The organism is Pseudonocardia sp. TRM90224 (assembly GCF_021245725.1).
Taxonomy (GTDB): Bacteria; Actinomycetota; Actinomycetes; order Mycobacteriales; family Pseudonocardiaceae; genus Pseudonocardia.
This window is the reverse complement of sequence record NZ_JAJGSX010000003.1, coordinates 567037-788275: the sequence shown is the minus strand read 5'-3', so window position 1 is coordinate 788275 and position 221239 is coordinate 567037. Positions and strand designations below refer to the sequence as shown.

General features: G+C 72.1%; 229 protein-coding genes, 1 tRNA gene, 1 pseudogene and 1 riboswitch (2 of these 232 running past the window's edge). Of the genes and pseudogenes, 97 read left to right on the top strand and 134 right to left on the bottom strand.

Annotated features, from left to right (window positions below; translation table 11 throughout):
• Positions 1–112 carry the start of a TOBE domain-containing protein gene (locus LL648_RS07930; protein WP_232661749.1) on the bottom strand. It extends 293 nt beyond the left edge of the window, so only the first 112 of its 405 coding nucleotides appear in the window; it begins with the start codon at positions 110–112; its stop codon lies off the left edge, out of view.
• 39 nt (positions 113–151) lie between these two features.
• Positions 152–490 carry a hypothetical protein gene (locus LL648_RS07925; protein WP_232661748.1) on the bottom strand — a complete coding sequence of 113 codons (339 nt, stop codon included), beginning with the start codon at positions 488–490 and terminating at the stop codon, positions 152–154.
• 159 nt (positions 491–649) lie between these two features.
• On the opposite strand from LL648_RS07925, the gene moaA reads away from it, so the two are divergent.
• Positions 650–1711, top strand: a complete 1062-nt coding sequence (gene moaA, locus LL648_RS07920) for a GTP 3',8-cyclase MoaA (RefSeq protein WP_232661747.1) — start codon at positions 650–652, stop codon at positions 1709–1711.
• 13 nt (positions 1712–1724) lie between these two features.
• On the top strand, positions 1725–1994 hold the full coding sequence (locus tag LL648_RS07915; RefSeq protein ID WP_232661746.1) for a MoaD/ThiS family protein: 270 nt from the start codon (positions 1725–1727) through the stop codon (positions 1992–1994).
• Between the two features lie 77 nt (positions 1995–2071).
• On the opposite strand, the gene LL648_RS07910 is transcribed toward LL648_RS07915, so the two are convergent.
• The gene (locus tag LL648_RS07910) at positions 2072–3256 is read right to left on the bottom strand and encodes an FAD-dependent monooxygenase (protein ID WP_232661745.1); all 1185 of its coding nucleotides are present in this window, start codon (positions 3254–3256) and stop codon (positions 2072–2074) included.
• A gap of 58 nt (positions 3257–3314) precedes the next feature.
• Between LL648_RS07910 and LL648_RS07905 the strand changes: the two genes are divergently transcribed.
• The gene (locus tag LL648_RS07905) at positions 3315–4007 is read left to right on the top strand and encodes a TetR/AcrR family transcriptional regulator (RefSeq protein WP_232661744.1); all 693 of its coding nucleotides are present in this window, start codon (positions 3315–3317) and stop codon (positions 4005–4007) included.
• A 77-nt stretch (positions 4008–4084) separates the two neighbouring features.
• Here LL648_RS07905 and LL648_RS45095 read toward each other — a convergent pair whose 3' ends face one another.
• Positions 4085–5227 carry a cytochrome P450 gene (locus LL648_RS45095; RefSeq protein ID WP_232661743.1) on the bottom strand — a complete coding sequence of 381 codons (1143 nt, stop codon included), beginning with the start codon at positions 5225–5227 and terminating at the stop codon, positions 4085–4087.
• Positions 5224–6219: a P1 family peptidase gene (locus tag LL648_RS07895; protein WP_232661742.1), complete on the bottom strand. Its 996-nt coding sequence runs from the start codon at positions 6217–6219 to the stop codon at positions 5224–5226. The genes LL648_RS45095 and LL648_RS07895 overlap by 4 nt, the downstream gene beginning before the upstream one ends.
• Before the next feature lie 86 nt (positions 6220–6305).
• Here LL648_RS07895 and LL648_RS07890 point away from each other — a divergent pair, with 86 nt between their 5' ends.
• From LL648_RS07890 to LL648_RS07870, 5 genes are read left to right on the top strand one after another with little or no spacing between them, the layout of a single operon-like run.
• Positions 6306–7007, top strand: coding sequence for a 2OG-Fe(II) oxygenase (locus LL648_RS07890; RefSeq protein WP_232661741.1), 702 nt, complete (start codon positions 6306–6308; stop codon positions 7005–7007).
• 38 nt (positions 7008–7045) lie between these two features.
• Entirely contained in the window at positions 7046–7627 is a 582-nt protein-coding gene (locus tag LL648_RS07885) for an RNA polymerase sigma factor (protein WP_232661740.1), read from the top strand.
• Positions 7624–8388, top strand: coding sequence for a methylated-DNA--[protein]-cysteine S-methyltransferase (locus tag LL648_RS07880; protein WP_232661739.1), 765 nt, complete (start codon positions 7624–7626; stop codon positions 8386–8388). Before LL648_RS07885 ends, LL648_RS07880 begins: the two co-directional genes overlap by 4 nt.
• On the top strand, positions 8385–8696 hold the full coding sequence (locus tag LL648_RS07875) for a hypothetical protein (protein ID WP_232661738.1): 312 nt from the start codon (positions 8385–8387) through the stop codon (positions 8694–8696). The genes LL648_RS07880 and LL648_RS07875 overlap by 4 nt, the downstream gene beginning before the upstream one ends.
• On the top strand, positions 8660–9382 hold the full coding sequence (locus tag LL648_RS07870; protein WP_232661737.1) for an alpha-ketoglutarate-dependent dioxygenase AlkB family protein: 723 nt from the start codon (positions 8660–8662) through the stop codon (positions 9380–9382). The genes LL648_RS07875 and LL648_RS07870 overlap by 37 nt, the downstream gene beginning before the upstream one ends.
• A gap of 83 nt (positions 9383–9465) precedes the next feature.
• Here the strand turns inward: LL648_RS07870 and LL648_RS07865 are convergent, their stop codons facing one another.
• The gene (locus LL648_RS07865; RefSeq protein ID WP_232661736.1) at positions 9466–10095 is read right to left on the bottom strand and encodes a TetR/AcrR family transcriptional regulator; all 630 of its coding nucleotides are present in this window, start codon (positions 10093–10095) and stop codon (positions 9466–9468) included.
• A 73-nt stretch (positions 10096–10168) separates the two neighbouring features.
• Here LL648_RS07865 and LL648_RS07860 point away from each other — a divergent pair, with 73 nt between their 5' ends.
• Together LL648_RS07860 and LL648_RS07855 are read left to right on the top strand one after the other, a co-directional pair.
• Positions 10169–11650, top strand: a complete 1482-nt coding sequence (locus tag LL648_RS07860) for an FAD-dependent monooxygenase (protein WP_232661735.1) — start codon at positions 10169–10171, stop codon at positions 11648–11650.
• A gap of 104 nt (positions 11651–11754) precedes the next feature.
• The gene (locus LL648_RS07855; protein ID WP_232661734.1) at positions 11755–12237 is read left to right on the top strand and encodes a methylated-DNA--[protein]-cysteine S-methyltransferase; all 483 of its coding nucleotides are present in this window, start codon (positions 11755–11757) and stop codon (positions 12235–12237) included.
• 24 nt (positions 12238–12261) lie between these two features.
• Here LL648_RS07855 and LL648_RS07850 read toward each other — a convergent pair whose 3' ends face one another.
• From LL648_RS07850 to mftF, 5 genes are all read right to left on the bottom strand, one after another.
• Positions 12262–13005: an SRPBCC family protein gene (locus tag LL648_RS07850; RefSeq protein ID WP_232661733.1), complete on the bottom strand. Its 744-nt coding sequence runs from the start codon at positions 13003–13005 to the stop codon at positions 12262–12264.
• A 70-nt stretch (positions 13006–13075) separates the two neighbouring features.
• A complete protein-coding gene (locus LL648_RS07845; RefSeq protein WP_232661732.1) occupies positions 13076–13927 on the bottom strand; it encodes an FAD binding domain-containing protein in 852 nt (283 codons plus the stop codon).
• Positions 13924–16404: a xanthine dehydrogenase family protein molybdopterin-binding subunit gene (locus LL648_RS07840; RefSeq protein ID WP_232661731.1), complete on the bottom strand. Its 2481-nt coding sequence runs from the start codon at positions 16402–16404 to the stop codon at positions 13924–13926. Before LL648_RS07840 ends, LL648_RS07845 begins: the two co-directional genes overlap by 4 nt.
• Before the next feature lie 2 nt (positions 16405–16406).
• Complete coding sequence (locus LL648_RS07835) at positions 16407–16925, bottom strand: (2Fe-2S)-binding protein (RefSeq protein WP_232661730.1); 519 nt, start codon at positions 16923–16925, stop codon at positions 16407–16409.
• 302 nt (positions 16926–17227) lie between these two features.
• The gene (gene mftF, locus LL648_RS07830) at positions 17228–18637 is read right to left on the bottom strand and encodes a mycofactocin biosynthesis glycosyltransferase MftF (protein ID WP_232661729.1); all 1410 of its coding nucleotides are present in this window, start codon (positions 18635–18637) and stop codon (positions 17228–17230) included.
• A 38-nt stretch (positions 18638–18675) separates the two neighbouring features.
• On the opposite strand from mftF, the gene LL648_RS07825 reads away from it, so the two are divergent.
• Positions 18676–19809, top strand: a complete 1134-nt coding sequence (locus LL648_RS07825; protein ID WP_308190258.1) for an alkaline phosphatase family protein — start codon at positions 18676–18678, stop codon at positions 19807–19809.
• 26 nt (positions 19810–19835) lie between these two features.
• On the opposite strand, the gene LL648_RS07820 is transcribed toward LL648_RS07825, so the two are convergent.
• Together LL648_RS07820 and LL648_RS07815 are read right to left on the bottom strand one after the other, a co-directional pair.
• On the bottom strand, positions 19836–20333 hold the full coding sequence (locus LL648_RS07820; RefSeq protein WP_232661728.1) for a hypothetical protein: 498 nt from the start codon (positions 20331–20333) through the stop codon (positions 19836–19838).
• A 148-nt stretch (positions 20334–20481) separates the two neighbouring features.
• Positions 20482–21180 carry a GntR family transcriptional regulator gene (locus tag LL648_RS07815; RefSeq protein ID WP_232661727.1) on the bottom strand — a complete coding sequence of 233 codons (699 nt, stop codon included), beginning with the start codon at positions 21178–21180 and terminating at the stop codon, positions 20482–20484.
• A gap of 121 nt (positions 21181–21301) precedes the next feature.
• Between LL648_RS07815 and LL648_RS07810 the strand changes: the two genes are divergently transcribed.
• Together LL648_RS07810 and LL648_RS07805 are read left to right on the top strand one after the other, a co-directional pair.
• Positions 21302–22609, top strand: coding sequence for an MFS transporter (locus LL648_RS07810; protein ID WP_232661726.1), 1308 nt, complete (start codon positions 21302–21304; stop codon positions 22607–22609).
• Positions 22610–22617: 8 nt separating this feature from the next.
• Positions 22618–22755 carry a hypothetical protein gene (locus tag LL648_RS07805; RefSeq protein WP_232661725.1) on the top strand — a complete coding sequence of 46 codons (138 nt, stop codon included), beginning with the start codon at positions 22618–22620 and terminating at the stop codon, positions 22753–22755.
• A gap of 84 nt (positions 22756–22839) precedes the next feature.
• On the opposite strand, the gene mftE is transcribed toward LL648_RS07805, so the two are convergent.
• From mftE to mftA, 6 genes are read right to left on the bottom strand one after another with little or no spacing between them, the layout of a single operon-like run.
• Complete coding sequence (gene mftE / locus LL648_RS07800; protein WP_232661724.1) at positions 22840–23547, bottom strand: mycofactocin biosynthesis peptidyl-dipeptidase MftE; 708 nt, start codon at positions 23545–23547, stop codon at positions 22840–22842.
• Positions 23544–25463, bottom strand: coding sequence for a mycofactocin system FadH/OYE family oxidoreductase 2 (locus tag LL648_RS07795; RefSeq protein ID WP_232661723.1), 1920 nt, complete (start codon positions 25461–25463; stop codon positions 23544–23546). Before LL648_RS07795 ends, mftE begins: the two co-directional genes overlap by 4 nt.
• Positions 25460–27358 carry a mycofactocin system FadH/OYE family oxidoreductase 1 gene (locus LL648_RS07790; protein WP_232661722.1) on the bottom strand — a complete coding sequence of 633 codons (1899 nt, stop codon included), beginning with the start codon at positions 27356–27358 and terminating at the stop codon, positions 25460–25462. The genes LL648_RS07795 and LL648_RS07790 overlap by 4 nt, the downstream gene beginning before the upstream one ends.
• A gap of 20 nt (positions 27359–27378) precedes the next feature.
• Positions 27379–28602 (bottom strand): mycofactocin radical SAM maturase, encoded by a 1224-nt coding sequence (gene mftC / locus LL648_RS07785; protein WP_232661721.1) that lies wholly within the window; start codon positions 28600–28602, stop codon positions 27379–27381.
• Complete coding sequence (gene mftB / locus LL648_RS07780; RefSeq protein WP_232661720.1) at positions 28599–28877, bottom strand: mycofactocin biosynthesis chaperone MftB; 279 nt, start codon at positions 28875–28877, stop codon at positions 28599–28601. The genes mftC and mftB overlap by 4 nt, the downstream gene beginning before the upstream one ends.
• Entirely contained in the window at positions 28867–28983 is a 117-nt protein-coding gene (gene mftA / locus LL648_RS07775; RefSeq protein WP_232661719.1) for a mycofactocin precursor MftA, read from the bottom strand. Before mftA ends, mftB begins: the two co-directional genes overlap by 11 nt.
• A gap of 111 nt (positions 28984–29094) precedes the next feature.
• Between mftA and LL648_RS07770 the strand changes: the two genes are divergently transcribed.
• Positions 29095–30210, top strand: coding sequence for a GNAT family N-acetyltransferase (locus LL648_RS07770; protein ID WP_232661718.1), 1116 nt, complete (start codon positions 29095–29097; stop codon positions 30208–30210).
• Between the two features lie 100 nt (positions 30211–30310).
• Complete coding sequence (locus tag LL648_RS07765) at positions 30311–32842, top strand: PEP/pyruvate-binding domain-containing protein (protein WP_232661717.1); 2532 nt, start codon at positions 30311–30313, stop codon at positions 32840–32842.
• A gap of 94 nt (positions 32843–32936) precedes the next feature.
• Here LL648_RS07765 and dgoD read toward each other — a convergent pair whose 3' ends face one another.
• Entirely contained in the window at positions 32937–34082 is a 1146-nt protein-coding gene (gene dgoD, locus LL648_RS07760; RefSeq protein WP_232661716.1) for a galactonate dehydratase, read from the bottom strand.
• A 28-nt stretch (positions 34083–34110) separates the two neighbouring features.
• On the opposite strand from dgoD, the gene LL648_RS07755 reads away from it, so the two are divergent.
• The 3 genes from LL648_RS07755 to LL648_RS07745 are packed head-to-tail and all read left to right on the top strand — an operon-like array spanning position 34111 to position 36281.
• Positions 34111–34758 (top strand): bifunctional 4-hydroxy-2-oxoglutarate aldolase/2-dehydro-3-deoxy-phosphogluconate aldolase, encoded by a 648-nt coding sequence (locus LL648_RS07755; protein WP_232661715.1) that lies wholly within the window; start codon positions 34111–34113, stop codon positions 34756–34758.
• Positions 34755–35699, top strand: a complete 945-nt coding sequence (locus LL648_RS07750; RefSeq protein ID WP_232661714.1) for a sugar kinase — start codon at positions 34755–34757, stop codon at positions 35697–35699. Before LL648_RS07755 ends, LL648_RS07750 begins: the two co-directional genes overlap by 4 nt.
• Positions 35700–35723: 24 nt before the next feature.
• A complete protein-coding gene (locus tag LL648_RS07745; protein WP_232661713.1) occupies positions 35724–36281 on the top strand; it encodes a hypothetical protein in 558 nt (185 codons plus the stop codon).
• Between the two features lie 8 nt (positions 36282–36289).
• Here the strand turns inward: LL648_RS07745 and LL648_RS07740 are convergent, their stop codons facing one another.
• Positions 36290–36499: a hypothetical protein gene (locus LL648_RS07740; RefSeq protein WP_232661712.1), complete on the bottom strand. Its 210-nt coding sequence runs from the start codon at positions 36497–36499 to the stop codon at positions 36290–36292.
• 5 nt (positions 36500–36504) lie between these two features.
• On the bottom strand, positions 36505–37101 hold the full coding sequence (locus LL648_RS07735) for a hypothetical protein (RefSeq protein ID WP_232661711.1): 597 nt from the start codon (positions 37099–37101) through the stop codon (positions 36505–36507).
• A 120-nt stretch (positions 37102–37221) separates the two neighbouring features.
• On the opposite strand from LL648_RS07735, the gene LL648_RS45090 reads away from it, so the two are divergent.
• The 3 genes from LL648_RS45090 to LL648_RS07720 all read left to right on the top strand — a co-directional run bounded on the left by LL648_RS45090 (position 37222) and on the right by LL648_RS07720 (position 43305).
• On the top strand, positions 37222–38430 hold the full coding sequence (locus tag LL648_RS45090; protein WP_232661710.1) for a sensor histidine kinase: 1209 nt from the start codon (positions 37222–37224) through the stop codon (positions 38428–38430).
• Positions 38427–39071: a response regulator gene (locus tag LL648_RS07725; RefSeq protein WP_232661709.1), complete on the top strand. Its 645-nt coding sequence runs from the start codon at positions 38427–38429 to the stop codon at positions 39069–39071. Before LL648_RS45090 ends, LL648_RS07725 begins: the two co-directional genes overlap by 4 nt.
• Before the next feature lie 319 nt (positions 39072–39390).
• Positions 39391–43305, top strand: a complete 3915-nt coding sequence (locus LL648_RS07720) for a hypothetical protein (RefSeq protein WP_232661708.1) — start codon at positions 39391–39393, stop codon at positions 43303–43305.
• A 28-nt stretch (positions 43306–43333) separates the two neighbouring features.
• On the opposite strand, the gene LL648_RS07715 is transcribed toward LL648_RS07720, so the two are convergent.
• From LL648_RS07715 to thiD, 5 genes are all read right to left on the bottom strand, one after another.
• Entirely contained in the window at positions 43334–43978 is a 645-nt protein-coding gene (locus LL648_RS07715) for an SDR family NAD(P)-dependent oxidoreductase (RefSeq protein WP_232661707.1), read from the bottom strand.
• Positions 43979–44243: 265 nt separating this feature from the next.
• The gene (locus LL648_RS07710) at positions 44244–45056 is read right to left on the bottom strand and encodes an FAD binding domain-containing protein (RefSeq protein WP_232661706.1); all 813 of its coding nucleotides are present in this window, start codon (positions 45054–45056) and stop codon (positions 44244–44246) included.
• Positions 45053–45553, bottom strand: a complete 501-nt coding sequence (locus tag LL648_RS07705; protein ID WP_232661705.1) for a (2Fe-2S)-binding protein — start codon at positions 45551–45553, stop codon at positions 45053–45055. Before LL648_RS07705 ends, LL648_RS07710 begins: the two co-directional genes overlap by 4 nt.
• Positions 45550–47808 (bottom strand): xanthine dehydrogenase family protein molybdopterin-binding subunit, encoded by a 2259-nt coding sequence (locus LL648_RS07700; protein ID WP_232661704.1) that lies wholly within the window; start codon positions 47806–47808, stop codon positions 45550–45552. Before LL648_RS07700 ends, LL648_RS07705 begins: the two co-directional genes overlap by 4 nt.
• A 58-nt stretch (positions 47809–47866) precedes the next feature.
• Positions 47867–48709 (bottom strand): bifunctional hydroxymethylpyrimidine kinase/phosphomethylpyrimidine kinase, encoded by an 843-nt coding sequence (gene thiD, locus LL648_RS07695; protein ID WP_232661703.1) that lies wholly within the window; start codon positions 48707–48709, stop codon positions 47867–47869.
• 79 nt (positions 48710–48788) lie between these two features.
• On the opposite strand from thiD, the gene LL648_RS07690 reads away from it, so the two are divergent.
• The gene (locus LL648_RS07690; RefSeq protein WP_232661702.1) at positions 48789–49226 is read left to right on the top strand and encodes a nitroreductase family deazaflavin-dependent oxidoreductase; all 438 of its coding nucleotides are present in this window, start codon (positions 48789–48791) and stop codon (positions 49224–49226) included.
• 164 nt (positions 49227–49390) lie between these two features.
• Positions 49391–49969, top strand: coding sequence for a Uma2 family endonuclease (locus tag LL648_RS07685; protein ID WP_232661701.1), 579 nt, complete (start codon positions 49391–49393; stop codon positions 49967–49969).
• A gap of 3 nt (positions 49970–49972) precedes the next feature.
• Here the strand turns inward: LL648_RS07685 and LL648_RS07680 are convergent, their stop codons facing one another.
• From LL648_RS07680 to LL648_RS43840, 3 genes are read right to left on the bottom strand one after another with little or no spacing between them, the layout of a single operon-like run.
• Entirely contained in the window at positions 49973–51901 is a 1929-nt protein-coding gene (locus tag LL648_RS07680; RefSeq protein ID WP_232661700.1) for an FtsX-like permease family protein, read from the bottom strand.
• Positions 51898–52617 (bottom strand): ABC transporter ATP-binding protein, encoded by a 720-nt coding sequence (locus LL648_RS07675; protein WP_232661699.1) that lies wholly within the window; start codon positions 52615–52617, stop codon positions 51898–51900. Before LL648_RS07675 ends, LL648_RS07680 begins: the two co-directional genes overlap by 4 nt.
• Complete coding sequence (locus LL648_RS43840) at positions 52614–52736, bottom strand: hypothetical protein (RefSeq protein WP_255684552.1); 123 nt, start codon at positions 52734–52736, stop codon at positions 52614–52616. The genes LL648_RS07675 and LL648_RS43840 overlap by 4 nt, the downstream gene beginning before the upstream one ends.
• Before the next feature lie 121 nt (positions 52737–52857).
• Here LL648_RS43840 and LL648_RS45085 point away from each other — a divergent pair, with 121 nt between their 5' ends.
• Both LL648_RS45085 and LL648_RS07665 read left to right on the top strand, forming a co-directional pair.
• Positions 52858–54045 (top strand): sensor histidine kinase, encoded by a 1188-nt coding sequence (locus LL648_RS45085; protein WP_232661698.1) that lies wholly within the window; start codon positions 52858–52860, stop codon positions 54043–54045.
• A complete protein-coding gene (locus LL648_RS07665) occupies positions 54042–54686 on the top strand; it encodes a response regulator (protein WP_232661697.1) in 645 nt (214 codons plus the stop codon). The genes LL648_RS45085 and LL648_RS07665 overlap by 4 nt, the downstream gene beginning before the upstream one ends.
• A gap of 134 nt (positions 54687–54820) precedes the next feature.
• On the opposite strand, the gene LL648_RS07660 is transcribed toward LL648_RS07665, so the two are convergent.
• Positions 54821–55732: a S1C family serine protease gene (locus tag LL648_RS07660; protein ID WP_232661696.1), complete on the bottom strand. Its 912-nt coding sequence runs from the start codon at positions 55730–55732 to the stop codon at positions 54821–54823.
• Positions 55733–55785: 53 nt separating this feature from the next.
• A complete protein-coding gene (locus LL648_RS07655) occupies positions 55786–56358 on the bottom strand; it encodes a peptide deformylase (RefSeq protein ID WP_232661695.1) in 573 nt (190 codons plus the stop codon).
• Positions 56359–56529: 171 nt separating this feature from the next.
• Between LL648_RS07655 and LL648_RS07650 the strand changes: the two genes are divergently transcribed.
• A complete protein-coding gene (locus LL648_RS07650) occupies positions 56530–56835 on the top strand; it encodes a DUF3263 domain-containing protein (RefSeq protein ID WP_374112008.1) in 306 nt (101 codons plus the stop codon).
• 112 nt (positions 56836–56947) lie between these two features.
• Positions 56948–57682, top strand: a complete 735-nt coding sequence (locus LL648_RS44820) for a LytR C-terminal domain-containing protein (RefSeq protein WP_305080779.1) — start codon at positions 56948–56950, stop codon at positions 57680–57682.
• An 83-nt stretch (positions 57683–57765) separates the two neighbouring features.
• Here LL648_RS44820 and LL648_RS07640 read toward each other — a convergent pair whose 3' ends face one another.
• The 4 genes from LL648_RS07640 to moeA all read right to left on the bottom strand — a co-directional run bounded on the left by LL648_RS07640 (position 57766) and on the right by moeA (position 63482).
• Entirely contained in the window at positions 57766–60012 is a 2247-nt protein-coding gene (locus LL648_RS07640; protein ID WP_232661694.1) for an AAA family ATPase, read from the bottom strand.
• 82 nt (positions 60013–60094) lie between these two features.
• Entirely contained in the window at positions 60095–61105 is a 1011-nt protein-coding gene (locus tag LL648_RS07635; RefSeq protein WP_232661693.1) for a CDP-alcohol phosphatidyltransferase family protein, read from the bottom strand.
• 5 nt (positions 61106–61110) lie between these two features.
• A complete protein-coding gene (locus LL648_RS07630) occupies positions 61111–61839 on the bottom strand; it encodes a phosphatidylserine decarboxylase (protein WP_232661692.1) in 729 nt (242 codons plus the stop codon).
• A 386-nt stretch (positions 61840–62225) separates the two neighbouring features.
• Positions 62226–63482, bottom strand: a complete 1257-nt coding sequence (gene moeA / locus LL648_RS07625; protein WP_232661691.1) for a molybdopterin molybdotransferase MoeA — start codon at positions 63480–63482, stop codon at positions 62226–62228.
• A 209-nt stretch (positions 63483–63691) separates the two neighbouring features.
• On the opposite strand from moeA, the gene groL reads away from it, so the two are divergent.
• The gene (groL, locus tag LL648_RS07620) at positions 63692–65320 is read left to right on the top strand and encodes a chaperonin GroEL (protein ID WP_232661869.1); all 1629 of its coding nucleotides are present in this window, start codon (positions 63692–63694) and stop codon (positions 65318–65320) included.
• 102 nt (positions 65321–65422) lie between these two features.
• Here the strand turns inward: groL and LL648_RS07615 are convergent, their stop codons facing one another.
• Complete coding sequence (locus LL648_RS07615; protein WP_232661690.1) at positions 65423–65725, bottom strand: hypothetical protein; 303 nt, start codon at positions 65723–65725, stop codon at positions 65423–65425.
• Positions 65726–65859: 134 nt separating this feature from the next.
• The gene (locus LL648_RS07610) at positions 65860–66825 is read right to left on the bottom strand and encodes a helix-turn-helix transcriptional regulator (RefSeq protein WP_232661689.1); all 966 of its coding nucleotides are present in this window, start codon (positions 66823–66825) and stop codon (positions 65860–65862) included.
• Positions 66826–66887: 62 nt separating this feature from the next.
• Here LL648_RS07610 and LL648_RS07605 point away from each other — a divergent pair, with 62 nt between their 5' ends.
• On the top strand, positions 66888–67499 hold the full coding sequence (locus LL648_RS07605) for a TIGR03086 family metal-binding protein (protein WP_232661688.1): 612 nt from the start codon (positions 66888–66890) through the stop codon (positions 67497–67499).
• Here the strand turns inward: LL648_RS07605 and LL648_RS07600 are convergent.
• A complete protein-coding gene (locus LL648_RS07600) occupies positions 67464–68090 on the bottom strand; it encodes a LysE family translocator (RefSeq protein WP_232661687.1) in 627 nt (208 codons plus the stop codon). The genes LL648_RS07605 and LL648_RS07600 overlap by 36 nt on opposite strands.
• A gap of 355 nt (positions 68091–68445) precedes the next feature.
• Between LL648_RS07600 and LL648_RS07595 the strand changes: the two genes are divergently transcribed.
• Positions 68446–69660 carry a low temperature requirement protein A gene (locus LL648_RS07595; protein WP_232661686.1) on the top strand — a complete coding sequence of 405 codons (1215 nt, stop codon included), beginning with the start codon at positions 68446–68448 and terminating at the stop codon, positions 69658–69660.
• Positions 69661–69681: 21 nt separating this feature from the next.
• Here LL648_RS07595 and LL648_RS07590 read toward each other — a convergent pair whose 3' ends face one another.
• The 9 genes from LL648_RS07590 to LL648_RS07550 all read right to left on the bottom strand — a co-directional run bounded on the left by LL648_RS07590 (position 69682) and on the right by LL648_RS07550 (position 78755).
• Positions 69682–69984, bottom strand: coding sequence for a PspC domain-containing protein (locus LL648_RS07590; protein ID WP_232661685.1), 303 nt, complete (start codon positions 69982–69984; stop codon positions 69682–69684).
• 104 nt (positions 69985–70088) lie between these two features.
• Positions 70089–71366 carry an ABC transporter substrate-binding protein gene (locus LL648_RS07585; RefSeq protein ID WP_232661684.1) on the bottom strand — a complete coding sequence of 426 codons (1278 nt, stop codon included), beginning with the start codon at positions 71364–71366 and terminating at the stop codon, positions 70089–70091.
• Positions 71350–72561, bottom strand: a complete 1212-nt coding sequence (locus tag LL648_RS07580; protein ID WP_232661683.1) for a branched-chain amino acid ABC transporter permease — start codon at positions 72559–72561, stop codon at positions 71350–71352. The genes LL648_RS07585 and LL648_RS07580 overlap by 17 nt, the downstream gene beginning before the upstream one ends.
• On the bottom strand, positions 72554–73429 hold the full coding sequence (locus LL648_RS07575; protein ID WP_232661682.1) for a branched-chain amino acid ABC transporter permease: 876 nt from the start codon (positions 73427–73429) through the stop codon (positions 72554–72556). Before LL648_RS07575 ends, LL648_RS07580 begins: the two co-directional genes overlap by 8 nt.
• Positions 73429–74271: an ABC transporter ATP-binding protein gene (locus LL648_RS07570; protein WP_232661681.1), complete on the bottom strand. Its 843-nt coding sequence runs from the start codon at positions 74269–74271 to the stop codon at positions 73429–73431. The genes LL648_RS07575 and LL648_RS07570 overlap by 1 nt, the downstream gene beginning before the upstream one ends.
• Positions 74268–75053, bottom strand: coding sequence for an ABC transporter ATP-binding protein (locus LL648_RS07565; RefSeq protein ID WP_441344302.1), 786 nt, complete (start codon positions 75051–75053; stop codon positions 74268–74270). The genes LL648_RS07570 and LL648_RS07565 overlap by 4 nt, the downstream gene beginning before the upstream one ends.
• Before the next feature lie 300 nt (positions 75054–75353).
• Positions 75354–75977 (bottom strand): response regulator, encoded by a 624-nt coding sequence (locus tag LL648_RS07560; protein ID WP_232661679.1) that lies wholly within the window; start codon positions 75975–75977, stop codon positions 75354–75356.
• Between the two features lie 24 nt (positions 75978–76001).
• Positions 76002–77183, bottom strand: a complete 1182-nt coding sequence (locus LL648_RS07555) for a GAF domain-containing sensor histidine kinase (RefSeq protein ID WP_232661678.1) — start codon at positions 77181–77183, stop codon at positions 76002–76004.
• A gap of 141 nt (positions 77184–77324) precedes the next feature.
• Complete coding sequence (locus LL648_RS07550) at positions 77325–78755, bottom strand: FAD-dependent monooxygenase (RefSeq protein WP_232661677.1); 1431 nt, start codon at positions 78753–78755, stop codon at positions 77325–77327.
• Positions 78756–78843: 88 nt separating this feature from the next.
• Between LL648_RS07550 and LL648_RS07545 the strand changes: the two genes are divergently transcribed.
• The 3 genes from LL648_RS07545 to LL648_RS07535 all read left to right on the top strand — a co-directional run bounded on the left by LL648_RS07545 (position 78844) and on the right by LL648_RS07535 (position 80880).
• The gene (locus LL648_RS07545) at positions 78844–79470 is read left to right on the top strand and encodes a TetR/AcrR family transcriptional regulator (protein ID WP_232661676.1); all 627 of its coding nucleotides are present in this window, start codon (positions 78844–78846) and stop codon (positions 79468–79470) included.
• Positions 79471–79560: 90 nt separating this feature from the next.
• Positions 79561–80145: an SRPBCC domain-containing protein gene (locus tag LL648_RS07540; protein ID WP_232661675.1), complete on the top strand. Its 585-nt coding sequence runs from the start codon at positions 79561–79563 to the stop codon at positions 80143–80145.
• Positions 80146–80184: 39 nt separating this feature from the next.
• Positions 80185–80880: a DUF998 domain-containing protein gene (locus LL648_RS07535; RefSeq protein ID WP_232661674.1), complete on the top strand. Its 696-nt coding sequence runs from the start codon at positions 80185–80187 to the stop codon at positions 80878–80880.
• 9 nt (positions 80881–80889) lie between these two features.
• On the opposite strand, the gene LL648_RS07530 is transcribed toward LL648_RS07535, so the two are convergent.
• Complete coding sequence (locus LL648_RS07530; RefSeq protein ID WP_232661673.1) at positions 80890–81069, bottom strand: hypothetical protein; 180 nt, start codon at positions 81067–81069, stop codon at positions 80890–80892.
• A 144-nt stretch (positions 81070–81213) separates the two neighbouring features.
• Positions 81214–82875, bottom strand: coding sequence for a DNA repair helicase XPB (locus LL648_RS07525; protein WP_232661672.1), 1662 nt, complete (start codon positions 82873–82875; stop codon positions 81214–81216).
• Positions 82876–83342: 467 nt separating this feature from the next.
• Here LL648_RS07525 and LL648_RS07520 point away from each other — a divergent pair, with 467 nt between their 5' ends.
• From LL648_RS07520 to LL648_RS07505, 4 genes are all read left to right on the top strand, one after another.
• A complete protein-coding gene (locus tag LL648_RS07520; protein ID WP_232661671.1) occupies positions 83343–87278 on the top strand; it encodes a sensor histidine kinase in 3936 nt (1311 codons plus the stop codon).
• A gap of 70 nt (positions 87279–87348) precedes the next feature.
• Positions 87349–87771, top strand: coding sequence for a roadblock/LC7 domain-containing protein (locus tag LL648_RS07515; protein ID WP_232661670.1), 423 nt, complete (start codon positions 87349–87351; stop codon positions 87769–87771).
• A gap of 109 nt (positions 87772–87880) precedes the next feature.
• Entirely contained in the window at positions 87881–88507 is a 627-nt protein-coding gene (locus LL648_RS07510) for a DUF742 domain-containing protein (protein WP_232661669.1), read from the top strand.
• Positions 88508–88514: 7 nt separating this feature from the next.
• On the top strand, positions 88515–89087 hold the full coding sequence (locus LL648_RS07505; protein ID WP_232661668.1) for a GTP-binding protein: 573 nt from the start codon (positions 88515–88517) through the stop codon (positions 89085–89087).
• Positions 89088–89153: 66 nt separating this feature from the next.
• Here the strand turns inward: LL648_RS07505 and LL648_RS07500 are convergent, their stop codons facing one another.
• Positions 89154–91382, bottom strand: a complete 2229-nt coding sequence (locus LL648_RS07500; protein WP_232661667.1) for a helicase-associated domain-containing protein — start codon at positions 91380–91382, stop codon at positions 89154–89156.
• Positions 91383–91461: 79 nt separating this feature from the next.
• On the opposite strand from LL648_RS07500, the gene LL648_RS07495 reads away from it, so the two are divergent.
• Both LL648_RS07495 and LL648_RS07490 read left to right on the top strand, forming a co-directional pair.
• Entirely contained in the window at positions 91462–91641 is a 180-nt protein-coding gene (locus LL648_RS07495) for a hypothetical protein (protein WP_232661666.1), read from the top strand.
• 14 nt (positions 91642–91655) lie between these two features.
• A complete protein-coding gene (locus tag LL648_RS07490) occupies positions 91656–92237 on the top strand; it encodes a nucleotidyltransferase family protein (RefSeq protein WP_255684886.1) in 582 nt (193 codons plus the stop codon).
• A 195-nt stretch (positions 92238–92432) separates the two neighbouring features.
• Here the strand turns inward: LL648_RS07490 and LL648_RS07485 are convergent, their stop codons facing one another.
• Positions 92433–93041, bottom strand: a complete 609-nt coding sequence (locus LL648_RS07485) for a LysM peptidoglycan-binding domain-containing protein (RefSeq protein ID WP_232661664.1) — start codon at positions 93039–93041, stop codon at positions 92433–92435.
• Between the two features lie 455 nt (positions 93042–93496).
• Here LL648_RS07485 and moaC point away from each other — a divergent pair, with 455 nt between their 5' ends.
• Genes moaC through LL648_RS07470 form a run of 3 tightly spaced genes read left to right on the top strand, consistent with a single transcriptional unit; the run spans position 93497 to position 94838 of the window.
• Positions 93497–93937, top strand: a complete 441-nt coding sequence (gene moaC, locus LL648_RS07480) for a cyclic pyranopterin monophosphate synthase MoaC (protein ID WP_232661868.1) — start codon at positions 93497–93499, stop codon at positions 93935–93937.
• A complete protein-coding gene (locus LL648_RS07475) occupies positions 93934–94410 on the top strand; it encodes a MogA/MoaB family molybdenum cofactor biosynthesis protein (protein ID WP_232661663.1) in 477 nt (158 codons plus the stop codon). The genes moaC and LL648_RS07475 overlap by 4 nt, the downstream gene beginning before the upstream one ends.
• A complete protein-coding gene (locus tag LL648_RS07470; protein ID WP_232661662.1) occupies positions 94407–94838 on the top strand; it encodes a molybdenum cofactor biosynthesis protein MoaE in 432 nt (143 codons plus the stop codon). The genes LL648_RS07475 and LL648_RS07470 overlap by 4 nt, the downstream gene beginning before the upstream one ends.
• 86 nt (positions 94839–94924) lie before the next feature.
• Here LL648_RS07470 and LL648_RS07465 read toward each other — a convergent pair whose 3' ends face one another.
• Both LL648_RS07465 and LL648_RS07460 read right to left on the bottom strand, forming a co-directional pair.
• On the bottom strand, positions 94925–95221 hold the full coding sequence (locus LL648_RS07465) for a transglycosylase family protein (RefSeq protein ID WP_305080778.1): 297 nt from the start codon (positions 95219–95221) through the stop codon (positions 94925–94927).
• A 350-nt stretch (positions 95222–95571) separates the two neighbouring features.
• A complete protein-coding gene (locus LL648_RS07460; RefSeq protein WP_232661661.1) occupies positions 95572–95724 on the bottom strand; it encodes a hypothetical protein in 153 nt (50 codons plus the stop codon).
• Between the two features lie 60 nt (positions 95725–95784).
• On the opposite strand from LL648_RS07460, the gene LL648_RS07455 reads away from it, so the two are divergent.
• The 3 genes from LL648_RS07455 to LL648_RS07445 are packed head-to-tail and all read left to right on the top strand — an operon-like array spanning position 95785 to position 98969.
• On the top strand, positions 95785–96687 hold the full coding sequence (locus LL648_RS07455; protein ID WP_374111999.1) for an AAA family ATPase: 903 nt from the start codon (positions 95785–95787) through the stop codon (positions 96685–96687).
• 7 nt (positions 96688–96694) lie between these two features.
• Positions 96695–97855, top strand: a complete 1161-nt coding sequence (locus tag LL648_RS07450; RefSeq protein ID WP_374111998.1) for a vWA domain-containing protein — start codon at positions 96695–96697, stop codon at positions 97853–97855.
• Positions 97848–98969, top strand: a complete 1122-nt coding sequence (locus LL648_RS07445; protein ID WP_232661660.1) for an XdhC family protein — start codon at positions 97848–97850, stop codon at positions 98967–98969. The genes LL648_RS07450 and LL648_RS07445 overlap by 8 nt, the downstream gene beginning before the upstream one ends.
• A 74-nt stretch (positions 98970–99043) precedes the next feature.
• Here the strand turns inward: LL648_RS07445 and LL648_RS07440 are convergent, their stop codons facing one another.
• Both LL648_RS07440 and LL648_RS07435 read right to left on the bottom strand, forming a co-directional pair.
• The gene (locus tag LL648_RS07440; RefSeq protein WP_232661659.1) at positions 99044–99799 is read right to left on the bottom strand and encodes a hypothetical protein; all 756 of its coding nucleotides are present in this window, start codon (positions 99797–99799) and stop codon (positions 99044–99046) included.
• A complete protein-coding gene (locus LL648_RS07435) occupies positions 99796–102090 on the bottom strand; it encodes a serine/threonine-protein kinase (RefSeq protein ID WP_232661658.1) in 2295 nt (764 codons plus the stop codon). The genes LL648_RS07440 and LL648_RS07435 overlap by 4 nt, the downstream gene beginning before the upstream one ends.
• A gap of 119 nt (positions 102091–102209) precedes the next feature.
• Between LL648_RS07435 and LL648_RS07430 the strand changes: the two genes are divergently transcribed.
• On the top strand, positions 102210–102821 hold the full coding sequence (locus LL648_RS07430) for a hypothetical protein (RefSeq protein ID WP_232661657.1): 612 nt from the start codon (positions 102210–102212) through the stop codon (positions 102819–102821).
• 66 nt (positions 102822–102887) lie between these two features.
• Here LL648_RS07430 and LL648_RS07425 read toward each other — a convergent pair whose 3' ends face one another.
• Positions 102888–103715: a Gmad2 immunoglobulin-like domain-containing protein gene (locus LL648_RS07425; RefSeq protein ID WP_232661656.1), complete on the bottom strand. Its 828-nt coding sequence runs from the start codon at positions 103713–103715 to the stop codon at positions 102888–102890.
• A gap of 101 nt (positions 103716–103816) precedes the next feature.
• Between LL648_RS07425 and LL648_RS07420 the strand changes: the two genes are divergently transcribed.
• The 3 genes from LL648_RS07420 to LL648_RS07410 are packed head-to-tail and all read left to right on the top strand — an operon-like array spanning position 103817 to position 106383.
• Positions 103817–104341: a gamma carbonic anhydrase family protein gene (locus tag LL648_RS07420; protein WP_232661655.1), complete on the top strand. Its 525-nt coding sequence runs from the start codon at positions 103817–103819 to the stop codon at positions 104339–104341.
• A gap of 39 nt (positions 104342–104380) precedes the next feature.
• Positions 104381–104878, top strand: a complete 498-nt coding sequence (locus tag LL648_RS07415) for a MarR family winged helix-turn-helix transcriptional regulator (RefSeq protein ID WP_232661654.1) — start codon at positions 104381–104383, stop codon at positions 104876–104878.
• Entirely contained in the window at positions 104875–106383 is a 1509-nt protein-coding gene (locus tag LL648_RS07410; protein ID WP_308190255.1) for an MFS transporter, read from the top strand. Before LL648_RS07415 ends, LL648_RS07410 begins: the two co-directional genes overlap by 4 nt.
• Before the next feature lie 187 nt (positions 106384–106570).
• On the opposite strand, the gene LL648_RS07405 is transcribed toward LL648_RS07410, so the two are convergent.
• Positions 106571–107176 (bottom strand): TetR/AcrR family transcriptional regulator, encoded by a 606-nt coding sequence (locus tag LL648_RS07405; protein WP_232661653.1) that lies wholly within the window; start codon positions 107174–107176, stop codon positions 106571–106573.
• Between the two features lie 73 nt (positions 107177–107249).
• On the opposite strand from LL648_RS07405, the gene LL648_RS07400 reads away from it, so the two are divergent.
• Positions 107250–107690 (top strand): hypothetical protein, encoded by a 441-nt coding sequence (locus LL648_RS07400; RefSeq protein WP_232661652.1) that lies wholly within the window; start codon positions 107250–107252, stop codon positions 107688–107690.
• A gap of 67 nt (positions 107691–107757) precedes the next feature.
• Here LL648_RS07400 and LL648_RS07395 read toward each other — a convergent pair whose 3' ends face one another.
• The 3 genes from LL648_RS07395 to thiO form a co-directional block, all read right to left on the bottom strand.
• Entirely contained in the window at positions 107758–108516 is a 759-nt protein-coding gene (locus LL648_RS07395) for a thiazole synthase (RefSeq protein ID WP_232661651.1), read from the bottom strand.
• Between the two features lie 2 nt (positions 108517–108518).
• Entirely contained in the window at positions 108519–108719 is a 201-nt protein-coding gene (gene thiS, locus LL648_RS07390) for a sulfur carrier protein ThiS (protein WP_232661650.1), read from the bottom strand.
• Positions 108720–108721: 2 nt separating this feature from the next.
• On the bottom strand, positions 108722–109855 hold the full coding sequence (gene thiO / locus LL648_RS07385; RefSeq protein WP_374111997.1) for a glycine oxidase ThiO: 1134 nt from the start codon (positions 109853–109855) through the stop codon (positions 108722–108724).
• A riboswitch (TPP riboswitch) is annotated at positions 109851–109956 on the bottom strand. Its footprint overlaps the gene before it by 5 nt.
• Positions 109957–109990: 34 nt before the next feature.
• Here thiO and thiE point away from each other — a divergent pair.
• A complete protein-coding gene (thiE, locus tag LL648_RS07380; RefSeq protein ID WP_232661648.1) occupies positions 109991–110656 on the top strand; it encodes a thiamine phosphate synthase in 666 nt (221 codons plus the stop codon).
• Between the two features lie 6 nt (positions 110657–110662).
• Here thiE and LL648_RS07375 read toward each other — a convergent pair whose 3' ends face one another.
• The 4 genes from LL648_RS07375 to LL648_RS07360 form a co-directional block, all read right to left on the bottom strand.
• Positions 110663–111907: a serpin family protein gene (locus LL648_RS07375; protein WP_232661647.1), complete on the bottom strand. Its 1245-nt coding sequence runs from the start codon at positions 111905–111907 to the stop codon at positions 110663–110665.
• Between the two features lie 144 nt (positions 111908–112051).
• Positions 112052–112747, bottom strand: coding sequence for a DUF6319 family protein (locus tag LL648_RS07370; RefSeq protein ID WP_232661646.1), 696 nt, complete (start codon positions 112745–112747; stop codon positions 112052–112054).
• A 66-nt stretch (positions 112748–112813) separates the two neighbouring features.
• Complete coding sequence (locus LL648_RS07365) at positions 112814–113590, bottom strand: hypothetical protein (protein WP_232661645.1); 777 nt, start codon at positions 113588–113590, stop codon at positions 112814–112816.
• Between the two features lie 72 nt (positions 113591–113662).
• Positions 113663–114349, bottom strand: a complete 687-nt coding sequence (locus LL648_RS07360) for a DUF3159 domain-containing protein (protein ID WP_232661644.1) — start codon at positions 114347–114349, stop codon at positions 113663–113665.
• Positions 114350–114456: 107 nt separating this feature from the next.
• Here LL648_RS07360 and LL648_RS07355 point away from each other — a divergent pair, with 107 nt between their 5' ends.
• A complete protein-coding gene (locus LL648_RS07355; RefSeq protein ID WP_374111996.1) occupies positions 114457–115242 on the top strand; it encodes an SGNH/GDSL hydrolase family protein in 786 nt (261 codons plus the stop codon).
• Between the two features lie 110 nt (positions 115243–115352).
• Here LL648_RS07355 and thpD read toward each other — a convergent pair whose 3' ends face one another.
• From thpD to ectA, 4 genes are read right to left on the bottom strand one after another with little or no spacing between them, the layout of a single operon-like run.
• Positions 115353–116246: an ectoine hydroxylase gene (gene thpD, locus LL648_RS07350; protein WP_232661643.1), complete on the bottom strand. Its 894-nt coding sequence runs from the start codon at positions 116244–116246 to the stop codon at positions 115353–115355.
• Positions 116243–116650: an ectoine synthase gene (locus LL648_RS07345; protein WP_232661642.1), complete on the bottom strand. Its 408-nt coding sequence runs from the start codon at positions 116648–116650 to the stop codon at positions 116243–116245. The genes thpD and LL648_RS07345 overlap by 4 nt, the downstream gene beginning before the upstream one ends.
• A complete protein-coding gene (gene ectB, locus LL648_RS07340) occupies positions 116647–117909 on the bottom strand; it encodes a diaminobutyrate--2-oxoglutarate transaminase (RefSeq protein ID WP_232661641.1) in 1263 nt (420 codons plus the stop codon). Before ectB ends, LL648_RS07345 begins: the two co-directional genes overlap by 4 nt.
• A 16-nt stretch (positions 117910–117925) precedes the next feature.
• Positions 117926–118447, bottom strand: coding sequence for a diaminobutyrate acetyltransferase (gene ectA / locus LL648_RS07335; RefSeq protein WP_232661640.1), 522 nt, complete (start codon positions 118445–118447; stop codon positions 117926–117928).
• Between the two features lie 217 nt (positions 118448–118664).
• Here ectA and LL648_RS07330 point away from each other — a divergent pair, with 217 nt between their 5' ends.
• The 4 genes and pseudogenes from LL648_RS07330 to LL648_RS07315 all read left to right on the top strand — a co-directional run bounded on the left by LL648_RS07330 (position 118665) and on the right by LL648_RS07315 (position 122631).
• The gene (locus LL648_RS07330) at positions 118665–119429 is read left to right on the top strand and encodes an SDR family NAD(P)-dependent oxidoreductase (RefSeq protein ID WP_232661639.1); all 765 of its coding nucleotides are present in this window, start codon (positions 118665–118667) and stop codon (positions 119427–119429) included.
• Between the two features lie 83 nt (positions 119430–119512).
• Positions 119513–120241: pseudogene (locus LL648_RS07325) on the top strand (enoyl-CoA hydratase/isomerase family protein); the annotation flags it as partial.
• 33 nt (positions 120242–120274) lie between these two features.
• Entirely contained in the window at positions 120275–121708 is a 1434-nt protein-coding gene (locus LL648_RS07320) for an amidase family protein (RefSeq protein ID WP_232661638.1), read from the top strand.
• Positions 121709–121791: 83 nt separating this feature from the next.
• Positions 121792–122631, top strand: a complete 840-nt coding sequence (locus LL648_RS07315; RefSeq protein WP_232661637.1) for an NAD-dependent protein deacetylase of SIR2 family — start codon at positions 121792–121794, stop codon at positions 122629–122631.
• On the opposite strand, the gene LL648_RS07310 is transcribed toward LL648_RS07315, so the two are convergent.
• Entirely contained in the window at positions 122573–123235 is a 663-nt protein-coding gene (locus tag LL648_RS07310; protein ID WP_232661636.1) for a TetR/AcrR family transcriptional regulator, read from the bottom strand. The two genes, LL648_RS07315 and LL648_RS07310, sit on opposite strands and share 59 nt — an antisense overlap.
• 90 nt (positions 123236–123325) lie before the next feature.
• On the opposite strand from LL648_RS07310, the gene LL648_RS07305 reads away from it, so the two are divergent.
• The gene (locus LL648_RS07305) at positions 123326–123970 is read left to right on the top strand and encodes a peroxiredoxin-like family protein (RefSeq protein ID WP_232661635.1); all 645 of its coding nucleotides are present in this window, start codon (positions 123326–123328) and stop codon (positions 123968–123970) included.
• Positions 123971–124088: 118 nt separating this feature from the next.
• Here LL648_RS07305 and LL648_RS07300 read toward each other — a convergent pair whose 3' ends face one another.
• The 3 genes from LL648_RS07300 to LL648_RS07290 are packed head-to-tail and all read right to left on the bottom strand — an operon-like array spanning position 124089 to position 126029.
• A complete protein-coding gene (locus LL648_RS07300; protein WP_232661634.1) occupies positions 124089–124790 on the bottom strand; it encodes a class I SAM-dependent methyltransferase in 702 nt (233 codons plus the stop codon).
• A 10-nt stretch (positions 124791–124800) separates the two neighbouring features.
• Positions 124801–125622 carry an SGNH/GDSL hydrolase family protein gene (locus LL648_RS07295; RefSeq protein WP_232661633.1) on the bottom strand — a complete coding sequence of 274 codons (822 nt, stop codon included), beginning with the start codon at positions 125620–125622 and terminating at the stop codon, positions 124801–124803.
• Positions 125619–126029, bottom strand: a complete 411-nt coding sequence (locus tag LL648_RS07290) for a nuclear transport factor 2 family protein (protein WP_232661632.1) — start codon at positions 126027–126029, stop codon at positions 125619–125621. Before LL648_RS07290 ends, LL648_RS07295 begins: the two co-directional genes overlap by 4 nt.
• 106 nt (positions 126030–126135) lie before the next feature.
• Here LL648_RS07290 and LL648_RS07285 point away from each other — a divergent pair, with 106 nt between their 5' ends.
• Together LL648_RS07285 and LL648_RS07280 are read left to right on the top strand one after the other, a co-directional pair.
• Positions 126136–128817, top strand: coding sequence for a helix-turn-helix transcriptional regulator (locus LL648_RS07285; RefSeq protein ID WP_232661631.1), 2682 nt, complete (start codon positions 126136–126138; stop codon positions 128815–128817).
• A 124-nt stretch (positions 128818–128941) separates the two neighbouring features.
• A complete protein-coding gene (locus LL648_RS07280; RefSeq protein WP_232661630.1) occupies positions 128942–129520 on the top strand; it encodes a L,D-transpeptidase in 579 nt (192 codons plus the stop codon).
• A 103-nt stretch (positions 129521–129623) separates the two neighbouring features.
• On the opposite strand, the gene LL648_RS07275 is transcribed toward LL648_RS07280, so the two are convergent.
• Positions 129624–130268 (bottom strand): TetR/AcrR family transcriptional regulator, encoded by a 645-nt coding sequence (locus LL648_RS07275; protein ID WP_232661629.1) that lies wholly within the window; start codon positions 130266–130268, stop codon positions 129624–129626.
• Positions 130269–130350: 82 nt separating this feature from the next.
• On the opposite strand from LL648_RS07275, the gene LL648_RS07270 reads away from it, so the two are divergent.
• The gene (locus tag LL648_RS07270) at positions 130351–131388 is read left to right on the top strand and encodes an NAD(P)-dependent alcohol dehydrogenase (protein WP_232661628.1); all 1038 of its coding nucleotides are present in this window, start codon (positions 130351–130353) and stop codon (positions 131386–131388) included.
• On the opposite strand, the gene LL648_RS07265 is transcribed toward LL648_RS07270, so the two are convergent.
• Positions 131375–132919 carry an MFS transporter gene (locus LL648_RS07265; RefSeq protein WP_232661627.1) on the bottom strand — a complete coding sequence of 515 codons (1545 nt, stop codon included), beginning with the start codon at positions 132917–132919 and terminating at the stop codon, positions 131375–131377. The genes LL648_RS07270 and LL648_RS07265 overlap by 14 nt on opposite strands.
• Positions 132920–133060: 141 nt before the next feature.
• Between LL648_RS07265 and LL648_RS07260 the strand changes: the two genes are divergently transcribed.
• Both LL648_RS07260 and LL648_RS07255 read left to right on the top strand, forming a co-directional pair.
• On the top strand, positions 133061–133963 hold the full coding sequence (locus tag LL648_RS07260; RefSeq protein ID WP_232661626.1) for a LysR family transcriptional regulator: 903 nt from the start codon (positions 133061–133063) through the stop codon (positions 133961–133963).
• Between the two features lie 51 nt (positions 133964–134014).
• Positions 134015–134704 (top strand): class I SAM-dependent methyltransferase, encoded by a 690-nt coding sequence (locus LL648_RS07255; protein ID WP_232661625.1) that lies wholly within the window; start codon positions 134015–134017, stop codon positions 134702–134704.
• Here LL648_RS07255 and LL648_RS07250 read toward each other — a convergent pair.
• From LL648_RS07250 to LL648_RS07240, 3 genes are all read right to left on the bottom strand, one after another.
• A complete protein-coding gene (locus LL648_RS07250; RefSeq protein WP_232661624.1) occupies positions 134671–135354 on the bottom strand; it encodes a DedA family protein in 684 nt (227 codons plus the stop codon). The genes LL648_RS07255 and LL648_RS07250 overlap by 34 nt on opposite strands.
• 408 nt (positions 135355–135762) lie before the next feature.
• Positions 135763–136128: a hypothetical protein gene (locus LL648_RS07245; RefSeq protein ID WP_232661623.1), complete on the bottom strand. Its 366-nt coding sequence runs from the start codon at positions 136126–136128 to the stop codon at positions 135763–135765.
• A gap of 129 nt (positions 136129–136257) precedes the next feature.
• On the bottom strand, positions 136258–137199 hold the full coding sequence (locus tag LL648_RS07240; RefSeq protein WP_232661622.1) for a GlxA family transcriptional regulator: 942 nt from the start codon (positions 137197–137199) through the stop codon (positions 136258–136260).
• 71 nt (positions 137200–137270) lie between these two features.
• Here LL648_RS07240 and LL648_RS07235 point away from each other — a divergent pair, with 71 nt between their 5' ends.
• Complete coding sequence (locus LL648_RS07235; protein WP_232661621.1) at positions 137271–138290, top strand: saccharopine dehydrogenase family protein; 1020 nt, start codon at positions 137271–137273, stop codon at positions 138288–138290.
• A 120-nt stretch (positions 138291–138410) separates the two neighbouring features.
• Here LL648_RS07235 and LL648_RS07230 read toward each other — a convergent pair whose 3' ends face one another.
• Positions 138411–141137, bottom strand: coding sequence for an ATP-binding protein (locus LL648_RS07230; protein ID WP_232661620.1), 2727 nt, complete (start codon positions 141135–141137; stop codon positions 138411–138413).
• Positions 141138–141266: 129 nt separating this feature from the next.
• Here LL648_RS07230 and LL648_RS07225 point away from each other — a divergent pair, with 129 nt between their 5' ends.
• The 4 genes from LL648_RS07225 to LL648_RS07210 are packed head-to-tail and all read left to right on the top strand — an operon-like array spanning position 141267 to position 143860.
• Entirely contained in the window at positions 141267–141950 is a 684-nt protein-coding gene (locus LL648_RS07225) for a DUF899 family protein (RefSeq protein ID WP_232661619.1), read from the top strand.
• A 49-nt stretch (positions 141951–141999) separates the two neighbouring features.
• Positions 142000–142329, top strand: a complete 330-nt coding sequence (locus tag LL648_RS07220) for an ArsR/SmtB family transcription factor (protein WP_232661618.1) — start codon at positions 142000–142002, stop codon at positions 142327–142329.
• A gap of 2 nt (positions 142330–142331) precedes the next feature.
• On the top strand, positions 142332–143051 hold the full coding sequence (locus tag LL648_RS07215; protein ID WP_232661617.1) for a cation diffusion facilitator family transporter: 720 nt from the start codon (positions 142332–142334) through the stop codon (positions 143049–143051).
• A gap of 38 nt (positions 143052–143089) precedes the next feature.
• Entirely contained in the window at positions 143090–143860 is a 771-nt protein-coding gene (locus LL648_RS07210) for a hypothetical protein (RefSeq protein WP_232661616.1), read from the top strand.
• Here LL648_RS07210 and LL648_RS07205 read toward each other — a convergent pair whose 3' ends face one another.
• Positions 143861–144229 (bottom strand): hypothetical protein, encoded by a 369-nt coding sequence (locus LL648_RS07205; protein ID WP_232661615.1) that lies wholly within the window; start codon positions 144227–144229, stop codon positions 143861–143863.
• A gap of 17 nt (positions 144230–144246) precedes the next feature.
• Entirely contained in the window at positions 144247–144576 is a 330-nt protein-coding gene (locus LL648_RS07200) for a hypothetical protein (protein WP_232661614.1), read from the bottom strand.
• Between the two features lie 131 nt (positions 144577–144707).
• On the opposite strand from LL648_RS07200, the gene LL648_RS07195 reads away from it, so the two are divergent.
• Both LL648_RS07195 and LL648_RS07190 read left to right on the top strand, forming a co-directional pair.
• The gene (locus LL648_RS07195; protein ID WP_232661613.1) at positions 144708–145442 is read left to right on the top strand and encodes a DinB family protein; all 735 of its coding nucleotides are present in this window, start codon (positions 144708–144710) and stop codon (positions 145440–145442) included.
• Positions 145443–145499: 57 nt separating this feature from the next.
• Positions 145500–146429, top strand: coding sequence for a LysR family transcriptional regulator (locus tag LL648_RS07190; protein ID WP_232661612.1), 930 nt, complete (start codon positions 145500–145502; stop codon positions 146427–146429).
• On the opposite strand, the gene LL648_RS07185 is transcribed toward LL648_RS07190, so the two are convergent.
• Positions 146375–147670, bottom strand: coding sequence for an amidohydrolase family protein (locus tag LL648_RS07185; protein WP_232661611.1), 1296 nt, complete (start codon positions 147668–147670; stop codon positions 146375–146377). The two genes, LL648_RS07190 and LL648_RS07185, sit on opposite strands and share 55 nt — an antisense overlap.
• A 131-nt stretch (positions 147671–147801) precedes the next feature.
• On the opposite strand from LL648_RS07185, the gene LL648_RS07180 reads away from it, so the two are divergent.
• The 4 genes from LL648_RS07180 to LL648_RS45080 all read left to right on the top strand — a co-directional run bounded on the left by LL648_RS07180 (position 147802) and on the right by LL648_RS45080 (position 150478).
• Complete coding sequence (locus LL648_RS07180) at positions 147802–148896, top strand: serine hydrolase domain-containing protein (protein ID WP_232661610.1); 1095 nt, start codon at positions 147802–147804, stop codon at positions 148894–148896.
• Between the two features lie 282 nt (positions 148897–149178).
• Positions 149179–149439 (top strand): hypothetical protein, encoded by a 261-nt coding sequence (locus tag LL648_RS07175; RefSeq protein ID WP_232661609.1) that lies wholly within the window; start codon positions 149179–149181, stop codon positions 149437–149439.
• A gap of 216 nt (positions 149440–149655) precedes the next feature.
• Positions 149656–150243, top strand: a complete 588-nt coding sequence (locus tag LL648_RS07170) for a type IV toxin-antitoxin system AbiEi family antitoxin domain-containing protein (RefSeq protein WP_232661608.1) — start codon at positions 149656–149658, stop codon at positions 150241–150243.
• A 1-nt stretch (position 150244) separates the two neighbouring features.
• Positions 150245–150478, top strand: coding sequence for a nucleotidyl transferase AbiEii/AbiGii toxin family protein (locus tag LL648_RS45080; protein WP_232661607.1), 234 nt, complete (start codon positions 150245–150247; stop codon positions 150476–150478).
• A gap of 125 nt (positions 150479–150603) precedes the next feature.
• On the opposite strand, the gene LL648_RS07160 is transcribed toward LL648_RS45080, so the two are convergent.
• Positions 150604–151641 (bottom strand): MDR family NADP-dependent oxidoreductase, encoded by a 1038-nt coding sequence (locus LL648_RS07160; RefSeq protein WP_232661606.1) that lies wholly within the window; start codon positions 151639–151641, stop codon positions 150604–150606.
• Between the two features lie 144 nt (positions 151642–151785).
• Entirely contained in the window at positions 151786–151986 is a 201-nt protein-coding gene (locus LL648_RS07155; RefSeq protein ID WP_232661883.1) for a hypothetical protein, read from the bottom strand.
• A gap of 1 nt (position 151987) precedes the next feature.
• On the opposite strand from LL648_RS07155, the gene LL648_RS07150 reads away from it, so the two are divergent.
• Complete coding sequence (locus LL648_RS07150) at positions 151988–152080, top strand: hypothetical protein (RefSeq protein WP_374111995.1); 93 nt, start codon at positions 151988–151990, stop codon at positions 152078–152080.
• A 25-nt stretch (positions 152081–152105) separates the two neighbouring features.
• On the opposite strand, the gene LL648_RS07145 is transcribed toward LL648_RS07150, so the two are convergent.
• The 7 genes from LL648_RS07145 to LL648_RS07115 form a co-directional block, all read right to left on the bottom strand.
• The gene (locus LL648_RS07145; protein WP_232661605.1) at positions 152106–153419 is read right to left on the bottom strand and encodes a PepSY-associated TM helix domain-containing protein; all 1314 of its coding nucleotides are present in this window, start codon (positions 153417–153419) and stop codon (positions 152106–152108) included.
• A gap of 225 nt (positions 153420–153644) precedes the next feature.
• The gene (locus tag LL648_RS07140; protein ID WP_232661604.1) at positions 153645–154376 is read right to left on the bottom strand and encodes a DUF5134 domain-containing protein; all 732 of its coding nucleotides are present in this window, start codon (positions 154374–154376) and stop codon (positions 153645–153647) included.
• Between the two features lie 317 nt (positions 154377–154693).
• Complete coding sequence (locus LL648_RS07135; protein ID WP_232661603.1) at positions 154694–155842, bottom strand: winged helix DNA-binding domain-containing protein; 1149 nt, start codon at positions 155840–155842, stop codon at positions 154694–154696.
• 124 nt (positions 155843–155966) lie between these two features.
• On the bottom strand, positions 155967–156506 hold the full coding sequence (locus LL648_RS07130) for a VOC family protein (protein WP_232661602.1): 540 nt from the start codon (positions 156504–156506) through the stop codon (positions 155967–155969).
• Positions 156507–156595: 89 nt separating this feature from the next.
• The gene (locus LL648_RS45075) at positions 156596–157261 is read right to left on the bottom strand and encodes a helix-turn-helix domain-containing protein (RefSeq protein WP_232661601.1); all 666 of its coding nucleotides are present in this window, start codon (positions 157259–157261) and stop codon (positions 156596–156598) included.
• Between the two features lie 66 nt (positions 157262–157327).
• Positions 157328–157576, bottom strand: coding sequence for a type I restriction-modification system subunit M N-terminal domain-containing protein (locus tag LL648_RS45070; protein WP_232661600.1), 249 nt, complete (start codon positions 157574–157576; stop codon positions 157328–157330).
• A 645-nt stretch (positions 157577–158221) separates the two neighbouring features.
• A tRNA-Thr gene (locus tag LL648_RS07115) sits at positions 158222–158296 on the bottom strand.
• 82 nt (positions 158297–158378) lie between these two features.
• Between LL648_RS07115 and yidD the strand changes: the two genes are divergently transcribed.
• The 4 genes from yidD to otsB all read left to right on the top strand — a co-directional run bounded on the left by yidD (position 158379) and on the right by otsB (position 162478).
• On the top strand, positions 158379–158759 hold the full coding sequence (yidD, locus tag LL648_RS45065; RefSeq protein ID WP_232661599.1) for a membrane protein insertion efficiency factor YidD: 381 nt from the start codon (positions 158379–158381) through the stop codon (positions 158757–158759).
• An 18-nt stretch (positions 158760–158777) separates the two neighbouring features.
• On the top strand, positions 158778–160181 hold the full coding sequence (locus tag LL648_RS07105) for a threonine/serine ThrE exporter family protein (protein WP_232661598.1): 1404 nt from the start codon (positions 158778–158780) through the stop codon (positions 160179–160181).
• Positions 160182–160281: 100 nt separating this feature from the next.
• Positions 160282–161718: an alpha,alpha-trehalose-phosphate synthase (UDP-forming) gene (locus LL648_RS07100; protein ID WP_232661597.1), complete on the top strand. Its 1437-nt coding sequence runs from the start codon at positions 160282–160284 to the stop codon at positions 161716–161718.
• A complete protein-coding gene (gene otsB / locus LL648_RS07095; RefSeq protein WP_232661596.1) occupies positions 161711–162478 on the top strand; it encodes a trehalose-phosphatase in 768 nt (255 codons plus the stop codon). The genes LL648_RS07100 and otsB overlap by 8 nt, the downstream gene beginning before the upstream one ends.
• Before the next feature lie 14 nt (positions 162479–162492).
• Here the strand turns inward: otsB and LL648_RS45060 are convergent, their stop codons facing one another.
• On the bottom strand, positions 162493–163140 hold the full coding sequence (locus tag LL648_RS45060) for a GNAT family N-acetyltransferase (RefSeq protein WP_232661595.1): 648 nt from the start codon (positions 163138–163140) through the stop codon (positions 162493–162495).
• A gap of 52 nt (positions 163141–163192) precedes the next feature.
• The gene (locus tag LL648_RS07085) at positions 163193–163567 is read right to left on the bottom strand and encodes a DUF3291 domain-containing protein (protein ID WP_232661594.1); all 375 of its coding nucleotides are present in this window, start codon (positions 163565–163567) and stop codon (positions 163193–163195) included.
• Between the two features lie 96 nt (positions 163568–163663).
• On the opposite strand from LL648_RS07085, the gene LL648_RS07080 reads away from it, so the two are divergent.
• Complete coding sequence (locus LL648_RS07080) at positions 163664–164263, top strand: TetR/AcrR family transcriptional regulator (protein ID WP_232661593.1); 600 nt, start codon at positions 163664–163666, stop codon at positions 164261–164263.
• A 15-nt stretch (positions 164264–164278) separates the two neighbouring features.
• Here LL648_RS07080 and LL648_RS07075 read toward each other — a convergent pair whose 3' ends face one another.
• The gene (locus LL648_RS07075; RefSeq protein WP_232661592.1) at positions 164279–165382 is read right to left on the bottom strand and encodes a LacI family DNA-binding transcriptional regulator; all 1104 of its coding nucleotides are present in this window, start codon (positions 165380–165382) and stop codon (positions 164279–164281) included.
• Between the two features lie 129 nt (positions 165383–165511).
• Between LL648_RS07075 and LL648_RS07070 the strand changes: the two genes are divergently transcribed.
• The 3 genes from LL648_RS07070 to LL648_RS07060 are packed head-to-tail and all read left to right on the top strand — an operon-like array spanning position 165512 to position 168137.
• Positions 165512–166444, top strand: a complete 933-nt coding sequence (locus tag LL648_RS07070) for a metal ABC transporter solute-binding protein, Zn/Mn family (RefSeq protein ID WP_232661591.1) — start codon at positions 165512–165514, stop codon at positions 166442–166444.
• A 5-nt stretch (positions 166445–166449) separates the two neighbouring features.
• A complete protein-coding gene (locus LL648_RS07065; protein ID WP_232661590.1) occupies positions 166450–167292 on the top strand; it encodes a metal ABC transporter ATP-binding protein in 843 nt (280 codons plus the stop codon).
• A complete protein-coding gene (locus tag LL648_RS07060; RefSeq protein WP_232661589.1) occupies positions 167289–168137 on the top strand; it encodes a metal ABC transporter permease in 849 nt (282 codons plus the stop codon). Before LL648_RS07065 ends, LL648_RS07060 begins: the two co-directional genes overlap by 4 nt.
• A gap of 96 nt (positions 168138–168233) precedes the next feature.
• Here the strand turns inward: LL648_RS07060 and rlmB are convergent, their stop codons facing one another.
• The gene (rlmB, locus tag LL648_RS07055) at positions 168234–169208 is read right to left on the bottom strand and encodes a 23S rRNA (guanosine(2251)-2'-O)-methyltransferase RlmB (protein WP_232661588.1); all 975 of its coding nucleotides are present in this window, start codon (positions 169206–169208) and stop codon (positions 168234–168236) included.
• 12 nt (positions 169209–169220) lie between these two features.
• Positions 169221–170612, bottom strand: coding sequence for a cysteine--tRNA ligase (gene cysS, locus LL648_RS07050; RefSeq protein ID WP_232661587.1), 1392 nt, complete (start codon positions 170610–170612; stop codon positions 169221–169223).
• 97 nt (positions 170613–170709) lie between these two features.
• Between cysS and LL648_RS07045 the strand changes: the two genes are divergently transcribed.
• On the top strand, positions 170710–171084 hold the full coding sequence (locus LL648_RS07045) for a VOC family protein (protein ID WP_232661586.1): 375 nt from the start codon (positions 170710–170712) through the stop codon (positions 171082–171084).
• 120 nt (positions 171085–171204) lie between these two features.
• Here LL648_RS07045 and ispF read toward each other — a convergent pair whose 3' ends face one another.
• From ispF to LL648_RS07030, 3 genes are read right to left on the bottom strand one after another with little or no spacing between them, the layout of a single operon-like run.
• A complete protein-coding gene (gene ispF / locus LL648_RS07040) occupies positions 171205–171669 on the bottom strand; it encodes a 2-C-methyl-D-erythritol 2,4-cyclodiphosphate synthase (RefSeq protein WP_232661585.1) in 465 nt (154 codons plus the stop codon).
• The gene (locus LL648_RS07035; RefSeq protein WP_232661584.1) at positions 171666–172340 is read right to left on the bottom strand and encodes a 2-C-methyl-D-erythritol 4-phosphate cytidylyltransferase; all 675 of its coding nucleotides are present in this window, start codon (positions 172338–172340) and stop codon (positions 171666–171668) included. Before LL648_RS07035 ends, ispF begins: the two co-directional genes overlap by 4 nt.
• Positions 172341–172374: 34 nt before the next feature.
• Complete coding sequence (locus tag LL648_RS07030) at positions 172375–172866, bottom strand: CarD family transcriptional regulator (protein ID WP_094921897.1); 492 nt, start codon at positions 172864–172866, stop codon at positions 172375–172377.
• Positions 172867–173162: 296 nt separating this feature from the next.
• Here LL648_RS07030 and LL648_RS07025 point away from each other — a divergent pair, with 296 nt between their 5' ends.
• Both LL648_RS07025 and radA read left to right on the top strand, forming a co-directional pair.
• On the top strand, positions 173163–173867 hold the full coding sequence (locus LL648_RS07025) for a hypothetical protein (protein WP_232661583.1): 705 nt from the start codon (positions 173163–173165) through the stop codon (positions 173865–173867).
• The gene (gene radA, locus LL648_RS07020; protein ID WP_232661582.1) at positions 173864–175222 is read left to right on the top strand and encodes a DNA repair protein RadA; all 1359 of its coding nucleotides are present in this window, start codon (positions 173864–173866) and stop codon (positions 175220–175222) included. The genes LL648_RS07025 and radA overlap by 4 nt, the downstream gene beginning before the upstream one ends.
• A 25-nt stretch (positions 175223–175247) precedes the next feature.
• Here radA and LL648_RS07015 read toward each other — a convergent pair whose 3' ends face one another.
• Positions 175248–176099, bottom strand: coding sequence for a hypothetical protein (locus tag LL648_RS07015; RefSeq protein WP_232661581.1), 852 nt, complete (start codon positions 176097–176099; stop codon positions 175248–175250).
• Between the two features lie 293 nt (positions 176100–176392).
• Between LL648_RS07015 and LL648_RS07010 the strand changes: the two genes are divergently transcribed.
• Both LL648_RS07010 and LL648_RS07005 read left to right on the top strand, forming a co-directional pair.
• Positions 176393–177259, top strand: coding sequence for an A/G-specific adenine glycosylase (locus LL648_RS07010; RefSeq protein ID WP_232661580.1), 867 nt, complete (start codon positions 176393–176395; stop codon positions 177257–177259).
• 7 nt (positions 177260–177266) lie between these two features.
• Positions 177267–177728: a 2'-5' RNA ligase family protein gene (locus tag LL648_RS07005; RefSeq protein WP_232661579.1), complete on the top strand. Its 462-nt coding sequence runs from the start codon at positions 177267–177269 to the stop codon at positions 177726–177728.
• On the opposite strand, the gene gabP is transcribed toward LL648_RS07005, so the two are convergent.
• Positions 177672–179093 carry a GABA permease gene (gabP, locus tag LL648_RS07000; protein ID WP_255684542.1) on the bottom strand — a complete coding sequence of 474 codons (1422 nt, stop codon included), beginning with the start codon at positions 179091–179093 and terminating at the stop codon, positions 177672–177674. The genes LL648_RS07005 and gabP overlap by 57 nt on opposite strands.
• A gap of 93 nt (positions 179094–179186) precedes the next feature.
• Positions 179187–179975, bottom strand: coding sequence for an alpha/beta fold hydrolase (locus tag LL648_RS06995; RefSeq protein ID WP_232661578.1), 789 nt, complete (start codon positions 179973–179975; stop codon positions 179187–179189).
• Between the two features lie 17 nt (positions 179976–179992).
• Between LL648_RS06995 and LL648_RS06990 the strand changes: the two genes are divergently transcribed.
• Positions 179993–180301 carry an antibiotic biosynthesis monooxygenase family protein gene (locus LL648_RS06990; protein WP_232661577.1) on the top strand — a complete coding sequence of 103 codons (309 nt, stop codon included), beginning with the start codon at positions 179993–179995 and terminating at the stop codon, positions 180299–180301.
• An 80-nt stretch (positions 180302–180381) separates the two neighbouring features.
• Here LL648_RS06990 and LL648_RS06985 read toward each other — a convergent pair whose 3' ends face one another.
• Complete coding sequence (locus LL648_RS06985; protein ID WP_232661576.1) at positions 180382–181266, bottom strand: alpha/beta fold hydrolase; 885 nt, start codon at positions 181264–181266, stop codon at positions 180382–180384.
• Positions 181267–181331: 65 nt separating this feature from the next.
• Between LL648_RS06985 and LL648_RS06980 the strand changes: the two genes are divergently transcribed.
• Positions 181332–182030 (top strand): helix-turn-helix transcriptional regulator, encoded by a 699-nt coding sequence (locus LL648_RS06980; RefSeq protein WP_232661575.1) that lies wholly within the window; start codon positions 181332–181334, stop codon positions 182028–182030.
• Positions 182031–182118: 88 nt separating this feature from the next.
• Complete coding sequence (locus LL648_RS06975) at positions 182119–183594, top strand: FAD-dependent monooxygenase (protein ID WP_232661574.1); 1476 nt, start codon at positions 182119–182121, stop codon at positions 183592–183594.
• 31 nt (positions 183595–183625) lie between these two features.
• On the opposite strand, the gene LL648_RS06970 is transcribed toward LL648_RS06975, so the two are convergent.
• The 5 genes from LL648_RS06970 to lysS all read right to left on the bottom strand — a co-directional run bounded on the left by LL648_RS06970 (position 183626) and on the right by lysS (position 190663).
• Positions 183626–184624, bottom strand: a complete 999-nt coding sequence (locus LL648_RS06970) for a YihY/virulence factor BrkB family protein (RefSeq protein WP_232661573.1) — start codon at positions 184622–184624, stop codon at positions 183626–183628.
• A gap of 502 nt (positions 184625–185126) precedes the next feature.
• On the bottom strand, positions 185127–187670 hold the full coding sequence (locus tag LL648_RS06965; protein WP_232661572.1) for an ATP-dependent Clp protease ATP-binding subunit: 2544 nt from the start codon (positions 187668–187670) through the stop codon (positions 185127–185129).
• Between the two features lie 166 nt (positions 187671–187836).
• Positions 187837–188649 carry a siderophore-interacting protein gene (locus LL648_RS06960; protein WP_232661571.1) on the bottom strand — a complete coding sequence of 271 codons (813 nt, stop codon included), beginning with the start codon at positions 188647–188649 and terminating at the stop codon, positions 187837–187839.
• 100 nt (positions 188650–188749) lie between these two features.
• On the bottom strand, positions 188750–189094 hold the full coding sequence (locus LL648_RS06955) for a histone-like nucleoid-structuring protein Lsr2 (protein WP_232661570.1): 345 nt from the start codon (positions 189092–189094) through the stop codon (positions 188750–188752).
• A gap of 114 nt (positions 189095–189208) precedes the next feature.
• On the bottom strand, positions 189209–190663 hold the full coding sequence (gene lysS / locus LL648_RS06950; RefSeq protein WP_232661861.1) for a lysine--tRNA ligase: 1455 nt from the start codon (positions 190661–190663) through the stop codon (positions 189209–189211).
• A 106-nt stretch (positions 190664–190769) separates the two neighbouring features.
• Here lysS and LL648_RS06945 point away from each other — a divergent pair, with 106 nt between their 5' ends.
• Complete coding sequence (locus tag LL648_RS06945) at positions 190770–191525, top strand: class I SAM-dependent methyltransferase (protein ID WP_232661569.1); 756 nt, start codon at positions 190770–190772, stop codon at positions 191523–191525.
• A 248-nt stretch (positions 191526–191773) separates the two neighbouring features.
• On the opposite strand, the gene LL648_RS06940 is transcribed toward LL648_RS06945, so the two are convergent.
• The 10 genes from LL648_RS06940 to ftsH form a co-directional block, all read right to left on the bottom strand.
• Positions 191774–192616, bottom strand: a complete 843-nt coding sequence (locus LL648_RS06940; RefSeq protein WP_232661568.1) for a type III pantothenate kinase — start codon at positions 192614–192616, stop codon at positions 191774–191776.
• 9 nt (positions 192617–192625) lie between these two features.
• Positions 192626–193507 carry a pantoate--beta-alanine ligase gene (gene panC, locus LL648_RS06935; protein WP_232661567.1) on the bottom strand — a complete coding sequence of 294 codons (882 nt, stop codon included), beginning with the start codon at positions 193505–193507 and terminating at the stop codon, positions 192626–192628.
• On the bottom strand, positions 193504–194397 hold the full coding sequence (locus LL648_RS06930) for a Rossmann-like and DUF2520 domain-containing protein (RefSeq protein WP_232661566.1): 894 nt from the start codon (positions 194395–194397) through the stop codon (positions 193504–193506). Before LL648_RS06930 ends, panC begins: the two co-directional genes overlap by 4 nt.
• Before the next feature lie 118 nt (positions 194398–194515).
• Entirely contained in the window at positions 194516–195847 is a 1332-nt protein-coding gene (locus tag LL648_RS06925; RefSeq protein WP_232661565.1) for a PrsW family intramembrane metalloprotease, read from the bottom strand.
• A 34-nt stretch (positions 195848–195881) separates the two neighbouring features.
• Positions 195882–196319 carry a DUF3180 domain-containing protein gene (locus LL648_RS06920; protein ID WP_232661564.1) on the bottom strand — a complete coding sequence of 146 codons (438 nt, stop codon included), beginning with the start codon at positions 196317–196319 and terminating at the stop codon, positions 195882–195884.
• A gap of 5 nt (positions 196320–196324) precedes the next feature.
• Positions 196325–196822, bottom strand: a complete 498-nt coding sequence (gene folK / locus LL648_RS06915) for a 2-amino-4-hydroxy-6-hydroxymethyldihydropteridine diphosphokinase (RefSeq protein WP_232661563.1) — start codon at positions 196820–196822, stop codon at positions 196325–196327.
• Complete coding sequence (gene folB / locus LL648_RS06910) at positions 196819–197193, bottom strand: dihydroneopterin aldolase (RefSeq protein WP_232661562.1); 375 nt, start codon at positions 197191–197193, stop codon at positions 196819–196821. The genes folK and folB overlap by 4 nt, the downstream gene beginning before the upstream one ends.
• A complete protein-coding gene (folP, locus tag LL648_RS06905) occupies positions 197190–198011 on the bottom strand; it encodes a dihydropteroate synthase (protein WP_232661860.1) in 822 nt (273 codons plus the stop codon). The genes folB and folP overlap by 4 nt, the downstream gene beginning before the upstream one ends.
• A 40-nt stretch (positions 198012–198051) precedes the next feature.
• Entirely contained in the window at positions 198052–198615 is a 564-nt protein-coding gene (gene folE, locus LL648_RS06900) for a GTP cyclohydrolase I FolE (protein ID WP_232661561.1), read from the bottom strand.
• A 47-nt stretch (positions 198616–198662) separates the two neighbouring features.
• A complete protein-coding gene (gene ftsH / locus LL648_RS06895) occupies positions 198663–201065 on the bottom strand; it encodes an ATP-dependent zinc metalloprotease FtsH (RefSeq protein ID WP_232661560.1) in 2403 nt (800 codons plus the stop codon).
• Between the two features lie 336 nt (positions 201066–201401).
• Here ftsH and LL648_RS06890 point away from each other — a divergent pair, with 336 nt between their 5' ends.
• On the top strand, positions 201402–202313 hold the full coding sequence (locus tag LL648_RS06890; RefSeq protein ID WP_232661559.1) for a trypsin-like peptidase domain-containing protein: 912 nt from the start codon (positions 201402–201404) through the stop codon (positions 202311–202313).
• A gap of 283 nt (positions 202314–202596) precedes the next feature.
• Here the strand turns inward: LL648_RS06890 and hpt are convergent, their stop codons facing one another.
• The 4 genes from hpt to dacB form a co-directional block, all read right to left on the bottom strand.
• Complete coding sequence (gene hpt / locus LL648_RS06885) at positions 202597–203160, bottom strand: hypoxanthine phosphoribosyltransferase (protein ID WP_232661558.1); 564 nt, start codon at positions 203158–203160, stop codon at positions 202597–202599.
• Complete coding sequence (gene tilS, locus LL648_RS06880; protein ID WP_374111994.1) at positions 203147–204148, bottom strand: tRNA lysidine(34) synthetase TilS; 1002 nt, start codon at positions 204146–204148, stop codon at positions 203147–203149. Before tilS ends, hpt begins: the two co-directional genes overlap by 14 nt.
• Before the next feature lie 2 nt (positions 204149–204150).
• Positions 204151–205227, bottom strand: coding sequence for a zinc-dependent metalloprotease (locus tag LL648_RS06875; protein ID WP_232661557.1), 1077 nt, complete (start codon positions 205225–205227; stop codon positions 204151–204153).
• Between the two features lie 102 nt (positions 205228–205329).
• The gene (gene dacB / locus LL648_RS06870) at positions 205330–206685 is read right to left on the bottom strand and encodes a D-alanyl-D-alanine carboxypeptidase/D-alanyl-D-alanine endopeptidase (protein ID WP_232661556.1); all 1356 of its coding nucleotides are present in this window, start codon (positions 206683–206685) and stop codon (positions 205330–205332) included.
• 222 nt (positions 206686–206907) lie between these two features.
• Here dacB and LL648_RS06865 point away from each other — a divergent pair, with 222 nt between their 5' ends.
• Entirely contained in the window at positions 206908–207399 is a 492-nt protein-coding gene (locus LL648_RS06865; RefSeq protein WP_232661555.1) for an inorganic diphosphatase, read from the top strand.
• A gap of 74 nt (positions 207400–207473) precedes the next feature.
• Here LL648_RS06865 and LL648_RS06860 read toward each other — a convergent pair whose 3' ends face one another.
• From LL648_RS06860 to LL648_RS06845, 4 genes are read right to left on the bottom strand one after another with little or no spacing between them, the layout of a single operon-like run.
• A complete protein-coding gene (locus LL648_RS06860) occupies positions 207474–209462 on the bottom strand; it encodes an MDR family MFS transporter (protein WP_232661554.1) in 1989 nt (662 codons plus the stop codon).
• A 2-nt stretch (positions 209463–209464) separates the two neighbouring features.
• Positions 209465–209947 carry a MarR family winged helix-turn-helix transcriptional regulator gene (locus LL648_RS06855; RefSeq protein WP_232661553.1) on the bottom strand — a complete coding sequence of 161 codons (483 nt, stop codon included), beginning with the start codon at positions 209945–209947 and terminating at the stop codon, positions 209465–209467.
• A 43-nt stretch (positions 209948–209990) separates the two neighbouring features.
• On the bottom strand, positions 209991–211205 hold the full coding sequence (locus LL648_RS06850; protein WP_232661552.1) for an acetyl-CoA C-acetyltransferase: 1215 nt from the start codon (positions 211203–211205) through the stop codon (positions 209991–209993).
• Between the two features lie 42 nt (positions 211206–211247).
• Entirely contained in the window at positions 211248–211700 is a 453-nt protein-coding gene (locus LL648_RS06845; protein ID WP_232661551.1) for a MaoC family dehydratase, read from the bottom strand.
• Between the two features lie 145 nt (positions 211701–211845).
• Between LL648_RS06845 and LL648_RS06840 the strand changes: the two genes are divergently transcribed.
• Positions 211846–212772 carry an ATP-binding protein gene (locus LL648_RS06840; RefSeq protein ID WP_232661550.1) on the top strand — a complete coding sequence of 309 codons (927 nt, stop codon included), beginning with the start codon at positions 211846–211848 and terminating at the stop codon, positions 212770–212772.
• Positions 212773–212862: 90 nt separating this feature from the next.
• Here LL648_RS06840 and LL648_RS06835 read toward each other — a convergent pair whose 3' ends face one another.
• Entirely contained in the window at positions 212863–213885 is a 1023-nt protein-coding gene (locus tag LL648_RS06835; RefSeq protein WP_232661549.1) for an NADP-dependent oxidoreductase, read from the bottom strand.
• Between the two features lie 79 nt (positions 213886–213964).
• Here LL648_RS06835 and LL648_RS06830 point away from each other — a divergent pair, with 79 nt between their 5' ends.
• Positions 213965–214756, top strand: coding sequence for a transglutaminase-like domain-containing protein (locus tag LL648_RS06830; RefSeq protein WP_232661548.1), 792 nt, complete (start codon positions 213965–213967; stop codon positions 214754–214756).
• Between the two features lie 87 nt (positions 214757–214843).
• Here the strand turns inward: LL648_RS06830 and LL648_RS06825 are convergent, their stop codons facing one another.
• From LL648_RS06825 to LL648_RS45055, 3 genes are read right to left on the bottom strand one after another with little or no spacing between them, the layout of a single operon-like run.
• A complete protein-coding gene (locus tag LL648_RS06825) occupies positions 214844–215713 on the bottom strand; it encodes an alpha/beta fold hydrolase (protein ID WP_232661547.1) in 870 nt (289 codons plus the stop codon).
• A 3-nt stretch (positions 215714–215716) separates the two neighbouring features.
• Positions 215717–216607 (bottom strand): aldose 1-epimerase family protein, encoded by an 891-nt coding sequence (locus LL648_RS06820; protein ID WP_232661858.1) that lies wholly within the window; start codon positions 216605–216607, stop codon positions 215717–215719.
• A gap of 25 nt (positions 216608–216632) precedes the next feature.
• Positions 216633–217946 carry an alpha/beta hydrolase gene (locus tag LL648_RS45055; protein ID WP_232661546.1) on the bottom strand — a complete coding sequence of 438 codons (1314 nt, stop codon included), beginning with the start codon at positions 217944–217946 and terminating at the stop codon, positions 216633–216635.
• A gap of 82 nt (positions 217947–218028) precedes the next feature.
• On the opposite strand from LL648_RS45055, the gene surE reads away from it, so the two are divergent.
• A complete protein-coding gene (gene surE / locus LL648_RS06810; protein WP_232661545.1) occupies positions 218029–218805 on the top strand; it encodes a 5'/3'-nucleotidase SurE in 777 nt (258 codons plus the stop codon).
• A 43-nt stretch (positions 218806–218848) separates the two neighbouring features.
• Positions 218849–219022, top strand: a complete 174-nt coding sequence (locus LL648_RS06805) for a hypothetical protein (protein WP_232661544.1) — start codon at positions 218849–218851, stop codon at positions 219020–219022.
• 47 nt (positions 219023–219069) lie between these two features.
• On the opposite strand, the gene LL648_RS06800 is transcribed toward LL648_RS06805, so the two are convergent.
• The 4 genes in view from LL648_RS06800 to LL648_RS06785 are tightly spaced (at most 52 nt apart) and all read right to left on the bottom strand, a layout consistent with a single transcriptional unit that may run on beyond the window.
• On the bottom strand, positions 219070–219477 hold the full coding sequence (locus LL648_RS06800; RefSeq protein WP_374111993.1) for an NUDIX hydrolase: 408 nt from the start codon (positions 219475–219477) through the stop codon (positions 219070–219072).
• 49 nt (positions 219478–219526) lie between these two features.
• Positions 219527–219916, bottom strand: a complete 390-nt coding sequence (locus LL648_RS06795; RefSeq protein ID WP_232661542.1) for a hypothetical protein — start codon at positions 219914–219916, stop codon at positions 219527–219529.
• 52 nt (positions 219917–219968) lie between these two features.
• Complete coding sequence (locus tag LL648_RS06790; RefSeq protein ID WP_232661541.1) at positions 219969–221123, bottom strand: acyl-CoA dehydrogenase family protein; 1155 nt, start codon at positions 221121–221123, stop codon at positions 219969–219971.
• Positions 221120–221239: the 3' portion of an acetyl-CoA carboxylase biotin carboxylase subunit gene (locus LL648_RS06785; RefSeq protein ID WP_232661540.1), read on the bottom strand. Its footprint extends 1863 nt past the window's final position; the window shows 120 of its 1983 coding nt (coding positions 1864–1983); its start codon lies off the right edge, out of view; its stop codon occupies positions 221120–221122. The genes LL648_RS06790 and LL648_RS06785 overlap by 4 nt, the downstream gene beginning before the upstream one ends.

The window sequence follows — 221239 nt, the reverse complement described above, 5'->3', positions numbered from 1 at the left end:
GGTTGGATGCGTCGTTCGTCACAGGCAGCGTGCCGGCGTCCACCCAGCGCCGGACGGTGTCGTCGCTGACGCCGAGCAACCGCGCTGCGTCGGAAATCCTGAAATGCGGCACAACGCGGATCCTAAGTCCGCGATTGCAATTTTGACCAGCTCACGTGACCTCAGCGACCACGCTCACCCCGGAGCCTTCTCGGGACTCCCACGCCCACGTCTCGTGCATCTCCAGGTTGCCGTCGGCGCGCTCGACGATCTGCGAGACACAACGCCCGCTCGCCGTCTCGCCGGCCGTGTCGATGTGGACGTATCGAAAGGTCAGCTCGGCGCCGAACCTGGTCCCGACCAGGTATCCGCGGGCGACCGCGCCGCCGGCGTACTCGGCCCAGATGGTGGCGCCGTCCTGGTGGTAGTGGAATCGCGTGGCCGCACCGACATCGCCGTCGGCGGTGTTCGAGACGCCCGCGAAGATCTTGCCGTCGAGAACCGGGTCCATGGGCGAATGGAACACGACTCGCCTTTCGGGCAGCTCGGCCAGGGCGGCCCCACTGCAGCTGCGGCGGGTTGCCCCGATCTTCGCCGCGGATGCGGACCTGCGGATTTCCGCAGTTCCCGGCCCGGGTTGGAGATCGTCGACGGCGGTTACGCTCGTGATGTGACGGCTACCGAGCTCGGTCTTCCCGCTGTGCGGCGGGGCGCCACCACCGACCCCGCCCGCCCGGCCGACCCCCGACTCGTCGACTCGTTCGGACGGGTCGCAACCGACCTGCGCGTATCGCTGACCGACCGCTGCAACCTGCGCTGCACGTACTGCATGCCGGCAGAGGGCCTCGACTGGATGCCCCGCGACGAGCAGCTCACCGACGACGAGCTGATGCGGCTGATCCGGATCGCGGTCCGCGACCTCGGCATCACGGAGCTGCGGTTCACCGGCGGCGAGCCGCTGCTGCGCAGGGGCCTCGAGGGCCTCGTCGCCGCCTCGGCTGCGCTGGAACCTCGCCCCGACATCTCGCTCACCACCAACGGCATCGGGCTCGCCCGCCGGGCGGCATCCCTCGCTGAGGCGGGGGTGAACCGGCTCAACGTCTCGATGGACACGCTGCGCCCGGAGCGGTTCGCCACCATCACCCGCCGCGACCGGCTCTCCGACGTGCTCGACGGCCTGGCCGCGGCCCGCGAGGCCGGACTGGACCCCGTCAAGATCAACAGTGTGCTGCTGCGCGGCGTGAACGACGACGAGGCGGCCGACCTGCTGCGCTTCGCCGTCGAGAACCGCTACGAGCTGCGGTTCATCGAGCAGATGCCGCTCGACGCACAGCACGGCTGGGAACGCTCGGAGATGATCACGGCCGGCGAGATCATGCAGTCGCTGCAGCGGGAGTTCACGCTCACGCCCGACCCGACCGAGCGCGGCGGCGCGCCCGCCGAGCGCTGGGTCGTCGACGGCGGGCCGTCGGTCGTCGGTGTCATCGCCTCGGTCACGCGCCCGTTCTGCGGCGCTTGCGACCGCACGCGGCTCACCGCCGACGGACAGATCCGCTCGTGCCTCTTCGCGCGGACGGAGACCGACCTGCGCGCCATGCTGCGCGACGGGGCCGACGACGGCGCGATCGCCGACGCGTGGCGGCAGGCCATGTGGGCGAAGCTCGCCGGCCACGGCATCGACGACCCCGGCTTCCTGCAACCCGACCGTCCGATGAGCGCCATCGGCGGATGAGGACGATGAACGCATGAGCACCACCACGACCACGCTCGTGACCGTCCGGTACTTCGCCGCGGCCCGCGCCGCCGCGGGTGTCGAGAGCGAACCGGTCGAGCTGGCCGCGGAGAGCACGGTCGACGACCTGCTCGACGCCCTGCGCGCCCGGCACGAGCCCGCGTTCGCGCGGGTGCTGCAGCGCTGCAGCTTCCTCCTCGACGAGGTCGCCGTCCGCGACCGCACGACCGTGCTCCCCCACGCCGCGACCGTCGACGTCCTGCCCCCGTTCGCCGGCGGCTGACCCCAAATCTCCCCACCGTTTTGCCTATCTGCACGCCGTTTGGGTGTGCAGGTTGGCAAAACGGTGGGGAAGTTCGGTCAGGTGGTGGCGAGGTCGTAGTCCGGTAGGTCGATCGTGCTGCTGACCCGGTGCCCTTCCTTGATCATCGCCGCCATCAGGAGCGGCACGTTCAGCAGGCGGTTGCGCAGGGTGATGCCGAGGCGGGTGCGCGGGGCGAGGAGCGACGCCGTGCTCTTGCCGCCCTTCTGGCATTCGCGGGCGTAGCCGCGAACGGTGCGCTCGTACCGCTCGAAGGCGCCGCGGTGGTCGCCCCTTGCGGCCGCGAGCTCGCCGGCCAGCACGTACGCCGAGACGACGGCGGTGCCGGTGCCCATCCCGCCGACCGTCGCGCCGCACGCCGCGTCCCCGATCAGCCCGATCCGGCCGCTCGACCAGTGGTCGACGTCCACCCTGCTGATCGAGTCGAAGTAGAGGTCGGACGCCTCGTCGAGGTGCTCCAGCAAGGCGGGCACCTTCCAGCCGACCTCGGCGTAGGTGCTGGCGATGATCCGCTTCTGCTGTTCGTCGTCGTGCCGGTCGTACTCCAGCCGCTTCGACGCGAAGACGACCAGCGCGTCCGCCCGTCCCGGCTCGCGGGGGTCGCCGCCGAGCGCGGCCATCCGCCCGGGGACGTTGTACATCAACGCCTCGGCACCGGCGCCGAAGACGTTGGGGACATCCCATCCCGCAACGTAGTAGCCGAGGTGGGTGACCTCCTGCGCCTCCGCCGGGAACGCCAGCCGGCGCACGGCGGAATGCATGCCGTCGGCGCCGATCACGAGGTCGAAGGTGCGGGGTTCGCCGCGGTCGAACGTCACGTCGACGCCGCTGCCGGTCTCGTCGAGCGCAACGACCGTGTCGCCGAAGACGTACTCGACGTCGTCCCGGCTGCGCTCCTGCAGCACCCTCGTGAGATCGGCGCGGCGCACCTCGATCTCCCCGCCGCCGACCTCACCGGGCAGCAGCAGGAGCGTGCGGTCGTGTTCGTCGACGACGCGGATCGGGCTGCCGCCGGTCTGCAGCGCCCGCAGCTCGTCCACAACGCCGAGGTGCTCCAGCGCAGCGAGGTGCGTCGGGCCGCGGAAGTCGACCGCGTAGCCGCCGGCCCGCAGCGCCGGCGCGATCTCGACGACCGTCACCGCGAAGCCCGCCCGCGCGAGGAAGCAGGCCAGCGCCGGGCCGGCGACGCTCGCCCCGGAGATCAAGACGTTCGGACGGCGCATGTTCGAACCCCCTTCTGTGTCCGCCGGAAACTGTTGCGTGTATGGTAGACACAGTTCCGTGACGGAGGCAACGGGCATCGCGGACGCGCTCTGGGGCGGACGCTCGCGGCCCACCAGAGGACCGAAGCCGGCGATGAGCGTCGAGCGCATCGCCATCACGGCAGTCGCCGTCGCCGACGCGGAAGGGCTCGACGCCGTCTCCATGCAGCGGGTGGCCGGCGAGCTCGGGTTCACCAAGATGGCGCTCTACCGCTACGTCCGCGGCAAGGACGAGCTCGTCGCGATCATGACCGATCTGGCGATCGGCGAGGCCCCGCAGCTGGACGTGACCGCCGGCTGGCGGCGGCAGCTGGAACAGCTCGCCCACGCGCTCTTCGCCGTCTTCCGCCGCCACCCGTGGCTGCTCGTCACGACGGTCGGGCAGCGTGTGCTGGGACCGCGCGAGCTGGGCTGGACGGAGTGCGCGCTGGCCGCCCTCACCACCACCGGGCTCACCGGGGCGGAACGCCTCGACAGCGTCGCCGTGCTGGCCGGCCACGTCCGCGTGATCGCGGAGCAGAGCCGCGACGGCGACACCCCCGAAGCCGCCATGGGCGACGGGCTCACGTCCGTGATGCGCGAGCACGGTGACCGCTTTCCGGCGCTCGCCGCGGCGCTCGCCGACACCACGGCCCGCGGCGGCCAGGACAACGCCCTCGACTTCGGCCTCCACCGCATCCTCGACGGCGTCGAAGCCCACATGGCCCGCTGACCCCGAACTTCCCCACCGTTTTGCCAACTTGCACGCCCGCAGGGCCGTGCAGATTGGCAAAACGGTGGGGAAGTTGGTTACGGGGTCCAGGTGGCGTGGAGTGTGGGTGGTTTGCGGAACACCAGGCCCGCCGGCGGGGGGACGTCCGCGGCCGCCAGCCCGGGCAGCTCGGTCAGCAGCACCCGGGTGCCGATCACCGTCTCCAGCCGGGCGAGGTCCATCGCCGGGCAGAAGTGCGGGCCGTGCGCGAACGCGAGGTGCTGGCGGGCGTTGGGTCGGTGCAGGTCGAAGGTGTCGGGGTCGGGGAACGTCGCGGGGTCGCGGTTCGCGCCCGCGATCGAGACGGTCACCGGGTCGCCGCGGCGGATCGACGCGCCGGCCAGCTCGACGTCGGCCGTCGCGTACCGGTCGACGACGGCGGCGGCCGGTTCCAGCCGCAGCGACTCCTCGACTGCAGCGGTCAGCAGGTTCGGATCGGCCTGGACGGTGGCCAGCTGGTCGGGCCGGGCGAGCAGGTGCCGCAGCAGGTTGACGATCATGCCCTCGGTCGTCTCGATGCCGCCGAAGAGCAGGATCGCGGCGTTGGAGACGGTCTCGTCCCGACCCAGCCCGCCCGCCACGGCATCGGCGAGCAGCGACCGGCCGTCGATCCCGGCGTGCACCCGCTCGGCGAGCGCGGCGAACGCGTCGGCGGCCTCCGGCGGCACCTCCCCGCCGGCGGTGACGTCGGAAACCGCGGCGACGAACGTCCCGTACCAGCGCAGCAGCGTCGCCGGCTCCACGCCGTGCATGCCCAGGATGTCCGCGACGACCTGCACGGCGAGCGGCCCCGCGAACGCGCTGCGCAGCTCGGCGCGACCGGCCGCGCGGAAGCCCGCGACCAGCTCCTCGGCGTGCTCGGCGATCGGCCCGGAGAACCGGGCGGCCACCTCGGCCGGGCGGAACGGGCCCACGAACGGCTTGCGCACGCGGGTGTGCGCCGGACCGTCCAGCGAGAGCATGCTCGGCCCGACCACCTGCGCGGTGGAGAAGCGCGGGTCGTCGACGGTGAACGTCGCGGGATCGCGCAACACGCGCAGCGCGAGCTCGCGGCTGGTCACGAGCCAGGCGTCGAGCGCAGGCAGCCAGGCGACGGGCTCGGTCGCGCGCAACGCAGCCAGCGCCGGGTGCGGGTCGCCCGCGAGCTCCTCGCGCGTGATCGTCTGCGCCGCGGGGGTCACGAGCGCGCCGCATCGCGGTAGGCGATCCACGTGCCCGCCGGCGTGGTCACCGTCGACGCCGCGAGCAGCGCGTGCACGATGGCGCGCGTCATGACGTCCGCCGCGACGGCCTGCAGCTCCACCAGCTCCACGATGTCGGGCACCGGCCGCGCCGCCGTGGAGAGCCCGAACGCGGTGTCGCCGTCCATCGCCGTGTGAGCCGGCGAGATCGCCCTGGCCAGCCCGTCGTGTGCCATCCCGGCCAGCCGGGCGCAACCCGCCTTGTCGAGCGTGACGTCGGTGGCCACGACGGCGAGCGTGGTCGCCGTGCCCAACGTCGGTGGGGGTGCGACGAGCTTCGCCTTGAGCACCTCCGGGTCGATGTCCAGCACCGGGAACTCGCCGGGGAGGCCGACCCGGGCGCCGTAGGGCTCGCCGGTGTCGAGGTCGGCGGCCGACCCGCGCGCGTTGAGCACAACCAGTGCGGCGACGGTGGCGCCGCTGTCGAGCACCGCGCTCGCCGACCCGATGCCGCCCTTCAGCCCGCCGACGGCGGCACCGGTGCCGGCCCCGACCACACCTTGCTCAACGGGTCCGCCGCGGGCCGCGGCGAGTGCGGCGACGCCGGTGGCGGCCACCGGGCGGGCCCCGAACGAGCCGCCGCGGCCGAGGTCGAACACCACCGCCGCCGGCACGATCGGCACCACCCCGCCCGGCACCGCGACGCCGACACCCTCGGCCTCCAGCGCGGCCATCACGCCGTCGGCCGCCGCGAGCCCGTACGCGCTGCCGCCGCTGAACACGAGCGCGTGCACCCGTTGCACGGTGTTGCGCGGGTCGAGCAGGTCGGTCTCGCGGGTGCCGGGGGCGGCGCCGCGGACGTCCACGCCTCCGACCGCACCGCCCTCCGGCGCGCGCACGACGGTGGTGCCGCTCAGCCCGTCCGTGATCGCGGCATGGCCGACGAGCAGCCCGGGAACGTCGGTCAGCGCGTTGTGCGGTCCGGCTTTCATACGATCATCCTGCCTCTCCCGAGGGCGGCGGCGCGGTGTCCGATTCCCGCCAGCATGCCTCCTGGTCGCGCGCGATGGTGGATGTCATGAGCACCGTTACGTTCCCTCGACTGGACTGGCCGGCCCTGCAGGAGCGGCTCGACGCCGACGGCGTCGCGACCACGGAACCGCTGCTCACCCCAGAGCAGTGCGCCGACGTCGTGGCGATGTACGACGAGGACGAGCGATTCCGCAGCACCGTCGTCATGGCGCGGCACGCGTTCGGCGAGGGCAGCTACCGGTACTTCGCCGATCCGCTCCCGCCGCTGGTGCAGGCGCTGCGCGAGCAGCTCTACCCGCACATGGCCGCGATCGCGAACCGGTGGGCGGAGCGTCTCGGCGAGCCGACGTTCCCAGAGCGCCTCGACGACCTGCTCGCCGAGTGCGCCGAGCTCGGCCAGTACCGCCCCACTCCGCTGGTGCTGCGCTACGGCGAGGGCGGCTACAACTGCCTCCATCAGGACGTCTACGGCGACCTGACGTTCCCGCTGCAGTTCCTGGTGATGCTGAGCCGGCCCGACGAGGACTTCACCGGTGGCGAGAGCGTCTTCGTCGAGCAGCGCCCGCGGCAGCAGTCGCGGCCCGTGGTGCTGCGCCCGCAGCAGGGCGAGGCGGTGATCTTCCCGGTGCGCAACCGGCCCGTCCGCGGCTCCCGCGGCGACCACCGCGTGCAGATGCGGCACGGCGTCAGCGCTGTCCGGTCGGGCAACCGGCACGTACTGGGGATCATCTTCCACAACGCCCGCTGAGCTGCAACGGAACGTCTCGGGATGGGGTTTCAGAGGTCATGGTCGACGACATCGACGGCGGGCTGCGGACGGCACTCGTCGCCGACCTCGACGTGGGGTTCGCGGACGTCGTCCGCGCGCACGAACGCACGCTCTACTCGGTGGCGTTGCAGCTGACACACCGTCCGGCCGACGCGGAGGACCTCGCGGCCGACACGCTGCTGCGCGCCTACCGGGCGCTGCGCGGGTACGACGCGCAGCGGGTGATGGCGTTGCGGGTGCGGCCGTGGCTGCTCACGATCCTGCGCAACACCGCACGCAACGCGGCGCGGGACGCGAGCAGGCGCCCGGCGCCGCCGCCGGGATTCGAGACGGCGGAGGAACCGAGCGCGCAACCCAGCGTCGAGGAGCAGGCGGAGCACGGCGAGGCACAACGGGTGCTGGGGGCCGCGTTGCGGCAGCTCCCGGACGTCCAGCGGCTCGCCGTGACGCTGCGGCACGTCGTCGACCTGCCGATCTCCGAGGTGGCCGAGGTGCTCGGCTGCCCAGAGGGCACGGCGAAGTCCCACATCTCGCGCGGGTTGCAACGATTGCGGTCCGTCCTACCCGCCGCGGAGCCTTCGGGAAGGGGTGTCCGATGACGGATCCGATCGAATCTTCGATGGTGTCGTCGCTCATGGGTTTGGCCGCGCAGCTGGGCGGGCTCGCCGAGCGCGTGTTCGCGAGCTGGACGGCGGCGCCGAGCCGGGCGGGTGCGGTGTTCGTGGCGTTCACCGACGTCGGGGTGGGTTTCGTGCGCACGGCCGAGTCGGTCGGCGACGACCCCGCACGGTTCCTCGACGCCTATCGCGCCAGGTTCGGCCGCCCGCTGCGGGAAGCCGGCAAGCCGCCGCGCGGGCTGCTGCCCGCGCTGCGCGGCACCGGCCGGCCGCCGGAGCTCGACCTGCGCGGCCTCACCGCGTTCGAGCAGGCCGTGCTCGCCGCGACGGCACGCGTCCCGGCCGGGCAGACCAGGCCGTACGGGTGGGTCGCGCGGGAGGCCGGCAACCCCGGCGCCGTGCGCGCGGCGGCGTCGGTGCTGGCGCGCAACCCGGTGCCGTTGCTGGTGCCGTGCCACCGGGTCGTCAGGGCCGACGGGCAGGTCGGCGAATACCTGTTCGGCGGCGAGCGCAAGAAGCAGCTGCTGCGGGCGGAGTCGGTGAACCTCGACGAGGTCGCCGCGTTCGCGCGCGCGGGCGTGCACTTCATCGGCAGCGACACCACGGGTGTGGTGTGCTTCCCGACGTGCCACAACGCCCGGCGGATCACCCCGGCGCACCGGCACGGGTTCCGGACGCTCGCGACGGCCGTCCGCGACGGCTACCGGCCCTGCAAGCGCTGCCGGCCGGGGGTGGCGGCGTGAACGCCGAGCTCGCGACGGTCCTGCGGCGGGTCGAGGCGCTGCAACCCGGGGTGGTTGCTGTCGGGCACGGGCGCGACCCGCGCTCCGTCGCGCAGGCCGAAGCGTTCGCCGAGGCATGGCCGGGCGAGATCGGCGACGTGGTCTCGTGGCCGGCGCAGGCGGCGTCGTGGCTGCGGCCCGCGACCCGGCTGGCCGCGGCAGGTGACGTCTGGGTCGTCGCGGACGCGACGGGCGGGTGGCGCGGGATGCTGCCCCGGCTCGTGGAGACGTCGTGGCGGGCCGACCGGACGGTGGTGTTCCTGCCGTGAGCGGCGGCGCGCTCATCCCGCGGGCCCGGCGGACGCTCTCCCCCGGCGCCGTGCACCTGCCCGACTGGCTCGACCTCGCTGAGCAGCGCAGGCTCGTCGAGGCCTGCCGGGAGTGGGCGCGGGAGGGCCCGGGGATCCGCGCGGCGAAGCTGCCGAACGGCGGGCAGATGTCGGTGCGCTCCTTCTGCCTCGGCTGGCACTGGTACCCGTACCGGTACTCGCGCACCCGCGACGACCAGGACGGATCACCCGTCGCGCCGTTCCCGGAGTGGCTGGGCGCGCTCGGCAGGCGGGCCGTCGGCGACGCGTACGGCGACCCGGCGCGGGCGGCCGCGTACCGGCCGGACATCGCGCTGGTCAACCACTACACGGCCGACGCGCGGATGGGCCTGCACCAGGACAAGGACGAGGTGTCGCTCGACCCGGTCGTGTCGTTCTCCATCGGCGCGCCGTGCGTGTTCCGCCTCGGCAACACGCAGACGCGCGGCAAGCCGTGGACCGACGTCGAGCTGCACTCCGGCGACCTGGTCGTCTTCGGCGACGAGAGCCGGCTCGCCTACCACGGCGTCCCGAAGCTCCTGCCCGCCGACGACACGCCCGACACCGGCCTGGCCGACGGCCGCCTCAACATCACCCTCCGGGTCTCCGGCTTCACGACAGGCGAGTCGCGCGTTCCGGAGCGGTGAGTCGTCACTTCTGGCACGGTGAGTCGTCACTTCTGGCACGGTGAGTTGCCACTTCCGGAGCGGTGAGTTGCGCGTTCCGGACGTCAGAACCCCGAGCCGGACGCCCCATCGCCCAGCAGCGCGAACGCGTCGGCGGCCTCCGCGGCGGCCTCGTCGTGCACGTCGGCGGCCGGCCGACCGTCGGCCAGCCGCGCCCAGTTGGCCCTGGCCAGCGCCAGGTGCACGGCGATCACCTGCACGGCCAGCAGCCGCGGTCGCGCGGCGGAAGCGCCGGGCACGGCCTCCGCGAACGCCGCCGCAAGCGACCCGACGTCCTGCAACCCGATGTCGGCGACCCTGCTCGCGAGGCTCGGCGTCTCGAAAACCAGACGGTGGAACGCGAGCACCGCCGGCTCGTCGCAGAGCCCGGTGACCGGCTCGCGCCGCGCCAGCCCTTCCCGGAAGTGCCGGTGCAGCGCCGCCAGCGGCCGCTCGCCGCCGGCCCGGGCGCGCACCACCCGCGCGTGCTCGCCGATGTGGTCGGCGAACCGGTGCACGACCAGGTCCTCCTTGGTCGGGAAGTAGCGGAAGAGCGTCGGCTTCGACACCTCGACGGAAGCGGCGACGTCGGCCGTCGAGACCTGCTCGAAGCCTCGCGCCAGGAACATCGAGATGGCGGCATCGGCGATCGCCTGCCGTGTCCGTTCCTTCTTGCGCTCCCGCAGACTCTCCACTGGACGAGACTATCACCAGGACAAATTTGTGACTGAGTTGCATTTGTGGCTGAGTTGTAGTTCCATCGTCGTCATGACCACCGTCTTGATCGTGGGCTCCGGCCCGACCGGACTGACGCTCGCCTGCGACCTCGCCCGCCGCGGCGTCGCCGTGCGGATCATCGAGAAAACGCCCGCGTTCCCGCGCTCGTCGCGGGCGAAGGGCCCCAACCAGCGCAGCCTCGAGGTGTTGGACGACCTCGGCATCGCGGACCGGATCGTCGCCGCGGGGCGGTCCGGGATCGTGATGCGCAAGTACTGGAACGGGCAGCACACCGGCGACACCGACCCCTTCGCCGGCATCATCACGACCCCCGACGTCCCCTTCGACCGCACGTACCTGATCGCGCAGTGGGAGCTGGAGGCGATCATGCGCGAGCGGCTCGCCGGGTACGGGGTGTCGGTCGAGCTGGGCGTCGAGTTGACCGGCTTCACCCAGCACGACGGCGGCGTGACGGCCGAGATCGCGGGCGGCGACCGGATCGAGGCCGCCTACCTGGTCGGCTGCGACGGCGCGCACTCCACGGTCCGCAAGCTCACCGGCAGCTCGCTCACCGGCACGACCAACGAGGAACAGGCGATGGTCTGCGGCGACGTCGACATCGACGGCCTCGACCGCGAGGTCTGGCACCAGTGGTTCGACGAGACCGGCGGCGTGATGCTCTGCCCGATCCCCAACACGGCCGCGTCCTGGTGGTTCCAGGCGGGCCCGGAGCGCGACGCCGCCGGCTTGCCCGTCCCGCCGTCGCTCGAGAGCTTCCAGCGGCTGTTCGACCGGCATGCACGGATGCCGGGGATCACGATCACCGACGCGACGCTGCTCTCGACCTACCGCGTCAACGTGCGGATGGTCGCCGAGTACCGCTTCGGCAGGGTGTTCCTCGCGGGCGACGCCGCGCACGTGCACCCCATTGCCGGCGGGCTCGGCATGAACACCGGCATCCAGGACGCGTTCAACCTGGGCTGGAAGCTCGGGATGGTGGCGAGCGGACAGGCCTCCGACAAGCTGCTCGACACGTACGAGGAGGAGCGGCTGCCCGTCGCGGCGCACACGCTGGACATCACGTCCGGGCGGCTGCGGGCGGCGCTGGAGTCGGTGCGAACGCCCGGCGGCGGGCTGGAGGTGGTGGTCACGAAGGACACCAGCAACCTCGGCGTCGCGTACGGGTGGAGCTCGCTCTCGCACCACGACGGCGACGGCGTGCTGGAGGCGGGCGACCGGGCCCCCGACGCGCCCTGCCATGACGCCGCGGGCGCGCCGGTGCGGCTGTTCGAGGTCTTCGCGGGCCCGCACTTCACGGTGCTGGCGTTCGGTGCCGCGGTAGCGATCGACGACGAGCGCGTCCGGACGTGCGTCATCGGCGAGGGCGGCCTCGTCGACGACGGCGGCCACGCCCGGCGCGCGTACGGGATCACGGGCGACGCGCTGGTGCTGGTGCGGCCCGACAACCACATCGCGCTGATCACCTCGACGCCGGCCGAGATCACCGGCTACCTCGACGCACTAGCGGCCTGAAGTTCCCCACCGTTTTGCCTACCTACACACCCCAGAAGGGGTGCAGGTTGGCAAAACGGTGGGGAAGTTGCAACGGGGGGTGGGGCGGTGGGGTTCTGCTGGGCATGGATACCCGCGTACAGCTGGACACCCCGCTCGGCCCGATGGGGCTCGCGGCGTCGGCACTCGGGCTGGTCCGCTGCTCGTTCCGGGCGGCGGCCAGGCCGGCGCCGGTCGATCCGCAGGCCCGCCGCTGGCTCGACGTCGCCGACGAGGAGCTGACGGCCTACTTCGCCGGCGAGCTGACCACGTTCACGGTGCCGGTCGACCTGCGCAGGCTCGACCCGCTGCACCGCCTGATCCTCGACGGGCCGCGCAGCGTCCCGTACGGGACGACCACCACGTACGGCGAGCTGGCCGCGGCCGTCGGGCTCACCGAGGACGGCCCGCGCCAGGTCGGCGTCGCGATGGCGCGCAACCCCGTGCTCGTCGTCGTGCCGTGCCACCGCGTGCTCGGCGCGGGCGGCACGCTGACCGGCTACTCGGGCGGCCTGCCGCGCAAGCGCACGCTCCTCGACATGGAGTCGAAGGTCCCCGCGCTCTGGTAGGCGGGGACCTTCGACCCGCACGGCTCAGCTGGAGCGGCCGCGGCGGACGAGCAGGATGATCAGCAGGAGCAGCGCGCCGCCGAGGACCGGCGCGAGGCGCTTGAGCACCGGGGCGCCGGCGGTGTCGAGCAGGTCGATCGCGTCGATCTCGCTCTTCATCGGCGCGCTGACGGTCGGGCTCGGCTTCGCCGGGCTGATCGGCTTGACCTGCGCGGTCGTCGCACCTGGCGAGACCCCGTTGGACGAAGGCGTCGAGGAGGGCGAACCCGACGTCTCGGCGGGCGCCTCCTCGGCCGCGGGTGCCGCCTCCGCGCTCGCCGGCGCCTCGGTCAGCTTCGACGCGACACACGACGAGAACTGGCCGATGATCTTGTCGGCGACATCGGAGATCACCCCGCGGCCGAACTGCGCGGGTCGGCCGGTGATCGTCATGTCGGTGACCATCGTCACCGTCGTCTTGTCGGGGCCGTCGGCCACCATCGTGCCGGTGACGGTCGCGCTGGCGGTGCCGTTGCCGCGCGAGTCGCGCCCGTTGGCCTCGATCACCACGCGGTGGGCGTCGTCGTCGCGGTCGACGTAGGTGCCCTTGCCCTTGTACGTGAGCGAGATGGGGCCGAGCTTGACCTTGACGGTTCCTTCGAAGGTGTTGCCCTCGTACGAGGTCAACGTCGCGCCGGGGAAGCAGGGAGCAACCGTCTCAGGGGTGTTCAGTGCCTCCCATGCCTTCTCGATCGGCGCTTCGATGCTGAACTGGTTCTCCAACTGCATGAGATCGATCTCCTAACGGCGCGGACGCCTGCCCGGTGCACGGGCAGGCGTCCGCTACGGGAACTCCTCGTCAGCCGGCGGCGGCCATAACCGCACGTCCGGTGAGCACCTTGGCCAGATGCTCACGGTAGTCCGAGGCGGCGTCGGCGTCACTCGGTGCTGCTGTCCCCTCTGTCGCGTGTTCCGCGGCGGCCCGCACGGCATCGGCCGTGGCAGGCTGCCCGACGAGGGCCTGCTCGACGCCCCGGGCGCGGATCGGCGTCGCGCCCATGTTCGTCAGCCCGACCCGCGCCTCGGCGATCGTGCCGCCGTCGACCCGGATCGCCGCGGCCACCGCGCACATCGACCACGCCTGCGCGGTGCGGTTGAACTTCTCGTAGTGGCTGCCCCATCCCGTGTAGCGGGGGAAGCTGATCTGGGTGAGGATCTCCGTCTCCCCGATCACCGTGGTGAACAGGCCCTCGAAGAACTCCGACGCCGGCACCGTGCGGGTGCCACCGGGTCCCGCGATCGTCAGCTCGGCGTCGAGCGCGAGCGCGACGGCGCCGAGGTCACCGGCGGGATCGGCGTGCGCGAGCGAGCCGCCGAGCGTGCCCCGGTGGCGCACCTGGCCGTCGGCGACGGTCTCGGTGGCCTGCGCGAGCAGCGTGACGTGTTCCTTGACGAGGTCGTCGCGGAGGACGTCGTAGTACGTCGTCATCGCACCGATCGTCACGCGGTCGCCGTCCTCGCGGATGCCGCGCAGCTCCGCGATCCCGCCGAGGTCGACCAGCAGCGTCGGCGCAGCGAGCCGCAGCCGCAGCACCGGGATGAGGCTGTGCCCGCCCGCGAGGATCTTGGCGTCCTCACCGCCCTGCTCCAGCGCGGCGACGGCGTCGGCGACCGAAGCCGGCTTGACGTAGTCGAACTTGGACGGGATCACTGGACCTCTCCTTGCGGGTTGTTCGGGTCGATCGAGCCGAGGCCCGCCCCTGGTGAGTGGGTGTCGATGGGCGTCTCCTGCGTCGAGCGGCCCTTCGCGTCCTGGATGGCCCGCCACACGCGCTGAGACGTGCACGGCATCTCGACCTCCGCGACGCCGAGGTGGCGCAGCGCGTCGATCACGCCGTTCACGATGGCCGGGGTCGAGGCGATCGTGCCGGCCTCGCCGACACCCTTGACGCCGAGCGGGTTGGACGTCGACGGCGTGCTGACCGCGCGGGTGTCGAAGCTGGGCAGGTCGGCGGCCGAGGGCAGCGTGTAGTCGACGAACGTGCCGTTGACCAGCGTGCCCTGGTCGTCGTAGTTGGCCTCCTCGAACAGGGCCTGCGCGATGCCCTGCGCGAGCCCGCCGTGCACCTGGCCCTCGACGATCAGCGGGTTGATCACCGTGCCGATGTCGTCGACGCAGACGTACTTGCGCAGCTCGACGCGCCCGGTCTCGGTGTCGATCTCGACGGCGGCGAGGTGCGTGCCGTGCGGGAACGAGAAGTTCTCCGGGTCGTAGACGGCGTCGGAGTCGAGCGACGGCTCCATGCCCTCCGGGTAGTCGTGCGCCATGAACGCGGCGAAGGCGATCTCCTGGATGGCCTTGCCCTTGTCGGTGCCCCGCACGCTGAAGGTGCCGTTGGAGAACTCGATGTCGTCCTCGGACGCCTCCAGCAGGTGTGCCGCGATCTTCTTCGCCTTGGCGACGACCTTCTCCGCGGCCTTGACCAGCGCGATGCCACCGACGGCGAGCGAGCGCGACCCGTAGGTGTCCAGGCCCTTCGGCGCGACCTGGGTGTCGCCGTGCAGGATCTCGACGTCCTCGAACGGCACACCGAGCTGGTCGGCGACGATCTGGCTGAACGCCGTCTCGAGCCCCTGGCCGTGCGGCGACGTGCCGGTGATCACCTCGACCTTGCCGGTGGCCAGCATCCTGATGCCGGCCGCCTCCCAGCCACCCGCGCCGTAGGAGAGCGAGCCGAGCACCCGCGAGGGCGCGAGACCGCACATCTCCGTGAACGTCGAGATGCCGATGCCCAGCTGGACCGGGTCACCGCTGGCGCGGCGCTGCTCCTGCTCGCGACGCAGCCCCGCGTAGTCGAACAGCTCCATGGCCTGCTGGGTGGCCTGCTCGTAGTTGCCGGTGTCGTAGGTGAGCCCGCACACCGTGGTGAACGGGAACTCCTCGTGCTTGATCCAGTTCTGTTCGCGCAGCTCCATCGGGTCGCGGCCGAGCTCGACGGCGAGCTCGTCCATGATCCGCTCGATGGCGAACGTGGCCTCCGGGCGGCCGGCGCCGCGGTAGGCGTCGGTCAGCGTCTTCGTGGTGAAGACGTTGGTGCAGGTGAACTTGTAGGCAGGGATCTTGTAGATCGCGTTGAACATGAACGCGCCGAGGATCGGCACGCCCGGCCCGACCAGGCCGAGATAGGCACCCATGTCGGCGAGCAGCTTGACGTCCAGGCCGGTGACCGTGCCGTCCTTCTTGGCGGTGATCGTGATGTCCTGGATCTGGTCGCGGCCGTGGTGCGCGGCCAGCAACGACTCCGAGCGCGTCTCGGTCCACTTCACCGGGCGGCGCAGCTTCTGCGCCAGCACGACGCAGAGCATCTCCTCCGGCAGCACGCCGACCTTGCCGCCGAAGCCACCGCCCACGTCGGGCGCGACCACCCGCAGCTTGCTCTCCGGGACGCCGAGCACGACGGTGGTCATCGTGCGCAGGATGTGCGGGATCTGCGTCGCCGAGTAGATGGTCATCTGCTCGCCGGTGGGGTCGACGACGCAGGCGCGCGGCTCCATGAACGCCGGGATCAGCCGCTGCTGGCGGAACCGGCGCCGGACGACGATCGAGTCGGCGTCGGACTCGGCCGCCGAGATCGCGTCGTCGACGCTGCCGCCGGTGCCGGCGCCCGCCGAGTCGAAGACCCAGGTGGCGCTCTGGTTGGTGCCGAGGTCGGGGTGGACGAGCGTGGCACCATCCGCCGCGGCCGCCTCCATGTCGAGCACAGGCTCCAGCGGGTTGTAGTCGACCTCGACCAGGTCGGCGGCGTCGCGCGCGTGTGCGGCGGATCGGGCCACGACGACCGCGACGCCCTCGCCGGCGAAGTGCACGGTGCTCGACGCCAGCACCGGGCGCTGCGGCGACTTCTGGTCGGGCGTGATCGGCCAGGCGTTGGGCAACCCGACGGCTTCGACACCCAGGTCGGCCGCTGTGTAGACGCCGATGACGCCGGGCGCGGACTCGGCCGCCGACTTGTCGATCCCGGTGATCTTCGCGTGCGCCAGTGGCGAGCGGACGACGAAGATGTGCAGGGTGCCCTGCGGGGTGATCGCGTCGGTGTAGCGGCTGCGGCCCGTGATCAGGCGCGCGTCCTCCTTGCGCGTGCGGGCCTTGCCGATCTCGTTCGTGGTGGGTTCGGCGGTGGCGGTCATCTCTACTCGCCACCTCCGGCGACCCCGACGGGGGTCTCCGTGTCGGCCGGCGCGCCGGGCTTCATCTTCTGCGCTGCGCCCTGCACCGCGCGGACGATGTTCTGGTAGCCGGTGCAGCGGCAGAGGTTGCCCTCGATGCCTTCGCGCACCTCGCGCTCGTCGGGGTCGGGGTTGTCCCCGAGCAGGTCGATCGCCTGCATGATCATCCCCGGCGTGCAGTAGCCGCACTGCAGCGCGTGGAACTCGTTGAACGCCTCCTGCACGGGGTGCAGCTGCCCGTCCCGCGCGATGCCCTCGATGGTCGTCACCTCGGCGCCGTCGGCCTGCACCGCCAGCACCGTGCACGACTTCACGCTCTGCCCGTTCAGGTGGACGGTGCAGGCACCGCAGTTGCTGGTGTCGCAGCCGACGAGCGTGCCGGTCTTGCCGAGACGTTCCCTCAGGTGGTGGACAAGCAATGTGCGGGGCTCGACGTCGTCGGTGTAGTTCACACCGTCGACGGTGACCCGGACCTCTGCCATGTGAGTCTCTCCTCTGGCGCGACATCGATGTCGGACTGCGTAGGGCGGACTCTGCGGACCCCCGGACGCATGCTCCGGTGCCGCACACGCCGTTGTGTGGCGGCGAGCACATCACACCTCTGTTGATCGGGGCGTGCAAGACACCCGCCGCAAGCGGCCTTCCCGCAGGTACCGGCCGCGCAGCATGATCATCGGCAGCTCCCGCATCAGCGGCGGGAACACGCGAACTGTGCCGCAGGCGCGGCGTTCCGACGGGCGGCGCTCTACCCGTTCGGACTAGCCCTGAGGGACGGTCCCGATCATCATCCGCGGACCGGGCGGAGCGGCTCGACGGTGCGGTGGCGCACCGCTCCCCACCACAACCCGCTGCCGTAGGCGAGATCGTCCAGCCGCCGGGCGAGGAGGTACCCGGGCAGGCCGGGGCGGACGCGCGGATCGCGGTTGCGGTGGCGCCACCAGTCGACGACGCCGGCCGCGACCGCGACCACCGCGACGTGCCGACGGGCGCGTCGCGACACGAGGCAGGCCGCCGCGGCGAGCGGCCAGTAGTGCCGGGTGACGGCGTCGGCGGTCTGGAAGGCGGCGCCGACGGCCCCGAACGCCGTCATGCGGGCCGCGGTGGCGTGCGGGCGGGGGAGCATCGTGAGCTTGCCCGCGAGTCGCTGCGCGGCGAACGCCGTCACGGCCGCCGCCGGGACCGGCCGGCCGGCCAGCAACAACGCGCCGACGGCCGCCGACCACGGGCTCAGCACCATCGGCGGCACGGCGCCGTGGTGGCGCAGAGCGAGCGGCGCGGCACCCGTCCCGTAGTAGGCCTTGCGCAGCCACCAGGCGCGCAGCGTCGTGCGGTGATCGTGCGCGACACGTGCGGTGGGCTCGTAGCGCATCCGCCAGCCGGCTTCGTGCAGCCGCAGCTCGAGGTCGACGTCCTCGGCGACGTGCATCCGCTCGTCGAACCCCGCCCCGACGGCGGCGCGGCGCACGAGCAGCGCGGCGCTCGGCACGTACGCCACCCAGGACCGCGGGACGACGATCGCGCGGTCGGGGCCGAGGTCGAGCGACGAGCGAACCGCCTCGTAGGTCGCGAGCCAGCCCTCGATCGGCGCCAGCGCGACGATCCGCGGCGCCGCCAGCGCGACGGCGGGGTCGACGAACGCCGCGAGCAGCGGCTCCAGCCAACCCTTCTCGGGGACGACGTCGGAGTCGAGGAACGCAACAAGATCCGTGGTGGCCGTCGCCAGCCCGGCGTTGCGGGCCGCGGCCGGCCCACGCGGGTGGTCGTGCCGGACGAGCGTGGCACCGTGCCGCTCGGCGACCGCGCGGATCGCGGCAGGATCGGCCGAGCCGTCGTCGACGACGACCAGCGCGCCGACGCCCGGTTCGATCGCGGCGAGCAGCCTGCGCAGGCCGTCCGTCCGGTCCTTCACCGGCACCACGACCGTCACGTCGGCCGGGCCGGCGAGCGCCGGGACGCCGTCCGGATGGGCGACGCCGGCGTCGAGCAGCTTGCGGGCCAGCTCGGCCGACGTCGCGTCGGTGACCGTGAAGCGGCCGCCATCGGCCAACAGGGCCCGCGCCGGCTCCGCCAGCCGCATCATCCGTGGCGGGGCGCCGCCGAGCAGCACCGTGCCGCCGTCGAGCGTGGTGGTCTTGGGATCGAGCGCCACGGCGAACCCGGCCGGGAGCGCCGTCTCGGCGGGTGGGGCGATCACGCGAGCAGCCTATGCCGCCGATCTGGCAGGCTCGGTCCGTGCTGGACGAGATGCTGGTTCCGCGGTACGGACAGGCGGCGTTGTCCGACCTCCTCCCGGCGGTGCTGGCGGCGCTGGGCGAACCGGGACACAGCATGGGCCTGCCGCCCGTGCGGGCCGCAGCGGTGCTGCTGATCGACGGGCTCGGCCACGAGCTGCTGCGGCAGTACGCCGCCGACGCGCCCTTCCTCGCCGGGCTGCCGGACTCGGGCCCGCTGACCGTCGGGTTCCCCTCGACGACCCCGATCAGCCTCGCGTCGCTCGGTACCGGGATGCCGCCGGGGGCGCACGGGATGCTCGGCCTCTCCTTCCGGATCGGCGACCGCCTGCTGGACACGCTCAAGTGGACGCCACTGGGCGGATCGACCGACCTGCGCGACGAGCTCGTGCCGGAGGAGGTGCAGCCGTCCGCCACGGCGTTGGAACGCGCCCAGGCCGCCGGCATCGAGGTCACGGTCGTCTCGAAGAAGGAGTTCGGGGGATCGGGCCTGACGCGGGCGGTGCTGCGCGGTGGCCGGTACCGCGGGACCTACGCGCTCGGCGATCTGGCCGCGGGCGTCATCTCCGCCGTCACCGGGCCGGGGCGGCGGCTCTGCTACGGCTACCACGCCGACCTCGACGGGCTCGGCCACCTGCACGGCCCCGGCACGCTGCCGTGGCGGATGCAGCTCGCGCAGGTGGACCGGCTGGCGTCGCTGATCGCGGAGCACCTGCCGACCGACACCGTGCTGGTCATCACCGGCGACCACGGCATGGTCTCCGCCGACCTGACCTTCGACGTCGACACCCACGACGACCTGCAACGCGACGTCCTGCTCGTCGGCGGCGACCCGCGGGCCCGGCACGTCTACACGCGCGACGGCGCCGTCGACGAGGTGCTGGCGACGTGGCGCGCGGTGCTGGGCGAGAACGCCTGGGTCGTTTCGGGCGAGGAGGCCGTCGCCAACGGCTGGTTCGGGCCGGTCGCGGTGCCGATGCGCAGCCGGATCGGCGACGTCGTCGTGGCCGCACGAGGCGGCACGAAGATCATCCGCCCGGGCGCGGAGCCGTTCATCTCCTGGATGAACGGGCAGCACGGCTCGCTGACGTCGGCGGAACAGCTGGTGCCGCTCCTCGTCGTGCACGGGGGCTGAGCGGCGAGTCGGGGCGGCTCTGCGCGCTACTCGGGGCGGACGCGCAGCACGGCCGCGGTCGCGTCGGCGGCGACGACGTCGACCACGACGCGGTTGAGCGTGGCGTTGCCGCCGGGCGGCATCGTGACCGAGAAGGTGCCAGGCCCCGTGGCCGACGGACCGACGATGCTCAACGTGCCCGAAGTGCCGACATGCCCGCCGGAGAAGGTGCCGCTGAGCTCGACCTCGGCGGCGCTCACCGCGGAGACGGTCGCCTTCTTGAGCGACGGGCCGGGGAGCGGGACGACAACGCCGACGACCACGCGCACCTCACACGTGCCGTCCACGCACGACTTCACGTTCTCGCCGTCCGCAGCCGGTGGCAGCGCGACCGGGGTCGGGGACGGGGTCGGGGTTGTCGTCGGGGCCGTCGTCGTCAGGACGACAGGCGGTGGCGGTGGACCCGGCTGCGTCGGCTGCGCCCCGCACGCAGCCGCTCCGACCACCAGCAGGACGGCAACCCCTAGGCATCTCGTTCGGCTCATGCCCGCGGACGGTAGGAAGGCGGGCCGGGAGACCTCCCGGGCCTCGCCCGCCGGTCCGGGAGGGTAGGAAAGCCACTTTCCTGCCCTGTGAGGGCAGGAAAGTGGCTTTGCTGCCCTTGTGTGCTCACCCGCAGGGCCCGACTCGCGGTCAGGCGGTGGGGTCCGGGTGGAGGAGGGAGAGCACGATGCGTTCGGCGTCGAGGAGGTAGCGCTGCAGCCCCGCCTGCGCCCCGTCGCGGTCGCCGGCCGCCAGCAGCGCCAGGAGCTGGTGGTTCGCCCCGACGAACGGGGCGTGCAGACCCTTGTGGTCGGTGGTGAGCAGGAACGCGAGCCGCAGCTCGGCCAGCACCTGCTCGAACATCGCCGTGACGTGGTCGCTGCCGCAGCCGGCCATCATCACGCGGTGGAAGTCGATGTTGGCGGTGCCGGCGGCGTCCCAGTCGTCCTCGGCAGCGGCGGTCGCACCCGCCTCGACCCGCTCACCCAGCGCCGCGACGCAATCCGGGTCGCGCAGCGCGGCGTCGATGCCGAGCGGCTGGACGAGTCGCCGTGTCGCGTACAGCTCGCGCACCTCCGCGGCGCTGACCTCGCGCACGTAGACGCCGCGGTGCAGCGCGTGCTCGACGAGCCGCTTGTGCGCTAGCAACCGGAACGCCTCCCGCACGGTATTGCGCGAGATCGAGAAGGCCGTGGCGATGGCCCCCTCGCGCAGCTGCGTGCCGGGCCGCAGCTTGCCGTCGGCGATCTGGCGCCGCAGGGTCTCCGCGGCGTACTCCGCCGTGCTCGCCCGCTTGGGCAGAGCCGGGAGGTCGGAGAGCGCGTCTTCGTCAGGTTCGGCCGAGACCACGTGGAGAGCGTACCGTCCCCACGTTGCCGAGTTCGCTCACTCAACTGCTCTCTTGTGAGATTGCTCAACAATCCGTACCGTTCGGGAACCCCTTCCGGGAACGGACGCTGAGGAGCGACCCATGCCTGCAGCCACGCCCGTACGTCGTGTCGTCATCGCGAGCCTCGTCGGGACCTCGCTGGAGTGGTACGACTTCTTCGTCTTCGGCACCGCCGCGGCGGTCGCGTTCAACACGCTGTTCTTCCCCGAGTTCGACCCGCTCGTCGGGACGCTCCTCGCGTTCATGACGGCCGCGGTCGGGTTCGTCGCCCGGCCGCTCGGCGGGATCGTCTTCGGCCACTACGGCGACCGGATCGGCCGCAAGAACGTCCTGGTCACGACGTTGCTCCTGATGGGGATCACGACGTTCGCGATCGGGCTCGTCCCGACGTACGGGTCGATCGGGATCTGGGCGCCCCTGCTGCTGGTGGCGCTGCGCTTCCTCCAAGGCATCGGCCTCGGCGGCGAGTGGGGCGGCGCCGTGCTCATGACGCTGGAGACCGGCGACGACCGCAAGCGCGGCCTCAACGCCAGCTGGCCGCAGATCGGCGTGCCGATCGGCCTGCTGCTCGCCAACGGCGTGCTCTGGCTGATGCAGGCCGTCACCGACGACGCGGCGTTCCTCAGCTGGGGATGGCGGGTCCCGTTCCTGCTCAGCGGCGTTCTCGTGCTGGTGGGGCTGTGGATCAGGCTCTCGATCGCGGAGAGCCCGCTGTTCGCCGAGGTCGAGCAGCAGGCCGAGACGGTGCGCACTCCGATCGTCGACGTGGTGCGCTACTACTGGCGCGAGCTGCTGCTGGCGCTGGGCGCCCGCATCGGCGTCGACGTGGCGTTCTACGTGTTCATCCTGTTCATCACGACCTACGTCACGAAGCAGCTGGGCCTGCCGAGCTCGCTCGCGCTCGGCGCCGTGCTGATCGCCGCGGCCGTGCAGATCGTGCTCATCCCGGTGGCCGGTGCGCTCTCGGACCGCTACGGGCGGCGTCCCGTCTACATCATCGGCGCGGTCGGTGCGGCCGTCTGGACATTCATGTTCTTCCTGCTGCTCGACACGCGGGAGTTCGGGATGATGGTGCTCGCGACCGTGGTCGCGCTGGTGTTCCACGCGCTGATGTACGGCCCGCAGGCGTCGTTCATCGCGGAGATGTTCCCGACGAAGGTCCGCTACAGCGGCGCGTCCATGGGCTACCAGCTCGCCGGCATCTTCGGCGGAGCGCTCGCACCGATCATCGCAACGGCCCTGCTCGGCGCGACCGGCTCGGCCCTGCTGATCTCGGTGTACGTCGCGGCGATGCTGGCGCTGGCGGTCGTCTGCGTCGTGATCGCCAAGGAGACGTCCCGGGTCGACCTCGCCGCGGCGGACGCGGCGTACCTCACCAGGACGACCTGAGCGCCGTCGTGGAGACGCTCTGGATCGTCCTCGGAGCGCTGGCGGGCGTCGCGGTGGCGGCCGCGATCGTCCTGCTCACGACGGGCCGCGCGCTCGCCGGCGCGCAGCGGAGGATCGAGCAGGCACGCCGGGGGCGAAGGGGCTGAGCAGGAGGGCAGGAAAGCCACTTTCAGGCCCCCACAGGGCAGGAAAGTGGCTTTCCTGCCCTCCCCCGGACCACCGGCGGTCGGCTAGACGAGCCGGCCCTCGTCGTCCGAGGTCCAGCGGGCGATGCGTTTCTTGAGCGTCCCGGCCAGCGCGGCCAGGAGCCGCTCGCCGTCCTCCGCCGTCGCGCCGCGGGGGTCGCCGAGCACGCCGTTGGGGCTGGCTGCCGCCACCCCGCCGCCCATCAGCGTCGGCAGCAGCTCGCGCAGCGGGGTCGTGTTGCCCACTTCCAGCGCCGACATCCGGACCAGCCCGGCGTCCAGCGCGAGCATCATCGACGTCTCCGTGCGGCCGGCGTGCGCGTCGCCGTCGGGCACGGCGCAGCCGAACCACGCGGCGTCGCGGCCCTCGTACCGCAGCTGCGCGACCGCCTCGGGCACCGTCGGGAGGTTGCCGCCGTGCCCGTTGACGAACAGGATCCGCGACGCCCACGCGCTCGCCGAGCGTCCCAGCTCGACCATCAGGCTCCGCAGCGCCTCGTGGCCGATCGACAGGGTTCCGGGGAAGCCCTCGTGCTCCCCGGACGCCCCGTAGGCGACGGGCGGCGCGAGCAGCATCGCAGGGTCATCCCCGACGGCCGCGCGGGCGACGGCCGCGGCGATCCGGGCGTCGGTGTCGAGCGGGAGGTGCGGGCCGTGCTGCTCGAGCGATCCGACCGGGATGACGACGGTGCGCGGCGCCGGGCCGTCCAGCTCCGTCCACGTGGACTCGCCGAGGCGGACAGCGCGCATCATCGGACCGCCGTCCCCGCCGCGAAGCCCTCGCGGATCGCGGCGTCGGCACGTCGGGGCGCCACGCAGTCGCCCACCCGCCGCACGGGCACCCCGCTGTCGCGCAGCTCGTGCCACAGCTCGTCGGCCGGCTCGGGCGGCACCGCGCACACGACCCAGTCGTGCCGGACGCGGGCAGTCGAACCGACGGTGTGGTGCAGCACGTCCAGCATGATTCCTGCCGGGCCGCCGCTACTACCGACGATCACCCGATCGGTCCTGAACCGGATGCCCGCGGCGAACGCCCGCCGGTGGAACAGCTCCACGTCGAGCGTCAGCCCCAGATCCTGCGCGACGACCATCGCCGGCGTCATGAGCTCCACGGCGCAGCCGCGCGCGGCGAGCAGCTCCGCGACGGACGATCCCTGGTGGAAGCCCAGCTCGTCGTACACCAGCACCGAGCCTGCCGGCTTCGCCGTCCCGTCCAGCACATCGCGCACGTCGACCACCCCCGGATGAGTGCCTGCCCATCCCGGACGCGACGGCCGGGAGCCGGTGGCGAGCATGACGACATCGGGCCGTTCCCGCCGAATGAAGTAACTTGAGGCAACAACACCCGTGCGGACCTCCACTCCACTCCGATCGCAGGCCTCCTGCAACATCCGGGTGATTTCCGCCAGCTCGGCGCGGCCCGGCGCGGTGGCCGCCAGCGCGAGCTGGCCACCCGTCCACCGCTCCTTCTCGATCAGCACGACGCGGTGGCCGCGCTCCGCCGCGGCCGCCGCGGCCTGCAGTCCCGCGGGTCCGCCGCCGATCACGAGCACGTTCCGCGACGTCACCGGCGCAGCCAGCACGATGCCTTCCCGCCCGGCCAGCGGGTTGACGACGCAGCCGAGGCTCCGGTTGAGCCCGACCCGTCCGGCGCATTCCTGGTTGCACGCCACGCAGCGCCGCGTCGGCTTCCCGCCGGCGAGCGCGGGCTCGGCGATCTGCCCGCGCACGATCCCGACCAGGTCGCAGTGCCCGTCGGCGATCGCCCGCCCGGCGGCGTCCAGATCGGTGAACCGCCCGACCCCGACCACCGGGATCCGCACGGCCTGCCGGATCGCCGACGCGACCGGCAAGGCGTAGCCGGCGGGCACCGACATGGGCGGCTCGACCATCCGCAACGTCGCCGTCGCGACCCCGATCGTCGTGTTGACGTAATCGATGTTCCCCGCGCGGTCCAGCAGCCTGGCCGTCTCGACGGCCTCGGCGAGCGCGACACCGCCGGGCAGGCCCTCGTCGCCGCAGAGCCGCACTCCGACGGCGCGGTCGGGCCCCACCGCGGCCCGGACGGCAGCCGCCACCTCCGCGACGATCCGGACGCGGTGGGTGAGCGGCCCGCCGTACCCGTCCGTGCGGAGGTTGGTGAGCGGCGAGAGGAACTGGCGCAGCAGCGACGCCTGGGAGCACTGGATCTCGACGCCGTCGAACCCGCCCTCGACGCAGCGTGCGGCCACCTCCGCGTAGGTCGCGACGAGCTCCGCGATGCCGGCTGGCGAAAGCTCGTAGGGCACCTCGCGGAACATCGGGTCGGCGACCGGCGACGGCGCGGCCACCGGCTGCCGCGAGTACATCCCGGACGACTGCCCACCGTTGTGGTTGAGCTGCGCGAACACCGCGGCGCCGCGCTCGTGCACCGCTGCGGTGAGCCGCCGGTACGCGGGCAGGACGGCCGGGTCGCTGCCGCGGATCACCTTCTCGTACGGGCGGTCCGCCGGGTGCACCGAGTGCTCCTCGGTGATCACCAACCCGGCCCCGCCCGCGGCCCGTTCCGCGTAGTAGGCGATGTGCCGCTCGGTCGGCAGCCCTTCGACGGCGAAGTTGGTGAGGTGAGCGGCGAAGACGATCCGGTTGCGCAGGCGCACCGGGCCGAGCCGCAGCGGCGAGTGGATCACTGCCTTGATCCGTACGGCGCTGCGCCGATCGCGAGTGCCGCCCTGCGGGCGTCCAGCACGGCCTCGTGGACGGTCCGCGGTGCGAGGCAGTCGCCGATCCGCACGAGGTCGGGTCGTGCGGCCGGCAGCGTGCGGTCGGGGAGCCGGAAGCCGCAGTCGATCAGCAGGTCGCAGCCGACCTCGTGCCGCTCCCCCGTCCAGACGTGGCCCAGCACCGCCCGGCTCGCGGCCACCTCACGCACCTCGGCGAGCACGTGCCGCGCCACGCCCGCCCGGTCCAGCAGCGTGTTGAGCGGTGCTGCCCCAACGCCCAGCCCGGCCGCGACCACGGGATCCGGGGTCACCAGCCCGACCGGTCGCCCCGCGGCCGCGACCTGCAGTGCGATGTCGGCGGCGAGCCCGTCACCGACGGCGTCGACGACGAGCACCGGCCCGTCGGGCAGCACCGGATCCGCCGCGAACCGCACCGCCGTGGTCCCTTCCCCGGATGCGGCGCCGGTGGCCAGCAGGACGTGCTGCGCAGCGTCCAGATCGGCCGGCCCGACGTCCGTGCGGGTCGAGACCGTGACGCCCAGCCGCGCCAGCTCGCGCTTCCACCAGGCGACGAGCAGGCCGAGCCGCTCCCGGCCGCGCACGCGCGATGCCGCGACGAGCGCACCGCCCAGCACGCCGCTCCGCTCGGCCAGCCGCACCCGGTGCCCGCGCATCGCGAGCACCCTGGCCGCCTCCATCCCCGCCGGCCCGCCGCCGACCACGAGCACCTCGTGCGCGACGGGGTCGCGGCCCTCGACGGGCGGATCGTCCGTCTCGTGCCCGGAACGCGGCTCCGCGTCGTCGGAGACGATCGGGTTGCGCGGGTCTCGCACGTCGAAGCGGCTGTTGGAGAGCACGCACGGGCGCACCCGCTCCGGCCGGCCGGCGCGGACGTGCCGACCGAGGTCGGGGTCGGCGATCTGCGCGCGGGTCATCTCGACCAGGTCGGCCACGCCGTCGTCGAGCGCACGCTGGGCGTACCCGGGGTCGACGACGCTGCCCTGCAGCACCAGCGGCACGCCGCAACGGAAGCCCGCGCAGAGGTCGCGGTTGAAGCCCTGCGCGGTGTGCCGGTCGGGTCGGGTGGCGGCGACCGACATCGCCGAGCCGCGCACGACGACGAGCAGGTCGAGCAGGTGCGCGACCTCCAGCGCGACCGCGCGGGCGGCGTCCGGTGTGATGCCCGCCCACGGCGCCAGCTCGTCGCCGCACAGCCGCAGGCAGAGCACGGCGTCACCGATCGCGGCACGCACCGTCGCGAGCACCTCGCGCAGCAGCAGCGACCGGTCGCGCCCGTAGCCGTCGGTGCGCTGGTTGGTGAGCCCCGAGAGGAACTGCCGCAGCAGCGAGTGCTGCCCCGCGTTGATCTCCACACCGTCCAGACCGGCGCGCACGGCCAGCTCGGCGGCTTGCCCGAAGCCCGCGACCAGCGCGTCGACCTCCGGCTGCTCCATCACCATCGGCACCTCACGGGTGGCGGGGTCGGCGATGCGCGACGGACCCCAGAGCGCGTCGCGGTTGTACGCGGTGCTGCCTTGGGAGCCGGCGTGGCCGAGACCGGCGAGCACCAACGTCCCGTGCGGTTGGCAGGCACGTGCGACGTCGGCCCAGCCGGCAGCGGCATCGGTCCCGAGCGGCGCGCGCTCGTACGGCCGATCGGACGGGTGCACCGACGCGACCTCGGTGACGATCACGCCCGCCCCGCCCTCGGCCCGCCGCGCGTAGTAGGCGACGTGCCGGTCGGAGATGTCGCGCCGGCGCGCCAGGTTGGTCTCGTGCGGCCCGAACACCAGCCGGCTCTGCGCGCGGCGCCCGCGCACGACGAACGGGGCGGTCAGATCCCGACCCGGCGCTGGCTGCACTGGCAACGCCGGGCCGGAGGTCAACTGCCCCCTACGGCAACCCGCAGCCGCGAGTCGGAGCCGTCGTCGGCCAGGCCGGCGAGCGGGCTGGTCTCACAAGCCTTGTCCGGGCGACGGCCCAGCGTGAGCGGCACGGGACCGCGGGAGTTGCGCGGTGCCGACCGGGAGTGGTCGACGTCGGAGCGCGGGATCGTGGTGGAGCCGTCGCGGGCCGCGAGGGCCTGCTCGCCGAACCCCCGGACGCACTCGGGGTCGGGTCCGTCGAGCGGGAGGCCGGTGAAGAACTTCGCCGCCATGCAGCCGCCCTGGCAGGAGTCGTAGAAGCCGCAGCTGCGGCATGCGCCGCCGGTCTGCGGCTGCCGCAGCTGCGCGAACAGCTCCGACCCCCGCCAGACCTGCTCGAACCCGCCCGGCGACCGGACGTTGCCGGCGAGGAAGTTGTCGTGGATCGCGAACGGGCACGCGTAGACGTCGCCGACCGGGTCGATCAGGCAGACCACCCGGCCGGCCCCGCACAGGTTGAGCCCCGGCAGCGCCTCCCCGTAGGCGGAGAGGTGGAAGAAGGAGTCGCCGGTGAGCACGTTGTCGCCGTGCGCCACCAGCCAGTCGTACAGCTGCCGCTGCTGCGCCGCAGTGGGGTGCAGCTCGTCCCACACGTCGGCGCCGCGGCCCGACGGGCGCAGCCGGGTGATGCGCAGCTGCGCGCCGAACCGGTCGGCGATGGCCTTGAAGTCGTCGAGCTGATCGACGTTCTGCCGCGTCATCACCACGCTGATCTTGGGCTGCCCGAAGCCGGCATCGGCGAGGTTGGCGAGCGCGCGCACCGCCGTGTCGTACGAGCCGGGGCCGCGGACCTGGTCGTTGACCTCGGCCGTCGCGCCGTCGAGCGAGATCTGCACGTCGACGTAGTCGGAGGCGGCGAGCTGCGCGGCCCGCTTCTCGTCGATCTTGATGCCGTTCGTGGAGAACTTGACGCCGACGTCGTGCGAGACGGCGTAGTCGAGCAGCTCCCAGAAGTCCGGGCGCACTGTCGGCTCGCCGCCGCCGATGTTGACGTAGAAGACCTGCATCTTCTGCAGCTCGTCGACGACGCCCTTCGCCTCTTCCGTGGTCAGCTCGCGCGGGTCGCGCCTGCCCGACGACGAGAGGCAGTGCACGCACGCGAGGTTGCAGGCGTAGGTGAGCTCCCAGGTGAGGCAGATCGGGGAGTTCAGGCCGTACTGGAAGTGGTCGACCAGCTTCACACGCGCTCCTCGATCGTCCCGCTCGCGGCCAGCCCGGCGAGCGCACGCAGGTAGGCGGGCCGCTGCGCCTCCGCGACCCCGGCCGCCTCGACGGCCGCGTGCACGTCGGGGTGGTCCGCCAGCCCCGAGACGACCTGGAGCAGCTCGGGGGTCTTCAGGAACGACAGCTTGCGCGTGCCGAAGTGGTAGACGAGCGCCCCGAACGGCTCCGGGCGCAACGCGACACTCGGACTGCACCGATAGGGCAGGCCCGGGTCGAACTGGTTAATAGACACCGCACATGCCGTCGATCGAGACCTCTTCGACGAGGGTCTCCTCGACGAGCGGCTCCTCGACGGCCTGCCCTGATTCCGTCTGCACTGACTCGCTCGTGGGGGCCATGGTGGTCTCCGTTCGTCGCGCGGTCGGGTGCGGCAGACGATATTGGCACCGGGTGCCAAAGACAAGGACGGCTGCCGCGAACGTCCGATCGGACCAGTGCAGACTGACCGAATGGCCGGGACCCTGTTGCACCTGATCAGCCCGTCCGAGTGGCGCGCCGCGCTGGCGGTGGGCGCTGTTGCACCGCCGTCGCTGGCCGAGGTGGGCTTCGTCCACCTGTCGACGCCGGAGCAGGTGATGCTGCCGGCCGAGCGGCTGTTCGCGGGCCGGTCCGACCTGATGCTGCTGGTGCTCGACCCGGAGCGGATCGGGGTCGAGGTCCGGTGGGAGCCGGGAGTGCCGTCCGACCCGGCCTCCATGACGTTCCCGCACGCGTACGGGCCGGTGCCGACGTCGGCCGTGCTGGCGGTGCTGCCCTACCGGCCGGGGCCGACCGGCTTCGAGCCGCCGCGCGACGTGCCGACCGACCTCGCGGGGCGGGCGCGCCTCACCGAGCCGTCCCTGCTGCGCAGGGTGGCGTCGCGCGAGGTGCGGGTCGCGGGCGGGGTCGGTGTGCTGCTCGCCGGGGCGCCCGAGTCCTACCAGCACAACCAGGTGCTGTTCGACGAGCCGGTCGACGCCGGCACCGCCGCGGCCGAGGCCGATCGGGTGCTCGGCAGCGCGGGCCTGAAGCACCGGTGGATGACGCTCTCGCACCCGACCGCCGTCGACGGCTTGCGCGAGCTCGGCTGGGACGTGCAGGAGGTCGCCGTTCTCACGAAGCCGACCGGCGGAGCGGGCAGCAACACCCTCGGCAGCATCGTCGACGTGGTGGACGTCGACGCGGCGCGGCCGATGTGGCGGCGCATGTGGCGGCGCGGCATCCCGGACGTCGCCGAGGCCGTGGTCGACCAGCTCGCCGACCGGTACCTGCTGGAAGCGGAGGTCGTCGACCTGCGGGTGCTCGGCATCCGCAGCGCCGGCAGCGGCAGCGACGACGAGGTGGTCGCGTCCGCTCTGCTCAAGATCGACGGTGCGACGGCCGAGCTGGACATGGTCAACACCGATCCGGAGCACCGGGGCCGCGGCCACGGCGACGCGTTGCTCGCCGAGGCGCTCTCGCTCACGGGAGCGGCGGGCTGCGATGTGCTGGCGCTGCGCGCAACGGTCGCCGACTGGCCGCGCGAGTGGTACCTGCGGCGCGGGTTCACCGAGGTCACCCGGGTGTGGAGCGCCGGGCGGGACTGAGACGGAAGTCTCTTGCCGGTAGGTCGGGAGGAGCCTACAGTCCGCGATGACCAGATGAACACATTTGGTCATCCCGACCAGAGCTGTCGAAGGAACCGACATGAGCTCGCCGACCGTCCTCCCCCTCGACGACGCAGCAGCCGATCTCGCGCTCGTGGGCGGCAAGGGCGCATCGCTCGCCGTACTCAGCCGCGCCGGCATCCCGGTGCCGCCGGGATTCCACATCACGACGGCGGCGTACCGCGCGTTCGTCGAGGCGCACGGGTTGCAGGAGCGGATCCTCGCCGCAGCCGGAGAGGCGAACGCGCAAGCGCGGATGTTCGAGCTGTTCGCGGCTCACGAGATCCCCGAGGAGCTCGCGGCGCCGATCCGCAAGGCGTACGCGGCGATGGGGGCACCCGCCGTCGCGGTGCGGTCGTCGGCCACCGCGGAGGACCTGCCGGGCGCGTCCTTCGCCGGGCAGCAGGACACCTACCTCGACATCAGCGGCGAGGAAGCCGTGCTGGAGGCCGTGCGGCGCTGCTGGGCATCGCTCTGGACGGACCGGGCGATCGAGTACCGCCGCCGCGAGCGCATCGAGCCCGGTGACGTCGCGCTCGCCGTCGTGGTGCAGGAGCTCGTCGACGCCGACGCCGCGGGCGTGCTGTTCACCGCCGACCCCGTCTCCGGCATGACCGACCGCATGGTCGTCAACGCGACGTGGGGGCTCGGCGAGTCGCTGGTCGGGGGGCACGTGACCCCCGACGAGCTGGTGCTCGACGCTGCGACCGGCGCCGTTCGGGAGCGCCGGACCGGCGACAAGACCGTCATGACGGTGCGCACCGAGGTGGGCGCCGTCGAGCGGCCCGTCCCCGCGGAGCGCCGGGCGCTCGCGGTGCTCGACGACCGGTCGGCCGCCGAGCTCGCGGAGCTGGGCAGGCGGATCGCCGCACGCTACGGCCGCCCGATGGACGTCGAGTGGGCGCTCGCCGCCGGCCGGTTCGCGATCGTGCAGGCGCGCCCGATCACCGGGCTGCGCGACCCGTGGAACGACAGCCTCGCCGGCGACTTCCTCTGGACGAGCACGAACCTCGGCGAGGCCATCCCGGACGTCATGACGCCCAGCACGTGGTCGCTCGTGCGGATCTTCATGGACCACGCGATGCCGACGACGTCGCTGCCCGACCGCAGGGCGTACGGGATCGTCGGCGGGCGGTTCTACATGAACCTGAGCCTCGCCGCCGCGCTGTCCGGGCTGGTCGGCGTGAGCGAGAAGCGCTTCCGCTCGCTCACCGTGAACACCTTCGGCCGCCTGCCCGACGCCACGGCGATCCCGCCCGTCCCGCTGCGCAGGCTCGCCGTGCTCCGCCAGCTCCTCCCGAAGATCGTCACGACGCTGCGGCTGATCAGGGCGGACGGGAAGGCACTGCCCGCGTACATCGCCGGCAACCCGGCGCGCTGCGCGGGGCTGGTCGAGCGGATCTCCGCGACCGCCGACGCGCGGCAGCTCGCCGCGATGTGGGACGCCGAGCTGCGCCCGCTGCTCGAGAAGGCCTCGGACATGCTCTCCGCGGCGGGGCGCAGCGACCCGGTGGCACTGCTGACCGCCCAGAAGCGGCTGCGCAAGCTGGTCGGCGAGGCCGATGCAACCGCGCTGACGTCGGGCCTGACCATTGACGGCGACGTGCTGGCCAGCCTCGGCCCCGTCGTCGGGCTGGCGCTGCTGGAACGCGGGGAGATCGACGCCGCCACGTACGCGAGCCGGTACGGGCACCGTGGCCCGCACGAGTTCGAGGTGTCGCTGCCGCGCCCGACCGAACGTCCTGGCTGGCTCGACGCGCAGCTCACCGCCTTGCGCGCCGCCGGCGCCGACCCGCTCCAGCTGCTGGAGAAGCAGGAGCGGGCGAACCGGGAGGCGTGGGACCGGCTCGTCGCCGCGCACCCGCGCAAGGTCGCGGCGACGCGCAAGCGACTCGACCGGTGGGCCCGCGCCGAGCGGGGCCGCGAGATGGCGCGCACCGAGCTGATCAGGGTCTTCGCCGTGCTGCGCAGCTACCTGCTGCGGGCCGGGGAGCTCACCGGGCTCGGCGACGACGTCTTCATGCTGACGATCGACGAGGTGCCGGGCGTGCTGCGCGGCGAGGAGGTGCCCGACACCGGCGACCGGCGCGCGGCCTACGAGCGCTACCGCGAGCTGCCGCCGTACCCGTCGCTGATCCGCGGGCACTTCGACCCGTTCGCGTGGGCGGCCGACCCCGACCGGCGCGGGGACGTCTTCGACGAGTCTCTCGCGGCGACGGCGCCGGTCGAGGGTGTGATCAGCGGTTTCCCCGGCGCGAAGGGGGTCGTCGAGGGAACCGTGCGGGTGCTGCGCAGCGCCGACGAGGGCGAGGCGCTCGAACCCGGCGAGGTGCTGGTGACGACGGTGACGAACGTCGGGTGGACGCCGCTCTTCCCGCGGGTCGCCGCCGTCGTCACCGATGTGGGCGCGCCGCTCTCACACGCCGCGATCGTCGCGCGGGAGCTGGGCATCCCCGCCGTCGTCGGCTGCGGCAACGCGACCAGCCGCCTGCACACCGGCGACCGGGTGCGGGTGAACGGGACGCAAGGAACCGTCGAGCTGGTGGCGGCGGGCGGCGCTCACCCGGAGTAGCCACGTGGCGGCCGGGGTGGTTCAGGAAAGCCACTTTCCGGTCCCCACAGGGCAGGAAAGTGGCTTTCCTGCCCTCCCCGCCAGCTACGGACGGTCACCACTCCGCGTGGCTGCCGTCCGCGTGCCGCCACGTCGGCGTGCGCCAGCGGTGGCCGTGCTCCGCGGCCGCACGGACGGCGGCCTCGTCGATCTCGATGCCGAGCCCGGGCGCCGTGAGCCGCTCGACGTGGCCGTCGTGCAGCGCGAACACCGACTTGTCGACGATGTGGTCGAGGGTGTCGCCGCCGACGTTGTAGTGGATGCCGAGGCTCGTCTCCTGGATCAGCGCGTTCGGGCTGGCCAGGTCGACCTGCAGGCACGAGGCCAGCGCGATCGGGCCGAGCGGGCAGTGCGGCGCGAGCGCAACGCCGTGCGTCTCGGCTTGCGCCGCGATCCGGCGGCACTCGGAGATGCCGCCGGCGTGGGAGAGGTCGGGCTGCGCGATGGCGATCCCGGAGGAGAGCACGCCCTGGAAGTCCCATCGGGAGTAGAGGCGCTCGCCCGTCGCGATCGGGATCGTCGTCGAGGCGCAGATCCGCGCCAGCTCGCCCGACAGTTCCGGGACGACCGGTTCCTCGACGAACATCGGGAACAGCGGCTCCAGCTCGCGGCAGAGCACCCGCGCAAGGGCCGGCGAGACGCGGCCGTGGAAGTCGATCGCCACGTCCCGGTCCGGCCCGAGCACCTCACGTGCGGCGGCGACCCGCGCGACGGCGGCGCCGACCTCGCGCATCGACTCCAGAGTCCGCATCCGCCCGCCGACGTTCATCTTGACGGCGGTGTAGCCGGCCTCGATCCGCTGCGCGGCGCGCTCGGCGATCTCGGCCGGCTCGTCGCCGCCGATCCAGCCGTACATCCGGACGCGGTCGCGCACCGGGCCGCCGAGCAGCTCGTGCACGGGCACCCCGAGCACCTTGCCCTTGATGTCCCACAGTGCCTGGTCGACGCCGCTGACCGCGCTGGAGAGCACCGGGCCGCCGCGGTAGAAGTTGCCGCGGGTCATCGTCTGCCACAGGTCCTCGATGCGCGCGGGGTCGGCGCCGATCAGCAGGTCGGACAGCTCGTCGACGGCAGCGGCGACGGTGTGCGCCCGCCCCTCGACCACCGGCTCGCCCCACCCGGCGACCCCGCTGTCCGTCGTGATCTTGAGGAAGAGCCAGCGCGGCGGAACCAGGAACGTCTCTACGCCTACGATCTTCACGCACCCCAGACTCGCACCTGGAGGATCGGTGACCCACAGCAGCCGCCCGGATCCCGGCCACCAGCTGGTGCGCACCCGGATAATCGCGATACTCCGCTCCGCGGAAGGTTCGCGGGTCGCCGAGGCCCTGGACGTGCTCGTCGACGCCGGCATCACCTGCCTGGAGATCACGATGAACACGCCGGGCGCGCTCGCCGCCGTCACCGCCGCCCGGGAACGACACGGCGATGCCGTCGAGGTCGGGGTGGGCACCGTGCGCACCGCGGAGCAGGCGCGCGCCGCAGCCGAGGCGGGCGCGCAGTTCGTCGTCGCGCCGGGGACGTCGGCAGCGGTCGCGGAGGCGGCGCACGCCGCGGGGCTCCGCTGGTACCCCGGCGCGTTCACCGCGACGGAGGCCGAGCGGGCGTGGGAGCTCGGGGCCGCCGCGGTCAAGCTCTTCCCGGCCAGCCTCGGCGGGCCGCGTTACCTGCGTGAGGTGCGGGCGCCGCTGGACGACATCCCGTTCGTCCCGACCGGCGGGGTCGCGCTCGACGACATCCCCGCCTACCTGGAGGCCGGCGCCATCGCGGTCGGGCTGGGCAGCCCGCTGCTGGGCGACGCGCTGCTCGACGGCCCGCTCGACGCGCTGCGCGAGCGGGCCGAGAAGGCGATCTCGGCCGCGCGGCGCGTTCCATGACCGCCCAGCTGGTCACCCTCGGCGAGGCGATGGCCGTGCTCGCGACACCGGGCATCGGGCTGCTGCGTCAGAGCCGTTCGCTCGACCTGCGCGTGGCGGGTGCCGAGGCGAACGTGGCGATCGGCGCGGCCAGGCTCGGCGTGCCGTCGGCGTGGATCGGACGGCTCGGTGACGACGAGTTCGGCGCACTTGTGCGCCAGACGCTCGCCGGGCAGCAGGTCGACGTCAGCGGGGTGCGGACCGATCCTGCCGCGCCGACCGGGTTGATGGTCAAGGAGCGGCGCACGAGCACCGTCACGCGTGTGACGTACCGCCGAGCCGGCAGCGCCGGATCGCGCCTCTCCGCCGCCGATCTCGACCACGACGTGCTCGACAACGCCGAGATCCTGCACGTCACCGGCATCACGCCGGCGCTGAGCGCCTCGGCGCGGGAGGCCGTGCACGCGGCCGTCGAGGGGGCCCGCGAGGCCGGGGTGCTGGTGTCGGTCGACGTCAACCACCGTGAACGGCTCTGGAGCGGCGCCGAGGCCGCCGCCGAGTACCGGTGGCTGGCCGAACGCGCCGACATCCTGTTCGTCACGGAAGCAGAGGCGCGGCTGCTCGTCGACGGAGACGACGCCCCTGCTCTCGCGAGCGCGCTCACCGCGCTCGGCACCCACGAGGTGCTGGTGAAACGGGGCGGCGACGGCGCCATCGCGATGATCGAGGGCGAGCTGGTGGACGTCCCGCTGTTCGAGGTGGCGACGCTCGACCCGGTCGGCGCGGGCGACGCCTTCGCGTCCGGCTACCTCGTCGAGCGCATCCGCGGTGCCGAACCCGCGCAGCGTGTCCGGACCGCCGCGGCCGCGGGCGCCTTCGCCGTCACCGTCGACGGCGACTGGGAAGGCCTCCCGACCTACGCCGAGCTCGACCTGCTCACCTCGGCCGACGTGCACCGGTAGGCCGCATTGCACCTCATCGGGAGCATGATCGGCGCCGAGGCGGCGCTGCGGCTGCGGCGGCTGGGCACCGTCGACATCCAGCACGGGCTGACGGACGCCGAGTTCGACGAGATCGAGCTGCAGTACGGGTTCGAGTTCGCGATCGATCACCGTGCTTTCCTCGCCGAAGGCCTCCCGGTGTGGACGAAAGGCGACGACCATCCCGACAAGGCGAGCTGGGGTTGGCCGAACTGGCGCGACGGCGACCGGGAAGAATTGCAGGCCCAGGCCGACCACCCCGAGACCGTCATCCTCCGCGCCGTCCGGGACGGTCACTGGCCGGATGGGTGGAAGAGGCGTCCCGCTGATCCCGAGCTGGCGGTGGCCGAGGCCCGATCACGCCTGGCGGACGTGCCTCGGATGATCCCGGTGTACGCCCACCGGTACCTGCCGGCCGGTCGCGACACATCCGGGCGTTCCGTGCTGTCGATCCACGCGCTGCACGACATCCTCGTCTACGGACTGGACCTCGCCGACTACGTGGACCAGGAATTCCGGACACGACAACAGGTCGACGTGCCGTTCTGGCGCGACTACCTGTAGTCCCCGGCTCAAGCGGCCTTGCGCTGCTTCCGCGACCGCTCGCCGATCCCGGCGATCACGAACCCGGCGACGGCGAGCGCGGCGCTGGCGGGCAGCTCGAATCCGTTGAGTGCCGGGATGTAGTTCACGAGGAACCAGCTCGGGCTGCCGTCCACCCAGTTGTTGATGAATCCCCCGATGCCTTGCACGATCATCAGGATTCCGAGCACTTCCAGCATGGTGTTCAGCCTTTCAATTGGGCCGCGGGTGCCCGCGGCGGCGCGATGGTGGTCCAGAGGGGCCAGCCGACGAACCAGATGCCGACCGCGATGCTGATGCGGAAGGCCCAGTTCCACATCGGGTCGGACGGGATGGCCGGCAGTGCCGGGATTCCGGTGCCGGCGACGACCGCCGTCAACGCGATCACCGCGACCGAGATGACCCACGCCACCGCGGCCTTGCCCCATTCCTTCCATTCGTGGGCGACCCTGGCCGCCCCGTACCGCGGCGGCTTCACCGGCGCAGGGCCACCGGCGAACCGGTGCGCGAACCGGGCGTCCGCCCACTTGATCAACGAGTGCCCGAAGGCGACCGTGAAGCCGAGGTAGACCGCGGCCAGCCCGTGTGTCAGGCCGGGTGGTGAACCACCGGCGACGTCCGCCAGCGACGCCGTGACGAGCACGATGTCGAGCACCGGCACGAGCAAGAGGAGGACGCTGCTCAGCCGGCGGGCGCGCAGCAGGTACCGCGCGGCGAGGCCGAGCCCGAGCAGCACCCAGAACCCGACTTCACAGGCGCCGATGAGGATCACCAGCGGGTTCTGGGCGAGGAAGTCGTTCACGCCGAGAATCCTGCAGGGAACGCACCCGGCCGGTCGTCACTCCTCGGACCGATCTTCCCGCCCGGCCGTGTACCACCTTCGATCGACGCGTGCGGCGCATGGGCGTGCTGCAATGTGCGGGTGATCGCACGGTTGACGGCGCGGGAGTGGCGTGAGGACCTCCTCATGGCCGCAGGCTTCCTGGGCGTCGGCACGTTGCTGCTCGTCGTGGCACCCGAGGTCGCAATCACGTGGACGCGCGACTTCGACCAGGCGTCGCCGCTCTGGCCGCGGTTCGGCGTCATCGCCGTCGCGTCGCTCGGCGTCGTCCTGCGCAGGGCCAGCCCGATCGTCGGGTTGCTGATCCTGGGCGGCGCCATGCTGACGAGCGTCGTCGTCATCGAGAACACCCCGCTCGGCGTGATGCTGGTGTTCGGCGACCTCCTCTACTGCGCGGTGCGGTTCACCTCGCGCGCCGCCAGCTGGGCCGTCGCGGGGGCGTCGACGGCCGTCATCGGCGTGGCCTCCGTCGTCAGCCTGATCTCCGACGGCGGCCGCGCGGCGCTGCTCGTCTCGCTCAACCTGGTGCTGGCCCTCGCGGTGCCCGTGATGTGGGGGCGCGAGGTGCGCCGGCACAGCGAGCTGGCCGACATCCAGCGCGACCGCGCCGAGCAGGCCAAGCGGATGAGCGAGCTGGACCGCAAGGCAGCGGTGGCGGAGGAGCGCTCCCGGATGGCGCGCGACCTGCACGACGTCATCGCGGGGCAGCTCTCCGCGATCGCGATCCAGTCCGAGGCCGCACTGAGCATCCCCGACGTCGACAACGCGACCCTGCGCAAGGTGCTCACGTCGGTGCGCCGCAACAGCGTCGCGTCGCTCTCCGAGATGCGGACGATGATCGGGCTGCTGCGGGCCGACGGCTCCGGCGACGCCGACCCGCGCACCTCACCCGCGGGGCTCGACCGGATCGACACGCTCCTCGACGCCGGCCGCGAGACCGGGCTGACGATCACGGTGGCGGACCGCCGCCCGCCCGACGTCGAGATCCCGGCCGCCGTCGACCTCGCGGCGTACCGGATCGTGCAGGAGTCGCTGACCAACGCCGCGAAGCACGCTCCGGGTAGCGCGGTGCGGCTCACGCTTGAGCACGCGGCGGGGGCCCTCGTGGTCACGGTCGCCAACGACCTCGTGCCCGACGCGCCCGCCGGCGGCGGCACCGGGACCGGCCTGCTCGGCCTCCGCGAACGCGCCGGAGCGGTCGGCGGCAGCGTCGACGCCCGCGCCGACGGTGGAACATGGACAACACGGGCGGTTCTGCCCGTCGAGACGAAGGTGGCGGCAGGACGATGACGATCAGGGTGGTGGTCGCGGACGACCAGGCCGCGATCCGCACAGGACTCGTCATGATCCTCGGGTCGGCCCCGGACATCGAGGTGGTCGGCGAGGTCGGCGACGGGCTCGCCGCGGTGCACCTCGCCGTCGAGCTCAAACCCGACGTCGTGCTGATGGACATCCGGATGCCCGGGATCGACGGCATCGAGGCGACCCGGCGGCTGATCGCCGACGCCGTCTGCGACGTGCTCGTGCTGACGACGTTCGACCTCGACGACTACGTCGATTCCGCGCTTGCGGCCGGCGCCGCCGGGTTCCTGCTGAAGTCGGTCGACGCGCCGTCGCTGCTGGAGGCGGTGCGTGCGGTCGCGCGCGGCGACGGCGTGCTCGCCCCGGAGATCACCCGCCGGGTGATCTCGCGGCTCTCGGCGCCGGTGCGCAAGCCGGATCCGCCGCGAGGCCTGTCCGAACTCACCCCCCGCGAGCTCGACGTACTCGCCTGCCTCGGCCGCGGCCTCTCCAACGCCGAGATCGCCACCGACCTGGTGATCACGGAAGCGACCACCAAGACGCACGTCAGCCGCGTCCTCACGAAGCTGGGCCTGCGCTCCCGCGTCCAAGCCGCTATAGCGGCGCAAGACGCCGGCCTCGTGCCCTAGCGGGCGAACCCTTCGCCCCAACACGCGAGTCCCCCGCCCCCGCGGGCGTGTCCCACGTTCCAGCGCGCGAGTCCCACGTCTCCGCAGGCGAGTCCCCCGTCTCGGCGCGCGAGTCCCCCGCCTCGGCCGGCGAGTCCCACGTCCCGGCGCGCGAGTCCCACGTCCCGGCGCGCGAGTCGCACGTCCCGGCGCGACCGGTGCCAGGAGGTAGGTAGCTGCCGGCACCAGATGGGCATCTTTCACGGATGTGGCAGGCCGGGGCCGTGGCCTTCACTGCTGGTCGATCCCTCCGATCCCGACTCCGATGGACGTGCCTCGAATGATCGATCTCAGCGAGCCGGCAGCGGCTACGGTCTGCCCGCCCGGCCAGGTCCAGCTCACGGCAACCGCCTTTCCCCTCGGCACCCAGAACGGTTGGCGAGCCACCGTCGACGGGATCGCCGTCGACGACCGCTACGTCTACGCGACACACGCCTTCGCCGGCCTCGTCAACTCCCACGACTCGCCCGGTCCGGGTCACCTCGTCGTGTTCGAACGGTCGGCACTGGCCGGCGACATCGCGCCCGGTGAGGTGCCGCCGCACCGCCGGATCCAGGTCGGCTGGCAGCCCCGCAGCGTCGCCTCCCTGGTCCGGCCGGAGTACGAGCGGGTGTTCGTGGCCAACTACCACCAGCAGAGCTACAGCGTCACGACCCTCGACCGCAGCACCTGGAAGCCGGTCGCGACCACCTCGGTCGGCATGGCGCCGATCGACCTCGCGGTGCACACCGGCCGCGGCCGGGCGTACCTCAGCCACGGCCCGGGCATCCGCGTCATCGACGCCAGGACCGGGCTGGAGCTCCCCGACGAGCGGATCGAGACCGGCCGGACGACCGGCTGCATCGCCGTCGACGAGGCGACCGACACGCTGTTCGTCACCCGCGGTCTGCACGACGTGACGCCGATGATCGACGAGCTCGTGGTGATCGACCTGGTGTCGCGGGCAGTGGTGGCGAGGATCGCGCTACCGGCCGGTTCCGGGCCGCTCGACGTCGCCGTCGATCCCGTCGCCGGCCGGGTCCACGTGGCGGCGTTCGGCAAGGTCGACGACGAGTGCGGTGTGCTGGTGCTGGACCGGTCCGCGATGTCCGCACCCGCAACCGTCGTCCCGACCAGCGGCGTGGTGCGGGCCGTCACCATCGGCGGCGGCCACGTGTACGCCGCGGTGAACAACCGGCTCGAGGTGCTGGATGTAACCCGCCTGGAACCGGTGGGCGGGGTCGCGTTGAACCACGTGACCGGCGGGGTCGCCGTGGACCCGCAAACCGGCGAGGTCTACGCCGGCGATCTCCACACCGGTCAGCTGTTCCGTGTCGCCCCGGTCATGCTGGGCACCCCGATCGGTCAGCACCCGCACGTCGCGGGCGGGCTGGTCGGCGCGCCGCTGGGAGCGCCCCGGCCGACACCCGACGGCGACGGCAGCATGCAGCCCTTCGAGCACGCCACCGTCGTGGCCACCGCCGACCACGGTGCGGTGCGGGTGTCCCGGCCGCACGCGACGACCTGGCTCGGCCCCGACGCGGCCGGGCGGGCGCCGGCCGACTCACGGGTGGCTCACCCGGAGCTCGGCAACCCGGTCGGCGAGACCGTCTTCACCGGCGGCGCGCAGGTCAGCTACTTCACCGACGGCATCGTCGCCGACGCCGTCATCGCCGGGCAGGCCACGTACACCGTGGTGACCGGCCGGATCTGGGACGCCTACCGCGCCGGCGGGGACGTCACCGGCAGCTACGGCTGGCCGACCTCGCACAGGACGTCCGGGCCCGCCGGAGCCAGCCGCATCCAGCACTTCGAGCACGCCTCGATCTACCAGAGCATGTCCACCGCCACCGGAGGCGCTGTGGTGGTGCAGCACGGGCGGATCTACGACGCCTGGTACGCCGAGCACGGCGGCCCCGCCGGCCCGCTCGGGCTGCCCACCGCGCCGGTCCACCTCGAGCTGCATCCCGACACCGGGACCGTGATCACGGGCTGGCTGCTGCTGGAGCGCGGCGCGCTCGTCTGGAACAACACCGCGGACGTCGTGGTCGCGCTGGACGGCACGTTCTGGCAGAGCTGGCAGCTCAACCGCGGCCACACCGGCGAGCTGGGCCTGCCGGTGAGCGGCGTCCGGACCAGCCCGCACGACCCGGCGTCCCCGGTCCGCTTCATCGACTTCGAGCGTGGCTGCCTGGTCTGGTTTCCCGAGGAACACCCGCTGGCCCGACCCGACGGCACCGCCCACGCGATGCGCACCCTGGAGCTGTACCTGAGCGGCTTCCACGCCACCCAGACCGATGAGAACATCCCCGGCAACCCGCCCGACATCTACGTGGACCACTGGCTGTTCGCCCGCTACGGCACCGCCGAGCCCTTCCTGCGCTGGGACGGCCGGCTGGCGGGGCCCGGCGGCGACTGGAGCGACCAGAACCACGTCACCCTCGACCCGCCGGTGCAGCTGGCGCTGACCGACCGCGTGCAGGGCGACCTGCTCGTCGCGTTCGCGCTGCACGGCCACGACGCCGACTCGCCCGACGGCGACGACCTGCTGGGAGCGCTCGACACCCACTACACGGTGGACAACCTCTGGGGGATGAAGGACCTCGACACCCACCACGCCGAGGGCGACGGCACGTTCGACGCCTACTACGTGCTGAAACCGCAGGACGTGCCGACCGACCTGAACGGGCCGTTCCGGTCGCGGTTCTTCTGGCAGTTCGACAACTTCGACACCGAGCGGATGAACCCGCAGACGTACGGCCGCACGTTCTCCGACGTCGAGCCCGGGTTCCAGTTCCACGTCAACCCGCTGAAGTACCTGGACGAGGGCTGGGAGCACTTCTTCTACCACCAGATCTACAAGGGGGTCGGGAAGAACGGCAATTGCTTCGGAATGTCGCTGGAGGCGATCAACGCGTTCCACGACCGGTCGCCGCTCCCCCAGCCGATCTACGACCTGCCGCGCGACGAGATCGTGACCCAGCGGATCAACATCGTGCACGGCTACCAGCTCGGCGCCGACTCGGTGGCCTGGGTGGCGACGCACATCGCGGCCGGCCTCTTCGGGCTCGGCGGCATCAACAACGGCAACGAGGTGTTCGACGCGAGCAAGGCCGCGTTCGACCGCGGGGACCGGCCGGTGCTGAACATGGTGCGTTCTTGGAAGCAGTCAGGGCACTCCATCCTGCCGATCCGCTGGGTGGAGGCGACGGCGAGCAGCCCGCGAGAGATCTGGATCGCCGACCCGAGCCTGCCGCCGACGGGCCCCGCGGACATCGAGGACGGCTTCCGCAAGATGATCATCGAGGGCGACGGTCGGTGGCACTACGGCGACTACAGCTCCCAGGACCCGCGCTGGCTGTTCCAGGTTCCGTACTCGGTGCTCCGCCGCCAGCCACGGCTGCCGTCCCCCGCCAGCCTCGGCGGCGACTCGCTGTTCCTGCTCGGCGGCGACGCCGCGACCCACCAGGTGACCGACTCCGCGGGGCGCACGCTGTACCGGACCGGCCTGCCGGGCGCACCGGGGTCGCCCACCGACCTGAACACGGGCGATGGCGCCATCCCCGGTCTGCACCGGCTTCCGCTGTTCGGAGCCGACGAGGGTCCGGTGGACGTCGAGCTGCACCTGGCCCGCGGTCGGCACGACCGGTTGACCCACGAGGTCGTGGGCCGGACGGGCAGCGCCTACGGCTGGGTGGCCCGCACCGGATCCACCGCGACCATCGCGACAGTCCCCGGCGATGGTGTCGCCGACCGGTTCGACACCTTGGCCGTCGGCACGGGGCGGCGGGCCGTCGCGTTCGGCCGGGCCAAGAACACCGCGGCGAAGACCATCTCCCTGATGCTGGAGGCCATGCCGGCCGACCACCTGCCGCGGACCACCTCGATGCGGCAGTACCTGCTCGACGAGCTGACCGTGACCGGCGGGCAGCAGGTGCAGACACGGCTCGATGACGGCGGACGCGACCTGCTCGTCTCGGTCGCCGGCGGCAGCGCGCTCACCTGCCGGCTGCGCATGCGCGGCACGCCGGGAACCGAGCCGTCCCGGCCGCGCCACCTGACCGTGCCGGCGGGCCGGACCGTCCGGCTGCGGCCGTCGGACTGGTCGACCGGCGGGCTCGACGGCGCACCGGTCCAGGTGCAGCTGCGCGAGACCCCGGACGGCCCGCCCGTGCAGTGCTACGACCTGCTGCCGGACGACCCGCCGATCGGGTGACCCGCGGCTCCAGCCCGTGGCTCCACGCTCAGCCCGCGTGCAGGACCTCCCGGTCCCACGCGTCACGCGGCTGGGTGTGGAGCCACCAGTAGTGCTCGGCGATCACGTCCGGGTCGAACGCCGTGCCGGGCTCGACGGCACCCGCCACCGTCACGCTCGCGACGTGGATGCCGTGCGGCCCGTGCTGCTCGGCGAGCGCGTCCACCGCGGCCCGGACGCCGGCCTTGCCGATCGAGAGGCTCGTGTAGGCCGCCTTCACCTCCGGCATCCCACCGGTCACGATGATCGTCCCGCTGCCGCGCTCCCGCATCGACGGCGCCACGTGCGCGGCGGTGGTCAGCACACCACCCACGTTCGCGGAGAACGTCGCCAGCAGCTGCTCCCTCGTCAGCTCGCCGGGTTCGTCCGCGCGCACCACACCCACGTTGTAGACGACGGCCTCCGGCGGTCCGAGCTCCGCCGCCGCGGCGTCGAGCGCGGCCCGCAGGCTCAGCTCGTCGGCGACGTCGGCCGTCAGCTCGACGGTCCGCACCCCCGCCATCGACGCGGCCGCGGCACGGACCGTCTCTGCCTTCCGCGCGATCAGCGCGACGGGCAAGCCTTCCTTCGCGAACCGCGCCGCCACTGCCCGGCCGATGCCCGGACCCACCCCGATCACGACGATTCCCGGCATCGACGCCACCTCCACTGCTGCTCGGTGACACCGACGCTATGACCCTCACACCGGTGTCACGGCCAGCCGGCGTGACGCACACCACCCGCGAGTCGGCCCGCCCAGTGCGCGAGTCGCCCCGAACGCGCGACTCGCCCTGCCAAGCGTGACGACTCACCGTGCCGAAAGCGGCGACTCACCGTGCCAAAAGTGACGACTCACCGCTCCAGAACGCGGGACTCGCGCGCCGAGGCGGGGACTCGTGGGTTGGGGTGGGGGCTCGCGGTCAGCCGGCGGCGGTCGTCAGTGCTCGCTTCGTGAGGATGCGGGCGAGGTGGCGCCGGTAGTCGGCGGTGGCGGTGAGGTCCGCGGGCGGGTCGGTGCGCTGGTCGGCGAGGGCGGCGGCGTCGGCGATCGAGGCGCCGTCGGCGAGCGCGGCCTCGGTCGTCGACGCCCGCAGCGGGGTCGAGCCCATGTTGACCAGCCCGACCCTGCCGTCGACGACGGCCACCCCGACGATCGCCCAGTCGTTGGCACGCCGGTTGAACTTCTCGTACGCCCACCCGGCGGTGCCGGTCCGCGGCACCCGGATCTCGACGATGAGCTCGTCGGGCTCCTTCACCGTCGAGAACACGCCGGTGTAGAAGCTGGTGATCGGCACCTTCCGCTCGCCGCGCGTGCTGCGCAGCACGACGTCGCCGCCGAGCGCGAGCACCGCCGCCGGCAGGTCGGACGCCGGGTCGGCGTGCGCGAGCGACCCGCCGAGCGTTCCGCGGTGGCGCACCTGCGGGTCGCCGACGGTCGCGGCGACGGCCGGCAGCAGCGGGCACTCCGTCGCCAGCACCGAGGACGTCTCCACGGTGGAGTGCCGGGTGCCGGCGCCGATCGCGACCTCGTCGCCGTCGACGGTGATGTACGACAGCTCCGGCAACCGGCCGATGTCGATCACCAGCTCGGGCGCGGCGAGCCGCAGCTTCATCACCGGGAGCAGCGAGTGCCCGCCGGCCAGCACGGTCGCGTCCTCGCCGTGCTCGGTGAGCAGCGCGAGCGCCTCGTCGACCGAGCCGGGCCGCGCGTACTCGAATCCGACGGGGATCATGCGCCGCTCCTGCTCGGGTGGGCCGTCGCGGCCTGCGGGTCCTGCCCGCTCGCGGCGAGCACGGCTCGGACGATGTTGTGGTAGCCGGTGCAGCGGCAGAGGTTGCCCTCCAGGCCCTCGCGCACCTCGCGCTCGGTCGGCGTCGGGTTCTCCGAGAGCAGCCCGACGCTCGCCATCACCATGCCGGGGGTGCAGAACCCGCACTGCAGGCCGTGCTCGGCGCGGAACGCCGCGGTGACGGGGTGCGCTTCCTCCAGCCCTTCCATCGTGGTCACCGACGTGCCGTCGGCCTGCACCGCGAGCACGGTGCACGACTTGACCGACTCGCCGTCGACGAGCACCGTGCACGCCCCGCACGACGTCGTGTCGCACCCGATGTTGGTCGCCTTCAGCCCGACGACGTCTCGCAGGTAGTGCGCGAGCAGCAGCCGCGGCTCGACGTCCGCGCTGGTCCCGGTGCCGTTGACCGTCATGTCGACCTTGACCGTGGCACTCATGACTGCCCTCCGGTTGCGGTGTTGATGGCCTCCCAGACCCGCAGCGGGCTGGTCGGCATGTCGATGTGGCGCACCCCGAGGTGGGCGACGGCGTCGATCACCGCGCTCTGCACCGCGGGGGTGGCGCCGATGGTGCCCGCCTCGCCTATCCCCTTCGCGCCGATCGGGTTGAGCGGGGTGGGCGTCTCCATCTCGATGAGGGAGAAGCTCGGCATCTCGGCCGCCGACGGGAACGCGTAATCGGCGAACGTCGCGGTCAGCGGGTTGCCGTCGGCGTCCCAGACGACCTCTTCCAGCAGCGCCTGCGCGATGCCTTGCGCGATGCCGCCGTGCCGCTGGCCCTCCGCGAGCAGCGGGTTCAGCACCGGCCCTGCGTCGTCGACGGTGAAGATCCGGTCGACGACGGCCTTGCCCGACTCGACGTCGAGCTCGACGACGGCGACGTGCGCACCGAACGGGAAGCTGGCCGCGCCGCTGTCGAACACGGTGTCGACGCGCAGCTGCTCGCGCTGCGCCAGCTCGCCCAGCGTCACGCCCTTGTCGGTGCCCTTCACGGTGACGGCGCCGTCGGCGACCACCAGGTCGTCGACACTCGCCTCCAGCAGGTCCGCGGCGCGGGTCCTGGCCAGCTCGGCCAGCTCGCTAGACGCGTTGTACACCGCGACGCCGCCGGTCTGCAGGCTGCGCGAGCCCATCGTGCCGGCTCCGCGCGGGATGAGGTCGGTGTCGCCGTGCTTCACGGTGATCTTCTCGATCGGGACGCCGAGGTGCTCGCTGGCGAGCATCGCCCACGCCGTCGCATGACCCTGTCCGTGTGGTGAGGTTCCGGTCAGCACGGTGACGCTGCCGTCGCCGTGCACCTCGACGGACGCGTCCTCGCTGAACGCGCCACCGCCGGTGATCTCGACGTACGCGGAGACGCCGATCCCGAGCTGCACGACGTCGCCGCGCTCGCGCCGGGCGGCCTGCTCGGCGCGCAGGCCGGCGTACCCGCTGGCTTCCAGCACGGTGTCGATGGCCTTGGCGTACTCGCCGGAGTCGTAGACGACCCCGCCCTTGTTGGTGAAGGGGAACTTGTCGGGGGCCACGACGTTGCGCTTGCGCACTTCGGCCGGGTCCATGCCGATCTCGGCCGCGAAGAGGTCCATCGCACGCTCGACCGCCGCGGTCGCTTCCGGACGGCCCGCGCCGCGGTAGGCGCCGGTCGACGTCGTGGTGGTCACGACCATCCGCGCCCGCGACTCGACCTTGGGGATGTCGTAGACGCCCGGCGCCATCTGGCGGGTGAAGAACGGCAGGAACATGCCCAGGCGCGGGTACGCGCCGGCGTCGGCGATCACGTCGATGCGGTAGGCGAGCACGTCGCCGTCGCGGTTGCCGCCGATCGTGACCGTCTGCAGCTGGCCGCGGCCCTGCACCATCCCCGTCATGTTCTCCGAGCGGGTCTCGGTCCACTTGACTGGCCGGTCCAGGCGCTTGGCCAGCCAGGTGACCAGCGCGAACTCCGGGTCGGCCCCGATCTTCGCGCCGAACCCGCCCCCGACGTCGGGTGCGATGAGGTGGATCTGGGCGGGGTCGATGCCGAGCCAGCCGGCGATCTCGTCGCGCGCGGCCTGGGCGTTCTGGGTGGAGCACCAGAGCGTCACGCGCCCGTCGTCGCCCCACGCCGCCGCGGCGGCCCGGCCCTCCAGCGGCGCCGCGGCCAGGCGCTGGTTGACCATCTCCTGCGTCACGACGACCTCGCAGTCGTCGAAGAGGTGCTCGTCGAACTCCGCGTCCTGCAGCGCGCCGGCCAGGTTCGACCCGGCCTCCTCGAACAGCAGGACGTCGCCGTCGAGCGCCGTGTTCATGTCGACGACGGCCGGCAGCGGGTCGTAGTCGACCTCGACGAGGTCGGCGGCGTCCTGGCCCTGGTAGGCCTCCTCGGTGAGGACGGCCGCGACCGGCTCCCCGACGAACCGCACCTTGTCGGCGGCGAGGAACGGCCTGGCCATCGTCTTCGGCGCCATGGCGAACAGCACCGCGGGCGTGATGTCCAGGTCGGCGTTGGTGATCACGGCGACGACACCGGGCGACTCGCTCGCCGCCGAGGTGTCGATGTTCGTGATGCGAGCGTGCGCGATCGGGGACCGCACAAGTGTCAGGTGCAGTGCGCCGGTCAGCCGCTCGTCGGTGAGGTCGTCTGTGTACGTGGCGCCCCGGGAGAGAAACACCGGGTCCTCAATGCGGACCACGCGCGTGCCCATGATGCTCATCAGCACGCACATTAGATCCCGTCTTGCGGAAGCACACCTCCGACCACCGGAAGCGGCCTCACCACCACTGCGGAGTCGCCCACAACGGTGAGACGGGACCGTGCCCCGAGCCGAGCGAGTAGGAGGCGCGCACCGCGTTCACGATGAACCGCTTGCCGAACGCCACGGCGTCGGGCACGGACATCCCCCTGGCCAGCGCCGACGCCGTCGCCGCCGCCATGTTGTCGCCGCTGCCGTGGGTGTTGCCGGTTTCGAACCGCGGCCCGGGCAGCTCGGTGAACGTCGTGCCGTCGTAGAGGAGGTCGACGCAGACATCGGTGTCCTCGACGAGGTGCCCGCCCTTCACGACGACGTAGCGCGCGCCGAAGCCGTGCAGCATCTTGGCGGCGTCGTACTGGGCGCTGCGGTCGTGCACGTCGATCCCGACGAGCAGCCGCACCTCGTCGAGGTTGGGCATGATCACGGTGGCCCGCGGGAACAGGATCGTCCGGTAGACGTCGAGCGCCTCGTCGGCGAGCAGCTGGTCGCCGCCCATCGAGGCCGCAACCGGGTCGACGACCAGCGGGGTGGGCCCGTCCGCGCCGATGCCGGCCCGGTCGCAGGCCCACGCGACCGCTTCGATGATCGCCGGGGTGGCCAGCATGCCGGTCTTCACGGCATCCAGCCCGATGTCGGTGGCGACCGCCTCGATCTGCGCGGCGACCGTCTCGGGCGGCACGGTGTGCACACCCGTCACGGCCACCGTGTTCTGCACCGTCACGGCCGTCACCGCGAGGCACCCGTGCACCCCGCAGGCCGCGAACGCCCTCAGGTCGGCGACCGCTCCCGCGCCGCCGCCGGAATCGGTGCCGGCGACGGCCATCACCCGCGGCGGTGTCGTACCCACCGTGCGCTCCCTCATCGTCTGCCCTCCGGAACCGACCGTAGACCGGGCGGGTGACCGCGGGAAGATCCACGATGATCGATCCGTTGTGGAGGTCATGCCACTGCAAGGTGAATTCGAGTTGAGCCCCACCGGCTGGGTCCGCGAGCAGACCGAGAAGATCCTCGCGAACGGCACGACCGACGGCATCGAGATCATGGGACGCCCGATCGTGCTCATCACCACGCTGGGGGTGAAGTCCGGCAAGCTGCGCAAGGTGCCGCTGATGCGCGTCGAGCACGACGGCACCTACGCGATCGTCGCCTCGCTCGGCGGCGCGCCGAAGCACCCGGTCTGGTACCACAACGTCAAGGCCGAGCCGCTCGTCGAGCTGCAGGACGGCACCGAGACGCGCGACTTCCGCGCCCGCGAGGTCACCGGCGACGAGAAGGCCGTCTGGTGGGAGCGCGCCGTGGCGGCGTACCCCGAGTACGCCAACTACCAGAAGAAGACCGACCGCCAGATCCCCGTCTTCGTGCTGGAACCCACTGCCTGACCTCCCTCTCCGCCTCTACCCGCGGTAGAACTTCCCCACCGTTTTGTGCACTTGCACGCCTGCAGAGCGCGCAGGTGCACAAAACGGTGGGGAAATTCGGGGGCCGTGGCGCCCACTGTGTACACACAGGGTCGTGGGACACTTCGCGGGAGCGAGGAGGCGAGATGACGATGCAGCCGGTGGCACCGCCGCATCTCCTGACCGTCGCTGAATACCTGGCGATCGGGGAGATCGAGTTCGGGTACTCCGAACTCGCCGAAGGGCGGTTGGTGATGTCGCCGAGTCCGACTGCGGATCACAACCGCGCAGCCTTCCGCTTAGGTTGCCAGTTGGAGCCACAGTGCCCACCCGGCACCGAGGTCAACTTCGACCTGGACATCGACCTGCAGCTTGCGCCTGCAGACGCACCGGGGACGGTCCGCCAACCGGACATGATCGTGGTGCGACATGACGCGCGGCAGCGCCTCCGCCGAGAGGGTGGCGTGGTCCGAGCCTCGGAACTCCTCCTCGTCGTAGAGATCCTCTCCCCGGGTTCGCGTCGCATCGACTGCGAGTCCAAGCGCTTCGAGTACGCCGACGCCGGCATCCAGCACTACTGGCTCATCGAGCCGACCGAGCCGGTGTCGCTGACCGCCTGCCACCTCGCCGGCGAGTTCGGCTACCAGGACGCCGGGCCGGTGACCGGCACGTTCACGACGGCGGAGCCGTTCCCCGCCGTGATCCACCTCGACGAGCTGATCTGACGCTCAGTCGTCCCGCGCCGGCCCGGTGGCCACCGAGCAGAGCAGGGGCCGGCTCGCGGCCGACGCCAGCAGCACCAGCACGATCCCGCCCACCAGCACGCTGCCCAGCAGGATCAGGCCCGACGGCGCGAGCGCGTAGGTTGCTGCGACGAAGGGCGATGCGCACAGCAGCCCGAGCGCCAGCGCGATCCCGCCGACGACGAGCAGCGGCCGGACGGTCTCGGCGCGCCTGGCGGCGTCGAACACCGCCAGCGGGGTGCCGGCCAGGCGCAGCAGCCGCAGCCGTCGGCGCTGGTCGAGCACCCTGGCCGCCGCAGTGGTCCCGGTTGCCGTCGCCGCGACGAGGAACGTCCCGACCAGCACGATCAGCGCGCCGCGCAGGAGATCACCCAGCAGCACGACGCCGTACTCGTCCTGCTCCCGCTCGGTCAGCACCGCGCGGCCGTCCACGAGCGGGGCCAGCGCGGTCCGCACCCGGTCGCGTTCGACGCCAGGTGGCGGTACGAGCGCGATCCGGTCCTCCTCGGCCGTGACGGTGGCGGCGATGCCGATCGCGTCGAGCCGCTGCGTGGCCTCCTGCGCGATCGTCACGGCCGGGACGTCGCGGGTGCGCAGGTACAGCCGGCTGTCGTCCAGGTCGAGCGCCGCGGTCGCGGTTGCGGTGAGCGGCGCGAGGAACCCCGCGACGAACACCGCCATGGCCAGCCCGGCCAGCGGGCGGAACGCACCCTTCGGGTCGTCCAGCAGCCGGCGCCCGGCGAGCAGCAGCGGCACGGACCGCGCCGTGCGCGTCATGCCCGCCCCGACCAGCCGGACGACGAGCGGCCCGATCAGCGAGACCGTGCCGAAGAGCGCGAGCACGCCGAGCCCGAAGAAGATCCCGCCGAACGCCGCGGGGCCGGAGCGCATCGCGATGTTCGCCCCCGCGAACACCGCGATGCCCGCCACCAACCCCAGCAGCCGGACCAGTCCTGCCCCACCGGGCCGTGCCCTGCGCGCCACCCCGAGCGGGCTGACGATCACCTGGCGCATCCCGCCGACGGCCGCGATCATCGCGAGCACCCCGACCCCGGCCACAACAGCGGCCCCGACCAGCGGTGCCGGCCGCAGGTCCGCCGCGTACCAGCCGGAGCCGGCCAGCTCGATCGTCGCCAGCGCCGGCGCCAGCAGCCACTGCGCGCCGACCCCCACCGCCGCTGCGAGCGTCGCAACGACCGTCACCTCGGTGACCGACACGACCGTCACCTGCCGGGTCGACGCGCCGAGCAGCCGCAACGTGGCCAGCCGCTCGCCCCTGCGCGCCGCCGTGAGCCGGGCCGACGCGCCGAGCATGCTCACCACCGGCACGACCAGCAGCGCAACCGCAACGAACGTCAGCTGCCGGTAGATCTCGATCGGGCCGATCCCGCCCGCGCGGTCGAACCCCTCGACCGGCGTCGCGCCCGCGACCGGCCCCGACCGGCCGACGACCGCGACGAGCTCGCCGGGGTCACGAAGGCCGGCCGGTTCGATGATCCCGACCGGCGCCGGCAGCCGTTGCGCCAGCTGGTCGGGAGGCAGCTGGGCGCGCAGCGCCGCGAGCGCGGGCGAGAGGAACACCTCGCCCGGCGCCGGCACCCGCGCGAGCCCTGGTGGTGGCGCAACGCCCGGCCGCGGGTCGACGAGGTCGACGATCTGCATCGGCTGCCCGGCGACCCGGTCGTCGATCACCCGGACCGAGGCGACGGGAGCGGCGGTCGAGCCCTCGGCAGCCCCGCTGCGCCAGCCGATCCGCGATTCGCGCGCGTCCCAACCGTTCAGCGCGCCGATCGCGACGGCGAGCAGCATGGCTCCGACCGCCACGCCGGCCCCGACGAGCCCAGCCGAGAACCACGCCCTGCGCCCGCCGAGCCGCAACAACCGCAGGCTCAGCCCGGCCGTCCGTCCGATCACGGGTGCGCGCCCGTCAACGGCGCCCCGAGCGGGGGCGTGCGACCGTCGCGCAGCTCGACCACACGGTGGCAGCGGCCCGCGACGTCGGCGTCGTGCGTGACGACGACTAGGCCGGCGCCGGTGCGCGCGACCAGCGCGGCGAGCAGCTCCATGATCCGGTGGCCGCTCTCGGTGTCGAGCGCGCCGGTCGGCTCGTCGGCGAACACCACCTCCGGCTCGGTGACCAGCGCGCGGGCGATCGCCACCCGCTGCTCCTGCCCGCCGGAGAGCTGTCCCGGCCGGCGCTGCTCGAACCCCTCGAGACCGAGCGGCGGGAACCACGAGGCCGCCTTCGCGACGGCGTCGGCGCGCCGCATCCCGCCCAGCATCAGCGGCAGCGCGACGTTCTCGACGGCCGGCAGCTCCGGGAGCAGCTGCCCGAACTGGAAGACGAACCCGAACCGCGCGCCGCGAAGCGCCGTGCGGCGCGCCTCCGACCAGGTATCGATGCGGTCGGAGCCGAGCCACACCTCCCCCTCGGCCGGCACGAGGATCCCGGCCAGGCAGTGCAGCAACGTCGACTTCCCCGAGCCGGACGGCCCGGTCACCGCGACCACCTCGCCGCGGTGCACCACGAGGTCGGCCGAGTGCAGGACGGTCGACGCGCCATACCGGAACGTCAGGCCGAGCCCGCTCAGCGCCCTCTCGCCCGCCCTCTCGCCCGCCCTGTCGCTCATCGGTCGTCCCGCGCGGTGCCGAGGCCCTCCAGCAGCGGCAGCCCTGCCATCACGAGCAGCAGCGCCATGCCCAGCCCCCATGCCCCGTACCCGAGCACGGCCTCGATCATCTCCGTCATGCCGTAGACGATCTCCTGCGGAGGCGGTCGCGCACCTCGGCCGGACGTTCGAACCAAATGCGACACGCTCGTACTTCCGGATGAGGGTGGCGCACCAACGGTCGCATCTACGCTGGTCAGCGTGATCAGGACGTTGAGGTGGATCCGCCAGCACCTCGTTCTGTTCGCCGAGCTGGCCGGCTACGTCTTCTGGTTCCTCATCGACCTGGTCTTCGCCGCCAACGCCAGCAGCGGGCTGAACCTGGTGGCGGGCGTGACCGTCGCAGGCATCGTGCTGATGCGCCACCGGCCGGGGGTGGGCCTCGCCCCGGTCGCCACGATCGCGATCTCGGTGTCGCTGACGTTCTCCGTGCTGGCCGGGGTGTCGTCGTTGGGCGGCCGGTTCGCGGGGCTGTGGGGCAACGCCAGCCTCACCGATCTGTCCTTCACCGAGCAGCTGGCGCTGGCCGTCGTGGTCGTGCAGGTGCTGCGCAGGCTGCCGCTGCGCACCGCCCTGACGCTCGCCGCGTTCGGCGCCGTCGCGATCGTCGCCTCCCCGCTCGCCAGGAGCGCCGAGGTCGGCATCGGCACGTTCGTGCTGCTCTCCTCGCTCGGCTGGGGTGGGGCGGCCGCGATCGGGCTCGTGCTGCGCGAGATCGACACGCGCAGGCGCGCCGCGCTGGACGACGTGCGCACCGCCGAGCGGATGGAGCTGGCCCGCGAGCTGCACGACGTCGTCGCGCACCACGTCACCGGCATCGTCGTGGCGGCGCAGGCGGCCGGGGTGGTGGCGCGCAAGTCGCCGGAGGAGGTCGACAAGGCGCTCGCCGCGATCGAGACCGCGGGCACGGACGCGCTCGCCGCGATGCGCCGGATGGTCGGCGTGCTGCGCGGCCAGGACAACGACGGGGCCCGCACGCCCGGCGCCGAGCTGGCCGGCGTCGAGACCCTCATCGAGCGCTTCGACCCCGACGAGCGGCTGGTCCGGCTCACCACCGACCCGGGGCTGACCAGCGCCGTGCTCCCCGCGGGGGTCGCCGCAACGGGGTACCGGGTGGTGCAGGAGGCTTTGACGAACGTCCGCAGGCACGCTCCGGAGGCCGCGGTCGTCGAGGTCGACATCCGGATCCGCGAGGAGGCGCTGCACGTGCACGTGCGCAACGACGGGGTGCCCACCGTGCCCCACCAGCCACGCGGCGGTTCGGGTGGGTTCGGACTGGTCGGCATGTCCGAGCGGGTGGCGGCGCTTGGCGGCGGGCTCACCGCGGGACCGACGGCGCAAGGCGTCTGGACGGTCGCGGCGCGGCTGCCGCTCGGGAGGGCCCGATGACCACCGTCCTGCTCGCCGACGACCAGGAGATGGTCCGCACCGGCTTCCGGCTGATCCTCACGGCGGAGGACGGGATCGAGGTGGTCGGCGAGGCCAGCACCGGCGTCGACGCCGTCGCGCTCGCCAGGAGGCTGCGCCCCGACGTGGTGCTGATGGACATCCGCATGCCCGAGCTGGACGGGCTGGAGGCCACCAGGGCGCTGATGGCCGACCCCACGCCGCCGCGGATCGTCGTGGTCACCACGTTCGACCTCGACGAGTACGTCTACGGCGCGCTGCGCGCCGGCGCGTGCGGATTCCTGCTGAAGGACGCCGGACCGCGGCTGCTCGTCGAGGCCGTCCGGGCGGCCGCGAACGGCGACGCGCTGGTCTCACCGTCGGTCACGGTGCGGCTGCTGCAGCACCTGGCCGCGCGGCCGGCCGGCAACGGCGCACGTCCGGTGCCGGAGCAGATCTCCCCCCGCGAGCTGGACGTCGTGCGGGCCGTCGCGCGCGGGCGCACCAACGCCGAGATCGCCGCCGAGCTGTTCGTCTCGCTCTCGACGGTCAAGACGCACCTCACGAACATCCAGGCGAAGCTCGGCCTGCGCAATCGCGTCGAGACCGCGGCGTGGGCGTGGGAGAACGGGCACGTCGGCTGAGCAACTTCCCCACCGTTTTGCCAAGTTGCACACGCAGAACGGCGTGCAGGTTGGCAAACGGTGGGCAACTTCCCCACCGTTTTGGGTGGATGCGCGCCGTTTTCGCGCAAGTGTGCCCAAAACGGTGGGGAACTTCAGCCCAGCTCCGTCGGCACCGCGACGACGTCGACCATGGCGCCGTTGCGCAGCACCGTGACCGGCAGCGGCACCCCGATCGCCTCGCCGAAGAGCAGACGCTGCACGCCGTGCGCGTCCTCGACGGGCCGGCGCCCGACGTCGAGCACGAGGTCGCCGACCCGCAGCCCGGCCTGCGCCGCCGGGCTCCCGCCGATGACGTCGGCGAGCCGCAGGCCGTTGCGCCGCCCGTACCGGTCGGCGACGGCGGCCGGGACCGGCGCCGGGCTGCCGACCACCCCGAGGTAGGCGCGGCGCACCCGGCCGTCCTCCAGCAGCGCCCTGATGATCCGCCGGGTCGTGGTGTTGACCGGCACGGCGAGCCCGAGCCCGATCCCCGCGACGGCCGTGTTGATCCCGACGACCCGCGCGCGCGAGTCGGCGAGCGCGCCGCCGGAGTTGCCCGGGTTCAGCGCGGCGTCGGTCTGGATCACGTCCTCGACGACCCGCCCGGCGCTGCCGCTGCGGGTGGGCAGCGCCCGGCCGAGCGCGCTCACCACCCCGGCCGTGACGGAGCCGGCCAGCCCGAGCGGGTTGCCGACGGCCACGACGAGCTGCCCGACGACGAGTTCCTCCGCATCGCCGAGCTGCACGGGCGCCGGCAGCTCGTCCGGCGCCGCCGCGCGGAGCACGGCGAGGTCGGAGAGCGGATCGGTGCCCACCACCCGGACGTCGACCTGGGTGCCGTCGACGAAGTCGGCACGCCCTCGACGGGACTCGCCGACGACGTGCGCGTTGGTGATGAGCACACCGCTGCTGTCGACGACCACGGCCGACCCGCTGCCGCGGCCCATCCGGACTGCCGCAACCTTGCCGGTGATCTCCGCGGCAACGGTGCTGACCGTGCGCGAGTAGGAATCGAGCTCGTCCACAGCCAAACCCTCCTGCGGCTGATTACACAGTTGCAGGATTAACAGTACGCGGTTCAGACGTCCTCGGCCTCGAGCTTCGAGGGGTCCCACGCGAGCCCGGGAACACCCCAGCCGTTGCGCTTCACGGCCTTGCGCGCGGCGCGGAGGTTGCGCCCGATCAGGCGGTCGACGTAGATGATCCCGTCGAGGTGGTCGGTCTCGTGCTGCAGGCAACGGGCCAGGAAGCCCCGGCCCTCGACCTCGACCGGGTTGCCCTCGGCGTCGAATCCGGTAACGCGGGCCCATTCCGCCCGGCCGGTCGGGAACACCTCCGCCGGAACGGACAGACAGCCCTCGTCGTCATCCTCCGGATCGGGCATCGTCTCCGGCCGATCGGACGTCTCCAAGATCGGATTGACGACAACTCCGCGAACCCTGGCGCGCAATTGCTCGTCAGGACAGTCGTACACGAAGAGGCGAAGATCAACACCGATCTGGTTCGCCGCAAGACCGACGCCGTGCGCCGCCGCCATCGTGTCGAACATGTCGACTACCAGCGCGCGGAGCTCGTCGTCGTAGGTCTCGACGGGTCGGGTCGGCTTGTGCAGAACGGGATCGCCGATGATGCGAATAGGACGGACGGCCACGTTTCGGAGCCTAAAGCGCGCCTCCGCCACCCGATCGGATGGGTATGGCAGGCTGTGGATCCACTCCACTGAGTGGCGCGTCCCCGACCAGTGCTGTCGGCGCACCGTGGTTGAATGTCGCCTCGAATGACATGCATGTCATTTGCGAGTAGCGAGGCCGCGAGGAGCATGATGGTGTCCGCAACCGAACCCGGCGCGATGACGTCCGCCGGTCGTGCAGTCCGGGAGCTGGACCGCAGGGAACGCGAGATCCTCGCCTTCGAGGGGCAGTGGTGGAAGTACGCCGGCGCCAAGGAACAGGCGATCCGCGAACTCTTCGACATGTCCGCCACGCGGTACTACCAGGTGCTCAACGCGCTCGTCGACAAGCCGGAGGCGCTCGCGGCCGATCCGCTGTTGGTGAAGCGCTTGCGCAGGCTCCGCACCAGCCGGCAGCGCACCCGTGCGGCGCGTCGGCTGGGCATCGAGCCCTGGTGACGACACGATGATCGTGGACGTGCCCGGTCGCTGATCGGGAACCTGCGGCAGTGGAGGTCATCGTGGCGGAGCCGATCGGCCGGCCGACGCTCGCGGTCGAAGGAGCGGCGGCATGACCGCCCCGGGCTCGCCGAGCGGGACGTCTCCGCTGCGCATCGCAGGGCTCGCCCTGCTCGGCCTCGGTGCCGTCGCGGGCCTCGTCGGCATCGCGACCGTCGCCACCAGCGGCAGCACCCAACAAGGTGCGGCCCCACCGACTTCCGTGTCGAGCGAACCGACTGCCGGCGCGGAGCCGCCCGTTGGACCCACCCCCACCAGCGCCGGCTCCGTGCCGGTCCCTGAGTTCACGCCGACGCCCACCAACGCGATCGCCGCGCCTCAGCCCACCGCGCCACCCGCCGTCCCGCCGGGGACGCCGCCGCCCGCAGCAGGACAACCGGCACCGGCGCCCAACGCGGCCCCGGCCCCCAACGCGGCGCCGGCCACCACCCCGCCGCCCCCACCGCCGGCCGTCGCACCGCCGGCCGTCGCCGCTGCCCCCGACGACGGCAAGGGAGCGGCACGGGCGCCGCTGCGCGTCTACAACAACAGCACCATCCACGGGCTCGCCGCGCGCGCCGCGGAGGACTTCCGCAACGCGGGCTGGCAGGTCACCGACGTCTCCAACTACCCGTCGGGGATCATCCCGACCAGCACGGTCTACTACCGCCCCGGCACGGACGAGCAGGCCGCCGCGACGGCACTCGGCAACCAGTTCGGCATGCGCGTCGAACCACGCTTCTCGGGGCTGAACGCCGCCGCACCCGGCGTCATCGTGATCGTCACGAACGACTACCAGCGGCGCTGACCCCGGCGCCCTCGCTCGGCGGCCCGCGCCGGCTGGGGAGGGCAGGAAAGTGGCTTTCCTGCCCTCGCGTACTCAACCGCAACCTACGGCGCGCCGCGCCGCCGCTCCGCGTACGACTCCAGCTCCGCGAGCTGCGCGGGGTCGAGCGAGGCCGGCACCTTCGCCCGTGCGGCCGCGATGTGCGCCGCGCACACCTCGGCGGCGTCGAGCGACTCCCGCATCGCCGTCAGCGCGGCCTCGCGCAGGACGGCGGCGCAGTCGGCGGCCGAGTAGCCCTCCAGCTCGGCGCCGAGCGCCGCCAGGTCGACGTCGTCGGCGAGCGGGGTGTTGCGCCCTGCCGCGCGCAGGATCTCCGTGCGGGCCTCGGCGTCCGGCGGTGGGACGTAGACGAGCCGTTCCAGCCGTCCCGGGCGCAGCAGCGCGGGGTCGATGAGCTCGGGCCGGTTGGTCGCGCCGACGACGATCACGTTGCGCAGCGGCTCCGCCCCGTCCAGCTCCGTGAGCAGCGCGGCGACGACCCGGTCAGCCACCCCTGAGTCGGACGACTGGCCGCGCCGCGGCGCGAGTGCGTCGACCTCGTCGAGGAACACCAGCGCGGGCGCGGCGTCGGCGGCCTTGCGGAACAGCTCCCGCACGGCCCGCTCGGACTCGCCGACGTACTTGTCCAGCAGCTCGGCGCCCTTCACCGAGAGCACGTTCAGCTGGCCCGTGCCCGCGAGCGCCCGCAGCAGGAACGTCTTGCCGCACCCGGGCGGGCCGTAGACGAGCACGCCGCGCGGTGCGTCGACGCCGAGCCGCGCGAACGAGTCGGGGTACTGCAGCGGCCAGAGCACGGCCTCGGTGAGGGCCTGCTTGACCTCGGCCATGTCGCCGACCTGGTCGAGCGTGATCCCGCCGGTCTGCAACGTGTCGGAGGACGACATCGAGATCGGGCGCACCGACCCGACGGCGTCGAGGAGGTCCTGCTGCCCGATCCGGGCCTCGCCGTCGCCGGTGTGCCGCAGCGCCGCCTGCACGGCCGCCTCGCGCCGGACGGCCACCAGGTCGGCCACGACGAACCCGGGCGCACGTTCCGCGACGGCCTTCAGCTCCACACCGTCGGCGAGCGGCACTGCGGCAAGCAGCCTGCGCAGCAGCTCGGTGCGGGTGCGCAGGTCGGGGAGGGCGAGGCCGAGCGCACGGTCGACGAGGTCGGGCGCCCGCAGCCGCGGGTCGACCGACTCCGGGGCCGACGTCGTCGCGACCATCGCGAGATTCGGTGTGGCGACGGCGTCACGCAGGACGTCGAGCACCAGCGTGGCGAGCGGCGGCGGCGTGGCGGCCGGCAGCAACGCCTCCACGTCGGTCACGACCAGCACCGTGCGGGTGCCGGCGCGGGCTGCGTCGCGGGCCGCACCGATCGCTTCGTGCACACGCTGGGACGCCGCCGCGGCCTCCAGCGCCGCCGTCCCGGGACCGGCCAGCTCGACGCACTGGGCGTCGACGGCCGCGGCGGTGCTGCGCGCCAACGTCAGCTTGCCGACGCCTTCGGGCCCGGTGAGCAGCACGCCGAGCCGCGCCGAGCCGCCGAGCCGCGCCAGCAGTTCCGGCCGGTCGAACGTCAGCTCGAGCCATTCGACGAGCTTGCGGGCGGCGTCGGTGTTGCCGATCAGGTCCTCGGGGGCGACGGCGGGCTCGGCGACCGCAGGGACTGCCGTTGTGACGAGCTGCGGCCGTGCGGTCGTAGTCGCAGGTGCCGGGGCCGTTCCCGCTGCCACGGTCTCGCCCGTCACCGGGCCGCCCTCCCAGCCGACGACCGTGCTCGGACGCACCGCGACCGCGCCCTTCGGCTCGACGCCCGCCACCGTCAGCAGCTCCGTGGTCCACGCGCTGCCCAGCGCGCCCGCCACCCGCTGGCGCGCTGCCGGCGCGTCCATCCCGGGCGCCGGCTCGACGTCCTGCGGGAGGAGGGAGACGGCGTCGCCGCCGGTCACGACCTTGCCGAGCAGCGCGAGCCGCACCGTCTCCGGCGTGAGCGCCGCCCTGGCCAGCCGCGATCCCGTCAGCCGCACCAGCCTTGCCGGCTCCACCGCGGCCGGGGCGACGACCACCGCCGCGCCGTCGGTCAGCCCGGCGTTGGAGAGCGTGACGTCGTCCAGCGTCGCCTGGCCCGGCGCGCCGTCGCCCGGCGCGACCAGCGCCGTCGTCACCCGGGCGCCGGTCAGCGTGACGGCGTCCCACGAGCGCAGCCCGAGCGCATCGAGCACCTCGGGGTGCAGCCGCACGACGCCGCGGCGGGCGTCGGCGGGCGAGGCGGCGAGCCGGGCGACGAGGGTGATCGAAGGTGGCACGCCCGGAACGTTATCGGCCCGGCAGGCACGCGAGTCGGGGCCGGCCCGTGGGCGAGTCGGGCCCAGCGGGCGCGAGTCGGGGTCAGCGCGGGCGACGCACCCGGCGCAGCCCGAGCCGGAGCCGGTTGCGCTGCGGGTTCTGCGCCGGCCCTGGCGCGTTGTTGCGGAGCTGGCGGTTGTTCATCCGGCTGCGCTGCGCGGCAGCGGCGTCGTCACTCAGCCTCCGCATGGCGCGCGCGACAGCGCTCGCGCCGCCCGCGACCCGGCGCCGCAGCGGCGGGCGCAGCCCGAGCCGCCGGGCCGAGCGGGCGGCCCGCGCCACCGCGCGCCGCTCCCGCACCGGGACGTTCCACGCCTCGGGGTGGCGCGACAACCAGCGGTGCCGGTAGGCCGTGTACGGGATCATGAGCAGGTAGATGCCGGCGACGATGGCCATCCCGAGGAACGGCACGGTGATCAGCACGGCCGCCGCGAGCCCGACGAGCACGAGCAGCGGGGCGACGTAGTTCGGCGAAACCCGCACGGTCTTGAACGACAGCGTCGGCAGCCTGCTGACCATCAGCCCTGCGACGACCAGCGCCCACAGCCCCACCACAACGGGCTCCGCCCACCAGCCCTTCTCACCGTTGAAGTGCAGCGAGACGTAGAGCGGGATGCCGGCGGAGAGCGCCGCGGCCGGTGCCGGGACGCCGACGAAGAACTCCTTGGTGAACGGGTACTCGTCCACGACGTCGATCAGCGTGTTGAACCGCGCCAGCCGCAGCGCCATGCAGACGGCGAAGACCAGCGCGACCACCCAGCCGAACTGGGAGCCCTGGAACACCCAGATGTAGAGGACGAGCGCCGGCGCCACGCCGAACGAGACGAGGTCGGCGAGCGAGTCGAGCTCGGCGCCGATCCTGGTGCTGGCGTCGAGCAGCCTGGCGAGCCGGCCGTCGAGCGCGTCGCACAGCGCGGCCGCGCCGACCGCCGCGACGCAGAGGTCGAACCGCCCCTGCAACGCGAAGTACACCGCGGACAGGCCCGAGCACAGCGCGAGCACGGTGACGGCGTTGGGCAGGAGGCGGATCCCCGCCGCGTACGCGGGCGGCATCGCCATCAGCTCGCCCCGCCCGTCGCCGGCAGCTCGGCGAGCACGGTCTCGCCGCCGATGGTCCGCTGCCCGACGGCGACGGTCACGCGCGAGCCGCGCGGGAGGTAGGTGTCGACCCGCGAGCCGAACCGGATCAGGCCGTAGGTCTCGCCGGCCGCGACCTCGTCGCCCGGCGCGACGTCGCAGACGATGCGCCGCGCGAGCAGGCCGGCGATCTGCACGACGCCGATCTTCGCGCCGCCGGTCGTCTCCAGCAACATCGCGTTGCGCTCGTTGTCCTCGCTGGCCTTGTCGAGGTCGGCCGAGAGGAAGACTCCCGGCCGGTACTCGACGGCGAGCACGCGCCCGTCGGCGGGGATGCGCTGCACGTGCACGTCGAGCACGGAGAGGAAGACGCTCACCCGGGGCGCCAGCACGGGGGGCAGGCCCAGCTCCGGCGGCGGAACGACGTCGGAGACCGTCGCGACGGTGCCGTCGGCGGCGGCGAGCACGACCCCGGTGAGCGGGGGCGGCACTCGGCGGGGGTCGCGGAAGAACGCGGCCGTCGCGGCTGTGGCGAGCACGCCGACGAGCGTCCCCCGGCCGGTCACGGCACGGAACAGCCCGGCTGCGACGGCGACCCCGGCCACGAGCGGGCGACCGCCGGGGTGCATCGGCGGGATCGCGGCCCTGACCAGGCCGGCGATGTGGGGGACCGAGAATCCAGACGGGGATGCCTGGGACTTTTCGGACATGAGCGGCGGTCGGCTCCTCCGGCGTGGCGTCGCTGGGCGATCCCAGCGGCCGATACGGTACGCGACCGCCGTCACCGCTCCGCCGGTACTCTGATCATCGGGCCCGAGAACGCAAAGGGCCGGGGCCGTCATCCCCCGAGACGACGACCCCGGCCGTGGAACCGCTCGTCCGCTCCCCAGCGACGGGCGGTAGGTTCTTTGCCCACCTACGCGGTTACCCGCGTGGTGCCGAAAGTATCCATGAGCAGTCGATCGATCGTCCAGGTCGTAAAGCCACAAGGCCCACGATCAGAACCGTTCGGCCGAACACTCACTACTAAGACGCTCTTGGCGCGCCCAGTGTTGCATCACTTGGCTGTGACGTACACCACGTTTACCCGGTCGGCTCACCCATCGAGTAGCCAGACCTCCACGGGTGACCCCTCGGGGAGTTCCGTTGCGGCCTCCGGCACGATGATGAAGCACTCGGCTACAGCGAGTGATCCGAGCAGGTGAGAGGCCGGAGAACCCACCTCGGCGACCGTTCCGCGGACCGCGTCGAGCACCCCGCGACGGAACTGCCGCTTGCCCTCCGGCGAGACGAATGACTGCCCGAGCTTGGCGTTGACGATGGGCCGATCGGGGTGCGGATGGCCCAGCGCGGCCCTCAGCGCGGGCCTGACGAACACCTCGAACGACACCTGTGAGCTGACCGGATTGCCCGGCAGGGTCACAACCGGAACTTCACCCAGTTCAGTGACCCGTCCGGCGCCCTGCGGGCCGCCCGGTTGCATAGCGACACGGACGAACTCGACCCCGCGGTCGGTGAAGGCGTCCTTCACGACCTCGTACGCGCCCGCGCTGACCCCGCCCGAAGTCAGCACGAGATCGACGCCGCTCTGCTCGATCCGCTTGCGCAACGTCGAGAGCAGCTCGTCGACGTCGTCGGGGACGAAGCGCAGCAGCTCCGCCTGCCCGCCGGCCTCCTCGACCGCCGCGGCGAGCATCGGGCCGTTCGACTCGTAGATCTGGCCGGGCTGCAGCGGCGTGCCGGGCTCGACGAGCTCGGAGCCGGTGGAGAGCACCAGCACGACGGGCCTGCGCCGCACCGGCAGTGTCGCGGCGCCGACGGCGGCGGCCAGCCCGATCTGCGGCGCGCGCAGCTCGGTGCCGGCCCGGAGCAGGACGTCACCGGCGTGCACGTCCTCGCCGACGGTCCGCACGTGCGTCCCGGCGGCCGGGGCGCGGAAGATCCGCACGCGCTCGGCGCCGCCGTCGGTGAACTCGACCTGCACCACGGCGTCGGCGCCCTCGGGGACCGTGGCCCCCGTCATGATCCGGTGGACGGTGCCGGGCGCGAGCGGCGGGACGTCGACCCGCCCGGCCGGGATGTCCTCCGCGACGGGCAGCTCGACGGGCGACTCGGGCGAGGCGCCTGCCAGCTCGGCCGCGCGCACCGCGTAGCCGTCCATCGCGGAGTTCGGGAACGACGGCAGCGACATGGGTGCCACGAGGTCGGCGGCCAGCACCCGCCCGCGCAGCTCGGCCAGCGGGACGTCCTCGACCGGGCTGGGCTGCAGCAGCGCCGCGACCACAGCACGGTGTTCCTCGACCGAACGCGGTGTCTTGCCTGATTGTGCTGTCTTCGCTACCGGAGCGCCCACCCCTGCATCGTGCCCGATGGCCCCCCGGGCGTGCCCTCCGGCGTCCTTGCACTCGCTCCGGGCGAGTGCTAGAACCGGTGCTGGCACTCGGCACGGTAGAGTGCCAATCGTCGAGCAGGTGAGACCGGCGCAGGGTTGCCGGTCGTCCGTCGCGGGCACCGCGCTCGGTACGTGACTTCGTGTCATCCCAATCGGAGGACAACACCCCCATGGCGAAGATGATCGCTTTCGACGAGGAGGCGCGCCGCGGGCTCGAGCGCGGCATGAACACCCTCGCCGACGCTGTCAAGGTGACGCTCGGCCCGCGTGGCCGCAACGTCGTCCTGGAGAAGAAGTGGGGCGCGCCCACCATCACCAACGATGGTGTGTCGATCGCCAAGGAGATCGAGCTCGAGGACCCGTGGGAGAAGATCGGGGCCGAGCTGGTCAAGGAAGTTGCCAAGAAGACCGACGACATCGCCGGTGACGGCACCACCACCGCCACCGTGCTCGCGCAGGCGCTGGTCCGTGAGGGTCTGCGCAACGTCGCCGCGGGTGCGAACCCGATGGCGCTCAAGCGGGGCATCGAGAAGGCCGTCGAGGCCGTCTCCGAGGCGCTGCTGAAGTCCGCCAAGGAGGTCGAGACCAAGGAGCAGATCGCGGCCACCGCGTCGATCTCCGCGGCCGACACCTCGATCGGCGAGCTCATCGCCGAGGCGATGGACAAGGTCGGCAAGGAAGGCGTGATCACGGTCGAGGAGAGCCAGACCTTCGGTCTGGAGCTCGAGCTCACCGAGGGCATGCGCTTCGACAAGGGCTACATCTCGCCCTACTTCGTCACCGACGCCGAGCGCATGGAGGCCGAGCTCGAGGACCCGTACGTCCTCCTCGTCTCGTCCAAGATCGCCACGGTCAAGGACCTGCTCCCGCTGCTGGAGAAGGTCATGCAGAGCGGCAAGCCGCTCGCGATCATCGCCGAGGACGTCGAGGGCGAGGCCCTGGCCACCCTGGTCGTCAACAAGATCCGTGGCACCTTCAAGTCGGTTGCCGTCAAGGCCCCCGGCTTCGGTGACCGCCGCGAGGCGATGCTGACCGACATGGGCATCCTGACCGGTGGCGAGGTCATCTCGGAGAAGGTCGGCCTCAAGCTGGAGAACGCCGACCTGACCCTGCTGGGCACCGCCCGCAAGGTCGTGGTCTCCAAGGACGAGACCACCATCGTCGACGGCGGCGGCGACGCCGACCAGATCGCCGGACGGGTCAACCAGATCCGCTCCGAGATCGAGCGCACCGACTCCGACTACGACCGCGAGAAGCTGCAGGAGCGCCTGGCCAAGCTGGCCGGCGGTGTTGCGGTCATCAAGGCCGGCGCGGCCACCGAGGTCGAGCTCAAGGAGCGCAAGCACCGCATCGAAGACGCCGTCCGCAACGCCAAGGCGGCCGTCGAAGAGGGCATCGTCGCTGGTGGCGGCGTCGCGCTCATCCAGGCCGGAGCCGGCCTGTTCGAGGGTCTCGGTCTCGATGGTGACGAGGCCACCGGCGCGAACATCGTCAAGGTCGCGCTGGAGGCACCGCTCAAGCAGATCGCCATCAACGCCGGTCTCGAAGGCGGAGTCGTGGCCGAGAAGGTCCGCGGTCTCAACGCGGGCGAGGGCCTCGACGCGGCCACCGGTGAGTACAAGGACCTGATCAAGGCCGGGATCATCGACCCCGCCAAGGTCACCCGCTCGGCGCTGCAGAACGCAGCCTCGATCGCGGCCCTGTTCCTCACCACCGAGGCCGTCATCGCCGACAAGCCGGAGAAGAACCCGGCCCCGGCCGGCGACCCCTCGGGCGGCATGGGCGGCATGGACTTCTGAGTCCACCCCCCAGCAGTACCGCACGTCCCGCAGGGGCGGCACCCATCCGGGTGCCGCCCCTGCGGCGTTCCTGCGGCAAACTTCGGGCCGCGTCGAGGCCGGTCAGCCCCAGAGCGCCAGTTCGGCCATCGCCCGGTTGCGCGACCGGGCCGCGAACGCGCACGCCGTCGCGACCGGGATGCCGACGGCGACCACGATGCCGCCGACCACCATGAGCCACACGTCCGGGCCCGCGCCGCCGACCGCCACGATCCACATCAGCAGGAGCAGCAGCGGCACGAGCGCCAGGAGCGCCAGCACGCCGAGGCCCGCGACGACGACCGAGCGCCAGACCGTACCCGCGGTCGTCGACGGCGCGACCCACGGCTGCTCGACGGGCGGCGGGGGCATCCAGCGCGGTTCCATGACAGGAACGTATGCGCCACAGACCGCCCGGCGCGTCCGCACGACTACGGAGTCACCGACCGACTTCCCCACCGTTTTGGGTGGATGCGCGCCGTTTCGGCGCGCATGTGCCCAAAAGGGTGGGGAACTTCGGGTCAGCGTTCGGTGGCGTAGCGGGCGGCGGCCGCCTGGGCCCGCTCCGCGAGTGCCGTGCGCAGCTCGGGTGGTTCGAGCGCTTCCGCGTCGGCACCCAGCGACCAGAGCACGCTCTGCGCGTACATCACGTCGGCGAAGGTGACGTCGAGCAGCAGCCAGCCGTCCTCGCGGTCGGCCACCTCGGTGATGATGCCGCGCGCCGCGCCGGCCAGCGTCGCCCGGCGTCCGGCGAGCAGGCGCAACCGCACCCGCACCGTGCGGGCCGCGAAGAAGCGGGCCCTGCGTTCCTGCCAGGCCCGTTCGAGGTCGACGCCCTCGGGCCGGTCTGCGAGCTCCGTCAGCTCCTGCACCTCGCGCATCCGGCTGAGCCGGTAGGTGCGCTCGGCGCCCTCTCGCGTCGCGAGCAGGTACCAACGGCCGCGCGCGCTGACCAGGCCGACCGGATCGACGGTCCGCCATCGCGGCTCCTGGCACTCGGCCTGGTACCGGATGCGCAGCCGGCGACCGGCGAACACCGCACGCTGGACGGCGGCGAGGTGCTCGACCTCGGGCTCCGGTTCCCCGACGGGCAGCCAGCCCTCCTGCCGGACGAGCACCCGCTCGGCGTCGCTGGTGGCGGCGGTCCGGTGCGGCTGGGGCAGTGCCGCGACGACCTTGCGCATCGCCGACGCCAGCGCCGGGCCCATCCCGGTCGACTCCGACGACGCCCGCGAGCCCGCTACCAGCAACGCGAGCGCCTCGTCGTGCGTCAGGCCGGTCAGGTCGGTGCTGTAGCCGGGCAGCAGCGCGTAGCCGCCGTGCCGGCCGCGCTCGGCGTACACCGGGACGCCCGCGCCGGAGAGCGCGTCGAAGTCACGCTCCACGGTGCGCGTCGAGACCTCCAGCTCGCCCGCCAGCTCCGCGGCGGTCATCCGGCCGCGGTGCTGCAGCAGCATCATGATCGAGAGCAGCCGGTCGGCGCGCATGCCCTGCAGATTGCCAGAAATACCCGACACGAGGTGTCGGGATTCGACGAGAAGCTCTCCCCATGACGAACACGGACCCCCGCCCCCTCTACGCAGAGGCCATCAGCTGGACGCACGGCATCATGGCCGGCGTCGACGCCGATCGGCTGGAGTCGCCCACACCCTGCACCGAGTTCGACGTGCGCACGCTGATGAGCCACCTCGTGGCCACCGTCGAGCGGGCCCGTGTGATCGGCGAGGGCGGCGACTTCACGAGCATCCCGGTCCTCCGCACCGGCATCCCCGACGCCGAGCTGGCCACGGCCTACGGCGCCGCGGCCGAGAAGACCCTCGCGGTCTGGAGCGACGACGCCGTGCTCGACCGCCCCGTCACGGTGCCGTGGGGCACGGTGCCCGGCCGGGCCTCGCTCTGGGGCTACCTCAACGAGACGCTCGTGCACGGCTGGGACCTCGCCGTCGCCACCGGGCAGCCGGCCGAGGCCGATCCCGCGCTCGCGGAGGCCGTGCTGCAGGTTGCGGGCACGCTCCTGCCCGCGGAACGGCGCGGCGGCCCCGTCCCGTTCGAGGCTCCGGTCGCCCCACGCGACGACGCCGGCCCGACCGAACGCCTCGCGAACTGGTCGGGCCGGGCCGTTCCGTCAGCGGGTGTCGGCCACCATGGCAACACCGAGTGAGAGCAGGACGCCGGCGGTGGTGCGGTCGAGCCACCGCCGGACCCGCTCACGCAGCAGCAGCCTTCGGGCGGTCGCGGCGAGCACAACGAGCGCTCCGAGCCACACCACCCCGACGGCCACGTGGATGGTCACGAGCAGCGCGCCCCAGCCCACGTGCCCGCCGGCCGGGATGAACTGCGGCAGGAGGCTCACGTAGAAGACGCCGACCTTCGGGTTGAGCAGGTTGGTCACGAACCCGGCGCGGAACCCGCGCCACGCGCCCGCGATCTGCATCTCGGGTTCCGCGCCCGCCTTCCGGTTGCTCGGGAGCGTCTTCCACAGCGCGGAGGCGCCGAGCCAGATCAGGTATGCCGCACCGGCCAGCTGCACGATGCGGTACGCGATCTCCGACGCCGTGAGCAGCGCGCTCAGCCCGAGTGTGCTGGCGGTCCCCCAGACCAGGCAGCCGGCCGTGATGCCCAGCACCACCGCGATCCCGACCCGGCGGCCGCCGAGCAACGAATGCCGCAGCACAACCATCGTGTCGAGGCCGGGCGTCAGCACACCCAGCAGCGCGACGGCGGTGAACGTGAGCAGTGCGGCTGTGGTCACGACCGCCAGCACAACACGCGCGGACGTAATGACGCCATGGCATTGCCGTCACATCGGGCCGTCACCGGTGGCCAGGTCGGGGAGAACGGCGAACGTCCTCCCCGACCAGGCCGATGGCAACCGACAGCGCCACCACCACGACGGCGAGCATCCCCCCAGAGCTCTCACCGCGAGCGTCCTCACCGGACCGAGGCCGGCCCCTCGTACGGCCTCGGTCCGGTCGAACGCAGCGGGCGCCCATCGCTCCCCGTCGCTGTCGCCGCCATGGGTTGAAACCTATGAGCCCCCACCGACACGGACATCCGTATTCCTACTGCGCTGGAAACCGTCTCCGCGCTGGTGCACGATCTGCGCCATGACAACACCCCGGCGTGGGCGCTTGGAGGCTGTCGGCGAACGCGCCGTCGCCACGCCGCTCGAGCTGTTCTTCGACCTCGTCTTCGTGTTCGCGCTGACCCGCGTCACCGACTGGATGGCGCACGACCTCGACGCCACGAAGATGATCCGCGGGCTGCTGATCATCACCGTGATGTGGTGGTGCTGGATCGGCTACTCGTGGCTCTGCAACGTCGTCAAGGCCGACGAAGGGGTCATGCGGGTCGGCCTGTTCGCCGCGATGGGCGCGCTGTTCGTGCAGGCCATCACGATCCCCGAGGCGTTCGACGACATGCCGGGCGGGCTGCACGGCCCGCTCGTCTTCGCCGTCGGCTACTTCGTCGTGCGCGGCGTGCACATCGTGATCTTCTTCCTGGTGAGCCGGGACGACCCGCAACTGCGCAGCCAGGTGCTGCGGTTCGTCCCCTCGATGCTCGCCGGCACGGTGCTGCTGACGATCGCGTCGCAGACGACCGGCGTGACCCAGACGTTGATCTGGGTGGGCGCGATCCTCGGCGACTACCTCGGCACGCTGGCCGCCGGCAGCAAGTGGCGGATGGGCTCGGCGAAGCACTTCACCGAGCGCCACGGGCTGATCATCATCGTCGCGCTGGGTGAGTCGATCGTCTCCATCGGCATCGGGGTGGCCGAGCTGCCGATCTCGTGGCCGATCATCGTCGCGTCGGTGCTGGGGCTCGCGGTGACGGGAGCGCTCTGGTGGGCGTACTTCGACATCACCGCGCTGGTCACCGAGCGGGCGCTCGCGGCCGCCGAAGGCGAACGCCAGATCCAGCTCGGCCGCGGCGGCTACACGTTCATGCACCTGCCGCTGGTGGTCGGCATCATCATGATGGCGCTCGGGCTCAAGAAGGCGCTCGGCTACATCGGCGGCGACGAGGGGCACACCCTCGCCGACCCGATGTACGGGCTGCCCCTCTACGCCCTCTACGGCGGCGCCTCGCTCTACCTGCTCGCGCACGTCGCGTACAAGCGCTACGTCGCCGGCATGCTCAACTTCGAGCGGATCGGCGTCGCGGTGCTGCTCGTGGCGCTCATCCCGCTGGTGGCGCTGCTGCCGGCGCTCGCGATGCTCTCGATCCTCACCGTCGTGCTGATCGGGCTGATCAGCTGGGAGACCTACCGCAACGCCGAGGAGCGCAACCGCATCCGGCACGACGCGAGCCACGAGCACTGAGCCTCACGAGCACTGAGCAGGTCAGTCCTCTTCGCCCTCCGGCGCGAGCGCCCAGATCGCGACGTAGACGACGACGCCGGTGCCGACGCCGAGCACGGTCAGCGCGAAGAGGCCGATCCGGATCAGCGTGCTGTCGACGCCCAGGCTCTCGGCGAGGCCACCGCAGACGCCGCCGAGCATCTTGTCGGTGCGGCTGCGGTGCAGGCGGAACTTCTTCGCCGGCGCCTGCGCCGGCACGGGAGCGAGGGCCGGGTCGATCACGGTGGTGGCCGCGGCGGCGTCCTTCTCGAGGGAGGGACCGGCGGGGGCGGAGTTGGTTTCCATGCATCCGAGACTGCCCGGCGCCCGCCGCCGCCACCTCAGGGAAGAGCCCCGAAAAGCCCCCGACCCACCCCTGGAGGGTGGGTCGGGGGAATCCGGGAGGTGGGTCAGCCCTTCTGGTGCGGCGCCTTGTAGCCCTCGGCATCGGGGGCGGTGAACAGCGGTGCCACCTCGGTGAGCCCGCCTTCGGCCGCGGGGTCCACCTTCGCGATGTAGACGCCGCGCGTGGGCGGGGTGCCGGGTGAGCTGTAGTCCAGCTCGGCCACCAGGTCGTCGGTCTTCACCGACGACAGCGAGGTCAGCGCCTTCTGGACGCCGACGCGGGTGAGGTCGCCCGACTCGCAGGCCTTGGTCAGCACGGCCTGCCACACGAGGCCCTCGACGTACCCGACGTGCAGACCGGCGTTGAGCGGTGCGCCCGCGTACTTCTGCTTGTACTTCGCGGCGACCTCGACGGCCTTCGGCGTCTTCGACGAGAACGGCGGGCTGGACGCAGCGACGTACAGGTTCCCCAGGGCGTTCGCCGCCGGGCTCTGCAGCAGCGCCGGGTCGAACGTCGGGTTGTTGCCGAGCACGGGCACGTTCAGCCCGAGCGCCTGGTTCGCGGCCAGCGCCGACGCGCTCTGCCCCGGGGTCGTGGTCAGCACGATGGCCTTGACGCCGTCGCCGCGCAGGCCGGTGACGATGTTGGTGAGATCGCTGTCCGTCGAGGTGATCTTGGATTCCTTGACGGTGAGGCCGTGCTTCTCCGCGTAGAACTTCGAGCCCTTGAGCCCGTTGCCGCCGTACTCGCCGTCGATGTAGATGTGGCCGATCGTGTCGCCTTCCTTGATCAGCCCTTCCTGCTGCAGGTAGGCGAGCCCGTCGATGATCTCGAGGTCGTAGGTGGTGCCGATCATCATGATGTTCGGGTTGTTGAGGATCTCGCTCGACCACGACGCGGGTGCCGCGGTCAGGTTGTCGTCGATCAGGTTCTGCTTGAGCGCCGCGAGCACGGGCGAGCCGAGCAGCTGCACCATGCCGAGCACCTTCGGCTCCAGCTGCGGGTAGAGCGTCTTCGCGGTGTCGGCCTTGTACCCGTGGTCGACGATCTCGATCTTGATCTGCCGGTTGCAAATGCCGCCCGCCGCGTTGACGTCCTCGGCCCAGATCGAGTTGCCCGCGTTGATGGCTGCGCCGAGGTTCTTGAAGACGCCGGTGGTGTCGCCCATGATCCCGAGCGTGATCGTCGAGTCGGTCACGCCCTTGTCGGTCTTCACCCCACCGGCACCGGTGGTGCCGCCGGGCTGGTTGTCGGCCGTGCTTCCGCAGGCGGCGAGCACGAGCGTGCTCGCCAGTGCGCCCGCAATCAGCGCCGAGCGCCCTGCCTTACGCCGGAGGATCATCGTCGTTCCTTTCGGGGGTGGGACGCCCGTTGGGCACGGACGCAACAGCAGCCGGCCGGCGCATCCGCGCTGCCAGCCGCCGCCCGATGGCGGCAGCGCCACCGGGTTCGAAGAGCACGACCAGCACGACCGCGGCGCCGTAGATGAACGCGCTGAGCACCACCGCGTTGATCCCGCCGAACTCCGCTTCTGCGAACCAGCCGAACTCGGTGGCACCGAGCCGGAAGAACTTCTCCAGGCCGTACACCACGATCGAGCCGACCACCGCGCCCGGCACCGAGCCGAGCCCCCCGATGATCACGATGGCCAGGTACGCGATCGAGACCGCGAGCGAGTAGGTGCCGGTGAACTCGTTCTCGTCGGGTTTCACCAGGTCGAGCCACAACGCCGTCATCACGCCCGCGAGCCCGGCGAAGGCCGAGGAGACGACGAACGCGCCCGCCTTCACCCGCCGCACGTCGACGCCCATGGCGGTGGCCGCGGCCTCGTTGTCGCGCACCGCCCGCCACGAGCGACCGACGCGGCTGTTCACCGCGCCGCGGGCGAGGAAGTAGGCGATGAACGCCAACGCCAGGAAGAGGTACCAGAGCCGCTGCTCCTTCTCGATCGCGACGCCGAACAGCGTCGGCGACGGGTCGGCGTTCGAGAACGGGAAGCCGAACAGCTCGAACGTCGGCGGGGTGCGTCCGGTCGACGTGCCACCGGTGAACATCTCGAGCGACTGCCCGAGCCACAGCCCGAGGAACACCAGCGAGAGCGACGCGACACCGAGGTAGATGCCGCGGAGCCGGCCGGCGACAGGAGCGAACGCGAGCCCGATCAGCCCGCAGATCACGACGGCACCGATCACCGCGACCAGCGGAGGGAGGCCGAGCCCCACGAGATCGTCGGATTCTTCGGGGTCGCCCGCTATGACGGCGTAGCTCACCGCGCCGACCAGCAGGAAGAACGGGTGCGCCAGCGAGAGCTGGCCGGCCTGGCCGACGAGCAGCGTGAGGCCGATGCCGCCGACGGCGCCGATCAGGACGTACTGCGCCACCTTGAGGTAGGCGACACCGGTGCCGGTGATGATCGGCAGCAGCAGGAGCAACACGAACAGCAACAGCGTCGCCACGATCTTGAGCCAGTTCCGGCGACGCCGCGCCGGCATGGGCGGCAGCGGTGCGCGCGGGGATGCGACGAGCGTGTCAGACACGACTTAGCTCCTTCGTGCCGAAGAGCCCCGACGGTCTGATCACCAGCACCAGCAGCATCACGAGGAACACCGCGCTCTTGGAGAACTCGAACGAGATGTACTGCGCGGAGAGCGCCTCCGTGAGCCCGACGACCAGCCCGCCGACCACCGCGCCCGCGGTGGAGTCGAGACCGCCGAGGATCGCGGCGGGGAAGGCGATCAACGCGATCGCGTGCGTGCCGCGGCCCAGCCCGGCGCCCGAGAAGTCCTGCGTCGCCATGAACAGCACGGCCACCCCGGCCAGCGCGCCCGCGACCAGCCACGCCGTCGCCGTCACCCGCGAGCTGCGGATCCCCATCAGCGCCGCGGCCTCGCGGTTCTCCGCCTGCGCCCGCATCGCGACACCCCAGCTGGAGAACCGGAACGCCAGGAAGAACGCCGTGATCAGCACCGCGCCGACGACGAGCGCGATCGACTGCGTCCGGAAGATCGTCAGGCCGGCGATCTGGATCGGCTGCGAGTCGTACGGGTCGCCGATGAACGGGATGTCGGCGCCGATCCGACGCACGATCTCCTCCGTGATGATCACGTCGACGCCGATCGTGAGCAGCGCGAGGCCGTTGTGGTCGGCGTTGCGCGCGCCGGCGAGCAGCCGCTCCAGCACCAGCCCGGCCAGCGCGGCCGACACGATGCCGACCACGGCGGCGCCGATCCAGCCCATGCTGTCCTTCAGCGCGTAGACGAGGTAGCCGCCGACCAGCACGAGCGAGCCGTGCGCGAAGTTGACCACCTCCGTCGCCTTGAAGATGACGACGAACCCGAGCGCGAGCAGCGCGTAGACCGCGCCCTTGCCGAGCCCGTTCACGACCAGCTGGACGAAGGTCTCCATCACGCGTCCCCGTCCTCTGCGGTGCCGAGGTACGCCTTGATCACCTCGGGGTCGGACTGGACCTGCGCCGGCAGGCCGTCGGCGATCAGCCGGCCGAAGTCGAGCACGCTCACGCGGTCGGCGATGCCCATGACCAGGCCCATGTCGTGCTCGACGAGGAGCACGGAGATGCCGAGCGCGTCGCGCAGCTCGCGGATGGTCACGGCCATCTCGGCGGTCTCGGTGGCGTTGAGCCCGGCGGCGGGCTCGTCGAGCAGCAGCAGCGTCGGCTCGCACGCCAGCGCCCTGGCGATGTCGACGCGCTTCGCGATGCCGTACGGCAGCACCGCGACCGTCGAGTCGAGCCGGTCGGCCACGCCGAGGAAGTCGCAGATCTCCTCGACGCGCGCCATGTGCTTGCGCTCCGCGCGGGTCGTCCACGGCAGGCGCAGCCCGCCGGAGAGGAACCCGCCGCGGGTGAGCGAGTGGCGCCCGAGCATCACGTTGTCGCGGACGGTCGAGCCGGGCGAGAGCGCGATGTTCTGGAACGAGCGGCCGATGCCGAGCCCGGCCAGCCGGTAGGGGCGCAGGTCGGTGAGCACCTGCTCGCCCAGCCGGACCCGGCCCTGCGTCGGCCGGTAGAGCCCGCTGATCACGTTGAAGCAGCTGGACTTGCCCGCGCCGTTCGGCCCGATGAGGGCGTGCACGGTGCCGGGCGCGACGGTGAACGACACCTCGGACAGCGCCGTGATCCCGCCGAAGCGCAGCGTCACGTCCTCGACGACGAGCTCCCGCACTCCGTCGCGCAGCTCCGGGAGGGCCGGCACGTCGAGGTCGGCGCCCGGTTCGGTGTCCACGCTCATCCGGCCCACCTCGAGAGCACCTTGCGGCCGCGATGCGCTCGCGCTTCCGCTTCCTCCGACTCGGCCTGCGCCTGCGACTCGGCGTGTCCGCCCAGGTAGAGGCGTTGCACGTCGTCGCTCGCGGCGAGCTCGGCGGCAGAGCCCGCGAGCGCGATCCGCCCGACCTCCAGCACCGCGGCCCGATCGGCGACCTGCAGCGCCATCGTCGCGTTCTGCTCGACGAGCACCACCGCGGTGCCCTGCTCGTGGATCTCCCTGATGATCCGGGCGATCCGCCCCACCATCTGCGGCGCGAGGCCGAGCGAGGGCTCGTCGAGCAGGAGCAGCTTCGGGTCGGACATCAGCGCCCGCCCGATCGCGAGCATCTGCTGCTCACCGCCGGAGAGCAGGCCGGCCCGCTGGCCCGCCCGCTCCGCGAGCACCGGGAACAGCTGCCGCACCCGCTCGCGCGAGCTCGCCCTCGTCGAGGCCGACCGCGCGCCGAGCCCGCCGGCGCGCAGGTTCTCCTCCACCGTCATGCGGGCGAAGACCTGCCGGCCCTCCGGCACGGCGACAACGCCCTGCCGGACGACGAGCGCGGGATCGAGCCGGTCGATGCGCCGGCCGTCGAAGGTGATCTCACCCGCGGTGACGGATCCGCCGTGCAGCTTGAGCGTGCCCGACACGGCACGCAGCAGCGTCGACTTCCCCGCTCCGTTGCCACCGAGCACCGCGAGCACGGCGTCGCCACCGACCTCGACGTCGACGGACTCCAGCGCGCGGACCGACCGCCCGTACCGCACGGAGAGGCCGCGCACGCTCAGCACGACGCCGTATCCCGTTGATCAGCCACGTCAGGCTCCCTTGCCCGGGGGACCGGTCCTGGGTGGACCGGCGCGCACATGGTGTTGGCCGCCACACCGCGCGGGCACCCCCAAGTGGAGATACGAGCGTCAAAGTTGACAGTCCGTGACCTCGGATGCGGCCATCCGTAGCACTTCGCGCTGCTCCGACCACCCACGGCAACGCAACTTGCCCACCGTTTTGCCTACTTGCACACCCGGGAAGGCGTGCAGGTTGGCAAAACGGTGGGGAAGTTCGGGCTAGAGGAGGCCGGCCTCGCTGGCTTTCCCGATCGCCTCGACGCGGTTGCGTGCGCCGAGCTTGTGCAGGGCCGACTGCAGGTAGGTCTTCACGGTGTTGCGGGCCAGGCCGGTGCTCTCCGCGATCTCCGGGTTGGTCCGGCCCTGCGCGGCCAGCCGCAGCACCTCGTACTCGCGGCGGGTCAGCCCGCTGCGGGCGAGCGCGGCCTGGCTGCCGGCCTCGCCGCCGAGCATCCGCGGGTCGTACACGCGCTCGCCGCGCAGCACCTTGCGCAGCGCGGCGACGATGTCGGTCTTGGCGGCGTCCTTCAGCAACGCGCCGTGCGCGCCGGCGTCGAGCGCGGCCTGCACGCCGTGGTGGTCACCGTGCGCGGTGAACACGACGACCTTCGCCGCCGGCACGATGTCCCGCAGCCCCGCCATGACCTCCGGCGCGAGCATGTCGGGCAGCCGCAGGTCGAGCAGCACGAGGTCGGGTCGCAGGCCGGGGGCGCGTTCCAGCGCGGAGCGTCCGCTCTCCGCCGACCCCACGACGACGAGCGCCGGCTCGCCGCGCAGCAGCAGCGCAACACCGTCGCGGACGACGGGGTGGTCGTCGACCACCATCACCCGTGCCGCCGTCATGCTGCCGCCTTCACGATGCCGCCTTCACGATGTCCGGCCGGAACCGGGCAGCATCATCCGCAACGTCGTGCCGCCGTCCTCGTCGTGCACCAGGCTGACCCGACCGCCCAGCCGCGCCGCCTTCTCCGCGAGAAGCCGGATCCCCAGGCCGGTGCCGCTGGTGTCCTCGCCGCAGTCGCGCACCATGCCGTCGTCGGCGACGGCCACCTGCACCCCGCCGTCGATCTCGCCGAGGCTGACGACGACCGTGCCGGCCTCGGCGTGCTTCTCCGCGTTGAGCAGCCCTTCGCGCACGGCGCTGATCAGCAGCGTGGTGCGCTCGACGTCGAGCGGGCGGACGTCGCCGAGCTGGATGAACCGGGCCGCGACCCCGGTGCGCGCCTCGAAGCTGCGGCAGTGCTCGGCCAGCTCGATCGGCAACGCCCGCTCGGGGCTGGCGTCGTTGAGCGCGAGCAGCGCCTCCCGCAACGCCCGCGACGCCGCCGAGACGTCCGATTCGAGCCGCCCGAGCTGGGTGCGCAGCACCGGGTTGTCCGGGAGCGTCGAGCGCAGGTCGCGCACCTGCGCGCCGATCGAGAAGAGCATCGCCCCGACGGAGTCGTGCAGCGAGGCCTGCATCCGCTGGCGCTCGGCGGCGACGGCGGTCCGCTGGCCCGCCTTCGCCCGGTCGGCCAGCCGCAGCGCCCGCGCGGCGTCGACCGCAACCTCCTCCACCGCCTGCACTGCGCCGTCGCCGAACTCCCCCGGCCCGCGCAGCGCCGCGTACGCGACGGCGACCGTTCGCGGCACCCCCGACGAACTGTCGAGGATCGGGACGGCCAGCATCGCGCCCATCGCCTCCCGGCGGACCGGGCCGTCGAACTGGTGGGTGATGCTGCGCGCGGTGATGTAGTCGCTCACCCGCACCGGCGTGCCCAGCGCCAGCACCCGGCCGCCGACGCCCTGCCCGCGCGGCACCTCGAGGTCCTGCAGCGAGTCGGTGCGGTTGCCGGCCAGCCAGCGGATCACCGCGTTGCCGCCGTCGGCGACGTCCGCGACGAACCCGGCGTCGGCAGCGGCCGCGTCGCGGATCAGTCGGGCGGTGCCGTTGAGCGCCAGCACCCTGTCGAGGACGGACAGCAGCCCGTCGCGCTCGGCCAGCAGCGTGTTGAGCAGGTCCTCCTGCTCGAGGGCCCGCTGTGCCGCGGCTTCCCTGCTCGACGCCATCCGCGGACGATCGCACAACTCGTCGCCATCGCGACACACCCGGATGCAGACCGGTGCGTCGCGACCCGGATCTCCCCACCGTTTTGGGTGGATGCGCGCCGAAAAAGCGCGCATGTGCCCAAAACGGTGGGGAAGTTCGGGTCACCGGGGGGTGATCTCCCAGACGTGGTTGTCGGGGCGGACGAGCACCACGCCCGCGTCGTAGGCAGCTGCGGCGTGCCCGTCGGCGTCGACGAGGTCGGTGCCGGTCGCGACGGATCCCGCCGGCAGGATGCGGTAGGTCGGCACGTCGGCCGTGTCGACCTCCGAGTCTACGTGCGCGTCGCCGAACGCGAGCCGGGTGGCGTGCGGCCCGCTGAACAGCTCGAACAGCCGCACCCGCTTGCCGTTGGCGTCCTGGAGCGGCGCGTCGGGCGCGCGGTCGCCCGCCCGCAGCCGGCCCGTCCCCGGCGCGGAGAGCGGCCCGCCGCGATAGGAGATACCGAGCTGCGTCGTCTCCGCGCCGCGCTTGTGCGCGTCCTCGTCGCCGTCGATGTAGCGCTGCATGATCTCCGACGTCATCCCGAGCACCTGCGCCGCGACGGCCCGCCGCTCCGCCTCGTAGCTGTCCAGCAGCTCCGGCGAGCCGTCGGCGAGCTTCCACCCCAGGTTGTACGCGTCCTGCACGCCGGTGTTGAGGCCCTGGCCGCCGGTCGGCGGGTGGACGTGCGCGGCGTCGCCCGCGAGGAACACCCGCCCGACCCGGAACCGCTGCGCGAGCCGGACGTTCGGACGCCACACCGTCGACCAGATCATGTCATGCAGCCGGACGCCGCCGCCGGAGTGCTCGTCGAGCCGGGCCTGCAGCGTCGGGAGCGCGGTCTCGACGGCGAGGTCGCCGTCGCCGAGCGCCGCGGCGAACTGGAAGTGCTCCGTGCCCGGCAGCGGCGAGAACATGACCCCGCGCATCGGGTCGTCCGCGGCCCCGAACCAGTGCCCCACGTCGTGGGCGAGCCCGTCGGCCCGGACGTCGCCGAGCAGCATCCGGATCGACTCGTCGGTCGTGCCCTCGAACGCCACCCCGAGCGCCTTGCGCACGGCGCTCCTCCCACCGTCCGCGCCGACCAGGAAGGCTGCGCGGACGCTCTCGCCCGTGCCCAGCAGCGCCGTGACGCAGGCGCCGTCCTGCTCGAAGCCGAACAGCTCGGTCGCGAGCTCGACGTGCACGCCTAGCTCGGCGAGCCGGCCGCGCAGGATGGCCTCGGTCTGCGACTGCCCGAGGAAGCGCCCGGTCGGGTACGGCACCGCGGGCGTCGGCTCGACCGTCTCGAACATCGTGTGCTCGCCGACGGGCCGGCCCCCTGCGTAGACCTTGATCGGGACCGGCGGCGAGCTCGCGGCGAGCACGGCGTCGAGCACACCCAGGTCCTCGAACACCTCCAGCGTGCGCGGCTGCAGGCCGTCGCCCCGCGACCCGATGAAGAAGCTCGCCGCCTTCTCCACGACCCGGACGGGCACCGCGCGCCGCGCCAGCTCGATGGCCAGCGTCAGCCCGGTGGGGCCCGCTCCCGCGACCAGCACCTGCGTGTCCATGACGACCTCCGTTTGATGAATTGTGATTCAGTGAACTGAGATTCAGAATGACGGTTGCTAGCGTCCGCGTCAAGCAGGGAGGTGGCGGATGGCGGTCATGAGCCGCAAGGAGAAGGCGGCAGGCACCGAGACGGCACTGAAGGACGCCGCCAGGCGCGTGTTCGCGGAGAAGGGCTACCTGAACACCAAGATCACCGACATCACGGCGGAGGCCGGCCGGGCCGCGGGGTCGTTCTACAACCACTTCGCGAGCAAGGAGGAGCTGCTCGAAGCCCTGCTGGTCGACATGGCCGAATCAGGCGACGAGCAGGCGCTCGGCCCCGACCACCTCTCCGATTTCAGCGACCCCGCCGCGGTCCGCTGGCACGTCGCCCAGTACTGGCGGTTCTACAAGGAGCACGCCGCGACGATGGTCGCGCTCCGGCAGGCCGCACTGGTCAGCGAGCCGTTCGCACGGAAGCTGACCGGGTTCTTCACCGCGCAGGCCGCCGACCTCACCGGCCACCTCGACCAGGTCACGCACGCGGGAATGGCACTGCCGGGGCGTACCGAGCTGTGCCTCTCGATGATGTACCAGCTGCTCGACAACTTCGCGGCGACGTGGCTGGTGGCGCCGACCCCGGACGGCGCGCAACCACCGACGGACGACGAGGCCATCGAGACCCTCACACGATTCGTCTACCGCGGCCTGACCGGCCACGACTACGAGGGCTGACGCACCCCGTCAACGAACTTCCCCACCGTTTTGCCTACTTGCACGGCCTCCAGGGTCTGCAGGTTGGCAAAACGGTGGGGAAGTTTCGGCGTGCCGATCCGGCTCGTCCACGACCGGTGGATCGACAAGTACACCGAGCGGCCGGTGTCGGCATTGGCGGATCTGAAGGCCGAACTGGAAGGGACCGACATGCCCACGCAGGAGAACGTCAGCACGACGACCCAGGTGCACCGGGTGTTCATCAAGGCGGCCCCGGAGGCGATCTGGGCGGCGATCACCAAGCCGGAGTGGTCCGAGCGGTACGGCTACGGCGGGCGGGTCGAGTACGACCTGCGCCCCGGCGGGCGGTTCCGGACGGTCGCCACAGCGGAGATGCAGGCCGGCGGCATGCCGGAGGAAGTGGTCACCGGTGAGGTCGTCGAGGCCGATCCTCCGCACCGGCTCGTGCAGACCTGGCAAGCGGCCTGGGAGACCGAGCCGGCGACCCGGCTCACCTACGAGATCACCAGCGGTCAGGGCGGGGTGTCGGTGCTGACCGTGACCCACGACGTGACGGGCGCGCCGAACACCGCGGCGATGGTCGCCGGGCAGGTCGAGGGCGCCGGCGGCGGCTGGGCCGAGGTGCTCTCCGGGCTGAAGACGCTGCTGGAGACCGGGGCCTCGCTCTACGGCTGAGCCATCCCGCATCGGACCAGAAGAGAGAGGAGAGCTGCCATGCACGAATCAACCCGAACACCGGCGGCCGGACGAGACGGCACCGCCGACCCGTCCGCGCATCCGGGCAGCACACCGGTCCTACTGGCCTGCGGTGCGGCCGCGGGACCGCTCTTCGTCCTCTCCGTCGTCCTACAGGAGAGCGTGCGCGAGGGGTTCGATCCCCGTTACCACGCTCTGAGCCAGCTCGCGCTGGGCGCGGAGGGCTGGGTGCAGACCGCCACGTTCATCGTCGCGGGGCTGCTGGCGGTCGCCTCCGCGGTCGGCCTTCGTCGAGCGCTGCAACGCGCCGCCTTGGGGGCGCGGTGGGGCCCGATCCTGATCGGCGGCTACGGGATCGGGCTGATCTGGGGCGGCCTGTTCGCCACCGATCCGGCACTCGGCTTCCCACCCGGCACCCCCGACGGGATGCCGGCGAGCATGAGCTGGCACGCGACGCTGCACGGCTTCGCCCCGATGCTCACCGGCCTCGCCCTGATCGCCGCCTGCGTCGTCTTCGCCCTGCGGTTCCGCCGTCAGGGCAGGCGGGGTTGGGCGACCTCCAGCGCGATCGTGCCGATCGCGTACCTGGCGCTGGGGTTCGCCGCGTTCCCCGCGGACGACCTGCGCCTGCTGCTGGCCGGTGGCGCGATCATCTGGCTGTGGGCGTCGGCGCTGACGTTGCGGATCCTGCTCGACCACCGCGGCGCCAAATAGAACTGACGGTCAGCGGTGCTCCCGTCCGATCCGCGAATCGCTCCACTCGTCCTCGGTGGCCTGGCGCTGCGCCGGGATGCCGCGAATGATCTCCTCGGGGTGCACGTGGGGCAGCTCGGCGCCGCGCCGGCGCAGCATGCCACCGAGCACGATGCTGACCACCATGGCGACCACGATCCAGGCCGCCACCCCAATGATGATCCATCCGATGGTTGAAATGCTCGCTCCCCGCTTCGACGCAGGTCTCCAGTGTCGGTCACCGGAGCTGTGAGCGCAGGCACATACACTCGAACGTGCGCATCCGTGGCAAACGGGTGATGCAGAGTGGCCGGCTCAGCCGACGTCGGGGACCGCCGGGCCGAGCAGGTCGTCGGCGTCGACGATCCGATAGGCGTAACCCTGCTCCGCGAGGAACCGCTGCCGGTGCGCCGCGTAGTCGGTGTCGAGGGTGTCGCGGGAGACCACCGAGTAGAAATGGGCCTGCCGACCGTCGCCCTTGGGCCGCAACAGCCTGCCGAGCCGCTGCGCCTCCTCCTGCCGCGAGCCGAACGTGCCCGAGACCTGCACGGCGACGCTCGCCTCCGGGAGGTCGATGGAGAAGTTCGCGACCTTGCTGACGACCAGCACGGGGATCTCGCCCTTGCGGAAGGCGTCGAAGAGCGCCTCGCGCTCCTTGTTCTTGGTGGAGCCCTGGATGATCGGCGCGTCGAGCGCCTCGCCGAGCTCCTCGAGCTGGTCGAGGTAGGCACCGATGACGAGCGCGGGCTCCCCGGGGTGGCGGGCGAGCACCGCCTTCACGACGTTGACCTTCGTGTGCGCCGTGGACGCCATGCGGTAGCGCTCCTCGGCGTCGGCGACCGCGTAGGCCATCCGCTCGGCCTCGGTGAGCGTCACGCGCACCTCGACGCACTCGGCGGGCGCGATCCAGCCCTGCTCCTCGATGTCGCGCCACGGCGCGTCGTAGCGCTTCGGGCCGATCAGCGAGAAGACGTCGCCCTCCCGGCCGTCCTCGCGCACGAGCGTCGCGGTCAGGCCGAGCCGCCGCCGCGACTGCAGGTCGGCCGTCATGCGGAACACCGGGGCCGGCAGCAGGTGCACCTCGTCGTAGATCACGAGGCCCCAGTCGCGCGAGTCGAACAGCTCGAGGTGCTTGTACTCGCCCTTGGTCTTGCGAGTGATCACCTGGTAGGTCGCGATCGTGACGGGCCGGATCTCCTTGCGCTCGCCGGAGTACTCGCCGATCTCCTCCTCGGTGAGGCTGGTGCGCGCGATCAGCTCGCGCTTCCACTGCCGCCCCGCCACCGTGTTGGTGACCAGGATCAGCGTGGTGGCCTGCGCCTGGGCCATCGCGGCCGCGCCGACGAGCGTCTTGCCCGCGCCGCAGGGCAGCACGACGACCCCGGAGCCGCCCGCCCAGAAGCCCTCGACGGCCTGGCGCTGGTAGTCGCGCAGCGTCCACCCGTCCTCGGCGAGGGCGATCGCGTGCGCCTCGCCGTCGACGTAGCCGGCGAGGTCCTCGGCCGGCCAGCCGATCTTGAGCAGGGCCTGCTTGAGGTGGCCGCGCTCGGAGGGGTGCACGAGCACGGTGTCGTCGTCGATGCGCGCGCCGAGCAGCGGGGCGATCTTCTTCTGGCGCAGCACCTCCTCCAGCACCGCACGGTCGAACGCGACCATGACGAGCCCGTGCACCGGCGAGTTGGTCAGCTGCAGCCGCCCGTAGCGGCCCATCGTGTCGACGACGTCGACGAGCAGCGGCTGCGGCACGGCGTAGCGCGAGTAGCGCACGAGCGCGTCGACCACCTGCTCCGCGTCGTGGCCCGCCGCACGCGCGTTCCAAAGCGCCAGCGGTGTCACGCGGTAGGTGTGGACGTGTTCCGGCGCGCGTTCGAGTTCGGCGAACGGAGCGATCGCGGAGCGGGCCTCCGCGGCCGCGTCGTGATCCACTTCGAGGAGCAATGTCTTGTCGGACTGGACGATGAGCGGCCCGTCGGTCATTGTTGTCGTACTCCTCACATGGCCCAGCCGGGGGAACCGGATCGGGCTGCTCGGGCTACTCAGAGTGCGAGGCGCGTCCAAACGGGGGAACGGCCGGTTCTGGGTCTACCTCGAAGGACTGGGGCGTGACGAACTCGGGCTATACTTCTGCAGCTTCGTCCGTACGCGCACGTGTGTCGTCGCGATCATACCCGGTTCCGGCGGTAGCGGCCCTTCCCCAGCGGGGCGCGCGTGTCGGATGGTGATGGAGTTGTACGACGCGGGCCGGCGACCCCACCGGCACGCCCCCGACAGAAGGCGCGACGGATCCACTCGATGTCTCATCGCGATGCTCCACGGGAGCTGCGACCGCACACGGCCATCCACCGCCGCAGGACCGCATCTCGTCCGGTCCGCCCTCGCGTTGAAGGTGCGCGCATGCCAGAGTTCGGCCGATCGTCGCCGGCAATCCTCAGGGGGACGTTGACGTGACCAGCATCCAGAGCGGACCGTCGTGGGCGGATCGCCTCGACCCGCGCAACTGGACCCTCGTGTGGAAGCTCGTCGCGATCGGGTTGGTGCCGGCTCTGCTGGCACTCATCCTGGGCGCGCTGCGCGTCGCCGACCAGGCCGGATCCGCCTCCCAGCTCGGCAGCGACACGAGGCTGCTCGCCCTGCGTGACGAGGTGGCCTCGGCCGCCCACGCACTGCGCCAGGAGCGCGACGAGGCCGTCCTCTACATCGCGGGCAACCGCAGCGGCGACGCCGGCGTGCTGAACGTGGCCGAGGGCCAGGTCAACGACGCCGTGACGAAGATGCGCGATGCCATCGGCACCGGCGAGGACCTCGACGACGGCAGCACGGCCGTCCGCCAGGGCACCGAGGGTGTGCTCGGCCAGCTCGAGCTGCTGCGCGCCGCGGTCGACATCACCGCCCAGGACAAGCGCGGCGACATCCTCAACCGCTACAGCAACATCATCAGCAGGCTCGACGCGCTCGACCGGGCGATGCTGCGCCAGCTGCGCACGCCCGCGTCCGCGAACCTCTCCGACGGCCTCACCGCCGCGACGAACGCCGCTGAGCAGCTCGCGGTCGAGCACACCATCATCGGCGCGGCGATCCGCGTGGCCACCGTCGCCCCGAGGGGCACGATCCCGATCAGCGCCGAGGACCTCACCGCCCTCGAAGCCGCGAGGGCGCAGCTGACCAGCGACTACCGCGAGTTCCAGGTGGCGCTCGTCGCGGTATCGAACGTCGGCAACGTGCTCGACGACCTCACCGCCAACGACGTCCGCGACGCCTTGCGGGAAGAGGTGAAGGGGAAGGGCCAGCGAGGTGAGCCGATCCTCGCGACGAGCGCGGCCTGGGACGCCGCCTACAACGACTCCCGCGCCGTCATCGACCGCAACATCGAGGACGTCCGCAGCGAGCTCAACGTCACGACCGACGCCGCGGCCGACCGCGCCAGCAACCTCGCCGGCGTCAACTCCGTCATCCTGATGCTCGGCCTGCTGGCCGGTATCACGGTCATGGTGCTCGTCGCCCGCGCGCTGCTGCGCTCGCTGCGCGTCCTGCGCACCGCGGCGCTCGACGTCGCCGAGCGGCGCCTCCCGCTCGCCGTCGAGAGCATGCGCGCCGGGGAGACCCCGGACGTCACCGTCGACCCCGTCCCGTTGACATCGCGCGACGAGGTCGGGCAGGTGGCGCGGGCGTTCGACGCGGTCCACGGCCAGGCGATCAGGCTCGCCGCCGAGCAGGCGCTGCTGCAGTCGAACGTCTCCGCGATGTTCGTCAACCTCTCCCGGCGCAGCCAGGCGCTCGTCGAGCGCCAGCTGACGCTCATCGAGCAGCTGGAGAGCAACGAGCAGGACGCCGACCAGCTGTCGAACCTGTTCCAGCTCGACCACCTCGCGACCCGCATGCGGCGCAACAGCGAGAACCTGCTGGTCCTCGCCGGCACCGACCTCGCGAAGCGCAACGTCGCACCCGTCCCGATGGTCGACGTGCTCCGGGCTGCGGTCTCGGAGGTCGAGCAGTACCAGCGGATCGTGGTGCAGACCCCGCCGAACGCCACGCTGGTCGGCCGGGCGGCGAGCGACATCGTCCACCTCCTCGCCGAGCTGCTGGACAACGCCACCAACTTCTCCCCGCCCGACTCGCAGGTGGTCATGAGCACCACCCGCACGCCCGACGGCTCGATCGTCGTCGAGATCGCCGACCGCGGTGTCGGCATGGTCGACCACGAGCTCGCCGATGCGAACATGCGCCTGAGCGGGCCCGCGACGGTCGACGTCTCGGCCTCGCGCCGCATGGGCCTGTTCGTGGTCGGTCGCCTGGGCGCCCGCCACGGCATCAACGTGCGGCTCTCGGCCTCGTCGTCGGCGCCGGGCTCCGGCCTCACCGCCTCGGTGACGGTCCCGGCCTCGCTGGTGCCGTCGAGCGAGCCGTCCGAGATCGGCCGCCCGGCCGGCACGCCGCGCCCGACCCCGGTGCCGCTGCAGGGTGCGATGGCGCAGGGGATGCCGCAGCAGCAGCAGCGCAACAGCCTGAACGGCGCCGGCCAGACCGGTTCGCTCTCCGCGTTCGTCGCGGGGACCGACGGGCCCGCGAACCCGGGCAGCGTCTTCGACGTCCCGACCGGCGGCGACAGCTCGCTGTTCGGAGGGCCGGCGAACGGGACCAACGGCGCACCGCCCGCGCCGACCACCCCGCCCACGACGCCACCGGCGACCCCGCCGCTGCCGAGCCGCCGTCCAGGCTCCTCGCTGCGCCCGGACGGCCCGCCGCGCAAGCCCGACGAGACCGGCCCGCCCGACGACGAGCAGCGCAAGGCGCGCGAGGTCGCCGAGCAGGCTCGCCGCGACCAGGAGGCCGCTGCGCGCGCCGAGCAGGAGCGCGCTGCACGGGCCGCCGAGCAGGCGAAGAAGGAAGCGGAGCAGGCCGAGGCGGCCCGCAACGCGGCGGCGGCGAGCACCTTCACCGCGCCGCCCACGGGTGAGACCCCCGGTGGCGACTCCATGTTCGGCACGGGCGCGGCACCGCTGCCCTCGCCGCGACCGACCCCGGTGCCGCCGGCCCCGCCGACGATGCCGATCCCGGTGATCGGTCGCACCGGCAGCGCACCGCTCCCGCAGCGGGCGAAGCCGGAGCCGGAGCAGCAGGCGCAGCCCTCGCCGCGGCCGACCCCGCAGCCAGTGCACCAGCAGAACCAGCAGCCGCCGGTCAACCAGCAGCAGCCGCAGGTCCAGATGCCGCCGATCCAGATGCCGCAGTACCTGCCGCCGCCGACTCCGTCGCAGCCGGCCGTTCAGGCGCAGGCTTCGGCCCCGCCGGCCGAGCCGCAGGCCCCGGAGCAGCAGGCACCGCAGCATCAGGCACCGCAGCACCAGGCACCCCAGCACCAGCAGCTGTTCCAGCAGCCGAACCCGCCGCAGGGCCAGCAGGGGCAGCAGCAGTTCCCGGGACAGCAGTACCCCGGGCAGCCGCAGTCGTACCAGCAGCTCCCGCCGCAGCAGTACCCGCCACAGCAGCAGTACCCGGCCGCGCCGCAGCACCAGCAGCCGACGCAGCAGCAGCCCGTTCCGCCCCAGAACCAGCCGAACCCGCAGCCCGTCGCGCGCGCCAACCCGGCGCCCGCGCCGGTCAACCGGCCCGTGCAGGCCTCGACGCCCGACGAGCTCTTCGCGCCGAGCGTCCCGGTGATCGCCGAACCGACCCCGGTCGTCCGCAACGGCGCCACCGGGTTCGACCTCGGTGAGACCACGCCGATCTTCGAGGAGATCGCCTCGGCGTGGTTCCGCTCGAACCGCCCGATCCCGGTCAACTGGGAGACGGAGAACGGCGAGGGCGAGCCGTCCGCCGAGCAGGCGGCAGCCGCCGCGTCGGCGCCCGCGGCACCACCCGCGGCGCCCGCGCCGGAGGCACGGGTGGCGCCGAGCCCCACACCGGCACCGCGGCCCGCCCCGGTGGCGCGCCCGACCCCGGCGCCGATGCCCGACGCTGCTCCCGTCACCGAGCAGGTCCCGATCCAGCAGCCCGTCCAGCAGCCCGCTCAACAGCCCGTTCAGCAGCCCACGCAGCAGCCTGCGCCGGAGCCGATGCCGGAACCGACGTTCGCGTCGGCCGCCGACGAGGGTTGGCGCGCCGCAGCCGCCGAGATCGCCAACGACACCCCCGACGAGCTCACCTCGGCGGGGCTGCCCAAGCGCCGGCCGCGGGCACGGCTGGTCCCGGGCAGCGCGGGCTCGACGGTGCTGACCCCGCCGGCAGCGGCGTCCCGCAGTGCGGAGATGATCCGCGGGCGACTCGCCAGCTACCAGCAGGGCGTCCGACAGGGCCGGGAAAGCCGGACACGCGGCACCGCTGGTGCCGAAGGTACTGACCCCGCCACAGCGGGTGGCAATCACGACGAGGAGCGCACGTGATCGAGGTTGTCGCTAGAAGATCATCAATCCCGCCGGTCGAAGCGGCGGGCAGCGTCAGCGAGGAGCTGTCATGACCGCACCGCAGACGCAGCCGAGCCGGTTCGGGTGGCTGGTCACCAACTTCGCCGAGCGTGTGCCCGGCGTTGCACACGCCATCGTCGTTTCCGCCGACGGGCTGCTGCTCACGAGCTCCGACCGGTTGCCGCGCGACCGGGCCGACCAGCTCGCCGCCGTCTCGTCAGGGCTGATCAGCCTGACGCAGGGCGCCGCGCGCTGCTTCGACGCCGGCGGCGTCGTGCAGACCGTGGTCGAGATGGACCGCGGCATCGTCCTGCTCATGTCGATCAGCGACGGATCGTGCCTCGCAGTGCTGGCGTCACCGAGCTGTGACATCGGTCTGATCGGGTACGAGATGACGCTGCTCGTCGACCGGGTCGGCCAGCTGCTCACCCCGGAGCTCCGCGCGGAGCTGCAAGGATCCTTCGGGCACTAGGCTCCCCGGCTCGGCTGCACGGCCTCGTACGTCCCCGCACGTCCAGAACTGGCACTGAACTCGCACGACTCGCACCCGTAACCGATCGGCAGAAGGCAGGTGAAGTCCGATGACCTCCGGTCCCGACGACGAGCGCCGGCAATCCTCGGAGCCGACTTTCGCCGACGTGATGAACGGCTTCAGCTTCGATGCCGGTCGCACGCCGAAGCGACGCCGTTGGGGCCGCCGGAAGGGCGGCGGCGACGACGGCGGCCTGAGCATCGACGTCCCGAACGACCCGACGCCGGTCAGCCCCTCCTCGGGTGCGCTCCCGCACGTCTCGCAGGGTCCCTCGATCCCGTCGACGGGGCCCATCGACATGCGGGCCGTCGAGGCCGACGAGGTGGCACGAGGTGTCGGCGCCGCCGCTGTGCGGCCCTACACCTGGACACGAGGCCGGACTAAGTCCGGTCTCAACCTAGCGATCGAGACGCTGGTCTCGACGAGCCAGCGTGGCCGTGACCAGATCGGCCTGTTGCAGGTCGAACACCGCACGGTTGCCGAGCTGTGCGAACAAACGCGGTCGGTCGCCGAGGTCGCCGCGCTCATGAAGCTCCCCCTCGGCGTCGCCAGGGTGCTGCTGGGTGACATGGCCGGGCTCGGCGTCGTCACCGTGCACCAGACCGCGAGCAGCGCCGGCAACGCGCCGGACCTCGCATTGATGGAAAGGGTCTTGAGTGGACTCCGTCGGCTCTAGGGGGCACATGATCGCCACCTCGGCGACGATCTCGGCCAAGATCGTGGTGGCCGGGGGCTTCGGCGTCGGTAAGACGACGTTCGTCGGCTCGGTCTCCGAGATCGTCCCGCTGACAACAGAAGCTGTCATGACCGAGGCCAGCGCCGGCGTCGACGACCTCGCGGCGACCCCGAACAAGGTCACCACCACGGTGGCGATGGACTTCGGCCGTGTGTCGCTCGACTCCGAGCTGATCCTGTACCTGTTCGGTACGCCGGGTCAGCACCGCTTCTGGTTCATGTGGGACGACCTGGTGCGCGGCGCGATCGGCGCCGTGGTCCTCGTCGACACCCGCCGGCTGGCCGACTCGTTCGCTGCGATCGACTTCTTCGAGGACAGGGGGCTGCCGTACGTGGTGGGCCTCAACTGCTTCGACGGGCTGTTGCAGCACCGCATCGAGGACGTCCGTGAAGCGATGTCGATCGACCCGTCGATCCCGATCGTGCAGTGCGACGCCCGCAACCGGGAGTCGACGAAGCACACGCTGATCCGGCTCGTCGAGCACGCCATGCGGCACCGCATGACGGCCGGCGCGCGCTAGCGCGCGCTCCTGCAGTACCAGCACGTCCGCGGCACGCACCGCACCGCTCCTGTGGTGCGTGCCGCGCTACTGCTGTTCCTCCACGAGCGCGATGCTGGTTATGCGGTGCAGCTGCACCTGGTGCAGCTCGCCGTCGATGCTGTCGTTGCCTTCCAGCAGGCCACCGCCGACCCTGACGGGTCGCAGCACGCGTTCGCTCGAGACGCCGTGGCTGTCGACGAACCCGATCCACACCTCGCGGCCTTCCGCCACCGCCCTGCGCAGCAGCTCGAGCGTCGAACCCGATGCGAACTCCGCGGCGTTGCGGCGGATCCCGGCGAGGGTGTCGCCGCCGCGCATCCGCTTGATCATCCCGGCGACCTGCCGCTCGCTGAACTCCGGTGTGGCGGCACGTTCCTTCGTCCGTCGGCGCGGTGAGGTGCGCCGGCCCCGGTCGGAGAGGTCGAGCACCGCTCCCCCGGTGTCCTCGGCCGCTGGGCTGAACCCGGCCGCGCGCAGCGCGTCGAGCACCTCGACCAGCGGGACCGGGCTCACCACCACCGTCGGCGCGATGCGGCGCAGTTCGAGGTTCGCCGCCTCGGGGTGCGCCATCACCTCGGCGATGAGCACCTCGTCGTCGGACCGGAGGAACGAGGTGGCGGCGCCGCCGCGGAGCCGTCCGTGCCGGCGTGCGACGTCGTCCACGAGGTAGGTGAGGCCTTGCGGAACGGGTGTCGCGGAGCGCTTGGCGAGCAGCTCGTGCACGTCGGATGCACTGCGTCCGGCGTCGAGTGCCCTGCGGATCGTCGCCTCGGTGAAGCGGTAGACGGTCGCGCCGCCCGCCGACTCGATGTCGGCGAGCAGGCCGAGCTCGCGGGCGAGCTCGGGTTCGAGCGGGCCGGGCGCGACGGCGGTGAGGTCGGCCTGCAGGAGCACCTGGTCGACGGCCTCCGGCAAGGTCGCCCGCAGCGCTGCCACGAGCCCGCTGTGGTCCGTCAGCAGCGCCCGCCCGGGGGTGGAGATGGCGTCGAGCGCGGCGACGCCGAACGTCGTCGCCTCGGCGAGCACCCACGTCACGAACTCGTCGCGCAACCGCCCGCCGCGCCGGGGCGCGCGCCACGCCATCAGCTCGGCGAGGCCGCCGACCGAACCGACCGCGGTGCCCGCAGGCAGCTCGGCGAGCCCTTCGAGGATCCGGCGGCGGTCGCGCGGAGCCAGCGGCCTGCGCACCCCGTCGGAGAGCGCGGCGATGGGCCGCCCGGTGTCGTCCTTGCGCCCGACGAGCCCCGGCAGGCGGGGCAGGTCGAGCCAGCTGCGGGCGAGCAGCGACCAGCGGACCTCAGGGCCGCCGGCGAGCCACACGTCGGCGCTCGTGGTCGGCATCCATTCCGGCGCGATGCCGTCGCCGGCCCCGACGAGGTCGGCGGCCACCACCACCTCGATGACGAGTGCGGCCGTCGACTCGTCGGTCTCCATCTCCTTCGCCGCCCGCCGCAGCTCGCGCACACCGAGCCCGCCCGAGCGCAGCACGGGCGGCGGGTTCTCGCCCCAGTGCGCGATGAGCAGCTCGACCTGGCGGATCAGCGTGAGCACCGCGCCGCCCGCCGTCCGGTCGACGACATCGGCGCCGCGGTCGCGCTGCCCGAGCTGCGGGGGCGTGACCGTGAGCTTGCCCATCGGGCGGTCGCCGCGCAGCGCGATCGCGACCTGGCGGGGCAGCTCGACCGTCTCGTTGTCGACGCGGAGCAGCAGCCCCTTCGCGAGCAGCGTCCCGACCGGACCGGCCGGGTCGGTGCCGCCGCGGCTGCGGCCCATCGGCGGGCCCGCGGTGAGGGTGTCGAGCACCCTGCGTTCCTCCGGCGTGACGGCGGCGAGCAGCGCGGGCAGCGCCGAGGACGCCGCCGGTCCGACCGCGGACCGGCCCAGCCCGCCCGGGTACCGCGGCACGACGTCACGCGCGGCAGGGACGATCGCCAGCTCGTCGTCCGGGCCCCACACCAGCGCACGTGCGGAAAGGGCGCCCAGCGCCGAGCTGAGCGCTTTGGGGCGCATGTCCGGCCCGAGCAGACGGGCGAGCTCCGCGCGCGGCACAGGGGCGCTGTCGGCGCCGGCTACGACGAGCGCCTCCAGCACGACGAGCGCAACCGTGTCGAGGTCGTCGCAGGAACGGCTCACGGAGGCGCGTACGTCGGCCCGTGCGGCGAGCTTGCCGAAGTCGGTCGGGGGCGGGACGACGAGGTCGGGCCGCAGGCGCATCAGCGTGGCTAGCATCTCGTCGGGCTGTGCGCGCAGCCATTCGACCAGCGTCGTGGGCATCCCGACAACGGTAACCGGAGCGTGCGCGATACTTCTCGGCAAGCCCGACCTTTGCTTTCAGCGCTTCGAGGAGGACACCGTGGCAAAAGCCGCCCGCCCGGGCCGCGTCGACCCGACGTGGCCGGAAGGACCCGACGGGGAACACCCGGTCACCGAGCTCGCCAGCCCGGTGCAGGGCTCGCTCTCCCCGTTCGGTGACGTGCAGTTCCCGCTGGAAGAGGTGCCCTACGTGCACCCCGTCACGGAGATCAACAAGTAGCTGCGCCGGCAGGACTGCTGCTCGCGGGCGGCGCCGGCCGCCGGATGGGCGGTCCGAAGGCGCTCGTCGAGCTCGACGGTGAGCCGCTGGTGCGCAGGGCGCTGCGCGTGCTCGCCGATGGTGGCTGCGCGCCGCTGGTCGTCGTGGTCGGGGCGGCGGCGGACGACGTCCGCGCGTTGCTGCCGGCCGACGTCCACGCGGTCGTGGCGGCCGATTGGGCCGAGGGGATGGGCGCGTCGATGCGGGCGGGTCTGGCCGCGCTCGCCGGGCTGCGGCCGGTTCCCGAGGCCGCGCTCGTCCACCTCGTCGACCTGCCGGGCGTCACGGCGGCCGCTGTCGCCCGCCTCGGGGCCGAGGCGGGGCCGGACGTGCTGCGCCGGGCGGCGTACGGGGGACGCCCTGCGCATCCCGTGCTGATCGGGCGCGCGCACTGGGCCGGCGTCGCGGCGACCGCGACCGGTGACGCGGGGGCCCGCCACTACCTCGCGGACCACCCGGCGCTGGAACTGGTCGAGTGCGGCGACATCGCCTTCCCCGACGACATCGACACGCCCGAGCAGCTCGCGGCGGCGAGGGTGGACCCTGAGCGCCGGTAGGGGCGGGCCCCTCGCGAGGGCAGGAAAGCCACTTTCCTGCCCTCGGCGGGCCTGAAAGTGGCTTTGCTGCCCTCCCGGCGGAGCCGGGACGACCGGGGAGGGGAGTCCGAGCCGGGGCCGGTCCGCCGCGGTGAGCCGGTCCGCCGATCCGGCCCGGCCTTGGCGTGCCGGCCCCGGCCCGGGGCCGGGACCCCCTCAGACGGTCAGCTTCTGGCCCACGGTGAGCTTGTTGGGGTTGCCACCGAGGCCGGGGTTCTTGTCGAGGAGCGTCTTCCATCCGCCTGCGACGCCGTTGCGCGTGGCGATCTTGGAGAGGGTGTCGCCCGACTTGACGACGTAAGCACCGGTGGTCGCCGTGGGGTTGCGGAACGCGGCCTTCTGCGCGGGGGCGTCGTCGTTCGACACCGGCGCCTTGCGCAGGGTGGCGCCCTCACTGAGGCCCAGCTTCCGCGAGCAGGCGGGCCACGCCTTCCAGGTCTGCGCGGCGAGCACCCGCTCGGCGACGACGATCTGCTCGGACCTGCTGGCCTGGTGGGCGGCGGAGGCGAACTCGGCGCCGCCGAACGCCTTCCAGGTGCGCGGGGAGAACTGCAGGCCACCGGAGTAGCCGTTGCCCGTGTTGATGCTCCAGTCGCCGGTGCTCTCGCACATCGCGAGGCGGTCCCACGTGGAGTCGGAGGCTGCAAAGGCGGAGGGCGCCGACGCCAGCAACGGGACACCGGCGACTGCGCCGGCGAGCGCGGTGCGGGCGATGACCCGACCGGTGTTGCTGGGGGCGCGATGGCGACCGCGGTAGCGAGCCATTTGGCACTTCTCCGTGCGCTGCGCGCAGACCTCTGCCAGGGGGAGCTCTGGCTGGCGGCCTTGGGGGCGACCGCCGGGTCGTACCTGTCCCACGCGGGGTTCGTGAGGCAACGGGGGCCGGGACCGCCGGACAGGGGAGCGCTGCGGTTCCGGAGCCTGCCCGGACCGGGGAGTCCGTGCGAGCCGTGGAGGACGCTACGTGTGGTTTTGCTGAGAGGGAACCCGGCGATTTTCGGCGGACACGCCGTGGGAAGGGCGCCGGTAGTGTCGGAGATGAGCGGGTTTGTGCAGCTCACGACCTCAACGTCACAAACGAGCATCGATCATCGAGGTTGCGTTTAGGTGATCCACATCACAATTTTTGCGCGGCAGACGGCGGCACACGAGCGGCCAGCGGCACGACGTAGGGTCACGCCGTGGAGCTGAGCCACGTCGACGCCGCCGGTGCCGCCCGGATGGTCGACGTCACCGGGAAGGAAGCGACGGCACGCACGGCCGTCGCGACGGGCACGCTGCGGACCACGGCCGAGGTCGTCGATCTCCTGCGCCGCGACGGCCTGCCGAAGGGCGACGCGCTGGCGACGGCCCGCATCGCGGGCATCATGGGCGCAAAACGCACCCCCGACCTCGTCCCGCTCTGCCACCCGATCGCGATCAGCGGCGTCACCGTCGAGCTCGTCGCCGAAGGCAGCGAGGTCCGGATCACGGCGACGGTCCGCACGACCGACCGCACGGGCGTCGAGATGGAGGCCCTCACCGCCGTCGCGGTGGCCGGGCTCACGCTGCACGACATGGTCAAGGCCGTCGATCCGGCCGCGACGCTCGACGGCGTGCGCGTGGAACGCAAGGAGGGCGGCAAGACCGGCCTCTGGGTCCGCCCGCAGGAGGACGGATGAGCCGCCGCGCGCACGTCGTCACGGCGTCCAACAGGGCCGCAGCGGGCGTCTACGCCGACACCGGCGGCCCGCTCATCGTCGAGTGGCTGCGAGCGCGTGGCTTCGAGACGGCCGACGCGACGGTCGTCCCCGACGGCGAGCCCGTCGGCGAGGCGATCAGGGCAGCGGTGGCTGCCGCGGTCGACGTCGTGATCACCACAGGCGGCACGGGGATCTCGCCGACCGACGCGACCCCGGAGGTCACCCGACGGGTGATCGACTACGAAGTGCCTGGTCTGGCCGATGCGATCCGGGCGGCCGGCGCACCGAAGGTGCCGACGGCCGTGCTCTCGCGCGGCGTGAGCGGCGTCGCCGGGCGAACGCTCGTGGTGAACCTACCCGGATCGACAGGTGGAGTTCGCGACGGACTCGCCGTGCTCGACGGGGTGCTGGAGCACGCCGTCGACCAGCTCCGAGGTGGCGATCACAAATGACAGGTGCATCCGTGCTGCGTGCCGTCGTGCAGGAGGAGCCGCTCGACGTCGAGGAGCACGCCGCGCTCGTCGAGCACTCCGGCGCGGGCGCCGTGGTGACGTTCAGCGGCGTGGTCCGCGACCACGACGGCGGGCGCTCGGTGCAGGGCCTGGAGTACAGCGCCCATCCGAGCGCCGGGAAGGTCGTCGCCCAGGTGGCGGCCGACGTCGCGGCCGCCGCGCAGGGCGTGCGTGCGATCGCTGTGAGCCACCGGGTGGGGAAGCTCGCGATCGGTGACGTCGCGCTGGCGTGCGCTGTTGCCGCCGATCACCGCAAAGAGGCGTTCGAGACCTGCGCCGAGCTGGTGGAGCAGGTCAAGAAGCTGCTGCCGGTCTGGAAGCACCAGTCCTTCACCGACGGCAGCGACGAGTGGGTCAACTCGACCTGAGATCCGGCGAGCTGGCCACGGCGGGCCCGGGCGCCGAACTGGCGCGCCCGGGCTCCCACCGCCCGGAGATCAACGACGCTGAGATATCAGCGGCTCGACTTGCCGGAGAGACCCAGCTTGCGCGAGCAGGCCGGCCAGGCCTTGAAGCCCTGCGCTGCGAGCACCTTCTCGGCCACCGCGATCTGCTGTGCGCGGCTGGCCTTGTGCGCGGATCCGGTACCGCCGAATGCACGCCATGTGCGCGGGCTGAACTGCAGCCCACCGGAGTAGCCGTTGCCGGTGTTGGTGTTCCATTTGCCACTGCTCTCGCACTGGGCAAGCTTGTCCCAAACTGAATCGGGAGCGGCATTTGCGGTTCCGGCGACGGCGAGGGGGGTACCCATCACAACGGCTCCGGCAATTGCCAGACGAAGCAGACTTCGACCCGTGCTGCGCGCGACTCGAGAAGTCATTTTTTGTTTTCTCCTCTCGCACCGTCGAGGAGGACGTGCTCGTCAACGGCTGGGGGAGCCGATCAAGCAGTCCCGGTCGTCGCCCGATGAGCCAGCTTGCAGCCCGTCGGGAATGTGACGCCCCGACCCTGTCCCGTCTTCCATCTCGACGGACCGGATCCGCGGGACAGGGCCTGGCGCGACGGATCCGGATGCATTTCCGATCGTCCTCTCGAACGACCGGCCGTCGACGCTACGAGTTGGACACCGGCATTCGTCAATCCCAGCCGTCGTGACCATCGTCACGGTAACGCCCCAATCGGGCCGACGATAGACAGATATCCGCTGGTCAGCGCATAGGTGATCACGGCCAGATCACGGTTCGACCATTGCATCCAAAACGGAAGTATTGGCGATCGCATCACACTTTCCTCACCACGGAACGTGATGTCCACGCACGGTGAGTGATCTGCCCGCAGGTGGCTGAGACTCCGCCCGTGAGTCATGCTGGCTGGGTGAACGACCGCTCCGAGTCGCCCGTCGACTCGCCTACCGCGCTTGCTGCGGCGCTGCGCTCGACCGGCTACCTCGCCGACGCCGGGCTGGCAACCGCGACGTTCCTCGCCATGCGGATGAACCGCCCGCTGTTCTGCGAGGGCGAACCGGGCACCGGCAAGACCGCGCTCGCGCAGGCACTCGCCGAGGTTCTCGGCGCCGAACTCATCCGGCTGCAATGCCACGACGGGATCGACGCGACACAGGCCCTTTACGACTGGGATTTCCCCCGCCAGCTGCTGCACCTGCGCGCGCTGGAGGCCGCGGCGGGCGCGAGCCAGGAGAAGCTCGACGCCGACGTCGTCGAGGCCTCCCTCTACGACCCGCGGTTCCTGCTCGCGCGGCCGATCCTGCGGGCGTTGCAGACCACGCCGAGCGTGCTGCTCATCGACGAGATCGACCGCGCCGACGACGAGTTCGAGGCCTTCCTCCTGGAAGTGCTCACCGAGCACGCCGTCACGATCCCGGAGATCGGGGAGGTCCGCGCGAAGGTCCCGCCGCTCGTCGTGCTCACGTCCAACCGCACCCGGGAGGTGCACGACGCACTGAAGCGCCGCTGCCTCTACCTCTGGCTCGACCACCCCGACCTGCAGCGGGAGATCGAGATCCTGCACAGCAGGCTGCCGGGGCTGCCCGAACGGCTGGCCGCGCAGGTGGCCGGTGCCGTGCGCGCGTTGCGCACCGCCGACCTGCTCAAGCCGCCCGGGGTGGCGGAGACCCTCGACTGGGCCCGCGCGCTGCAGCTCGTCGGCGCGACGCACCTCGACGTCGACAGCGCGGCCGCGACGCTGGGCGCGGTGCTCAAGTACCGGGAGGATGCCGACCGCATCCGCAAGCAGCTCGACTCCCTGCTCGCCTCCTGAGGCGCCTGTGGCAGCCATCGGCACACCGGCCCAAGAGACAGCGGCCCCAGCGGCGCAGCGGGACAACCTGATCGAAGGACTGGTCGGCTTCACCGTCGTGCTCCGCGCGGCCGGGCTCGCCATCACCACCGACCGGGTCTCGGCGTTCCTGACCGCGCTCGACGAGCTGGACGTCACCAGCCGCACCCAGACGTACTGGGCGGGCCGGCTCACGCTGTGCGCCGACCCCGACGACCTGCCGAGGTACGACCAGGCCTTCGAGAGCTGGTTCACCCCGCAGCGCGGCGGCCGCACGCAGATCAGGGACGAGCGCCCGCCGCCGCCACCGACGCTCGCCGCGCTGACCCCGGCACCGGAGGTCGAAGGAGAAGGCGACGACGACCGGTCGCCGATGATCCACGCCCGGGCCAGTGGCAGCGAGGTGCTGCGCAACCGCGACCTCGCCGAGCTGAGCCCCGCCGAGCGCGAGCACCTGCGCAGGTTGCTGGCGCTGCTGCGGCCCGAGCTGCCGACCCGGCCGTCCCGGCGGCGCCGGCCCGCGCGCCACGGCGAGCCCGACCCGGGACGGACGCTGCGCGCGGCTTTGCGCAACGGCGGCGAGCTGCACGGCCTGCGTCGTCGATCGCACTCACGGCGCGCCCGAAAGATCGTGCTGCTGGTCGACGTCTCCGGTTCGATGGAGCCCTACGCCGACGCGCTGCTCCGGTTCGCGCACGTCGTGGTGCGCCGCTCCCCCGGCTCCGTCGAGGCGTTCACGCTCGGCACCCGGCTCACCCGCATCACGAGGGAGCTGCGGATGCGCGACGCGGAGCGCGCGCTCACCGCGGCCGGCAAGGCGATCCCCGACTGGTCGGGCGGCACCCGGCTGGGTGAGGTCCTGCGCGCGTTCGTCGACCGGTGGGGGCAGCGCGGCGCCGCGCGGCGCGCCGTCGTCGTCGTGTTCTCCGACGGGTGGGAGCGTGGTGAGACCGACCTGCTCGGCGTGCAGATGTCGCGGCTGCGCCGGCTCGCACACCGGCTGGTCTGGGTGAACCCGCACGCAGGCAAGGACGGCTACGCCCCGGTGCAGGGCGGAATAGTCGCCGCCCTCCCGTACTTGGACGACCTGTTGGCCGGGCACAGCCTGGCGACGTTGGAACAGCTGCTGAAGGTGATCCGCGATGCGTGACGTACTGGCGAAGCTGAACGAGTGGTGGGACAAGGGTGAGACCGCCGCGCTAGCCACCGTGGTCGGGACCTACAGCTCCGCACCACGGCAGCCGGGCGCCTCGATGCTCGTCGGCTCGGCCGGCGAGGCCGTCGGGAGCGTCTCCGGCGGCTGCGTCGAGGGGGCCGTGTACGAGCTGGGGCAGCAGGTGCTCGCCGACGGGCGCCCGATCCTGCAGCGCTACGGGGTCTCCGACGACGACGCGTTCGCGGTCGGGCTGACGTGCGGCGGGATCATCGACATCTTCGTGGAGAAGGTCGACCCGGAGACGTACGCCCAGCTGGGCACGGTCGCGGAGGCAGTGCGGGCGGAGCGTCCGGTCGCGGTGGCGACCGTCGTCTCCGGCCCGGCCGAGCGGCTCGGCAAGCGGCTCGTCGTGTGGCCGGAGAGCACCGAGGGCGGCACCGGCTCCGCCCGGCTCGACGACGCGATCCGCGACGACGCGCGCGGGCTGCTCGACGCCGGCCGCAACGCGATGGTCACCTACGGCGTCGACGGGCAACGCCGCGGCGAGGGCCTCTCGGTGTTCGTGGAGTCGTTCGCGCCGCCGCCGCGGATGATCGTGTTCGGGGCCATCGACTTCGCCGCGGCCGTCGCGCGGATCGGCAACTTCCTCGGCTTCCGGGTGACGGTTTGCGACGCGCGTCCGGTGTTCGCGACGGCTTCGCGGTTCCCCGGCGCCAACGAGGTGGTCGTCGAGTGGCCGCACCGCTACCTCGCCGCCGAGGCGGAGGCCGGGCGGATCGACGCGCGCACCGCGCTCTGCGTGCTCACCCACGACCCGAAGTTCGACGTCCCGCTGCTGGAGGTCGCCCTGCGGCTGCCCGAGGTGGGCTACATCGGCGCCATGGGCTCGCGCCGCACCCACGACGACCGGCTGGAGCGGTTGCGCGAGCGGGGCATCACCGAGGCGGAGATCGCCAAGATGTCCAGCCCCATCGGGCTCGACCTCGGCGCCCGCACCCCGGAGGAGACGGCCGTCTCGATCGCGGCCGAGATGATCGCGCAGCACTGGGGCGGCGCGGGCGTGCGCCTCGCGGAGCGGGCCGGCCCCATCCACACCCCGACCGGCTGACCGAAGTTCCCCACCGTTTTGGGTGGATGCGCGCCGCAATCGCGCGCATGTGCCCAAAACGGTGGGGAAGTTGGTTACTTGGGGCCTTGTCCGGGCTGGCGCAGCGTCGTGAGGATCTGGCGGATCTCGGCGTCGGGGACGGACTTGGGCGCGTCGACGTCCGCCACGATGATCAGCGAGACCGTCGGGCCGAGCTCGCCGGTGAAGCCGGTCGCCGAGACGACGTACGCGGCACCCTTCGTGGTGTTGCACTCCGGATCCGGGGAGGGCAGGTCCGCCACGGCCTTGACGATCACGGCGGGCAGCCCGGTGATCGTCGTGATCTGCTCCGGCGGACCGACGTCGACCGCCGGGCGGCGTTGCTCGTCGTCGGTGTAGGCCCGGTCGGCCCAGATCTCCGCCCACGCCGCCGACGCCGCCGCGAGGTCGGTGCCGGGATCGTGCTTCGTCACGGCCAGCGCGAGGCTGGAGTACTGGCCGCAGGCGTCCTTGCCGAACTCGGCGGCACCGCTGCCGAGCACCCCGCCCTTGTCCGGCTCGCCGTAGCCGACGATCACACCCTCACCCAGGACGCTCCACGTCGGCGGGACGTCGTAGATCGCGGCCCGCTTGACCGACCGCACCGGGCTCCAGCCCGGGATGACCGGCTCGACCACCAGCGGGATCTCGGTCGACGGGCGACCGTTCGGCGCGGGCGCCGTGGTGGTCGGCGCGGGCTCCGCGAGCGCCACCGGGTCGGGCGCGGCCTGCCCGGGCACGGCCGTCGTGCAAGCGCCCGAGAGCGCCGCGGCCGCTGCCAACGCGAGCACGAGCGAGGCACGTCGGATCATGCGAGATCCCTCTTGAGCTTGACGATGGTGGAGCTGGTGACGACGACGCCGACGGTGCCGTCGGGGCTGAACGCGATCTCCGCGGGACTCGACCCGACGCTGATCTTCGACGGCTCGCCGGTAGCCGTCTCGATCACGGTGACGTCGCTGGTGGTCTCGTTGCTGACCACGGCCTGCTGGCCATCGGGGGTGATCGCGATGGCCACGGGTCGCTCGCCGGTCGGGATCGCGGCCCCGACCACGGCCGTGGTGCTCACGTCCATGACCGCCACCCCGTTGCCGCCGGAGAGCACGACGTAGGCGCTCGCACCGTCGGGGGTGATCGCGACGGCTACCGGGTCCTGCTTCAGCGCGACGGAGCCGACCACGGCGTTCGTCGAGGTGCTGAGCACCCGTACCCCGGCCGTCCCGACGGCGATGAGCTTCTTCCCGTCCGGTGTGACAGCGAGGCCCTTCACCTCGCCGCCGACCGGGATCGCCGGCGCCGCGGTGCCGGCCCCGATGTCGACCACCACCACCCCGGCGCGCGTGCCGACGTAGGCCTGCTTGCCGTCCTTCGAGGCGGCGACCGTCCACGGGAGCTCGTCCATCGGGATGATGTGCTCGACGGTGCCGGCGCCGGAGATGTTGGCGACGACGAAGCTGTACTTCTGCTCCGTCGAGAGGCTCTTCGACGTCGGGATCAGGGCCCTCGACCCGTCCGGGGTGAGCGCGAGCGCTTGCGGGAAGGCCTCCTCCGGCAGCTGGACGGTCCCCCCCGGCTCTGCCGGCGAATCGAGGTTGTGCTTCTCGAGCTGGTACTGCGATCCGGTGCGGCCCTGCTCGTACGGGGCGGGCCCCACCGTGAAGAACGCCGTGCCCTTCGGGTCGAAGACCGCGCCGGTCGCCGCGTTGATCGGCAGGTTCTCCGCAACCTCCACCTTGCGCGGCTTCGCCTTCGCCGCCGTCGGCACGGTCGGCGACTGCGGCGAGGTGGTGCTCGACGCATTGTTGATCACGACCAGCAGGGTGGTGAGGCCGCCGCCGAGCAGCACGACCACCGCCGCGATCACCATGAACACCTTGGCGCCGCTGCGCGGGCGCTGCTCCGACTGCTGCGAGGGGGCGCCGCTCAGCGCCGCGCCGGGCACCCATGCCGACGCGCCGGCGAAGACGTTGGCGTTCGGATCGGTCGAGACGCGCGTCCCCACCGGCTGGCCGTGCTGCTGGTAATGGGGCTGGCTCTGCGGCCGGCCGTGCGGCTGGCTCTGCTGGAACTGCGCCTGCTGGGCCGGCGCCGGCCCGCCGAAGTACTGCGGACCGGAGCCCGGGTACTGCGGCCCGGACGGCGCCCGGCGCGGCTGCGGCGGCCCGAACTGCCCTGGCGGCGGCGGGAAGACCGGACCGGACGTGCGGGTGGCGCCGGGCTGCCGGGGCGGGTGCGCCGCGGTCGTCTCCCCCGGGTTGGCCGGCGCGGGGGCGCTCAGCGCGGCGCGCGCGGCGGCGGCCAGCGCGCCCGCGGTCGCGTAGCGCTGGTCGGGGTCCTTCGCCATGCCACGGGCCACCACCTCGTCGAGCGCGGTGGGCACCCCCTGGCGCAGCTGCGACGGACGCGGCGGCGGCGAGTGCATGTGGTGGTAGAGCGAGGTCGCGATGCTGCCGGAGGGGAACGGCTTCGAGCCCGTCAGCACCTCCGCGAGCACGCAGGCCAGCGCGTACACGTCGACGCGGTGGTCGGACGGCAGCTGCTCGAACCGCTCCGGCGCCATGTAGTCGACCGAGCCGATCACCGCGCCGGTGCCGGTGAGCCCACCGTTCGTACCGTCGACCATGCGCGCGATGCCGAAGTCGACGAGGTAGGCGAAGTCGCGGCCGTCCCCGTCGGAGGCGGAGAGCAGGATGTTCGACGGCTTCACGTCGCGGTGGATCAGGCCTTCGCGGTGGGCGGAGTCGAGCGCGCCCGCAACCTGCCCGATGATGTGCACGGCCTCGTCCGGGGAGAGCGGGCCCTCCTCGTCGAGGCGTTCCCCGAGGTCCCGGCCCTCGACGAACCGCATGTCGATGAAGAGCGCGCCGTCGATCTCGCCGTAGTCGTGGATCGGGATGACGTGCGCGGAGCGCAGCCCGGCCGCCATCTCCGACTCGGCCCGGAACCGCGCCTGGAACGCGGGGTCGGTGGCGAGCTGCGGGGTCAGCACCTTCAGCGCGACGACGCGCTTGCGGATCGTGTCGTAGGCCTTGTGGACCTCGCCCATGCCGCCGCGGCCGATCAACTTCTCCAGGCGGTAAGGCCCGAAGTGCGCGTCAGCCAACGGTCCTCCCCCGGTGAAAAGTCGCGCTCGTGCCGTCTGCTGTGGGGCCCTATCGTCACATGTCGCCTCAGCGCGCCTGATCTGGGCGCGTCCACGCCGATCCGGTAGACACCGCACCCATGCGTTTCTATGCCGAACGGCCGTTGCGACTGCTGCGGCAACTCATCGCCGATGCGGTGGTCATCGCGTGGATGTACCTGTGCGTCCAGGTTGCGTTCACCGCCCAGGAGGTGATCCTCCGGCTGCAAGCACCTGCACAGGCGCTCGCCGACGCCGGCGGCTCGATCCGCGGTGCCTTCGACGATGCCGCCCGGACGGCCAGCGGAGTGCCGTTCGTCGGGGAGGACCTCGCGAGGGCCCTCGGCACCGGGACGAACGCCGGCGACTCGTTGGCCTCGGCGGGGCGGGAGCAGGTGGAGACGATCGCCGCGGTGGCGCTGGGCACGACGATCGGGATCATCGTGCTCGGCGCGCTGCCCGTCCTGCTCGTCTGGCTGCCGCTGCGGATGCGCTACGCGCGTGCGGCCCGCTCCGCCGCGGCGGTGCGGGGCGTCGACACCGACCTGCTCGCGCTGCGCGCGATGACCCGGCTGCCGGTGCGCAAGCTGCTGGCGGTCTCGTCCGACCCCGCAGCGGCCTGGCGACGCGACGAGCGTGCCGTCGTGCACAAGCTGGCCGAGCTGGAGCTCAAGAGCCTCGGCATGCGCGCGCCGCGCACACCCCCGGACTGACGTCGACAACGACGTTCTGGCTGTTGTTAGCGCTCACAAAACAGCCAAAACGTCGTTGTGAACGGTTCAGCGGACGGTGACGACCCGGTCGTCCGTCAGCGGCGCGCGGCCTTCGCCGCCCGACGGGTCGTCCTCCAGCACCCTGACGGTGTACGTGCCTGGCCCGAGGTTCAGCGGGAACGAGAAGGCGGAGAAGCGCATGCCCTCGGCCGCCGAGGTGAACCCCGTCCGCAGCACGGCACCGTCGCGCAGCACCTCCCAGTGCACGGTCGCTTCGAAGACGGCGGCCTCGCCGGTCACCGTGAAGGCCGACGGCACCGTGGCACCGTCGGCGGGCGCGTCGATCTGGACGAGGGAGCGCAACGCGTAGGCGTCGCCGCGGCGGATCGGCTCGGGGGTGGCGGGTCGGCCGTCGACGAGCAGCCGGACCGGGTCCTCCGACTGCAGGGCGCCCTGCACGGTGAAGACGAGCTGCTGGGCCGGCAACGCCGCCCCACCGCCGAGATCAACCGTCCCCGCCCCGGTGAGATCGACCGTGATCACGCCGTTCGCACTGGTCACGGGCTCACGCAGGGATGTCCCCGCCGGCCAGCCGGTGCGGTAGTCGCGGTCGGTCGCCGGTTCGAACATCTCGCGGACGGCGTCGCTCGCGGCGTCGGCCGTCACGATCCGGTGGAACTCGCGGTAGAGCCGCGGACCGGATCCCGTCTCGGCCACGTAGTAGACGGGCACGGCGCGGTCGGTGCCGGCCGGCGTCGAGTTCGACGTCGAGGGGACGGCCGGGATCGCGCTCGATCGCGCGGGTGGCACCGCGGCGGGCGGCCCGCCACAACCGGCGGCCACCGCCGCAAGGAGTACAGCCGCCGCAACCCGCCACCGCCTGCTCGCCACCACCTTCCAAGGGTGCCGGGAGCGGCGAGGACGGGGGCGGCGCCACACCGGACCCACCCGGGTATCAGCCGGAAGGCGCCGCCGCGACATGGCACCGTGACGACATGCCACTGTTCTCCTTCGAGGGCCTCACCCCCACGGTGCACCCGAGCGCGTTCATCGCGCCGACCGCGACGCTCGTGGGCGACGTCCGGGTCGAGGCCAACGCGTCGGTCTGGTACAACGCCGTGCTCCGCGCCGACTTCGGGCCGATCGTCGTCCGCGAGGGCGCGAACGTGCAGGACGGGTGCGTCGTGCACGGCGGCGACGACCCGGTCACCGAGATCGGGCCCGGGGCGACCATCGGGCACCTCTGCGTCGTGCACGGGTGCGTGATCGGCGAGGAGGCGTTGATCGGCAACGGCTCGACGATCCAGGACGGCGCCCGGATCGGCGCGCGCTGCCTGATCGGGGCCGGTTCGACCGTCCCGCCGAACACCGTCGTGCCCGACGGGCAGCTGGTGCTGGGCATGGTGGCGCGGGAGAAGGGGCCGCTCACGCAGTCGGCGCGGTGGTGGGTCGAGGGCAACCCGTCGATCTACCAGCAGCTCGCGAAGCGCCACCGGGAGACGGTCGCCCAGGTCGAATGACCGTTGCATGGTACAACCATTCGGGTATATAGTTGTCGCATGCAAACGACCAGCGAGAGCGACCAGGCGGTCGACGAGCTGGGCGACGCCGTTGTCGCGCTCGTACGCACCTGGCGTGGCGTCAGCCGCCACGTCACCGGTACCTCGCAGACGACGCTCGCCGTGCTGGAGATGGCTCGCACCATCGGTGAAGGGGAACGGCGGCTCAGCGAGATCGCGGAGCTGCGCGGCGTCGACCAGTCGGTGATCAGCCGGCAGATCGGCGAGCTCCAGCGCAAGCACCTCGTGTGCCGCAGGCCCGACCCGCTCGACGGCCGCGCGAGCCTCGTCCGCCTCACCCCGGCGGGCCTCGAAGTGCTCGAAGGCGCGCGACGGGTGCGCCTGGAATGGCTGCGCGGGGCGCTGTCCCGCAGCCCGACGGCGGACGTCCGCGCGACGGCACGGCTCGTCAACGCCCTCTCCGAGGAGCTCGAAACGCACGCCGCCGACTACGAAGGCATGCTCACGCACGACGAGACGGTGGCGATCACGTCGTGACCTCGGTGTCGACCCGCCCGGACGTCGCCGCCGGGCCCGAACCCACGCGCTCGCACCGCGAGATCCTGACCGCGCTGAGCGGCCTGCTGCTCGTCATGTTCGTCGCGATCGTCTCCAGCACGATCGTCTCCAACGCGCTCCCCACGATCGTCGCCGACCTGCACGGCTCGCAGACCAGCTACACGTGGGTCGTCACCGCGACGCTGCTGACCACCACGGCGTCGACGCCGATCTGGGGCAAGCTCGCCGACCTGTTCAGCAAGAAGCTGCTGGTCCAGATCGCGATCCTGATCTTCGTCGGGGGCTCGATCGGCGCGGGCCTCGCCGGCTCGATGGGCTGGCTGATCGGCTGGCGCGCCGTGCAGGGCGTCGGGGCCGGCGGGCTGCAGGCGCTGACCCAGGTGGTCATCGCCGCGCTCATCCCGCCGCGTGAGCGCGGCCGCTACTCCGGATACCTGGGCGCCGTGCTCGCCGCCGCGACCGTCTCGGGGCCGCTCGCCGGCGGGCTGCTCGTCGGCACGCCGTGGCTCGGCTGGCGCTGGTGCTTCTTCGTCGGCGTGCCGATCGCGCTCGTCTCGCTCGTGGTGCTGCAGCGCACGCTGCACGTGCCGACCCCGCCGCGCGAGGTGCGGCTCGACTACATCGGCGCGGCGTTGATCGCCGGCGGGGTGTCGACGTTGCTCGTGTGGGTCTCGCTGGCCGGCGCGCAGTTCGCGTGGGGCTCGACCACGTCGTTCGTGCTGGCCGGGCTCGGGGTGGCGGCGCTGGTCGCGGCGCTCGTCGTCGAGGCGCGGGTGCCGGAGCCGGTGGTGCCGCTGACGCTGTTCAAGGAGCGGACGGTGGTGCTCTCGGTGCTCGCGAGCCTCGTCGTCGGGCTGGTGATGTTCGGCGGGAGCGTGTTCCTCGGCCAGTACTTCCAGATCGCCCGCTCGTACGACCCGACGACGGCGGGCCTGCTCACGTTGCCGCTGATCGGCGGGCTGCTCGCCGGCTCCACCGGCTCCGGCCAGCTGATCACGCGGTACGGGCGGTGGAAGCGCTACCTCGTCGCGGGCGCCTTCATGATCACCGCGGGGTTGGTGCTGCTCTCGACGATCGACCACACGACGTCGATCCCCGAAGTCGGCGCGTTCCTGGTGATCCTCGGGCTCGGCGTCGGCATGACGATGCAGAACCTCGTGCTCGCCGTGCAGAACACCGTCGACATCCGCGACGTCGGCGCCGCGAGCGCGCTCGTCGCGTTCCTGCGCTCGCTCGGCGGCACGATCGGCGTCACCGTGATGGGTGTGCTGCTCAGCCTGCAGGTCGGCAGCGCGGCCAATCTCGGCGAACTCGCCTCGCTGCCCGTCGCGCAGGCCGCCGCGGCGCGGGCGGCGTACGGCGACGCGATCGGCCACATCTTCCTGGTCACGGCCATCGGCTCGCTCATCACGCTCGCCGCCGTGCTGCTGATCCGCGAGGTACCGCTCCGCACCGCCATCGGCACCTCGACGCGAAAGCCGTAGAACTTCCCCACCGTTTTGCCAACCTGCACACCCGGAACGGCGTGCAAGTAGGCAAAACGGTGGGGACCTTCTACTGGTCGTCGGCTGGCTGCGCTCTACCGGCCGTAGGACTTCCCCATCGTTTTGGGTGGATGCGCGCTCCCACGGCGCGCAAGTGCACAAAACGGTGGGGATGTTGGACGGGTGGTCAGCGGGTGCGCAGGCCTTCGAGCATCCTGCGCATCAGCGTGGAGCACTCGTCGCGCAGCCGGACCTTCTCGGCGTCCGACGCCTCCGCGATCACCCGGCCAGAGCCGCCGAGCAGGTGGAAGATCAGCTGCGCCGCGGTTTCGACGGGCAGCGGCCGCACGAGCCCCGCGGCGACGAGCACGTTGAGGAAGTTCTCGACGAGGCCGAACGCGTGGACCTTCTCGACCTCCATCCACCGCCCCCAACCCAGCGCCACCGGTCCTTCGAGCCAGCAGACGCGCCCGTAGGTCCGGTCGCGGCACTGGTCGAGGAACGTGTCGAGCGCCGTGATCGCGGCCTCCCAGGGGTCCTCGACCTTCGCGGCCGCCGCGAGCACCTGCTCGGTCATGCGGATCTCCAGCACGGCGAGCACGGCCTCGAACAGCGCCTTCTTGCTGTCGAAGTGGTGGTAGACGGCGCCGCGGGTGACCTGCGTCGCGGTCGCGATCTCGTCGAGCGACACGGCGGCGAACCCGCGCTCGGTGAACATCTCCGTCGCCGTCTCCAGCAGGGCGGCGCGCGTCGCCTCCGAGTACAGCTCACGCCGACTCTTCGGGCTTGACATACACGGAGTCTAAGACATACTCAGTGTCAGATACATCGTGTATGTGAGATGCAGACCGAAGGAGAGTGACGCCATGTCGGCGACGTGGGAGCAGACCCACCGGCGCCAGGCGCTGCTCAAGGCCGTGCTCGCCGACGTCGAGGCGTCCGGGCAGCCCGCCGTCACCCACCTCGACGAGGTGGTCGCGGAGTTCGGCGACGTCACGGCGTTCCTGCTCGCGGCGCACCACCGCTGGTACACGGCCGTGCTCGCGCGCATCGACGTCGTGCTGGAGGACCAGCAGCTGGAACCGGTCGAGGCGGTCGCCGAGATCTGGACGGTGCTCGCGGAGCGGCACGCCCCGCTGCGGGCACTGCTCGACGCCCACCGCGACGAGCCCGCACTGGCCGCCGCCGACGAGCACTACCGCGGGCTCGTACTGCGCGACCTCGGCGTCGACCTCGCCGCGCTCACGACGACGTCCATCCCCCGGCAGCGCCGGGGCTGGTGGCGCGGGCTCCGCCAGCCCGCATGAGCCGTCGACAACGACGTTTTGGCTGCGTGGGGGGACCAGGAACAGCCATTACGTCGTTGTCGACGTGCTACTCGTCCAGCTCCGGCGAGCTGGCCTGCGCCCAGTAGCGCTTCGGGATGCGGCCCGCGCCGCGTGCCTCGAACCCGGCTTCGACGGCGAGCCGCATCGCAGTGGCCATCCGTTCCGGGTCGCCCGACCTGGTCACCGCCGTGGCCAGCATGACGGCGGCGCAGCCCAGCTCCATGGCGAACGCGGCCTCCGAGGCCGTGCCGATGCCCGCGTCGAGCACCACCGGCACCCCGGCCCGTTCGACGATCATCTCGAAGTTGTGCGGGTTGCGGATGCCGAGCCCGGTCCCGATCGGTGAGCCGAGCGGCATGACGGCCGAGCAGCCGACCTGCTCCAACTTCCTGGCGAGCACCGGGTCGTCGTTGGTGTAGGGCAGCACGGTGAACCCGTCGTCGACGAGCTGCTCGCACGCGTCGAGCAGCTCGAACGGGTCGGGCAGCAGCGTGCGCTCGTCGGCGACCACCTCAACCTTGATCAGGTCGGTCTCCAGCGCCTCGCGGGCGAGTCGCGCGGTGAGCACGGCCTCCGCGGCGGTCCGGCAGCCCGCGGTGTTCGGGAGGACCCCGATGTCGAGCTTGCGCAGCAGGTCGAGCACACCTGTGCCGGCCGTGGCGTCGACCCGCCGCATGGCGACCGTAGTGAGCTGCGTCCCGGACGCCACCAACGCGCGTTCGAGCACTTCCATGTTGGCGGCGCCGCCCGTGCCCATGATGAGCCGGGAGCCGAACTTGTGACCGCCGAGCACCAGGTCTTCCATGATCACCCTCCCTGCACGGCGGTCAGCACCTCGACGCGCGCCCCGTCGACCAGCGGCGTCGCCGCCCAGGCGGCCCGCGGCACGACCTCTCCGTCGACGGCCACGGCGATCCCGCGCTCCGGCGCGTCGAGCGCGACGAGCGCTTCCCGCACGGTGGCGCCATCGGCGAACCGGCGCCGGTCGCCGTTGATCCAAACGTCCACGTCTACCTCCTTGCCGTTGCCACGGCGGTGAAACGGACCGGGTCGGCAGCGGCCGCCGGTCCGGGGAGCGGTTCGTCGTGCAGGAGTGCGAGCACCGCGTCGGCGGTGACGGGGGCGAGCAACATGCCGTTGCGGCCGTGGCCGGTGGCGACGAGCAGACCGTCGGGCCCGAGCCGCCCGATCAACGGCAGGTTGTCGACGCTGCCGGGCCGCAACCCCGCCGCGCTCTCCACCAGCGCGAACTCGGAGATCCCCGGCAGCACGCGCTCGGCGTCGCGCAGCAGGTCGCGCACGCCGCCGACGGTGACCTCGGTGTCGAAGCCGGTCTCGTACTGGGTGGCGCCGATGACGAGGCCGCCACCGTCACGGGGCACGGCGTAGACGGGCCGGCCGTCGACCAGCGCGCGCACCGTCCGCCGCGGCGGCGGCACGGCGCTGCGGCGGTGCGCGAGCCGCAGGATCTCGCCCTTGACCGGGCGGACCAGCCCGTCGAGCAGCGGGTGCAGCGCGGCGGACCACGCACCCGCGCTGATCAGCACGGCCTCCGCGGGGACGTCCTCGCCGTCGGTCCGCACGCCGGTGACCCGCGAACCGTCGTCGTGCACCCGGCGCGCCGCTCGCTCGACGAACCGCACACCGTTCTTCTCGCAGGCCGCGCGCAAGGCGTCGAGCAGCTGCCGGTTGTCGACGGCGAGGTCGTCGGGCACGCACAACCCGCCGCGTACCTCCGGCCCGAGCGCCGGCTCGACCTTGCGCAGCTCGCGGCCGGTCAGCCGCTCGACGGGCCGGCCGAGCGTGCCGAGGTAGGTCGCGAGCTGCTCCAGCTCGTCGCGGTCGCCGCTGCCCGTCGCCGCGACGACGGTGCCGTCGGTGCGCAGGCCCGCGTCCCGGCCGCCGGCCTCGGCGAGCGCCGCGGCGAACTCCGGCCACCGGTCGACCGAGGCCACGCCTATGTCGAGCAGCTCCTCCTCGCCCGGCCACGCCTCAGTGACGGGCGCGAGCATGCCGCCCGCGACCCACGACGCGCCGCTCGCCGGCGCCGGATCGATCACCGTGACCGCGAGCCCGGCAACCGCTGCTGCCCGCCACGCGCAGGACATGCCGATCACGCCTGCACCGATCACTGCCAGATTCACGTCACCCTCCGCTCCCTGCGCCGGCATGACCCGGATCAGGTTCGACGGTCGGGATCTGATCGATCCCCTCTCAGCCCGTCAGGGCTCCCGTGCGTCACCTACTGGCGAGCCTACGCCCCGCGTAGGGTCTTTCCAGTGCCTGGACTCGACGGAACCGCGCTGCGCGCACGCCTCGACGACGCCCGCCTGTACCTCTGCACCGACGCCCGCCGCGAACGCGGCGATCTCGCGGAGTTCCTCGACGCCGCGCTCGCGGGCGGTGTCGACATCGTCCAGCTGCGCGACAAGGGCGCCGACGGCCCCCTCGAAGCGCGCGCCGAGCTGGCGGCGCTGGAGATCATCGCCGAGGCCTGCGCGCGGCACGGCGCGCTGTTCTCGGTGAACGACCGCGCCGACATCGCGCTCGCGTCCGGCGCCGACGTCCTGCACCTCGGGCAGGACGACCTGCCGGTCGAGTGGGCCCGCAAGATCGTCGGCGAGGACGTCGTGATCGGGCGCTCGTCGCACAGCGACGACGAGACGGCGACGGCGGCCGACGAGGCGGGCGTCGACTACTTCTGCGTCGGCCCGTGCTGGCCGACCCCGACGAAGCCCGGCCGCCACGCCCCGGGCCTCGACCTGGTGCGCACGGTCGCCGGACGCGCGCCGTCCCGGCCGTGGTTCGCGATCGGCGGCATCGACGTGCAGCGGCTCGACGAGGTGCTCGACGCCGGCGCCACCCGGATAGTCGTGGTGCGGGCGATCACGGAGGCGGCGGATCCCCGCGCAGCGGCCGCGGCGCTCGCGGCACGACTGCGCTGAGCCCGCTCAGCGCGCAGCCGGATCCGCGACCACGCCGTTGAAGAGCGGCGTGCCGGTCGGCTTGTGCACGATCGAGAAGGCGAAGGGGTGGTCGGCCCGCACCTCGGCCTGCGGCTCGGGCGGGCCGCTCCCTGCAGCACCGATGCCGGTGACAGCGGCGGCCTCGGTGCCCGTCTCGTTCACCGTGATGTTCGCCCGGTGCATCGCGGCGCTGATGAACACGCCGTCGGTGATCCCCGAGAAGTCCGCGGCCGACGAGAACGGCACCTCGACCCCGAGCTTCCGCATCTGCTCGACGAGCTTGACGTCGGTGGCGAAGTCCCAGCGCGGCAGCGTCAGCGCGACCGGTGTCGGCACGAGCCCGGTCCGCACCGCCGCCAGCGTCGGCGGGGCGAGCAGGTCGACGGCCGGCGTGTGCCCGGTCGGGACGAGCACCCACATCACCAGCTCGTCGCCGGCGTAGGGCAGCTCGACCGCCTGCCAGCCGGGCGCGCTCGCATAGCTCATCGACTCGCCGAACTTGCGCATGGTGGGCACGAGCACCGTGCTGCGGTCGGCGCGGGTGAACGTCGCGTCGGTCGTCGATTCCCCGTCGAACGGCACCTGCCAGTCGGCCTTCAGGTAGATCGCGTTCGCGAGCACGAGCAGGGTATCCGGGGCGATCTTGTCGAACAGCTTGTCGATGCGTTCGGCGGTCTGCGCCCGCACCCAGGCGTTGATCTGCTCGGCCGCGGCAGGCGAGCTGAAGTCGACATCGGCGACGCCGGCTCCGTAGTCGCCGGCCAGCGTGCGCAGGAACGCCTCGGCGATCGGCAGGCCGTGCTGGGCGAACAGCCCGTTGGCGACGGAGACGGCCGGCCTGCCGGGACGACCGGCCAGGCCGTTGGGGGTGACCACCGCCTGCGCGATCGTGTTCAGCGGCGCGTGCGGCCCGGTCGGCGGGAACCGGAACGCAGCGTCGATCTGGTCCGCGGTCGCCCCGCGCGCCCCGGCTCGCACCATGCCGAACGCGAACCCGATGCTGGCGGGGGAGAACACGAGGTTGGTCATCGGGTCGGCCAGCGCTCTGCCGAGATCCGACCCGAACGCGACCAGCCCGTCGACGACCGGCGCGGTGGGCACCACCGGGTCGACGGCGGACCGGTCGACGCCGGCTGCGCGCCGGGCGTCGGGCGGCCGGACGGTGCTGAACCCGCAACCGGCGGTCAATGCGGCGGCCAGGGCGGACGTGAGGAAGGCTCGTCGGTTCATGTCCGTCAGACGTGCCGCCCTGACCTGCGGGTTGGGTGCCAGCTTTACCCATGCCCGGCCACCCGAACTTCCCCACCGTTTTGCCAACCTGCACGGCCCCGAAGGTGTGCAGATTGGCAAAACGGTGGGGAGATTCGGCGGCAGTCAGCCGCTGAGCTCCTTCAGCGCCCGCTGGGCCTCCTCCAGCTCGGCGCGGAGGCGTTCGACCCGTTCCACCTGACGGTGCCGAGCCGCCTGCAACGACGACTCGATCGCCTCCGTGACCGCAGGCGGCAGCGACCGCGCCGCCTTGGCGACGTCGCCGGGCTGGACGAGCGTCGGGCGGACGGTGCGCCGCTTGCCGTTGCTGACCTCGACGGTCCACTCGCCTTCCGGCGTGGCGCTGAGCGTGACGACGACCTCGACGGGCTGCTGCCGCGACCGCGCGGGAGTCGCGCGGGCCGGTGCGGGCGCCGGCGCCTCGACGGGGGCCGGCTTCTGCTGGCGGGGCGGTGGCGGCGCCGGCTCGTACGGGATGTCGCTCGCCGCTGCCACCGGCGGGGCAGCAGCGGCCGGCTCGGCCTGCACCACCGCCTTGGCCGCGGGCGCCGCCCGCTTGCGGACCGGCCGCACCCTGGTCAGCTCGCCGGGCGAGCAGAACATCGTGTCGCGCGAGCCCGTCGCCTTGACCTGGATGAACTCACCCGACCACGAGTCGTCCAGCGAGATGATCTTGGCTGACCCGCCGGTCGGGACGCCCACGGCCGCCTTCGTGAACCACACCGTCGGCGGTTTGCCCGCCGTGAGGTCGGCCCGTACCGCTTGCAGGTCCTCGTCGGTCAGCGATGTTGTTGCGGCCATGTCCCCTCTTCCCCACGTGCCTGCTGCGGGTCGCATTGTGCACGGAGGGACCGACTAAATCGAATGTCAGTTCGGACTCGGCGCATCCTGCGTCGGGCGGGGGAACGTGGGCAGGAGGCCGCCACGGTCCGGCTCCTCCGACGACGGCGGCGTGATCGTCGTCGGCGCCGGGTTCTCGCTGGTCGGCGGCACGGTCGTGGGCGCCGTCGTCGGCGACCCGGTCTCGGTCGGGTCGGCCGAGCGCTCGTCGGAGCCGTCCGGATCGTCGGACGTGACATCGGGCACATTCGTGGCCGGCTGCCCGCTGTGGATGACGCGGCCGACGGAGGTGCCGGGCTGATCGGCGTTCAGCGGCGAACCCTTGATCCACTCGATGCCGGTGACCGTCAGCATGCCCAGCAGGAAGACCAGCGCGGTCACCCCGGCGATCGCGGCGAGCCGCCCCCGCGACCGGCGCCGCGGCACATCGGGTTCGGCACGCAGCTGGACGGTCTCGGCATCGGCCGGCAGCCGCGGGATGGGCACCGTCACCTCGCCCGGCGCGACCCGACCGCCGACGCGCTGGGCGAGCCGCACCCTGGCCGCGACGGCGGCGTGGGTGCGGTCGAGCGAGCGCTGGTACAGCGACGTCGCGATCGTGCTGGCGACGGAACCGATCGCCGCACCCGTCACGGTGCCGGCGACGCCGAAGTACGAACCGAGGATCGCGCTCGTCGCGGCGGCACCGGCGCCGGCCAGGACCTTGTTGACGGTCAGGTCGGGCGCGGCCGGCTGCGGTTCGGTCGCCGGCAGCTCCGGCGGCATCGGTTGCGGGGTCGGGCGGGGGCGGGTGTTGGTTGCCATGGCTCCGGATCGATAGGGATGTCTGCAGTCCGTCCATGACAACGCTGCGCAACCCTGGATCGCTCCAGATGATCACGGATGGTGAGCGCGTTCACCATCCACCGGGTGCCGGATGCCGGGGTGCCCCGCCGGCAGCGCGATCTGCAGCAACGGCCAGGACACGGCGACGCACACCGCGACCAGCGGCCAGGTGAGCGCCACCCGGGCGAAGCTGAGCGCGAAGAAGGCGTCGGCGTAGAAGAGCGGGATGAAGACCGCCAGCCGGATCAGGTACTGCGTGACCCACGCCCAGCTGGCCAGCTGATAGCCGCGAAGCAGGTCGGGGTCGCGGCGCCAGCGCGTCTTCTGACCGAGCGCGGTTCCGACCACGATCCCGAGCAGCGGCCACCGGACCACGATCGACACCGCCCAGACCAGCGCGCTGATCGCGTTCGAGACGATCTGGACGAGGAAGAAGTCGATCGCCCGGCCCGTGTAGATCGCGATCAACGCGGCGACGGCGACACCGAGCAGCCCGAACAGAACCGCCCGCGGCTTGCGTCCCTGCACGAGCCGGATCACGGCGATCACAGCGGCCGCGAGCACCGCCGCGCCGCCCGCCCACACCACCGGCGGTTCCCACGCCACGGCCTGGACGATCGCAAGCACCAGCACGAACGCCACCACGGGCAGCGTCGCGTCGACGGCACCGGTGCGGCCGCCGAGCAGCTCCTTGAGGGACTCGCCACCGGCGGGTCCCGGCTTCTCGGGACGGCTCATGTAGGCAAGGGTGCCCTATTCACACGGATCGATCACCCCACTGGCGCGAAACAGGTCCCCTGGGTGATATTGGGGAGATCGGCACCCGTCGCCATGGTGTCGTGAACGTGAACGGGAGGGGTGGCGACATGGGCGAGTGGAACAGCTTCGTCGCGATCGGCGACAGCTTCACCGAGGGGCTCGACGACTGGCGGCCCGACGGAACCCCGCGCGGATGGGCCGATCGTGTCGCCGAGCAGCTCGGCGCGGGCCGCCCCGGATTCCGCTACGCCAACCTCGCAGTGCGCGGCAAGCTCCTCGACCAGATCGTCGACGACCAGCTCCCCGTCGCGGAGCGGCTGCGCCCCGACCTCATCGCGTTCTGCGCCGGCGGCAACGACATCATCCGGCTGACCTGCGACACCGACGACCTCGCCCGCCGGTTCGACGCCGCGCTGGGCCGGGTCACCGCAACCGGCGCCCAGGTGCTGGTGTTCACCGGCTTCGACCTCGGTCGCATGCACCCGATCATCCGCCGCCTGCGCGGCCGCGTGGCCTGCTACAACGAGCTGATGCGGGCCATCGCCGAACGGCACGGCAGCACCGTCGTCGACCTCTGGGGCATGACGCCGCTGGCCGACCCCCGCACGTGGGGCAGCGACCGCCTGCACCTCACCGCGGAGGGCCACCGCCGCGTCGCGCTGCGCGTGCTGGAGACGCTCGGCGAGCCGGTGCACGACGACTGGCGCGCCCCGCTGCCCGCCGCGGCGCCGACGCCCTGGCGCGACCGGCAGCTCGAGGACCTGCGCTGGATGCGCGAGTTCGTGATGCCGTTCCTGCGCCGCAGGCTGCAGGGCCACCGCACGGGCGACGGCTTCGTCCCCAAGCGCCCCGAACTCCTGCCGCTCGACTGAGCCCGCTCCACGTCCCACTCCGGCTGTGAGGCAGGAAAGCCACTTTCCTGCCCTCACAGGGCCTGAAAGTGGCTTTCCTGCCCTCCCCGCCCTCGGGCGTGGTCGAGCCGTCAGACGGGCCGGATCTCCCGCTCCGCGATGTACGGCGGCCGCGGCGACGGTGCGGCGAACGGCTCCACCAGCCCGTTCTCGACGCTGTTGAACACCACGAAGATGTTCGAGCGCGGGTACGGCGTGATGTTGCTGCCGGAGCCGTGCATGCAGTTGGAGTCGAAGAGCGTCGCCGAGCCAGCGGGGCCGGTGAGCATGGCGATGCCGTGGCGGTCGGCGAGCGTGGTGAGGCTCGCCGGGTCGGGCGTGCCGATCTCCTGCTCGCGCAGCGACTCCTTGTAGTGCTCGGCCGGGGTCTCGCCGACGCACGCGACGAACGTCCGGTGCGAGCCCGGCATGATCATCAGGCAGCCGTTGTGCGCGAAGTTCTCGGTCAGCGCGATCGAGATGCTCACCGCGCGCGGCGCCGGCATGCCGTCCTCCGCGTGCCACGTCTCGAAGTCGGAGTGCCAGTAGAAGCCGCCGCCGCCGAAACCGGGCTTGTAGTTGATCCGGCTCTGATGGATGTAGACGTCGGAGCCAAGGATCTGGCGCGCGCGCCCGGCCACCCGCTCGTCCGCGACCAGCGCGGCGACGGCGGCGCTGAGCTTGTGCACCTCGAAGATCGAGCGGACCTGCTGGGACGTCTTCTCGACGATCGTCCGCTCGTCGGCTCGCACCGCGGGGTCGGAGGCGAGCCGGTCCAGCTCGGCCGAGTAGACCGCCACCTCGTCCGGCGTCAGCAGCTGCGGCACCGTCACGAACCCGTCGCGGTCGTGCGCCGCGAGCTCGGCGGCCGAGAGCAGGCCGTCCGTGGAGCCCCACACCGTCGGATCGGTGCGCTCGATCAGCGACGGCCGGTCGGCGACGCGGGTCGGGTAGCCGTCGGCAGTGCGGGCATCGGTGATCGTCATGAAGCCTCCTTCTCGCCTTCCAGGGTGATCAGCGGGTACACGCCGTGCTCGTCGTGCACCTCGCGCCCCGTCACAGGCGGGTTGAACACGCACACCGTGCGCATCTGCGTGCGCGGTCGCAGCTGGTGGCGCTCGTTTCCGTTCAGCACGTACGTCGAGCCGGGTCCGAGCCGGTAGGTGACGTCGTTGTCCTTGTCGTACAGCTCGCCCTCGCCCTCGACGACGAAGACAGCCTCGATGTGGTTGGCGTACCAGAAGTCGTTGACCGACCCCGCGTCGAGGACGGTCTCGTGCAGCGAGAACCCGACCCCGTCGCCCGCGAGCACGATGCGCTTGCTGCGCCAGTGTTCGGTCTGGACGTCGCGTTCGGTCTCGGTGATCTCTTCGAGGGTCCGGACGATCATGCGGATACCCCTTCGGTGACGGCGCGGACCGCATCGGTGACGATGTCGAGCCCCTCCTCCAACTCGCCGTCGCCGATGGTCAGCGGCGGCATGATCTTCATGACCTCGTCGGAAGGCCCAGACGTCTCCATCAGCAGCCCGCGCTCGAATGCGGCCGCGCAGACCTTCGACGCCAGCTCAGGCTGCCCGAACGCGAGCCCACGTGCCAGCCCCCGGCCCTTCGGGGTCAGCTCGACCGCCTGCGAGACCGCTGCCATCTCCGTGAGGTACTGCTCCACCCGCTCGCCCTTGGCGATCGTCGAGCGCTCCAGCGTGTCGTCGGCCCAGAACTCGCGCAGCGCCGCCGTCGCGGTGACGAACGCCGGGTTGTGGCCGCGGAACGTGCCGTTGTGCTCACCGGGCACCCACTGGTCGTGCTCCGGTTTGATCAGCGTCAGCGCCATCGGCAGGCCGTACCCGCTGATGGACTTCGAGAGGCAGACGATGTCGGGCTGGATGCCGGCGATCTCGAACGAGAAGAACGGCCCCGTCCGCCCGACGCCCATCTGGACGTCGTCGACGATCAGCAGCATGCCGTGGCGCTGGCACAGGTCGGAGAGGCCGCGCAGCCACTCGGCACGGGCGGGGTTGATGCCGCCTTCGCCCTGCACCGTCTCGACGATCACCGCGGCGGGCTCATTGAGGCCGCTGCCGGCATCGCCGAGGAGCTTCTCGAACCAGAGGAAGTCCGGCTGCGTGCCGTCGAAGTAGTTGTCGAACGGCATCGGGGTGGCGTGCACGAGCGGGATGCCGGCGCCGCCACGCTTCATCGAGTTGCCGGTGACGGACAGCGCGCCGAGCGTCATGCCGTGGAACGCGTTCGTGAAGTTGATGACCGACTCGCGCCCGGTGATCTTGCGCGCGAGCTTCAGCGCCGACTCGACGGTGTTCGCGCCGGTGGGGCCGGGGAACTGGACCTTGTAGTCGAGGCCGCGCGGACGCAGCACCAGCTCGTCGAAGGCGCGCAGGAAATCGCCTTTCGCGGTGGTGTACATGTCGAGGCCGTGGGTGATCCCGTCGCGCTCGAGGTATTCGATCAACGGGCGTTTCAGGGCCGGCGGGTTGTGCCCGTAGTTGAGTGCGCCGGCGCCGGCGAAGAAGTCGAGATAGGTCTTCCCGTCCACATCGGTCAAGTGCGATCCGGAGGCCGTGTCGAATACCACCGGCCACGACCGGCAGTAGCTCCGAACCTCGGACTCCAAAACATCGAAAACTGTCATTTTGCTTGCATCATCCTCAGTAGATCGGACCGATTCGGAAGAGAATCTCCGGATCGTGCTCGTCGCCGAGCACGTCCGGGCCGAACAGTTCGGTTCGTGCCACGGTGGCGCCGTGGCGGCGGGCGAACGCCGAGAACAGCGCGATCGAGGCCGTGTTGGCGGGCGTGATGCTGGTCTCGAGACGGTCGATGGCGTCGACGCGCGAGCGGAGCTCGTCGAGCATCCGGCCGGCCACCCCCGCCCCGCGGGCCCGCTCGTCGACGGCCACCTGCCACACCATCAGCGTCGAGGGCGAGTCGGGGCGGCGGTATCCGGTCACGAACCCGACGACGGCGCCGTCGAGCCTGGCCACGACCGATGTGCTCGCGAAGTCGCGGCACCAGAGCAGGTAGGCGTAGCGGGAGTTCACGTCGAGCACTTCCGACTCGCGCGCGATGCGCCAGCACTCGACCCCATCGGCGACGTCCGGCGGTCCGTACGAGATCGCTCCCGCAGGCGGCCCGAGCACGCCGGCGGCGTTTTTCGGCGGAACGACCATGTTGGAAGAAAGTAACAGCGATCGGCCCGACCCGCCCGCCCTTGATCAGAAGAATCGTGACCGATATCACAATGCAGTTTCGAATCCGCAAATGTCGGGAAGGGGGCCGCACACGCAGGTCGGTCCGGGCACCGACCGGTGATTGCCCGTGGCACCGGATACCCGAAAACGAGGTTTCCACGCGCGAGCGAGAACGATCACATCTACGATCGGGCGAATGGATCAGCGACGTTCGTACGTGGTCACCGGTGGCGCCCGCGGCGTCGGCAGGGCGATCGTCGAGCGCTTGCTGGACGAGGGCGCGCACGTCGTCGCGATCGACCTCGACGGGCCCGCGCTCGCCGGCTCGCGGGCCGAGGTCGTCGCCGGCAGCGCGGCCGACGAAGGCGTCGCGCGGCGGGCGGCGGAGCTCGCGGAGGCCGGTGCACCGCTTGCCGGCTGGGTCAACAACGCAGCGGTCTTCGGCGACGCCTCGCTGCACACCGCGAGCCCCGTCGACGTGCTCGAAATGGTCGACCGCAACCTCGCGCCCGCGCTGGTCGGCTGCTCGGTGGCGATCCGGCACCTGCTCACGGCCGAGCGGGCCGGTTCGATCGTCAACGTCTCGTCGCACCAGGCCACCCGTGCCGTGCCGGGGTGCACGCCCTACGTCACCGCGAAGGCCGCGATCGAGGGCCTGACCCGCGCGCTCGCCGTCGAGTACGGGGCGCGGGGCATCAGGGTGAACGCCGTCGCGCTCGGCTCGATCCGCACCGAGCGCTACGACGCGCTGCTCGCCGAGCTGGGGCCGGAGGCGGCGGCGCGCGTCGAGGACGAGATGCGCAGGCTGCACCCGCTGGGCCGGGTCGGAGAGGCGCACGAGGTCGCCGCAACCGTCGCGCACCTGCTCTCGAGCGATTCGAGCTTCGTCACCGGCACGACGATCCCGATCGACGGCGGCCGGGTGGTGCTCGCCGGCGATCCCGAAGCGCACGAGGTGTGAGGATGACCCGATGACCGACGGCGTCAAGATCGACAATCGCGGCAACGTGCTCTTCGTGACGCTCGACCGGGCCACGGACGCTCAACGCGCTCACCCTCGACGACATCGCCGCGCTGCACAGCGCGATCGACGACCTCGACCCGCAGGTGCGGGCCGTCGTCCTCACCAGCAGCGGGCGGACGTTCTGCTCGGGGATGAACGTCGACACGTTCCTCGGCTTCGACGCAGAAGGCGCGAGCGCGTTCATCGCCGACCTGCGCGACCTGCTGCGGAAGGTGCGCACGCTGCCCGTCGTGACGATGTGCGCCGTCGACGGGCACTGCCTGGGCGCGGCGTTCGAGCTGGCGATGGCCTGCGACCTGCGCATCGCGACCGACCGGGCGCTCTTCGGCCTGCCGGAGATCAAGGTCGGGATCCCGTCGGTGGTCGACGCCGCGCTGTTGCAGCAGCACGTCGGGCTGAGCACGGCGAAGGAGATGATCCTGCTCGGCGACGCCTACCCGGCGGCGCAGCTGGCCGGGCTGTGCAACGCGGTGGTGGCGCCGGCGGCACTCGCCGCGGCCGTAGGGGTGTTCCTCGGCAAGGTCACCCCGCACAGCCGCACCGCGATCGCCGCGCAGAAGCGGCTGTTCGAGGTCTGGCAGAACTCCACGCTCACCGAGGGCGCCGACATCAGCGTCGAGGAGTTCGGCTCGGTCGTCGCGGCCCCGGAGACCGCGGCGCGCCTCGCGGAATACCGGGCGGCGCTCGGCGGCGGGAAGAACGGCGCGAAGTTCGTCGAGGGCGGACAGCCGGAGCTAGGAGGGTCCTAGACAACGATCAACGCCCCGGGAGAGGCTCGGAGCATGACCGAGCTGACCCACCGTCCCGCGCACGAGCTCCTCGACGATCTCGACGCCAGGCGGGTCTCGGCCCGCGAGCTGCTCGACGCTGCGGTCGAGCGCAACGCGGCCGTGCACGGCTCGATCAACGCGATCGTCGCCACCGACGTCGAGCGGGCCCGCGCGGACGCGCAGAAGATCGACGACGCGCGGGCGCGCGGCGAGTCGCTCGGCCGGCTCGCCGGGCTGCCGATGACCATCAAGGACGGGTTCGACGTCGAGGGGATGCCCGCGGTGTCTGGCCACCCGGCGTACGCCGACCGTCCTCGCAGCTGCGCCGACGCCGAGGTCGTCGCGACCGCGCGGGCGGCGGGCGCGCTGCCGTGGGGCAAGTCGAACGTGCCGCTGCTGCTCGGCGACGTGCAGAGCTACAACGAGGTCTACGGCACCACCAACAACCCGTTCGACCTGACCCGGACGCCCGGCGGCTCGTCCGGCGGCGCGGCGGCGGCGCTGGCGGCTGGGATCACGTCGCTGGAGATCGGCTCCGACATCGGCGGCTCGCTGCGCACGCCGGCAGGGTTCAGCGGCGTCTACGCGCTCAAGACGACGTGGGGCACCATCTCGTCGCGCGGCCAGGTGCCACCGCCGCCCGGGATGTACGCCCCCGGCGACCTCGGCGTCGTCGGGCCGATGGCGTCCACCGCAGCGGATCTCCGGCTGCTGCAAGAGGTACTGAGCGGCGGCGAGCGCCCGGCGCCCGGTGGCGTCGACGGGATGCGCATCGGCGTGTGGCTCGACGACCCGGAGCTGCTGGTCTCCGCCGACGTCCGGGCCGGCGTCGAGGCCGCGGCCGACGCCCTGCGGGCGGAGGGGGCGAAGGTCGAGACGGTCGCGCTGCCGATCTCGACGGCGCAGCTGCTCAACACCTACCTGGCGCTGCTCTACCCGATCCTGAGCGCCGGGTACCCGGACAAGGTCTACGACCGGCTGCTGGCCGCGCGCCCGGAGGCACTCGCGGAGCTCGCGGCCGGGGCGCCGTGGCACAGCCCGGCGGCGAGCACCGTGCACTCGACGGCGAGCCACCGCGACGTGCTCGCGACGAACCACGTCCGGCAGACGATGAAGGACGCGCTGGCGGCGTGGTTCGGCAGCTGGGACGCGATCCTGGCGCCGGTCACTCCCGTACCGGCCATCCCGCACCAGCACGAGGGCCTGCTCACGACGCGGACCATCGACCTCGACGGCGCCCAGGTGCCCTACCTGCACCTGCTCAGCTGGATCTCGCTGGCCACGACGCTGCACGTGCCGGCGCTCTCGGCGCCCGTCGCGCGCACGGCGGCCGGGCTGCCCGTCGCGGCGCAAGTGATCGGCAGCTGGCACGGCGAGCACCGCCTGCTCGACGTCGCCGACGCGTTGGAGCGCCGGATCGGGCGGCTGCCGGTGGCCGCACTCTGAAGTTCCCCACCGTTTTGCCAACCTGCACACCTCTGAGGTCGTGCAAATAGGCAAAACGGTGGGGAAGTTGGTTGGGTGGGGCCGTGCGGGAGGTCGCGTGTGACGAGTCCGGCTACGAGGGCGAGAAGCTCGTCGGCGGGGTCACGGACGTCTTCGCGCACGCCGGTGTCGGGCTGAGCGCCGCTGCCGCGACGGACTGCCTCGCGGAACTGCGCCGGCGGATCCGCTCGCCGGCGGTCGAGTACAAGGCGAACCACCTCCTGCGCGAGAAGAACCGGGGCGCGCTGGAGTGGTTCCTCGGACCGGACGGGCCGGTGCTCGGCAACGCGCACGTCCACCTGATCGACAAGACGTTCCTGCTCGTGCTGCGGCTCGTGGAGCAGCGGCTCGGCCGGCTCGGCGACCCCGCGCCGGCCGAGCCGCTGTACCGGGCGGTGCGCGGCGAGCCCGCGTTCCTCGCCGCCGCGAACGACCTGCTCCGCTCGAACGGGCGGGGTGGTGCGCACCGCGTCGCCGCCTTCCGCCGGGCGCTCGACGACCTGCCGGCGCCCAGCGATCTCGTCGAGCGGCTGCGCGACGCCCCCGACCGGCCACGGGTCACGATCGACCCGCTGGTGCCCGCGATCCTGGCCGCCGCCGACCGCTGGGGCGCCGCCGGGCGCAGCCCCGTCGTGCTCGTGCACCACACCCAGTCGACGCTCGGTCCGGACCGGCTCGCGCTGATCGGGCGGCACCCGGCGGTGGCGGGCTTCCGGATCGCCGATTCCCGTTCCGACCTGCGCATCCAGGTGGCCGACTTCCTCGCCGGGGTGGCCAGGAAGATCGCTTCGGAGGCGTTGGGCGGGCGTGGTGACGCCGCGCTGCTCAGCCTGCTCCGGCCGTACCTCGATCCGGCGTCGGTGTGGGTCGGCGAACTGCCGTAGTTCTAGCGGCGATCTGGCCGATCATCGTGTCGAGCGCGATCCGCAGCGGGGTCAGGTCGCGTTGGAGCTGCGTCAGCAGCAGCCCGCCCTGCAACGCCGCGAGCAGCGCGAGCGCCAGCTCATCGGGGTCGGCATCGGCCGCGAGCTCGCCGCGCTCGTGCATGGTCCGGAGGCAGCCCCGGATGCTGGCCTCCCACCTGCGGAAACCCACCGCGATCTGGACGCGTGACGGCGCATCGATCTCGGCGAGCTCGCTGCCGAGCGTCCCGATCGGGCAGCCGCCGACGCACTCGACGGTGCGCTGGTGCTCGATGATGAAGTCGCGCCACCGCCACAGCCCGTCGAGGTCGGTCAGGGCGCCGAGGAAGACCTCGTGCCGGCCGACGACGGCCTCCGTCGTGACCTCCACGACCGCCCTGACCAGCGCCTGCTTGTCGTCGAAGTAGTGGTAGATCTGCGAGCTGCTGACGCCCGCGACGATCCGCACGTCCTCGAGCGTGGTGCCGGCGACCCCACGTTCGAGCATCAGCTCGGCCGCAGCGGTGGCGATGCGGGCGCGGGTGCTCTCACCCTTCGGGGTCAGCTTGCGACGACTCGGTTGCACGGCGCCGAAGCTACCAGATTCTGGATTTGACATTCCATTTTTCGCACCCAATTCTGGATCGCACAGACCAATCGATCTTCCGGAGGTTCCGTGTCCAAGTCGTATGCCGAGCAGGTCGGCGCGATCGAGCAGCACGCCGCAGCACATGTACCCGGCGCGGCGCTGGCCGCGTTCCGGGCGGAGCAGGTCGCCTTCGACGCAGCGGGCACCCCGGACGGCGTCTCCCGCGCCGGCACGCCGATGCCCGACGCGGAGCTGCTCGACGCGCACGGCAACCCGACCTCCCTCACCGCCGCGCGCGGCGGGGAGCGGGCCGTCGTCGTCTTCTACCGCGGCGCCTGGTGCCCCTACTGCAACCTTGCGCTGCGCACCTACCAGCAGGTCCTGCTTCCACAGCTGCAGGAGCGGGGCGTCACGTTGATCGCGCTCAGCCCGCAGAAGCCCGACGGCTCGCTCTCGATGCAGGAGACGAACGAACTGACCTTCACCGTGCTGTCCGACCCCGGCAACACGATCGCCGGGCAGCTCGGCATCCTCACCTCGCACAGCGACGACGCGAGGGCGGCGCAGGCGACGCTCGGGCTGGACGTGGCGGGCGCCAACGCCGACGGGACGCAGAACCTGCCGATGCCGACCGTCGTGATCGTCGAGGCCGACGGGACGATCGGCTGGATCGACGTGCGCCCCAACTACGCCACCCGCACCGAGCCCGCCGACATCATCGCCGCGCTGTAGGCGGGGACCCTCGCTGCTGGGATCCGTGCGTTCCGCACGCAAGGGCAGCAAAGCCACTTTCCGGCCCTCACAGGGCAGGAAAGTGGCTTTCCTGCCCTCCCCAAGAGCCACTTCCGGGTCAGGCCGCCGCCCACGCGAGCATGCCGCGCTTCGTGATCGTCAGCGGTGTGTCGAACCGGCCCGCGGCATCGGCCGCGGCCGCCGCCGACAGGCCGCGCCCGCGCAGCACGACCTCCAGCGCGGCGCGGTCGGGCACCTCCCCGATCGGCACGTCCCATCTCTGCACCTCGACCGAGGGGAAGACCGATTCGAGCTGCTCGACGCCGTTCTCGGCGTCGAAGCTCCACGGCTGCCCCCATCCGGGCAGGACGGACGCCAGCTCGGGGTCGTTGAACCTGCTCGGCACCGCGACGGCCAGCCGCGCCCCCGGCCGCAGCACCCGGCGCACCTCCGCGAGCGCGGCCACCGGCTCGGCGACGTGGTACAGCATCCACAGCGCCGCGGCGCCGGCGAAGGTGCCGTCGCGGAACGGCAAGTGGCACGCGTCGCCGCGCACACCGGGCCGCGGTGCGTCGGCCACGTGACCCGCGGCGTCGACGACGACCGCACCGACCCCGCGCTCGCCGAGCAGCCTGGCGAGCACGCCGTTGCCGCCGCCGACGTCCAGCACGGGTCCCGCGGTGTGCGCCGCGAACCCGTCGGCGACGTCGGCGTGGATGTCGCGCGCGACGAACCTGCTGGTCGCCTGCTGGTTCGCGGCCCACCGCGCGGGGTCGGTGTCGTAGTCGTTGCGCAGCACGCGCCGCTCGGCATCGTCCACGATCACCACGCTAGCCGGGCTGGCCAGCCAATTGCCTGACGACCGTCGCCGCGATGCGGGCCTGCCCGGCGATCGAGAGGTGCACGCCGTCGGGCGCCATCAGGTCCGGCTCCGGTGGTACCCCGAACGCCGCGGTGAGGTCGACGACCGGCTCCGGCAGCTCGCGCATCCCGTCGACCAGCGCGCCTATGTCGGCGTTGCGCCAGCTCGACTGCCCGAAGCGGAACGGCGGGAACGCGTCCACCCGCTGCTCGTCGACGGGCGTCGGCGTGAGCCACGTCCAGCCGACGTCGGCGCCGGCGATCTCCCGCATCACCTGCAGGTTCGCGATGCTCTCCCGCGCTCCGACCAGCGTCTTCTTCGCACCGGAGCCGACCCGGGTGACGTCGTTGCCGCCCAGCGCGCAGATCACGTGGTCCGGCCGGGTGGCCGTCAGCGTCGCCGGCCAGCGCCGCAGCACCATCGCCGTCGTGTGCGCCGAGAGCCCGCCGTTGACGACGGTGATGCCGTCGGCGGGACGGCGCAGCTCCAGCAGGTTCCGCAGGATCTCGGCCCAGGACTGCAGATCGTCGGTGTTGCTGTCGCCGACCGCGAGCACCGTCCGGCCCGCGCCGAACGGGAGCGCGTCGACGAGCTCGCCGAACGACGGCTCCGCCAGCAGCTCCTCGGCCGCCCGCCGCGCCTGGGCCGCGAACGTCGAGTGGATCTCCTCGTAGCGGAGCCGGTCGACGCCGAAGATCGCCGGCAGCACGTCGGCCAGCCCCGGCAGGTACCCGTAGACCTTTTCGAGGTGCGTGTGCTGCAGCCACTTCTCGGTCAGCTGGGTGTTCATGCCGGCCGGCCCGGGATCGGCGGCGCGCCCGGCGTGCCGGCGATGAAGCTCATGTGCACGACGTCGAGGCGCCATGCCCCGTCGGTGCGGTCGATGACGGCCGTCGCACGGACCGCCGCGGGCACCGGGTTGCCCCGGAACGCGCCGACCGCGTTGATGCGACCGATCACCACCGCCGTGTCGCCGCTGAACCGCGTCGTCGTCTCGTCGACGCCGAAGGTCTCGTACTTCAGCGCGCCGGTGGCGTGCCGCTCGACCCAGTCGCTCTTGCTCAGGGTGAACCCGAGCGGCCCGACGGCGGTGAACCGGTCGGTCACCAGCTCGCCCATCGCCACCGGATCGCCGGCGACCTCCGCCGCCGCCCACGCCTCCAGCAGTTCGGTGATCTCCTGCTCGGTCCCGCTCATGTTGTCCTCCTCAGGATCGTTGCTGGTGAGAACGCTATGAGCCGGCGGTCGCCGGCGAATCCGCGAAATCGCCAGTCCGGTCGCCTGCGCCGGTAGGTTCAGCTGCGTGCTGCGGGGACGGGTCGAGGAGCGGGCGGCGATCGAGAAGCTGTTGCGGAGCGCCCGCGACGGCGCCGGCGGGGCGGCCGTGATCACCGGGGAGCCGGGGATCGGCAAGACCGCGCTGCTCGCGCACGCCGCGGCCGCGGCCGAGGGGATGTGCGTGGTGCGCACCCTCGGGGCCGAACCGGAGGCCGAGCTCGGGTACGCGGCGCTGCACCAGCTCCTCCTGCCGCAGCTCGACCGCGTGAGCTTGCTCCCGGCGCCGCAGGCCGGCGCGCTCGCGATCGTCTTCGGCGCCGCGGAAGGGCCGCCGCCCGACCGGTTCATGGTCGCGCTGGCGACGCTCACGCTGCTCACCGACCTCGCGGCCGAGCAGCCGGTCGCCTGCCTCGTCGACGACGCGCAGTGGCTCGACCGGCCGTCGCTCGACGTGCTCATGTTCGTGGTCCGCAGGATCGCGCTGGAACCGATCGCGGTGGTGCTCGCGGCCCGGCCCGACGCCACGCTGCCGCTCGCCACCGCGGGCGCCGTCGACATCCGGCTCGGCGGGCTCGACCGGCTCAGCGCCCGCGAGCTGCTGCTGGAGCGGACGGGCGACCAGCTCTCCGTACCGCAGCAGGACGAGGTGATCGCGGCGGCGGCGGGCAACCCGCTGGCCATCCGCGAGCTCCCGATCGGCGGGTGGCGCGTCGGCGAGCCGTTGCCGCTCACCGAGAGCCTGGGGTCGGCGTTCCGCGAGCGCGTGCTGCGGCTCGACCCGCCGGCCAACGACCTGCTCCTGCTCATCGCGGCGGACGGGACCGGGCGGCTCGACGTCGTGCAGGCTGCCGCCGATCAGCAGGGGCATCCGCTCGACGGGCTCGACGAGCTGGTCGAGGTCGACGGCGGGCGGGTCGCGTTCCGCCACCCGCTCATCCGCTCGGCGGTCTACCACGGCGCCGACCCCGCGCGCCGGCGTGCGGCGCACAAGGCGCTGGCGGCCGCGCACCAGGAGCCGGAGCGGCGGGCGTGGCACCTCGGGCAGGCCGCGGACGGCCCCGACGAGGACGTCGCCGCCGAGCTGGAGCGGTCGGCGACCCGCGCGATGGGCCGGGCCGGGCCGGCCGCGGCGGCGGCTGCGCTCACCCGCGCGGCAGAGCTGAGCTCCGACGACCGACGCAGGCAGGCGCGGCTCGTCGAGGCCGCGGTGGCGTGGTGGCGCGGTGGCGACGCGGTCCGGGCACAGGAGCTGCTCTCCCGCGCGCGGATCGAGGAGGACGGCCCGACCCGTTACCGGGCCGCCGGCCTGCGCGCGCTGATGGAGCTGCGGGCCGGCCGGCCGTCCGATGCCGTCACGCTGCTGCGGCCGGTGCTGGCCGGCGCCTTGGAGTCCGACCGCGACGCCGCGACCGAGCTGCTCATGCTGCTCGGCGAGGCGAGCTTCCACGCCAACACGGGCAGCGCGTGGGCCGAGGTCGTCGACGCCGTCGGCCGCCAGCGGCTGGGCGCAGACGATCACCTGTTCCGGCTCGTCACGGCGGTCGCGCAGGTCCGTTCCGGCGCGCCGGTCGAGGTGCCGCCCGCCGCCATCGAGGCCGTCGAGCGTTCGACCGACCCCGAGGCGCTCTGCTGGGCGGGCGGCCTGCTCTACGGGCTCGGACGCCGCGAGCAGGGCCGCTGGTTGCGGCGCGAGGCGATGCGGCACGCCCGCGCGACCGGGGCCGCCGGCACCCTGGCCTGGGTGCTCATGTTCGTGGTGAGCGACGAGCAGCTCCGCGACCGGCTCGACACCGCGGCGGCGCACGCCGAGGAGGGGCAGCGGTTCGCGATGGAGTCGGGGCAGCCCAACCTCGACTGCTGGTTCCGCGGCTCGCTCGCGGTCATGGCGGCGGTCCGGGGTGAAGCCGAGGAAGCCGTCCGGCTGGCGTCGGCCGTGCTGGCCGAGGCGCAGGAACGGGACCTGGCAGCTGCGGCTGCACTCGCGCGGCGCGCGCTGGGCATCGTCGAGCTCGCGGCCGGTCGGCACGAGGAGGCGCTGCAGCACCTCCGGCCACCGGAACGCGCGGGCGACGCGCACCCGGGGATCGTCCTGATGAACGTCCCGGAGCTGGTGGAAGCGGCGGTGCGGGCGCAGCGTCCCGACGAGGCGGCCGATCCGCTCGAGCAGTTCGACCGCTGGGCCCGCGCCAGCGGGTCGCCGGAGCTCGGTGCGCTCGCGGCCCGGTCCCGGGCGCTCATGACGGAGGGTGACGCCACTTACGCCGAATACCGCAACGCGCTCGACCTGCACGAAAAGGCCGATCACCCGCTGGAAAGAGCGCGAACGGAGCTGCTGTACGGCCAGTTCCTGCGCAGGGAACGGCGCCGGTCCGACGCGCGCACGGTGCTGCGCTCGGCACTGGCGACGTTCGACAGGCTCGACGCGAAGGCGTGGACGGCGCGCGCCGCCGACGAGCTGCGCGCGACCGGTGAGAGCGGGAGCAGCGGGGGCCAGCAGAGCGCCGCTCTGGGCGCGCTCACCCCCCAGGAGCTGCGGATCGCCACCGCCGTCAGCGAAGGCGCCACCAACCGGGACATCGCCGCGCAGCTGTTCCTGAGCGTCCGCACGATCGACTACCACCTCCGGAAGGTCTTCCAGAAGCTCCAGATCACCTCTCGTGCCGAGCTTGTCCGATTTGTACTGGCGGATTCGCAGCCGACCCTGTAGCCGCGGACAATTCTTCGGATTGCTCAGCAACCTCGTTCAACCACGGGCGTCATTGGATGTGGGCGCAGGTTGTATCCGGCCCGGTTACCGACCGTGATGGTGGCAAGGAGCAGGGACAGTGAGCATGGGACGCACCGTAGGGCGCAGGGTGATGGCCGCAGTGGCAGTCGGGGTTGCGGTCGCCGCGAGCGCGTTGCTGGCGGGCCAGGCCTTCGCTGCGCCGGCCGGTGGGGGCGACGAGACGGCCGCGGCCAGGACCGCACGGGCGCAGCCGCTCGCGGAGGGCACGCCGTGCTCCGTCGTCGCGAAGGCGTGCGTCGATCTCGAGTCGCAGCAGGCCTGGCTGCTCGAGGACGGCAAGGTCACCCGCGGCCCGGTGGCGATCGCGTCCGGCGGGAAGGGTGAGGAGACGCCGGTCGGGCACTCGCTGAACGTGTACCGCAAGGAGGAGATGCACCTCAGCAACGAGTCGCGTGCGGCCGACGGGACGCCCGACGAGATGCCGTGGTCGGTGTTCTTCGAGGACGGCGGCATCGCGTTCCACAGCGGCAACCCCGAGGTCGCGTCGGCCGGGTGCATCCACCTGGAGACCGACGACGCCAAGGCCTGGTATGCGTACCTGCAGATCGGCGACCGGGTCGAGGTCGTCAAGAAGTCGGAGGAGCTGGCGGCCCGCGGCCTCTCGGCCGACGGCAACGACTGAGCTGCCTGACCGACCTCCACCACCCGTAGAACTTCCCCACCGTTTTGCCTACTTGCAGGCCCGCAGGGCCGTGCAGTTTGGCAAAACGGTGGGGAAGTTTGCGTTACGGGGTCGCGCGGGCGCGTTCGAGGCCGTCGAGGATGAGGTCGAGGCCGAACTCGAACTCGGCGGCGTAGCTGTAGCCGGGTTGCAGGACGTGCTCGACGGTGAGCTCGGTGAGGTGCGGGTACTCGCCGGCCGCGAACCGCCGCATGATCGCCTTCGCCAGCGCGGCCGTCTCCGCCGGCGTCTCGAACGGCAGCGTGCGCTCCTGCATGGCGAAGCCGTAGACGTAGCTGTCCAGCAGCGAGAACGCGTGCGCCGCCAGCTCGATCGAGAACCCACCCGCCCGCAGCGTCCCGAGGACGGCGTCGTGGTGCCGCAGCGTCTCCGGGCCCGGTTCGGCCCGCGACTCCATCAGCCCCGACGCCCACGGATGACGCAGGATCGCCGCCCGCACCGAGATCACCCGCCGCCGGATCGTGGCCTTCCAGTCGCCCTCGGGTAGCGGCAGCTCGATCTCCGCGAAGACGAGATCGATCATCCCGTCGAGCAGGTCGGCCTTGTTGGCGACATGCTTGTAGAGCGACATCGCCTCGACGCCGAGCTCGGCGCCGACTTTCCGCATGCTGAGCGCAGCGATGCCCTCCGCGTCGGCGAGCGCAACGGCGGCGCGCAGCACCCGCTCCCGGTTCAGTGGCTTGCGCATGCGCCCGATCCTCCAACAGTTGACAGACGGGCTCTCGGCGGCGGTAGGCTTACATTATAAGCTTACAGCGTAGGGAGTGCAGATGAGCGCCGAGGTTCAGGCAGAGCGCCTGCCGGCAGGGGTGCCGACGATGCGGGCGATCGTCCAGTACGAGTACGGCGAGGCGGCCGACGTCCTGCGGCTCGCGGAAATCGAGCGCCCGGAGCCGGGACCCGGCGAGGTGCAGGTGCGCGTCGTCGCCGCCGGCATCGACCGCGGGGCGCTGCACATCATGAAGGGCCTGCCCTACCCCGTGCGCCTCGCCGGGTTCGGGGTCAGGGCGCCGAAGACCCCGGTGCGCGGCCGCGAGTTCGCCGGCCGCGTCGAGGCGCTCGGCGCCGGCGTCACCGGCTTCCGCGTCGGCGAGGAGGTGTTCGGGGTCTGCGAGGGCGGGTTCGCCGAGTACGCCTGCGCCCGTGCCGACAAGATCGCGCCCAAACCGCGGGCGCTCTCCTACGAGCAGGCCGCCGCGACGCCCATCTCGTCGCTCACCGCCCTGCAGGCCCTGCGCGAGTGCGGGCACGCCTGCCCTGGTCAGCAGGTGCTCGTCATCGGCGCGTCCGGCGGTGTCGGCACGTTCGCAGTGCAGCTGGCGAAGGCCTTCGGCGCGACGGTCACGGGCGTCTGCAGCACGGGCAAGGTCGCGATGGTCGCGGCGATCGGCGCCGACGAGGTCATCGACTACACGACGACCGACATCACCGCAGCCGGGCAGCGCTACGACGTCGTGCTCGACATCGGCGGCCACCGCTCGCTGCGCAGCCTGCGCCGGCTGCTCACGCCGACAGGCACGCTCGTGATCGTCGGCTCGGAGCCGGGCGGCCGCCTGCTCGGCGGCACCGACCGCCAGCTGCGAGCCATGCTCCTGTCGCCGTTCATCAGCCAGACGCTCACGTCGTTCGTCGCCTCGGAGGCCGCCTCCGGCCTCGCCTTCCTGACCGACCTGTTCGAGTCGGGGCAGGTGACGCCGGTGGTCGACAGCACCGTCCCACTGAACCGGACCGTCGCCGCACTGCAACGCGTCGACGAGGGCCGGGCCAGCGGGAAGGTGGTCGTCGACCTGCGCCTCAGCCATTCGTAGCGGCACCGGTCGGCGGGACGTGCCGCAGCTGGATCGCCGCGAGGACGGCGGCCACCGCGGCGATCCCGGCGGCCACCCAGGCGCCCGCGTTCAGGCCTTCAGTGAACGCTGAACGCGCCGACTCCAGCACGGGCGCGGCGAGCTCGGCGGGCAGGCTGCCGGCGGCGCCGATCGCGCCGTCGATCGTGTCCCTCGCCGCCGCGGCGACGTCCAGCGACAAACCGGCCGGGAGGGCCGTCTCCATCGCGTTGCGGTAGACGGCCACGCCGATGCTGCCGATCAGCGCAACACCCAGCGAGATCCCCAGGTCGCTCGCCGTCGCGCTGAGGCCGGACGCGGCGCCGGCCTTCTCCGGCGGCACGGAGCCGACGACGAGGTCAGTGGTGAGCGCCATCGACGGCGCGACGGCCGGGTAGAGCACGACGAACCCCGCGATGAGCAGTGCCAGGCCCGCGGGGCCGCCGACCTGCGTCACCATGAGGTAGCCGACGACCTGCACGGCGAGCCCGCCGGCGATCACGTAGCCCGGCCGGATCCGCCTCGCCAGCACCGGCGACATCGTCGAGACGAGGATCAGCACGAGCGCGGCCGGCAGGATCGCGAACCCCGCCTGCAGCGGCGAGAGCCCGGCCACCAGCTGCAGGTACTGGGTGATCAGGAAGTAGACGCCGCCGAGCCCCGTCGCCGCGAGCACGAACGCCACGAGCGCGCCCCGGACCGTCCGGTTCGCGAACAGCCGCACGTCCAGCAATGGTGCCGCCGAGCGCAGCTGGCGCAGGCCGAAGAGCACGCCGAACAGCACTCCGGCCGCGATCGCCACGACGGCGACGACCAGCGACTCCTCCTTGGCCAGCGCCTTCACCCCGTAGACGAACGGCAGCAGCGTCGCGAGCAGCAGGCCGACGCTGAGCAGGTCGAGCTTGCCGGCGTTCGGGTCTCGGTGCTCCGGCAGCAGCAGCGGTGCGCCGACGACCACGATCGCCATGATCGGGACGGCCACCAGGAACGTCGCCCGCCACGAGAACGCCTCCAGCAGCAGGCCGCTGAGCAGCGGCCCGAGCGCAACACCCGCGGAGATCCCGCCCGCCCACGCCCCGATGGCCACTCCGCGCTGCTTCGCGTCATGGAACATCGCGAAGATCAGGCCGAGCGTCGCCGGCATCTGCATGGCGGCCGCGATGCCGAGCACCGCCCGCCAGACGATCATGAGTCCGGGGTCGCCGGTGTAGGCCGCGGCGATCGAGACCAGGCCGAACGCGGCCGCGCCGATCACCAGCAACCTGCGCCGGCCGATGCGGTCGCCGAGCGTGCCCATCGTGACCAGGAACCCGGCCATCAGGAAGCCGTACACGTCGAGGATCCACAGCATCTGCGTGCTGCTCGGCTGCAGCTCCGCGGCCATGTGCGGGATGGCGAGGAACAGGATCGTCAACATCATGAACAGCAACATCGATGGGAGCACGAGCAGGACGAGCCCCCACCATTCCTTGCGTCCCGCCTTGCCGGCCGACGCTTCGAGCTCTGCGGACATGAGCGTTCCCTTCACGAGTACTACATACCCATGGGGGGTATCAGCGCGGGACGCTAGCACGATGAACCCGGACCGTGGAGACACTGTCACCCGATCTTCGTAATACCCCCCGGTAGTATTGGGCGGGCATACCGTTGGGCCATGCTCGATCTCTGGTCGTTGCGCGTGCTCGTCGCCGTCGCCGACAGCGGCTCCTTCTCCGGCGCCACCGAGCAGCTCGCACTCACCCAGCCAGCGGTGTCCCGCCAGGTCGCCGGGCTGGAGCGGCACGTCGGCGTGCCGCTCTTCGTCCGGCTGCACCGAGGCGTCCGCCCCACAGACGCCGGGGAGGCGGCGATCGACCGGGCGCGGGCGGTGCTCACGATGGTCGCCGAGCTGGAGGCACACATGCGCGCGCATGCCGGGCTGACCGCCGGCATGGTCCGGATCAGCGCGTTCCCCAGCGCCGCCATGTCGGTGGTGCCGGCGGTGTTCTCCCGGTTCGCGGCGGAGCACCCCGACGTCGAGCTCGCGCTCGTCGACGTGCCGTCGACAGAAGGCACGCACGCCGTCCGGACCGGCGACGTCGACATCGCGGTGGTCACCGAGCTCGACGGCCCGGCCGACGGGGTCGAGCTCGTCCCGCTCGTCGAGGACGAGCTGCTGATCGCGCTCCCCGCGCACCACCCGAACGCGGACGACCCCGCGCTGAGCCTGCCTGCGCTCGCCGCCGACACCTGGATCGAGGGCGCCCATCCCGACTGCCTCGGGCGGATCGACGAGCTGCGGCTCGCAATCGGCGCAGCGCCCGTCGTCGGCTTCACGTGCGAGGACTGGAACGCCAAGCAGGCGTTCGTCGCGGCCGGCCTCGGCGTCACGATCGTCCCGGCGTCGGCGCGCGCGGCCGTGCGCAGCGACGTCGTGCTGCGCCGCCCGACACCGGCGCTCGAACCGCGGCGCGTGTTCCTCGCCGCCCTGCCGCAGCGGCATCGCGGGCCCGCGGTCGGACGGATGGTCGAGCTCTTCCACGAAGTGGTGGCTGCCATGCAACCGGCGCATCGATGACATGAAAGATCCGAAGTGGTGCGCATGGCCCGCAGCGGCGACGCTCGACGCATGACGGTGAACACGGCCCGGTACGACCCGGGATGGACGTTCGTCCGCACGCACCTGCCTGCGCCACCCGCGCGCGTCGTCGAGATCGGGTGCGGCCCGGACGGCGGGTTCGTGCCGGCGCTGCTGCGGGCCGGCCACCGCGCCGTCGGCGTCGACCCGGCCGCGCCGGAAGGCGAGCACTACGAGCGGATCCCGTTCGAACGCCACGAGCGCGGCGCAACCGTCGACGTGATCGTCGCGAGCACGTCGCTGCACCACGTCGGCGATCTCGGCGAGGTCCTCGACCATGCCGCCGACCTGCTGAAACCGGGCGGGACGATCGTCGTCATCGAATTCGCGCACGAGCTGTTCGACGAGGCCACGGCACGCTGGTGCTTCGAGCACCTGCCCGAACCCGGCGAGCAGCCGGGCTGGCTGCACGGGCACCGCGCAGGCTGGGCGGCGTCGGGCCGGTCGTGGCCGGACTACCGGGCGAGCTGGGTGCGGGCCGAGGCGATGCACGGCGGCACCTCCATCCTCCGTGCGCTCGACGCGCGCTTCTCGCGGGTGCAGGTGGCCGATCGCCTGCCGTACTTCTTCCCCGACCTGGCCGGCGTCGAAGAGGCCGACGAGCAGGCCGCCATCGACGCCGACCGGATCCAGGGCACCGGCTTCCGTTACGTGGGCGAGCGACGCCGACGCCACATCTGAACCAGCACGGCGATGAGCACGATGCCGAGCGACACCCAGATCCCGTTGGCGGAGATCGCCTCCGCGATGTCGACGGCAGGCTGCCCGATCGCGTAGCCCAGCCCGGCGTAGACGACCGAGCGGATCACCGTGCCGATGCCGTCGACCAGCAGGAACGTGCGCAGGCGCATGCCCGTCCACCCAGCGGCGGCGTAGACGAGCGAGGAGGGGAACGGTGTCCACGGCGCCAGCGCGACGGCCGGCATCATGAGCCACGGGCTCAACCCCTCGGCGCGCGCGGCGAACCACGCGGCCGAACGGCTGCGACGCGCGAACTTCCCGATGATGGCGGGGCCCCACAGCCGGCCCGCCCACCACTGCACCGGGTCGAACTTGATCATCCCGATGCTCGCCGCCAGCACGGCGAGGACCAGCGGGTACGAGCCGGTCGCCGCGAAGGCACCGGCCGCGATGACGGCCTCCTTGGCGCCGGTGAGCATCGCCAGCAGCAGGGCATTCGTCCCGATCAGGAACGGGCGGAAGGGCCAGATCGCCATGTAGTAGACGGCCATGGCCGCGATCGCGTACCAGCAGTACAGGTCAGCGCGGGTGGGACTCGCGTCCCACGGCACCCATCGCCGGGCGGTGAGTGGCAGTGTTTCGGTGCTCATGGCGGCTACCTCCATCTCGGAGGTCATCGTCCGGCGCGCCGACGCACCGGCGCACCGGGCGATGTGTCATGAACTTCCTATGCGGATCGCATGGTCGGGTCGTGCACAGGTTGGATGTGTGCGTTCCGCACGCGTTGCCCCGACCCACCCTGGGTGTTCGGGGGAGGGTGGGCGCCCCGCGGGTGGGAGACCGAGCGAGGTCTCCGCTGCCCGGGCGCGGTTCACCAGCCCGTTGGGTAGGGCAGGAAAGCCACTTTCCTGCCCTGTGAGGGCCGGAAAGTGGCTTTGCTGCCCTCGCGTGCGCAACGCCACCCGGCCCGCCCTGGTCGGACGGCTTGAACCAATGGCACTTTCGTCCAATAGGTGTGGACGAAAGTGCCGTTCGTTCACCACGTGCCTGCGGCCGTCTCAGTACCTGTCCGCTTCCCAGTAGGTGGGGTACAGGTACCACTCGCCGTCGTTGCGGTAGCACTTGTAGTCGTACCAATAGCCCCATTCGACGCCGTCGTTGCCGGCGCGCAGGCAGCTCGACTCCTGCTCGTACGGGCCGTAGCGGTCGTAGTGCTTGTCGTAGCCCCGCTCGTGACCCTTGTCGTAGCCCTTGTCGTGGTCCCTGTCGTAGTCCCCGTCGTGCCCCTTGTCGTAGCCGGACGGCAGCGCCAGCTGCGCCGAGGCCGACGGAGCGGGCGCGGCGTTGGCGACGGTGCCGCCGGCGACCACCAGTCCGGCCGCCACAGCCGCGGTGGCGAGCACACGGACAACAATGTTCTGCATTGCGATTTCCCCCTTGAAGAATGACTGCTCTTTCAAGCTAGCGCGACACAGCCTTGCCGCGGGGTGACAAAAACACTTCACGATTCCGTTGAACCGATCGGCCCGCGGATACGTTCTATGCGGAACCTGTCACGCGTGAAAGGTGGCCCGATAGGTCGTGGGGCTCACGCCGGCGGCCTTTTGCAGGTGCCTCCGGAGCGTGGTGGCGGTGCCGAGCCCGCTGCGGGCAGCGACCTGCTCGACGGTGGCGTCGGTGCGTTCCAGCAGCTCCTTCGCCATCGCGATGCGCTCCTGGTGCAGCCAGCCGAGCGGACGCATGCCCATCTCCGCGCCCATGCGACGCGCGAGGTGGCGGCTGCTGAGCCCGGCCGCGCGGGCGAGGTCCTCGACGGTGAGCGGCTGGTCGAGGCGGGCCCGCGCCCAATCCAGTGCCGCGGCCAGCGTGTCGGGGTTGTTCGGTGTGCTCGGCGGGGCGATGAACTGCGCCTGTCCGCCGGGCCGGTGACCTGGGCCGACGAGCGTGCGGACCAGCCCGTTGGCCGCTGCGGAACCGAGGTCGGCCCGCACCAGGTGGATGCACAGGTCGAGCGCAGCGGTCTTGCCCGCGGAGGTCAGCACGCGCCCCTCGTCGACGTAGAGGACGTCGGCGCGGACCCGCACAAGCGGGTACATCCGCGCCAGCTGCTCGGCGTGGTGCCAGTGCGTCGCGGCCTCGCGGCCGTCGAGCAGGCCCGCCGCGGCCAGCACGAACGCACCGGTGCAGAGGGAGACGATCCTGGCGCCATTGTCGTGGGCGGCGACGAGCGCTTCGAGCAGCGCCGGGTCGGGCGGGGCGTCGAGGTCGTGGGTCGAGGGCACGATCACGGTGTCGGCGTCGGGCAATGCCGCAAAATCACGGGGCGCGATATCGGGCAGCCACCGGGCCGGTGCGCCGTCGGACGTGCAGACCACCATGTCGTACCACTCGCCGAGCGGCGACAGCTCCGACCGGTCGACACCGAAGACCTCTGCCGCGATGGCCAGTTCGAGCAGCATGGTGTGCTCGTGAACGGCGATCGCAACCTCGTGCATGTCCGAAATTGTACGAGACAGGTCAGATCAGACAGTCGTCGGCGACGCCGCAGGTGGTGACGATGGTCGGCATGCACGCCCTCCCACACCGCGTCGTCGTCTACGGCGCCTACGGCCACACCGGTCGGTTCGTCACCGCCGAGCTGCTCCGCCGTGGCCTGGAGCCGATCCTGTCGGGCCGCGACCCCGAGAAGCTGGCGTCCTTCGCTGCTGCGCACCCCGCCCTCGAGGTCCGTGCGGCGTCGGTCGACGACCCCGAGTCGCTGATGAAGGCGCTGGCCGGAGCCTCGGTGGTGATCAACTGCGCCGGCCCGTTCCTGGACACCGCAGGCCCGTTGGCGACGGCGGCCGTGCGTTCCGGCGTCCACTACCTCGACGTCAGCGCGGAGCAGGCGGCCGTCCAGGAGCGCTACCGCGACCACGGCGAGACCGCCCGCGCGGCCGGGGTCGCGGTCGTCCCGGCCATGGCGTTCTACGGCGGGCTCGCCGACCTCATGGCGACCGCCGCCGTCGCCGGCTGGACCAGCATCGACGAGATCACCGTCGCGGTCGCGCTCGACCGGTGGTGGCCGACCGAGGGCACCCGGCGGACCGGCGCGCGCAACACCGCGCCCCGGCTCGCGGTCGCCGGCGGGCGGCTCGCACCGATCACCACGCCGCCGCAGGTCCGCGAATGGCGGTTCCCCGAACCGTTCGGCGAGCAGCAGACCGTCGAGCTGCCCTTCTCCGAGATCGTCAGCATGGCCGCGCACCTGCCGGTGTCGACGATCCGCTCGTTCTTCGCCACCGGCCCCCTGCAGGACCTGCGCGACCCGAGCACCCCTGCGCCGGAGGCCGTCGACGGGACCGGCCGGTCGGCCCAGCGGTTCGTCGTCGACGTCGTCGCGACCAGCGGAGGACAGGAGCGCGGATTCACCGTCAGCGGGCAGGACATCTACGCCGCCTCCGCACCGATCGTCGTCGAGGCGGCGGTGCGGCTGCTGACCGGCCGGTCGACCACGGTCGGGGTGGCGGCGCCGGGTGAGCTCTTCGACGCCGCCGACATGCTCGACGCCCTCTCGCCCGACCCGCTCACGATCGTGCGGCGGTAGCGACACGCCTGGACGTTGCGTTCCGCACGCGAGGGCAGCAAAGCCACTTTCCGGCCCCCACAGGGCAGGAAAGTGGCTTTCCTGCCCTCCCCCGGCCCCGGCGTCGCTCGCGCGGGAGGGTCAGGTGGCCGGTAGCGCGCACCCGAGCTCGGCGAGCTCCCGCCGGCCTTCGTCGGCCCGGTCCGACAACAGCAGCAGTGTGCAGGCCCGTTCCGCGCGGGCGCCGATGAGTTCGAACCCGGCCGCGGCGGCCGCGACCGCCGCCGGGTCGCCCTCGTGCCGCCCGCGGGCCCGAAGCAGGCAGGCGGCGGCCCACTCGCTCTCCGGGCCGTAGCGTTCGACCGCCGCGAGCCGCTCCGCCGCGTCCGGCAGCCCGGCGACGACGCCCAGCTCGGCGCCGGTCACCCGGGCGTAGCCCTCGTACCAGTGCCGTCGGAAGGGCGCGAACGCCCGTTCCACCAGCTCGGAGGCGTCGTCGAGCCGGCCGAGGTGGATCGCGACCCGCGAGTCGACGAACGCCGCCGACGCCGCCAGGAACTTCGACTCCTCGGGGCGTTCGACCCGGGCCAGCTCGCAGGACCGCGCCCGCCACATCCTGGTCTGCTCGAGGTCACCCAGCATGCCGTGGGCCAGCGCGGCCGCGGCCGCGTGCGGTGCCAGCCATTCGCGCACGGGCGAGCCGTCGCGCAGCCAGTTGTCCCACATCATGTCGGCCTGCGCGATCGCTTCGTGGAACCGCCCGGAGAGCGCCAGCGCCTGGACGATCTGCAGGCCGAGGTAGGGGTGGTCGCCGGTGATCTCGTCGCGCTGCCCGATCGCGAGCGCCGCCGGGAGGTCGCCGGCGCAGAGGGCGTAGACCGCGGCGACGTAGTAGGCGTCGATCACCTCGACCGCTGCCAGCGGGTCGTGCTCGGGCAGCTGCTCGACGATCCGGAGGCGTTCCGTCGCGAGCCGGTGCGCCTCACGCGCCCGTCCGGAGTCGGCGGCCACGAAGCCGAGCGCGTCGAGCGCCCCGGCGAGCAGGTGCGGCTCGCCGGCCCGTCGAGCGGCGTCGACCGCCAGCTGGGCGACCGCTGCATCGGCTGCGCCGCCGTCGGCGCCGTGCTGCCACGCCCGCGCCGAGGCGAGGACGGCTGCGGCGTGCTGGTCGGACGGGTCGACGACGGCGTCGGCCTCCCGGAGCAGCGCCGCGGTGTCCTCTTGCAGAGCCGGCGCGGCGAAGCGGTGGGCCACGGTGACCGCCTCGGCGAGCGCGACCGCCCGGATGGTGCCGGCACCGGCCGTCCCGGCGAGCGCGGCGGCGTCGAGCAGCAGCTGGTAGGCCGTGGCCCCGTCGGACATCGCGATCGCGGTGGCGGCGGCGCAGCGCAGCTCGGCGACCGCCGCAACCGGTTCGCCCGCCCGGTCGGCGGCAGCCCGGTAGTGCTCGAGCGCCTCGATGAACGACTGCTTCGCGAACGTCAGGTGGGCCAGCGAGCGGGTCAGCCGGTAGGCGACCGGATCGGGCGCCGGGCGGGTCGCGGCCGAGGCCGCCCGGAGGTCGTCCGCGACGGCGTCGAACTCACGCCGCCACTCACCGTCGAGCCGGCCCTCCAGGTCCACGGCGGTCTGCGCCGCCCAGTCCAGGTAACGCCGGCCGAGCTCCTCCTGCTCGGCGGTGCCGGCCAGCTCGTCGCGGGCGTAGGCGCGCAGGCTCTCCAGCATCCGCCACCGGCTCGTCGCGTCGGCCCGGTGGTGCACGACCAGGCTCTTGTCGGCCAGCCGTCCGAGCAGGTCGGCGACCGCGCCGCGGCGCATGCCCGCGCTCACGGCGACCGCGCTCTCGACGTCGAACCCGCCGGCGAACACCGCGAGACGCCGGAAGAGCGATCGCTCATCGGCATCGAGCAGCTCGTAGCTCCACCCGATCACCGCGCGGATCGACCGGTGCCGCGGGTCGTGGTGGCGGCCACCGGTCAGCAACCGGAGCCGGTCCTCCAGCGCGGTGCGCAGTCCGTCGATCCCGAGTGATCCGGAGCGCGACGCGGCCAGCTCGATGGCCAACGGCATGCCGTCGAGGTTGGCGCAGAGGTCCCGGATCGCCGACGGGGCCGCGTCGAACTCGGGGTCGACCGCACGCGCCCGGTCCCGGAACAGCCGCTCGGCGTCGGAGTCGGACGACAGCGGCGCGAGGTTGATGATCCGCTCACCGGGCACACCCAGCCGTTCGCGGCTGGTGGCGAGGACGGCCAGGTTCGGGCAGCCGGCCAGTGCGCGGTCGACCAGCCGGCCGACCTCGTCGACGAGGTGCTCGCAGTTGTCGAGCACGAGCAGGACGCTGCCGGTCGAGAGCCGGTCGAGCAGGGTCCGCACGAGCGGTGTGGGCGGCCGCTCGACCACCTCGAGCGCGTCGGCGACCGCACTGAGGACCAGCCCGTCCCGCACTGGCACGAGGTCGACGAACGCTCCGCCCGCCGGGAACGCCGAGGCCAGCGCATCGGCGACGACGGCGGCAAGGCGGGTCTTGCCCATCCCGCCGGGCCCGACGAGCGTCACCAACCCGGGCTTCTCCAGCGCCGTCAGCACAGCGTCGCGCTCGCGCTCCCTGCCGATGAAGCTCGTCCGGCTGGGCGGAATGCCCAGCACCGTGAGGGGCGAGCGGCGCGCGGCGGCCTCGGACGCGTGTTCTGCGAGCTCCCGCCGGCCGGCGACGCCGTACTTGCGCAGCAGCGACGACACGTGGGTCTCCACGGTCCGGATGGAGATGTGCAGCTGGTTGGCGATCTGCGCGTTCGACCGGTGCTCTCCTATCGCGACCAGGACCTCGGCCTCCCGCTCCGAGATCTCGACCCGCCGCAGACCGTCCACCCGCACATCATGGCCGACGGCTGCGTGGCCACCTCCGTGGCGAACCAGTGGCTGCCGCGGTAGGCAGCGGCGGGTGCGGAGGTGGAAGCTCGGATACCCGTCGTCGGAGACCCCGAGGAGATGCCGATCATGGCCCGACCACCTGTTGTCGATCATGACACCTGGCGCAAGGAGCTGTCCGAGCTGCGGGCCCGCGAAAAGGCCGCCACCCGGGAGCTCGACGCGATCGCCGCACAGCGACGACGGCTCCCGATGGTGGAGATGCCGGAGTACACGCTGGTCGGGGCCGACGGCCCGGTCCGGCTCGTCGACATCTTCGACGGCAGGTCGCAGCTGATCGTCTACAACCACATGTGGGACCCCGACCCCGATGCCGAATGGCAGTGCGGCGGCTGCACGGGCTTCACGTCGGTGTTCACGCGGCTCGGCTTCCTCGACAAGTACGACGCGCGGTTCGTGATCGTCACGCAGGGTCCGATCGACGCGGCACTGGCCTACGCGCGACGCGTCGGCAACACGATGACGTGGTACTCCACCGCCGACAGCCCGTTCGGGGCCGACGTCGACGCACCGCCGGCCGGCGGTTTTGCGCTGAACGTCTTCCTGCGCAGCGGCGAGCAGGTGTACCGGACCTGGCACACGACCGGGCGTGGCGTCGAGCAGCTCACGCACACGTACGCGCTGGTGGACGCGCTGCCCTACGGGCGGCAGGAGGTGTGGCAGGACTCGCCCGAGGGTTGGCCGCAGTCCGCGACCTACAGCGGCTGGTTGGACTCGCCGGACGTCGCCCGCCTGTACGGTCCCGCGTCCTGATCCCTGGTTCAGCGTCGACTGAATACAGCGACAGCTGTATTGTCGGCGGGTGGAGACACTGACGTACGGGAACGTCCTCGCGCGGTTCGGGCACGCACTGTCCGATCCGACCCGGGCCCGGCTCCTCATGGCCTTGCGTGAGGCGCCGGGTTACCCCGCGCAGCTCGCAGATCTGCTCGGGGTGACACGGCAGAACCTCTCCAACCACCTCGGCTGCCTGCGCGGCTGCGGCCTGGTCGTCGCCGTTCCCGAAGGGCGCCGCGCACGTTACGAGCTGGCCGACCCGCGCATCGGGCAGGCGCTCGGCCAGCTGCTGGAGCTCGTGCTGGTCACCGACCCGACCGCGTGCCCCACCGCGGCCGACGACGACTGCTGCTGACGATGGCCGAACCGACACCGGAACCGCTCAGGCTCGCGCTGACCGACGCGACCACCACCACCGCCGGCTGCTGCGACGGCGACTGCGGCTGCACCGTTGCGCAGCCCACGGCGCAGCCCACGCTCCCCGCCGGGCGGCGCGCCGTCCTCACCCGCCGCGTCCGGCTGCTCGTCGCCGCCACGATCACGTACAACGTCATCGAGGCCGTGGTCGCCATCAGCGCCGGGACCGTCGCCTCCTCGGCCGCGCTGATCGGGTTCGGGCTCGACTCGGTCATCGAGGTCGCCTCGGCCACGGCGGTGGCGTGGCAGTTCTCCGGGCGCGACCCGGAAGCGCGCGAACGGACCGCGCTGAAGATCATCGCGGTGTCGTTCTTCGCGCTCGCCGCGTACATCACCGTCGAGTCCGTCCGCGCGCTGTTCGGGGCGGCCGAGGCCGCGCCGTCCACGGTCGGGATCGTGCTCGCGGCGCTGTCCCTGCTGGTCATGCCGTTCCTGTCGTACGCGCAGCGCCGGGCGGGCCGCGAGCTCGGCTCGACCAGCGCCGTCGCCGACTCGAAGCAGACGCTGCTGTGCACCTACCTGTCGGGCGTCCTGCTCGTCGGGCTCGTGCTCAACAGCCTCTTCGGCTGGTCGTGGGCCGACCCGGTGGTCGCGCTCGTCATCGCCGCCGTCGCCGTCAAGGAGGGCCGCGAGGCCTGGCGCGGGCATCACTGCTGCTGAGCCGGCAGCGTTCGCCCGATTGTGGGATGGTGGAAGCAATGAGCGAGCCATCCCACTGGGGCCCGCCTGCCCGCGGCGCCCCGCCCCGCCCGACTGTCGCCTACCCGACGGACCCCCGCTCGGCTGAGGCACCGACAGTGCGGTTCCCTGCCCAGCCGCAGCCGACGAGGCACTACCCCGTCCATGAACCCGCGGCCGCCGGCGACTACCAGGGCGATTACCGGGACGACTACCGGGACGACGGCCGCGTCGACTACCGGCGGGATCACGCCGAGGACTACCGCGAGGACTACCGGGACGACTACGAGGCCGATTATCGGGACGACCACCGGGACCGGCGGGGTCGGCGGGAGACATTCCCGGCCGAACGACGGCCGCGGCGGCGGGGGCAGCTCTTCGCCGGGCTCGTGCTGGTGTGCGCGCTCGCCGTCTCCGGGCTGCTGGGCATGCTCACCTACCAGATCCTGGCGTCGGTGGAGCTCGTCTCCGGAGATCCGCTCGCCGGGGTGCAAGGCCAGGTGACGACGTTCCTCATGGCACTGGGCGGGGCGGCCGTCCTGTTCGTGCTCGCCCTGATCGCGCTCTTCGCCGCCCGACCGAAGGCGCTCGCCGGCTTCGCGTTGCTCGCGTCGGTGCTGCTGCCGATCGCGGCGGTCGTGATCGGCGTCTGGTACGGCATCGACGTGCTCCGGCAGAACGTCGAGCAGGACGTCGCAGCGGCCGGCCCCGCGGCCGTCGACGCGATCGTCGGCGAGCTCCAGCGCAGAGGGCTGGACGTCGGGCCGCTGCGCGACCTGCTGCCTAGGTGACTATCCCGGGCTGACCTGGATGATGCCCGTCGAGGCGAAGATCGACGGTGACGACGTGGTGACGTTGCGGAGCCTGATCTGCAGGTAGATCTCCTCCCCGCCCAGCTCGGTGTCGACGTCGTCCTCGTTGACCCGCACGGTCCAGGTCCAGTCGTCCTGGGTGTCGGTCGGGGTCCACGACTCCTCCCGGAGCCAGTTCTGCACGATGTCGTCGTCGCTGGTGTCGTCCTCCATGACCCGCACGGAATCGGCGAAGGTGAAATGGGACGCCACCTCCCCCTGGCTGAACACCGCGGAGTAGTCGATCTGGAAGACGCACGTCGAACCCGACTGCGAGAACCGGATCGGGCTGATGTTCCTGATCTGCATCGCAACCATTCCCCTCTTCAGTCCTGGATCCGGACGAGCCGGTAGGAGAGCGTGTAGTGGGCGCCGTCCCGAGTGAACGCGGCCTCGGCATCCGGCGCGCCGCCGTCCCGGCTGACGACCTGTCGTCCCAGGCAGGAGATGGTGCGCTCGCCGACCTCGGTGTGCCAGAGCCGCAGCGTCGCCGCCTCGCCCGCGAGCGGCTTGATGGTGCCGATCAGCGCCTTCGACTTGCTCCTGATCCGGCCGGACCAAAGCGGCGAGTCACCGATGTTCAAGGTGACGAGGTCTTCGTCGGGATTGCGTGACTCCTGGCACGTGAGTTCCAGGAACTCGACTCCGTATCGCACGGCTACCTCCAATTCGTCGATCTCACGCTGTGCGCGTGCGACGAACTGTGGCAGCCGCACCAGAAGGGCACCCGAGTAATTCCTTACCTGTACCGACCCGGACTGTCGCCCCGGGGTGCGACGCTGTCGCCATGGCCGAGATCTCGGACGTGACCCTCACCGACTCCCGCGTCAGCAACGTCGAAGTGCGCCGGGCGAGCTTCTGGCGGGTGCGGATGCGCGGCGTGTGGATCGGCGAGGTGGAGATCGACGGGCAGATCGGCGACCTGCGCATCAACGGTGTCGACGTCGGACCGCTGATCGAGGCCGAGCTCGACCGGCGGCACCCCGACCGGGCCAAGATGCGCCCGAAGGACGTCGCCGGCTTCCGGGAGGCGCTGGACGTCCTGGACTCCCTGTGGGCCGGCACGGTGGAACGCGCTCGGGCCCTGCCGCCCGACGTGCTGCACGAGCGGGTCGACGACGAGTGGTCGTTCATCCAGACGCTGCGGCACCTGCTCTTCGCGACCGACATCTGGGTCGGCCGCGCGATCCTCGGCGACCCGCGGCCGTGGCACCCGCTGAGCCTGCCGTTCGACGAGATGGCACCCGACCCGGACGTCCCGTGGGACCTCAACGCCCGACCGGACCTCGACGAGGTGCTCGCGCTGCGCGCCGACCGGATGGCCACCGTCCGCCGGGTGGTCGACGGCCTCACCGAGGACGGCCTGGCCGCCAGCACCGAGCCGGTGGAGGGACCCGGCTACCCAGCCGCGGGCAGCTACCCGGTCGTCGAATGCCTGGGCACGGTGCTCATCGAGGAATGGCACCACCGCATGTACGCGGAACGCGACCTCGACATCCTCCGGAGCCGGCTCCGGGAGTGACCGTCAGCGCCGGACCGGGCCGCCCAGGGCGCACCGCACCCGTGTTCCACTACGGGTGTGGAGCTGCGGGAGATCGAGGTGTTCCTCGTCCTCAGCGAGGAGCTGCACTTCGGCCGTACGGCGGAGCGGCTGCACCTGTCGCAGTCGCGGGTCAGCCAGTCCATCCAGGCGATGGAGAGCCAGGTGGGCGGGAGGCTGTTCGAACGCACCAGCCGCCGGGTCCGGTTGACGGCGTTGGGTGCGCAGCTGCGCGACGGCCTGCGTCCCGGCTTCGACCAGATCCATCGGGCCGTGGCCGAGGCCCAGGACGCCGCCGGCGGCCCCAGCGGTGAGCTCCGCATCGGGCTGCTCACGCTGGCTGCGGGCGGTCCGGGGTTCGACGCCGTCGTCGGGCGGTTCGAGCAGCGCTTCCCGGCCTGCCAGGTCGAGGTGCTGGAGGCGTTCCCCGGCAAGGCCCTGGAGCGGCTGCGCACCGGCGAGCTCGACGCGCTCGTGCACTGGCTCCCACTGCGACAACCGGGGATCAGCGTGGGCCCGGTGCTGGTCGACGCCGCGCCGGTGCTCGCGGTGCAGGTCGGCCATCCCCTCGCCGAACGCGGGTGGGCGAGCCTGGAGGACCTGGGCGACCACGCGCTCCTCGACGCCGAGGGGGTGCTGCCGAGCGAGACCATCAACGAGCTGATGCCCCGGTTCACCCCCGCCGGACGGCCGATCCCGCGGCGCGGCCGCGAAGGTCGGATGGCCGAGGTGCTCTCGCTCGTCGCCCGCGGCCAGGTGGTGCACCCGACCGTCGCCTCCGTCGGCGATCACTACAGCCATCCCGCGGTGGTGCTGATCCCGCTGCGGGACGCACCGCGCCGACGGTCCGCACTCGTGTGGATGACCGAGCGGCCGAACCCGGCGCTGCATGCGTTCGTCGCGTTCGCCGCCGCTCAGCCGACCGATCCGGCCCTCGACGAACCCGCCACCGGCGTGCCGCCCTGGTAGACCCGCCACACCCGAGCCGGATCACGCAGCACCGCGACGTCCAGCGCGCGCGCGTCGAGCACAACGAGGTCCGCGAGCAGCCCCGGCGCAACGGTGCCGACGTGCTCGGCCAGGTCGAGCGCCCGGGCCGCCCCGCCGGTCGCCGCGGCCAGCGCCTCGTGCAGCGAGAGGCCGTGGTGCACCATCCGGGCCACTTCCAGCCCGACATCGCCGAAGGGCTGCCAGTCGAACCCGAGGGCGATCGGCACGCCGGCGGCGCGGGCCGCGCGCAGCGTGCGCTCGGCCTCGTCGAGATTGTGGTGCGCGAGCTCGACGAGCGGGCGGGCCCAGCCACTGCTCCCCGGGTCCTCGGCCGGCCCGGCCCCGATCCGGTCACCGAGCCCGGCCACGCCGTAGTAGCACGACAGCGTCGGCACGAGCGTCTGGCCGGCGACGGCCATCGCGTCGAGCAGGTCGGGTCGGCGCCACAGGTACATGCCGTGCTCGATGGTGTCGGCGCCCAGCGTCACGGCCAGCTCGGTGCCGGCGAGGCCCTCGGCGTGCGCGGCGACCCGGTAGCCGAGGCGGTGCGCCTCGTCGATCATCGCGGCCGTCTCGGCCCGGGTGAGCTGGGCAGGCTCCGGGTCCTCCAGCTCGACGGACCGGGCGCCGGTCGACATCACCTTGACGAAATCGGCCCCGCGGCGGATCTGCTCACGCACCGCCCGGCGCATGTCGTCGCAACCGTCGGCCTCGCGGTACATCCCGTCGAACGACCGGCCGCCCGGTGCGGTCGCCGACACGATCCGCCCGCAGGTCAGCAGCCGCGGTCCACGGAACGCTCCGTAGCGCATGGCCTGCCGGGCGGTCAGCACGTCGTCGCCGTACGAGCCGACGTCGCGCAGGGTCGTCACGCCCGCGGCGAGCCGCTCGCGCAACCGGGCGACGAGCAGGTGCGCGGTCACCCCCGGATGCAGCGGTTCGGCACCTTCGGCGGGCACCGGCGGATCGACGTAGACGTGCGCGTGGGCGTCGATCATGCCGGGGAGCAGCACCCGGCCGCCCAGATCCACCACCTCCGCACCCTCGGGCGCGGCGTCGCGGGCCGTGCCGATCCGCACGACCCGCCCGTCCTCGACGAGGACGGCCGAGCCGGGCACCGGGGCGGCACCGGTGCCGTCGAAGAGCAGTGCGTCGGTGAGCCAGGTGCGCCCCGGCTGCGGTGGCGGGTCGGCGAGCAGGCAGGGGTGTCGGTGCGGCATGGCGGAACGGTCACCCGGATCGGCTCCGGCGATCAAGCGCCGATCGCTGCATCCAACGATCAGTCCGGCTGATCGCTGCGTCCAGTGCTCGCCCGTTGATCCGCCGGCGCCGGGGCCGCCACGCTGGGCGGGTGGCGACGGGTGAAATGCAGGAACGGGTCCAGCGGCAGATCGACGCGCTGGTCGCCGGCGGAGCGGAGACCGGCCTGCAGGTCGCCGTCCACCGGCACGGCACGGTGCTCGTCGACGCGGTGGCCGGCACGGCCGATTCGACCACCGGGCGACCGCTCACGTCCGGCACGCCGATCTTCGGCTTCTCCATCGGGAAGAACGTGTCGGCCACACTCGCGCACCTGCTCGTCGCGCGCGGCTACCTCGACTACGACAGCCCGGTCACGGACCTCTGGCCCGAGTTCGGGGCGCACGGCAAAGGCTCCGCGACACTGCGCCACGTGCTGACCCACACCGTCGGCCTACCGGCCATGCCGCGCGGGATCACCCCGGCCGATCTGCCCGATTGGCCCAAGGTGTGCGAGTCGTTGGCCGCCGCCGAGCCGCGCTGGCAGCCGGGTTCCGCCACGGGCTACCACTCCTACACGTTCGGCTACCTCGTCGGCGAGCTGGCCCGCCGCGCGACCGGGCGGCCCGTGCACGAGCTGCTTGACGAATGGATCACCGCACCGCTCGGTCTCGACGGGCAGCTCCGCTTCGCCGTTCCGAAGGACCAGCTGCCCGGGTTGGGTCGTCTGGAACAGCGAGCTGAGCAATGGCCGGCGGTTCCCGACGACGCAGGAGCGATCCTCGCGCCGTGGGAGAACCTGCCGGCCGCCGATCTGGGCAACAGCGGCAGGATCCTGCAGGCCGATGTCCCCTCGGTGGCGACCACAACCGCGCACGGCCTCGCCGCGATGCTCGACGCGCTGCTGCGCGGCACCCTCGTCGCCCCGGCGCAGCTGGTAGAGCTGTCCGCGGTCGCGTTCGAGGGGGTCGACCAGGTCTTCGGCAACCCCGCGCGGCTGGCGCTGGGCTTCCCGATCGGCCGCTTGGGCGCCCCCGCTGAGGAGAACTCCGTGGCGTTCGGATGGCCTGGCGGCGGCGGGAGCTACGCCTACGCGGACCCCGCCCGCGGCGTCGCCTTCGCGTTGACGAAGACGCGGCTCGTCCCGAACTTCGACACCGCGCTGTCGATCACCAGGATCGTCGCTGATCACCTCGACCGGTGGTGACTACGGGCGGTCGATGTAGTCCTGCACCGGCTCGACGTCGCCGGGCCGGGCCACCATCCCGACGTACCCGTCGGGTCGGACGAGCACGCAGTCATATGAAGCCGCACCTTAATTCTGCCTTATTCAGCAAAGGTGTTCCATATCACATTGATCAGACTCCATATCTAATTTAGCTTTCGCCGGGCATGAACTCCGCTCAGATTTAGTGACCATCGATGATCGGTGGTTGTCAACGAGATCGAAATGAGGTTGCGGGTGCTGGCAAAACGAGCTGGAACCGTCGTGACGGCGACCGTCCTGGCGCTTGCCGCTTTCGGCGTCGGAAGCGCTCCGGCAATGGCTGCGACACCGACGGCAGCAGTGAGCGAGGCGCGGCCGACCGACCCCGACGTCGGAGCGGCGTGGAAGCAGGACGTCGGGCCGTACAGCTCGTTCGATGCCTGCGACTACGACCGCCGGCTCTACAAGACCCGGTACGGCTACACGGTGTACGACTGCCAGCAGATGATGGCCGGTTGGTTCTTCTGGTACGACGTCAAGTAAGGGCACAGCGGCAGCTGGTGCGTGAACGGCACTTTCGGACGACAGGTTCGTGCGAAAGTGCCGGTCACGCACAGCCCGGCGCTCACTGCGGGGCCACGACAGCCCTCAGCAGTGCGCATCACTGGCACCAGCGTAGTGTTCAGCACTACGGAGGTGACAGTCATGGCTCCACGTGCACCAGCACGCGTCCCACCCGCCTTGCTCCGACGCGGGCGGGTGCTGCGGCCGGCCGATGCGGAGGACGTCTACTCGAATCCCAGGGCGGAGTTCGCACGGCTCGAGCGCGGCGGCGCCATGCACCGCCTGGCTTTCGGCCTCTATGCCGTGGTGCCCGACGACGGCGTCGGGCGAGCCTGGCTGCCGAGCCTGGAGTCTGCGGCATTGGCGATCGCTGCTACCGGCGGGCACGTCGACACAGTGGCACTGATGGGGATCAGCGCAGCGCGTATCCATGCCGCCATCCCGCGAGCGCTGAACGTCGCCATCGTCGCCGTTCAGCATCACCGCCGACCCCTCAAGCTCAGCGATCGCGAAGCGGAGATCCACTTCATCAGACGCGACGTGAGCCGGCTCGACCTGCAACGGCATCAGACCGACCTGGGCCAGGGTTGGACAACCACCATCGAGCAGACCCTGCTCGACCTGATTGCACGACCGGACCTCGGCGGCGCACCTGATGCCGCCGAGGAGGCGATCAACGGCCTGATGCTTCGTGCCGACATCGACCTCACCCGCGGGCTTGCCGAAGCGCAACGACGACGACGTGCGTTCGAACACGCACTCGAGCACCGCATGAGCGTCTGAGGTGCTCGACCCCGACGAACTCGCCCGAGTTGCAGCGCAATTCGGCGTCGACGACCACCAGGTCAAGAGAGACCATCTGATCTCGCACACGCTGGCGGCGCTCAGCGCAGAGGCCGGTGAAGAGCTGATCTTCTTCGGCGGAACTGCACTCAGTCGCACCATCCTGTCCAATGGGCGGCTGTCGGAGGACATCGACCTCATCGGCGTTGGCAACGCGACCTCGCCGGCCAGGTAGGGCTCACCATTACTGCGGCGGACGCCGGCACCGTGGTTCGTCAGAAGTGGATCGACATCGGCACATCGAAGGCTTAGACCGCCAGTCGCCGCCGGACCGGACGAGTTCCCGCCCTGCGTCCCAGGTCAGGCCGGTTCGCCGACCCGGACGCTCACGCTGCCCCGGTACTTCCCCGCGAGCAGGTCGAGCAGCACACCCGGCGCTGCCTGGATGCCGCCCTCGACGATGGTGTGCGGGTAGACGAACCGGCCCTCCGCCAGCCACTGGCTGAAGTGGACCGACCAGTCCTGGATCTGGTCCGGGGTGTGGTACGTCGCGAACGGCCGGATCTCCAGGTGCCGGGTGATCGCCGTCATCAGGTCGAACCGCGGCAGCACCGCCTCGCCGTTCGCCGCCTGCGTCGACAACGCACCGCACAAGGCGAACCGCGCGTGCGGCGCCGCAGCCTGGACCGCGGCCTCGAACTGCTCGCCGCCCACGTTGTCGAAGAAGACGTTGATGCCCTCCGGTGCGTGCTCGCGCAGCCGGTCGAGCACCGGCCCGTCGTGGTAGTCGAACGCCGCGTCGAAACCCAGCTCCTCGACGAGGTAGGCGACCTTCTCCGGGCTGCCTGCGCTCCCGATGACCTTCGTCGCGCCGCGCGCCTTGGCGATCTGCCCCGCCAGCGAACCGACGCCGCCGGCCGCACCTGAGACGAACACGACGTCGCCCTCGCCCGCGCGTGCGACGGTCGCCATCCCGTAGTAGGCCGTCGGGCCCTGGCTCAGGTAGTACACCGGGCTCGGGAACGCTCCGCCATCCAGCTTGACGAACTGCGCAGCCGGCCCGGTCCAGTACTCGCTCCAGCCCTTGAACGACTGCACGAGATCGCCGACGGCGAGATCGGGGCTGTTCGAGGCCACCACCGTGCCGACACCACCGACGCCCACCAGGTCACCCGGCTTCCACGGCGGGACGGGAAGCTGGCAGTGGACCTTCATCAGGTCCTTGAACGCCGCCGCCACCGGCACGTAGTCGACCTGTACCAGCACCTCCCCCGCGCCCGGCTCGGCAACGACCACCTCGACCACGTCGAAGTTGGCGGCCGACAGGCCGGCATCTGCGTGCTCGGCCAGGCGGACCTCGAACGCCTTCTCCGGAATGCTCACAACCGCGCTACTCATGCCACCGACTCCCAGGACGATCGAAAGAACGAACGGTCCCATCAGTACGCTTACCGACTGGAGTTCCACTGGAGCGTCGATGATCGCCGCGAGATGGGCCCCACCGCTGTGGCAACGGCGCTCGGACCCATCTCGTGGTGATCACTACCAGTCGATCCGGCCGGCGCGCACCGCCCAGCGCAGCAGGACAGCGCTCAACCCCAGGTGGAGCGCGACGTGGAGTCCACCGTGCACGCCGACGGCAGCCCAGACCGAGCCGAACGCCAGCCGCGCGGCCGCACCGGCGACACCGTTCCACGCGTCCAACCGGGAGATCGCGCTGCGGCTCCACCTCGCCGAGGGCACGGTGAAGAACCACGTGTCAGCGGCGCTGCGCAAGCTGGGCCTGCGCGACCGCACCCAACTGGCCCTGCACGTCGCGGAGCGCCGGCCGCGCTGACCGCGACGGATCCCGGCCCGGCCCGTCACCGGGCAACGGGTTCATCGACCGTCGTCCTGCGTCTCAGCTGCTGCACGAGGCAGTCGGCGATCAGGAACAAGACGAGTGACGCGCCGAGCACGGGGAAGAACAGCCCGAGCAGGACGGCCACGAGACCGACGATCACGATCGCTTCGGCGCCGGGGCGCTGCGTCCCACCGGGTGCGGTTCGACCGGCCGCGGTGGGCCGACGCAGCCACCACATGCGGTAGCCCCAGCTGACCACGCAGATGATCCCTAGCGCGAGGACGACGAGCAGCAGCTGGTTGCCGATACCGAACAAGATGCCCATGTGGGCGGAGATGCCGACCTCGGCGGCCTGGGCCATGAGCGGCCAGTCCTGCCAGCGGACCGTGTCGAGGACCGCACCGGTCGTCGGGTCGATCGCCATCGCGTCCTGCTTCAGCGGCCATGAGCGCTTGACCTGGGCCACCTCCCACGCGGCACCGGGCTCGGACGCCGGCGAGATCGCTACCGGATCGGTCATCCCCGCAGCGCGTGCAGCGGCGAGAACGGTGTCGGCTGCGGCGCCGACCGCGGCCGCGTCGACGGTCGCGATGGCCGTCGTCGACGGGAGCTCCTGGCCGACCGAGGGCGTGGTCCAATCCAGTGCCGTGCGCAGGTCGCCGACGTTCGGCCCGGCGAACTGCGACCAGGTCAGACCGGTCACGGACAGCCCCACCATGCCGATCGCAGCCCAGAGGCCGACCGAGCCGTGCCAGGAACGGATGCGGGCCCGGCCGCGTGTCGATCCCTCGGGCAGCAGGGTGCGCCGCATCCGATTGCGCTTCCGACGCCGGACCACCCACATGGCCATGCCGGACAGCGCCAGCACCCACAGCCAGCTCGCGGCGAGCTCCGAGTAGATCCGTCCCACGTCGCCCAGATGCAGGTTGCGGTGCAGCGCGTCGATCCACGCCCGCACGGGCAGCCACTCACCGTAGGTGTCGAGGACCGCCTTGACCTGGCCGGTGTACGGGTCGACGAACGCGGTGCGGCCGAAGTCCTCGGCCACCCCGGGAGCTTCGAAGGTGACGCGGGTGGTCCCGTCGTCGGCGACCGGCGGCCGGATCTGCGTCACCGTCCCGTCCGGAACGGCGGCTGCCGCGGCGACAACCTGCTCGCGCAGGTCGAGGCGCTGGGTACCGACGGGCGCGTGCAGGGCGTCGGAGTAGAGGAGCTCGTCGAGTTGCGGCGTGATCGTGTACAGCAGTCCGGTGATCGCTGCGACCAGGATGAACGGGCCGACAAACATCCCGACGTAGAAGTGCAGCCGCATCACAAGCGGCCGAAGGTTCAACCACCACCATCCAGCACCGGCGGCGCGCGCCACGGTCGACCCCTGGTCGGTCCCCGGTTCAGGTTGGGAACAGGGCACGTCGACGGCAGGATCGAGGGTTTCGGACATGGACTGGTCCTCCGGGCCGGGTCGGTTCGTCCGACCGGTTGTGGTCGGGGACGAGCAGACGTGTCACAGGATCAGCGCTGGTCACAGCGCTGGTCACAGCACTGGTCATAGCACTGGTCACAGCATTGCGAGCAGCATCGCGGCCATACCGATGCTCATCGTGAGATGGCATAGGGCGTCCTGACGGGCCCCGGTGAGCCTGGCCAGTCCGATGGAGGTACCGGCCGTTCGCGTCCGGACGGCCACCGCGCCACAGTCGTCCGCCTGCTCGTCGGCAGGCGCCGTCTCCCCCGACGCGGTCTTGCCGCGCCATGCGCGAACGGCCCAGAACAGCGCGCCGGCCGCGAGGAGCACCGCGAAGCCCACCGTCACCGTGGTCACCCAGCCCGGTGTCGGCACGGCCATCTCGTGCGAGCCGGGCATCGCCGCGTCGGATCCGTGTGAGCCGTGCCCGGCGTGTCCACCCGAATCGTCGCCTGCCAGCGACATCCCCATGATCAGGGGCATTGCGGCGACCATCCAGACCATCGCCGCCGCCGTCACCGCGTGATCGGTGGCCGCGAGGCGGCCGTGACCGGTCCCGTGACCGCCGAGCAGCGCCAGGCGCAGGAACCAGATCCCGAACCCGCCGAAGACCACGATCTGCAGGGTCCTGGCGAGCGTCCCCATCCCGGCACCCCAGGCCATCGCGATCATGGCCACACTCATCAGGAGGTGGCTCAACTCGGCAACGCGGTCGCCGTCGGCGTCTCCGTCCGCGGTGAGGAGCGCGAACCTGACCAGCGCGTACGAACCGATCACGACGAACGCGACCGTGAACGCGACCGACAACGCGATCGATGAGAACAACGTCCCTCCTCCGCCGGCTCGTGGTGACCGACCGTGGTAGCAGTCGTCCTCGGGGGCCCGCCGGTTCCCACGGAAGTGGAACTTCCGGTCGCGATGCGCGATCGGCCGGTTGCACGATGACGGACCTGACTCGTGTGAAGCCGCGAGAAGCGCGCCGAGTCGGTCTGGGCGCTCGCCGAAATGCGCACGAGGGCCGGCGTCCGGCGAGCCGCCGCAGCTCGGAAGCAAGGCCGCCGTGCTCGCAGGTCGGAGTAACCGAAGTACTCGCCGAATTTCGGGCGAATATGCCGCTGAGCAGCGTTGATGTCCCAGCCTGGTCAGCGCCGGGCCTTGGCGCCCGGACCCGAGCAGTCCCACGGGGTGTCAGACGGCCACGGCGCGTCCAGCCCGAGTTCCTCGAAGTCGTGGGCGTCGGCGTCCGGCGCCGTGAAGCGGGCCAGCGCGAGGGCCTCGCCGGTGACGGCGTCCCGCTCGGCTGCGGAAAGGCCGTCGAACAGCCGGACGACCACCGTCGCCGTGCCCGCACGGCGGCGGATCCGCCACAGCCCGCGCACGAACCCGTCGACGGTGAGTGACGCCTCCAGGAACACGTGTTGGCGTTGCTCGTCGGTGACGATCCGGCTGCGGTCGTGGTACCCGAGCAGCACGTTGTCCAGTGGGGCGAGGAAGCGCACCGGTGCCTCGACCTCGCTCCCCGGTCGCGGGGCGTCCGGGAGGTCGACCAGTTCGCGGCCGGACTCGTCGCGGAACGTGGCCAACCGCGGGCGCAGGGCGTCGACGACCTCCCGCAACCGGGTCAGGCCGCTCCACGCCGCGACGTCCCGGACCGTGGACGGCCCGAACGCCGCCAGGTAGCGCAGCACCAGCCGCTCGACTGGGGCGTGTTCGTCGAGCCCGGCCCCGAGCCAGTCCTCCGCGAGCACGAACGGCGTCGGGCCGCGCCTGCCCCAGGTGCTGTCGGGTGGCGGGTGCAGCACCGGCAGCAGGAACTGGACGGACCGGGCCAGCGCCGCCGGGTCGTGCCCAGGGTGTAGCGCGGCCAGCGCGCGCCCAAGCTCCGGGCGGGTGACCTCGTCGCCGGACCGGATCACCTCGCGTGCTTCAGCCAGCAGCGCGGGCAGGTGGATGCCCTCGGTGGCCCGGCGGAACGCGCTGCGCTGCAAGCGTTCCAGCATCGGTTGCAGCAGCGGGCGGATCCATCGGTAGTCGCTCGCGGTCACGGTGTGCTGCGTTCCGCGAAGGAACGTGCCGCGCACCGCCGACCGGCCGGCCATCAGCGCAGTCAGGTCGTCGACGTCGAACCGGACCAGTCGCGCCCACAGCCCGATGTAGGGCGGGTCGGGATCCTGCGCGTTGAGCCCGACGAGGTGCTCCACCACCTCGAGCGGCGCGCGGTCCTCGCGGGCCAGCAGCAGCTGGCGCGCCAGTGTCGCTCGGTTCAGCTCGCGCCGGGTCAGGACGTCCACTCTGCGCTCCCTTCGTCGGCGGGGCGCTGGGCAGCAGAGCCATTCGGAGGCGTTCCTCGGCTCGCGGCTGTGTTGGGTGCCAACACTGCTTGCGACGCTCGGGACGCGGGGCGTCCCGCTTGACTCATCGGGGCTCTGGCTCGCTCTCGAGTTCGGCGCCGAGTGACGGCATCGCTTCGATCAGCGTCCGGTGGATGTACGCGAGGTCGGGGTCGGACCACTCGGCGGAGGCCGATTCGGTCTCGTCAGCTGCGGCGTCCCAGTCGAGCTCCGGAGCCTCGCCGTGCTGCCACACCCACCACATGTTCCCCCACGGGTCGATCATCCGGGCAAAGTCCGTCCCGAAGAAGTCGGTCGGTCGGGTGACGATCCGCGCGCCGCGCGCCGCGGCCCGTGCGAGGACGCTCTCCGCGTCGTCGACGTAGATCTGTGTCAGCTGCGGCAGGAACGGCCAGTCCGGCTTGCGCTCTCCGAACATCAGCGTGGTGCCGCCGATCTCGAGTTCAGCGTGGAGCAGCAAGCCGTCGATGTCGACGGTGCGGACGTCGAGGTGCTCCTCACCGCCGAACACCTCCCGGAGGTAGGCGATCAGCCCGTCGGCGTCGCGGGTGATGAAGAACGGATTCAAGGTGGAGAAACCGGGCGGGGCGGGAGGGGTGTTCACGCTCGTCATTCTGTCGACGGCTGTCTCGTCTGGTGTGTCGCCACCCTCGCCAACCGGCCGTCCGGAGGTCTTGAAGAAAAGCGCCGACCTCACACGGTCGAGGCTGCGAGGATGCGCGCCGGCGTCTCGCCTCGGATGCGTCGCAACTCTCGGGTGAGGTGGGCCTGATCCGCGTAGCCCACGGCGATGGCGACCTCGGACGGCGGCACCCTCTCGCTGAGGAGTCGGTGGGCATGCCGGGAGCGCTCGAGCCGCTCGATCTCCTTGCGTCGGAGGCCCGTGACGGACGAGAACCGGCGCTGCCAGCTCCGGCGGGACAGCCCACGGTCGTCCCCCCTGAGCGCCCTCCGGATGTCGGCGTCCGCAACCATCACCCCTTCGGACACGAGCCGCGAGACGAAGCGCTCGAGCTCCTCCCACCCCGGTATCGGGTAGCGGCGTCCTCCGATGGTCACTTCTCCATCGGCGACCGGGAGTTCCGCGATGGCACCGCGCAGCAGAGCTTTGTCGACTCCCCGGATCATGACGTGTGCCGCAAGCTCGACACCCCAGTACGACTCGCCCTTGCGACCGCAAATCGGAAGCCCCTCGATCCGCGGGCCTGCGAGCTCCGCCACGAGAGAGTTGTCCGCGCGCCGGATGAACGAGAGACCCCAGTGCTCGCTCGCCTCGTCGGTGTAGTCAGCGTCCCCCTCGGCGAAGGCTCGCCAGACCGTGCGGATCTCAGGACTCGTCGAGGCCCGCTGCTCCCACACGCGCTCAGAGTAGAGCGGCCTCCTGTCGCCCGTCGCTGGCGCGATGGTCAGCCACTGAGTGGAGGCCTACGGGAAGTCGGTGCGCGCTTGACGCACGAGGCGATTGAGGTCCGAGCCACCGGCACACCAGTTCTCCAGGCCGGAGAACCAGACGTTCCCCTCCGCGGAGATGGTCGGGCTCCGGATGCAGTCGAGGCGGCGCAGGATCGTGAGCGGGAGGATCACGTTGCCGTACTGGTTGGGGCGGTAGGGACCCCGAAGGTGATCGGCGATCGACCAGATGAAACTACCGAGGGCGCTCAGAAGACTCCTCACGACGCTCACTCGACAATGGATGTCGCACACCAGCGCGAGCCCGCGCGGGCCGTCCGCACAGGCGGTGCACAGTCTGCAGCAGCCACCGGGTCGGCAGGAGAGTCGCACGTGCGCGAGTTGGACGCGGGCCTCGACCAAATCGTCGATCAGCCGGTCCAGTTGCTCTCTCGGCGTTCACGGCTTCACGCCAATCGCCATCGGCTTTGCCCGAGGTCACGGCGGCGCGCTGCGGAGCGCTCGCCGGCGAGAATGCGGCACAGCGCGGTCCGGTCCGGGTGTAGGTGGGAGCATCGCCACCACCGGGAGCCCGTCGCGGGCCCGCCAGGACGCCAGCGGGACCCCCCGACCGACGTTCGGCCACCTCGGCGACCAGCCGGGCGCGAGCTGCCTCGGCAGCACGCTCCGCATTGGGCCGGCCGGGACCGTTTCACGGAGCTCGTGCCGGCGCTTCGTGACGGGGTCTATGCCGGCGTAGACACGCACCCGGAACGCGCCGCTAAGCAGCTCGTCGATGGTGCCCTTCGCGCGGCCTGACCTGGCCTTTCGCTGCTTGGCTACAGCAGAACGACACCGCGTTCGTGTCACGACACGTGTCACGTTGACCAAATCGGGCCGACCCGCGGTTGCGAATCCGCTGGTCAGACCTGGAGCCGGAGGTCGGGATCGAACCGACGACCTACCGCTTACAAGGCGGTTGCTCTACCACTGAGCTACACCGGCGGGTGTTTCATCCGCATCGTAGTGCCGCCTCCCGGCACCTGGCTCCCGGATACCCGGCGGACGGGTGCGGCAGGATGCCGGTGTGGCCCAACCGGAACAGGACGATGACAGCAGCGGGCCGTGGAGCGACAGGGCCGAGGCGGTAGGTGATCTCGCCGACGGCGCGGACGCCGCTTCCAGCGCCTGCGACATCGGTGGTTGTGACGGTTGTGGCGGCTGCGACTGCAACCTGCTGCTCCGCCTCTCTTCGGTGATGCTGTTCGTCGCGGCGCTCGTGCCGGAGGCCGGTGGTGGGGTGGTGCTGTCCGCGATCCGCGGCTACCGCAGGTGGCTGACCAGGTTCACGCCGCGCTGCCCGGCGCCGGTGAGCTGCAGCGCCTTCGCGCTCGACGCCGTCGAGCGGCTCGGGCCGCGCAGGGGTCTTGTCGCCGCGGCCGGGCGCGTACGCCGCTGCCGTCGGTAGGCACCTACCCTTTCCTTCATGACACCGGTCGGGCGATTCTCCGCTCGCCTGCGTTCCAAGTTGGGACGTGAGGCGCGCAGCCTGCTGCACGCCGGGCCGCCGACGTTGCGGCTGATGGCCCCGATCGGTCCGCAGGTGCCGGACGACGCGCGTGTGCAGGAGGTGCTCGACCTCTGCATGCGGGTCGGGGAGGTGCTGCTGTCCAGCGGCGAGAGCGCCGACGAGACGACGCGGACGATGCTGCGGCTCGCGCACGTCAGCGGCCTCCCTTCGGTCGACGTCGACATCACGTTCACGTCGATCACGATCTGCTGCCACCGCGGGATGGCCGCCACGCCGGTCACGTCGATGCGGCTCGTCCGCTACCGCGCGCTCGACCTCACCCGGCTCACCGAGGTGAGCCGGATCATCACCGCCGTCGAGCGGGCCGAGCTGGACGTCCGCGGGGCCGCGGAGGCGCTCGCGAACGCCGTCGCCGCACCGCACCCCTACCCGCGCTGGGTCGCCACCGCGGGTTGGGCGGGGCTGGCGGCGTCGGTCGCACTGCTGCTGGGCGCCGCGCCGATCACCGCTCTCGCCGCGTTCGCCGTCACCGCGATCATCGACCGCGCCGGCCGCCTGCTGAACCGGTGGGGCCTGCCTGCGTTCTTCCAGCAGGTCGTCGGCGGGACGCTGGCGACGGGCTTCACCATCGCGCTGTTCGCGACCGGCGCCTTCCCACCTGGCACCCGACCGTCGCTCGTCGTCGCGGCGGGCATCACGGTGCTGCTCTCCGGGCTGTCCGTCGTCGGCACCGTGCAGGACGCGATATCCAGCTACTACGTCACGTCGGCCGGGCGCGCGGCCGAGATCATGCTGCTTTCGGCCGGCCTGCTGACCGGCGTTGTGCTCGCGTTGAAGGCGGGCTTCGGCTTCGGGCTCGCGCTCGAGGTGGCCGGTGAGCTGCCGACCGGCGGCGGGCAGTTCTGGATATCGCTGCTGGCCTCCGCGCTCGCGGCGGCGTGCTATGCGCTCGCCGGGTACGCACCATGGCGCTCGCTGGTCGCCGCGGGGCTCGCCGGCGCGGCCGGCTGGGGCACGTACGGCCTGCTGACGCAGTTCTTCTCGTTCGGCCCGGTCACGGCGACCGGCGTCGCGGCCGTCGTCGTCGGCGCCGCCGCCGGGCTCCTGCGCCGCAGCAGCATCGGGGTGCACCCGCTGGTCGTCACGCTCGCCGGCATCACACCGCTGCTGCCCGGTTTCACCGCGTACCGCGGCTTCTACCAGCTGGCCGTCGAAGGTGTCGCCGACGGGCTGGTGACGGTCACGGTCGCGTTGGGCATCGGATTGGCCCTCGCCGCGGGCGCGGCGCTCGGCGACTTCCTCACCAAGCCGCGCCAACGTCCCGTAGCGGAGATCACCGAGCCCAGTTCGGACGACTGACCTGCGGCAACTCCGGGCCGCACCGCCGGCGACGTGGCGAAGCGTTCAGATCGGGGTATCTGTCCGCGTAGGCTCGACGGCGGTGGCCTGAGGAGGACGCGTGGCGGACAGCGGTACCGATCTGTCCAGCGCCGAGTTCGTCGTTGTCGCGAACCGGCTTCCCGTCGACCTCGAGAGGCTCCCCGACGGCGCGGAACGGTGGAAGCGCAGCCCAGGCGGCCTGGTCACCGCGCTCGAACCGATGCTGCGCAGCCGCGAGGGCGCCTGGGTCGGCTGGCCGGGCCTGCCGGACGCGGAGGCGGAGCCGTTCGTCGAGGACGGGCTCCAGCTCCACCCCGTGAGCCTCAGTGCCAAGGACGTCGAGGACTACTACGAGGGCTTCTCGAACGGCACGCTCTGGCCGCTCTACCACGACGTCGTCGCGCCACCCGCGTTCCATCGGCACTGGTGGCAGGCCTACGTCCGGGTCAACCAGCGCTTCGCTGAGGCGACGGCGGAGGTGGCCGCCAAGGGCGCCACGGTGTGGATCCAGGACTACCAGCTGCAGCTGCTGCCGGCCGCGCTGCGGGAGCTGCGCCCCGACCTGCGCATCGGATTCTTCCTGCACATCCCGTTCCCGCCGACCGAGCTGTTCATGCAGCTCCCGTGGCGCACCCGGATCGTGGAGGGCCTGCTCGGCGCCGACCTCGTCGGCTTCCACACCGCCGGCGGCGCACGCAACTTCCGCTGGCTGGCCACCCGCCTCACCGGCGCGTCCCCCGGCGACGGCCGCAACGACGTCGTCTACGACGGGCGCAAGGTCAAGCTCGGCGCGTTCCCGATCTCGATCGACTCCGCCCGCCTCGACGAGCTCTCCCGCAGCCCCGAGGTGCAGGAGCGGGCCAAGCAGATCCGCACCGACCTCGGCGACCCGGAGCGGGTGATCCTCGGGGTCGACCGGCTCGACTACACCAAGGGCATCGACGTGCGGTTGCGCGCGTTCGAGGAGCTGCTCGCCGAGGACCGCGTCGACGCCGAACGCACGGTGATGATCCAGCTCGCGACGCCGAGCCGGGAGCGCGTCGAGCACTACCAGAAGATGCGCAACGACATCGAGCAGGCGGTCGGGCGGATCAACGGCACGTACGCGCGCGTCGGGCACCCGGTGCTGCACTACCTGCACCAGTCGCTCCCGCGCGACGAGCTCGCCGCGTTCTTCGCCGCGGCCGACGTCATGCTGGTGACGCCACTGCGCGACGGCATGAACCTCGTGGCTAAGGAGTACGTGGCGTCGCGGTCCGACCTCGGCGGTGTGCTCGTGCTCTCCGAGTTCGCCGGCGCCGCGATCGAGCTGAAGGAAGCCGTGCTGGTCAACCCGCACGACACCGACGGCGTGAAGAACGCGCTGCACGCCGCGCTGACGATGCGCCCCGAGGAGACGCGGCGGCGGATGCGGGCGCTGCGCAAGCAGGTGCTGGCCAACGACGTCGACCGGTGGGCGCGCTCGTTCCTCGACGAGCTGGGCCTGCCGCCAGCGGAGGAAACGCAAGATGAGTGATCTCCCACCCGATCTCCCAGGCGATCTCCGGGATGCCGTCAGGCGGGTCGCGACCGTGCCGCGGCTGCTCGTCGCGCTCGACTTCGACGGCGTGCTGGCGCCGATCGTCGACGTGCCGTCCGCCGCGCGCCCGCTACCGGAGGCGGCCGCGGCGCTCGGCGCGCTGGCGACGCTCGACGGGACGACGATCGTGCTGGTCTCCGGCCGCGGCCTCGCCGACCTGGCCGCCGTCTCGGGCTTCGGCAGCCCGATCCGGCTGGTCGGCAGCCACGGCGGCGAGTTCGACGACGGCGCGGCGGCGCTCGACGACGACGCGCAAGCGCGGCTCGACCAGCTCGACGCCGAGCTTCGCGAGCTCGTCGGGGGCGAGCCGGGTGTGACGCTGGAGCACAAGCCGGCAGGGGTGGCCGTGCACGTCCGCAACGCCGAGCCGGCCGTCGCGACACGCGTGCTGGAGGCCGTGCGCAGCGGGCCGGCCAGCCGCTCCGGCGTCGAGGCGACCCCCGGCAAGCAGGTGCTCGATCTTGCGGTGCTCCAGGTGACGAAGGGCGCGGCGATCGACACGCTCCGGGAGCGGGTCGCGGCCGATGCCGTCCTGTTCGCCGGCGACGACGTCACCGACGAGACGGCGTTCGCCCGGATGCGCGAGGGCGACGTCGGGGTGAAGGTCGGCGAGGGCGAGACTGCGGCGGGGTTCCGCGTCGCCGATCCGGCGGAGATGGCGCAGGTGCTGCAGCAGCTGCTCGAAGCCCGTCGGTAACGCCGGACACTTGCTCAGTTCCGTCCGATGCACTTCGCGCTGGTCAGCGGCGCCTCGACACGCCATCCCAGCGCCTCGTACAGCGTCCGCCCCACCGGCGTCGCCGCGAGGACACCGGTCTCCGCGCCCTGAGCGACCGCCGCCTGCGCGAGCGCCTGCATGACGAGGCGGCCGAAGCCCTTCCGGCGGTGCGCCGGGGCGGTCTCGATCTGGTCGGCGACGGCGGTCGCGCCGGTCGGGGCGATCTGGCCGCGGGCGGCCAGCGAGCCGTCCGGCGCTGCGAGCAGCGCCCGGACGACACCGCCCTGCTGCCAGGTGCGCAGCCGGTAGCCGTCCGGCACGGGCAGGGTGGGTCCGTAGGCGAGCGCGGCCGACATCAGGAAGCTCGGGTCCGGCCTGAACTCCCAACCCTCGCCCAGCCATGGACCGACGCGGGTCGGCTCGGCGAAGAGCTTGAGCCACACGCCGGCCCCGGTCACCGGCTCCGCCACCTTCCGGACCGTGGCCTCGTCGAGCTCGTCGTTCATCGCGCTCAGCACGTGGCGGGTGACGTGGTCGGCGGCCCCGACGTCGATCGTGAACCCCCACGGCTCGACGAGTGGCGGCGCCGCCCCGCGCGAGACGACCCAACCGTCCACCCATGCCTGCACAACATCGCTCACCACGGCCCCCGTAATAGTCACTCCTGTGACACGACTATTACCAGGCCCGGGTTCAACCGGCGAGCCTCAGTTCCGCCTCCTCCCAGGTCGGCACCTCCGATCCGGGGGCGGTCCAGGAGCGGAACACCGACTCGGCCATCACAGCGCGCTGGCGCACCATCACCGAGCGATGTGGTTCGGTCCGCACCATCTGCCGCAGCGCCGCCTCGTCGCGCCACGCGCTGAGCGTCGCGAACTCGCGGCGCAGCGGGTGCGCGACGAGCGACACCCCGACCGCTCCCTCCGCCTTGCGGGTCTGCGCGTAGATGCGCATCGCGTCGATGAAGAACGGCAGCACGTGGCGCAGCTTGCGGACCCGGAAGCGGGAGGCCATGACGACGACGTCTGCGAGCACCGGTTCGGCAGGGGCCCAGGGAATCGTGGGCACGGGAATCACTCCTTCTTGACACCGTCAACTTGACACCGACAAGATGCCTCGCGAACCACATCTTGTCAACGTCAAGATCTCCGGTAGCCTGAACGGATGCCCTACCACCACGGCGACCTGCGGCGCGCGTTGCTCGATTCCGCGCTGGAAGCCGTCGCCGAGCACGGCCCGGTCGCGATCAGCCTCCGTGACGTCGCACGGCGGGCCGGCGTCTCGCACGCGGCGCCGACCCACCACTTCGGCGACAAGACCGGCCTGCTCACGGCGCTGGCCACCGAGGGGTGGACCGGGCTCGCCGACGACCTCGCGCGCACCGCGGACCGCGGCCAGGACTTCGCCGAGCTCGGCGTCACCTACGTGCTCTTCGCGACCTCACACCCCGCGCACTTCGCGGTGATGCGCGCGCCGGGCCTCGTCCGCGGCGACGACCCGGAGCTCTCGGCGGCGCAGAACCGCGCCGGCGAGCTGCTGCGTACGGGCGCAGCCCAACACCGGAACCCCGCGGCGGCTTCCGACCCGACAACCGCGCTGGCCGGCTGGGCTCTCGTGCACGGCCTGTCGGTCCTCCTGCTGGAGGGCGCGGTCGATCCGCCCGGCGGAAACGTGGCCGACCTCGCGCGCTCGATCACCAAGCGGCTCGGCCCGGCCGTCGACAACGACGAAATGGCTGTTGTGAGCGCTAACAAACAGCCATAACGTCGTTGTCGACGCTCACCAGCCCGAGAAGAAGCGCTGCTCGGTGCGCGACTCGCCGCTCGTGGTGCCGACCAGCAGCTCGGTCGGGAGCATCACGCGGCGGGGACGGTTGCGGTCGCCGCGCTCCAGCAGCAGCTCGCCCGCGACCCGCCCCTTCTCCAGCAACGGCTGGCGGACGGTGGTGAGCCCGGCGCGCTCCGCCTCGGGGACGCCGTCGAAACCGGTGATCGTGAGGTCGTCGGGCACGGCGAGGCCGCGATCGCCCGCGTACCGCAGGGCGCCCAGCGCGAGGATGTCCGACGTGCAGATGACGGCGGTGATGTCGGGGCGGGCGCCGAGCAGCTCGGCAGCGCCGTTCTGACCGGCCTCGACGCTGTGCTCGAAGCGCTCGATCACGGGGACGTCGGCCCAGTCGACGCCCACCTCGGCGAGCCCGTCGCGCAGCCCGGCGAGCCGGTCGCGCTGCACCGGGTAGGTGGCGTTCTGCAGCCGCTGCTGGTCGGCCAGGCCGTCGTGACGCCCTTCGCCGAGGCGCATGCAGAGCACGCCGACCCTGCGGTGCCCGAGCCCCGTGACGTGCCGCGTGAGCGAGAGCATCCCCGCGCGGTCGTCGACGCCGACCCGGTCGACCCCCTCGACACCGTGCGGCTGGTCGCAGACGACGGTCGGCACGGGCCTTTCGAGCACGGCGAGGAAGTGCGGGTCGTCCTCGCGCACCGAGTAGACGACGAACCCGTCGACGCCCGCCTGGTGCACCGCGGTGACGTCGGCGTGCTCGGGGCTGACCGGGATCAGCAGCAGCCCCTGCCCGGCCTGCTCGCACGCGAGCGCGAGACCCTCGAGGAAACCGGTCGCCGCCGGGTCGCGGAATGCGTAGGAGAGCGCTTCGGTGAGCAACAGACCCACCGCGCCTGCCTTGCGGGTACGCAAGGAGCGCGCGACGGGATCGGGCCCGGGGTATCCGAGCCTGCGGGCGGCTTCGAGCACGCGTGCTCGCAAGGGTGCGGAGAGCTGGTCAGGCCGGTTGTAAGCGTTGGAGACCGTTGTCCGCGAGACGCCCAGCTCGGCGGCCAGCGATGCGAGCGTCGCGGGACGTCGGACGTTCGGAAGCCCAGACATCGTCGAACCGTAACGGTTCAGTAGCTCAGCGGGAAAGTCGGTCGCAGAGTGCAACATCACAGCGCAGCGCCTAACGACAACGGTTATCAATGTAGAGTCGTCCCCGTGCCATCAGTGAGAGGGTCAGTCATGAGTTTTCGCCTCGGTGCCACCACCGCCGCGGTCGCAATTGCGCTGCTCACAGCCGCGGGATGCGGCTCATCGACGCCTTCCGCCGCCCCCGGCGCGACTCCGGGCGGGGCCGCCGGGGTGAGTGTCGTCACCTCGACCAACGTCTACGGCAGCATCGCGGAGGCCGTCGGCGGGCCCAACGTCACCGTCGAGTCGTTGATCACCGACCCGGCCGCCGACCCGCACTCCTTCGAGAGCACCCCCGCCGACGCGGCAAAGGTCGCGAAGGCGGGTGTGGTCGTCTTCAACGGCGGCGGCTACGACGACTGGATGCAGCGACTCGTCGAGTCGGCGGGTGGTCAGCCCGCGGTCATCGACGTCGCCACGCTCTCCGGGCTGAAGCCGGCCGCCGCTGACGCCGAGTTCAACGAGCACGTCTGGTACAGCCTGCCGACCGTGCAGAAGCTGGCGACGCAGCTCGCCGGCGAGCTCGGCAAGGTCGACGCCGCCAACGCCGCGACGTACACCGCGAACGCGTCGGCGTTCAACGCCAAGATCGACGGGCTGACGGCGAAGACGAAGGAGATCGCGGCGGCGCACCCCGGCGCGCAGGTCGCGATCACCGAACCCGTCCCCGGTTACCTCATCGAGGCGGCCGGCCTCACCGACGCGACGCCGGGGGAGTTCGCCGAGGCGATCGAGGAGGACACCGACCCGCCCGCCGCGGTGCTGCAGCAGACGCTCGGGCTCTTCGCGCCCGGCACGCAGGTGAAGGCCCTGGTGCTCAACGCCCAGACCGAGACCCCCACCACCGACCAGGTGAAGCAGGCGGCGCAAACTGCAGGTGTACCCGTCGTCGACGTGACCGAGACGCTGCCGGCGGGGAGCGACTACGTAACCTGGATGGGCGCACAGATCGATGCGCTCGCCACCGCCTTGAACCGGACCTGACGCACATGGCAGCACCCACCGTCCCCGCCACCACCACAGGCGTCGCACCAGCCGCGCTCTCGCTGCGCGGCGCGCGCGTCAGCTTCGGTGAGCGGACGCTGTGGGACGGGCTCGACCTCGACGTCGCGCCCGGCGAGTTCGTCGCCGTGCTCGGGCCGAACGGCTCCGGCAAGACGACGTTGATGCGGGTGCTGCTCGGGTTGCTGCCGCTGTCGGCGGGTGAGGTGAAGGTTGCGGGCGAGCCGCCGCGGCGGGGCAGTCCGAGCATCGGGTACGTGCCGCAGCAGAAGGCGCTCGACCCCGACCTGCCGCTGCGCGGCCGCGACCTCGTCGGGCTCGGCCTCGACGGGCACAAGCTCGGCCTGGGCATCCGCGGCCGTCGGGCGCGCCGGGCGAAGGTCGACGCCGCGCTCGCGGCCGTCGGCGGCAGCGGCTACGCCCACGCGCCGGTCGGGCGGCTCTCCGGGGGCGAGCAGCAGCGGCTGCGGGTGGCGCAGGCGCTGGTCGGCGACCCCGACGTGCTGCTGTGCGACGAACCGCTGCTCTCGCTCGACCTCGCCCACCAGCGCACCGTCACCGAGCTCATCGACGGGCGGCGCCGCTCGGCGAACACCGCTGTCCTCTTCGTCACGCACGAGATCAACCCGGTGCTGCCGCTCGTCGACCGCGTGCTCTACCTCGTCAACGGCCGTTTCCGGGTCGGCCCGCCGTCGGAGGTCATGACGTCGGCGGTGCTCAGCGAGCTGTACCGGACCAGGGTCGACGTGCTGCGTGTGCGCGACCGGCTCGTTGTCGTCGGCGCCGACTCCCACGGCGAGCACTGCCACGGTGAGGAGCCCGTGCAGTGAACGACGTGTTCGGCCGACTGCTCACCTTCGACGGCATCGGCGAGCTGATCGGGCTGCCGTTCGTGCAGAACGCGCTCATCGCGTGTGCCGTGCTCGGGCTGGTCGCCGGGGCGCTGGCGCCGCTGATCGTCTCGCGCGGGATGGCGTTCGCCGTGCACGGCACGGCGGAGCTGGCGTTCACCGGTGGCGCGGCGGCGCTGCTGATCGGCGTCTCGGTCGGGCTCGGCGCCGTTGCCGGCGCCGTCGTCGCCGGCCTCGTCTTCGGGCTGCTCGGGCTGCGCCAGCGCGAGCGCGACTCCGTCATCGGCGTGGTGCTGGCCTTCGGGCTCGGGCTCGGCGTCCTCATGCTCGCCCTCTACAGCGGGCGCGCTTCGAACAAGTTCGGGCTGCTCACGGGCTCGATCGTGTCGGTCGACTCGACCAACCTGTGGGTGCTCGGCATCGTCGCGCTGCTGGTCGTCGGGGTGCTGGCCGTGCTGTACCGGCCGCTGCTGTTCGCCAGCACCGACCCCGACGTCGCGCTCGCCCGCGGGGTGCCGGTGCGGGTGCTCTCGCTGGTGTTCGCTGTGCTGATCGGGCTCACCACCGCGCTGGCGGTCCCGATCGTCGGCGCGATCCTCGTGCTCTCGGTGATGATCGCGCCGGGGGCGGCGGCGGCGCGGGTGACCGCCAGCCCGCTGCTCGCCACCGTGCTCGCGGTGGTCTTCGCGGAGGTCGCGCTGCTGGGCGGCACCGTGCTGTCACTCGCGCCCGGCCTGCCGGTCTCCGGCTACGTCGCGACGATCGCGTTCCTCATCTACGTCGGCTGCCGCATCGTCGCGCGAGCCCGCCGCCGCACCGCCTGACCCGCACAAGTCTGACCGCAAACTTCCCCACCGTTTTGTGCACTTGCGCGCCCTTTCAGCGCGCAGATGCACAAAACGGTGGGGAAGTTCGGGGGGTCAGCGGGCGCGGCGCTGCCGCGCGACCTCGGCGAGCACGACGCCGGCCGCAACCGAGGCGTTGAGCGACTCGACGGGCCCGGCCATCGGGATCGACACCACGACGTCGCACGTCTGCCGGACGAGCCGGGAGAGGCCCTTGCCCTCCGAGCCGATCACGAGGACGAGCGGGTCGGTCGCCATCTCGAACTCGTCGAGCGTCACGTCACCTTCGCCGTCCAGCCCGGCGATCATGAAGCCGGCGGTGGCGTACTCGCGCAGCGTGCGCGTGAGGTTGGTGGCTCGCGCCACCGGCAGGCGGGCCGCGACACCGGCGGACGTCCGCCAGGCCACGGCCGTCATCCCGGCGGCCCGCCGCTGCGGGACCACCACGCCGTGCCCGCCGAACGCGCCGACGGAACGCACGACGGCGCCGAGGTTGCGCGGGTCGGTCACGCCGTCGAGCGCGACGATCAGCCCGGGCTCGCGCGATTCGGCCGCGATCTCCAGCAGCTCGTCGGGGTGCGCGTACTCGTACGGCGGCACCTGCAGCGAGATGCCCTGGTGCAGCGCGCCGCCGGTGATCCGGTCGAGGTCGTTGCGGGGCACCTCGAGGATCGAGATCCCGGCGTCCGCAGCCAGCTGGACGGCCTCGGTGACGCGCTCGTCGGCCGTCGTGCCGATCGCGACGTGCAGGGCTGTGGCCGGCACGCGCGCGCGGAGGCACTCGACGACGGCGTTGCGGCCCAGGACGGTCTCGGGGGTCTCGCCGTCGCCGGGCTTGCGGCGGTTGCCGGCGACCTTCGAGCGGCCGGCCGTCGCCTTGGCGACGCGGGCCGCCTTACGCGCGGCGGGGTGGCCGGGGCGCATCTCCTTGGGCGGAGTCGGCCCCTTGCCTTCCAGCCCGCGCCGACGCTGACCGCCGGAGCCGATCGTCATCCCCTTCTTGGTGCCCTCCTTGCGCATCGCACCACGACGTTTGGAATTGCCCGCCATCACCGTTTCCCATCAGGCATCTTTGAGCGACCACGTGGAGCCGTCGACCGTGTCCTCGACAGCGATCCCGGCCGCGGTGAGGCGGTCGCGCACCTCGTCCGCCGCGGCGAAATCGCGCCGCGCCCTTGCTTCCTTGCGCTGTGCGAGCAGGTCGCTCACCAGCGTGTCGAGCGCCTTGAGCGCGGCGCCGTCGTCGGTGCTGGTGTCGAGCCACTGCGGGTCGAGCGGGTCGAGGCCGAGGATGCCCGTCATCGCTCGCACCGAGGCCGCGGCCCCGAGCGCCGCTTCGCGCTCGCCGGCGTCGAGCGCGATGTTGCCCTCGCGCACGGTGCCGTGGATGGCCGCCAACGCGCCCGGTGTGCCGAGGTCGTCGTCCATGGCGGCGGTGAATTCAGCGCAGAGGACACCGACCGTCGGCTCGCCGAGCCGCTCGCGCACCCGGTGGACGAACGACTCGATGCGCCGGTAGGCCGCGACCGACTCCTGCAGCGCCGCGTCGGAGAACTCGATGAACGACCGGTAGTGCGGGCCGACGAGGTAGTAGCGCAGCTCGGCGCCGCTCACCCGGCCCAGCAGCGACTCGATCGACAGCGTGTTGCCGAGCGACTTCGACATCTTCTCGCCACCCATGGTGACCCACGAGTTGTGCAGCCAGTAGCGCGCGAAGCCGTCGCCGGCGGCGTGCGACTGCGCCAGCTCGTTCTCGTGGTGCGGGAAGATCAGGTCGATGCCGCCGCCATGGATGTCGAACTCGGCACCCAGGTACATCGTCGCCATCGCGGAGCACTCGAGGTGCCAGCCGGGACGGCCGGCGCCCCACGGGGTCGGCCAGGTCGGCTCGCCCGGCTTCGCCGCCTTCCACATCGCGAAGTCGCGCGGGTCGCGCTTGCCGGAGTTGTCCGGCTCGCCCTGCTCCACCTGGTCGAGCTTCTGCCGCGAGAGCACGCCGTACTCGGGGAACGACTTCACGTCGAAGTAGACGTTGCCATCGGCCGGGTAGGCGTGGCCGCGCTCGATCAGGCGCTCCATCAGCTCGACCATCTGCGTGATGTGGCCCGTCGCGCGCGGCTCGATCGACGCCGGGAGGCAGCCGAGCCGGTCGTAGGCGGCCGAGAACGCCCGCTCGTGCGTCGCGGCCCACTCCCACCACGGACGACCCGCGGCCGCTGCCTTGGTGAGGATCTTGTCGTCGATGTCGGTGACGTTGCGGACCAGCGCGACGTCGTAGCCGTTGTGGGCGAGCCAGCGGCGCAGCACGTCGTAGTTGAGCGACGAGCGGACGTGCCCGATGTGCGGCATGCCCTGCACCGTTGCACCACAGACGTAGATCGACGCTGCCCCGGACCGCACCGGGACGAAGTCCCGCTGCTCCTTGGTGGCGGTGTCGAATAGGCGCAAGCTCACATACACCAGGGTACGGACACCTCCCCAACGGGTGGTGGGCCGGGCACTTCCGTTTCTTCCAATCCCTGCAACGGTCGGCCGGGGCATCGTTCTCGGCATGGACATCCAGGAGCTGTACCCACGCCTCGTCGTCGAAGGTGCCGACGCCGCCATCACCTTCTACGAGGCCGCTTTCGGCGCCGAGCTGCTCGAGCGCTTCGCCGACGACGGCGGTCGGGTCATGCACGCGATGCTGGCGCTCGGGCCGTACAAGTTCGCGATCAAGGACGCCGGCCACGGCGACCCGGCACCTTCCGAGGGCGGCATCCCGGTGATCATGGCCTTGTACGTGACGGACGCCGACGCCGTCGGAAAACGCATGGAGGACGCCGGCGCGAGCGTCATGTACCCGATCGCCGACCAGGAGTACGGCGAGCGCGGCGGCCGCCTCCGCGACCCCTTCGGGCACCAGTGGATGATCGCGCAGAAGTGAGCTGGGCGCCCGGTTCCGGCCTTCGGCCGGAGGGCAGGAAAGCCACTTTCAGGCCCTGTGAGGGCAGGAAAGTGGCTTTCCTGCCCTCCCCGCGGCGGCTCTCGCCCGGCGAAGCGCCCGCTATGCGGGGAGGAGCAGGGCCGTCGCCACCGCCGCTACGCCCTCGCCGCGGCCCGTCAGCCCCAGGCCGTCGGTGGTCGTCCCGGACACCGCGACCGGGCCGCCGACGGCGTCGGACAGCACCTGCTGGGCCTCCGCCCGTCTGGTGCCGATCCGGGGGTGGTTGCCGATGACCTGCACCGCGGCGTTGCCGACCTGCCAGCCGGCGTCCGTGAGCAGCCGCCGCACCTCGGTGAGCAGCGCGACCCCGCTGGCGCCGCTCCACTCCGGACGGCCGGTGCCGAACACCGCGCCGAGGTCGCCGAGGCCCGCCGCGGTCAGCAGCGCGTCGCAGAGCGCATGCGCGGCGACGTCGCCGTCGGAGTGACCGCTGCAGCCGTCGACGCCGGGCCAGAGCAGCCCGGCGATCCAGCACTCGCGCCCGGCCTCGACGGGGTGCACGTCGGTCCCGATGCCGACCCTCACGCGCCCCGCTCCTCGACGGCCGCCTCAGCGAGCTGCAGCTCCCACGCCGTGGTGACGGCGAAGGCGAGCGGCTCCCCGGCGACGGTGTGGACGGGCCGGCCGGCGGCGGCACGAGCGGCCGCGAGCTCCAGCGCGTCGGCGCCGAGCGGTTCGGTGAGCACCCGGGCACGGTAGGCGTGCGGGGCCTGGATGACCCGCAGGCCCGCGCGATCGGGGGTCGCCCCGATGAGCCCGTCGTCGTCCACGACCTTGACCGTGTCGACCAACGGGAGCACCGGAACGACGACATCGTGCCCCGACACCACGGCCTCGATCACCGCGCCGACCAGGCTCGAAGGAGCAAGCGGGCGTGCGGCGTCGTGCACGAGCACAACATCATCAGGACGGATCGTGAGGGATCCGTCACCATCCGTACGCGCCGATCGTTGATCCGGACGTGCACCCACTCGCCGCGGATCGTTCGACGCGCGCACGTCGACCCGGAGGTCGACGCACGCGAGTTCGACTGCATCAAGAGCGGCGTGCACCCCGACCATCACCTGGACGGTCGGGATCCCGGCCGCGAACAGCCCTCGAACCGTGTGCACCAACATCGGCACACCGGCGATCGGGGTCAGCTCGTCGAGCGCACCGGCACGACTGCCGACCACGACCACCGCTGCGACGGTCATCCGGCTACGGGGTTCGGGGCAGAATGAACGAAACTCAGGCGTTGGCGGTGGCGAGCACCTCGTCGAGCAGGACCTCGGCCCGCTCTTCGTCGGTGCCCTCAGCGAGCGCCAGCTCGCTGACGAGGATCTGCCGCGCCTTCGCCAACATGCGCTTCTCGCCCGCGGACAAGCCGCGGTCCTTCTCCCGGCGCCAGAGATCGCGGACGACCTCGGCAACCTTGTTCACGTCGCCGGAGGCGAGCTTCTCGAGGTTCGCCTTGTACCGGCGAGACCAGTTCGTGGGTTCTTCGGTGTGCGGGGCGCGGAGCACCTCGAACACCCTGTCCAGACCTTCCTGGCCCACCACATCGCGGACGCCGACGACCTCGGCGTTCTCGGCGGGAACACGCACCGTGAGATCACCCTGCGCGACCTTGAGGACGAGGTACTTGCGTTCCTCGCCCTTGATCGTCCGAGTCTCGATGGCCTCGATGAGAGCGGCACCGTGGTGCGGGTAGACGACGGTCTCTCCGACCTTGAAAACCATGTGTCCTCTGCCCCTTTCGCTATATCCAGGTTAACACGTCCCGGGTCGGCACCGCCGCCCGGTCCGACCCGTCGCCGCAGGTCAGGGGATTGACAACCAGCAAGAAACGTGCCTCCGACAGCCGCGTCGGAGCACCTGATCGGCCCTGACTAGGCTGCTCATCGGCCGTCCCGGGCGACCATCACGATCCCCGGCCGGTCGCGAACCCCGCACCGCCGCACGGCGGCACGCTCGTCCGGAAGGGATGTCAGACAGTGAGCCGCACCCTGCGTATTCGCCCGACCGGAGCAGTGCCGGTGGTCAAGCTGGCGATCGGACTGATGGTCGGGGCCGTCGCGCTGGCCGGCTGCGGTGCCGGTCAGGTCACCCAGACCAGCCGTCAGGTCGCCGCCGTCGACGGTGCCAGCGGCGGGGCCGGCAGCATCGCCGTCCGCAACGCCAAGATCGAGTTCGGCGAACACGCCGAGGGCGACAGCGTCTACCCGCGCGGCGGCGACGCTCCCCTGTCCATGGTCCTCATCAACGCAGGTACGCAGGACGACGAGCTGGTCTCGGTGAGCAGCCCGGCCGCGTCCACCGTGGTGATCAGCGGCAACAAACTCGTCCCGGCAGGCGCCACCATCATGGTCGAGGGCGCCCCCGCACCGGTGGTGCCCGCGGCACCGACCGGCACCGCCCCGACCGGCACCGCGAGCGCGCGGCCGAGCGGCGTGGTGGCGCCGACGGCATCCCCGACGGCCACCCCGCCCAGCGGCGTGCCGTCGAGCGCCGAGGCCACCGCGGCGGCGAGCGCGACTGCGGCGACCGGGACCACCGCCCCCGACGCCGCTGCGCCTGCCACCACGGGTGCCCCGCAGATCGTGCTGACCGGCCTGCGCACCGACATCGCGGGCGGCCTCACCTACGAGGTTGTGCTGACCTTCCGCAACGCGGGTGAGATCCGGCTCCCCGTCCCCGTCGCGACCTCCGAGGACCCGCGCGTGGACGAGCACGGCGAGTGACCTCTCGGGCTCGCACCGCCCGCGCGACCTACCGCTGCAGCGCGTGCGAGCACCAGACGGCGCAATGGGTCGGCCGCTGCCCGTCGTGTCAGGAGTGGGGCACGTTGGAGCAGGTCGCGGCCGCGCCGGGACCGGTGCGGGCGCGCATCGCGTCGGGTGCGGTCGTAGCGCCCGCCCGCCGCATCGCCGACGTCGAGCTCGACACGGCGCGTAGCCGACCGACCGGCGTCTCGGAGCTGGACCGGGTGCTCGGCGGCGGCCTTGTGCCCGGCGTCGTGGTGCTGCTGGCCGGCGAGCCGGGCGTCGGGAAGTCGACGCTGCTGCTCGAAGTGGCGGCAAAGGCGACCGGACGTGTGCTGTATGTCACGGGCGAGGAATCGGCCGGCCAGGTGCGGTTGCGCGCCGAACGCACCGGCGCGGTGAACGAAGAGCTCTACCTCGCAGCCGAGTCCGACCTCGGCTCGATCATCAGCCACATCGACGAGCTGCGCCCCGACCTGGTCGTCGTCGACTCCATCCAGACGATGTCCACGACCGACGCGGACGGCGCACCCGGCGGCGTGACGCAGACGAGGGCGGTCACCGTCGCGCTCACGGGGCTCGCGAAGGACCGCGGCCTGCCCGTCGTGCTCGTGGGACATGTCACGAAGGACGGCTCGATCGCCGGCCCGCGTGTGCTGGAGCACCTCGTCGACGTCGTGCTGTCGTTCGAGGGCGACAAGCACTCGACGCTGCGCATGGTGCGTGGCGTCAAGAACCGGTTCGGGCCCGCCGACGAGGTCGGCTGCTTCGAGCTGCGCGATTCCGGGATTGTCGAGATGCCCGACCCGTCGGGGCTCTTCCTCGCGCGGTTCGGCGGGCCGCCCGTGCCCGGCACGGCCGTGACGGTCGTGATGGACGGCCGTCGCCCCCTCCCCGCCGAGCTGCAGGCGCTGGTCACGGGCAAGGACATCCCGAGCCCACGCCGCGCGGTGAGCGGGCTCGACAACGCACGGGTCGCGATGCTGCTCGCCGTGCTGGAGAAGCGCGGTGGGGTCCGGCTGCACGACGCCGAGGTCTACGCGGCGACCGTCGGCGGCATGCGGGTGGTCGAGCCTGCCGCCGATCTTGCGCTCGCGCTGGCCATCACGTCGGCCAAGCGCGACGTCGCGATCCCGGCCGACGTCGTCGTGCTCGGCGAGATCGGCCTCGCGGGCGAGGTGCGGAGGGTCGCCGGCGTCGACCGGCGGCTCGCGGAGGCCGCGCGGCTCGGGTTCACGCACGCGCTGGTGCCGCCGGACAGCGGCAAGCCGCCCGCCGGGATGCGGCTAACCGAAGTGCACGACGTCGCGTCGGTGCTCAACGTGGTCCGCTGAGGCCCATCGCCGGTCGTGGTGGTGGTTACGGCACCCGGACGAAGTGCGTCGGGTTGCTGATGGCGTCGTCGACGCGGGTCATCACGCGGTAGTTGCCGGCCGGCACCTGCGGCCGGGCGCCGGCGCACCCCGGCGTCGAGGTGCGCCCGACCCACGTCACGGCGAACGTGATGGGCTGGCCGGGCACGAGCGTGCGCAGGTCGGGCCGCGAGATGTTGGAGCAGTCGTTGCTGGACCAGAGCCGCGAGGAACCGTCGCTGCTCCACACCACGATCTCCTGGCGAGCAGGGTCGAGATCGCGGACGCACGGCTGCTCGCTCGAGTTCATGACGACGAGCCGAAGCACCGGCCGCTCGCCGACCTTGTGCTCGGCGCGGTCGATCTCGGCGCCGATGAAGAGCATCGCGTTGGTGCACGGCACCGGGCCGGTCGCCGGCACCGGCACGGGCGTCGCCGGGGCCGCGCTGCGCGACGGGACGTCGACCTGCACCTCCTCCGACGTCGTCGCCGGCATGCCTTCGGTCGAAGCCGTCGTCGCTGCCGCTGATGCTGACGACGACGGTGGGGTGCTCGCTGGTGGCTCCGCCGCCCCCGGCTGCTGCGCCGACGTGGGCGCGGTTCGTTGCGCCACTGGTTCGATCGACGTGTCGGGCGAGGTGGGTGATGCAGCCGGGGACGGGGAGGCCGGCTGGGGAGCGGTCTGTGCGGCGAGCGTGGCCACCAATGTCGGCGGGGCCTCACCGGCCGGTGCGGGAGGCGCGACGATCAGGACGGTGCACCAGACGATCAGCGCGACGACGCTCACCGCCGACACGATCGCCACCCAACGACGCCTCCAGTAGACGGAGGCGGGCAGCGGCCCGACCGGCTCCCACATGTCACTCAGAGTATCTGAGCGGTTACCATAGGTTGCGGATCTCGGAGGCATCGGCGCGTCGCGGCGCGCCGGAGTCCACCCGGGCGACGGACACTCGATCTTGACATCCGTCACCCGAAGGATGGCACGACACGACCCTTGATCCCGCGCCGCCACCTCGGCCCCGAAGTTCCCCACCGTTTTGGGCCCTTGCGCGCTCGCGGAGCGCGCATCCGCCCAAAACGGTGGGGAGGTTGCTCCTTGCGCGAGGTCGTGTGACCTGACCGGAGCGGGCAGTGGCACCATCTCGACCCGTGCCACTGCTCGCCCCCGTCACCGACTGGTACCTGGCCAACGCCCGCGATCTGCCGTGGCGGCGGCCGGGCACGAGCCCGTGGGGTGTGCTGGTCAGCGAGTTCATGCTGCAGCAGACACCGGTCGCGCGGGTGGAGCCGGTGTGGACGGCGTGGATGGCGCAGTGGCCGACCCCTTCCGCGCTCGCCGCGGCGTCGCGCGCCGACGTCCTGCGGGCCTGGGGCAAGCTCGGCTACCCGCGCCGGGCGCTGCGGCTGCACGACGCCGCTGCCGCGATCGCCGAGCGGCACGGCGACGTCGTGCCCTCCGACGTCGACGAGCTGGAGGCGCTGCCGGGCGTCGGCTCGTACACCGCGCGTGCCGTCGCGGCGTTCGGCTACGGCAAGCGATGTCCGGTCGTCGACACCAACGTCCGACGGGTCGTCGCGCGGGCGGTGCACGGAGCGGGTGACGCCGGGCCCGCCCGGGTCAAGGCCGACCTCGCCGACGTCGACGCGCTGCTGCCCCCGTCCGACGCCGCGGCGGCGACGAAGTCGATCGCGCTCATGGAGCTGGGCGCCGTCGTCTGCACGGCGAGAGCACCGCAGTGCGGCCGCTGCCCGGTGCGCCCCGAGTGCGCGTGGCACGCGGCCGGACGGCCCGCGTACGACGGCCCGCGCAAGCCGGTGCAGGGGTTCGCCGGGACCGACCGGCAGGTCCGCGGCAGGCTCCTCGACGTGCTGCGGGCCGCGCCCGACCCGGTGCCGCGCTCGGCGCTCGACGCCGTGTGGTCCGACGCCGCGCAACGGGACCGGTGCCTGCACTCACTGCTCGTCGACGGGCTGGCAGAGCAGCACGACGACGGCCGATTCGCCCTCCCGGCCTGAGCCCGCGATGGCACACGTCGTCAGCTTCCGCCTCGAGCTCGCCGCCACCGGCGAGCTCGCCGCCATGCGCAAGAAGGTCAAAGGCTTGGGGATCGCGATCCCCAAAGGTCCGCCGAGCGTGACCGCCGCCGCGGCCGCCACGATCCCGCCAGCGGCCCGCGAGGCGCTCGCCGACGAGCTGCGGGTGCTCGTGCTGCCCTCCATCTGGCTCGCCACGCTCGGCACGGTCGCGGGGCGGCCGGACGAGCTGGTGCTCGCGGCCGTCGTCGACACCGAGCTGCTCGCCGTCCACGCGGCCGTGCACGACGCGCTCGCCGGCCGGGTGAAGGGCCCGGTCGCGGCCTACCTGCCGGGCACCTGGCTGCCGCACTGCGTGCTGGCCACCGAGCGCCCGGCAGAGGCGTTCGCCGCGCTACACCCGGTCGCCCCCGTGCGCGCCCGTGTGATCGAGGTCCACGTCAGCGCCTGACGAATCGCCCGACCCGCGGCGCCGGGTCGTGACGATCCCGACCACGACCACCACGACGGTGAGGATCGCCGTCATCGCGAGGTCGAGCTGCTTGGACTCGACGGTCGCCATGTAGATCAGCATCGCGGGGATCAGGATGATCACTGCCCAGGTCAGCCACGGGTACGCCCACATGCGCACGGGCATGTCCGCGCCCGAGCGCTCCAGCTTGCGGCGCAGGCGCAGCTGCGACACCGCGATCACCAGGTAGACGATGAGCGCGATGGCGCCCGCCGTCGCGACGAGCGTCTCGAACACCTTCTCCGGCACGAGGTAGTTCGCGACCACCGTGAGGAAGCCGACCGCCGTCGAGGCGAGTACCGCGACGGCCGGCACGCCTTGCGCAGTCGTGCGCATCACCGCGGCGGGCGCCTGCCCGCGGCGGCCGAGCGAGTAGATCATCCGCGATGCCGTGTAGAGCGCGGAGTTCAGGCAGCTCGCGACGGCGACGAGCACCACCACGTCGACGATCGCCTTCGCGTTCGGGATGCCGATGGCCTCCAGCGCCGCCTGGTAGGAGCCGATCGTCGGCAGGTTCGGGTCGTTCCAGGGCACGAGCGCGACGACGAGCAGGATCGAGGCGATGTAGAACACCGAGATCCGCCAGATCACCGAGCGGGTGGCCTTGCCGATCTGGTCGGCCGGCTTCGGCGACTCGGCCGCCGCGATCGTCACGATCTCCGTGCCCATGAAGCTGAAGATCGTCGTCAGCACGGCGACGATGACCACGCCGAAGCCGTTCGGCATGAACCCGCCGTGCGCGACGAGGTTCTCCAGACCGCTCGTGCCGCTCCCGGGCAGCAGCCCGAGCACCGCGAGGGCTCCGAGCGCGATGAACCCGACGATCGCGCCGACCTTCAGCAGCGCGAACCAGAACTCGAACTCGCCGTAGTTGGCGACGCTGAACAGGTTGGTCACGGTGAGGATCAGCGTCACGGCCAGCGCCCACACCCACTGGTCCACCGACGGGATCCACGAGTTCAGGATCGCGGCCGCCGCGGTGGCCTCGAACGGGATGACGATCACCCAGAACCACCAGTAGAGCCACCCGATGCTGAACCCGGCCCACGGCCCGATCGCGCGATCGGCGTAGGTCGAGAACGACCCCGAGTCGGGGTTGGCCGCGGCCATCTCCCCGAGCATCCGCATGACCAGCACGACCAGGAGGCCGGCGAGCGCGTACGCGATCAGCACCGCCGGCCCCGCCGAAGCGATCGCCTTCGACGACGCGACGAACAGGCCCGCGCCGATCACCCCGGCGATGCTGATCATCGTCACGTGGCGGTTCTTCAACCCCGCGCTGAGCGCGTTGCCCGACTCGGCCAAGGCCGCTCCTTCAGTCGATTGCCCACCGGGATGCGGACATTCGGCGCATCGTCACACTGCGCAACCGGCACGGCAAAAGAAGGGTGTTGGCGATCACAGTCCGGTTCGGACAAAACGGTCCACAGCCTCACGGAAGGCCGTGGGGTTGCCGTCATGCACGAGGTGTCCGGCGCCGTCGACGAGCACGTGACGGGCGGCGGGGAGGCGGCGCGCCATCTCCGTCATCTGCCCCGGCGGCGCAACACTCTCCGCGCCCTCGACGAGCAGCACGGGGCAACGGACCTCGTCCAGCGTCGCCCAGTGGTCCACGTCGGCCCACTCGGCCGCGATCTCGACGACGTGCTCCACCTCGGCGAGCAGGTGGTAGCCGTCGGCCCGCTCCTCGACGCACTCGGCCATGTACTCGCCGAACTCCCGGCGCGGCCAGCCGAATGCCGCACGGACGGCCGCGAGCGAGGAGAACGCGCTCGGCAGCGCGCCGAACCAGGCCCGGGCATCCGCCGCGCTGCGGCCGCGGAAGTCGACCGCCATGTCCTCGACGACCAGCGCCGTCACGAGCTCGGGGTGCCTGGCCGCGAGCACCAGCCCGTGCAGCCCGCCCATCGAATGGCCGACGACGAGCCCGGGGCCGACCGCCGACAGCACCGCGGCGGCGTCCTCGACCATCCGGTCGGTCGTCCACGGGCCTGCGGCCTGCGAGCGGCCGTGCCCGCGGGCGTCGTAGGAGAGCACCCGGCCGTGCTCCACGAGCCACTGGGCGGTGCTCCACCACGTCGTGGCGCGACCCATCAGGCCGTGCAGCAGCAGCACCGGACGGCCCGCGCCGCCGAACTCGACCACCGCGAGCTCCACACCGTCGCTCGCCCGCTGCGTCCACCGCACGTCAGTAGCCTATGAGCATGGCCGTGGTGAAGATCAATGCAATCGAGGTGCCCGAGGGTGCCGGACCCGAGCTGGAGAACCGCTTCTCCAAGCGGCTGCACGCCGTCGACGGTGCACCGGGTTTCATCTCGTTCGAGCTCCTGCGGCCCGTGGCGGGCGAGAGCCGCTACTTCGTCGTGACGCACTGGGAGGACGAGGAGTCGTTCCAGGCGTGGCGCAGCGGCCCGGCGCAGGAGGCGCACGCCGGCGAGCGCGCCCGCCCCGTGTCGACCGGCTCCTCGGTGCTGGAGTTCGAGGTGGTCTTCAGCTCCACGGCCGCGAACTGACCCCGAACTTCCCCACCGTTTTGCCAACCTGCACGCCCTTTTTGGTGTGCAAGTAGGCAAAACGGTGGGGAAGTTCGGGGTCAGGTGAGGTGGGCGAGCGCGCGGTCCCAGAACGGCACGACGAGGAGGTGGCCCGTGTCGGCGACCAGCTCCAGCCGCGCCGAGGGCAGCGTCTTCTGGTACCACTCGCCGTGCGCCGGCCCGACGAAGTCCTCGGTGGCGTAGCCGAGCAGCACGTCGGCCGTGACGTCGGCCGGATCGAAGCCCCACGGCCGCAGCGAGTAGCCGGCCACGTCCGCGATCATGCCCACGCCGCCCTGCGCCAACATCGTGTCGACGAGGTCGCGCACCCGGTCGACGGTGCCCTCCGTCGCGAGCACCGCCGCGTCGGCGTCGGCCAGGCCGAGCAGCGCGAACCGCGCGTCGCCCTGCGTCGCTTCGAGCATCGGCCCGAACGCCCCCGCGAGTGCGGCGTGCGCCTCGGCCGCCGACGCATCGCGCAGCGCGTCCAGCCCTGCCTTGTTCTCGGCCGGGATCCACTGCACGTGCTCGTCGGGCGCCGGCGTGCCGATCACCGCGACCCGCCCGACCAGCTCGGGGTAGCGCGCCGCGAGCCCGAGCGCGATCCGCCCGCCCGCCGACCAACCCGCGACGCCTGCCTTCGCGCCGGCCGGCAGCACCTCGCGCAGCACCGCCGCCGCGTCCTCGATCGCGACCTCGACCGTCGCGAACTCCGACTCGGGCATCGGGTCGGACCCGCCGTAGCCGGGACGATCGAGCGAGACGAGCCGCACGCCGCGGGCCGCCGTCGCGGCCGGATCCGGGTCGAAGGCCCCCGAGCCGGGCGCGATGTGGCAGAGCAGGACCACCGGTGCATCAGCGGGCGCGCCGGGCGTCAGGTCGTACATCGCCACGCGGCGGCCGTCGGGACGTTCGATGTGGCGGGTCGGGCTCTTCGTCGTCATGGGACAAGTTTGATGGAAGGTCGGTGACACCGTGCTGTCACCGTTTTTCGGGCATATTCCTGAGCGTGAACCGCACTGAACGGCTGTACGCGATCGCGGAGGAGCTGCGTGCCGCCGGCCCCTCCGGCCGGACCGGATCGTGGCTGGCAGAGCACCTGGAGGTGTCCACGCGGACGATCAAGCGCGACATCGAGGCCCTGCTGCAGGCCGGGCTGCCGCTCTGGGCGCAGGCCGGGCCCGGGGGCGGCTACGTGCTGGACGCCGTGTCGCTGCCACCGCTCAACATCACCGGCGCGGAGGCGGCCGCCATTGCCGTGGCGCTCGCGGCGCTGCCGGCGCTCCCGTTCGCCGTCGACGGGCGCAGCGCGCTGTCGAAGGTGCTGGCCGCGATGCCGGAAGCGGAGCGGGTGGAGGCGGAGGCGATCGCGTCGAGACTCTGGCTGCGGGTGCCGGAGCGGGCGCCACGGCCGGCGGTGGCGCGGGCGCTCGACGAGGCGGTGCGCCGGCAGCGGGTGCTGGTGCTGCGGTACGCCGACCCCTCGGGCGAGGTCACGGATCGGGCCGTCGAGCCTGCGGCGCTCGCGGCGACCAACGGGCACTGGTACTTGCTGGCGTGGTGCCGCCTGCGGCAGGGGCCGCGCTGGTTCCGCACCGACCGCATCGAGTCGGCCCACCTCACCACCGAGAAGGCGCCGGAGCACGACGCCGCGACCGTCTTCGGCACGCCGCCGGCCGACGCCCGCCCGGTGACGCTGCGCAACTGAGCCGATCGGGTCATCTATTGAACGGCCGTTGAATTACTCTTCGACCACAGCTACCGTAGTACTACAGCAGTTGTGGATAGGAGGAGTCATGAGCAACCGCGTGATCGTGGTAGGAGCAGGCCCGACCGGCCTGATGCTCGCCAGCGAGCTGGCACTGGCAGGCGTGCCCTGCACAGTGCTGGAGAAGCGCGCCGAGGCACCCAACATCACCAGGGCCTTCGGTGTCGCGTCGCGGACGCTGGAGTTGCTGGACGCCCGCGGGATGGCCGACGAGATCATCGCCAAGGGCAACATCGTGACCAACGCGGGGATCAACGTCGGGGTCGGGATCGACCTCTCGCTCATCCCCAGCCGGTTCGCCTACATGCTCATCGCGCCGCAGAGCCTCACCGAGACCACCCTCGAGGCCCGATGCCACGAGCTGGGTGTCGAGATCGTGCGCGGGACGGCCGTCACGGCGGTCGAGCAGGACGCCGAGGGCGTCTCGCTCACCGTCTCCGACGCGAACGGGACGCACGTCGAACGGGCCGCGTACGTCGTCGGCTGCGACGGGGCGCACAGCGCCATCCGGAAGGCCCTGGACATGCCGTTCGTCGGCAAGGAGAACAAGACCCCCATCACGCTGGCCGACGTCCGGCTGCGCGATGTGCCGGACGACTTCGTCTCGGCCGCTGTGACCGGTGCCGGCCTCCGGCTGGTCATCCCGTTCGGCGACGGCTACCACCGTCTGATCATCTGGGACCGGGAGAACGACACGAAGCCGATCGACGCGCCGCTGGACGTGGAAGAGCTGCGTGCGGCATCGATCCGCATCTCCGGCTCCGACCTCGGCATGCACGACCCGCGCTGGATGTCGCGGTTCCTCTCCGAGCAGCGACAGGCCGCGCACTACCGGGTCGGCCGGGTCCTGCTGGCGGGCGACGCGGCGCACACCCACTCGCCGATCGGCGCGCAGGGCATGAACACGGGCATCGGTGACGCCATGAACCTCGGCTGGAAGCTCGCGTCCGTCATGCACGGCACCGCTCCCGGCTGGCTGCTCGACACCTACGAGAGCGAACGGCACCCGGTCGGCTCCATGGTGCTGCGAGTGACCGACGCCCTCACGCGGGCGGTCCTGATCAAGTCGGATCTGGTGCTCAAGGCGGTTCGTGGGCTCATGCGCATCGCGTTCGACGTCGAGCTGATCCGCAAGCACCCCCGCGCGCTGATCAGCGGCGTCGGCATCCACTACGCGCCACGCGGCGACAAGCCGAACAAGCTGGCCGGGCGCCGGGCGCCCGACCGCGACCTCGGCGGCGAGCGGCTCTACGAACTGCTGCGCGACGGGACGTTCGTGCTGGTGGATGGCACTCCCGACGGTGCGGCGGCGCGAGCAGCCGCTGGCTGGGGCGACCGCGTCGAGTTGCGCCGGACCGACGGCGGCGCGGTGATGCTGGTGCGGCCCGACGCCTACGTCGCGTGGGCGAGCGACACCGCCCCGTCGGCCGCCGAGGTGCAGCACGTCCTCGCGGACTGGTGCGGACCTCGGGTCGACGAGGACGTGGTCGTCGCGCAGCGGTGACGCCCCGCCGATGGCGCACCGACGATGACGCTCAGCGGGCCGGGCTGTCCGGGTGCTCGTCGAGGTTGTCGGGGATGCCGTCGCCGTCGCTGTCGGGCAGCAACGGCTCGGGCCGGCCGGCACGCACCGCCTCCAGCTGCGCGGCGAGCGCGAAGCCGGCCAGCAACGCGATCCCCGTGACGTTGGCCCAGATCAGCAACGCCATGACGGCCGTCAACGGCCCGTAGGTGTCGCCGAAGCCCGCGGCGGCGACGACGTACAGCGCCAGCAGGCCGGAGCCCGCCAGCCAGGCGAGCACGGTCACCGACGCCCCGACAGCCAGCCAGCTCAGACCTGGCTGGCTGCGCCGCGGGGCGTGGCGGAACAGCACGGTGACCGCCACGATCAGCGCGGCCAGCCCCACCGGCCAGCGCAGCACGTCCCACACCTCTTCTGCACCGTCGCCCCAGTGGTAGACGACCTCCATCGCCTCGCCGAAGGGCTCGCCCGCGACGATCAGGAGCAGCCCGGCGGCCATCGCCACCCCCGCCGTCGCCGTCAGCAGCGCGGCGCGCCCGTACTTGCGCAGCGCCGGCCGGTCGCGTTCCGTGCCGTAGATCCGGTTCGCGCCGCGTTCGAGCTGCGCGAACGCCGACGTAGCCGCCAGGAAGGCGGTGCCGAGCCCGAGCACGGCAACGATCTCACCCCGCTCGCTGCCCTCGTCCATGCCGCCGATGACCTCGGCGACCAGTGCGTCGCTGCTGCCGGGCGAGATCGCGACCACCGTGCGGGCCACCACCTCCGCTAGCGACTCCACCCCGAGCGCCGTCGCCAGCCCCGCACCGGCGATCACCAGCGGCACCGCGGCCAGCGCGAGCTGCAGGCCGAACGCGCGGGCGTGGCTGAAGCCGTCGCCGTAGCGGAAGCGCAGGAAGGCCGTGCCGAGCAGGTGCCACAAGCCGTACTTGCGCACCGTCTGCCAGGCGTGATCAGCCGTCAACGACTCGCCGGCCATCAGCTCGGTCTCTGGGACGGCGCGGACCGAGCTCATACACCCAATCTAGTGACCCCACTGCCCACGCCCCAGGCGAGTCGCGCGTTCCAGCACGGCGAGTCGCCACTTTCAGCACGGCGAGTCGCCACTTTCAGCACGGTGAGTCGCCACTTTCAGCACGGTGAGTCGCCACTTTCAGCACGGTGAGTCGCCACTTTCAGCACGGTGAGTTGTCACTTCGAGTACGGCGACGGGGTACGCACGCACCGAGATGCGCGACTCACCGCACTGAAGTGCGCGACTCACCGCTCCGAGACGCGCGACTCGCCGTGCCGGAGGTGTCGACTCGCCGTGCCAGAAGTGGCGACTCACCGTGCCAGAAGTGTCGACTCACCGTGCCAGGGATGTCGACTCACCGTGCCAGGGATGTCGACTCACCGTGCCAGGGATGTCGACTCACCGTGCCAGAAGTGTCGACTCACCTGGCGGGACGGCGAACGGCCCGCCGGTACCGGAGTACCGACGGGCCGTTCGACGTGCTCTGGAACTGCGGGCTAGCTCACTCGTCGCCGGACTTCGCCATGTCGACGGGCGGGGCGTCCGGCACCGTGACGGGCTTCGGCTCGCCGCGGAAGACGAACTTCGCCTTGTCGTCGCCGGCCCGCGACTCGGGGGCGTCGGGGTCGAGACCCTCGACGTCCACGACCACGATCTGGCCCGGCTCCACCTCGCCGAAGAGGATCTTCTCCGACAGCTGGTCCTCGATCTCGCGCTGAATGGTGCGGCGCAGCGGCCGCGCACCCAGCACCGGGTCGAAACCGCGGCGGGCCAGCAGGCCCTTCGCGGCCGGGGTGAGCTCGATGGCCATGTCCTTGTTGGCCAGCGCACCCTCGACCCGGGTGATCATGAGGTCGACCATCTCGATGATCTGCTCTTCGGTGAGCTGGTGGAAGACGATGACGTCGTCGATGCGGTTGAGGAACTCCGGGCGGAAGTGCTTCTTCAGCTCGTCGTTGACCTTGTTCTTCATCCGCTCGTAGTTCGACTGCTCATCGTTGCCCTGGGCGAACCCGAGGCCGACCGCCTTCGAGATGTCCTGCGTGCCGAGGTTCGAGGTGAAGATGATCACGGTGTTCTTGAAGTCGACCGTGCGGCCCTGACCGTCGGTCAGACGACCGTCCTCCAGCACCTGCAGGAGGGTGTTGTAGACCTCCTGGTGCGCCTTCTCGATCTCGTCGAACAGGACCACCGAGAACGGCTTGCGCCGCACCTTCTCGGTGAGCTGGCCGCCCTCCTCGTAGCCGACGTACCCGGGAGGGGCACCGAACAGCCGCGAGGCGGTGTAGCGGTCGTGGAACTCGCCCATGTCGATCTGTATGAGCGCGTCGTCCTCGCCGAACAGGAAGTTCGCCAGCGCCTTGGACAGCTCGGTCTTACCGACACCGGACGGGCCGGCGAAGATGAACGAGCCGGACGGGCGCTTCGGGTCCTTCAGGCCGGCCCGCGTGCGGCGGATCGCCTTCGCGACCGACTTGACGGCCTCTTCCTGGCCGATGATCCGCTTGTGGATCTCGTCCTCCATCTTGAGCAGCCGAGTGGTCTCTTCCTCGGTCAGCTTGAAGACGGGGATACCGGTCCAGTTCGCCAGCACCTCGGCGATCTGCTCGTCGTCGACCTCCGCGACGACGTCGAGGTCGCCGGACTTCCACTGCTTCTCGCGCTCGGTCTTCTGCGCGAGCAGCTGCTTCTCCGAATCGCGCAGGTGCGCGGCCCGTTCGAAGTCCTGCGCGTCGATCGCCGACTCCTTGTCGCGACGCACACCGGCGATCTTCTCGTCGAACTCGCGCAGGTCCGGCGGCGCGGTCATCCGGCGGATGCGCATCCGCGCGCCGGCCTCGTCGATCAGGTCGATCGCCTTGTCCGGCAGGAACCGGTCGGAGATGTACCGGTCGGCCAGCGTGGCCGCCTGCACCAGCGCGCCATCGGTGATCGTGACCCGGTGGTGGGCCTCGTACCGGTCGCGCAGCCCCTTGAGGATCTCGATGGTGTGCGTGACGCTCGGCTCGCCCACCTGGATCGGCTGGAAGCGGCGCTCCAGCGCCGGGTCCTTCTCGACGTACTTGCGGTACTCGTCGAGGGTGGTCGCACCGATCGTCTGCAGCTCACCGCGGGCCAGCATCGGCTTGAGGATGCTGGCGGCGTCGATCGCGCCCTCGGCGGCACCGGCCCCGACGAGCGTGTGCAGCTCGTCGATGAACAGGATGATGTCGCCGCGGGTGCGGATCTCCTTGAGCACCTTCTTGAGGCGCTCCTCGAAGTCGCCGCGGTAGCGCGACCCGGCGACCAGCGAGCCGAGGTCGAGCGTGTAGAGCTGCTTGTCCTTCAGCGTCTCGGGCACCTCGCCCTTGACGATGCCCTGTGCGAGGCCCTCGACGACGGCGGTCTTGCCGACGCCGGGCTCCCCGATCAGGACGGGGTTGTTCTTGGTCCTGCGGGACAGGACCTGCATGACCCGCTCGATCTCCTTCTCGCGCCCGATGACCGGGTCGAGCTTGCCCTCGCGGGCGGACTGGGTCAGGTTGCGCCCGAACTGGTCGAGGACCAGCGACGACGACGGGGTGCCCTCACCGCGGCCACCGGAGGCGCCCTCGGCGGGCTCCTTGCCCTGGTAGCCCGACAGCAGCTGCAGCACCTGCTGGCGGACGCGGTTGAGGTCGGCGCCGAGCTTGACCAGCACCTGCGCCGCGACACCCTCACCCTCGCGGATCAGGCCGAGCAGGATGTGCTCCGTGCCGATGTAGTTGTGGCCCAGCTGCAGTGCCTCGCGGAGCGAGAGCTCCAGCACCTTCTTGGCCCGAGGGGTGAACGGGATGTGCCCGCTCGGGGCCTGCTGGCCCTGGCCGATGATCTCTTCGACTTGCTGACGGACGCCCTCCAGGGCGATCCCGAGGGACTCCAGGGCCTTGGCGGCCACTCCCTCGCCCTCGTGGATGAGGCCGAGGAGGATGTGCTCGGTGCCGATGTAGTTGTGGTTGAGCATCCTGGCCTCTTCTTGGGCCAGAACGACAACACGCCTCGCTCGGTCGGTGAACCTCTCGAACATCTGAACTCCTCGCCTACTGCGCCGTACTACGCCGCACTGGCACACGCTGCGCCGCGTACGCCCGTTACCACTCTATCGGCATGGGGGGTGTGGTCGCCCGTGGTCCGCGCGCCTCTCCGCCACAACACACTGCTGGATCAGCGGATTCCTCCCTCGGCGGACAACCTCAGCGCGTCGCTGCCGCCTGTTCGGCGGCCCGCTCGGCAGCCTTGTCCGCCTGCCAGCCGTCCTCGTCGCGCCCGCGACGCCAGTAGCCGGAGACGGACAGCCGGTCCCTCCCGATACCTCGCTCATCGATCAGGTGCCGCCGGATGTTCTTGACGAACCCGGCCTCGCCGTGCAGGAAGACGTGGACGTCACCGTCGGGGAACGGCGCGGCGCGCACGGCGTCGAGCAGCTGGTCGGGCGCAGTGCGGTCGCGGTAGAGCCAACGCACGTCGACGTCGCCGGGGCCGGAGATCTTCTGGCGCTCCGCCTCGTCGCCGACCTCCAGCAGAGCCAGCACCGGCACGCCGGCCGGGACACGCTCACAGGCGGCTCCGATGGCGGGCAGAGCGCTCTCATCGCCGATCATGAGGTGCCACGCAGCCGCGGGGTCGGGTGCGTACGCGCCGCCGGGGCCGAGGATGCGCAGGACGTCGCCGGGGCGCGCGTTCGCGGCCCACGGCCCGGCCAGACCCTCGTCGCCGTGGTGCACGAAGTCGATCGTGATCTCGCCGGCAGCGACGTCGAATGCGCGGATCGTGTAGGTCCGGGTCGACGGCCACTCGCCACGCGGCAGCTGCGACCAGATCGTCTCGAGGTCGAACGGCTCCGGGTAGCGCACGTCCGGCCGCGGAAAGACGATCTTGACATAACGGTCGGTGAACTCGGTGTCGGGGAACGCCTCGAGATCCGAGCCGCCGGCGACGACACGGATCATGTGTGGAGTGATCCGCTCCGTGCGGCGGACCTCCAGCGTGGTCGTTCTGCGAGCCATTGGGGACCTCCTCGATCTACTGAGGCCACCCTAACCACGCGAAGGGGGCCGGCGCACGGCGCCGACCCCCGAATTCACGGCTCGAAACTACGCAGAACGGTCAGTTCTCCTGGTGGTAGGCCTCGAGCACCTCGGCGGGAATGCGGCCGCGGTCGGAGACCTTCATGCCGCGCTTGCGCGCCCAGTCGCGGATCGCCTGGTTCTGCTCGCGGTCGATCGCGGGTCGGCGCACCGCACCTGCGGCGCCACCACCGCGGCGTCGGGTCGATCCGCCCGCCTTGCGCGCGGATGCCACGAAATCCGCCAACGCATCACGCAACTTCTTCGCGTTGGTCTCCGACAGGTCGATCTCGTAGCTGCGCCCGTCGATACCGAACTCGACGGTCTCGTCGGCCGCATCACCGTCGAGGTCGTCGATGAGCCTCACTTCACGAATTTGCGCCACGGTCGCAGCCTCCACACCTGATCGCCGTTGTTTATGCGGACGAGCCGCAACTGGCTGCAGGTTATAACCATTACAGTGGCACTGTCGAGGGACCCGCCGGGGCGAGCTCGGTGTTTACTCCGCCCGCACGAGCGGGTACAGAATCGTCTCCCTGATTCCGAGCCCGGTGAGCGTCATCAGCAGCCGGTCGATGCCCATTCCCATACCGCCGGTCGGGGGCATTCCGTACTCCATCGCCCGCAAGAAGTCCTCGTCGACCTGCATCGCCTCGACGTCGCCCGCCGCCGCCAGCAGCGACTGGGCGTAAAGCCGATCACGCTGCTCAACGGGGTCGACGAGCTCCGAGTACGCGGTGGCCAGCTCGAAGCCGAAGACCGTGAGGTCCCAGGACTCCGCCAGCCGCGGCTCGCTGCGATGCCGTCTGGTCAGCGGCCGCACTTCGACCGGGTAGTCCTTTACGAACGTCGGCGCCAGTAGCGTGTGCTCCACCAGCTTCTCGAAAAGTTCCAGCACGATCTCGCCGGCCGCCCACGAATCCTTGAGTTCGACGTCGTGCGTTGCCGCGAGCTTGCGCAGATCTTCGATCGGCGTGTCCAGCGTCACGTCTTGCCCGACGACCTCGGAGACCGCATCGTGCAACGTGACGGTTCGCCACTCGCCACCGAGATCGTGTTCACTGCCGTCGGCGTGGCGCACCACTGTGGAACCGAAGACGGCGCGTGCGCTGGCTTGCACCAGCTCGCGGGTCAAGGTCGCCATGTCGGCATAGGTGGCGTACGCCTGGTAGGCCTCCAACATCGCGAACTCGGGTGAGTGCGATGAGTCGATGCCTTCGTTGCGGAAGTTCCGATTGATCTCGAAGACGCGCTCGATGCCGCCGACCACACAACGCTTCAGGAACAGTTCCGGCGCAATCCGCAGGTAGAGGTCGGTGTCGAGGGCATTCGCATGTGTGACGAACGGGCGCGCGGTGGCGCCGCCGTGCTGCAGCTGCAGCATCGGCGTTTCGACCTCGGTGTAGGAGCGGTCGTGCAGCGTCGACCGGAGCGACCGGACGACCGTCGCGCGCGCCTGCACCATCTCGCGCGCCTGCGGGCGCACGATGAGGTCGACGTAGCGCTGCCGGACGCGGGTCTCCTCCGACAGCTCGTTGTGGACGGTCGGGAGCGGCCGGACGGCCTTCGCCGCCATGTCCCAGCTGTCGGCCATGACCGAGAGCTCCCCACGGCGCGAGGTGATCACCTCGCCGTGCACGAAGACGTGGTCGCCGAGGTCGACCGTCGACTTCCAGCGGGCCAGCTCCTCGGCCCCGACGAGCGCGAGGCTCAGCATCGCCTGCAGCTCGGTGCCGTCGCCCTCGCGGAGGGTGGCGAAGCACAGCTTCCCGGTGTTGCGCAGGAACATCACCCGGCCGCTGACGCCGACCAGGTCGCCAGTCGACGTGTCGGGTCCCAGCTCGGGGTGGGCCGCCCGGACCTCACGCAGCGTGTGCGTGCGCGGCACCGCCACCGGGTACGGGTCCCGCCCCTCGGCGAGCATCTCCGCCCGCTTGGCACGTCGGACCCGCATCTGCTCCGGCAGCTCGGCTTCGGGTCCTGGGGGCGGCTCTGTACTCACAGCCACAACATTAGTTATGAGGTCGCCCAGGTTTCCGGGCGGCCGTACTTTCCGTTCCATGACGACCCAGCCCCCTCGCGCCCGCTCGTTCGGGACCGTCGCCGCCGACTACGCCCGCCTGCGCCCCGACTACCCTGCCGTCGCCGTGGAGTGGGCACTCGCCCCGACGCCCGGCAAGGTGGTGCTGGATCTCGGGGCCGGGACGGGCAAGCTCACGGCAACACTGGTCACGCTGCCCGGCGTGACCATCACCGCGGTCGATCCCGACCCCGCGATGCTGGCCGAGCTGCGCGCCCTGCTCCCCGACGTCCGCGCGCTGGAGGGCAGCGCGGAGTCGATCCCGCTGCCGGACGCGTCGGTCGACGCCGTCGTCGCGGGGCAGGCGTGGCACTGGTTCGAGCCGGAGCTCGCCTACCCCGAGATCGCCAGGGTGCTGCGGCCGGGCGGGGTGCTCGCGGGGCTGTGGAACGCCGACGACCCCAATGTCGAATGGCTCGTCGGCATGCACAACGCCGGCGTCGAGGGCCGCCCCGTGCCGAGCAACATCAGGGCCGGCGACAACTCGATGATGCCGGAGCACCCGCTCTTCGCCCCCGCCGAGCGGGCCCTGTTCCCGCACGTCCACCCGCTCTCCGGGGTCGAGGCGCTGATCGACGTGCTCAGGACGCACTCGTGGGCGCTGATGAGCGAGCCAGCCGACCGCGAGGCCGCCTTCACCCGCATCCGCGCCTACCTCGCCACCCGGCCCGAGGTGTCGCCGGACGGCTTCGACCTCCCGCTCGTGACGACCGTGCTGCGGGCGGTGCGGCGGTAGGGCGTTCGCGCAACTCACCTGGGCTCGGGGGGAGGGCAGGAAAGCCACTTTCCTGCCCTGTGGGGGCCGGAAAGTGGCTTTGCTGCCCTCGCGTACGCATCGCGCACAGCCGCGCCCAGCTCGAAGGCCAGCCGGGCGGCGTCGTAGGCCTCGACCGCGCCGGGCTCGGCCATCCGGCGGTCCCGCAGCTCAGCCCATGTCCCACGGTCGGCCATGCGGCACGATAGCCGGACGTACTCGTCGGGTGGTCATCTCACTCGGCTCGTTTGCTCGGCCACGCTCCCGTTGGTCGAAGCAGGCGTGCGGAGGTTGCGCAGGAACGTCATGCGCAGGCCCTGGAGGGTGAGGTCGGGGACGAACTCGGTGACCGTCTCGGTCTCCCCCGCCATCAGCGGCGCGAGGCCGCCGGTGCCGAGCACCGTGACCGGGCCCGCCTTCGGGCCCAGCTCGGCGATGATCCGCCGGACGAGCCCGTCGACCTGCCCCGCGAAGCCGAAGAGCACGCCCGACTGCAGGCACTCGACGGTGTTCTTGCCGATCACCGAACGCGGCCGGACCAGCTCGACGGTCCGCAGCGCCGCGGCGCGGGCGGCGAGCGCCTCCATCGAGATCTCGACGCCCGGCGCCAGCGCGCCGCCCAGGAACTCACCCTTCGCGGAGACCACGTCGATGTTCGTCGAGGTCCCGAAGTCGACGACGACGCACGCCGTGCCGAACAGGCGGTGGGCGGCGAGGGTGTTCATGACGCGGTCGGCGCCGACCTCGCGCGGGTTGTCGACCAGCAGCGGCACACCCGTGCGCACGCCGGGACCGACGACGACGCTCGGCCCGCCGCGCCGGTCGATCAGCAGCCGCAGCTCGCGCAGCAGCCGCGGCACGGTCGAGAGCGCCGCGATGCCCGTCACCTGCGCCGCGAACCCGCCGAGCAGGGCGTTGACGGCGACCTCCAGCTCGTCGGCCGTCATGCGCGGGTCGGTGCGCATGCGCCAGTCGCGGACCAGCGGTGGCGCCCCAGCGTCCGAATCGGGGTCCGAATCGGCGTACAGCCCGAGCGCGATCTGGGTGTTCCCGACGTCGACGCAGAGCAGCACCGGGCGCCCCTAGAGCTGCACGGAGACGTTGTCGATGAGCCGGGTCGACCCGATTCGCGCCGCGACGAGCAGCCGCGCGCGCTGGCCCGGCTGCGGCGACGGGCCGAGGTCGGGGTCGGTCAGCGCCAGGTACTCGACCTTGAGCGCGGGCTCCTCCGCCAGCACGGCGTTGGCGGCCGCGAGCACGGCATCGGGGCCCTCCGCCGAGATCGCGGCCCCCGCGGTGAGCGCGCGGTGCAGCGTCACCGCGCGGCCGCGCTCGTCGGGCGAGAGGTAGACGTTGCGCGAGGAGAGCGCGAGCCCGTCAGGTTCCCGGACGGTCGGAACGCCCACGACCGCCGTCGGGATGTCCAGGTCCTTCGCCATCTTCGTGACGAGCCGCAGCTGCTGGTAGTCCTTCTCGCCGAAGAACGCGGTGTCGGGGGCGACGATGTGGAAGAGCTTCGCCACGACCGTCAGCACGCCGGCGAAGTGCCCCGGTCGGAACGCGCCTTCCAGGACGTCCCCGCGCTGCCCGGGCACGACCGTCGTGTCGGCGCCCTCCGGGTACATGTCCTCGACGCCGGGCAGGAAGACCAGCTCGGCGCCCTCCTCCTGGCAGGCCTGCAGGTCGGCCTCCAGCGGGCGCGGGTAGCGCTCGAGGTCCTCGCCCGCCCCGAACTGCAGGGGGTTCACGAAGATCGAGACGACCGTGACGGTGGCGCCGGGGGTGCGGCGAGCGTTGCGGATCAGCGCGCGGTGCCCCTCGTGCAGCGCACCCATCGTCGGCACCAGGTTGATCTTCCGGCCGCTGTGGCGCAGCGCGCGGGTGACCCCGTGGATGTCGCCGGGCGTGCGGTGTGTCGTCAGCCGGCCGGGTGCGTAGCCCCCGAGCGTCCGGGCCGTGGTCATGGTCCCTCCTCGAGGGTGGCGAGCACGTCGTGTGCGGCGGAGTCGGGAAGCAGGCCCGCGCCGGCGGCCCGCCGTGCGGTGCGCCCGGCGAGGACGCGGTAGGTCTCGACGAGATCCTTGTCGACCGCGCCGAGCTCGCGGAGGTGGGCACGCACCGTCTCGACGTCGCCCCGCGCGACCGGACCGGTGAGCGCCCGGTCGCCATGGCGCAGCGCGTTGTCCAGCGCGGCCGAGAGCAGCGGGGCGACCAGCCGCTCGGCCGGGCTGATGCCGGCCCGTTCGAGCGTTTCGACGCAGTCGCGCACGAGCGTGACCAGGTGGTTCGCCCCGTGCGCCAGCGCCGCGTGGTAGAGCGGGCGCACCCGCTCCTCGATCCGCACCGGTTCGGCGCCCATCTCGACGACCAGTGCCTCGCCGACGCTCCACGCCGCCTCGTCACCCGCCGTTGCCGTCACGCCGACGCTGCAGCTCGCGAGCCGGTTGACGTCCTCGGTGCGCCCGGTGAACGTCATCACGGGGTGCAGCGCGAGCGGGAGCACGCCGTGCTCGGCGGCCGGGGCGAGAACGGCCACCCCGTGCGCTCCGGACGTGTGGACGACGATCTGCCCAGGCCGGAAGCTACCTGCGGCCGCGAGCCCGCGGACGAGGCCCGGCAGCACGTCGTCGGGCACGGCGAGCAGCGCGAGGTCCGCGCCGGCGACCACCTCGTCCGGTGGACGGAGCGGAACGTCGGGCAGCAACGCGGCGGCACGTTTGACCGAGTCGCGGGAGACGCCGGACGTCGCCACGACGTGGTGTCCAGCGGCGGCCCAAGCGGCCCCGACGACGGCTCCGACCCGACCGGCCGAGACGACCCCGACCGCGAGCCGAGCAGGCCTGCCTGCGTCCATGACCAGCTCCTCCCGTTCCAGTCCCGCGATGCGGGTACCGGACGACGGGGTCAGCGTAGACAGCGGCCCCGCTCGCGGCGACGCCCCGTGACGGGCTTCACCACAGCGGGTGGCGGTTTCATCGCTGCTGGTACGGCCAGCTCTGCGGGGGCTGGTTGGGCGGGAGCGGCGGCGGCTGCCAACCCGGGTACTGCGGCGGGAGCGGGCCGGGCGCGCGCGGCGGCGGCCCGGGCGGCGGCGGTTGCCAGCCGGGGTTGTTGGCAGGCCCGTGATGCCGCAGAGCGACCGTGAGTGCCTCCGGGTGCCCCACGGCCTTCAGCCGGGCCCTGCGCAGCGCGGCGACGGCCTCGTCGTGCCAGAGCGCACCCGAGGCACCGACGGCGCCACGTGCCATCTTGGACCGCAGGAACGCCAGCTCGGTGACGGCCGCCTGGTACTCCGAGACGGCCTTGGAGACCTTCTTGCCGGAACGCCTCCGCACCGCGGCCTGCCAGCCTCGCCGACCGGCCATGCTGGACAGGAGCTGGATCTCGCTCGGCGCGATCCACCCGGCCTGCGCGAACCCGGGGAGCTGCGCGGCAACCGTCTGTTGCTCGCGTCGGCGTTGCCAGATCACGACGATCACCATGGCCGCGAACACCGGGACCATGATGAAGAGGTAGACCCAGAAGAACCCGTCCTGCAGGAACGTCGCCGACGAGTTCCACAGCGCGTGCAGCGCGACCGCAACGATGTAACCGGCGCCGATCACGACGATCCGCAGCCCGACGCTGCGGTTGGTGGCGGCGATGCCCGCCGCGATCCCGGTCATCGCGGTGAAGAGCGGGTGCGCGAACGGGGATAGCACCCCGCGCACGAACAGCACGCTCAGCACGCTCAGGCTCTCTTCGCCCATTCCGGCCTCGGCGAACGCGCGACCGAAGTAGAGGATGTTCTCGGTGAACGCGAACCCGGCCGCAACGAGCCCCGCGTACACGATGCCGTCGACGATCCCGTCGAACTCGCGCGGGCGGAACATCAGCAGGCCGACGAGGAAGACGCCCTTGACGGCCTCCTCGACGATGGGCGCGACCGCAACAGCGCCGTAGATGTCGCCGCTGCCGTTCCCGAGGACCGTTTCGAGCACCAGCGCGGCCCCCGAGTTGATCAGCAGCGCCGTCAGCGCGGAGAAGCACGCGCCCCACAGGAAGGCGAAAAGCAGCAGGCTGGGCGGTTCCGGCTCCCACCGGTCGATCCACAGGAACACGGCAACGACCGGCCCGACGGGCAGCAGCGCGCATATCGCGCCGACCACGATCCCGCCGACACCGACGCTGTTGCTCACGATCCCGAGCACGATCAGCCCGCAGATCCCGAGCGCGACCAGCCCGACCACAGGGCCCAGCACGCCGCGGCGTTGCCGGCCAGGGGTGGGCAGCATCGCCGTCCGCCCCGTCAACGCCTGCACCATGTCGGCAGAGCCTACGGGTCGGAGCAGGGTGCGGTCATTCCTCCGGTGCGCGGCAACACCGTTCGAGCCACAACGCCCCGCCGACGAGCACCAGCGCGGACACCAGTCCGACGAGCGCGGACGCCGTGTCGGAGGCGGCGGCGGTCACCGTGGCGCTGTTCGGCAGCACGTGCGCGAGCAGGCCGGCCCACGCGCCCGCGACGATGGCCCCCGCCATCGCCGACGCCTTCGCCACGACGACGGCACGCGCCGCGACCAGCGGCTGGATCGGGTTGGTCCCCGGTTTGCGCTTGATCCGCGCGCGCAGCGAGTTGCCGCCGAGCAGCTCCGCGATGCCGAGCACACCCAGCGTCGCGCCCGCGAAGAGCGGGATCGACGGGAGGGAGCCGTAGGTCATCCGCACCAGGATGTTCGCGACGAGCAGCGCGAGCAGGCCTGCGGCGAGCAGGTCGCGTGGCCGGGTGGGAGTCATGGGCGTCATGGGAGCAGCACGAGGTCGTCGCGGCGGGTCATGGTCTCCTCCGCCGACGTACCGAGCGCGGTCAGCAGCGCGGCGACCGAGCCGTGGCCGGGCAGCACGGCGTGGGGGTCGATGTCGAGCCACGGCCGCAGCACCGTCGCCCGCTCCGGGGTGCCGGGGTGCGGCAGCAGCAGCTCGGGGTCGGCGCTGAGCACACCGTCGACAGTCACGATGTCGACGTCGAGCGTGCGTGGCCCCCAGCGCACCTCCCGGACCCGGCCCGCGGCGTCCTCCAGGGCCTGGCCGCGGCGCAACCAGCCCCACTCGTCGGTCGTGTTGTCCTCGACGAGCAGCACGGCGTTGAGGAAGTCGTCCTGATCGACGCCGCCCCACGGCTCGGTCTCGTACACGGGCGATGCCGCGACGAGCACGCCGGCGAACCCTTCGACGGCGCCCCGCAGGTAGCTGAACCGGTCGCCGAGGTTGGAGCCGAGCGAGAGCACCGCGCGGGTCATGGTGTCGGCGCCTTCCGGTGGCGGGTGATCACGACGGCGACGTCGGCGAACTCGAGCGGGATCGGCGCGTCCGGCTTGTGGAGGGTGACCTCGGTGGCCAGCACGCGCTGATCGGTGAGGACCTCGTCGGCGACGCGCGCGGCAACCGTCTCGATCAGGTCGCAGGGCTCGCCGCCCACGATCGCGGCGACGCGCTGCGCGAGCTCCCCGTAATGGACGGTGTCGGCGACGTCGTCCGACGCGGCTGCGGGGGCGAGGTCGAGCCACACCCGCACGTCGACGACGAAGTCCTGCCCGTCGCGCCGCTCGTGGTCGTAGACGCCGTGGTGGCCGCGCACCCGCAGGCCACGGAGGTCGATGCGGTCGGTCATCCGGGGGCGCTGCCTTCCTGGGCGCTCCCGCGACGCCACGCTGCCGCTACGGCGACGGCGTCGAGCGACGCGGCTACCTCGTGCACCCGCACCCCCCACGCCCCGGCCACCGCGGCCAGGCCGGAGATGACGGCCGTCGCGGTCTCGCGTTCGGCCGGCGGGCGCAGCTTGCCCTCGCCGTCGGCGAGCAGCTGGCCGAGGAACCGCTTGCGGGACGCGCCGACCAGCACCGGGAACCCCAGGCCGAGCAGCCCGTCGAGGCGCTGCAGCAACGCCCAGTTGTGCTCGCCCGTCTTCGCGAACCCGAGGCCCGGATCGAGCACGATCCGCGCCGGGTCGACCCCGGCCAGCATGGCGGCGTCGACCCGAGCCATCAGCTCGTCGCAGACCTCACCGACGACGTCGTGGTACTTCGCGAGCTCGCTCATCCGGTCGCTGTGCCCGCGCCAGTGCATCAGGATCCACGGCACGCCCATCGCCGCGACGCTGGCCGACATCGACTCGTCGGCGAGCCCGCCGGAGACGTCGTTCACGACGACGGCGCCGGCCGCCACCGCGGCCTCGGCCACCACCGCCCGGGTGGTGTCGATGCTGACCTGCACGCCTTCGGCGACGAGGTCCTTGATGACGGGCAGCACCCTGGCCTTCTCGACCTCGGCGTCGATGCGGCCGGCGCCGGGGCGGGTCGACTCGCCGCCGACGTCGACGAGGTCGGCGCCGCTGCGGTGCATCGCGATGCCGTGGGCGACCGCGTGCTCGCGGTCGACGTACCAGCCGCCGTCCGAGAAGGAGTCGGGGGTGACGTTGAGGACACCCATGACGACGCAGCGCCCGGGGGCGGGCAGCCCGTTCACCGACTCACCCGCTCCTGATCAGCGACAACGCCTCCGCACGTGACGACGGCGACGACTGGAGCAGCCCGCGCACCGCCGACGTCGTCGTGCGCGCGCCCGGCTTGCGGACACCGCGCATGCCCATGCAGAGGTGCTCGGCGTCGATCACCACGATCACCCCGCGGGGCTGCAGCCTGCGCACCAGCGCGTCGGCGACCTGCGCCGTCAGCCGCTCCTGCACCTGCGGCCGGCGCGCGTACAGGTCGACGAGCCGCGCGAGCTTGGAGAGCCCGGTGACCCGGCCGTCGGTGTTGGGGATGTACCCGACGTGCGCCATCCCGTGGAACGGCACGAGGTGGTGTTCGCACGTGCTGAACAACGGGATGTCCTTCACCAGGATGAACTCCTGGTGGTGCTCGTCGAAGGTCTTCTCCAGCACGGCGTCGGGGTTCTCGTAGAGCCCCGCGAAGATCTCCTCGTACGCACGCGCGACCCGCGACGGGGTGTCGCGCAGGCCCTCGCGATCAGGGTCCTCACCGACGGCGATCAACAGCTCCCGGACCGCGGCCTCCGCGCGTGGCCGGTCCATGGCCCGCCTTCCGTTCGTCGTCGACAGGCCCTCGGTGGCGCGCGCGCTCAGCGCGAGCCCTCCTCGGACTGGCCCGACCCGCCCTCGCGCGGCTCCTCGCCGCTCTGCTGCGGCTTCGGTGTCGGGGTCGGTGCCGGCGACTCGACCTTGCCGTTGCCCTCCACCGCCGGTGGCTGCGGCGGTTGCTGCTGCCACGGCTGTGCCTGCGGGGCGGGCGGCGGGGTCGTCGGGATGGGTGCGGTGTTCGGCGGTGGCTGCTGCCACTGACCCGCCGGCGGCCAGCTCTGGCCGGACGGGGTGGTGGCGGGGCGCCATCCGGGAGGCGCGCCGTAGTTGTGCGGCACCGACTTGGGCTGCCCGACCGGCTGCCACGTCGGCGCGCCCGGGGCCGGCTGCGGCTGCTGCCCGGTCGGGAAGCCGTTCGGGCCGGGGGTGGGCACACCGTTGCCGCCGCCGGGGTACGACCCGACGGGTGCCGGGTCGCGGGCCGGCTCGATCTGCGGCGGCCACGGCTCGCCGCGCTCGTGCGCGCGCTCGGCCGGGGTCTTGATCGGCGGCTTCTCCGACGGCGTGCGGCCGCCGAAGTCGTTGAACGCGGTGATCCGCGGCCGCTTCTCGACCTTGTTGAAGATCCGCTCGAGGTCGACGCGGGTGAGCGTCTCCTTCTCCAGCAGCTCGAAGACGAGGTCGTCGAGCACGTCGCGGTAGGTGTTGAGGATCTCCCACGCCTCGGTGTGCGCGGCCTCGATGAGCGCGCGCACCTCCTCGTCGATCTCGTGGGCGACCTCGAGCGAGTAATCGGCCTGGTTGCCCATCGACCGGCCGAGGAACGGGTCGCCCTGCTCGCGGCCGTAGCGCACCGCGCCGAGGCGGGCGCTCATGCCGTACTCGGTGACCATCGCCTTGGCGATCTTCGTGGCCTGGTCGATGTCGGACGACGCACCCGTGGTGGGCTCGTGGAACACGAGCTCCTCGGCGGACCGGCCACCCATCGCGAACACCAGCCGCCCGATCATCTCCGAGCGGGTCATGAGGCCCTTGTCGTCCTCGGGGACGACCAGTGCGTGGCCGCCGGTGCGGCCGCGCGGGAGGATCGTGAGCTTGTAGACCGGCTCGAGGTCGGGCATCGCCCAGGCTGCGAGCGCGTGGCCGCCCTCGTGGTAGGCGGTGATCTTCTTCTCCTGCTCGGAGATGATCTTGCCCTTGCGCCGCGGCCCACCGACGACGCGGTCGACCGACTCCTCGAGCGCGGCCGCGGTGATCAGCGTGCCGTTCTCACGCGCGGTGAGCAGCGCGGCCTCGTTGATGACGTTGGCGAGGTCGGCGCCGGACATCCCGACCGTGCGCTTGGCCAGCGCGTTGAAGTCGACGTCGTTCGAGAAGGGCTTGCCCTTCGCGTGGACGGCGAGCACCGCGCGCCGCCCGGCGAGGTCGGGAGCGCTGACAGGGATCTGCCGGTCGAACCGGCCCGGGCGCAGTAGCGCGGGGTCGAGGATGTCGGGGCGGTTGGTCGCGGCGATCAGGATGATGCCGCCGCGGGCGTCGAACCCGTCCATCTCGACGAGCAGCTGGTTGAGGGTCTGCTCGCGCTCGTCGTGGCCGCCGCCGAGGCCCGCGCCGCGCTGGCGTCCGACGGCGTCGATCTCGTCGACGAAGATGATGCAGGGGGAGTTCTGCTTCGCCTGCTCGAACAGGTCGCGCACCCGGCTCGCGCCGACACCGACGAACATCTCGACGAAGTCGGAGCCGGAGATCGTGTAGAACGGCACCCCGGCCTCGCCGGCGACGGCGCGCGCCAGCAGCGTCTTACCGGTGCCGGGCGGGCCGTAGAGCAGCACGCCCTTCGGGATCTTCGCGCCCAGGGCCTGGTAGCGGCCGGGGTTCTGCAGGAAGTCCTTGATCTCGTACAGCTCCTCGACGGCCTCGTCGGCCCCCGCGACATCGCTGAACGTGGTCTTCGGGTGGTCCTTCGTGAGCTGCTTCGCCTTCGACTTGCCGAAGGACATCACCCGGTTGCCGCCACCCTGGGCGTTGTTCATCATCCAGAACAGGATCAGCAGCACGATGCCGAGCGGCACGAGGTAGATCAGCATCGTGACCAGGAACGAATCCTGGCGCACCGTCGTGTCGAAGGTCGGCTTCGGGGCGGGCGCGGCCTGCAGCTTCTCGGTGATCGCGAGGCTGGTGCCGGCCGGGTACTGCGTGATGATCTGCGGGGCGGGCTGGCCGTTGACGTCGATCGGCCGGATCAGCTCCAGCCGGAGCCGTTGCTCACGGTCCTCGACCGTGGCCGACTTGACGTTGCCGCTGTCGATCTGGCTCAGCGCGACGGACGTGTCGACCTTGGAGTAACCGCGGGTGTCGTCGAAGAGCACGCTGAAGGTGAAGTAGACCAGGATCGCAGCGAGGATCCAGATCAATGGATTGCGGAGCAGGCGCTTGCGGTCCATGCAGCATCGGCCTCTGGCGGCCTTCACCCTCTCTGGCGAGTTTCGGCAGGCAGCGGCACAGCGCGCTGACCGGCCCCGAGTCCTCCAGGATAGCGGGCCGTCAGCCGGGTCGCGCCGCGGCGCTGACCTCGCACCACGAGTTCGGTGCGTGCCACTCGACAACGGACGGGCGGCTTGTCCGGTTCCCGCGCGTCCACCGGCCTGAACAGTGCTTCCAGCGGCGTGTTGCGCTGCGCGTCCGGCGTGTTACAGCACGGGGTATCCCTCTGCGATCCCGATCGTTAACCACGCGGCGATGGAGATCGATCGCGGGCGACCGCGGCAGGGGGAGCGCAGATGACGTTGAGGCTTCGGGGGACCACGGCGGCGATGACCGCGGCCGGGGTGGTTGTGCTCGGCGCGGTGCTCGCGCCGACCGCGGCAGCGGCGCCCGCACCGGCGGCGTTCCCATCGGCCCCCGCCCCGGCGGCCGGCGCGATCCACCCGGGCGTCGTCACCGACACCGAGGGCGGCGGTGCCTGCACCACCAACTTCATCTTCACGGGCGGCGGCCGGACGTTCATCGGGCAGGCCGCGCACTGCGCCGGCACCGGGAGCGCGACGGAGACCAACGGCTGCGACTCCGGGACCGGCGGCATCGGCACGAAGGTGACGATCAAGGCCGAGGACGGCACGGAGCGCGCTGGCACGCTCGCCTACAGCTCATGGGTGACGATGCAGGCGAAGGGTGAGACCGACCCCGACCTCTGTGCCTTCAACGACTTCGCGCTCGTCGAGATCGACCCGGCCGACGTGGCCGACGTCGACCCGACCGTGCCCTACTTCGGCGGCCCGACGGGCATCCGGACCGACGCCCTCAAGACGGGCGAGCAGGTCTACAGCTACGGCAACTCGCCGCTGCGCCTGGGCATCGGCGCGCTCAGCCCGAAGACCGGCATCCTCGCCACCGAGCACCCCAGCGGCCTCAGCCACGAGGTCTACACCCTCACCCCGGGCATCCCCGGCGACTCCGGCAGCGGGTTCGTCGACAGCTCGGGCCGGGCGTTCGGCGTGCTCTCCACGCTCAACCTGGCGCCGCTGCCGGTGAGCAACGGCATCGCCGACCTCGCCGGCGCGCTGGAGTACGCGAACGCCAACACCGACCTCGGGGTGACTCTCGTCGACGGCGAGAAGCCGTTCACCCCGACCCCGGTGGGCATCCCGCTCGACCTGCTCGCCATCCCCGCAGTACCTCCGCTCCCCGCGTAGGAGAACCGGCCGCACGAGGCCGCGGACGGCCCGCCCGGGAACCCCCGGGCGGGCCGTCGCCGTTCCGGGGGCCTGTGCTGCGGCGGCACCCGGGGCAGCTCACCCCGGAGGTTGAGGGAGGGCGAGCTACCGCGATGGCTGCGGCGATTCACCTGATGACAGCGTGGATTGCGGGCGGGACGCACACGTTGCCGGGAAAGCCACGTTGCCGGCTCCACACGCCTGGAAAGTGGCTTTCCAGGCACCTCGCCCGGCCTCGCACTGCCCAACGGGACGTCAGGATCTAGGCGTAGACCTTTGGGTCGAGGGTGCCGATGAAGGGCAGGTCGCGGTAGCGCTCGGCGTAGTCGAGCCCGTAGCCGACGACGAACTCGTTGGGGATGTCGAAGCCCACGTACTTGACCGGGACGTCGACCTTCACGGCGTCGGGCTTGCGCAGCAGTGCGCAGATCTCCAGCGACGCCGGCTGGCGCGACTCCAGGTTCTTGAGCAGCCAGGACAACGTCAGGCCCGAGTCGATGATGTCCTCGACGATCAGGACGTTGCGGCCGGCGATGTCGCGGTCGAGGTCCTTGAGGATCCGCACCACACCGGACGACGACGTGGCCGACCCGTACGAGCTGACGGCCATGAACTCCAGCTGCACGGGCATCGGGAGCGCCCGCGCGAGGTCGGTCATGAACATGACAGCGCCCTTGAGGACGCCGACGAGCAGGAGGTCCGAGTCGGGGAGGATGCCGTTGGCACCGGCTGCGTAGTCGGCGCCGATCTGCTCGGCGAGCTCGGCCGTCTTCCCCCGGATCGCCTGCTCGGTGACCAGCGTCGAGGCGATGTCACCGTCGTACACGAGAAACGTCCTCCAGAGGGGGTCGGGGCGCTCTGCTGACCGGGCGCACCGCGAGCCTGCCACGCTCGCGCACCAGCTCCAACCCACCGGGGAGTGCCGCACCGCCCCGATCGGGGCCTTCGGTCACATACCGCTCGGCCGCGCGAAGGTGCAGGTCGGTGAGGCTGCTCACACCGCGGTCGACCAGCCACAGCCGCAGCACGCGGCGCCGGACGGCCGCGGGCACGCCCACGAGCGGCGCGAGGAGCACGGTGTTGCCGTCTACGGCTTCATCCAGCCGCTCGGCCGCGATGGCGTCGAGCGCATCCGCGTCCTCGCGCAGCTGCGCCGCGGTGCGCGCGAGCGCGGCGGCGACCCCGCCGGCGAGGACGTCCTCCATCAACGGCAGCACCTCGTGGCGCAGCCGCACGCGGGTGAACCGCGGATCGGTGTTGTGCGGGTCCTGCCACGCGGTCAGGCCCAGCTCGGCGCAGGCCGCGACCGTCACCCGCCGCGGCACGCCGAGCAGCGGCCGCAGCCACGGCTCGTCCCACTCGCGCATGCCGGCGATCGAGCGCGGCCCAGAGCCGCGGCCGAGCCCGAGCAGCACCGTCTCGGCCTGGTCGTCGAGGGTGTGGCCGAGCAGCACCGGCGAATCGGGGTGCGGCCGCGCAGCACGCAGCGCCGCGTACCGGCCGCGCCGGGCCGCGGCTTCCGGACCACCGGGCCCGTCGACCTTGATCGCATGCACCGCGCTGACGACGCCGAGCCCGACGAGCGCGTCGGACGTGATCGCCGCCTGCCGCGCGGAGCCGGGCTGCAACCCGTGGTCGACGACGGCCGCGTGCACCCGCAGCCCCGCCGATACGGCGGCCGCGGCCAGCGCGAGCGAGTCGGCCCCGCCGGAGCAGGCCACCAGTACCGGTGCGGCCCGGTTGGCCGCCGGCAGGGCGCGGTGCGCGGCGAGCACGGCCCGTCGCACCTCGCCGGCCGCGCCGGATCCGTTCACGCTCAGGGGTGCACCCGGCGCAGCCACTGCCCGGGTTCGGCCAGCTCGGCACGGGTGGGGAGGGTTTCGGGGCTCTCCCAGACCTTGTTGAACCCGTCCATGCCGACGGCGAGCACGACGTGCGAGGTGAACGCCGAGCCGACGGCGTACTGGCGGACCTTCGCCTCGACGCCCAGCAGCGCGCGCAGCACACGGTCGACGATGCCCCCGCCGCGGCGGCGGGCGGTGAACCGCGCCCTGATCGTCGCGACGCTCGGCACGACCGACGGCCCGACGGCGTCCATGACGTGGTCGGCGTGCCCCTCCAGCAGGGTCGTGAGCGCGAGCAGCTTGTCGAGCACCGCGCGCTGCTCGGGCCCTTGCAGCAGCTCGACGATCGCGAGCGAGTCGCCACGCGTGTCCCGCAGCGCGCGCACGATGTCGGGCAGCTGGTCGAACACCGTGGTGCGGGCCGCCTCCGCCACCGAGAGCAGCCTGCTGACCTTCTCCGCGAAGAACGGGCGCAGCCACGGCACCGCCGTGAACTGCAGCCGGTGCGTGGCCTCGTGCAGGCACACCCACAGCCCGAAGTCGACGGCCGGCACGTCGAGCGACTGCTGCGCGGCGTGCACGTTCGGGGCGACGAGCAGCAACCTGCCCTCGCCGTCGGCCCCGCCGAACGGGTCGTACTGGCCGAGCACGCGCCCGCCGAGGTAGGCGACGAGCCCGCCGACCTGCAGCCCTGCCGTGCGGGCCGTCAGCGCTCTGGTCACCCGGGAGATGTCGGGGATGTAGGCGTCGGCGGTCAGCGCGGCCATGCCGTCGACGGCGGCGGTGGCCCATGCCGGACGGTCGACGACGTCCGCGGGCAGCAGCGGGAGGCCGTGCCCCATGCCGGTGACCTCCCGGACGTGCCCTTCGGCGACCGCGGCATCGGAGCGCAGGCGCTCGACGAGCCGCCGTGCGACGTCCCGGTCGGCATCGGGTCCGGCTCCGACCAGCCGGACGGCCGTCCGTCTCGCGAGCTCCCAGTCGACCGGGAGCCCGTGGTCGGCTCCGGCATCGTGGCCGGGCTGCTTGTCGTCGATCGAAGGCCGCACGGTGCCCACGCTACGTTGCGCGAACAACGAGGGCACCGTCGACAACGACGTTCCGGCGGTTTGTGAGCGCTCACAACAGCCAGAACGTCGTTGTCGACGGCGTCAGGTACAGCCGCAACGGCTCAGTGCTGCCGCCATGTCGTCGAGCAGGGGGCGGGCGGTCGCGGGGGACGCGCCGTTCGACATCAGCGCGAAGACCAGCAGCGTGCCGTCGGCATCCATGACGACGCCGGCGAGGCTGGTCACGCCGGTGAGGGTGCCCGTCTTCGCGCGCACCACGCCGCGCCCGGAGGCCGCGTCGCTGTCACGGCCGAAGCGGGCGTCGAGCGTTCCGTCGCCGCCTGCGACAGGAAGGCCGGTCAGCAGGGGGCGCAGGAACTGCGTCTCGTGCTCCTTCTGCGGCGCCGCGGCGGCCGCCACCAGCGCGCCGAGCAGCTTCGCCGGGATCTTGTCGAGCGTGGAGAGACCGCTCCCGTCGTGCATCTCGGCGCCGCTCGGGTCGAAGCCGGCCTGCGCCAGCGCCGCCAGCGACTGCGCAGCGGCACCGGCGAAGCTGGCCTCGCCGCCGCGCTCCACCGCGACCTCGCGGGCGAGCGATTCCGCGAGGATGTTGTCGGAGCTGCGCAGCGCGTGCTCGACGAGGTCGGCGAACGGCGCGGACGAGACGGAGCCCAGCTCGCGGGCGTCCGGCGTGGCAGCGCCTTCGGAGATGTCGGTGACGCCGAGCAGCTTCGCGAAGGCCTGCGACGCCACCTCGGCCGGCTTCGCGACCCGCGGGGTGTCGCCCTGCGTCGGGTCGATCCGGCCGCCGTCGAGCATCAGCGCCTCCATCGGCGTGACGTACCCGGCGGCGATGTCGGCGGTCAGCCAGCCCTCGGCCATCTCCGGGCCGGTGAAGCGGCTGGTGTCGACGAGCAGCCGCTCGATCGGGCCCTTCGCGGCCTTCTTGACCTCCTCCGCGAGCTTGGTGAGCCGCGCCGGGTCGGGGTAGAAGGTCTTCTTGTTCTCCGGCTGCGCGGTGAGGGTCGGGTCGCCGCCGCCGACGAGCACGACGGTGCCGTCGTCCGGGCCGGCGAGGACCCTCGTGACGAACGTCTCGGTCGGGTTGAGCGTGAGCAGCGCGGCGGCCGCGGTGACGACCTTGCCGGTGGAGCCGGGGGTGAGCTGGCGCTGCGCGTCGTGCTCCCAGAGCGTTGCGCCGCTCGCTGGGTCCATGACGACGCCGGTGAACCGGCCCGGCATGGCTTCGGCCGCGGGGTCCAGCCGCGAGGCGACGGCGGCCGCCTGCGGCGCGGGGCCCTTCGCGAGCGGCCCCAGCACCCGCGGGGCCGCGGGCAGTTTCGGCGCCGGGGTCTCCCGGGCCGCACCTGCGAAGAGTGTCGGAGCCGACAACGCGACCGCACCACCGGCGGCACCGAGAACCGCGAGCACCACGAGCACGATCAAGGTCCGTCGCATACCGCGATCAGGTGATTGCACTGAGTCACCGACCTTGCGACCGAAACCCACGCCGACCTCCCGAGGTCGTACTCCGACAAATGCGAGTTGCGCAACAAGACGGTCGGCCGGTCACGACCGCGCGGGCGCGTTGCCCCACACTAGTGGGCGGCGCCGGAGCCGGTCGCCCGACCGGATTCGGCTGCACAAGAGGCCGCACCGATCAGCAGGAGAGCGCGAAAAGTGGACTTCGACGTCACGATCGAGATTCCCAAGGGCGGACGGAACAAGTACGAGGTCGACCACGCAACGGGACGGATCCGGCTCGACCGCACGCTGTTCACCGCCACCCAGTACCCGGCCGACTACGGCTTCGTCGAGGAGAGCCTCGGTGAGGACGGCGACCCGCTCGACGCGCTCGTGCTCGTCCAGGAACCGACGTTCCCCGGCTGCCTCATCAGGGCGCGCGCGATCGGGATGTTCCGGATGAAGGACGAGAAGGGCGGCGACGACAAGGTCCTCTGCGTGCCCAGCGACGACCCCCGCCAGGAGCACCTGCGCGACATCCACCACCTGCCCGAGTTCGACCGGGCGGAGATCCAGCACTTCTTCGAGATCTACAAGACGCTGGAGCCGGGCAAGAGCGTCGAGGGCGCGACGTGGGTCGGCCGGGCCGACGCCGAGCGCGAGATCAAGGCGTCGTGGCAGCGGGCGAAGGACGCCGGCACCCACTAGCCGCGAACTTCCCCACCGTTTTGCCAACCTGCACGCCTTTTCGGGTGTGCAGGTTGACAAAACGGTGGGGACTTTCAGTCCAGCCCCAGCAGGTCGTGCACCTGCTCCTTGCTGAGGCCCTGCGCCTCCAGCTCCTCCGCCGCTCGGGCCAGCTGCCCTTCGCGGGCGGCGAGCTCGCGACGAGCCGCGCGGGCGGCCTCGCGGGCCTCTTCGGCGCTCTCCATCAGCTCGACGGCCCGCTGCGGGTCGGGCAGCAGCATCGAGAGCAGCCGGTCGCGGGCGTCGACCCGCGTCGGGGTCGGGGCCGGCACCGTCCGCACCCCGCCCGCCGGACGTGGGGCCGGCGCGGTCGCTTCGTTCTCCACCGCCGGGACGGTGATCGGCGTCGCGGTCGGTGCGAGCGTCTCGACGGGATCGGGCGCGGGGTCGGGTGCGGCGTCGGCCCGCTGCGCGTCGACGCCCGACTGGCTGCGCAGCGGCTGCTCCTTCATCACGCTGACGGCGATGAGCCCGAGCACGAGCACGGCCGCGGCCGAGACGAACACCAGGCTCATCGAGCCGGCGAACCCTTCGAGGATCGGTCTGGCCAGCACCGGGTCGGCGTGCGCGAGGAACGACGAGTCCTCCAGCGACGGCGCGGCCCCGGTGCGCAACGCGTCGAGGATCGGTGCGTTCGCCGGGTTGGCGGCGACCGCGGGGTCGGTGAGGGCGGCCCGGAACTGCGGGTCGGTCGACGCCGTGCGGAACGTCTCGGCCAGCCGCGTGCCGAGCGTCGTGAAGAGCAGCGAGAGGAAGACCGCGGTGCCGAGCGTGCCGCCCATCTGCCGGAAGAAGGTCGCCGACGCCGTCGCGACGCCCATGTCCTTGGGCGGCATCGCGTTCTGCACGGCGAGCGTGATCGGCTGCATGATCCCGCCGAGGCCCCACCCGACCAGCAGCATGACCAGCGCGACCTGCCAGTACGGCGTGTCGATCCCGACCCGCGAGAGCAACCCGATCCCGACGATCATGAGCGAGATGCCGAGGATCGGCCACACCTTGTAGCGGCCGGTCCGGGAGATCAGCTGCCCGGAGAAGACCGACATCGACATGATGCCGAGCACGAGCGGCAGCGTCTGCAGGCCCGCTTCCGTCGGCGTCGCGCCCTTGACGATCTGCAGGTAGAGCGGCAGCAGCGCGAGCGCGCCGAACATCCCCATGCCGACGACGAACCCGGCGACCGATCCCCACGAGAAGACGCCGTGGCGGAAGAACCGCAGCGGGAGCAGCGCGTCGTCCCCGATGCGCCACTCCGCCAGCAGGAACGCGACGATCCCGGCGGCGCCGATCCCGTAGCAGACCAGGGCGGACGTGGAGCTCCATCCCCAGATGCGGCCCTGCTCGGCGACGATCAGCAACGGCACCAGCGCGACGGCCAGCGCGAGCGCGCCGGGCCAGTCGATGCGGTGCGGACGTTTGATGTGCGGCACGTTCAGCACGCGGGTGACGACGATCAGCGCGAGGATCCCGAGCGGCACGTTGATCAGGAAGACCCAGCGCCACCCGGTGATGCCCAGCAGCTCGGCCTGCCCGGCGAAGAACCCGCCCGCGACCGGCCCGAGCACGCTCGAAGTGCCGAAGACCGCGACGAAGTAGCCCTGGTAGCGGGCACGTTCCCGGGGCGCGACGATGTCGCCGATGATCGTCAGCGCGAGCGAGAACAGCCCACCCGCGCCGAGGCCCTGCACACCGCGGAACACCGCGAGCTCGTACATCGTCGACGCGAACGTGCACGCCACCGAGCCGACCACGAAGATCGAGATCGCGAGCAGGAACAACGGCTTGCGGCCGAACAGGTCGGAGAGCTTGCCGTAGAGCGGCGTCGAGATGGTGGCGGTGATCAGGTAGGCGGTGGTGGCCCAGGCCTGCAGGCTGAGGCCGTGCAGGTCGTCGGCGATGGTGCGGATCGCGGTCGCGACGATCGTCTGGTCGAGCGCCGCGAGGAACATGCCGATCATCAGCCCGGCGAAGATCGTGAGGATCTGCCGATGGGTGAGCGCGGGCGCTGCTGCCGGAGCGGTCATGGTCACGCTCCTTCGGTCGGCTTGCCCGCGCGCGCCTTGACCGTCTCGAAGTCGGTGGTGAACCGGCCGAGCAGCTCCGCGAACTGCGCGCCGTCCGCGGCCGACCAGCTGTCGAACATGCCGGCGATCCACTCGTTCCGCCTGGCCCGGTTCTGCTGGTAGACGCGTTGACCGAGCTCGGTCGCCGCGAGCAGCGTCGCCCGGCCGTCCTCCGGGTCGGCCGTGCGCTCGACGTAGCCGAGCTTCACGAGGTGGCCGATCTGCCTGCTGATCGTCGACGGGTCGGAGTGGACGGCCTCGGCGAGCGCGCCGGCCCGCCGGGGGCCGTCCTTCACCAGGTGGACTAGCAGCAAGTACGTTGCGCGCTCGACGGCGTCGGGGTTGGCGGCGTGGTGCTGCACCTGCGCCCGCTCGACGAGCCTGACCAGCCGGAACAGCTGGGTGGCCACCTCGTCCGCGATGGCGAGCTGCTCGTCTGACGGCACGGCCTTCACCCCATTTGCATGCGACACGCAACAGGGTACTGGCTCAGCCCACCCGCTCGAACACAGCGGCGAGGCCCTGACCGCCGCCGATGCACATCGTCTCCAGGCCGTACCGCGCGTCGCGCCGCACCATTTCACGCGAAAGGGTGGCCAGGATCCGGCCGCCGGTCGCGCCGACGGGGTGGCCCAGCGAGATGCCGGAACCGTTGACGTTGAGCCGCTCGAAGTCGTCCGCCGTGAGCTTCCACTCGCGCGTGCACGCGAGCACCTGCGCCGCGAACGCCTCGTTCAGCTCGATCAGGTCCATCTCGGCGAGCGTCAGCGACGCGGAGTCGAGCGCCTTCGCGACAGCCGGCACCGGCCCGATGCCCATCGTGGCCGGCGGCACCCCACCGACGCCCCACGAGACCAGCCGCACCAGCGGACGCAGGCCCAGCTCCTCGGCCCGGGCCGGGTGGGTGACGACGCAGATCGCCGCGCCGTCGTTCTGGCCGCTGGCGTTGCCCGCGGTGACGGTCGCGTCGGGATCGTCCTTGCCGAGCACGGGCCGCAGCGTGGCGAGCTTCTCGACGTTCGAGTCGGCGCGGATGTGCTCGTCGGTATCGACGACCGTGTCGCCCTTCCGCCCCTTCACCGTCACCGGGACGATCTCGTCGGCGAACCTGCCCCCGTCCCGCGCCGCGGCTGCGCGCTGGTGGGAGCGCACCGCGAACTCGTCCTGCTCGGCGCGCGGGATCGAGTACTCCCTGCGCAGGTTCTCGGCCGTCTCCAGCATCCCGCCGGGCACCGGGAAGTTGATCCCGCCTGCCGTGACCCGCCCCCGCGCGAGCGCGTCGTGCAGCATCACGCCGGGACCGGCCTTCGCGCCCCACCGCATGGACGTCGAGTAGAACGGCGCGTTCGACATCGACTCGGCCCCGCCCGCCAGCACGACGTCCGATGCGCCTGCCTGCACCTGCATCGCCGCGTAGATCACGGCCTGCAGACCGGAGCCGCAGCGCCGGTCGAGCTGCAACCCGGTGACGGTCACCGGCAGCCCCGCGTCGAGCGCCGCGACCCTGCCGATCGCAGGCGCGTCCATCGTCGGGTAGCAGTGGCCGAGCACGACGTCGTCGACCGCGCCCGGTTCGATCCCGGTGCGCGCGAGCAGACCGCGGATCACCGTCGCGGCCAGCTCGTGGGCAGGAACGTCGCGCAGCGACCCGCCGAACCCGCCTACCGGGGTGCGAAGGGGCTCGCAGATGACGGCATCGCGCATGTCGGTCTCCTCAGAGGTACTGCCAGTCAGAGGGATTGCCGGTCAGAGGTATTGCCGGGTCAGCCACTCCGCGACGAGCGCCGGACGTTCGGCACCCTCGATCTCGACGGTCACCTTGTTGACCAGCTGGACGCCACCGCCGGCCTCGCTGACCTCCACGAGCTCGATCGTCCCCCGAACCTTGCTCCCGACGGGCACCGGCGAGGTGAACCTCACCTTGTTCAGGCCGTAGTTGATGCCCATCTTCACGTTGTCGACCCGGTACACCTGCGCGATGAAGCTCGGGAGCAGCGACAGCGACAGGAAGCCGTGCGCGATGGTCGTGCCGAACGGGCCCGCCGCCGCCCGCTCCTCGTCCACGTGGATCCACTGGTGGTCGTGCGTCGCGTCGGCGAACAGGCCGACCTGCTGCTGATCGATCGTCACCCAATCGCTCGAACCGATCGTGCTGCCGACAGCCTCGCGCAGCTCGTCCACTCCATTGAAGACACGCATGTCCGCTCCCTGTTCATCCACGCTGATCCGGGTCTCACAGTGCCACACCGGGACGGCCTGGGAACCCTCCGGCGAAGACCGCCTCACGCTGCTCCGCCGCGGTGCGGGCACTATCGTCGGCTCGGCAGGCGAGGGAGCCGAGACCATGGAGAACGCCACACCGCGCGGGCCGTACGCGGCGGCGCACGAGGCCGTCCTGCACCGGTCGCCCGACGAGCTGGCGCAACGCCTCGTGCCACGGATCGAGGCAGCGCTCGGCGGCGACGACCACGTCATCGCCGTGCTCGACGACACCCACCGCGAGGCGCTGCGCGAGACGCTCGGGGCGGACGCCGCGTCCGTCACGTTCCCCGACCCGGCGGTCGTGCACAGCGTGCCCGGTTTCACGGTGGCCGCCAGGTGGGCGCGCACGGCCCGGTCCGGCACCGGCGCGCTCATCATCGGGCAGCACGTCGAGTCGCTCCCGGTGGCGGAGCCGTCCTACTGGGCGCGGCTCGACATCGCGCTCAACGTCGCGATCAGCGGGCTGCCCGTCACGGTGCTGTGCCCGTACCCGATGGACTCCCCGGAGCTGGCGCGCGTGCTCGCCACGCACCCCACGATCGACGGCGTGGACGGGCCGGCCCGGAGCCCGTCGTTCCGCGCCCCGCCCGAGGCGCTGATCGACTTCCCGCCGCCCCCACCGCCCGACCTCGGACCGCCGGCCGCGGAGATGGCCTTCGCCGCTGCCACGCTGGCGGGCGTCCGGCGGCTGACCGAGCGGGTCGGCGAGGCCGCGGCGCTCGCCGACGAGCGAACGGCCGACCTGGTGCTCGCGGTGAACGAGATCGCGTCGAACAGCATCGAGCACGGCCCGGGCTCAGGTGTCCTGCGCTTCTGGACAGGTGTCGACGTCGTCGCGGAGGTCGCGGACGGCGGCGCAGGGCTCCGGATCCCGTTCCCCGGCATCGCGCTGCCGCCCCCGGAGGGCGTGCGCGGGCGCGGGCTGTGGCTCGCGTCGGAGCTGTGCGACGTCCTGCAGGTCTGGAGCGACGCCGGCATGACCGTCATCCGCATGGCGATGCGGATCTGACGCCCGAAGTTCCCCACCGTTTTGGGCACATGCGCGCCGATTTGGCGCGCATCCACCCAAAACGGTGGGGAAGTTGTGGGTCGGGCGACGTCAGGTGATGTCGAGGACGAGCTTGCCGGTGTTCTCGCCGCGGAAGAGCAGCAGCAGCGTCTCGGGGAAGTCGGCGACCGAACCCTTGACGACGTGCTCGCGGCTGCTCAGCTTGCCCTCCTGCATCCAGCCGACCAGCTCGGCCGTCGCCTCGGCGTAGCGGTCGGCGAAGTCGAAGACGAGGAAGCCCTCCATGCGGGCCCGGTTGACGAGCAGACTCATGTAGTTCGCCGGCCCGACCATCTTGCCCTCGGCGTTGTACTGGCTGATCGCGCCGCAGAGCACCACGCGGGCACCGCGGGCGAGGCGCGCGAGCGCGGCGTCGAGGATCTCGCCGCCGACGTTGTCGAAGTAGACGTCGATGCCGTCGGGTGCCTGCGCCCGCAGCGCCTTGCCGACGTTCTCGGACTTGTAGTCGATCGCGGCGTCGAAACCCAGCTCGTCGACGATCCACGCGCACTTCTCCGGCCCGCCCGCGATGCCGACGACCCGGCAGCCCTTGATCTTCGCGAGCTGCCCGACGGCGTTGCCGACCGCGCCGGCGGCGCCGGAGACGACCACCGTCTCGCCCTCCTTGAGCGCGCCGATGTCGAAGAGGCCGAAGTAGGCGGTGAACCCGGTCATGCCGAGCGTCCCGAGGTAGCTGGCGAGCGGCGCGGCGTCCGGGTCGATGCTGAGCACCCCGCGCCCGTCGGAGACGGCGTACTCCTGCACGCCGAACACGCCGCTCACGAAGCTGCCGACCGGGAAGCGGTCGTGCGCCGAGGCCACCACCTCACCGACGCCACCGGCCCGCATCACCGCGCCGAGCTCGACGGGCGGGATGTAGGAGCGGGCGTCGTTCATCCACCCGCGCATCGCGGGGTCGAGCGAGATGTGGGAGATCCGCACGACGAACGTGCCGTCGGCGGGCTCGGCCACCGGCTCCGTGGTGTGCTCCCAGATCTCGGGACCAGGCATCCCCTTCGGACGCGCGGCGAGCCGCACCTGGTGGTTCACGACGTCGGAAAGCACGGAGGTCATGGCAGATGCCTACCGAACGCCCGGCCGTAACACCAACTGGCGGGTCGACGCGGGCCGACGCGGCGAGCACCATGTTCCGATGGACTCGGGTCCGATGGATGCCGTCGAGCGCTTCGCCGAGCTGGTCAGGAGCGCCGACCTGACGCTCGACCGCGGCGCGCTCGCCATCGCGGCCGGCGCCGACCCCGCCCAGGACACCGACCGGTGGCTCGCCGCGCTCGACCGGCTCGCGGTCGGCGTCACGACGCTGGACGGGCTCAAGCAGCGGCTGTTCGCCGAGGCCGGGTTCATCGGCAACTCCAAGGACTACTACGACGCCCGCAACTCGCTGCTGCCGCACGTGCTGGTGCGCCGGCTCGGCATCCCGATCACGCTGGCGGTGGTCACGATGGAGGTCGGACGGCGGGCCGGGATCGTGCTGGAAGGCGTCGGGATGCCGGGTCACTTCCTGGTCAGGCCGGCCGGGACGCTGGACCACATCGACGTCTTCGACGGCGGGGTCGAGATGGACATGGCGGCCTGCGAGGCGCGGTTCCAGGCGGCCTCCGGGGTGGGGCGCAACGTCCCGTTCGGACCACACCTGCTCACCGAGACGCCGCCGTCGGCGATGCTCGCGCGGATGCTGGAGAACCTGCGCGCGATCTACCGCGCCCGCGCGCAGCCCGCGGATCTGGAGTGGGTGCTGCGGATGCGCCGGGAGCTGCCCGGCGCGGGCCACCCCGAGCTGCTGGAGCTCGCCGGCGCGCTGGGCGACCAGGCCCAATGGCTCGAAGGCGCCCAGCTCCTCGACGACGAGGCGGAACGCGCCGATCCCCTGCACGCCCCGCACCTGCGCACAGCAGCCCGCGCGCTGCGCGCGCACCTCAACTAAGGGTCGGCGTCCGAAAGCGTCGACAACGACGTTCTGGCTGTTCTGAAACGTTTCAAGCGACCAGAACGTCGTTGTCGACGGTCTTCCCTATGCGCGGCGGGACAGGAAGGTGTTGATGCGGTTGTTGACCCGGTCGGCTTGTTCGCCCGAGATCGCGTGGGATGCGTCGGGCCACACCTCCGCCTCGCAGCCCCTGATCAGCCGCAGCGCCCGCGCCTTCGCAGCCTCCGGGTCGTGCACGACGCTGCGCCCGCCGATCAGCGCGAGCGTCGGCACCCGCAGCGACCGCAGCACGTCGTCCCCGGGGTAGGACGGCATCGGCAGGTGCATCCGGTACTCGCGCAGGCCCGCGAGCAGGAGCCGCGCGACCGGCGAGTCCATCGGCGGGTCGCCGGACGTCCACGCGAGGAACTGGTCGGTCAGCGAGCGCGGCGCCGCCGGGAGCGTGCTGAACGCCCCGATCAGGAACCCGGGGGAGAACCTCGCCAGCACGTTGGCAGGATCGAGCAGCGTCATCGATGCGACCTGTTCCGGCGCATGCACGGCATGGTTGAACGCCAACCACCCGCCCGCCGAGGCGCCGACGAGATGGGCGGCCGGAACGTCCAGCTCCGTGAGCACCTCGGCGAGCCATCCAGCCTGGTCGGCGCCCGATGTGATGGGCAGGGCCTGGACGCTGCGGCCGGGTTCGCCGAGCGAGTCGAGGGTGTAGACCGGACGTTCGGCGGCGAGCGCACGCAGGTTCGGCTGCCACATCGCCGACGTGGCGGCACGCCCGTGCAGCAGCACGACCGGTGTGCCCGTGCCACCGCCGTGGCGGTGGACGCGGACCGTGCCGAACGTCGTCGGGACGTCGAGCTGGTCGAGCGGCACGGGGCCGTCGGCCATCGCCTTGTCGTACGCGGCGAAGTAGCGGCTGCGCGCGGCGGCCGAGGTGAAGTGCCCGATCCCGGTCACGGTTCAGACCGCCCGGATGCCCCAGCTGCCCGACCACGTCTGCCCTGGATCGACGGTGAGCAGGTCGGTCCCGGAGTTCAGGGCGTCCGGCGGGCAGGTCATCGGCTCGACGGCAACCGCGCGCCCGCGGCCCGGATGATCGTCGGGGGTGAAGACCTGCACCCACCCGAACACCGGCTCGGCCCACAGCTCGACGCCGCCCTCCGGCCCGGTGAGCCGGTGGCGCACGAGCGTGTCGCCCTCGGCCGGCGCGCAGCCGCCGAAGGCGTGGTCGAGCTCGGTCCCGCGCAGGACGCCGGACAGGTCGGGATCGCCGCCGATCGGGCGGGCCGGCCCGATCGGGAGCCCGCCCTCCAGCGGCAGCAGCGTGGTCGCGGCGAGCGTCAGCACGCTGTCGTCGGTCGCCGAGCCGCCCGCCCGGATGTACGGGTGCGCCCCGACACCGAACGGCACCGGCTCGGTGCCGACGTTGCGGACGGTGTGGGTGACGGTCAGCCCGTCCGCACACACGACGAACCGGATGCTCGTCTCCATCGGCACCGGCCAGCCGGGCTGCGGCGCCACCACGGCGTGCAGGGTGACGGCGTCGGCGGAGCGCTCCCCCGCCCGGTAGAGCGTGTGCCGCAGCAGCCCGTGGATCGCGTTGCCGGCGGCGGGCTCGCTCAGCGCGAGCTGCTGCTCCTCGCCGTTCCAGCTCCAGCGCCCCTTCGCCACCCGGTTCGGCCACGGCACCAGTACCGCGCCTGCGCCACGCGGCGGGCGGGCGTCGGCGGGGAAGCTCTCGACGTAAGGCGTGCCGGCGACCTCCAGGGCCCGCAGCCCTGCCCCGACCTCGGTGACGACCGCCCGCACGTCGCCGGAAACGATCTCGAACTGCTCGCCGGTCGGCGGCATGGGAACCGTGATCACGGGGGGCAGCCTACGGCGGCAGCAGACCGGTGCGGCCCGATATCCACGGCAGCGCGCCGCTGAGCGCCTGCGAGGCGATGGTCCAGGAATGGGCGCCGTTCAGCTCGGTCAGCGTGATCGCCATCCCGGCCGCCCGCGCGGCTGCGGCCACCTTCTCCGCGTCGGGCCGGTACATCGTGTCGTCGAGCCCGACGGCGATGATCCCGGCGGTGTTCGGGAACGTCGTGCGCTGCATCTCGTCGAGCGGGTTGACCCGGCGGAACGCCTCCTCGTCGCCGCCGAACGCCGCGGCGACGGTCTGCGCGCGGTCGCCGAGCGTCGGCTCCGACTGGCCGGAGATGTCGAGGAAGCTCGGGTAGACGTCGGGCCGGCGCACGGCGAGCTGCAGCGCGCACGTGCCGCCGAAGGAGAAGCCGCCGATCGTGAGGTGGCGCTGGTCGACGTGCAGGTTCGCGGCCGTCCACGCCGGGACGTCGACCGCGAGGTAGGTCTCGGAGTTGCCGAGGCGGGAGTCGATGCACAGCGGGTTGCCGAACGCCGAGCCCATCGCGTCGGGCACGACGACCACCGGGGCGAGGCCGTGGTGGGCCGCCGCGAACCGGTTCATGACGTCGGCGAGCTGGCCCGCGACCAGCCAGTCCTGCGGACCGCCCGGCTGCCCGGGGATCAGCACGAGCACGGGCAGGGTCGCGCGGACGCTGCCCAGGTAGGCCGGCGGCAGGTACACCAGCGCCTGGCGGGCGGCGAAGCCGGAGACCGTGCCGGGGATGGTGACGTGGGTGATCTTCCCTTCGGCCGGCATGTCCGGCGGCGGGCGCCACCTCGCCGAGAGCGGCTCACCCTGCTGCGGGGCGACGGTGGTGGGCGCGGTCGGCAGCGACGCCAGGTCGATCTCGTCGGCCGCTGGCACCCCCAGCACGGCCGCGAGGGTCGGGCGGTAACCGTAGAAGGCGTTGATCTTGACGCCGACCGTCGAGACCACCAGCAGCAACGCGACCGCGCCGAGCACGAGCCGGGCCCGGCCGCGCCTCCCGCCCGCGACCAGCCCCGCAACGAACAACGACGCTGCAGCGACGGCCACGGCCGTCCAGAAGAGCACCCGCAGGGGCAGCGGATCGGGGAACGGGCGCGCGACGACGATCACCAGCTGCGCGAGCGCCGCAACCGCGGCTCCGACCGCGACGCTGATCGGCACCGCGCGCAGCCACCATCGCCGGCCCCGCCCGTGGACCAGGTAGACCGCGCCGAGCAGCCCGAGCACGGAGACGACCGTCGGGAGCACGCCCGCGACCAGCGGCGCGTCCAGCAACCAGGCGATTGCCACAACGCGAACAGTACGCAGCGGAACCCGGTGACCGTCATCGCGGAGCCACCCGACGTCGATGTCGCTCGCATACGGTGAGGTTGTGGCTTCCTCCCGGCGACTTCGCGCCCTGATCACCAACGACGACGGAATCGACTCGCCAGGCCTGTGGGCGCTGGCGCGAGGAGCGCGCGACGCGGGGTTCGACGTGGTGGTCGCGGCGCCGCACGTCGACGCGAGCGGGGTCGGCGCTTCGGTGCTCTCCGTGCGCGACGGCGAGCGGACCCGCCTGCACGCGCGTGAGCTGCCGGGACTCGACGGGATCCCGGCCTTCGCCGTCGAGGGACACCCTGCCTTCATCGTGCACTCCGCAGGGCGCGGCTGGCTCGACCCGAAGCCCGACGTCGTGCTCTCGGGCATCAACGTCGGCTCGAACGTCGGTCACGCGGTGCTGCACTCGGGGACGGTCGGCGCGGCGCTCACGGCGTCGCTGCACGGATGGCGCGGGCTGGCCGTCTCACTCGACACGGTGTGGCCGCCGCCGGAGCAGCCCGGCTGGGACGCGGCGCTGCACGTGCTGCCCGAGGTGCTCGACGTGCTGCTCAGCGGCCCCGACGGGCTGGTGCTCTCGCTGAACGTGCCCGACCTGCCGATCGCGGACATCGGCCCGCTGCGCGAGGCGACCCTGGCGCCGTTCGGCGCGGTGCGGATCCGCGTCGACCAGCGCACCGGCGACGAGGGCGACGCGCTGCACTCCGCGTTCATCGAGGTGGAGCCCGGCGAGGCAGGCACGGACATCGCGCTGCTCGCCGAGGGCCACCCGACGATCACGGAACTGCAGCCCGTGACTGCGCGCCCAGGAGTGCTCGCGACCCGGTGACCCCGGTGGGCGAGATCACAGACCTACCGGGCAAGCTCTCCCGATGCAGCTCGATGATCGGGAGGACTGGGCGGTCGACTTCGCCGAGACGATGGCCAGGGAGATCTTCCAGGGCGTCCGGACCGGTGTGCTGACGAAAGCAGAGGCCGACCAGCTGCTGGCCTGCCTGCGGATGGTGCTCGACCAGGCGATCGAACGCAGCCGGCAGCACAGCTGACCCGGCTCGGCGGGCCCTTCCGAGAACGGCTGACGACTCCCGCTCGATCACACCTCCTGCCGCTCGAACCATGCGTGGATCGAACGCTTGTACCCGTCCGGCATGTGCAGGCCGTCCACCTCGGATCGCGCGAAGAGGCCGATCTCCTTGTGCTCACGGGAGAGCACCGGATCGATGTCCGAAACCGGATGGCATCCGTACGTCACGATGAAAACGTGGCGCTCGCCTTCGTCTACGTAGTACATCCACGTATCAAGAACAGGCCCGGTCGCGACCTTCCACCGGGTCTCTTCGGCGATCTCCCTGGCGACACATTCCTCGGAGGACTCGCCGATCTCGATACGCCCACCCGGGAGCTCCCACTCGTCGCGCTCGTTCTTCAACAGAAGAACTCGCTGCTGCGAATCCAGGACCACACCTTTGATCGATACGGAGAACTTCGACGGCGGTGCCACTGGCATCCTCTCGGGGCGTCCTCGTCCTGACAGCCCGAGGACCGGCGGCTCAGTGCTCGTCGGCGCCCGTCAGCTCCAGCTCCAACCGGTCGGCCACCTCGACGACCATCCGGAACGGGCGCTCGAAACCGTCCAGCTCGGTGTCGCCGAGCGGGATGGAGTGGCGGAAGAGCACGAGCCCGTCGTCGGCCACCACGCCCCCGGCGATCGACTCGCCGGCCTTCGCGAGCAACGTCGCCAGGTCGACCTGGTCGACCCGCCCGATCGGCGAGGTGATCTGCGCCCACGGGTGATCGACCTCGCCGGTCACCTGCCGGACCTTGACGATCTGCGTGCGCTCACCAGACGTGGGCAGGTTGAACCACAGCTCGCCCTCCGCCTGCCGCATGATCTCGTAGCGAACCCGCACGAAGGACACCAGATCGTCCCAGCTGGCCACGGCCACCTCCATCGGTCGGAGCGGACCGTACCGCGTCCGACCGACGGCTACTTCAGAGGCCGAGCTGCCGGGCGATCAGCATCTTCTGGACCTCGCTCGTGCCCTCGCCGATCTCGAGGATCTTGGCGTCGCGGTAGAACCGCGCGACCGGGTACTCGTTCATGAACCCGTAGCCGCCGAAGATCTGCGTCGCGTCGCGCGCGTTGTCCATCGCCGCGTTCGAGGCGACCAGCTTCGCTATCGCCGCCTCCTTCTTGAACGGCTCGCCGCGCAGCATCTTCGCCGCGGCCCCGTAGTAGGCGAGCCGCGCGGTGTGGGCCCGCGCCTCCATGTCGGCGATCTTGAACTGGATGGCCTGGTAGGAGCCGATCGGGTTGCCGAACGCCGACCGCTCGTGCGCGTAGCGGACCGACTCGTCGACGCAGCCCTGCGCGAGCCCGACCGAGACGGCCGCGATCGCGACCCGGCCCTCGTCGAGGATCGAGAGGAACTGCGCGTAGCCACGCCCCAGCTCGCCGACGAGGTTCGCGGCGGGCACGCGGACGTCGTCGAAGAACAGCTCGCGGGTGTCGGAGGCCGACCAGCCGACCTTCGAGTACTTCTGCGACACGGTGAAGCCGGGGGTGCCGGCCGGCACCATGATCGCCGAGATCTGCTTGCGGCCGTCGGGCTGCTCGCCGGTGATGGCGGTGACGGTGACGACCGACGTGATGTCGGTGCCGGAGTTCGTGATGAACGCCTTCGAGCCGTTGATCACCCACTCGTCGCCCTCGCGGCGGGCCGTCGTGCGGGTGGCGCCGGCGTCGGAGCCACCGCCCGGCTCGGTGAGCCCGAACGCGCCGAGCTTCTCACCTGCGGCGAGCGCCGGCAGCCACTCGCGCTTCTGCTCGTCGGTGCCGAAGCGGTAGATCGGCATCGCGCCGAGCGAGACCCCGGCCTCCAGCGTGATCGCGACCGACGAGTCGACGCGCGCCAGCTCCTCCAGCGCGAGGCACAGCGCGAAGTAGTCGCCGCCCATGCCGCCGTACTCCTCGGAGATCGGCAGCCCGAACAGCCCCATCGCGCCCATCTTCGCGACCAGCTCGTAGGGGAACTCGCAGCGCTCGTAGAACTCGCCGATGACCGGCGCGACCTCCTTGTGCGCGAACTCCTCGACGGTCGCCCGCAGCGCCTCGTGCTCCTCGCTCAGCGTGAGGTCCACTGTCATGCCCCTTCGGTTTCGATGATCAGCAACGCGGCGTCGCGCGCCACGGTGGAGCCGGCGCGGGCGCGCAGCTCGCGGACCACCCCGTCGACGGGGGCGGTGAGAACGTGTTCCATCTT

Excerpts from the sequence above, each read along its gene's own strand:
- LL648_RS06965 (WP_232661572.1), bottom strand. The coding sequence starts at position 187,670 with ATGTTCGAGAGGTTCACCGACCGAGCGAGGCGTGTTGTCGTTCTGGCC.
- LL648_RS07525 (WP_232661672.1), bottom strand. The coding sequence starts at position 82,875 with ATGACCGACGGGCCGCTCATCGTCCAGTCCGACAAGACATTGCTCCTC.
- LL648_RS07505 (WP_232661668.1), top strand. The coding sequence starts at position 88,515 with ATGATCGCCACCTCGGCGACGATCTCGGCCAAGATCGTGGTGGCCGGG.
- LL648_RS07550 (WP_232661677.1), bottom strand. The coding sequence starts at position 78,755 with ATGGACACGCAGGTGCTGGTCGCGGGAGCGGGCCCCACCGGGCTGACG.
- LL648_RS07290 (WP_232661632.1), bottom strand. The coding sequence starts at position 126,029 with ATGAGCGGGACCGAGCAGGAGATCACCGAACTGCTGGAGGCGTGGGCG.
- LL648_RS07835 (WP_232661730.1), bottom strand. The coding sequence starts at position 16,925 with ATGGCAGAGGTCCGGGTCACCGTCGACGGTGTGAACTACACCGACGAC.
- LL648_RS07855 (WP_232661734.1), top strand. The coding sequence starts at position 11,755 with ATGGATACCCGCGTACAGCTGGACACCCCGCTCGGCCCGATGGGGCTC.
- LL648_RS07880 (WP_232661739.1), top strand. The coding sequence starts at position 7,624 with ATGACGGATCCGATCGAATCTTCGATGGTGTCGTCGCTCATGGGTTTG.
- LL648_RS07690 (WP_232661702.1), top strand. The coding sequence starts at position 48,789 with ATGCCACTGCAAGGTGAATTCGAGTTGAGCCCCACCGGCTGGGTCCGC.
- LL648_RS07895 (WP_232661742.1), bottom strand. The coding sequence starts at position 6,219 with ATGAAAGCCGGACCGCACAACGCGCTGACCGACGTTCCCGGGCTGCTC.
- LL648_RS07420 (WP_232661655.1), top strand. The coding sequence starts at position 103,817 with ATGCCACTGTTCTCCTTCGAGGGCCTCACCCCCACGGTGCACCCGAGC.
- LL648_RS07725 (WP_232661709.1), top strand. The coding sequence starts at position 38,427 with ATGACGATCAGGGTGGTGGTCGCGGACGACCAGGCCGCGATCCGCACA.
- LL648_RS06860 (WP_232661554.1), bottom strand. The coding sequence starts at position 209,462 with ATGACCGCTCCGGCAGCAGCGCCCGCGCTCACCCATCGGCAGATCCTC.
- LL648_RS07810 (WP_232661726.1), top strand. The coding sequence starts at position 21,302 with ATGCCTGCAGCCACGCCCGTACGTCGTGTCGTCATCGCGAGCCTCGTC.
- LL648_RS07275 (WP_232661629.1), bottom strand. The coding sequence starts at position 130,268 with ATGCGCAAGCCACTGAACCGGGAGCGGGTGCTGCGCGCCGCCGTTGCG.
- moaC (WP_232661868.1), top strand. The coding sequence starts at position 93,497 with ATGGTCGACGTCACCGGGAAGGAAGCGACGGCACGCACGGCCGTCGCG.
- LL648_RS07210 (WP_232661616.1), top strand. The coding sequence starts at position 143,090 with ATGAGCGAGCCATCCCACTGGGGCCCGCCTGCCCGCGGCGCCCCGCCC.
- LL648_RS06890 (WP_232661559.1), top strand. The coding sequence starts at position 201,402 with ATGACGTTGAGGCTTCGGGGGACCACGGCGGCGATGACCGCGGCCGGG.
- LL648_RS07585 (WP_232661684.1), bottom strand. The coding sequence starts at position 71,366 with ATGATCCTCCGGCGTAAGGCAGGGCGCTCGGCGCTGATTGCGGGCGCA.
- LL648_RS07240 (WP_232661622.1), bottom strand. The coding sequence starts at position 137,199 with ATGCACGAGGTTGCGATCGCCGTTCACGAGCACACCATGCTGCTCGAA.
- LL648_RS07570 (WP_232661681.1), bottom strand. The coding sequence starts at position 74,271 with ATGAGCGTGGACACCGAACCGGGCGCCGACCTCGACGTGCCGGCCCTC.
- LL648_RS07070 (WP_232661591.1), top strand. The coding sequence starts at position 165,512 with ATGAGTTTTCGCCTCGGTGCCACCACCGCCGCGGTCGCAATTGCGCTG.
- LL648_RS07470 (WP_232661662.1), top strand. The coding sequence starts at position 94,407 with ATGACAGGTGCATCCGTGCTGCGTGCCGTCGTGCAGGAGGAGCCGCTC.
- LL648_RS44820 (WP_305080779.1), top strand. The coding sequence starts at position 56,948 with ATGACCGCCCCGGGCTCGCCGAGCGGGACGTCTCCGCTGCGCATCGCA.
- ftsH (WP_232661560.1), bottom strand. The coding sequence starts at position 201,065 with ATGGACCGCAAGCGCCTGCTCCGCAATCCATTGATCTGGATCCTCGCT.
- LL648_RS07515 (WP_232661670.1), top strand. The coding sequence starts at position 87,349 with ATGACCGCACCGCAGACGCAGCCGAGCCGGTTCGGGTGGCTGGTCACC.
- LL648_RS07615 (WP_232661690.1), bottom strand. The coding sequence starts at position 65,725 with ATGGAACCGCGCTGGATGCCCCCGCCGCCCGTCGAGCAGCCGTGGGTC.
- LL648_RS07260 (WP_232661626.1), top strand. The coding sequence starts at position 133,061 with ATGCTCGATCTCTGGTCGTTGCGCGTGCTCGTCGCCGTCGCCGACAGC.
- LL648_RS07255 (WP_232661625.1), top strand. The coding sequence starts at position 134,015 with ATGACGGTGAACACGGCCCGGTACGACCCGGGATGGACGTTCGTCCGC.
- LL648_RS06990 (WP_232661577.1), top strand. The coding sequence starts at position 179,993 with ATGGCCGTGGTGAAGATCAATGCAATCGAGGTGCCCGAGGGTGCCGGA.
- LL648_RS07745 (WP_232661713.1), top strand. The coding sequence starts at position 35,724 with ATGATCGGCGCCGAGGCGGCGCTGCGGCTGCGGCGGCTGGGCACCGTC.
- LL648_RS07195 (WP_232661613.1), top strand. The coding sequence starts at position 144,708 with ATGGCCGAGATCTCGGACGTGACCCTCACCGACTCCCGCGTCAGCAAC.
- otsB (WP_232661596.1), top strand. The coding sequence starts at position 161,711 with ATGAGTGATCTCCCACCCGATCTCCCAGGCGATCTCCGGGATGCCGTC.
- LL648_RS07280 (WP_232661630.1), top strand. The coding sequence starts at position 128,942 with ATGGGACGCACCGTAGGGCGCAGGGTGATGGCCGCAGTGGCAGTCGGG.
- LL648_RS07705 (WP_232661705.1), bottom strand. The coding sequence starts at position 45,553 with ATGAGTGCCACGGTCAAGGTCGACATGACGGTCAACGGCACCGGGACC.
- LL648_RS07840 (WP_232661731.1), bottom strand. The coding sequence starts at position 16,404 with ATGACCGCCACCGCCGAACCCACCACGAACGAGATCGGCAAGGCCCGC.
- dacB (WP_232661556.1), bottom strand. The coding sequence starts at position 206,685 with ATGCGACGGACCTTGATCGTGCTCGTGGTGCTCGCGGTTCTCGGTGCC.
- LL648_RS07770 (WP_232661718.1), top strand. The coding sequence starts at position 29,095 with ATGGCCGGGACCCTGTTGCACCTGATCAGCCCGTCCGAGTGGCGCGCC.
- LL648_RS07160 (WP_232661606.1), bottom strand. The coding sequence starts at position 151,641 with ATGAGTAGCGCGGTTGTGAGCATTCCGGAGAAGGCGTTCGAGGTCCGC.
- LL648_RS07345 (WP_232661642.1), bottom strand. The coding sequence starts at position 116,650 with ATGATCGTCCGGACCCTCGAAGAGATCACCGAGACCGAACGCGACGTC.
- LL648_RS06820 (WP_232661858.1), bottom strand. The coding sequence starts at position 216,607 with ATGCCGCCGACCGGCGAGCAGTTCGAGATCGTTTCCGGCGACGTGCGG.
- LL648_RS07485 (WP_232661664.1), bottom strand. The coding sequence starts at position 93,041 with ATGGCTCGCTACCGCGGTCGCCATCGCGCCCCCAGCAACACCGGTCGG.
- LL648_RS07740 (WP_232661712.1), bottom strand. The coding sequence starts at position 36,499 with ATGCTGGAAGTGCTCGGAATCCTGATGATCGTGCAAGGCATCGGGGGA.
- LL648_RS06830 (WP_232661548.1), top strand. The coding sequence starts at position 213,965 with ATGGACTCGGGTCCGATGGATGCCGTCGAGCGCTTCGCCGAGCTGGTC.
- LL648_RS07890 (WP_232661741.1), top strand. The coding sequence starts at position 6,306 with ATGAGCACCGTTACGTTCCCTCGACTGGACTGGCCGGCCCTGCAGGAG.
- thpD (WP_232661643.1), bottom strand. The coding sequence starts at position 116,246 with ATGACGATCACCGATGCCCGCACTGCCGACGGCTACCCGACCCGCGTC.
- LL648_RS07650 (WP_374112008.1), top strand. The coding sequence starts at position 56,530 with ATGGTGTCCGCAACCGAACCCGGCGCGATGACGTCCGCCGGTCGTGCA.
- LL648_RS07375 (WP_232661647.1), bottom strand. The coding sequence starts at position 111,907 with ATGAACCGACGAGCCTTCCTCACGTCCGCCCTGGCCGCCGCATTGACC.
- LL648_RS06790 (WP_232661541.1), bottom strand. The coding sequence starts at position 221,123 with ATGACAGTGGACCTCACGCTGAGCGAGGAGCACGAGGCGCTGCGGGCG.
- LL648_RS07250 (WP_232661624.1), bottom strand. The coding sequence starts at position 135,354 with ATGAGCACCGAAACACTGCCACTCACCGCCCGGCGATGGGTGCCGTGG.
- LL648_RS06845 (WP_232661551.1), bottom strand. The coding sequence starts at position 211,700 with ATGCGTGTCTTCAATGGAGTGGACGAGCTGCGCGAGGCTGTCGGCAGC.
- LL648_RS07595 (WP_232661686.1), top strand. The coding sequence starts at position 68,446 with ATGACAACACCCCGGCGTGGGCGCTTGGAGGCTGTCGGCGAACGCGCC.
- LL648_RS06945 (WP_232661569.1), top strand. The coding sequence starts at position 190,770 with ATGACGACCCAGCCCCCTCGCGCCCGCTCGTTCGGGACCGTCGCCGCC.
- LL648_RS07395 (WP_232661651.1), bottom strand. The coding sequence starts at position 108,516 with ATGGAAGACCTGGTGCTCGGCGGTCACAAGTTCGGCTCCCGGCTCATC.
- LL648_RS07330 (WP_232661639.1), top strand. The coding sequence starts at position 118,665 with ATGGATCAGCGACGTTCGTACGTGGTCACCGGTGGCGCCCGCGGCGTC.
- LL648_RS07915 (WP_232661746.1), top strand. The coding sequence starts at position 1,725 with ATGAGCACCACCACGACCACGCTCGTGACCGTCCGGTACTTCGCCGCG.
- LL648_RS07440 (WP_232661659.1), bottom strand. The coding sequence starts at position 99,799 with ATGATCCGACGTGCCTCGCTCGTGCTCGCGTTGGCAGCGGCCGCGGCG.
- LL648_RS07560 (WP_232661679.1), bottom strand. The coding sequence starts at position 75,977 with ATGACGGCGGCACGGGTGATGGTGGTCGACGACCACCCCGTCGTCCGC.
- LL648_RS07225 (WP_232661619.1), top strand. The coding sequence starts at position 141,267 with ATGGCCCGACCACCTGTTGTCGATCATGACACCTGGCGCAAGGAGCTG.
- LL648_RS07545 (WP_232661676.1), top strand. The coding sequence starts at position 78,844 with ATGGCGGTCATGAGCCGCAAGGAGAAGGCGGCAGGCACCGAGACGGCA.
- LL648_RS07820 (WP_232661728.1), bottom strand. The coding sequence starts at position 20,333 with ATGAGCCGAACGAGATGCCTAGGGGTTGCCGTCCTGCTGGTGGTCGGA.
- mftA (WP_232661719.1), bottom strand. The coding sequence starts at position 28,983 with ATGGCCCCCACGAGCGAGTCAGTGCAGACGGAATCAGGGCAGGCCGTC.
- LL648_RS07535 (WP_232661674.1), top strand. The coding sequence starts at position 80,185 with ATGCACGAATCAACCCGAACACCGGCGGCCGGACGAGACGGCACCGCC.
- LL648_RS07590 (WP_232661685.1), bottom strand. The coding sequence starts at position 69,984 with ATGGAAACCAACTCCGCCCCCGCCGGTCCCTCCCTCGAGAAGGACGCC.
- LL648_RS07860 (WP_232661735.1), top strand. The coding sequence starts at position 10,169 with ATGACCACCGTCTTGATCGTGGGCTCCGGCCCGACCGGACTGACGCTC.
- LL648_RS07265 (WP_232661627.1), bottom strand. The coding sequence starts at position 132,919 with ATGTCCGCAGAGCTCGAAGCGTCGGCCGGCAAGGCGGGACGCAAGGAA.
- LL648_RS07465 (WP_305080778.1), bottom strand. The coding sequence starts at position 95,221 with ATGGGTACCCCCCTCGCCGTCGCCGGAACCGCAAATGCCGCTCCCGAT.
- LL648_RS06920 (WP_232661564.1), bottom strand. The coding sequence starts at position 196,319 with ATGACTCCCACCCGGCCACGCGACCTGCTCGCCGCAGGCCTGCTCGCG.
- LL648_RS07910 (WP_232661745.1), bottom strand. The coding sequence starts at position 3,256 with ATGCGCCGTCCGAACGTCTTGATCTCCGGGGCGAGCGTCGCCGGCCCG.
- LL648_RS07720 (WP_232661708.1), top strand. The coding sequence starts at position 39,391 with ATGATCGATCTCAGCGAGCCGGCAGCGGCTACGGTCTGCCCGCCCGGC.
- LL648_RS07045 (WP_232661586.1), top strand. The coding sequence starts at position 170,710 with ATGGACATCCAGGAGCTGTACCCACGCCTCGTCGTCGAAGGTGCCGAC.
- LL648_RS06805 (WP_232661544.1), top strand. The coding sequence starts at position 218,849 with ATGCAGCTCGATGATCGGGAGGACTGGGCGGTCGACTTCGCCGAGACG.
- LL648_RS07750 (WP_232661714.1), top strand. The coding sequence starts at position 34,755 with ATGACCGCCCAGCTGGTCACCCTCGGCGAGGCGATGGCCGTGCTCGCG.
- LL648_RS07245 (WP_232661623.1), bottom strand. The coding sequence starts at position 136,128 with ATGCAGAACATTGTTGTCCGTGTGCTCGCCACCGCGGCTGTGGCGGCC.
- LL648_RS07065 (WP_232661590.1), top strand. The coding sequence starts at position 166,450 with ATGGCAGCACCCACCGTCCCCGCCACCACCACAGGCGTCGCACCAGCC.
- LL648_RS07405 (WP_232661653.1), bottom strand. The coding sequence starts at position 107,176 with ATGTCAAGCCCGAAGAGTCGGCGTGAGCTGTACTCGGAGGCGACGCGC.
- LL648_RS07185 (WP_232661611.1), bottom strand. The coding sequence starts at position 147,670 with ATGCCGCACCGACACCCCTGCCTGCTCGCCGACCCGCCACCGCAGCCG.
- LL648_RS07400 (WP_232661652.1), top strand. The coding sequence starts at position 107,250 with ATGTCGGCGACGTGGGAGCAGACCCACCGGCGCCAGGCGCTGCTCAAG.
- LL648_RS07635 (WP_232661693.1), bottom strand. The coding sequence starts at position 61,105 with ATGCCGCCCGCGTACGCGGCGGGGATCCGCCTCCTGCCCAACGCCGTC.
- LL648_RS07080 (WP_232661593.1), top strand. The coding sequence starts at position 163,664 with ATGCCCTACCACCACGGCGACCTGCGGCGCGCGTTGCTCGATTCCGCG.
- LL648_RS07005 (WP_232661579.1), top strand. The coding sequence starts at position 177,267 with ATGGCACACGTCGTCAGCTTCCGCCTCGAGCTCGCCGCCACCGGCGAG.
- LL648_RS07365 (WP_232661645.1), bottom strand. The coding sequence starts at position 113,590 with ATGGCAACCAACACCCGCCCCCGCCCGACCCCGCAACCGATGCCGCCG.
- LL648_RS07215 (WP_232661617.1), top strand. The coding sequence starts at position 142,332 with ATGGCCGAACCGACACCGGAACCGCTCAGGCTCGCGCTGACCGACGCG.
- LL648_RS07665 (WP_232661697.1), top strand. The coding sequence starts at position 54,042 with ATGACCACCGTCCTGCTCGCCGACGACCAGGAGATGGTCCGCACCGGC.
- LL648_RS06970 (WP_232661573.1), bottom strand. The coding sequence starts at position 184,624 with ATGAGCTCGGTCCGCGCCGTCCCAGAGACCGAGCTGATGGCCGGCGAG.
- LL648_RS07700 (WP_232661704.1), bottom strand. The coding sequence starts at position 47,808 with ATGAGCATCATGGGCACGCGCGTGGTCCGCATTGAGGACCCGGTGTTT.
- LL648_RS07235 (WP_232661621.1), top strand. The coding sequence starts at position 137,271 with ATGCACGCCCTCCCACACCGCGTCGTCGTCTACGGCGCCTACGGCCAC.
- LL648_RS06925 (WP_232661565.1), bottom strand. The coding sequence starts at position 195,847 with ATGGTGCAGGCGTTGACGGGGCGGACGGCGATGCTGCCCACCCCTGGC.
- LL648_RS07685 (WP_232661701.1), top strand. The coding sequence starts at position 49,391 with ATGACGATGCAGCCGGTGGCACCGCCGCATCTCCTGACCGTCGCTGAA.
- LL648_RS07430 (WP_232661657.1), top strand. The coding sequence starts at position 102,210 with ATGCGTTTCTATGCCGAACGGCCGTTGCGACTGCTGCGGCAACTCATC.
- LL648_RS07765 (WP_232661717.1), top strand. The coding sequence starts at position 30,311 with ATGAGCTCGCCGACCGTCCTCCCCCTCGACGACGCAGCAGCCGATCTC.
- folP (WP_232661860.1), bottom strand. The coding sequence starts at position 198,011 with ATGGGTGTCCTCAACGTCACCCCCGACTCCTTCTCGGACGGCGGCTGG.
- LL648_RS07445 (WP_232661660.1), top strand. The coding sequence starts at position 97,848 with ATGCGTGACGTACTGGCGAAGCTGAACGAGTGGTGGGACAAGGGTGAG.
- LL648_RS06985 (WP_232661576.1), bottom strand. The coding sequence starts at position 181,266 with ATGACGACGAAGAGCCCGACCCGCCACATCGAACGTCCCGACGGCCGC.
- LL648_RS07710 (WP_232661706.1), bottom strand. The coding sequence starts at position 45,056 with ATGATCCCCGTCGGATTCGAGTACGCGCGGCCCGGCTCGGTCGACGAG.
- LL648_RS07360 (WP_232661644.1), bottom strand. The coding sequence starts at position 114,349 with ATGAGCCGTCCCGAGAAGCCGGGACCCGCCGGTGGCGAGTCCCTCAAG.
- folK (WP_232661563.1), bottom strand. The coding sequence starts at position 196,822 with ATGACCCGCGCGGTGCTCTCGCTCGGCTCCAACCTCGGCGACCGGTTC.
- LL648_RS07510 (WP_232661669.1), top strand. The coding sequence starts at position 87,881 with ATGACCTCCGGTCCCGACGACGAGCGCCGGCAATCCTCGGAGCCGACT.
- LL648_RS06840 (WP_232661550.1), top strand. The coding sequence starts at position 211,846 with ATGGAGAACGCCACACCGCGCGGGCCGTACGCGGCGGCGCACGAGGCC.
- thiD (WP_232661703.1), bottom strand. The coding sequence starts at position 48,709 with ATGAGGGAGCGCACGGTGGGTACGACACCGCCGCGGGTGATGGCCGTC.
- LL648_RS06835 (WP_232661549.1), bottom strand. The coding sequence starts at position 213,885 with ATGACCTCCGTGCTTTCCGACGTCGTGAACCACCAGGTGCGGCTCGCC.
- LL648_RS07500 (WP_232661667.1), bottom strand. The coding sequence starts at position 91,382 with ATGCCCACGACGCTGGTCGAATGGCTGCGCGCACAGCCCGACGAGATG.
- LL648_RS07610 (WP_232661689.1), bottom strand. The coding sequence starts at position 66,825 with ATGCGCGCCGACCGGCTGCTCTCGATCATGATGCTGCTGCAGCACCGC.
- LL648_RS07605 (WP_232661688.1), top strand. The coding sequence starts at position 66,888 with ATGACGAACACGGACCCCCGCCCCCTCTACGCAGAGGCCATCAGCTGG.
- LL648_RS07555 (WP_232661678.1), bottom strand. The coding sequence starts at position 77,183 with ATGGCGTCGAGCAGGGAAGCCGCGGCACAGCGGGCCCTCGAGCAGGAG.
- LL648_RS06975 (WP_232661574.1), top strand. The coding sequence starts at position 182,119 with ATGAGCAACCGCGTGATCGTGGTAGGAGCAGGCCCGACCGGCCTGATG.
- LL648_RS07475 (WP_232661663.1), top strand. The coding sequence starts at position 93,934 with ATGAGCCGCCGCGCGCACGTCGTCACGGCGTCCAACAGGGCCGCAGCG.
- folB (WP_232661562.1), bottom strand. The coding sequence starts at position 197,193 with ATGACCGACCGCATCGACCTCCGTGGCCTGCGGGTGCGCGGCCACCAC.
- LL648_RS06850 (WP_232661552.1), bottom strand. The coding sequence starts at position 211,205 with ATGCGCGATGCCGTCATCTGCGAGCCCCTTCGCACCCCGGTAGGCGGG.
- folE (WP_232661561.1), bottom strand. The coding sequence starts at position 198,615 with ATGGACCGGCCACGCGCGGAGGCCGCGGTCCGGGAGCTGTTGATCGCC.
- LL648_RS07270 (WP_232661628.1), top strand. The coding sequence starts at position 130,351 with ATGAGCGCCGAGGTTCAGGCAGAGCGCCTGCCGGCAGGGGTGCCGACG.
- LL648_RS07575 (WP_232661682.1), bottom strand. The coding sequence starts at position 73,429 with ATGGAGACCTTCGTCCAGCTGGTCGTGAACGGGCTCGGCAAGGGCGCG.
- LL648_RS07850 (WP_232661733.1), bottom strand. The coding sequence starts at position 13,005 with ATGCAGTTGGAGAACCAGTTCAGCATCGAAGCGCCGATCGAGAAGGCA.
- LL648_RS06960 (WP_232661571.1), bottom strand. The coding sequence starts at position 188,649 with ATGGCTCGCAGAACGACCACGCTGGAGGTCCGCCGCACGGAGCGGATC.
- panC (WP_232661567.1), bottom strand. The coding sequence starts at position 193,507 with ATGACCACGGCCCGGACGCTCGGGGGCTACGCACCCGGCCGGCTGACG.
- mftE (WP_232661724.1), bottom strand. The coding sequence starts at position 23,547 with ATGATGCGCGCTGTCCGCCTCGGCGAGTCCACGTGGACGGAGCTGGAC.
- LL648_RS07075 (WP_232661592.1), bottom strand. The coding sequence starts at position 165,382 with ATGTCTGGGCTTCCGAACGTCCGACGTCCCGCGACGCTCGCATCGCTG.
- LL648_RS07925 (WP_232661748.1), bottom strand. The coding sequence starts at position 490 with ATGGACCCGGTTCTCGACGGCAAGATCTTCGCGGGCGTCTCGAACACC.
- LL648_RS07105 (WP_232661598.1), top strand. The coding sequence starts at position 158,778 with ATGACACCGGTCGGGCGATTCTCCGCTCGCCTGCGTTCCAAGTTGGGA.
- ectB (WP_232661641.1), bottom strand. The coding sequence starts at position 117,909 with ATGACAGTTTTCGATGTTTTGGAGTCCGAGGTTCGGAGCTACTGCCGG.
- LL648_RS07205 (WP_232661615.1), bottom strand. The coding sequence starts at position 144,229 with ATGCAGATCAGGAACATCAGCCCGATCCGGTTCTCGCAGTCGGGTTCG.
- LL648_RS43840 (WP_255684552.1), bottom strand. The coding sequence starts at position 52,736 with ATGACGGAGATGATCGAGGCCGTGCTCGGGTACGGGGCATGGGGGCTG.
- LL648_RS07675 (WP_232661699.1), bottom strand. The coding sequence starts at position 52,617 with ATGAGCGACAGGGCGGGCGAGAGGGCGGGCGAGAGGGCGCTGAGCGGG.
- lysS (WP_232661861.1), bottom strand. The coding sequence starts at position 190,663 with ATGCGGGTCCGACGTGCCAAGCGGGCGGAGATGCTCGCCGAGGGGCGG.
- LL648_RS07015 (WP_232661581.1), bottom strand. The coding sequence starts at position 176,099 with ATGTGGGAGCCGGTCGGGCCGCTGCCCGCCTCCGTCTACTGGAGGCGT.
- LL648_RS07885 (WP_232661740.1), top strand. The coding sequence starts at position 7,046 with ATGGTCGACGACATCGACGGCGGGCTGCGGACGGCACTCGTCGCCGAC.
- LL648_RS07370 (WP_232661646.1), bottom strand. The coding sequence starts at position 112,747 with ATGGCCGCAACAACATCGCTGACCGACGAGGACCTGCAAGCGGTACGG.
- LL648_RS07320 (WP_232661638.1), top strand. The coding sequence starts at position 120,275 with ATGACCGAGCTGACCCACCGTCCCGCGCACGAGCTCCTCGACGATCTC.
- LL648_RS07295 (WP_232661633.1), bottom strand. The coding sequence starts at position 125,622 with ATGAACACCCAGCTGACCGAGAAGTGGCTGCAGCACACGCACCTCGAA.
- LL648_RS07030 (WP_094921897.1), bottom strand. The coding sequence starts at position 172,866 with ATGGTTTTCAAGGTCGGAGAGACCGTCGTCTACCCGCACCACGGTGCC.
- ectA (WP_232661640.1), bottom strand. The coding sequence starts at position 118,447 with ATGGTCGTTCCGCCGAAAAACGCCGCCGGCGTGCTCGGGCCGCCTGCG.
- LL648_RS06930 (WP_232661566.1), bottom strand. The coding sequence starts at position 194,397 with ATGGACGCAGGCAGGCCTGCTCGGCTCGCGGTCGGGGTCGTCTCGGCC.
- groL (WP_232661869.1), top strand. The coding sequence starts at position 63,692 with ATGGCGAAGATGATCGCTTTCGACGAGGAGGCGCGCCGCGGGCTCGAG.
- LL648_RS07035 (WP_232661584.1), bottom strand. The coding sequence starts at position 172,340 with ATGACCGTCGCAGCGGTGGTCGTGGTCGGCAGTCGTGCCGGTGCGCTC.
- LL648_RS07630 (WP_232661692.1), bottom strand. The coding sequence starts at position 61,839 with ATGTCCGAAAAGTCCCAGGCATCCCCGTCTGGATTCTCGGTCCCCCAC.
- LL648_RS07415 (WP_232661654.1), top strand. The coding sequence starts at position 104,381 with ATGCAAACGACCAGCGAGAGCGACCAGGCGGTCGACGAGCTGGGCGAC.
- rlmB (WP_232661588.1), bottom strand. The coding sequence starts at position 169,208 with ATGGCGGGCAATTCCAAACGTCGTGGTGCGATGCGCAAGGAGGGCACC.
- LL648_RS07715 (WP_232661707.1), bottom strand. The coding sequence starts at position 43,978 with ATGCCGGGAATCGTCGTGATCGGGGTGGGTCCGGGCATCGGCCGGGCA.